The sequence below is a fragment of the Shewanella inventionis genome (assembly GCF_019931735.1).
Lineage (GTDB): Bacteria > Pseudomonadota > Gammaproteobacteria > Enterobacterales > Shewanellaceae > Shewanella > Shewanella inventionis.
In genome coordinates, this window is the sequence record NZ_CP082926.1 from 4,498,372 (window position 1) to 4,729,057 (window position 230,686).

At 42.8% G+C, this 230,686-nt stretch carries 197 protein-coding genes, 1 tRNA gene, 1 pseudogene and 1 riboswitch (2 of these 200 running past the window's edge); of the genes and pseudogenes, 96 read left to right on the top strand and 103 right to left on the bottom strand.

Annotated features, from left to right (window positions below; translation table 11 throughout):
• The 7 genes from K8B83_RS20215 to K8B83_RS20245 form a co-directional block, all read right to left on the bottom strand.
• Positions 1-460, bottom strand: partial view of an SLATT domain-containing protein gene (locus tag K8B83_RS20215; protein ID WP_188738952.1) — the 5' portion only. 167 nt of this gene lie to the left of the window's left edge; only the first 460 of its 627 coding nucleotides appear in the window; the start codon lies at positions 458-460; its stop codon lies beyond the left edge, outside the window.
• 114 nt (positions 461-574) lie between these two features.
• Positions 575-1,198 carry an SMI1/KNR4 family protein gene (locus K8B83_RS20220; protein ID WP_188738953.1) on the bottom strand — a complete coding sequence of 208 codons (624 nt, stop codon included), beginning with the start codon at positions 1,196-1,198 and terminating at the stop codon, positions 575-577.
• 188 nt (positions 1,199-1,386) lie between these two features.
• Positions 1,387-1,605 carry a hypothetical protein gene (locus K8B83_RS20225; protein ID WP_223418769.1) on the bottom strand — a complete coding sequence of 73 codons (219 nt, stop codon included), beginning with the start codon at positions 1,603-1,605 and terminating at the stop codon, positions 1,387-1,389.
• A 142-nt stretch (positions 1,606-1,747) separates the two neighbouring features.
• On the bottom strand, positions 1,748-2,374 hold the full coding sequence (locus K8B83_RS20230; protein WP_188741266.1) for a DUF3885 domain-containing protein: 627 nt from the start codon (positions 2,372-2,374) through the stop codon (positions 1,748-1,750).
• A 580-nt stretch (positions 2,375-2,954) separates the two neighbouring features.
• On the bottom strand, positions 2,955-3,368 hold the full coding sequence (locus K8B83_RS20235; protein ID WP_188741265.1) for a hypothetical protein: 414 nt from the start codon (positions 3,366-3,368) through the stop codon (positions 2,955-2,957).
• 88 nt (positions 3,369-3,456) lie between these two features.
• Positions 3,457-3,918 (bottom strand): hypothetical protein, encoded by a 462-nt coding sequence (locus K8B83_RS20240; RefSeq protein ID WP_223418770.1) that lies wholly within the window; start codon positions 3,916-3,918, stop codon positions 3,457-3,459.
• A gap of 171 nt (positions 3,919-4,089) precedes the next feature.
• A complete protein-coding gene (locus K8B83_RS20245) occupies positions 4,090-4,308 on the bottom strand; it encodes a hypothetical protein (RefSeq protein WP_223418769.1) in 219 nt (72 codons plus the stop codon).
• Positions 4,309-4,572: 264 nt separating this feature from the next.
• Between K8B83_RS20245 and K8B83_RS20250 the strand changes: the two genes are divergently transcribed.
• Positions 4,573-5,463 carry a tyrosine-type recombinase/integrase gene (locus tag K8B83_RS20250; protein ID WP_188738534.1) on the top strand — a complete coding sequence of 297 codons (891 nt, stop codon included), beginning with the start codon at positions 4,573-4,575 and terminating at the stop codon, positions 5,461-5,463.
• Positions 5,460-6,527, top strand: a complete 1,068-nt coding sequence (locus K8B83_RS20255) for an IS91 family transposase (protein WP_188738536.1) — start codon at positions 5,460-5,462, stop codon at positions 6,525-6,527. The genes K8B83_RS20250 and K8B83_RS20255 overlap by 4 nt, the downstream gene beginning before the upstream one ends.
• Before the next feature lie 834 nt (positions 6,528-7,361).
• Here the strand turns inward: K8B83_RS20255 and K8B83_RS20260 are convergent.
• Positions 7,362-7,856: a hypothetical protein gene (locus K8B83_RS20260; protein ID WP_188738173.1), complete on the bottom strand. Its 495-nt coding sequence runs from the start codon at positions 7,854-7,856 to the stop codon at positions 7,362-7,364.
• Between the two features lie 347 nt (positions 7,857-8,203).
• Between K8B83_RS20260 and K8B83_RS20265 the strand changes: the two genes are divergently transcribed.
• Both K8B83_RS20265 and K8B83_RS20270 read left to right on the top strand, forming a co-directional pair.
• On the top strand, positions 8,204-9,160 hold the full coding sequence (locus tag K8B83_RS20265) for an IS1595 family transposase (protein ID WP_188738175.1): 957 nt from the start codon (positions 8,204-8,206) through the stop codon (positions 9,158-9,160).
• Positions 9,161-9,236: 76 nt separating this feature from the next.
• A complete protein-coding gene (locus K8B83_RS20270) occupies positions 9,237-10,199 on the top strand; it encodes an integron integrase (protein WP_223418772.1) in 963 nt (320 codons plus the stop codon).
• A 115-nt stretch (positions 10,200-10,314) separates the two neighbouring features.
• On the opposite strand, the gene K8B83_RS20275 is transcribed toward K8B83_RS20270, so the two are convergent.
• The 12 genes from K8B83_RS20275 to K8B83_RS20330 form a co-directional block, all read right to left on the bottom strand.
• Positions 10,315-11,085 (bottom strand): ABC transporter permease, encoded by a 771-nt coding sequence (locus K8B83_RS20275; RefSeq protein ID WP_188738176.1) that lies wholly within the window; start codon positions 11,083-11,085, stop codon positions 10,315-10,317.
• Entirely contained in the window at positions 11,085-12,020 is a 936-nt protein-coding gene (locus tag K8B83_RS20280) for an ABC transporter ATP-binding protein (protein WP_188738397.1), read from the bottom strand. The genes K8B83_RS20275 and K8B83_RS20280 overlap by 1 nt, the downstream gene beginning before the upstream one ends.
• Before the next feature lie 199 nt (positions 12,021-12,219).
• Positions 12,220-12,750 (bottom strand): hypoxanthine phosphoribosyltransferase, encoded by a 531-nt coding sequence (gene hpt / locus K8B83_RS20285; protein WP_188738178.1) that lies wholly within the window; start codon positions 12,748-12,750, stop codon positions 12,220-12,222.
• Between the two features lie 7 nt (positions 12,751-12,757).
• A complete protein-coding gene (locus K8B83_RS20290) occupies positions 12,758-13,417 on the bottom strand; it encodes a flavin prenyltransferase UbiX (RefSeq protein ID WP_188738181.1) in 660 nt (219 codons plus the stop codon).
• 25 nt (positions 13,418-13,442) lie between these two features.
• Positions 13,443-14,837 carry a UDP-N-acetylmuramate:L-alanyl-gamma-D-glutamyl-meso-diaminopimelate ligase gene (gene mpl, locus K8B83_RS20295; protein WP_188738183.1) on the bottom strand — a complete coding sequence of 465 codons (1,395 nt, stop codon included), beginning with the start codon at positions 14,835-14,837 and terminating at the stop codon, positions 13,443-13,445.
• Positions 14,838-14,929: 92 nt separating this feature from the next.
• Complete coding sequence (locus K8B83_RS20300; RefSeq protein WP_188738185.1) at positions 14,930-15,238, bottom strand: AzlD domain-containing protein; 309 nt, start codon at positions 15,236-15,238, stop codon at positions 14,930-14,932.
• Entirely contained in the window at positions 15,235-16,023 is a 789-nt protein-coding gene (locus tag K8B83_RS20305) for an AzlC family ABC transporter permease (protein ID WP_373284883.1), read from the bottom strand. The genes K8B83_RS20300 and K8B83_RS20305 overlap by 4 nt, the downstream gene beginning before the upstream one ends.
• A 141-nt stretch (positions 16,024-16,164) precedes the next feature.
• Positions 16,165-16,845, bottom strand: a complete 681-nt coding sequence (locus K8B83_RS20310) for a Fe2+-dependent dioxygenase (protein WP_188738187.1) — start codon at positions 16,843-16,845, stop codon at positions 16,165-16,167.
• An 80-nt stretch (positions 16,846-16,925) separates the two neighbouring features.
• Entirely contained in the window at positions 16,926-19,235 is a 2,310-nt protein-coding gene (locus tag K8B83_RS20315) for a TonB-dependent receptor (protein ID WP_188738189.1), read from the bottom strand.
• 260 nt (positions 19,236-19,495) lie between these two features.
• Positions 19,496-19,882, bottom strand: coding sequence for an SMU1112c/YaeR family gloxylase I-like metalloprotein (gloA2, locus tag K8B83_RS20320; protein WP_188738191.1), 387 nt, complete (start codon positions 19,880-19,882; stop codon positions 19,496-19,498).
• A gap of 147 nt (positions 19,883-20,029) precedes the next feature.
• Positions 20,030-22,093, bottom strand: coding sequence for a PhoX family protein (locus K8B83_RS20325; RefSeq protein ID WP_188738193.1), 2,064 nt, complete (start codon positions 22,091-22,093; stop codon positions 20,030-20,032).
• Positions 22,094-22,274: 181 nt separating this feature from the next.
• Positions 22,275-23,522 (bottom strand): DEAD/DEAH box helicase, encoded by a 1,248-nt coding sequence (locus tag K8B83_RS20330; protein ID WP_188738195.1) that lies wholly within the window; start codon positions 23,520-23,522, stop codon positions 22,275-22,277.
• A 375-nt stretch (positions 23,523-23,897) separates the two neighbouring features.
• Between K8B83_RS20330 and K8B83_RS20335 the strand changes: the two genes are divergently transcribed.
• Positions 23,898-24,068 (top strand): hypothetical protein, encoded by a 171-nt coding sequence (locus K8B83_RS20335; RefSeq protein ID WP_188738197.1) that lies wholly within the window; start codon positions 23,898-23,900, stop codon positions 24,066-24,068.
• On the opposite strand, the gene K8B83_RS20340 is transcribed toward K8B83_RS20335, so the two are convergent.
• Positions 24,065-24,556 carry a GNAT family N-acetyltransferase gene (locus K8B83_RS20340; protein ID WP_188738199.1) on the bottom strand — a complete coding sequence of 164 codons (492 nt, stop codon included), beginning with the start codon at positions 24,554-24,556 and terminating at the stop codon, positions 24,065-24,067. The genes K8B83_RS20335 and K8B83_RS20340 overlap by 4 nt on opposite strands.
• Positions 24,557-24,638: 82 nt before the next feature.
• Here K8B83_RS20340 and K8B83_RS20345 point away from each other — a divergent pair, with 82 nt between their 5' ends.
• Positions 24,639-25,076 carry a DUF3429 domain-containing protein gene (locus K8B83_RS20345; protein WP_188738200.1) on the top strand — a complete coding sequence of 146 codons (438 nt, stop codon included), beginning with the start codon at positions 24,639-24,641 and terminating at the stop codon, positions 25,074-25,076.
• A 45-nt stretch (positions 25,077-25,121) separates the two neighbouring features.
• Here K8B83_RS20345 and K8B83_RS20350 read toward each other — a convergent pair whose 3' ends face one another.
• A complete protein-coding gene (locus tag K8B83_RS20350; RefSeq protein ID WP_188738203.1) occupies positions 25,122-28,169 on the bottom strand; it encodes a transglycosylase domain-containing protein in 3,048 nt (1,015 codons plus the stop codon).
• A gap of 268 nt (positions 28,170-28,437) precedes the next feature.
• Between K8B83_RS20350 and K8B83_RS20355 the strand changes: the two genes are divergently transcribed.
• The 3 genes from K8B83_RS20355 (at position 28,438) to K8B83_RS20365 (ending at position 33,534) form a co-directional block, all read left to right on the top strand.
• Positions 28,438-29,289: a DUF72 domain-containing protein gene (locus K8B83_RS20355; RefSeq protein ID WP_188738205.1), complete on the top strand. Its 852-nt coding sequence runs from the start codon at positions 28,438-28,440 to the stop codon at positions 29,287-29,289.
• Positions 29,290-29,394: 105 nt separating this feature from the next.
• Positions 29,395-30,276 carry a 23S rRNA pseudouridine(2604) synthase RluF gene (gene rluF / locus K8B83_RS20360; protein WP_188738207.1) on the top strand — a complete coding sequence of 294 codons (882 nt, stop codon included), beginning with the start codon at positions 29,395-29,397 and terminating at the stop codon, positions 30,274-30,276.
• Between the two features lie 549 nt (positions 30,277-30,825).
• Positions 30,826-33,534 carry a PAS domain S-box protein gene (locus tag K8B83_RS20365; protein WP_223420124.1) on the top strand — a complete coding sequence of 903 codons (2,709 nt, stop codon included), beginning with the start codon at positions 30,826-30,828 and terminating at the stop codon, positions 33,532-33,534.
• Here the strand turns inward: K8B83_RS20365 and K8B83_RS20370 are convergent.
• Positions 33,497-34,621 carry an IS630 family transposase gene (locus K8B83_RS20370; protein WP_223418185.1) on the bottom strand — a complete coding sequence of 375 codons (1,125 nt, stop codon included), beginning with the start codon at positions 34,619-34,621 and terminating at the stop codon, positions 33,497-33,499. The genes K8B83_RS20365 and K8B83_RS20370 overlap by 38 nt on opposite strands.
• A 52-nt stretch (positions 34,622-34,673) precedes the next feature.
• Here K8B83_RS20370 and K8B83_RS20375 point away from each other — a divergent pair, with 52 nt between their 5' ends.
• Together K8B83_RS20375 and K8B83_RS20380 are read left to right on the top strand one after the other, a co-directional pair.
• Entirely contained in the window at positions 34,674-34,937 is a 264-nt protein-coding gene (locus K8B83_RS20375; RefSeq protein ID WP_223418192.1) for a LexA family protein, read from the top strand.
• A gap of 37 nt (positions 34,938-34,974) precedes the next feature.
• Entirely contained in the window at positions 34,975-35,697 is a 723-nt protein-coding gene (locus K8B83_RS20380; RefSeq protein ID WP_263283561.1) for a putative bifunctional diguanylate cyclase/phosphodiesterase, read from the top strand.
• Positions 35,698-35,781: 84 nt separating this feature from the next.
• Here the strand turns inward: K8B83_RS20380 and pyrC are convergent, their stop codons facing one another.
• Positions 35,782-36,819, bottom strand: coding sequence for a dihydroorotase (gene pyrC, locus K8B83_RS20385; RefSeq protein ID WP_188738211.1), 1,038 nt, complete (start codon positions 36,817-36,819; stop codon positions 35,782-35,784).
• 215 nt (positions 36,820-37,034) lie between these two features.
• On the opposite strand from pyrC, the gene K8B83_RS20390 reads away from it, so the two are divergent.
• The 4 genes from K8B83_RS20390 to K8B83_RS20405 all read left to right on the top strand — a co-directional run bounded on the left by K8B83_RS20390 (position 37,035) and on the right by K8B83_RS20405 (position 40,882).
• Positions 37,035-38,039 (top strand): WD40 repeat domain-containing protein, encoded by a 1,005-nt coding sequence (locus K8B83_RS20390; RefSeq protein ID WP_223418776.1) that lies wholly within the window; start codon positions 37,035-37,037, stop codon positions 38,037-38,039.
• A 321-nt stretch (positions 38,040-38,360) separates the two neighbouring features.
• A complete protein-coding gene (locus K8B83_RS20395) occupies positions 38,361-38,642 on the top strand; it encodes a DUF134 domain-containing protein (protein WP_188738213.1) in 282 nt (93 codons plus the stop codon).
• 45 nt (positions 38,643-38,687) lie between these two features.
• Positions 38,688-39,119, top strand: a complete 432-nt coding sequence (locus K8B83_RS20400) for a transcriptional repressor (RefSeq protein ID WP_188738216.1) — start codon at positions 38,688-38,690, stop codon at positions 39,117-39,119.
• Positions 39,120-39,172: 53 nt separating this feature from the next.
• A complete protein-coding gene (locus K8B83_RS20405) occupies positions 39,173-40,882 on the top strand; it encodes an FAD-dependent oxidoreductase (protein ID WP_188738218.1) in 1,710 nt (569 codons plus the stop codon).
• Between the two features lie 95 nt (positions 40,883-40,977).
• On the opposite strand, the gene lysS is transcribed toward K8B83_RS20405, so the two are convergent.
• The 6 genes from lysS to K8B83_RS20435 form a co-directional block, all read right to left on the bottom strand.
• Positions 40,978-42,480: a lysine--tRNA ligase gene (gene lysS / locus K8B83_RS20410; RefSeq protein WP_188738220.1), complete on the bottom strand. Its 1,503-nt coding sequence runs from the start codon at positions 42,478-42,480 to the stop codon at positions 40,978-40,980.
• A 55-nt stretch (positions 42,481-42,535) separates the two neighbouring features.
• A protein-coding gene (prfB, locus tag K8B83_RS20415) for a peptide chain release factor 2 (RefSeq protein WP_188738222.1) occupies positions 42,536-43,634 on the bottom strand; the annotation gives its coding sequence in 2 pieces (ribosomal slippage) (positions 42,536-43,558 and positions 43,560-43,634; 1,098 coding nt in all).
• Positions 43,635-43,849: 215 nt separating this feature from the next.
• Positions 43,850-45,514, bottom strand: coding sequence for a methyl-accepting chemotaxis protein (locus tag K8B83_RS20420; RefSeq protein WP_188738224.1), 1,665 nt, complete (start codon positions 45,512-45,514; stop codon positions 43,850-43,852).
• 116 nt (positions 45,515-45,630) lie between these two features.
• The gene (gene chrA / locus K8B83_RS20425; RefSeq protein WP_188738226.1) at positions 45,631-46,782 is read right to left on the bottom strand and encodes a chromate efflux transporter; all 1,152 of its coding nucleotides are present in this window, start codon (positions 46,780-46,782) and stop codon (positions 45,631-45,633) included.
• Between the two features lie 149 nt (positions 46,783-46,931).
• Positions 46,932-48,065 carry a 23S rRNA (uracil(747)-C(5))-methyltransferase RlmC gene (rlmC, locus tag K8B83_RS20430; protein WP_188738228.1) on the bottom strand — a complete coding sequence of 378 codons (1,134 nt, stop codon included), beginning with the start codon at positions 48,063-48,065 and terminating at the stop codon, positions 46,932-46,934.
• Positions 48,055-48,522: a MarR family winged helix-turn-helix transcriptional regulator gene (locus tag K8B83_RS20435; RefSeq protein ID WP_188738230.1), complete on the bottom strand. Its 468-nt coding sequence runs from the start codon at positions 48,520-48,522 to the stop codon at positions 48,055-48,057. Before K8B83_RS20435 ends, rlmC begins: the two co-directional genes overlap by 11 nt.
• Before the next feature lie 173 nt (positions 48,523-48,695).
• Between K8B83_RS20435 and K8B83_RS20440 the strand changes: the two genes are divergently transcribed.
• Complete coding sequence (locus K8B83_RS20440) at positions 48,696-48,887, top strand: cytoplasmic protein (protein ID WP_188738400.1); 192 nt, start codon at positions 48,696-48,698, stop codon at positions 48,885-48,887.
• Between the two features lie 62 nt (positions 48,888-48,949).
• Here K8B83_RS20440 and K8B83_RS20445 read toward each other — a convergent pair whose 3' ends face one another.
• Together K8B83_RS20445 and K8B83_RS20450 are read right to left on the bottom strand one after the other, a co-directional pair.
• Entirely contained in the window at positions 48,950-49,330 is a 381-nt protein-coding gene (locus K8B83_RS20445; RefSeq protein ID WP_188738232.1) for a SpoIIAA family protein, read from the bottom strand.
• A gap of 137 nt (positions 49,331-49,467) precedes the next feature.
• Positions 49,468-50,022 (bottom strand): TMEM165/GDT1 family protein, encoded by a 555-nt coding sequence (locus K8B83_RS20450; protein WP_188738234.1) that lies wholly within the window; start codon positions 50,020-50,022, stop codon positions 49,468-49,470.
• A gap of 467 nt (positions 50,023-50,489) precedes the next feature.
• On the opposite strand from K8B83_RS20450, the gene K8B83_RS20455 reads away from it, so the two are divergent.
• Positions 50,490-51,692 carry an aromatic amino acid transport family protein gene (locus tag K8B83_RS20455; protein ID WP_188738235.1) on the top strand — a complete coding sequence of 401 codons (1,203 nt, stop codon included), beginning with the start codon at positions 50,490-50,492 and terminating at the stop codon, positions 51,690-51,692.
• Between the two features lie 134 nt (positions 51,693-51,826).
• Positions 51,827-53,983, top strand: coding sequence for a S46 family peptidase (locus tag K8B83_RS20460; RefSeq protein WP_188738237.1), 2,157 nt, complete (start codon positions 51,827-51,829; stop codon positions 53,981-53,983).
• Between the two features lie 36 nt (positions 53,984-54,019).
• On the opposite strand, the gene K8B83_RS20465 is transcribed toward K8B83_RS20460, so the two are convergent.
• The 7 genes from K8B83_RS20465 to K8B83_RS20495 all read right to left on the bottom strand — a co-directional run bounded on the left by K8B83_RS20465 (position 54,020) and on the right by K8B83_RS20495 (position 63,776).
• Entirely contained in the window at positions 54,020-54,721 is a 702-nt protein-coding gene (locus tag K8B83_RS20465; RefSeq protein ID WP_188738240.1) for a 23S rRNA pseudouridine(2604) synthase RluF, read from the bottom strand.
• Between the two features lie 31 nt (positions 54,722-54,752).
• Positions 54,753-55,445, bottom strand: coding sequence for a hypothetical protein (locus tag K8B83_RS20470; protein ID WP_223418778.1), 693 nt, complete (start codon positions 55,443-55,445; stop codon positions 54,753-54,755).
• 132 nt (positions 55,446-55,577) lie between these two features.
• The gene (locus K8B83_RS20475) at positions 55,578-56,921 is read right to left on the bottom strand and encodes a Na+/H+ antiporter NhaC family protein (protein WP_223418780.1); all 1,344 of its coding nucleotides are present in this window, start codon (positions 56,919-56,921) and stop codon (positions 55,578-55,580) included.
• Between the two features lie 596 nt (positions 56,922-57,517).
• The gene (putA, locus tag K8B83_RS20480) at positions 57,518-60,712 is read right to left on the bottom strand and encodes a bifunctional proline dehydrogenase/L-glutamate gamma-semialdehyde dehydrogenase PutA (RefSeq protein WP_188738244.1); all 3,195 of its coding nucleotides are present in this window, start codon (positions 60,710-60,712) and stop codon (positions 57,518-57,520) included.
• Positions 60,713-61,080: 368 nt separating this feature from the next.
• A complete protein-coding gene (locus K8B83_RS20485; protein WP_188738246.1) occupies positions 61,081-61,662 on the bottom strand; it encodes a TIGR04211 family SH3 domain-containing protein in 582 nt (193 codons plus the stop codon).
• Positions 61,663-61,802: 140 nt separating this feature from the next.
• Complete coding sequence (locus tag K8B83_RS20490) at positions 61,803-63,071, bottom strand: inorganic phosphate transporter (protein WP_188738248.1); 1,269 nt, start codon at positions 63,069-63,071, stop codon at positions 61,803-61,805.
• Positions 63,072-63,095: 24 nt separating this feature from the next.
• Positions 63,096-63,776, bottom strand: coding sequence for a TIGR00153 family protein (locus K8B83_RS20495; RefSeq protein ID WP_188738250.1), 681 nt, complete (start codon positions 63,774-63,776; stop codon positions 63,096-63,098).
• A gap of 236 nt (positions 63,777-64,012) precedes the next feature.
• On the opposite strand from K8B83_RS20495, the gene K8B83_RS20500 reads away from it, so the two are divergent.
• The gene (locus tag K8B83_RS20500) at positions 64,013-64,996 is read left to right on the top strand and encodes a CYTH domain-containing protein (protein WP_188738252.1); all 984 of its coding nucleotides are present in this window, start codon (positions 64,013-64,015) and stop codon (positions 64,994-64,996) included.
• A 457-nt stretch (positions 64,997-65,453) separates the two neighbouring features.
• Here K8B83_RS20500 and katB read toward each other — a convergent pair whose 3' ends face one another.
• The 5 genes from katB to K8B83_RS20525 form a co-directional block, all read right to left on the bottom strand.
• On the bottom strand, positions 65,454-66,914 hold the full coding sequence (gene katB / locus K8B83_RS20505; protein WP_188738254.1) for a catalase KatB: 1,461 nt from the start codon (positions 66,912-66,914) through the stop codon (positions 65,454-65,456).
• A gap of 274 nt (positions 66,915-67,188) precedes the next feature.
• Positions 67,189-67,434, bottom strand: a complete 246-nt coding sequence (locus tag K8B83_RS20510; protein WP_188738256.1) for a YgjV family protein — start codon at positions 67,432-67,434, stop codon at positions 67,189-67,191.
• A 183-nt stretch (positions 67,435-67,617) separates the two neighbouring features.
• Positions 67,618-68,055 carry a PaaI family thioesterase gene (locus K8B83_RS20515; protein ID WP_188738258.1) on the bottom strand — a complete coding sequence of 146 codons (438 nt, stop codon included), beginning with the start codon at positions 68,053-68,055 and terminating at the stop codon, positions 67,618-67,620.
• A 121-nt stretch (positions 68,056-68,176) separates the two neighbouring features.
• A complete protein-coding gene (locus tag K8B83_RS20520; protein ID WP_188738260.1) occupies positions 68,177-68,845 on the bottom strand; it encodes a helix-turn-helix transcriptional regulator in 669 nt (222 codons plus the stop codon).
• A 408-nt stretch (positions 68,846-69,253) separates the two neighbouring features.
• Entirely contained in the window at positions 69,254-69,862 is a 609-nt protein-coding gene (locus K8B83_RS20525; protein WP_188738404.1) for a DUF2238 domain-containing protein, read from the bottom strand.
• Between the two features lie 201 nt (positions 69,863-70,063).
• Here K8B83_RS20525 and serA point away from each other — a divergent pair, with 201 nt between their 5' ends.
• The 10 genes from serA (at position 70,064) to K8B83_RS20575 (ending at position 82,477) form a co-directional block, all read left to right on the top strand.
• Positions 70,064-71,293, top strand: coding sequence for a phosphoglycerate dehydrogenase (gene serA, locus K8B83_RS20530; RefSeq protein ID WP_188738262.1), 1,230 nt, complete (start codon positions 70,064-70,066; stop codon positions 71,291-71,293).
• 161 nt (positions 71,294-71,454) lie between these two features.
• The gene (ygfZ, locus tag K8B83_RS20535; RefSeq protein ID WP_188738264.1) at positions 71,455-72,417 is read left to right on the top strand and encodes a tRNA-modifying protein YgfZ; all 963 of its coding nucleotides are present in this window, start codon (positions 71,455-71,457) and stop codon (positions 72,415-72,417) included.
• 76 nt (positions 72,418-72,493) lie between these two features.
• Positions 72,494-73,141, top strand: a complete 648-nt coding sequence (locus K8B83_RS20540) for a hypothetical protein (RefSeq protein ID WP_188738266.1) — start codon at positions 72,494-72,496, stop codon at positions 73,139-73,141.
• A gap of 32 nt (positions 73,142-73,173) precedes the next feature.
• Positions 73,174-73,878, top strand: coding sequence for an ABC transporter ATP-binding protein (locus K8B83_RS20545; protein WP_188738269.1), 705 nt, complete (start codon positions 73,174-73,176; stop codon positions 73,876-73,878).
• A gap of 4 nt (positions 73,879-73,882) precedes the next feature.
• The gene (locus K8B83_RS20550; protein WP_188738271.1) at positions 73,883-76,432 is read left to right on the top strand and encodes an FtsX-like permease family protein; all 2,550 of its coding nucleotides are present in this window, start codon (positions 73,883-73,885) and stop codon (positions 76,430-76,432) included.
• Positions 76,429-77,568 carry a lipocalin-like domain-containing protein gene (locus K8B83_RS20555; protein ID WP_188738273.1) on the top strand — a complete coding sequence of 380 codons (1,140 nt, stop codon included), beginning with the start codon at positions 76,429-76,431 and terminating at the stop codon, positions 77,566-77,568. Before K8B83_RS20550 ends, K8B83_RS20555 begins: the two co-directional genes overlap by 4 nt.
• 326 nt (positions 77,569-77,894) lie before the next feature.
• A complete protein-coding gene (napA, locus tag K8B83_RS20560) occupies positions 77,895-80,378 on the top strand; it encodes a nitrate reductase catalytic subunit NapA (RefSeq protein ID WP_188738275.1) in 2,484 nt (827 codons plus the stop codon).
• 31 nt (positions 80,379-80,409) lie between these two features.
• A complete protein-coding gene (gene napG / locus K8B83_RS20565; RefSeq protein WP_188738277.1) occupies positions 80,410-81,144 on the top strand; it encodes a ferredoxin-type protein NapG in 735 nt (244 codons plus the stop codon).
• Positions 81,141-82,049: a quinol dehydrogenase ferredoxin subunit NapH gene (gene napH, locus K8B83_RS20570; protein WP_188738279.1), complete on the top strand. Its 909-nt coding sequence runs from the start codon at positions 81,141-81,143 to the stop codon at positions 82,047-82,049. Before napG ends, napH begins: the two co-directional genes overlap by 4 nt.
• 2 nt (positions 82,050-82,051) lie before the next feature.
• A complete protein-coding gene (locus tag K8B83_RS20575) occupies positions 82,052-82,477 on the top strand; it encodes a nitrate reductase cytochrome c-type subunit (RefSeq protein ID WP_188738281.1) in 426 nt (141 codons plus the stop codon).
• Between the two features lie 88 nt (positions 82,478-82,565).
• On the opposite strand, the gene K8B83_RS20580 is transcribed toward K8B83_RS20575, so the two are convergent.
• Positions 82,566-82,718 carry a hypothetical protein gene (locus K8B83_RS20580; protein ID WP_188738283.1) on the bottom strand — a complete coding sequence of 51 codons (153 nt, stop codon included), beginning with the start codon at positions 82,716-82,718 and terminating at the stop codon, positions 82,566-82,568.
• A gap of 93 nt (positions 82,719-82,811) precedes the next feature.
• Here K8B83_RS20580 and K8B83_RS20585 point away from each other — a divergent pair, with 93 nt between their 5' ends.
• Positions 82,812-83,714, top strand: coding sequence for a LysR family transcriptional regulator (locus K8B83_RS20585; protein WP_188738285.1), 903 nt, complete (start codon positions 82,812-82,814; stop codon positions 83,712-83,714).
• A gap of 96 nt (positions 83,715-83,810) precedes the next feature.
• Here K8B83_RS20585 and fusA read toward each other — a convergent pair whose 3' ends face one another.
• The 3 genes from fusA to K8B83_RS20600 form a co-directional block, all read right to left on the bottom strand.
• Positions 83,811-85,904, bottom strand: a complete 2,094-nt coding sequence (fusA, locus tag K8B83_RS20590) for an elongation factor G (protein ID WP_188738287.1) — start codon at positions 85,902-85,904, stop codon at positions 83,811-83,813.
• 620 nt (positions 85,905-86,524) lie between these two features.
• Positions 86,525-87,976: a diguanylate cyclase gene (locus K8B83_RS20595; protein WP_188738289.1), complete on the bottom strand. Its 1,452-nt coding sequence runs from the start codon at positions 87,974-87,976 to the stop codon at positions 86,525-86,527.
• A gap of 175 nt (positions 87,977-88,151) precedes the next feature.
• Entirely contained in the window at positions 88,152-92,705 is a 4,554-nt protein-coding gene (locus tag K8B83_RS20600) for an ATP-binding protein (protein WP_188738291.1), read from the bottom strand.
• A gap of 127 nt (positions 92,706-92,832) precedes the next feature.
• On the opposite strand from K8B83_RS20600, the gene K8B83_RS20605 reads away from it, so the two are divergent.
• Positions 92,833-93,744 (top strand): LysR family transcriptional regulator, encoded by a 912-nt coding sequence (locus K8B83_RS20605; protein ID WP_188738293.1) that lies wholly within the window; start codon positions 92,833-92,835, stop codon positions 93,742-93,744.
• Between the two features lie 387 nt (positions 93,745-94,131).
• Here the strand turns inward: K8B83_RS20605 and K8B83_RS20610 are convergent, their stop codons facing one another.
• The 6 genes from K8B83_RS20610 to K8B83_RS20635 form a co-directional block, all read right to left on the bottom strand.
• The gene (locus K8B83_RS20610) at positions 94,132-95,451 is read right to left on the bottom strand and encodes a transporter (RefSeq protein ID WP_223418782.1); all 1,320 of its coding nucleotides are present in this window, start codon (positions 95,449-95,451) and stop codon (positions 94,132-94,134) included.
• Between the two features lie 29 nt (positions 95,452-95,480).
• Positions 95,481-96,194, bottom strand: a complete 714-nt coding sequence (locus tag K8B83_RS20615) for a hypothetical protein (RefSeq protein WP_188738295.1) — start codon at positions 96,192-96,194, stop codon at positions 95,481-95,483.
• 10 nt (positions 96,195-96,204) lie between these two features.
• Entirely contained in the window at positions 96,205-96,909 is a 705-nt protein-coding gene (locus tag K8B83_RS20620) for a C39 family peptidase (RefSeq protein ID WP_188738297.1), read from the bottom strand.
• Positions 96,910-96,967: 58 nt separating this feature from the next.
• Positions 96,968-98,038 carry a hypothetical protein gene (locus tag K8B83_RS20625; protein WP_188738299.1) on the bottom strand — a complete coding sequence of 357 codons (1,071 nt, stop codon included), beginning with the start codon at positions 98,036-98,038 and terminating at the stop codon, positions 96,968-96,970.
• 25 nt (positions 98,039-98,063) lie between these two features.
• Positions 98,064-98,681, bottom strand: a complete 618-nt coding sequence (locus K8B83_RS20630) for a hypothetical protein (protein WP_188738300.1) — start codon at positions 98,679-98,681, stop codon at positions 98,064-98,066.
• Positions 98,682-99,104: 423 nt separating this feature from the next.
• Positions 99,105-100,436, bottom strand: a complete 1,332-nt coding sequence (locus tag K8B83_RS20635; RefSeq protein WP_188738302.1) for a sigma-54 dependent transcriptional regulator — start codon at positions 100,434-100,436, stop codon at positions 99,105-99,107.
• Between the two features lie 571 nt (positions 100,437-101,007).
• Here K8B83_RS20635 and K8B83_RS20640 point away from each other — a divergent pair.
• From K8B83_RS20640 to K8B83_RS20685, 10 genes are all read left to right on the top strand, one after another.
• Positions 101,008-102,192 (top strand): C15 family peptidase, encoded by a 1,185-nt coding sequence (locus K8B83_RS20640; RefSeq protein ID WP_188738304.1) that lies wholly within the window; start codon positions 101,008-101,010, stop codon positions 102,190-102,192.
• A gap of 66 nt (positions 102,193-102,258) precedes the next feature.
• Positions 102,259-102,843 (top strand): SprT family zinc-dependent metalloprotease, encoded by a 585-nt coding sequence (locus tag K8B83_RS20645; protein ID WP_188738306.1) that lies wholly within the window; start codon positions 102,259-102,261, stop codon positions 102,841-102,843.
• Positions 102,844-103,043: 200 nt separating this feature from the next.
• Positions 103,044-103,745, top strand: a complete 702-nt coding sequence (locus tag K8B83_RS20650) for an endonuclease (protein ID WP_188738408.1) — start codon at positions 103,044-103,046, stop codon at positions 103,743-103,745.
• Between the two features lie 50 nt (positions 103,746-103,795).
• Complete coding sequence (rsmE, locus tag K8B83_RS20655) at positions 103,796-104,536, top strand: 16S rRNA (uracil(1498)-N(3))-methyltransferase (RefSeq protein WP_188738308.1); 741 nt, start codon at positions 103,796-103,798, stop codon at positions 104,534-104,536.
• Between the two features lie 42 nt (positions 104,537-104,578).
• Positions 104,579-105,526 carry a glutathione synthase gene (gene gshB, locus K8B83_RS20660; protein ID WP_188738310.1) on the top strand — a complete coding sequence of 316 codons (948 nt, stop codon included), beginning with the start codon at positions 104,579-104,581 and terminating at the stop codon, positions 105,524-105,526.
• Positions 105,527-105,632: 106 nt separating this feature from the next.
• Positions 105,633-106,910, top strand: coding sequence for an alkaline phosphatase (locus K8B83_RS20665; protein WP_223420127.1), 1,278 nt, complete (start codon positions 105,633-105,635; stop codon positions 106,908-106,910).
• A gap of 67 nt (positions 106,911-106,977) precedes the next feature.
• On the top strand, positions 106,978-108,015 hold the full coding sequence (locus K8B83_RS20670; RefSeq protein ID WP_188738313.1) for a class I SAM-dependent methyltransferase: 1,038 nt from the start codon (positions 106,978-106,980) through the stop codon (positions 108,013-108,015).
• Positions 108,016-108,155: 140 nt separating this feature from the next.
• The gene (locus K8B83_RS20675; protein WP_188738315.1) at positions 108,156-109,823 is read left to right on the top strand and encodes a DUF342 domain-containing protein; all 1,668 of its coding nucleotides are present in this window, start codon (positions 108,156-108,158) and stop codon (positions 109,821-109,823) included.
• A gap of 23 nt (positions 109,824-109,846) precedes the next feature.
• Positions 109,847-110,221 (top strand): DUF4144 domain-containing protein, encoded by a 375-nt coding sequence (locus tag K8B83_RS20680; protein WP_188738317.1) that lies wholly within the window; start codon positions 109,847-109,849, stop codon positions 110,219-110,221.
• Positions 110,222-110,310: 89 nt separating this feature from the next.
• Positions 110,311-111,450, top strand: coding sequence for a site-2 protease family protein (locus tag K8B83_RS20685; RefSeq protein ID WP_188738319.1), 1,140 nt, complete (start codon positions 110,311-110,313; stop codon positions 111,448-111,450).
• A 51-nt stretch (positions 111,451-111,501) separates the two neighbouring features.
• On the opposite strand, the gene K8B83_RS20690 is transcribed toward K8B83_RS20685, so the two are convergent.
• The 3 genes from K8B83_RS20690 to K8B83_RS20700 form a co-directional block, all read right to left on the bottom strand.
• Positions 111,502-112,611 carry a succinylglutamate desuccinylase/aspartoacylase family protein gene (locus tag K8B83_RS20690; protein ID WP_188738321.1) on the bottom strand — a complete coding sequence of 370 codons (1,110 nt, stop codon included), beginning with the start codon at positions 112,609-112,611 and terminating at the stop codon, positions 111,502-111,504.
• 3 nt (positions 112,612-112,614) lie between these two features.
• Positions 112,615-113,994 carry a lysine-sensitive aspartokinase 3 gene (lysC, locus tag K8B83_RS20695; protein WP_188738323.1) on the bottom strand — a complete coding sequence of 460 codons (1,380 nt, stop codon included), beginning with the start codon at positions 113,992-113,994 and terminating at the stop codon, positions 112,615-112,617.
• 134 nt (positions 113,995-114,128) lie between these two features.
• Positions 114,129-114,303, bottom strand: a riboswitch (Lysine riboswitch).
• 287 nt (positions 114,304-114,590) lie between these two features.
• Positions 114,591-115,031 carry a DUF3293 domain-containing protein gene (locus tag K8B83_RS20700; protein ID WP_188738325.1) on the bottom strand — a complete coding sequence of 147 codons (441 nt, stop codon included), beginning with the start codon at positions 115,029-115,031 and terminating at the stop codon, positions 114,591-114,593.
• A 687-nt stretch (positions 115,032-115,718) separates the two neighbouring features.
• Here K8B83_RS20700 and arcA point away from each other — a divergent pair.
• The gene (gene arcA, locus K8B83_RS20705) at positions 115,719-116,435 is read left to right on the top strand and encodes a two-component system response regulator ArcA (RefSeq protein ID WP_188738328.1); all 717 of its coding nucleotides are present in this window, start codon (positions 115,719-115,721) and stop codon (positions 116,433-116,435) included.
• 76 nt (positions 116,436-116,511) lie between these two features.
• Here the strand turns inward: arcA and K8B83_RS20710 are convergent, their stop codons facing one another.
• A complete protein-coding gene (locus K8B83_RS20710; protein WP_188738330.1) occupies positions 116,512-118,806 on the bottom strand; it encodes a S9 family peptidase in 2,295 nt (764 codons plus the stop codon).
• Positions 118,807-118,980: 174 nt separating this feature from the next.
• Here K8B83_RS20710 and K8B83_RS20715 point away from each other — a divergent pair, with 174 nt between their 5' ends.
• A complete protein-coding gene (locus K8B83_RS20715; RefSeq protein WP_188738332.1) occupies positions 118,981-119,973 on the top strand; it encodes a class 1 fructose-bisphosphatase in 993 nt (330 codons plus the stop codon).
• 66 nt (positions 119,974-120,039) lie between these two features.
• Here the strand turns inward: K8B83_RS20715 and K8B83_RS20720 are convergent, their stop codons facing one another.
• From K8B83_RS20720 to K8B83_RS20755, 8 genes are all read right to left on the bottom strand, one after another.
• Positions 120,040-121,299, bottom strand: a complete 1,260-nt coding sequence (locus K8B83_RS20720; RefSeq protein ID WP_188738335.1) for a dicarboxylate/amino acid:cation symporter — start codon at positions 121,297-121,299, stop codon at positions 120,040-120,042.
• Between the two features lie 284 nt (positions 121,300-121,583).
• On the bottom strand, positions 121,584-122,528 hold the full coding sequence (locus tag K8B83_RS20725; protein WP_188738337.1) for a DUF7281 domain-containing protein: 945 nt from the start codon (positions 122,526-122,528) through the stop codon (positions 121,584-121,586).
• On the bottom strand, positions 122,516-123,736 hold the full coding sequence (locus K8B83_RS20730; protein ID WP_188738339.1) for a phosphoenolpyruvate carboxylase: 1,221 nt from the start codon (positions 123,734-123,736) through the stop codon (positions 122,516-122,518). The genes K8B83_RS20725 and K8B83_RS20730 overlap by 13 nt, the downstream gene beginning before the upstream one ends.
• Positions 123,733-124,386, bottom strand: a complete 654-nt coding sequence (locus K8B83_RS20735) for a condensin complex protein MksE (RefSeq protein ID WP_188738341.1) — start codon at positions 124,384-124,386, stop codon at positions 123,733-123,735. Before K8B83_RS20735 ends, K8B83_RS20730 begins: the two co-directional genes overlap by 4 nt.
• Positions 124,386-128,084, bottom strand: a complete 3,699-nt coding sequence (locus tag K8B83_RS20740) for an ATP-binding protein (protein ID WP_188738343.1) — start codon at positions 128,082-128,084, stop codon at positions 124,386-124,388. Before K8B83_RS20740 ends, K8B83_RS20735 begins: the two co-directional genes overlap by 1 nt.
• Positions 128,085-128,395: 311 nt before the next feature.
• A complete protein-coding gene (gene ahpF, locus K8B83_RS20745; RefSeq protein ID WP_188738345.1) occupies positions 128,396-129,961 on the bottom strand; it encodes an alkyl hydroperoxide reductase subunit F in 1,566 nt (521 codons plus the stop codon).
• A 111-nt stretch (positions 129,962-130,072) separates the two neighbouring features.
• Positions 130,073-130,642: an alkyl hydroperoxide reductase subunit C gene (gene ahpC, locus K8B83_RS20750; RefSeq protein WP_188738347.1), complete on the bottom strand. Its 570-nt coding sequence runs from the start codon at positions 130,640-130,642 to the stop codon at positions 130,073-130,075.
• A gap of 210 nt (positions 130,643-130,852) precedes the next feature.
• A complete protein-coding gene (locus K8B83_RS20755) occupies positions 130,853-131,596 on the bottom strand; it encodes a spermidine synthase (RefSeq protein ID WP_188738348.1) in 744 nt (247 codons plus the stop codon).
• Positions 131,597-131,712: 116 nt separating this feature from the next.
• On the opposite strand from K8B83_RS20755, the gene K8B83_RS20760 reads away from it, so the two are divergent.
• On the top strand, positions 131,713-132,252 hold the full coding sequence (locus K8B83_RS20760) for a mechanosensitive ion channel domain-containing protein (protein WP_188738351.1): 540 nt from the start codon (positions 131,713-131,715) through the stop codon (positions 132,250-132,252).
• Positions 132,253-132,314: 62 nt separating this feature from the next.
• Here the strand turns inward: K8B83_RS20760 and K8B83_RS20765 are convergent, their stop codons facing one another.
• On the bottom strand, positions 132,315-133,052 hold the full coding sequence (locus K8B83_RS20765) for a dienelactone hydrolase family protein (RefSeq protein WP_188738353.1): 738 nt from the start codon (positions 133,050-133,052) through the stop codon (positions 132,315-132,317).
• A 38-nt stretch (positions 133,053-133,090) separates the two neighbouring features.
• On the bottom strand, positions 133,091-134,080 hold the full coding sequence (locus K8B83_RS20770; RefSeq protein ID WP_188738355.1) for a 2-hydroxyacid dehydrogenase: 990 nt from the start codon (positions 134,078-134,080) through the stop codon (positions 133,091-133,093).
• Between the two features lie 266 nt (positions 134,081-134,346).
• On the opposite strand from K8B83_RS20770, the gene K8B83_RS20775 reads away from it, so the two are divergent.
• The 5 genes from K8B83_RS20775 to K8B83_RS20795 all read left to right on the top strand — a co-directional run bounded on the left by K8B83_RS20775 (position 134,347) and on the right by K8B83_RS20795 (position 140,640).
• Positions 134,347-134,766: a hypothetical protein gene (locus K8B83_RS20775; protein WP_188738377.1), complete on the top strand. Its 420-nt coding sequence runs from the start codon at positions 134,347-134,349 to the stop codon at positions 134,764-134,766.
• A gap of 15 nt (positions 134,767-134,781) precedes the next feature.
• The gene (locus K8B83_RS20780; protein ID WP_188738379.1) at positions 134,782-135,072 is read left to right on the top strand and encodes a hypothetical protein; all 291 of its coding nucleotides are present in this window, start codon (positions 134,782-134,784) and stop codon (positions 135,070-135,072) included.
• 141 nt (positions 135,073-135,213) lie between these two features.
• Positions 135,214-135,891 (top strand): bifunctional tRNA pseudouridine(32) synthase/23S rRNA pseudouridine(746) synthase RluA, encoded by a 678-nt coding sequence (rluA, locus tag K8B83_RS20785; protein WP_188738381.1) that lies wholly within the window; start codon positions 135,214-135,216, stop codon positions 135,889-135,891.
• A gap of 109 nt (positions 135,892-136,000) precedes the next feature.
• A complete protein-coding gene (gene asnC, locus K8B83_RS20790) occupies positions 136,001-136,462 on the top strand; it encodes a transcriptional regulator AsnC (protein WP_188738383.1) in 462 nt (153 codons plus the stop codon).
• 230 nt (positions 136,463-136,692) lie between these two features.
• Positions 136,693-140,640, top strand: a complete 3,948-nt coding sequence (locus K8B83_RS20795; RefSeq protein WP_188738385.1) for a rhombosortase-dependent M36 family metallopeptidase — start codon at positions 136,693-136,695, stop codon at positions 140,638-140,640.
• Positions 140,641-140,710: 70 nt separating this feature from the next.
• Here the strand turns inward: K8B83_RS20795 and K8B83_RS20800 are convergent, their stop codons facing one another.
• Entirely contained in the window at positions 140,711-141,238 is a 528-nt protein-coding gene (locus K8B83_RS20800; RefSeq protein ID WP_188738387.1) for a hypothetical protein, read from the bottom strand.
• A gap of 1,075 nt (positions 141,239-142,313) precedes the next feature.
• A tRNA-Leu gene (locus tag K8B83_RS20805) sits at positions 142,314-142,400 on the bottom strand.
• 280 nt (positions 142,401-142,680) lie between these two features.
• On the opposite strand from K8B83_RS20805, the gene K8B83_RS20810 reads away from it, so the two are divergent.
• Complete coding sequence (locus K8B83_RS20810) at positions 142,681-142,812, top strand: DUF3149 domain-containing protein (protein ID WP_188738389.1); 132 nt, start codon at positions 142,681-142,683, stop codon at positions 142,810-142,812.
• A gap of 116 nt (positions 142,813-142,928) precedes the next feature.
• Here the strand turns inward: K8B83_RS20810 and K8B83_RS20815 are convergent, their stop codons facing one another.
• Positions 142,929-143,540, bottom strand: coding sequence for a superinfection exclusion B family protein (locus tag K8B83_RS20815; protein WP_188738390.1), 612 nt, complete (start codon positions 143,538-143,540; stop codon positions 142,929-142,931).
• Between the two features lie 295 nt (positions 143,541-143,835).
• Entirely contained in the window at positions 143,836-144,633 is a 798-nt protein-coding gene (tcdA, locus tag K8B83_RS20820; RefSeq protein ID WP_373284889.1) for a tRNA cyclic N6-threonylcarbamoyladenosine(37) synthase TcdA, read from the bottom strand.
• A 526-nt stretch (positions 144,634-145,159) separates the two neighbouring features.
• On the opposite strand from tcdA, the gene K8B83_RS20825 reads away from it, so the two are divergent.
• Positions 145,160-146,167 (top strand): porin, encoded by a 1,008-nt coding sequence (locus K8B83_RS20825; RefSeq protein ID WP_188738392.1) that lies wholly within the window; start codon positions 145,160-145,162, stop codon positions 146,165-146,167.
• A gap of 377 nt (positions 146,168-146,544) precedes the next feature.
• On the opposite strand, the gene K8B83_RS20830 is transcribed toward K8B83_RS20825, so the two are convergent.
• Both K8B83_RS20830 and K8B83_RS20835 read right to left on the bottom strand, forming a co-directional pair.
• Positions 146,545-146,862 (bottom strand): putative quinol monooxygenase, encoded by a 318-nt coding sequence (locus K8B83_RS20830; protein ID WP_188741228.1) that lies wholly within the window; start codon positions 146,860-146,862, stop codon positions 146,545-146,547.
• A gap of 14 nt (positions 146,863-146,876) precedes the next feature.
• A complete protein-coding gene (locus K8B83_RS20835) occupies positions 146,877-147,338 on the bottom strand; it encodes a GNAT family N-acetyltransferase (RefSeq protein ID WP_188741229.1) in 462 nt (153 codons plus the stop codon).
• A gap of 461 nt (positions 147,339-147,799) precedes the next feature.
• On the opposite strand from K8B83_RS20835, the gene K8B83_RS21670 reads away from it, so the two are divergent.
• The gene (locus K8B83_RS21670) at positions 147,800-147,922 is read left to right on the top strand and encodes a hypothetical protein (protein WP_263283564.1); all 123 of its coding nucleotides are present in this window, start codon (positions 147,800-147,802) and stop codon (positions 147,920-147,922) included.
• Between the two features lie 63 nt (positions 147,923-147,985).
• Here the strand turns inward: K8B83_RS21670 and K8B83_RS20840 are convergent, their stop codons facing one another.
• Positions 147,986-151,159, bottom strand: a complete 3,174-nt coding sequence (locus tag K8B83_RS20840; RefSeq protein WP_188741230.1) for a TonB-dependent receptor — start codon at positions 151,157-151,159, stop codon at positions 147,986-147,988.
• Positions 151,160-151,409: 250 nt separating this feature from the next.
• Between K8B83_RS20840 and K8B83_RS20845 the strand changes: the two genes are divergently transcribed.
• Positions 151,410-152,237, top strand: coding sequence for a S1/P1 nuclease (locus K8B83_RS20845; protein WP_188741231.1), 828 nt, complete (start codon positions 151,410-151,412; stop codon positions 152,235-152,237).
• An 88-nt stretch (positions 152,238-152,325) separates the two neighbouring features.
• On the opposite strand, the gene K8B83_RS20850 is transcribed toward K8B83_RS20845, so the two are convergent.
• The 3 genes from K8B83_RS20850 to zntR form a co-directional block, all read right to left on the bottom strand.
• Complete coding sequence (locus K8B83_RS20850) at positions 152,326-154,338, bottom strand: multiheme c-type cytochrome (protein WP_223418784.1); 2,013 nt, start codon at positions 154,336-154,338, stop codon at positions 152,326-152,328.
• Between the two features lie 400 nt (positions 154,339-154,738).
• On the bottom strand, positions 154,739-156,166 hold the full coding sequence (locus K8B83_RS20855; RefSeq protein ID WP_188741096.1) for an SO_0444 family Cu/Zn efflux transporter: 1,428 nt from the start codon (positions 156,164-156,166) through the stop codon (positions 154,739-154,741).
• Positions 156,167-156,168: 2 nt separating this feature from the next.
• Positions 156,169-156,630: a Zn(2+)-responsive transcriptional regulator gene (zntR, locus tag K8B83_RS20860; protein ID WP_188741106.1), complete on the bottom strand. Its 462-nt coding sequence runs from the start codon at positions 156,628-156,630 to the stop codon at positions 156,169-156,171.
• A 298-nt stretch (positions 156,631-156,928) separates the two neighbouring features.
• Here zntR and purH point away from each other — a divergent pair, with 298 nt between their 5' ends.
• The 4 genes from purH (at position 156,929) to nhaC (ending at position 162,428) form a co-directional block, all read left to right on the top strand.
• Positions 156,929-158,518 carry a bifunctional phosphoribosylaminoimidazolecarboxamide formyltransferase/IMP cyclohydrolase gene (gene purH, locus K8B83_RS20865; protein WP_188741097.1) on the top strand — a complete coding sequence of 530 codons (1,590 nt, stop codon included), beginning with the start codon at positions 156,929-156,931 and terminating at the stop codon, positions 158,516-158,518.
• 86 nt (positions 158,519-158,604) lie between these two features.
• Positions 158,605-159,906: a phosphoribosylamine--glycine ligase gene (gene purD / locus K8B83_RS20870; protein WP_188741098.1), complete on the top strand. Its 1,302-nt coding sequence runs from the start codon at positions 158,605-158,607 to the stop codon at positions 159,904-159,906.
• A 128-nt stretch (positions 159,907-160,034) separates the two neighbouring features.
• Positions 160,035-160,454, top strand: a complete 420-nt coding sequence (locus tag K8B83_RS20875) for a hypothetical protein (protein ID WP_188741099.1) — start codon at positions 160,035-160,037, stop codon at positions 160,452-160,454.
• A 474-nt stretch (positions 160,455-160,928) separates the two neighbouring features.
• Positions 160,929-162,428 carry a Na+/H+ antiporter NhaC gene (nhaC, locus tag K8B83_RS20880; protein ID WP_188741100.1) on the top strand — a complete coding sequence of 500 codons (1,500 nt, stop codon included), beginning with the start codon at positions 160,929-160,931 and terminating at the stop codon, positions 162,426-162,428.
• A 34-nt stretch (positions 162,429-162,462) separates the two neighbouring features.
• Here nhaC and K8B83_RS20885 read toward each other — a convergent pair whose 3' ends face one another.
• Together K8B83_RS20885 and K8B83_RS20890 are read right to left on the bottom strand one after the other, a co-directional pair.
• The gene (locus tag K8B83_RS20885; RefSeq protein WP_188741101.1) at positions 162,463-163,803 is read right to left on the bottom strand and encodes an NAD(P)/FAD-dependent oxidoreductase; all 1,341 of its coding nucleotides are present in this window, start codon (positions 163,801-163,803) and stop codon (positions 162,463-162,465) included.
• Positions 163,804-163,838: 35 nt separating this feature from the next.
• Positions 163,839-164,390 carry a GNAT family N-acetyltransferase gene (locus tag K8B83_RS20890; protein ID WP_188741107.1) on the bottom strand — a complete coding sequence of 184 codons (552 nt, stop codon included), beginning with the start codon at positions 164,388-164,390 and terminating at the stop codon, positions 163,839-163,841.
• Between the two features lie 146 nt (positions 164,391-164,536).
• On the opposite strand from K8B83_RS20890, the gene K8B83_RS20895 reads away from it, so the two are divergent.
• The 5 genes from K8B83_RS20895 (at position 164,537) to K8B83_RS20915 (ending at position 169,197) form a co-directional block, all read left to right on the top strand.
• Complete coding sequence (locus K8B83_RS20895; protein ID WP_188741102.1) at positions 164,537-165,238, top strand: spondin domain-containing protein; 702 nt, start codon at positions 164,537-164,539, stop codon at positions 165,236-165,238.
• Positions 165,239-165,249: 11 nt separating this feature from the next.
• Positions 165,250-165,969 (top strand): spondin domain-containing protein, encoded by a 720-nt coding sequence (locus K8B83_RS20900; protein ID WP_188741103.1) that lies wholly within the window; start codon positions 165,250-165,252, stop codon positions 165,967-165,969.
• Between the two features lie 83 nt (positions 165,970-166,052).
• Positions 166,053-166,787: a response regulator transcription factor gene (locus K8B83_RS20905; protein ID WP_188741104.1), complete on the top strand. Its 735-nt coding sequence runs from the start codon at positions 166,053-166,055 to the stop codon at positions 166,785-166,787.
• Positions 166,787-168,244 (top strand): sensor histidine kinase, encoded by a 1,458-nt coding sequence (locus tag K8B83_RS20910; protein WP_188741105.1) that lies wholly within the window; start codon positions 166,787-166,789, stop codon positions 168,242-168,244. The genes K8B83_RS20905 and K8B83_RS20910 overlap by 1 nt, the downstream gene beginning before the upstream one ends.
• Before the next feature lie 812 nt (positions 168,245-169,056).
• Positions 169,057-169,197 (top strand): type II toxin-antitoxin system Phd/YefM family antitoxin, encoded by a 141-nt coding sequence (locus K8B83_RS20915; protein ID WP_223418786.1) that lies wholly within the window; start codon positions 169,057-169,059, stop codon positions 169,195-169,197.
• A gap of 4 nt (positions 169,198-169,201) precedes the next feature.
• Here K8B83_RS20915 and K8B83_RS20920 read toward each other — a convergent pair.
• The 5 genes and pseudogenes from K8B83_RS20920 to K8B83_RS20940 all read right to left on the bottom strand — a co-directional run.
• Positions 169,202-170,056 (bottom strand): annotated as a pseudogene (locus K8B83_RS20920) (IS3 family transposase); the annotation flags it as partial.
• A 77-nt stretch (positions 170,057-170,133) separates the two neighbouring features.
• Positions 170,134-170,892: an IS21-like element ISShfr5 family helper ATPase IstB gene (gene istB, locus K8B83_RS20925; protein WP_011637026.1), complete on the bottom strand. Its 759-nt coding sequence runs from the start codon at positions 170,890-170,892 to the stop codon at positions 170,134-170,136.
• Between the two features lie 28 nt (positions 170,893-170,920).
• Positions 170,921-172,465 carry an IS21-like element ISShfr5 family transposase gene (istA, locus tag K8B83_RS20930; RefSeq protein ID WP_223418788.1) on the bottom strand — a complete coding sequence of 515 codons (1,545 nt, stop codon included), beginning with the start codon at positions 172,463-172,465 and terminating at the stop codon, positions 170,921-170,923.
• Between the two features lie 164 nt (positions 172,466-172,629).
• Positions 172,630-172,848, bottom strand: coding sequence for a hypothetical protein (locus K8B83_RS20935; RefSeq protein WP_223418790.1), 219 nt, complete (start codon positions 172,846-172,848; stop codon positions 172,630-172,632).
• A 32-nt stretch (positions 172,849-172,880) separates the two neighbouring features.
• Positions 172,881-173,372: a transposase gene (locus K8B83_RS20940; RefSeq protein ID WP_223418792.1), complete on the bottom strand. Its 492-nt coding sequence runs from the start codon at positions 173,370-173,372 to the stop codon at positions 172,881-172,883.
• Positions 173,373-173,584: 212 nt separating this feature from the next.
• Between K8B83_RS20940 and K8B83_RS20945 the strand changes: the two genes are divergently transcribed.
• Complete coding sequence (locus K8B83_RS20945) at positions 173,585-173,917, top strand: type II toxin-antitoxin system RelE/ParE family toxin (RefSeq protein ID WP_188741286.1); 333 nt, start codon at positions 173,585-173,587, stop codon at positions 173,915-173,917.
• 1,174 nt (positions 173,918-175,091) lie between these two features.
• Here the strand turns inward: K8B83_RS20945 and hemE are convergent.
• Positions 175,092-176,156 (bottom strand): uroporphyrinogen decarboxylase, encoded by a 1,065-nt coding sequence (gene hemE / locus K8B83_RS20950; protein ID WP_188740583.1) that lies wholly within the window; start codon positions 176,154-176,156, stop codon positions 175,092-175,094.
• A 452-nt stretch (positions 176,157-176,608) separates the two neighbouring features.
• On the opposite strand from hemE, the gene rsd reads away from it, so the two are divergent.
• Positions 176,609-177,076: a sigma D regulator gene (rsd, locus tag K8B83_RS20955; protein ID WP_188740582.1), complete on the top strand. Its 468-nt coding sequence runs from the start codon at positions 176,609-176,611 to the stop codon at positions 177,074-177,076.
• A gap of 215 nt (positions 177,077-177,291) precedes the next feature.
• On the opposite strand, the gene K8B83_RS20960 is transcribed toward rsd, so the two are convergent.
• The 3 genes from K8B83_RS20960 to K8B83_RS20970 all read right to left on the bottom strand — a co-directional run bounded on the left by K8B83_RS20960 (position 177,292) and on the right by K8B83_RS20970 (position 179,394).
• Positions 177,292-178,341, bottom strand: a complete 1,050-nt coding sequence (locus K8B83_RS20960; RefSeq protein WP_188740581.1) for an MJ1255/VC2487 family glycosyltransferase — start codon at positions 178,339-178,341, stop codon at positions 177,292-177,294.
• A gap of 61 nt (positions 178,342-178,402) precedes the next feature.
• Positions 178,403-178,918 carry a phosphatase PAP2 family protein gene (locus tag K8B83_RS20965; protein ID WP_188740580.1) on the bottom strand — a complete coding sequence of 172 codons (516 nt, stop codon included), beginning with the start codon at positions 178,916-178,918 and terminating at the stop codon, positions 178,403-178,405.
• A gap of 227 nt (positions 178,919-179,145) precedes the next feature.
• Positions 179,146-179,394, bottom strand: a complete 249-nt coding sequence (locus tag K8B83_RS20970; RefSeq protein WP_188740579.1) for a YgjV family protein — start codon at positions 179,392-179,394, stop codon at positions 179,146-179,148.
• A gap of 382 nt (positions 179,395-179,776) precedes the next feature.
• On the opposite strand from K8B83_RS20970, the gene rraA reads away from it, so the two are divergent.
• From rraA to K8B83_RS21035, 13 genes are all read left to right on the top strand, one after another.
• Positions 179,777-180,262 (top strand): ribonuclease E activity regulator RraA, encoded by a 486-nt coding sequence (gene rraA, locus K8B83_RS20975; RefSeq protein WP_188740578.1) that lies wholly within the window; start codon positions 179,777-179,779, stop codon positions 180,260-180,262.
• 123 nt (positions 180,263-180,385) lie between these two features.
• Positions 180,386-181,414, top strand: a complete 1,029-nt coding sequence (locus K8B83_RS20980) for a formimidoylglutamase (protein ID WP_188740587.1) — start codon at positions 180,386-180,388, stop codon at positions 181,412-181,414.
• A 269-nt stretch (positions 181,415-181,683) separates the two neighbouring features.
• On the top strand, positions 181,684-182,439 hold the full coding sequence (gene ubiE / locus K8B83_RS20985) for a bifunctional demethylmenaquinone methyltransferase/2-methoxy-6-polyprenyl-1,4-benzoquinol methylase UbiE (RefSeq protein ID WP_188740577.1): 756 nt from the start codon (positions 181,684-181,686) through the stop codon (positions 182,437-182,439).
• Positions 182,439-183,059 carry a ubiquinone biosynthesis accessory factor UbiJ gene (locus tag K8B83_RS20990; protein WP_188740576.1) on the top strand — a complete coding sequence of 207 codons (621 nt, stop codon included), beginning with the start codon at positions 182,439-182,441 and terminating at the stop codon, positions 183,057-183,059. Before ubiE ends, K8B83_RS20990 begins: the two co-directional genes overlap by 1 nt.
• A complete protein-coding gene (ubiB, locus tag K8B83_RS20995) occupies positions 183,056-184,705 on the top strand; it encodes a ubiquinone biosynthesis regulatory protein kinase UbiB (RefSeq protein ID WP_223418794.1) in 1,650 nt (549 codons plus the stop codon). The genes K8B83_RS20990 and ubiB overlap by 4 nt, the downstream gene beginning before the upstream one ends.
• 110 nt (positions 184,706-184,815) lie before the next feature.
• The gene (tatA, locus tag K8B83_RS21000; protein WP_188740574.1) at positions 184,816-185,055 is read left to right on the top strand and encodes a Sec-independent protein translocase subunit TatA; all 240 of its coding nucleotides are present in this window, start codon (positions 184,816-184,818) and stop codon (positions 185,053-185,055) included.
• A gap of 6 nt (positions 185,056-185,061) precedes the next feature.
• Positions 185,062-185,475 (top strand): Sec-independent protein translocase protein TatB, encoded by a 414-nt coding sequence (tatB, locus tag K8B83_RS21005; RefSeq protein ID WP_188740573.1) that lies wholly within the window; start codon positions 185,062-185,064, stop codon positions 185,473-185,475.
• Positions 185,476-185,478: 3 nt separating this feature from the next.
• A complete protein-coding gene (tatC, locus tag K8B83_RS21010; protein ID WP_188740572.1) occupies positions 185,479-186,231 on the top strand; it encodes a twin-arginine translocase subunit TatC in 753 nt (250 codons plus the stop codon).
• Between the two features lie 315 nt (positions 186,232-186,546).
• Positions 186,547-187,113: a hypothetical protein gene (locus K8B83_RS21015; protein ID WP_188740571.1), complete on the top strand. Its 567-nt coding sequence runs from the start codon at positions 186,547-186,549 to the stop codon at positions 187,111-187,113.
• A gap of 17 nt (positions 187,114-187,130) precedes the next feature.
• Complete coding sequence (locus K8B83_RS21020; protein WP_188740570.1) at positions 187,131-187,946, top strand: TatD family hydrolase; 816 nt, start codon at positions 187,131-187,133, stop codon at positions 187,944-187,946.
• 14 nt (positions 187,947-187,960) lie between these two features.
• Positions 187,961-189,871 (top strand): sensor domain-containing diguanylate cyclase, encoded by a 1,911-nt coding sequence (locus K8B83_RS21025; protein ID WP_188740586.1) that lies wholly within the window; start codon positions 187,961-187,963, stop codon positions 189,869-189,871.
• A gap of 14 nt (positions 189,872-189,885) precedes the next feature.
• A complete protein-coding gene (gene hemB / locus K8B83_RS21030) occupies positions 189,886-190,896 on the top strand; it encodes a porphobilinogen synthase (protein ID WP_188740569.1) in 1,011 nt (336 codons plus the stop codon).
• Between the two features lie 169 nt (positions 190,897-191,065).
• Positions 191,066-191,617: a thioredoxin family protein gene (locus tag K8B83_RS21035; protein WP_188740568.1), complete on the top strand. Its 552-nt coding sequence runs from the start codon at positions 191,066-191,068 to the stop codon at positions 191,615-191,617.
• Positions 191,618-191,710: 93 nt separating this feature from the next.
• Here K8B83_RS21035 and K8B83_RS21040 read toward each other — a convergent pair whose 3' ends face one another.
• Together K8B83_RS21040 and rhlB are read right to left on the bottom strand one after the other, a co-directional pair.
• Positions 191,711-192,643 carry a Ppx/GppA phosphatase family protein gene (locus tag K8B83_RS21040; RefSeq protein WP_188740567.1) on the bottom strand — a complete coding sequence of 311 codons (933 nt, stop codon included), beginning with the start codon at positions 192,641-192,643 and terminating at the stop codon, positions 191,711-191,713.
• Positions 192,644-193,951 (bottom strand): ATP-dependent RNA helicase RhlB, encoded by a 1,308-nt coding sequence (rhlB, locus tag K8B83_RS21045; protein ID WP_188740566.1) that lies wholly within the window; start codon positions 193,949-193,951, stop codon positions 192,644-192,646.
• Between the two features lie 153 nt (positions 193,952-194,104).
• Here rhlB and trxA point away from each other — a divergent pair, with 153 nt between their 5' ends.
• Complete coding sequence (trxA, locus tag K8B83_RS21050) at positions 194,105-194,431, top strand: thioredoxin TrxA (RefSeq protein WP_188740565.1); 327 nt, start codon at positions 194,105-194,107, stop codon at positions 194,429-194,431.
• 224 nt (positions 194,432-194,655) lie between these two features.
• Positions 194,656-195,921 carry a transcription termination factor Rho gene (gene rho, locus K8B83_RS21055; protein ID WP_188740564.1) on the top strand — a complete coding sequence of 422 codons (1,266 nt, stop codon included), beginning with the start codon at positions 194,656-194,658 and terminating at the stop codon, positions 195,919-195,921.
• Positions 195,922-196,019: 98 nt separating this feature from the next.
• Here the strand turns inward: rho and K8B83_RS21060 are convergent, their stop codons facing one another.
• The 4 genes from K8B83_RS21060 to K8B83_RS21075 all read right to left on the bottom strand — a co-directional run bounded on the left by K8B83_RS21060 (position 196,020) and on the right by K8B83_RS21075 (position 200,394).
• Entirely contained in the window at positions 196,020-196,721 is a 702-nt protein-coding gene (locus tag K8B83_RS21060) for a hypothetical protein (RefSeq protein ID WP_188740563.1), read from the bottom strand.
• A gap of 188 nt (positions 196,722-196,909) precedes the next feature.
• Positions 196,910-197,647 (bottom strand): fumarate reductase iron-sulfur subunit, encoded by a 738-nt coding sequence (locus tag K8B83_RS21065; protein ID WP_188740562.1) that lies wholly within the window; start codon positions 197,645-197,647, stop codon positions 196,910-196,912.
• Positions 197,644-199,638 (bottom strand): fumarate reductase flavoprotein subunit, encoded by a 1,995-nt coding sequence (locus K8B83_RS21070; protein ID WP_188740561.1) that lies wholly within the window; start codon positions 199,636-199,638, stop codon positions 197,644-197,646. Before K8B83_RS21070 ends, K8B83_RS21065 begins: the two co-directional genes overlap by 4 nt.
• A gap of 12 nt (positions 199,639-199,650) precedes the next feature.
• Positions 199,651-200,394: a fumarate reductase cytochrome b subunit gene (locus tag K8B83_RS21075; protein WP_188740560.1), complete on the bottom strand. Its 744-nt coding sequence runs from the start codon at positions 200,392-200,394 to the stop codon at positions 199,651-199,653.
• Positions 200,395-200,669: 275 nt separating this feature from the next.
• Between K8B83_RS21075 and prmA the strand changes: the two genes are divergently transcribed.
• The 5 genes from prmA to K8B83_RS21100 all read left to right on the top strand — a co-directional run bounded on the left by prmA (position 200,670) and on the right by K8B83_RS21100 (position 205,343).
• Complete coding sequence (gene prmA / locus K8B83_RS21080) at positions 200,670-201,551, top strand: 50S ribosomal protein L11 methyltransferase (RefSeq protein WP_188740559.1); 882 nt, start codon at positions 200,670-200,672, stop codon at positions 201,549-201,551.
• 287 nt (positions 201,552-201,838) lie between these two features.
• Positions 201,839-202,801, top strand: coding sequence for a tRNA dihydrouridine synthase DusB (gene dusB, locus K8B83_RS21085; protein WP_188740558.1), 963 nt, complete (start codon positions 201,839-201,841; stop codon positions 202,799-202,801).
• A 23-nt stretch (positions 202,802-202,824) separates the two neighbouring features.
• The gene (gene fis, locus K8B83_RS21090) at positions 202,825-203,130 is read left to right on the top strand and encodes a DNA-binding transcriptional regulator Fis (RefSeq protein WP_011635942.1); all 306 of its coding nucleotides are present in this window, start codon (positions 202,825-202,827) and stop codon (positions 203,128-203,130) included.
• 244 nt (positions 203,131-203,374) lie between these two features.
• On the top strand, positions 203,375-204,340 hold the full coding sequence (locus K8B83_RS21095) for a hypothetical protein (protein WP_223418798.1): 966 nt from the start codon (positions 203,375-203,377) through the stop codon (positions 204,338-204,340).
• A gap of 82 nt (positions 204,341-204,422) precedes the next feature.
• Positions 204,423-205,343: a surface lipoprotein assembly modifier gene (locus K8B83_RS21100; RefSeq protein WP_188740556.1), complete on the top strand. Its 921-nt coding sequence runs from the start codon at positions 204,423-204,425 to the stop codon at positions 205,341-205,343.
• On the opposite strand, the gene K8B83_RS21105 is transcribed toward K8B83_RS21100, so the two are convergent.
• Entirely contained in the window at positions 205,326-206,708 is a 1,383-nt protein-coding gene (locus K8B83_RS21105) for a S8 family serine peptidase (RefSeq protein WP_188740585.1), read from the bottom strand. The two genes, K8B83_RS21100 and K8B83_RS21105, sit on opposite strands and share 18 nt — an antisense overlap.
• A 153-nt stretch (positions 206,709-206,861) precedes the next feature.
• Here K8B83_RS21105 and K8B83_RS21110 point away from each other — a divergent pair, with 153 nt between their 5' ends.
• The 6 genes from K8B83_RS21110 to K8B83_RS21135 all read left to right on the top strand — a co-directional run bounded on the left by K8B83_RS21110 (position 206,862) and on the right by K8B83_RS21135 (position 210,952).
• Entirely contained in the window at positions 206,862-207,350 is a 489-nt protein-coding gene (locus K8B83_RS21110; protein WP_188740555.1) for an RNA polymerase sigma factor, read from the top strand.
• Complete coding sequence (locus tag K8B83_RS21115; protein WP_188740554.1) at positions 207,347-208,114, top strand: anti-sigma factor family protein; 768 nt, start codon at positions 207,347-207,349, stop codon at positions 208,112-208,114. Before K8B83_RS21110 ends, K8B83_RS21115 begins: the two co-directional genes overlap by 4 nt.
• A gap of 4 nt (positions 208,115-208,118) precedes the next feature.
• Positions 208,119-208,445 (top strand): hypothetical protein, encoded by a 327-nt coding sequence (locus K8B83_RS21120; protein WP_188740553.1) that lies wholly within the window; start codon positions 208,119-208,121, stop codon positions 208,443-208,445.
• Positions 208,446-208,485: 40 nt separating this feature from the next.
• Positions 208,486-209,670, top strand: a complete 1,185-nt coding sequence (locus K8B83_RS21125; protein ID WP_188740552.1) for a Kelch repeat-containing protein — start codon at positions 208,486-208,488, stop codon at positions 209,668-209,670.
• Positions 209,671-209,782: 112 nt separating this feature from the next.
• A complete protein-coding gene (locus K8B83_RS21130) occupies positions 209,783-210,295 on the top strand; it encodes a hemerythrin domain-containing protein (RefSeq protein ID WP_188740551.1) in 513 nt (170 codons plus the stop codon).
• 141 nt (positions 210,296-210,436) lie between these two features.
• The gene (locus K8B83_RS21135; RefSeq protein ID WP_188740550.1) at positions 210,437-210,952 is read left to right on the top strand and encodes an AlbA family DNA-binding domain-containing protein; all 516 of its coding nucleotides are present in this window, start codon (positions 210,437-210,439) and stop codon (positions 210,950-210,952) included.
• Here K8B83_RS21135 and K8B83_RS21140 read toward each other — a convergent pair.
• From K8B83_RS21140 to lptM, 6 genes are all read right to left on the bottom strand, one after another.
• Positions 210,932-211,669 carry an HAD-IA family hydrolase gene (locus K8B83_RS21140; protein ID WP_188740549.1) on the bottom strand — a complete coding sequence of 246 codons (738 nt, stop codon included), beginning with the start codon at positions 211,667-211,669 and terminating at the stop codon, positions 210,932-210,934. The genes K8B83_RS21135 and K8B83_RS21140 overlap by 21 nt on opposite strands.
• Positions 211,669-212,568, bottom strand: coding sequence for a tyrosine recombinase XerC (gene xerC, locus K8B83_RS21145; RefSeq protein WP_188740548.1), 900 nt, complete (start codon positions 212,566-212,568; stop codon positions 211,669-211,671). Before xerC ends, K8B83_RS21140 begins: the two co-directional genes overlap by 1 nt.
• A 15-nt stretch (positions 212,569-212,583) precedes the next feature.
• Positions 212,584-213,213 (bottom strand): DUF484 family protein, encoded by a 630-nt coding sequence (locus K8B83_RS21150; RefSeq protein ID WP_223420131.1) that lies wholly within the window; start codon positions 213,211-213,213, stop codon positions 212,584-212,586.
• A gap of 116 nt (positions 213,214-213,329) precedes the next feature.
• The gene (dapF, locus tag K8B83_RS21155) at positions 213,330-214,157 is read right to left on the bottom strand and encodes a diaminopimelate epimerase (protein WP_188740546.1); all 828 of its coding nucleotides are present in this window, start codon (positions 214,155-214,157) and stop codon (positions 213,330-213,332) included.
• Between the two features lie 38 nt (positions 214,158-214,195).
• The gene (gene lysA, locus K8B83_RS21160; protein WP_188740545.1) at positions 214,196-215,440 is read right to left on the bottom strand and encodes a diaminopimelate decarboxylase; all 1,245 of its coding nucleotides are present in this window, start codon (positions 215,438-215,440) and stop codon (positions 214,196-214,198) included.
• Positions 215,441-215,460: 20 nt separating this feature from the next.
• On the bottom strand, positions 215,461-215,655 hold the full coding sequence (lptM, locus tag K8B83_RS21770) for an LPS translocon maturation chaperone LptM (protein WP_398409874.1): 195 nt from the start codon (positions 215,653-215,655) through the stop codon (positions 215,461-215,463).
• 67 nt (positions 215,656-215,722) lie between these two features.
• Here lptM and cyaY point away from each other — a divergent pair, with 67 nt between their 5' ends.
• Complete coding sequence (gene cyaY, locus K8B83_RS21170; RefSeq protein WP_188740544.1) at positions 215,723-216,058, top strand: iron donor protein CyaY; 336 nt, start codon at positions 215,723-215,725, stop codon at positions 216,056-216,058.
• Between the two features lie 66 nt (positions 216,059-216,124).
• Here the strand turns inward: cyaY and K8B83_RS21175 are convergent, their stop codons facing one another.
• The gene (locus K8B83_RS21175) at positions 216,125-218,584 is read right to left on the bottom strand and encodes a class I adenylate cyclase (protein ID WP_223418801.1); all 2,460 of its coding nucleotides are present in this window, start codon (positions 218,582-218,584) and stop codon (positions 216,125-216,127) included.
• 277 nt (positions 218,585-218,861) lie between these two features.
• Here K8B83_RS21175 and hemC point away from each other — a divergent pair, with 277 nt between their 5' ends.
• The 5 genes from hemC to K8B83_RS21200 all read left to right on the top strand — a co-directional run.
• The gene (hemC, locus tag K8B83_RS21180; protein ID WP_188740543.1) at positions 218,862-219,791 is read left to right on the top strand and encodes a hydroxymethylbilane synthase; all 930 of its coding nucleotides are present in this window, start codon (positions 218,862-218,864) and stop codon (positions 219,789-219,791) included.
• Positions 219,792-219,815: 24 nt separating this feature from the next.
• On the top strand, positions 219,816-220,544 hold the full coding sequence (locus K8B83_RS21185) for a uroporphyrinogen-III synthase (protein ID WP_188740542.1): 729 nt from the start codon (positions 219,816-219,818) through the stop codon (positions 220,542-220,544).
• Positions 220,545-220,619: 75 nt separating this feature from the next.
• Entirely contained in the window at positions 220,620-221,855 is a 1,236-nt protein-coding gene (locus tag K8B83_RS21190) for a uroporphyrinogen-III C-methyltransferase (protein WP_188740541.1), read from the top strand.
• Positions 221,852-223,021 carry a heme biosynthesis HemY N-terminal domain-containing protein gene (locus tag K8B83_RS21195; protein ID WP_188740540.1) on the top strand — a complete coding sequence of 390 codons (1,170 nt, stop codon included), beginning with the start codon at positions 221,852-221,854 and terminating at the stop codon, positions 223,019-223,021. Before K8B83_RS21190 ends, K8B83_RS21195 begins: the two co-directional genes overlap by 4 nt.
• A gap of 347 nt (positions 223,022-223,368) precedes the next feature.
• On the top strand, positions 223,369-230,686 hold the 5' end (the start) of the coding sequence (locus K8B83_RS21200; protein WP_223418803.1) for a VCBS domain-containing protein. Its footprint extends 10,850 nt past the window's final position; 7,318 of the gene's 18,168 nt are visible here — the first part of the coding sequence; its start codon is at positions 223,369-223,371; its stop codon lies beyond the right edge, outside the window.

The window sequence follows — 230,686 nt, forward strand, 5'->3', positions numbered from 1 at the left end:
GTTTTGCGCGAGTGTAGTCGCCGCGGAAATCATTGTTTGAATGGGTCTCGAATAGCTTGAGAATTCCATGATATTCAACTAGGAAACCTGCGTATGCTTCTTGATTGTGATCTTTTTCTAAGTGTGGATGTATTCTTTGCTTGAGCTCACCAAGTTTTGATGCGCATGAATACATTTTTTCAGATAAGCTTGAATAGTCATTTTTATCAATCAGTAGTGAATATACAAGCACGGCAACCGCTGAAAATACCTGAATCAAGCCTATTAATTTACTTTGGATATTATTCCCAAGTTCGTAGGCTTGCATTAACGATATTAGAATCAGTCCGAGCGATATTAATACAACAGTGTATGTTGCAAGCTTGCTATGAAGTTTAAGTCGCCTGGATGCATGAAATCTGGTTTTAGATGTTGCATCTACTTTTTTATAAAGATTATTGAAGCTTTCTTCCTTCTTCAAGCCATACTCCTTGCTTGGTTCTCATAACGCCCTGTTAACAGGCAAAAAATTGTTGGCTAAAATAGTGACGAAGGAACAAAAGCCAACAATTTTTTGTCCTTGTTTAACAGCTTGTTAGCTGCAATTATGGCCAGGCACATTTTGCCAAGTAGGCGAACTAAACCAATTGCCAGGATCAATTTCACTTTCTGGTTGAAGCCAATGTACACCATCCTCTAGCGCATCCTCTTGAAGAGAATATTTACCTGAAAGTAAATCAGATGTGAATTTATCAATATAATTTTCTACTGAGTCAGCAAGTTTGAGAGCTACATTATGCTCATAGTCTATTAAAATTACTTGCCCATAAGTACCATTAATGTCGGGGTCGAGATCTACGCATATTAAACAGGTACCCGAATCATCACCAATAGGAACCCTTAACTTTCCAAAGCTATAACCTGCTTTGATACCATCATCTGAATAGTTTAAATTAGTTTTATCATTAGATAGTTCAAATTTGGTAATTTGACTAATTGTTTGCTCTATTGAAATGAATGGCATGCCGTACGCAAAATTAGCAAACATATCTGGATTTATTCCATTATATGTTTGATATAAAGTCCAAAAGCTTTCAGGTAAGTTTTTACCTACTAAAATCTCCAGTTCATTAATTTTATCTGTCGATGCAGGTTCTTGAAGCGCCTCTACAATTTTAGGTGCATGATTCGATAACCATTCCGTTGCTTTTTCTAACATATATACTCTCCAGTTGAACCCAAATCTATTGCCGCTAACGCCTCCTACAGAGGCGAACGAAGATAGTCCTATGGTAGGACTTGTTATACAAACCTGCACAACAGCGTGTAGGTTTAATTTAAATAGGAGAAATATAATGGGAACAAATACACCAGTAGTAACAATACCCACTGATTTAGTGGATCAGATTAGAGACCAAAACCCTGTAATGTATCAGAATATACTTCTTGAAGCTCAGAAATATCAAGAGAACAATCCGGATAATTAAAATTAGCTTTTGCTATTATGTGTCCATTTTCTATAGTAACTTCGTCAAACGACATACCATCTTCATATCGGCTGTTATTCTTTAAGTGCATATTGAATAAGTTTTTAAGTAGATTAGTGTCAGTTGTTTGTATTTTCATTTTGAAACTCCATGTTTCATTGTAGGTTAATTGGGTTGTATAACGCCAAGCTCATGCGTTTTGCGAACTTGACCGATTTTTTTGCGCTTTTGCTCTTAAGGCAAAAAGCGGGCGAGTTTGCAAAATCGCTTGAAGTGCCTTGTTAAAGGGCAATTCGGAATGCTGCATCCATTGCTTCTTTATCATACTCCAATAAATAATGATTGAACGTATTGTATAAATTCAACAAAATAGGTTTGTTATTACCAATAACATCCATTCCTCTGTCATCATACGGAAACACCATTATTTCTCGATCAAGGTCGAACAAATACATAATTGCACTAGGGTTAGGTTCAATATAACCAAAGTCTGTAGCCAACGCACACCAAAGAACGTTACTCAAATCATTTTTAGAAATATTAAAAGCAATGTAATGCCACAAACTATTTTCGTAGTCTTCATCGCCTTCCCATTCAGGATCAAATTCTGTCCAGTGTTCTTTGGTCGTATTAGAATAAACACCTGCGATCTTTAGCGCTTTGATGGTCGATAAAACTGATAATAAAGATTTCTCACCTCCCACCTTAAGGCAGACTTGAATCGATTCACTTCCATTAAAAAGGTGCTCGCATATTTCAAGCGCTTTGCGGTGAGCCGTTAAAAATTGTGTTAAAAAATGTCCACCTTCTGATAATTCAAAGCGCAAACCATCTTCGTATGCATAAAATAGAGGTCTTTCAAACGCTCGATCATTGAATATAGATTGAATACGATCTCTGATGCTCATATTTGCCCTTTAACGCCCGCATAACGGGCAAAAATACGTAGGCTATAATGCCAAGCGAAGCGCAGGGAGCCTACGTGTTTTTGTCCCTAGCGAGCGAAGCGAGTGTTAATGCGTTTGTTAGAGCGAATCACCCGTGATGTACATTCCACCAATGACCAAAGCCCACAATAGCGCGAGTATTACGCCTATATGAATAAGGTGAAGTAACTTAGTGCCTCTATGAGCATACAGACTGTACACAGCAGATATGAGTGGAACTCCACAGAGCACTGTATACCACTGCATGTGATCGAAGCTACTCAATTTTAAATGGCTTATTGAAAAGGCAAGACCAAATACAAGTAAGACTAGAATTCCATGAGCACTTACAATAAGTCGTTTGATGAGATTTAAACTTCGATTAGTTCGCCAGTAAACAATTGATGCGAGAGCACAGAAGCTCACGTAACCAAAAAGCATCAAACTCTCAATTAAATTACTCACGATATCAATCTAGCTCTAACGCCCCGCACAGGGGCAGACAAATAAGCGCAGCGTTTTGGCTGTCCCAGCGACCAACGGGAGCGATTGCTGCGGCTTGTTAAATGTTTTTCTTCCAAACATGCAAATTCCCGTTTGTGAACAATCCTGAGTCGAAGGAATAGATGCTATCTACAACTTCGTTTAAGTCTACAAAGCTTAGGCTACACTTAAATGGGAGCTTCCCGTGTGCTCTGCTTGCTGCGCAAATACGGAATTGCCCTGCCTCCTGATCTAGCCATGCATAGAAAACCATACTTGACCTAGGGCTCTTTCGTCCATACAGGTTAGAGCAGCCTTCAATAAACTCAACGACAGAGATTTTACCCCATTCATTGAGTAGCTCTTCATTGAACCCAAATGTAACTAGGTTGGCTCGAGCTTCTTCATTTATATCTTCAGAAGAAACTACTTCAACTTCATCTTCCAGCTCTTCGAGCCATTGTTTCAAAGTACTATGCATGGGTTTATACATTTAACGCCTCAAACAGAGGCTTAAAATTGTTTGCTAAAATGTTGAGGCACGAAACAGCAAACTGTTTTAAGTCCTTTGCTTTGCCTTGTTAGCTATCAAAGTCAAATGACTTCGTAATCATAGGTTGAAAACGCCAACCCCACATACAAGTATCATTAGCTCTGAAAGTCACCGAACCAGTTAACTTTTGATTATCACTGTCTTTCAATACCACAACATAATTCACTAAACCGTATGGCTCAGTTTCATCTAATTGAACATTTGCATCAATAATTTCCGGATTATTGAATTTACTTAGATCAGTGAACTTAGTTAGCTGTTCATAAACAGCTTCCACAGTTGACAAAGGAGTTCTTTCTGCAATATCAGAGCATAGAAGCTCATGCGCTTTTTTAAAGTCTTTCTGTATTAAGTATAAATCAACAAACTCATGTGCCTTCGCCTTTGTATTCTCTATTGAGGACTCAAAAAAGGCTTTTGCATCAAACTCTTCGGCTATTGACTGTATACTAAATAAAAAAGTTAATAACAATATGGCTGATAATTTCACAACTCTATCCTTGATAGCTAACGCCTCCTACAGAGGCGAACGAAGATAGTCCTATGGTAGGACTTGTTATACAAACCTGCACAACAGCGTGTAGGTTTAATTTAAATAGGAGAAATATAATGGGAACAAATACACCAGTAGTAACAATACCCACTGATTTAGTGGATCAGATTAGAGACCAAAACCCTGTAATGTATCAGAATATACTTCTTGAAGCTCAGAAATATCAAGAGAACAATCCGGATAATTAAAATTAGCTTTTGCTATTATGTGTCCATTTTCTATAGTAACTTCGTCAAACGACATACCATCTTCATATCGGCTGTTATTCTTTAAGTGCATATTGAATAAGTTTTTAAGTAGATTAGTGTCAGTTGTTTGTATTTTCATTTTGAAACTCCATGTTTCATTGTAGGTTAATTGGGTTGTATAACGCCCAATTAAGGGGTGAGCAACGCTACCACCCAACCTAAAGCACTGTTCCGTAACCACTAAAAATGAAGTAGAAGCAAAAATGCCAAGCGTTGGGAATCCCTCTTAAATTGTTTGTTGAACGAAGCCGCTCTGCGGCAGAAAAGATAAAAGCCCATCTTTCTCACCATCATAAATACTTACTAGACCCTGCCTACCTTGGCATTACCTAGGAGTATCACCATGGAAACTCATGAACAACAACGCTTTGATTTTCTTTATCAACAACATCTTACCAATTTAACCCTGCAAGGCAAGCGACCTGCTACCATCGATGCGTACAGTCGCGCCGTTAGGCGCATTAGTGCTTATTTTGACTGTTGCCCTGATAACCTTTCAACCGATGATTTGAAGCGTTATTTTGCTGATTTAATTGCCTCTCACTCCTGGAGTACCGTAAAACTCGACCGTAATGGATTACAGTTTTTCTACCGGTATGTCCTTAATCAATCTTGGGAGTGGCTCAACATTGTTAAGCCGCCGCAGGTCAAACGCCTACCGGATATTCTAACCCCTGCCGAAGTCTCAATCGTCATTAGCCTCACCCATAAGCTGCGATATCAAGTGTGCTTTTTAACCTTATACAGTATGGGGCTGCGCCTCGGTGAAGCAATTTCATTGCAGGTTGGCGATATCGATTCAGCGTTGATGCAGGTGCATATTCGTGACGCCAAAGGCGGCAAGGATAGGCTAGTACCTTTACCGCAACGCACATTGTTAGCGCTGCGGTATTACTGGCAAACCCATCGCCATCCTCGGCATGTATTTCCCGGTAAAGACGGTAAACCAGACTCGCTGATGGACCGCGGTGGTATTCAAAAGGCCATGAAAAAGGTGATTTCTGAGTGCAACATTCACAAATCTATCAGTCCACATAATTTACGTCACAGCTATGCGACTCATTTGCTAGAGCAAGGATTAGATTTACGCTCAGTACAACACCTGCTCGGTCACAACAGCCTAAACACCACAGCAAGGTATACACGTCTCACTCAAATTACCCGTAAGAACACGGCCTTGTCGGTTAACCAGCTCACTAATAATTTGGTGTTGAAGTGGGAGTGTGACATATGAAGTTTATCGATATTTTACGTGACCATCTTGATGTGTTTAATCAAGCTTATGACGGCCAAATAACAACATCAATGCGTCAAGCGATTAATGCCATGCTGAGTTGCCGCACTCATACCCAACGCGCCAGCCTCTGGACTTGTCAGGGGTGTACTCATACAGCTGATTTTCCGCTGTCATGTGGTCATCGCAGTTGTCCCCAGTGTCAGTACAACACCACGGCAGATTGGTTAGCGAAGCAGCAGACCAAACTGTTACCTGTCGATTACTTTATGGTGACATTTACGTTGCCATATGAACTGCATGTGGCGGCTAAATATCAACCGGAATCACTCTATCCAGCCATGTTTTCAGTGGCTGCCAGTGTGCTCAAAGACTTTGCGCTTAATTCACCAAAGCTTAGCGGTGATATTGGTTTTACCGGCGTATTGCATACTCACAGCCGGCGGCGTGATTTACATCCGCATATTCACTTTATTATTCCAGCGGGCAGTTTCAACAAAACCCAACAACACTGGAAAAAGAATAAGGGCAAATACCTGTTCAACGCTTTCAATTTAGCTAAAGTGTGGCGCGCACGTTTACTGGAACAGTTGGTAAAACTGAATCTCAAACTGCCAACCTCACTGCCGAAAAAATGGGTGGTTGACTGCCAGCATGTGGGCAAAGGGTTGCCTGCACTGCAATATCTATCACGCTATCTTTATCGTGGTGTACTGCCTGACAAAAACATCAAAAGGCTCGTCGATGACAATGTGAGTTTCGAGTATGAAGACAGCCAAACAAAGTCAACAAAAGTCCGCACTTTACCCACCATAGAATTTCTCTGGTTAATACTGCAACACGTATTACCGAAGGGATTAAGACGAGTGCGCGACTATGGATTACTCAGAGGCAATGCCAAAAAACTCAGGCTACAAATACAACTGATGCTGGCGGTTGCTGGGGCTGTATTTCCAATCATTCCAGAGATAAAGCGCAGATTAGCGACGCGCCGTTGCCCCTGTTGTCAGCAACCAATGCGCTTTATGGGCATAGTGAAACGACCGACAAACTTAATACCCTGACCCTAATGTTGAAAATGATAATAAGGATAATGGCTTAACTGAATACCGTGGAGGGTTAATTTAAGATACTGAAATATAGCGAGTTAACTAATTAGCAAAGAGGCTAAGGGAACTTGCTGCCTACTGAAAAGTAGCGAGCTAACAATCACATCAAACAGCGCGTTTTCTCGAACTGTTAATTACATAATAAAGAGTCACATCTCACGTGTTCGGGCTTGTTCAACACTTGGGATAAGGACGCGGCTTCGCGCGGCCTATCCTTATTAGTTATGTTTACCACAACCACATGATTTAATTGAGAAAGAACTGCGATTTATAACGTTTTTTATGAGCTAGACCACAACGCAAGAACCAACTTGACCGCCAAAGGCGATAAACCAGCAACAAGTAATGCCACTTCCCTGCCCAATGAGGCAACCCGCCGAAGTAACAACAAGCGCCCTTTCTTTCCAATCACAGCGCAAGACAATGGAAAATTGCCGAGGCAACTGCCAAGCAAATTGCTGATTGACCAAGAACCTCACAGCGACTTTAAGCCAGAGAACTAAAACCTAGCCAGCTCGACCTGAAAATGAAGCAACCCACGAATATTGGCATGTTTTACAGCCGAAGAAACTAAAGAACTTAGGCCGATAATGCCGATTTGCTGAGGCAACTCGGACGAATGGCCAAAGGGACAAAGAACAGAGTTCAAAGAGTTTTTAAGCCACTGAAATACAAGTAAACATAACGCCCCATTCAGGGGCTGATAATAGCTTGCTAAAATGTGAAGCGAAGCGGAACCGAGCAAGCTGTTAGCAGTCCCGTTACTGTAATGGCTTGTTATGTGGCTATTTATTTAAACCACTGTCCTATGTTTTCTTCATCAGCAGATGGGTGTGAAAATATACCTTCATCTAACGCTGCGACAAAATAATCAGCATCTTCTGGGTTTAAACCAGTATCAGAGTAATTTAACACTTTAATATTGTCGACCAACGCAAAAGGCTGTGCATTATACATTTGGTATAACTCCATAGGCTTTGACATCCCCTTAGCCCAAGCTTTGATAAAATAGACATCTTGCTTACTTCCGTTTTCAAGAGTTATTAATCCATCCTGCACATATGCCCAGCTATCGGATTTTTGCGATAAGGTGTTTAAAAATTCTTGTCCAAGAATAACCGCATTTTGCTGGGTGTCTGCTTCAAAGGTTTTAATTTCTCGGTTTTCACCTTGATAGTAAATAACTAAAGGAACTAATAATTCACCTTCTTGTAAATCACTGCCAATCAAAACACTATGTGCTAATACTAGACCTATAATTTTTCCTACTGCTCCAGATATCAACTTCTACTCCTTGTCACATAACAGCTTATTGAAGGGCAAAACAAAATTAAAGTCGCCCTTTAAGTTATTGATTATTAACATCCTACATTTACTATCTTATTGATGTAAAGCGATTTAATTTAACTCCACTGACAAATAAAAGCGAGCTTGCACGTTAAAAGTGGACTTAATATTCGTCAAAGATTAAAAGTGCATTAATTTCAATGCATTAAAAAATAATCAAATTATTTCCCGTACGACTTTAGTTTACTTATTAGCCGATTTAGCTTGAAAACACGTCAAAACCCATTATAACTGTATATAAACAAGGGCTATCCATTTAGCGCCACCAGTGTCAATATGTAGTAATGAAAACTTCATCGTATTTATTAAAAGCTGGCGTTGATTACCCTACAAGTTGGGACGAGTTTGTAGATTGGTTTCATGATGAACAATCTTGCATCAGCTACCTTTACGCACTTCGTTGGCCAAACGGATTCATTTGTCCAAGCTGTTCAAGCCATCAATCACCTTATCAGTTAAGTAATGGCAAGTTAAAATGTCATGCTTGTCGTTCTCAGTGTTCAGTAACATCAAGTACACTTTTTGACAAAACAAGAACCCCCATGAAAAGTTGGTTTGCTGCGGTCTGGTTTATTACAAATCAAAAAAATGGTGTCAGCGCTCTTGGAGTTCAAAGGCTATTAGGTCTTGGGAGTTATCAAACCGCTTGGTCATTAATGCACAAGTTAAGACATGCCATGGTTGATCCTGAAAGGGATAAGTTATCCGGCATCGTAGAGGTTGACGAAACACTAATAGGTGGCGTCGTTCCGCAATCATCTATTAAAAATCAACAGGGTAAGCGTAAGGCTGTAGTTTTGGTCGCTGTTGAGCTGCTATCACCCTCTGGATTTGGTCGGATACGTTTAAGGCAAGTGGAAAGTGCAACTAAAGAACATATCCATCAATTCATTCAAGATGTAATTGAACCTGGTAGTACAATTTGTAGTGATGGCTCTCAAGCATACAAACAAATAGACAAGAAAGGATATAAGCATAACCGAATAGTGCATTTAGGTTCATCTGTACCTGCACATGAAACAATGGCTGGGGTACATCGAGTCTCATCATTATGTAAAAGATGGCTTTTAGGTACATATCAAGGCGCGGTAAAGGCTAAGCAACTTGATTATTATTTAGATGAGTTTACATTTCGCTTCAACAGAAGAAAGTCAGATTCTCGGGGATTATTATTCTACAGGCTGCTTGAACAAGCAGTGCGTTCTAAGCCGATAACGTACCAATCAATTAAAGATCGATAACCACAATATATAGTGGTTGGTTGTGCTAAGTGGATAGCCCTTATATAAACACAGTGCAGGTAACATAAAGGGGGAAATGATGGCAGGAACTGGATATTTAGAAGCGATTAGACAACAAATTAGAGTACGGCATTACAGCTATCAAACTGAAAAATCTTATTTGTATTGGAATCGATATTTTATTCGCCATTTTCGTTTTTCGACGGCAAAGCAAATTTCCCCTAGCCATATTGAACAATTTTTATCATTTTTGGCAAACAATAAACACGTATCAAGCAGTACACAACAGCAAGCCCTTTGCGCCCTTGTTTTTGCGTTTAAACATGTATTAGCTATCGATACTGATAATTTACAGTTCCCATATGCTAAACCTCCAAGTCGTATTCCGCAGGTATTAAATGATGTTGAGGCCAAACAGGTCATTGATAATTTACATGGTAAATACCAACTGATTGGCTGTTTATTATATGGCGCGGGGCTAAGATTAACTGAAGCGTTAAGTATTAGACTTAAGGATATCGATTTTGAAAATCGCACACTTTTTGTATTTAGAGGTAAAGGTAAAAAAGATAGAGTTTGTATTTTACCTAAAATGACCATTGACCCCATACAGCAGCAGATGCACCTTGTGCGAGAGACTCATGCTCACGACTTATCTCAGGGATTAGGGATGGCTTCTTTGCCTCCTAGCTTACTCAAAAAGTTTGGGACAAGCGCCAAACAATTACATTGGCAATATCTTTTTCCTTCGATTCACTGTGTGTCACATCCTGTTAATGACTATAGATGCAGACATCATATTGACCCAACAACATTTAGAAAGGCATTAAAAAAAGCAGTTCAGAAAACGACTATCACTAAACGCATTACCGCTCATACTTTTAGGCATTCCTTTGCAACAAACTTACTGAGACGTGGTCACGATATAAGAACCGTGCAGGAATTACTCGGCCATAATGATGTAAAAACAACCCAGATTTATACCCATGTTGCAGGTTTGCACCAAACAGGTGTACAAAGCCCAATGGATTACAGTTAGCAATAATAATTACTTAGTCCGAGATAAAACCTATTGAGTAAATCCCTGTTAAATAACGCCCACAAAAAAAGGCCCTTCCGAGCCCTTTATCAATGCTTTTTGTGCTTGGTATGTATTAACTTCGTAAACCAATCCCACGAGATATAAGATAATACGCCAGCGTCCATAGGCTGGCACAAAAGCCCACCATAATGGCGATTGATAATGGCACACTAATGTCGGCAAAGCCTAAGAAGCCGTAGCGAAATACGTTAATCATATACACAACAGGGTTAAGCGCTGACACGCCTTGCCAAAAGTCTGGTAATAACGATAACGAATAAAAAACGCCGCCCAAATAGGTCAGTGGCGTTAGAATAAATGTAGGGATAATACTAATATCGTCAAAGCTTTTAGCAAACACCGCATTAATTAACCCGCCCAGCGAAAACAACACTGAGGTTAAAAATACTGTAAGTATGACTAAACCTACATGGTGTAGAGTGATGTTCACAAACAACATCGCCACTAGGGTTACGATTAAACCTACACACAAACCACGAGCAACACCACCGCCAACATAACCGGCAATTAACACGTAATGCGGGACAGGCGCGACCATGATTTCTTCAATGTTGCGTTGAAATTTGGCACTGTAAAACGACGATGCCACATTAGAATATGAGTTAGTGATAACCGACATCATGATTAAGCCTGGTGCGATAAACTCCATATATGACACGCCGCCCATTTCACCGATCCGGCTGCCAACTAGGTTACCGAATATTAAAAAATACAAGGTCATGGTGATAGCTGGCGGTACTAACGTTTGCACCCAAATGCGGGTAAAACGGTTAATTTCTTTGGTTAAAATACTTTTAAAAGCCACAAAATACAGACTATTCATTATTTTGACTCCTTGGCTTTTTCAACCAGCTCTACAAATAATTCTTCTAGGCGGTTGGCTTTATTGCGCATTGATAACACCTCGATGTTTGCGGCGCTCAATTGAGCAAATAGCTCATTAATATTGTGCGATTTAGCCACGTCCACTTCTAAAGTATGACGGTCTGTTAAGCGGCAATTCATATTAGCCAATTGCGGCGCGGTCTCTAAGTCATGGCGCAAATCTAAAATAAAGGTCTCCACATCAAGCTTGCTGAGTAGGGCTTTCATGGTGGTGCACTCCACCAGCAAACCTGTGTCAATAATGCCAATGGTGCGGCACAGCATTTCGGCTTCTTCTAGGTAGTGAGTGGTTAAAATAATGGTCACACCTTGCTGATTGATTTGCTTTAAAAAATCCCACATTGAGCGGCGCAGTTCAATGTCTACCCCTGCGGTTGGTTCATCTAAAATAAGCAGTTTGGGCTCGTGCATTAACGCACGCGCAATCATTAAACGACGCTTCATACCGCCCGATAACTCGCGGGCTTGGGCATTGCGCTTTTGCCATAAATCAAGTTGAGTTAAGTATTTTTCGGCGCGTTGTAATGCCACATCTTTAGGCACACCGTAATAGCCTGCTTGGTTAACCACTATTTGTTGTACGGTTTCAAACTGGTTAAAGTTAAACTCTTGCGGCACTAATCCAATACACAGTTTGGCTTGTTCAAGCTGCTTGTCGATATCAAAGCCAAATACAGACACAGAGCCAGAGGTTTTTTGCACTAACGAGCTGATAATGCCAATTGTGGTCGACTTGCCAGCGCCATTTGGGCCAAGCAGGGCAAAAAAGTCGCCCTGCTTTACCGTCAAACTGATCGACTTAACCGCTTGCACGCCGCCTTTATAGGTTTTTTTAAGGTTTTCGATCACCAATGCATTGTTGGTGTTACTCATTGCCATACCTCTAATCCATGAATTGCGCATTAAACACTTCTTATTACGTACTGCTAAAGACGTTATAAAAATGAAAAAAGATGCAAAAATCTTTAGACACTTAAAACAATACTCCCGCCGAAAAGCGGGAGTGTATACCCAATTAACCAGAATATGCTCGATGTTGGCAAGTATGGATAGGGAATGTAAAAAGCCCCACTTAATCTAGCGGCACCACTTTAGCAATGTAAGGCAGATTGCGATATTGCTCGGCATAGTCGATACCGTAACCCACAATAAACTCGTCAGGAATGGTAATACCGATAAAGTCGACTGGCACATCAACTTCGCGGCGCTCTGGTTTGTCGAGTAACGTGCACAGCGCAAGACTTTTTGGGTCACGCAGTAGTAGCATCTCGCGTACTTTGTTTAGGGTGTTGCCTGAGTCAATGAGGTCTTCAACTATAAGTACATCTCGGCCTGCAATATCAGATTGTACGTCTTTAAGTACCTTAACATCGCGCGAGCTACTCATGCTGTTGCCGTAGCTAGACACAGACATAAAATCGATTTCAACATGACCTTTAATACGACGACACAAATCGGCCATAAACACGACAGAGCCTTTTAGCAGGCCAACCATTAATAAGCGCTCGCTGTTGGCATAATGTGCATTAATACGCTCAGCTAGCTGGTCTAACGTTTTATTGATTTCTTGCTCAGAAATCATCATTTCAATTGTGTGCTTCATAAATATCTCAATTGTCGATGTCGTTTGGCTGGGTGTGTCCGTATCCCCAGCGACTCGTTAAGTCGTGCTCTATACCCAAATGATCTAGGATCCGGGAAATCATGAAGTTTACCAGATCTTCTACCGATTGGGGATTATGATAAAAGCCTGGTGCTGCTGGCATAATGGTGGCGCCATTGCGGGTTAGGCTTAGCATATGCTCTAAGTGTATGGCGCTAAACGGAGTTTCTCGCGGAACTAAAATCAATTGCCCCCGCTCTTTTAGTACAACGTCTGCTGCTCTTTCGAGCAAATTATTGCTCATACCTGTTGCCACTGCCGCTAACGTACCCGTTGAACACGGGCAAATCACCATTTGTTTTGGCGCAGCGCTGCCTGAGGCCGGTGGCGAAAACCATTCATCTTTACCCAGCACCACCAACTCACCTTTAAGGGGAGCATCTGGGGTATCAAGCTGTTCAAGCAATTGCGCTTTGGCTTTGTCTGGGTTGGCGCTAAGTTGTAAACCATGCTCGGTGGCCAGTACCACTCTCGCGGCACTGGATATCATTAAAAATACCTGGTAGTCGTTCGCCAGTAAGCATTCAAGTAGCTTAATACCATACGGCGCACCTGAGGCACCGGTCCAGGCGAGACTTATTGCTTTGGCTTTTTTGGCGTAGGCCATCTTGTATCCTCTATTGCATTGACGTTTACGCTAATGCCTTAATGATTTTTTGATGAATACCATTAAAACCACCATTACTCATTATCACCACGGTATCACCTTGATTTGCCGTGTCGGCAACAGCGTTAACGATGTCGTCGATGCTGTGGTATACAGTTGCGGGGATTGGAGCATTTGCCATGCTGGCACTTATATCCCAGCCAATATTGTCTGCTTGATATAAATATGCCACATCGGCTAACGCCATCGAATTGGCTAAGGTGTCTTTATGCACACCGCTTTTCATGGTGTTGGAGCGCGGCTCAAGCACGACAATAATCTTCCCCGCAGCATTGGTATCAACGCCCACTTTGGCACGTAAACCTTGTAAGGTGGTGGCAATCGCTGTGGGGTGATGGGCAAAATCGTCGTACACGCTAATATCGTTAACCGTATCAAGTAATTCTAAACGACGTTTTGGCGGGCTAAATTGCGCTAATGCCTCAATGGCGTGATTAGGCGCAACCCCAACATGACGAGCGGCAGCAATGGCCATTATGGCGTTTTCAATATTGTGCTGACCAATCAAGCCCCAACTCACAACGCCTTGCGTTTCACCGTTAAACAACACTTCAAACTCGTGACCGTCGTCGGCAATCGTACGCGACTGCCAGGCGCTTGGTTCAGTTGTTGTAGCGTGTTTAGAATAAGTTTCTTGCTCGCTCCAGCAGCCCATATCAATCACTTGTTTAACAGCGTCAACGTCGCGTGGCCAAATCACTTTCCCCTCACCTGGTACGGTGCGAATAACATGATTAAATTGACGTTGAATGGCGGCCAGATCGGCAAAAATATCGGCATGATCAAACTCTAAATTATTGATTACCAGCGTGCGCGGACGGTAGTGAACAAACTTAGAGCGTTTATCAAAAAAAGCGCTGTCGTATTCGTCGGCTTCAACCACAAAAAACGGTGAATTACCTAAGCGCGCTGACACACCAAAGTTTTGTGGTACGCCACCAATTAAAAAACCCGGCTCATAACCGCAATACTCTAACACCCAGGCGAGCATACTTGAGGTTGAGGTTTTACCATGAGTGCCCGACACAGCTAACACCCACCTGTTTGGCAATATATGTTCTGATAAAAATTGCGGCCCTGAGGTGTATTTCATGCCACGGTTTAATACCGCTTCAACACAAGGATTACCACGACTCATGGCATTACCAATCACCACTAAATCGGGTTGATTCTCGCCTTCTTTACCCAGTTGGATTGGGTCAAAACCTTGTATTAGTTCAATGCCTTGTTGCTCAAGCTGAGTGCTCATTGGCGGGTAAACGTTGGCGTCGCTTCCGGTCACTTTATGGCCCATTGCGCGGGCAAGCAGGGCTAATCCGCCCATAAAAGTGCCACAAATCCCTAAAATGTGTACGTGCATGATTTCACTCTACTGATCCATTATATGGCGCTTATTCTAATCTATTGCGCCAGTGAATGTCAGTTAACAATTATTGAGAATCATCAATGGGATTAGGGCGAATATAAAAAGAAAAATAACCCCATGCTCAGCACAGTGGTAAGTAAGGTGTTGCGGGTAATATAAGCCAGCACCGTAGCCACCAGCGCACAGGTTAAATAAGGGTTATGCATGCTAATGGCCAGTTTACCCTCTGGTACAAACACAATAGGGGCGAGTATGGCCGTTAAAACAGCAGGAGCAGAGTAACTTAAAAAGGTTAAGGTGTTTTTACTCAACCGAAGTGGGATTTTGGGTTCTAATAACAAGTGCCGACTCACAAACACCACCGCTGCCATTGATAAAATAATCAACCATGTCATAGGTTGTCCTCCTTGGTGGGCGTGATATCAGCACCGGGGGTATCAGTAGTTGCAATGCCTTCATTGGTGAATTTGGCATAAGCCATACCCGCAGCCATGCCCGATATGGCGGCAATCAATAAACCAGCTTGAATGGCAAACACGGCGCACACCACCGCTAAGGTGAGCGACACTAATACACTCACTAAAATTGACGGCTTTTTCACTGTGGGGACCACTATGGCGATAAAAGTGGCAGCAATGGCAAAGTCGAGCCCAAGCTCACCTAAATTATCGATAGACTGGCCAGCGACTATGCCGAGTAAGGTGGCTATGTTCCAGCCAATATAAAAGGTTAAACCGCCACCCAGCGCATACCAGCGATCAAATTGATGCTGTGCAGACGTTTGGCCGCCATGAGTCTGGTTTGAAATAGCAAATAACTCGTCGGTGAGTAAAAACCCCAGCCCTAGCCGCCATTTAAGGGGTAATGGGCTAATGTGACTGCGCATGGCCATGGCATAGAGTAAATGCCTTGAGGTTATGAGCAAGGTGGTGATTAAAATGCTGCCAATACCAATACCGGTTTTTATCATCCCGAGGGCGACCAATTGCGCACTGCCTGCAAAAATAATCGCCGACATGGCCTGGCTTTCTATCGCAGTGAGGCCAATCTCTAGTGCGAATGAGCCGGCTAAAATGCCCCAGGGGATGACTGCAATGGTTAATGGCATCACCGCTAAGGCACCTGCAAAAAATGATTTGGTTTTATTGGTGGATCGAGTAATAGATTCGGCAGTGCTCACATCATCTCCTTATGCGCTCAGTTGGCAAGAAGATTAGCTTAATCTGAATAATGCAGTAAAGCGTTATGAGTATTTCATTTTTTTACGCGGTGAGTAAATCAAAGGGCGTATATTGACAAAATACACGCCCTTTTTGTCGTATTATAGCTGGGTAAATTGTCTAATTAAGTTGTGATACACATTGTGTAAATTGTCGAGTTCGGCGCGATCGGTTTTGTTGGCGTTAATCAGCTTTTGAATACTTTGGTCAAGTTGATACAAGGTTTGGCGTAAGTTTGTATCTGCCACCATGCTTTGCATCCAGGTAATAGCAGCAACACGCTGGCCACGAGTGACCGCGGTAACTTTATGTAAACTGCTTGATGGATACACCACTGCATATCCGGCTGGCAATTTAATTTGTTGCTGACCAAATTCAGTAGAGATAACCAATTCACCGCCGTCGTATTCTTCTGGCTCGCTTAAAAACACCGTCATCGACACGTCGCTGCGGATCACTTCACTCGTGCCCGGTATCCGCATAATTGCGGCGTCGACATGGTAGCCATACTCTTCGGTTTCACTATAACGATTAAAACACGGTGGGAAAATTTTATGCGGTAATGCCGCGGAAACGATTTTAGGCGTATCACCAATGCACCCTAAAAGCTGGTTAGCCAGCTGGCGAACGTTGGTATCTTGTGCATCGGCTTGATTGTTATTTTTTACTGAAGCTGCCATCCCCATTGCGGTTTTACGGCCATCGCCCCATGGACATTGCGCTAACTGCTGACGATAAGCGCTGACTTGCTCTTTGCTGAGCACTTTTTCTATAACAACCATGCTTATTTCCTGTTTTTTAAAATCAAAAAACCAACGCTTAACGAGAAGTTAAGCGTTGGTGTTATCGGTAAATCGCTCGATTAAAATTCGTATGTCATCGACAGTCTTGAATTACGAGCATCACCAAGGTACATAAATGAACCTGAACGATATGCCGCTGTCCAGTATTCTTCGTTTAACACGTTACCCACGTTAATGCGGAATGTTAAGGCTTCAGTAGCATTGTAACTCGCAAATAAATCAACCACTTGATAGTTAGGCACTACGATGCTGTAACGCTCATTAGTCGTGTCATAACCTGCCGCAGTATCTGGTTGGCCGCCGTACATTTCGCTTTGGTAAGTGTAGCTACCACCAAATACAAATGAGTCTGATATTTGATAACGTAATTGTAAATACGCGCTTTCATCTGCAAAGTTACTTAACGCTAAGCCAATGTTTGCTGGGTCGTAAGAATCTAATATTTCTGAATCCATTTTAGCGGCAGAGAATTGAATGCTGAGCTGTTCAGTAATGTTACCCACCATACCAAACTCAATCCCTTTTACGCGGTTTTCACCTGTGTTGAGCGTACCTAAGGTTGAGTAGCTGTCACCAACGCTTTCCATTACATCACTTTTTGTGATTTGGAAAATCGATGCTGAGAACATCATTTTGTCATCAAATAACATCCACTTGGTGCCAAGTTCGATGTTTTCAACGATTTCAGCGTCGGCTTCTGTGGCTTGCTCTTCAGTACCACAAATACCGCCATAACCACAGTTTGCTCCTAGGTCAGACTCGCCACCATTGATGTTGGTAGCCGTGCTGTAGTTAGCATAAATGTTAGCGTCTTCATACAAGTCGTAAACCAAACCGAAGTTGTAGTTATACATGGTGTCTGAATATTCATAAAGCGCATTGGTTGTGTCGTTGCTGTAGTCAAAGCTGTCGAGCCTTAAACCGTAAAACATAGACAATTGCTCGGTTAACTCAACGTTATCCATCATATACGCCGACACAGTTTCAATGTCGTATACTGCATCTGAGCCGCCATCAACATAACTGCGCCCCATAAGTTGGCTGATGTTATCAACCGTATTACCATCACCATCGATAATACAATAAGACTCAGACACACCGCGACGACCATTGGTAGTACAGTTTGTCGGGTTGTTATTGGTAATAGTGTACACACCGTTATCGACATTTTCGTCTGTGTATTCCAAACCAAACACTAACTTATTATTAAAACCAAAGATTTTAGTGTTCCAGAATAAATTGAACTGAGTGCTAACATAATCCACATCTTGATTACCCTGGTGAGTACTTAATGTTAACGTACTTGCGCCTGGTGCTGTGGCATCGGTATCGGCACGGGTTGTACCGCCCATCCCCGTTGTAATATAGCCGTTTTCGGTATGGCCAACTCGCGTGGCGTTGTACAGGGTAATGTCGCTATTAAGCTCGTACTCTGTGCGCAGAGTAAAGGTGGTCACCTCTGAGTCTAAAAAGTCGCCTTCTTGTGCATATACCGGAATATCTTCTAATGGCTTACGAGTGGTTTGATCAAAATAGCTGCCTAAATCGGGCACATCTTCTGCTTTAATATGATACACATCGGCAATAAACGATAAGGCATCTGTGGTTTCATACACACCCGATAATTGCACACCATTACGGTCGCGACTAATACCCTCGCGGCCAGGCTTATCTTCTTGTGCAGTTAAACCGTTTAGGCGCACAGCGACTTTTTCTGATAATGGTAAGTTGTAGTCAATGGTTACGCGGCTGTGGTCGTCACTGCCTACCCCAACATCTACTCGGCCAAAGTCATAGGCAACAGAGGCTTTTTTGGTTACGCTGTTAATGGCACCGCCCGATGAACCACGGCCAGCAAATGTTGAGCTTGGGCCTTTAGTAATTTCAACGCGCTCAGTGGCAAAACTTTCGCGGGTTGTCATGCCTGGGTCACGAAGGCCATCAACAAACACGTCGCTGCGGGCTTCGTGACCACGAATAATGTAACGGTCACCAAATGCGTTACCGTTTTCACCTGTACCAAGAGTTACACCTGCTTGAGCAGATAAAATGTCTTTAAGGTCGGTGTTTCCTGACTCTTGGATTTGATCTTGGGTTAATACCGTGATGACCTGTGGCGTATCGACTAACTCAGCCAAACGGCGTTTGTCGGCCGAACTGTTAAACATGTAAACTGAATTTTGTACACCATGAACACGAATGCGCTCAATAGACTCGTCTGTTTCAGCTGGTTTACATTTAGCTAATATATCCTTATCGCAAGTTTCATTGTTGGTATCTGCAGCATAAACCGCAGGACTACCAAACACTAACGCAGCAGCAACAGCTTGGGCACCCAATGATAACTTACTGTAACGGTTCGATTTCATGTCTAACATCATCCTTTTATTAATTAGCGTTTATGAAAGTGCTTTTATGTGACGCACTTTACACAAACACAACGAAGATCACAAATACAAATCATTATCATTTGTGTAAAGATTGTAGTTAGCAATGTATATTTGCGCTGCATTAGATGACAGCCAGTAACAAATTAAAGATGTCGTTGACACTAAATGTACAGCCTATTTCAACATAGAGGCTGCACAAACTTGGATGAGGTTAAAGATTAACGGTGAGTAAAACGCTATTAAGTGGTTTGGTATAGCTCGAGTGGCAACCCATCTGGATCACTAAAAAAGGTGTATTGCTTATTAGTGTACTCATCGACTCGAATGGGCTCAACCTCTACATCATGCTGTTGTAAATGCTGTACCACTTGCTTGATATCGTCGACTTTAAATGCCAAATGGCGTAATCCTTGTGCCTCAGGAAAGCTCGGTCTTGGCGGGGCACCATTAAACGAAAACAGTTCTATTTGACTGCCGTCGGGCAAGGCTAAATCCAGTTTGTAGGAATCGCGCGCTTGGCGATAATTTTCGGCAATAATCTTAAGCCCTAATACCTGAGTATAAAATGCTTTTGAGCGAGGATAATCGCCACAAATGATGGCTACATGGTGGATGCCTTTTAGCATAACGTTCCTGTTATTAATAATACGCTAATAAATAATAAAACCCTGATAGCACAAGTCTATCAGGGTTTTAATCAGCATGAAAAGTGGTTACAGCTTAAGGTAACTCATGAATTATCTTGCAATTGGCTCTGAGTCACCTACAGCCTATTAAACACCCACTGCGCCACCATCATCTTTACGAATAATCACAGTGGCAGCGCGTGGACGCACACTAACCCCTGCTGGTGTAGCTTCATCAGCTTTATCTGAATAAGGCCAATTGTCTGGATGCTGAATGTTGGCAAATACCGTGGTGTAATCAGGCGTAATGGCAAAACCTGTGACTTCGCAGCCGTTAGGCCCAACAAAGAAACGTTTAAGTTGTGTTTGATTGTCGGCGCCAACCACTTGTTGATTGCCGTCAGCATCAAGCATAGTTGAAGGCACAATGGCTAGCATTTGGTCGTTGGTTTCTTCACCTACTTCAGATGCGCCATTATCGGTTTGTACCCATAAAATACCACGGGCATCGAATGCTAATCCGTCTGGGCTGGCAAACTGGTTAAGGTCGGTTAAGCCAGATAAGTTGGTTTCTGCATCGCCATCATCTGGCGAGCCAAAAACAAAGATATCCCAGCTAAACTCTGTTGCCGCGTCGCCTTCATCCCAACGGATAATATGACCAAAGTTGTTATTTAAACGTGGATTAGCAGGGTTAGTGCTCTCAGTACGTCGACTGTTATTGGTCAGTGTCAGGTAAACCGTGCCAGTAAATGGGTCAACCGCTGCCCATTCAGGGCGGTCCATTGGGGTTGCGCCCACTAAATCAGCTGCACCAGCTGTGTTTAAAATAATCTCTTCTAATGAGCTAAAGCTATCTGCTAATGTGCCGCCGTCAGTTGTCATGCCGTCAAGAGTTAACGGTAACCACTCACCTACTCCGTCTTCGCTGAATTTTGCTACATACAATGTGCCAGCATTCATGTATTTGTCGCCCATGCTTAAGCGGTTACTGCTGTTAGCATCTGCGGCGTCCCACACTGCGTCTGACACAAACTTGTAGAGGTATTCAAAGCGAGAGTCATGCCCAGAATAAAAAGTCAGCGGCTTGCCTTCTTCAAGTTTACCAAACACACAACCTTCATGACGGAAACGGCCTAATGCTGTGCGCTTAACTGCACGAGAGTTAGGATTGTATGGATCTATCTCAACAATATAACCATGACCATTGGCTTCGTTACGGTAATCGTTCGCTGCACTTGTGCCGGTTGGTGTCATGTCAAAACGTGCAAACTCGTCTAGGCGCTCTTCGTCATGACCTGCTAGATGATTCCAGCCATAACGCGTGTCAGTGCTAGGAATACCAGTGCGTGATTGCTCTTCAGTCCGTTCGCCTTTATTGACAAAGTATTCTGGCCAGTTTTCTTCACAGGTTAAATACGTGCCCCAGGGCGTGTAACCATTACCACAGTTATTTAAGGTACCGCGCGCCTGGCTGCCGTCTGGCGAGTAGCGTGTTTCCAGGTATGAGCTATAGGCTAGTGGACCGGCAATATCCATAACACTTGCACCGGTAAAGCGGCGGTTATAGCTATCGTTTTCAACCACTTGCCACATGCCAGACACTAACTTAATCCGTACAACTGACACGCCATGGGCGTTGATTTCTTTGCGCACCTCGTCGATGACACTGCGTTTGCCATCGGTGTCATACGTTGGGCCTGTAGGGTGTAAGGCATCTTGGTCAATGTATTCGTGGTTAATACATAGTAAGCCATCATCACCTGCATCATTAAGCGGGAAAAAATGCATACCGTCATGATGCATACCCACTGAGTTTGCTTGATCATCTGCAGTGTTACTACCGTCATCTTTCCATGCTGCGGCTTTTGAGTTAAGAGGCGTACCCCATGGTGCTAATACATAAGCAGAATAACCCGCAGGAATGGCCACTGCGTCTGTTAACGACCCAGGGATTGACTCAAACCCTAATACCGCAGAACTTTTAGTTGGCGCAGTTGGTGTTGTCGGAGTGGTTGGTGTTTCTGTGGTGCTGTCATCATTATCAGAACCACAGGCACTTAGCCCAAAACCGCCAAAGGCAGTCAGGGCACTTAGCCCTAAACCACGCTTAACAAAGTTACGACGTGACAGGTGTTTTTCCATCACTTCATTAAAAGGAGTGTTATTACTGTTATTAAAACGAGTTGGGTTAAACGTCGCCTTGCTCATATATTGTCCTTAAGTATGCTCACAAAATAACTGCTTCAATCTAGGTATGATTATTCGACAATTAAGATAAGCATCAAATGTGACAACAAGGTTCAAAAAGCGTGACAAAAATGTGGCATTTAAAAGACGGTAATGACAATAGGAGAATAGGCCACTCCCATTATGAAGTGGCCCTAAGTGATTATTTTTTATTACGTGATGGGCGTTGACCTAAGGCTTTTTTGCGGGCTTGCTGCTTTAACGCGCTTTTGGTCGTTTTACGAGTAGTAACAGCAAGTTGAGTTAAATCAGGCTCAAACCCTGTTAACCATTGTTGCGGTAGGCGGCGATCTAAAAAGGCTTCGAGTTTTATCAGTATTGGCTCATCATCAACACTGAGAAACGTGATCGCCTGGCCTTGATTACCTGCACGACCTGTACGGCCAATTCTATGGACATAATCTTCTACTTGAAACGGTAATTCCATATTAACGACATAATTAAGCTCGTTTATGTCTAGGCCTCTGGCTGCAACATCTGTAGCCACCAATGCGGTTAACTCGCCATTTTTAAATTGGCTTAACACTTGCTCACGCAAGGCTTGCGATAAATCTGCATGAAACACTTCAGCACTCACGCCCTCGTGCTTCATTTGTTTAACTAAAGCATCGGCACCTTGTTTGGTGCGGCTAAAAATCAAGGTTTGTTGCCATTTTTCTGCCTTGATTAAATGACACAAGGCGGCACACTTTCGGTTGCTATCGAGGTTATAAACACGCTCAACAATGCTTGCGGCAGTGGTATTACGCTTGGCCACCTCAATGACTTTAGGCGACTGCAATAAACGCTTACTAAAACTAAAAATACGATCATCTAAGGTGGCCGAAAACAACAGCGTTTGCCGGGTTTTTGGCACTTGTTTTAACACATCAATAATTTCGTCTTTAAAGCCCATATCTAACATACGATCGGCTTCGTCAAATACAAGGTGAGTTAACTGCGATAAAGACAACGCTCTTTTACGCAGCAAATCCAATAAACGCCCAGGTGTTGCCACTAATATGTCTGAGCCACCAGCAAGCTGGCGAATTTGCGCGCCAATACTTACACCACCGTACACCATCACACTGGTAATGCTGCTGCCGTGGGCATATTGCTCAATACTGTGGTGAACTTGTTGTGCAAGCTCGCGCGTAGGTACTAATACCAGCGCGCGAATGGCGCTAAAATTATTATGAGGATTAAGCGCTTGCTGGCTCAAAATGGCATGCAAAATGGGTAATGCAAATGCTGCCGTTTTCCCCGTGCCGGTTTGTGCCCCTGCCATCACATCTTGACCGCTTAATATCACTGGAATGGCACTTAATTGTATAGGGGTGGCTTGCTGGTAATCTAATTCAGCCAATCGAGATAATAAGCTTGGGTGTAACGATAATTCTGCAAAAGACATAAACGCTCCAATAACTAGAATTTGTATTTTATACCAAATCCATAACCGCAATCACGTAAATGATCTGCTCATCAAAATACTTAATCTCAACTCAGGTTGAGAGATGAATAAAACCTTGAAAGATCAACAGACCCTAACAATAACGCCATACGATACATTCAAACTTGAAGTTTGCGCTGATAACGTTATCGGTGCAAAGAGCTGTTTGATATACATTTATTATCCAGAGTTGGGGTTACTTATCTTCGCTAAACAGTGCGATGCGCCACATATGGCTAAATTACAACTAAAAGCACTTGACTCGTTGAAAAAGAGGAATACAATTTAAACATGTAAAATATTTATATGTTTAAATAATCATCTCGAGGCATCATCATGAGTTTTTCAATTAGCGGTATTTTTAAACCAGCCAAACAAACTGAACCTGTTAGCCATGTTGCGCCTAAAGCTGAACAAACCAACAGCGCACCGAAAACAGACACGCCACAGAAAAAACAAGGCAATGGTGGCAGTTGTTGTGGTGGCTGCGGTGGTGCTGGTCATTAACTTTTAACGCTATCACGCTTAAATATTAATAAACTCTCTTTAATATACAGCGACGGGTATTGTGCGGTCACATTCACAAACCCGTTGGCCTGAGCCACCCTTAACGAGCCTTGGTTCTGCCCATCGATATAGGCAAAAACTGGGCCTGTGATAGATTGTTTTAAAAACAGTGCTAGCGCCTGAGTAGCAATGCCCTTCCCCCAATATTCACGCCCAATCCAATAGCCTATTAAGCGTATTTCAGGTTCATTAGGCGTGGTTAGATCAGCATTAACCCACGATACTAAATGACCAACTAACAGGTTATTTTGCCAAATCCCTTTTGCCAAGCTGTGCTTATTTGCAAAAATATTCTGCTGCCAATGCTGATAAAAAGCTTCGCGTTCACGCGATGGCACATCTGCCATTTTGTTAGCAATGGGGTCATACTGAAATGCAAATAACCTCTCTAAATCATGCTCACACACATCTTTAAGATAAATATCCATTACGTTTTGCTCACCTATAGGCTGTACAACCAAGATCAATTATATTGGTTCTAGGGTCTTCATTTGTCGTTAAGGAAACACCATGAAACATATTAGAACCTGGCAATGGCTTGGATTTGCTGGCTTAATCCCGTTTGTTACACTCAGTTTGCTGGCCTTTAATCACAGCCTGTTATCACCCGAGCATACACTACTGGGTTTTATCAGCTATAGCGCGATTATTTTAAGTTTTATGGCGGGGGCATTATGGGGCAAAGCTGTAGCACTGGATCTCGATGACGGTATCGCTAAATTATTGATTATCAGTAATGTTATTGCGCTAGGTTGTTGGATTGCATTATTAACGCCGTTTGAATTGTCGGCATTAATCTTACTGGTCAGTGGTTACGTGTATTTGCTGTATATCGAGTTTAAAGCCAAACAATTATCTGCGACCACCAGCTACATTACTCTGCGCACAATCCTCACTAGTGTTGTTGCTGTGTGTCATATTGTGGTGATGCTCAGCTTGTATCAATAAGTAAAACCTGCCAAGCCCATAGTGTATCTATGGGCTTGATGCCAGTTATAATCCGGCCTGGCACTGCTCTTGATAATTAATCATTGGCGATAAAATTGGCATCATGCCTTTTAATACCTGTAATGGCAGTGCAGAGGTAAAGCTAAAGTCGTCGGCTTTTTCACCTGGTACAAACGCGGTTAACGTACCAAAGTGATGGTCACCTAAATAAAATACAAAGGTGGCGGTGCGGTTTATTGCCGTTGACGACACCTTACGACCGTTTCGGATCTCGGTCGCAATACGGTTGTCACCAGTACCTGTTTTACCGCCCATGATGATCAATTGGCCGTTGGCATCTAATAAGCTGCCGTTTAGTCGTCTGGCTGTGCCATTTTGTACGACATTGCCAAGTGCACGCTTAAGCGCTCTAGCGACTTCTTGATGCATCACTCGTGTGACCATTTGCTTATTATTAGCAAGCGTCACCTCGTAAGGGGTGTCTTTAGCAAATTGCAGTTCATCAATGCGCACCGTTGGGAACCGATAACCGTCATTTTGAATAATGCCCATCAGCTCGGCTAATGCTGCGGGCCTGTCACCCGAGCTACCTAATGCAGAACCTAATGACGGCACCATGTATTCAAACGGATACCCCATACGTACCCAGCGTTGGTGGATACTCAAAAACGCTTCAACCTCAAGCATAACCTGGATCCGCACATCGCGGGCATTTTGATGACGAGTTTTAAACAACCAACGATACACGGCTTGCAATTGTGGCTGAGCATCGTCTAATACTTGAGTTAAGCCCGTTTCTGGGTAGTCATTTAAATACCGTAATACCCATAACTCCAACGGGTGAACCCTGGCAATATAACCCTGATCGGCCAAGGTAAACTTGTCTTCGCCGTACTTGTTATAAAGCAAGTTAATTTGTTTGTCGGTAAAACTTTTAGTTGGCAAACGGGCAGCTAAAAAGGCGTTAAGTTCACGTTCGCCATCGTAAGGTTTTAAATAACGATATGCTGCCGTTAATTTATGCTCTTGTTGCGCGATACCATCAAATAACACGTCTAAACGTTGCTCAGGAGCAAGCTGGCGATATTTGCGATAAAAACGTTTTACAAACGAGCTACCTTCGCGTTTAGCAAAGGCTTTTAGGTATTCTTCGCGGCGCGGGTCTTTGTCATTACGCAATAATTGCGACACACTGCCTTCGCTATTGTAACTACTGCTGTAACTGACAATATCGCGCATTAAGCGCACAAACGGTAAGTTAATAGACTCTTGCAGCGCTTGATATAAAGTCGGTATGCGGCTGTTTTCTTTTTTATTGAAGTTATTAAATACATGCAAACCGCCGCCAGTAAAAAAGCGCTCTTCTGGTGACGCGGAATATTCGCGCTGCAAAGCTGCGTCAAGCATACGGGTTAAGTTACGGTCGCGGGTGGTGATCAAATAATCCACCACCCAACGGGTAATATGATCTTTGCGCTCAACATCGACCTGACGCAAATCGGCTACCGTCATTGCCGAAAAACGCTGTTGCAGTTCGGCAATAATGTCTAAGTAGGTGGCTAATACGCGCAGTTTTGCGGTAGAGCCAAGCTCCAGTTTACTGCCTTCGTTAATATCAAAAGGTTGATCAATACTGTCGGTTTGAATACGCACGCGGTTTGCGCTGTCGGTACTTTCATACAAGGTAAAGCTGTAAAGCACCTTATCTAACTGCTCGGCAGACAGTAAACGCTCGCCCAACAAGCCAACACGCTCTGCGGCGCCAACCTGAGATAAGCTGCGTAAGTAATCACTCACTTTTTGTTGTAACTCACCATGATAAGTACTGTTAATGGCTAAATCATAGCGGTCTAGGTCATATAAATTAACATCCAGCATGCCTGCTGTGCGAATGCGCACAGCATTAACCCCTTTGTTGTTGGCTGGGTTAGTCATTGCTGACTTAGTGGTATCAAACTTTAACGTTTGCTCTAATGCCGACACCATTAACTGGGTATCAATTAAGCCATCACGGCCTAATAAACGTAAATAGCTGTCAACCAATGACTCTAAATCATCATGGCCTTGCAGTAGGTAATAAGATGGCCGGCGCTGGGCTATCATTAACGCCACTATTTCTCTAAATACTTTACCGCGCTGGGCTGCATTTTGCTGAGTATGACGGCTAAGCAATAGCTGGTTTGCTTGAGCAAAATCAGTTTTAAACCACGCCCATAAACCATCGCCAATACCATGCACCTCACCAAACCCCGGAGCCGACGAGAGGGGGACAGTATTAAGATAATCTTGCACAATACGTTGGCGCGCCTTAACGGTACTTTCGCCTTGTTGATACACCCTAATAATGGCTGAACCAATTTGCAGCAACTTGTCTTTGATACTTAGCGTTAACCCATGGTTAGAGTGCCTGAATTTTTCAATTTGAGTGGCTAATGTACTGCCACCGGCCTTTGACATATCGACACCGGCAATTTCTGCAACTTGGCTGGCAGCGGCCAACACAAAACGGGGCCAATCGACCACAGGATTATATTTTTCTTCAGGGCTTAGCATTTCGCGGTTTTCAATAAACAACAAGGTGCTGATAACCTGCTGCGGAATGGTATCTTGATCTTGATAAACACGTTTAGGATAGGAGAAATCAAACACTGTCATGGCCCGGCAGTCTTTAATTAGAAGTCCTGACTGGGCTTTTTCGTGATATGGCGGAAAGAAACCCATTTCGGTGTAATCCATCAACATAGGCGAAAATGCCACTTGTTGAGTAATTTGGTAATTACGCTCCATTAAACGTTCAATTTTCTTAGGCAACTGGCTGTAACCATGACGGTCATCAAACGGGCCATATTTAGGATAAATAACCGCGTCGCTGGGATAGTCACGCAATTGATAAGTTAACTTGGTGGCGTATTTGTGTAAAAAGTACGATTGGTAATACGATGTTCTTACTTCAAACTCAACCAAATAGGCTGTGGCTAAAATAAGAATAATCATGAGCAAACCAGCTTTACTTTTACGGGCTTTAACTGGCTTTACCTGTGACTCTTTTGGGCGGTAATTATCAAACTGACGTTCAGTATGCTGACTCGACACAAACACTCCAACTAACGCATAACACCAATATAATGCATATTTTATTTTTTGACTGATATGATAGACAGGTAGCATATCAAATGAAGCTAATTTTATCAGATGGATAAACTGATTAGATATAGACAAAATAACTAAATATTACTTTTTAAGCCGTTAAAACCATTTTTGTCATCAACAAGGCAAAAACCGTTCTTATCTAGAGGGCATTTTGACGATACATACACTTAATTCAGCCCAACTATCCCCTCCTATAAGACTGGGGCTAGCCATGTGGTCACAAAACCATTGGCAACACAGTGTGTATGGCAATAATGACCCCAGCCAACGTTTAAGTCGTTATGCTGACATTTTTAATACGGTTGAGGGTAATACCACCTTTTACGCTACGCCATCGATAACACAGGCCAAAATATGGCGCGCCGCTGTCAATCAAGATTTTCGCTTTACCTTTAAACTACCTAAACACATTACACACGAGCTAAAACTGCACAATGCAGGCCCCGCATTAACACAATTTTTCTCGGTAATGGCGCCATTACTCGACGTAACAGGCATGTGGAAAATTCAATTACCGGCCAGTTTTGGTCCACAACATCTGCCCGTATTAGCCCAGTTTTTAACACAAGTGCCTCAAGGGTTAACCTATGGCGTAGAGGTTCGTCACCCAGCTTTTTTTGCCAAAGGCGATGCTGAGCGAGACCTTAACCGCTTGCTTATTAGTCATCAGTGCAACCGCATTATTATGGATACTCGGCCAGTATTTGCTGCGCCGCCAACATCCGAAGCCGTTATTGATGCCCATCAAAAAAAGCCCAAAGTGCCAGTGCATGCCATCGCCACGGCTCAACATCCGGTAGTACGCTTTATTGGTCACCCGCAAGCTGAAGCCAATGTGCATTTTTTTCAAAATTGGCTGAAAAAACTGCCATTATGGATAGCTCAGGGCAAACAGCCCTACTTGTTTATTCACACCCCAGACAATCACCATGCACCTCAATTAGCCGTCGATTTATATCGGTTATTACAGCAACAGCTGATCGATAGCCCCACCCCACTTAACGACATCAACTTACTGGCACAACATCAAGACGCGACCGCGCAAATGGGCTTTGATTTATAGCCATTAATGCTAGGGTTTCAACAGACAAAATAAAACAGTTTATGCTATTATCTGCGCCGATTAAGCCTGCCATTGCAGCGCGTTTATGTTGATAAAGGAACCGCTATGAGTGAATCTGCAACCCGTTTAAATAAATACATCAGCGAGAGCGGGATCTGCTCGCGCAGAGAAGCCGATCGCTTTATAGAGCAAGGTAATGTATTTATTAACGGCAAACGCGCAAAAATTGGCGACACGGTAAGTTTTGGTGACAAAGTAAAAGTGAATGGCCAGGACATTGAACCGCGTGACGAAGCAGATTTAGTGTTTATTGCCTTAAACAAGCCTGTCGGTATTGTGAGCACAACAGAAAGCACCGAGCGCGATAACATTGTCGATTTTGTTAACCACAGCGAACGGATTTTCCCGATTGGTCGTCTAGATAAAGACTCGCAAGGGTTGATATTTTTAACCAACAATGGCGATTTAGTGAATAAAATTTTGCGCGCGGGCAATAACCACGACAAAGAATACGTGGTTACCGTTAACAAACCTATCACCGATGATTTTATTAAAGGAATGGCCGCTGGTGTACCGATATTGGGTGTAGTGACCAAAAAGTGTAAGGTTGAGCAGGTTTCAACCTACGCCTTTAAAATTGTGTTAGTCCAAGGCCTTAACCGCCAAATTCGCCGCATGTGTGAATACTTCAACTATGAAGTCACCAAGCTTGAACGCCAATCGATTATGAATGTGTCACTTAAAGGATTACCCATTGGCGAATGGCGCGATTTAGACGAGCAAGAGCTCAGCACCTTAATGAAATTAATTGAGCATTCATCTTCTGAAGTGAAAAAAGCCCCTCAAAAAGCCAAAAAGAAACCTTTAAAAAGTTTGCGCGACAAAATTGAAGGCCCTGAACACTTTATGCAAGGCAGAGGCAGCAAACCTAAAAAGCCAACAACCAATAAAGGCAAGCCAAACCATTCTCGTAAACCCAAACGCTAAATGACCATTTGGCATGACTTAATTTGCACAGCAGCAATATTAGGGCCGTGTTGATATTTCAAGGGTATTTTTGCAGCGAAATGTTGTTCCATTAGGTAAGGCTGAGGCATTAAACCAGAACAACAAATACCACCATAAGGTTTCGTCTAAAAACGGATTCTGCTTTGTTGAGTGGTCTTTACTTCACTCAAGGTGTTTATACCAGCACAAGAATGCGATCATTCTTACTGGTTAAAAGCGATAATCCAGCTGATGTTAATAACAAAGGTAGCCTACGCTACCTTTGTGCCTTTATCCTCACTGCTCGTACTGTAAACAAAAGCTTTACTGGCATGACCATACGTAGCAATATCGATAAATAAATTTGCTGATTTCATGTTAATAATCATTTTACGGCTACACTCAATAGATAGAGCTCGGCGTAAATCCAGAGAGAGGGTGAATACGGAGCAAGAACATTATTAGTGAATTAATATTGGGTAAATTTAAGTGTAATGGATGGCACACCCTTTTACTTGCGGGGAACAAATGGAGAGTTTTTTTAGCTTAATGAATAATGCAGTGCTGCTGCTCGCACTCGTTGTTATCTTCGACGCTGTTAGAATACAAAATTTTGCTTCCGCGCGGTATAAGTCATTCTTTAGTGGCATTTTCATTGGCATTATTGCAATAAGCGTTATGAGTAACCCTTGGGAACTTCGCCCAGGGGTGTTTTTTGATGCTCGTTGGATCCTACTGAGTTTAAGCGGGTTATTTTTTGGTTTTGTGCCAACACTAATAGCCACTTTGCTGACCATGAGCTTTAGGCTGTATCTTGGCGGTGATGGCGTTTATGTTGGCAGTTTAATTATTGTCACCAGTGCGTTGGTTGGTTTGTCCTGGCGCTATTGGTTAATGCAAACTAGCACTAAGCTTAATTGGAAAAACATTCTCGCCATGAGCTTTATTGTTGAAGTCATGGTGATTTGCTGCTTGTTATTAATGCCAACTGACGATCGATACACTATCGTTACCACCATCAGCCCAACACTATTAACGGTTTTTACTGCGATGTCCTTTTTATTAGGATTATTACTTAAACACCGTATCGACAGTCAAAAACTCGCGCAAGAATTATTACGCCATAAACAGTTACTCGAAACTGAAAAAAATCTACTGCAAAATATTATTGATGGCATACCCGACTTCATTTTCTATAAATCGACCGAAGGCAAATACTTAGGTTGCAATAAAGCATTTGCTAACGAGTTAACACTGACTATTGATCAAATCAAAAATCGTACTGACAATGAGTTATTTACACACGCACAAGCCGCGAAATTTATTGCCGATGATAAACAGGTTTTACAGCTTAATAAGACCGTGGTGTATGACGAAAAAATTTGCAGCTCCGACGGAATTGAACATATCTATCGCACCCAAAAAACACCGTTTACGAATATAGAGGGTGATATTTTAGGTGTTGTAGGCGTCAGCCGAGATCTAGCAGAAATACTGAATATCGAAAAACAATTACAGCGTAGCGAATCGACATATAGAAACATAATTAGTACCGCCCAAGACGGCTTTTTTATTGCGTCACTTGAGGGGAAGATAGTAGAGGCTAATCAGAGCTTTGCAAGCATGACGGGCTACAGCATATCTGAGCTTAATAACATGTTTGTCAATGAAATAGAAACCAATACAAAACACCAGTTCTCGGCTAATAACCTCAATATTGCAAAAAACCAAAAACGTTTAAATTTCACCTCAATGCATAGGCATAAGCAAGGGCACCTTTATCATGTTGAGGTTAGCGTAAGTTACTGGGATGGTGATAACGGCATGTTTTTCTGCTTTGTAAAAGATATCTCTGAGCGTATTGAAGCAGAAAAAAAACTATTACTTAGCGAATCTAAATTTAGGCATATTTTTGAACAAATCCCGGCAATTTCAGTTCAAGGATACGATAAAAATAGAACCGTTATTTTTTGGAATAAAGCCAGTGAAAACCTTTACGGCTTTACTAAAGAGCAAGCTTTGGGTAAAAAACTTGAAGACTTGATTATTCCTGAACCTTATCGGCAAGACGTTATCGACAATGTTAATGCATGGATAGAAGATGGCACCCCGATCCCTGCTGAAGAGTTATTACTAAAACACGCCGATGGCACTATGGTGCCTGTTTATTCCTCACACACATTAATCAACAATACCGACAATGAAACCGAAATGTATTGTATTGATATTGATTTAAGCGCCCAGAAACAAGCCGAAGAGCAAGCGCTAACGTTATCGCAAGCCATTGAGCAAAGTCCTATCTCGATGATTTTAACCGACACCGACAGTAAAATTGAGTACGTTAACGCCGCCTTTGAGAGAACCTCGGGCTACAGTGCCGCCGAAGTCATAGGGCAACCCACTAGCATGCTTAAATCAGGACTCACACCAAAATCCTTATACACCGAATTATGGCAGGCCATCGCTGATGGTAACGCTTGGCAAGGCGAGCTGCAAAATAGAAAGAAAAATGGCGACATATTTTGGGAGCACGCCCATATTGCACCTATTTTTGATAACGCAGGAGTGACAAAACATTATTTAGCATTGAAACAAGACGTTACTCAATATAAGCAACAAGAAGAAAAAATCCTCCACCAAGCCCACTACGACAGCTTAACAGGATTACCTAACCGTTTACTTTCGCTCGACAGGCTGGCTCATATGCTTAAACAGGCAAAACAGGCCAATAACCAAATCGCTGTATTATTTTTAGATTTAGACGACTTTAAAAAAGTAAACGACACCTTAGGGCACTCTGTGGGTGACGAGCTACTAATTCAAGCAGCCACCCGTCTGCAAAACACCGTTCGCAGTGATGATGTTGTTGGCCGTCTCGGCGGTGATGAATTTATTATTTTACTGAGCGACATCCACCAGCAAGCCGATATTGAAATAGCAGCAGATAAATTATTACAGCAATTTTATACACCTTTTAAACTCGGGAGTCGCGAGCTGGTATCTACCATCAGTATTGGTATTGCGCGCTACCCTAACAGCAGTGTTGATGCAAAAGAGTTGCTAAGGCAAGCAGATGCGGCCATGTACCACTCAAAAGAACAAGGCAGAAATACTTACACCTTCTTTACCCATAAAATGAATAATGATATGCACCGCCGCCTTCAACTTGAGGAGCAATTGCGTAATGCATTAAAAAATAACAAGCTAGTACTAATTCCATTTAATTCTGACTGTTTAAAAACTTATAAGCTCGGTTGAGTTTCGACCGGGCGTTATCTACATCAAACATCCAATTAATACTAGCCTTCTCGTTATTCCTGGTTGTTTCCCAAGCCTTAAGAGAAAGCCGCAGATCATTCCACGTGCCAATTCGTCTATCCAAACATTGTCTGTTCATCACGCCTATCTCAATTTCTACCATATTTAACCAACTGGCATGTTTTGGGGTGTAGTGAAATTCAATTTTCTTCAAGATACGCCGAGCTTCTGCTGCTGGATAAGCTTTGTATAAAGAGCCTGGGGAGTGCGTTGTGTAGTTGTCTAAAACCAAGTGGATTTTATCGGCATCAGGATAATGAACATCAACCAAATCCCGCATACACGCTGCAAAGTCTTCTCGTTTCTTGGTTGCTGTTGCTTTAGCATGTCGCCAGCCTCTATGCCTATCGTACATCAGATAGATATTGGCCACATCTTCACGCCGGTATTCGTAATCTTCTTTAGCTAAGTGTCCTGGCGAAGCTAATTTGGGCGGTTTCACATGTGACACCAGTTGTTTCATTGCTTCATCAAAATTAACCACAGGATGTTTTTCATCCGCAGGCATTGCATAAATATCAAGTACCTCTTCCATCTGCGCAATGAAGTCGCTATCTAACTCGCCAATACACCACATCTTCTTTTGCCATGGTTTTAATTCATTGTTTTTAAGCCGTTGACGGACGGTTTCCAGCGATACGCTTTCAAGCTCTGTCAGCGTAATTAATCTGTCTGCGATGAGTGATAATGTCCAGCGAGCGCGGCCATCTGGTGGCTCGCTACAAGCAATGCTAACTAATGTTGCATCATCATTAGCTGAGAGTAATTTGGGTTGCCCTGTTCGTTTTCCTTCGGCGAGTGCGACCTTCAGTCCTTCTTCTACGAAGCGTTTTTTGGTTCGGTAAATAGTAGAGGTACTGGTATTGAGTAACTGGCTGATATCTTTATCACTGTGTTGATGTTGGTTTGCAAGCAACAGTATGTTGGCTCGTTTTAACAAGCGAGCATTGTGTAGGCCCTTGCTTAATAAAGTCTTTAAGGTGTGCAGTTCTTCTTGGGTCAACTCTACAAGGTAAGTGATATTCATGGCATGATACTCTCATCTATCAAAGACGATAATTGATCACAAAGCCTTAAAAATGTCGATCCCCACAGAGAAAAAAATTAATTCCGCATTTAGTGTGAAGCAAGGCCAATACCTTGCTTTCATTTATTATTACAGCAAAGTGAATGGGTATCCGCCAGCTCAGGCTGATATCCAGAAGTACTTTGGTGTTTCAGCCCCAACAGTTCATCAGACAATTTTGAAGTTAGAAACAGACAAATTGATCAGCCGAACGCCGAGAGAAAGTCGTTCTTTGAAAGTATTAATAAAGACCGATGAGCTACCATTGGAATGGTAGCTCAATCGATCATAACTAAATTGAAATGGTACTAGAAGTGTATTTTCAACCACTGGTTGATATTAGAAACCGTAACATCGTTGGTGCAGAGGCCTTATTACGCTGGCACAACCCAGAGCTTGGCAATGTTTCCCCAGACGAATTTATCCCTATTGCTGAACAAACAGGGTTAATCATACCCATTGGACAATTTGTCATCGAGCAAGCTTTTTCTGCATCTCACCATTGGCAAAGCCACTTTATGAGCCAATTTAAAATAGCCATTAATGTGTCTCCCAAACAATTTAGAGAAGACAAATTTGTTGATTTACTTACATCATTGTTAGCCCAATACCACATCAACCCTAGCAGTGTAGAACTCGAAGTCACCGAAGGGGTATTGCTCAGTGGCGACCAAATAATCAACAGTAATTTAAGTGCCATTAACGATATTGGCGTTAGCATTTCTATGGACGATTTTGGTACAGGTTACTCATCTTTAAGCTATTTGCGTAGTTACCCATTTGACACACTAAAAGTGGATAAAAGCTTTATTAACGACATTACCGTCGACCCAGGAGATCTAGAGTTGGTAGGCGCAGCTATTGCGATGGGCCATGGGTTAAATTTAAGTGTAGTGGCAGAAGGAATTGAAACAGAAGAGCAATATCAATTATTAAGTGCATTAAAATGCGATTACGGCCAGGGCTATTTATTTAGCAAACCTCTACCTAAAGCTGAATTTGAAGCGCTGCTAGACGCACAACACAAACCTGAATAATACTGCCTACCCTTTACCCATAACGCAACGGCTAACCCAATTGGGATTAGCCGCTGCAATAATGCCGGTAAATGCTAACAGCAATTAAGTGTTTTTCACTTTCCAATTAACGGTTTGCCCAGCAAAAAATGGCACTATTGGATTACCGTTTGGCAGAATAATTTCTTCTGGCACCGTCCACTCTTGTTTTACTAACGTGACAGTACCTGTGTTACGTGGTAAACCATAAAAGTCCGCGCCATGGAAACTGGCAAAACCTTCAAGCTTATCTAGCGCGCCTAGATTATCAAACACTTGGGCGTATAACTCTAACGCACTCCAGGCGCTGTAACAGCCAGCACAACCACACGCTGACTCTTTACGGTGTTTTTCATGTGGCGCTGAATCTGTACCTAAAAAGAACTTACTTGAGCCCGTTGCTACCGCAGCTTGCAACGCCTGCTGATGAATATTGCGCTTTAATACTGGTAAACAAAAGTTATGTGGACGAACCCCTCCCACTAATAAATCATTACGATTTAACAGTAAATGCTGCGGTGTAATGGTGGCGGCCACATTGGCTGAAGATTCAGTAACAAACTCAGCAGCTTCTTTGGTGGTGATGTGCTCAAACACCACTTTAAGCTGAGGTATGGCCTCAACAATGCGAGATAAATAGCGGTCAATAAACAGCTTTTCGCGATCAAAAATATCAATGTGCGACTCGGTCACTTCACCGTGCACTAGCAGCAACATACCTTGCTGTGCCATCACTTCGAATATTGGAAATAACGCATCTAATGCTTTTACTGCAGCATCAGAGTTAGTCGTGGCGCCTGCTGGGTATAACTTAGCCGCAACCACACCGGCAGCTTTAGCGTCGATAATATCTTGGGCGCTAGTGTTGTTGGTTAAAAACAGCGTCATTAGCGGTTCAAAGTCACTGCCTTGAGGGCGCGCTGCTAAAATACGTTCACGGTATGCCACTATCATGCCTGCATTGGTCACAGGTGGCACTAGATTTGGCATTACAATCGCACGTTTGAACAACCTTGCAGTAGCAGGTACGGTTTCACGCAGCATATCGCCATCACGAAAATGAAGGTGCCAATCGTCTGGCGTTGTTAGGGTTATTTGCGTCATGTGGGTTCCTAGTGCTACTACCAAAATTGCCGCTATTGTGCCTGAATTCGCTTTTTCTTAATAGATGCATAATTTGAACGCAGACTTTTCTATATCAAAAAATCATGCCATTTTTAATATAAAGTCGCGCTATTCATGTAGCGACAGACCATTAAAACCAGCGGTAACCCTCTATGTTATTATGTTGAAAGCATCTTTCTTATAGGGGAATTAAATTGTTAGCTAATGCCGGTTCTAGATTACTAATCAATGTGTACTTTATTACCGTAATCACGATAATGATGACTGCCTCTGGCTGCAATCAAGCTGAGGTGATGAAAACCTCCGACAATATTCAACCACTTGTTCAAGAAACGCTAATTGATGGCGTACTGTCTAACGATGCCAGTATGGCTATTACATTAGGCAGAAGCCGTACATTATCAATTTGGGATGTGGCAACAAGCCAACTATTACATCAATGGTCTGACGATGACTTTGATGAAACCAATTATCTGCTGGCGTTATCAGGTAACAAACAATTCCTTGCGACTGCTGGCAAACAAAAAATATCCATTTTTAACCTTGGGACAGGCAAATTAGATATCCGTTGGCCCGCTCAGGGATTCAATCCCGACGCCAGTATTTCGAGCCTTTCTCTAAGCCAAACAGGCAGCACTATTTTGGTGGGGATGAATGATGGTTCAATTACAGTGATACAACGAAGTAGCATGACAATGTCATTATTTAAACAACACAGCGCCGCAGTTAATCATGTTGAACTCTCGGGCTTTGAGCAGCAGGTATTATCGACTGGGCTTGATGGTGATGTACATATTTGGGCTGCTTATAACGGTAAGTTGATCAGCAGTTTCTCACGTCCTCAGCAAATCACCAGCGTGAGTTTTGATGACGTTAATCGGCGCTTATTTATTGCCGATGCACTCGATAACAATGTCATTATCGATACCCAAACAACGCAGTCAGTAAGTCATCTAGATTACCTTGAACGCTATCGCTATTTTCGTCAGGCGTTATTCGTCAATCACGGCAAAAACTTAATTACCGCAACGTCAAAACAAAGTGTTATCTATTGGGATGCCTCATCAGGAAAAGAGCTTTCTCATTGGGATATCACCGCCTATAACGCTGGCACCACGGTATTTTCAATGGTAATGAAACCTGATGGTAAGCTATTAACCTTAAGCTCAGATGGCGCACTTGAGACGTGGAGCTTATAAGTTTATAAGCCACCGTTATAATTAAAATCATTACCGCATTATTTGATTTGTTAGTGTGGCGGATTGGTAATTGGCGCCTCATAGATGCTTGCAATGTTTGGCGTAAAATAATCTCGGATAGAATCAATATCATCACTAAGCCATCACTAACACTCCCAATGCCAGCTTGATTTAGCACAGTGATAAAATCAGTATCGTAGAGTTGTCAGATTTATGGGCTAGATCAAAGATCTGTTTGTATCTCAAACTCTATAAACAATAGAGCTTGCATGTGTGAACCACATTCAGTATATATAGCATATGCTAAAAATGAGGTGTCAAATGGCAAGACCTAAAATACCCCGAAACATATGCGGACAACCAGCCAACATTTGCTTTAAACCTAATGGTATTCCAATGACGCAATTGGAACAGGTGCCTCTAGCAGAGGACGAAATGGAAGCATTACGCTTAGTTGATTTGCTCGGCATGCAACAACAAGAGGCGGCTAAGTCGATGGGCGTATCTCGTCAAACACTGGCCAATTTAGTGAAAGCCGCAAGGCTCAAGGTGGTTGATAGCTTAATTAATGGCAAAGCATTGATGACAAAAAGCATCAACTAAATCAGCAGTACAGTAAACATGTAATGGCGTGAATAGGTAAGGCTAATGCAAGCAGTATTAAAAGACTCTGGCCTCAAAGTAACTCATCAAAGATGTAAATTGCTCGAATTTATCAACCAAGTTGATGAGCAGCATTTAACAGTAGAGAACATCTATCAAGGTATTAACGCACAAGGTGAGAGCATTGGACTCACCAGTGTTTACCGGATGATGTCTGATTTTGAGCAAGCAGGCCTTGTGACTCGTCGTTTGCTTGAATCTGAAAAAACGATTTACGAGCTCAGCAATAAACCACGCCATGATCATTTAATTTGCCTAACTTGCGGCAAGGTCATTGATTTTGTCGACCCGCTAATTGAACTGCGTTTAAGCTTAGCTGCTGAGCATCATGGTATGAGCATTCATCACCACAGCCTTAATATGTATGGCCAGTGCTTTGAGTGTCAAAAAGCACATCAAAACGAATCGATTACCTAAAACCTATTGCGCATTATACATCGGTTTTATGACTTGATTTACTGGAGAAAAGCATGACAAAAATAGTGATTATTGGTGGCGTTGCCGGTGGTGCATCTGCAGCAGCAAGAGCAAGACGAGTATCTGAAACTGCTGAAATTATTATGTTAGAACGTGGCGAGTTTGTATCATTTGCCAACTGTGGCCTGCCTTATCATATTAGTGGCGAGATAGAATCAAGAGATGCGCTATTACTGCAAACGCCCGAAAGCTTTAAATCGCGCTTTAATGTTGATGTGCGAGTATTAAACGAAGTGATCACTATTGATCGCCAGGCTAAACAACTGACAGTACGCAATCTTGCAACCAATGAAACCTACCAAGAATCTTATGATAAATTGCTGCTAAGCCCTGGTGCCTCACCAATTAAACCGCCACTGCCAGGGATTGATAGCCACTTTGTTCATAGCCTGCGTAATATTCCCGATATGGATAAAGTCCTATCCACCTTAATGTTGCATAAGCCCAAACATGCCACGGTTGTGGGTGGTGGATTTATTGGTTTAGAAATGGTCGAGGCACTACGCCATGTTGGTTTAGAGGTCAGTTTACTTGAACTTGCCGACCAAGTTATGGGCCCCGTAGACCTTGAAATGGCCAATATGCTGCACCAAAAGTTAGTGGATAACGGCGTTGATTTACGTTTAAAAACCGGGCTAGCTGCCATAACAGAATGCCCTATTCAATTGACTGAATCAGACAACACGGATGACTACGATAAACCTTTATCACCACATTTTCATTTGCAATTAGCCTTAAGTGATAACACAACACTCGCCACCGACTTAGTGATTTTAGCCATTGGTGTTAAACCAGAAACCAGCCTGGCGTCGGCATGCGGCCTTGAGTTAGGTCTGCTCGGTGGTATTCGAGTTGATGACGAAATGCGCACCTCAGACGCCGATATTTTTGCCGTTGGTGATGCCATAGAGACCGCTGACTTTGTCACTGGTAACCCAACGTTAATCCCACTTGCGGGGCCCGCTAACCGACAAGGGCGTTTAGCAGCCGATAACATGTTAGGTGCAAATATAAAGTATCGCGCCACTCAGGGTACTGCTATTTGTAAGCTATTTGACATGGCCATAGCGTCTACTGGACTCAATGAAAAGACCTTGCTCAAAAAAGCCATTCCATTTGAAAAAATTTATGTGCATACCGCCAGCCACGCCAGTTATTACCCTGGCGCTCACCCTATTACGTTGAAACTGTTATTTAGCCCAGATAATGGCACAATTTTAGGCGCTCAAGCGGCAGGATTAGATGGCGTAGACAAGCGAATTGACGTGCTAGCCGTGGCGCAACGTGCTGGTATGACAGTATATGACTTAGCCGACCTTGAGCTGACCTATGCACCGCCATTTGGTTCGGCGCGCGATGTGGTTAACCAAGCGGGTATGGTGGCTGCAAACGTATTGTTAGGTGATGAACAGATTTGTCACACTCAAGATTTCGTTAACTTAAGTGCAAATCAAATCATCGTCGATATTCGCAATCCTGGTGAATTAACCACTGCAGGGGCTATTGATGGCGCGATGAATATGCCACTGCCACAACTGCGTGACCGACTTAATGAGCTTCCAAAAGACAAAGAGTTATTGGTATTCTGTCAGGTTGGTTTACGTGGACATGTTGCTTATCGCATGCTCACTCAACACGGCTTTAAGGTGCGTAACCTCACGGGCGGTTACAAAACCTTCCAAATGGTCAACGCTCGCTTTTAACTTAAGAGTCACTAAAACAAAAGCAGCAACAAAAAACCAGCCCGCAGGCTGGTTTTTTATTATTACTCAATATTGGCCCAAGCCAACAAGGGCGATTACGCTTGTGGGCGCATCGCTGGGAATAAAATCACGTCACGAATGGTATGAGTGTTAGTGAATAACATCACTAAACGGTCGATACCAATACCTTGACCCGCTGTTGGCGGTAAACCGTGCTCAAGGGCTGTGATGTAATCTGCATCGTAGAACATAGCTTCGTCATCGCCTGCATCTTTTGCATCGACTTGTGCTTTAAAGCGGTTGTCTTGATCTTCTGCATCGTTAAGCTCGCTAAAGCCGTTAGCCACTTCACGACCACCAATAAAGAACTCAAAACGGTCGGTAATGAAATCGTTGTCATCGTTACGACGTGCAAGCGGTGAAATGTCTGCTGGGTAACCGGTAATGAACGTAGGTTGCATTAACTTAGGCTCTGCGGTTTCACCAAAAATTTCTTCTAGTAACTGGCCACAAGTCCAGAATTTTTCTAGCTTGATGCCTAAGCTCTTCGCTAAATCACGCATAAACTCAACGTCTTTCACTTGCTCGTAGGTCATTGCTTGAATGGTAGCGTTATCTGGATTGTACTTTTGAATGGCTTCTAACATGCTTAAACGCGCATAAGGGCCACCAAAGTCAACAGTGTGCTCACCGTATGGCATTTGTGCACTGCCTAATAATTCAATGGCGATTGAACTGAGCATCTCTTCAGTTAGGTCCATTAAATCTTTGTAATCAGCGTACGCCATATAGAATTCCATCATGGTGAATTCAGGGTTATGACGTGGTGATAAGCCTTCGTTACGGAAGTTACGGTTAATTTCGAACACACGTTCAAAACCACCAACCACTAAACGCTTAAGGTATAGTTCTGGCGCGATACGTAAATACATGGCCATGTCTAACGCGTTGTGATGAGTGACAAATGGACGTGCAGATGCACCACCAGGAATAACATGCATCATTGGGGTCTCAACTTCCATGAACTCTTTTTTGATCATGAAGTTACGAATAGCAGCAACCACTTTAGAGCGCATAACAAATGCATTGCGCGAGTCTTCGTTAACAATTAAGTCAACATAACGCTGGCGGTAACGTGTTTCTTGATCAGTTAAACCGTGGAATTTTTCAGGTAATGGACGCAATGCTTTTGTCAGCAGTTGGTATTCTTCCATATTGACGTACAAGTCGCCTTTGCCAGATAAATGCAACTGACCTTTAACACCAATAATGTCACCAATATCTAAACCTTGGTAACGTTCTTTTAAATCACCCTGTACTGATTTATCCGCATACGCTTGAATACGGCCAGACACGTCTTGAATCACTAAAAATGGACCACGCTTAGCCATAATACGGCCAGCTATACTGGTTTGAAAACCTAGCGCTTCTAGTGCTTCTTTAGTTTGCTCACCATATTGCGCCTGAAGCTCAGCCGCTTTATGGCTACGTTGCCATGTATTTGGGTGAGCATTGGCTGGGCAGTCTGTGCGGATGTGTTCTAATTTAGCGCGACGCTCTGCAATCAGTTTGTTTTCATCTTGTACGTGTTCGGTCATGTTATATTCTCGCGTTTACTCGCCACACTGTGATGCATGGCGAAAAAGTTAATTGTTAAAGTCCTGATTTTAGGCTGGCTTCAATAAACTTATCTAAATCACCATCCAACACAGATTGAGTATTACGATTCTCAACCCCTGTACGTAAATCTTTAATGCGTGCATCGTCTAATACGTATGAACGGATTTGACTGCCCCAGCCAATGTCTGATTTAGCATCTTCAGCGGCTTGTTTATCGGCGTTTTGCTTGTGCATTTCTAACTCGTATAACTTAGCTTTTAATTGCTTAAAGGCTGAGTCACGGTTTTTATGTTGCGAACGGTCGTTTTGACATTGCACCACGGTATTGGTTGGCAAGTGAGTAATACGCACCGCAGAATCGGTTTTGTTAACGTGCTGACCACCCGCACCAGAGGCGCGATAAGTGTCAATACGTAGATCAGATGGGTTGATCTCGATTTCAATGTCGTCGTCAATTTCTGGGTAAACAAACACCGAGCAAAAAGACGTATGACGTTTACCTGATGAGTCAAACGGCGATTTACGCACTAAGCGGTGTACGCCCGTTTCGGTGCGCATCCAGCCAAATGCATACTCGCCATTAAATTTAATGGTTGCGCCTTTAATACCCGCAACATCACCATCGGTAACTTCCATTAATTCTGGGCTGTAACCATGGGCTTCGCCCCAACGCAAATACATGCGCAATACCATATTGGCCCAATCTTGAGCTTCAGTACCGCCAGAACCAGATTGAATATCCAAGTAGCAATTTGAGGCGTCATTTTTACCTGAAAACATCCGACGGAATTCTAAATCAGCTAAACGAGCATCTAGGGTTTTTAATTCAGCGGCTGCATCGTTGAAGGTTTCTTCGTCGTCTTCTTCGATGGCTAATTCAAGCAGCCCTTCGATATCTTCAAGGCCTGCATCCATATCATCAATGGTTTTAACAACGGCTTCAAGTGCAGCGCGTTCTTTACCTAAAGCCTGGGCACGCTCAGGCACGTTCCATACTTCAGAACTTTCAAGCTCTCGACTGACTTCTTCTAAACGTTCACTTTTAGCAGCGTAGTCAAAGATACCCCCGAAGTAGCTCAGTACGTTCAGCAAGCTCTTTGATTTTGAATTTTACCGGATTAACTTCAAACATGAATATTCAACTTAAATTAGCGGTTAACAAAAAGGTGCAACGGCGCATTTTACCCCATGACACGCGCTAAACCTAGACCGAAAGGCCGATTATTAACAAACAAATGACGAATAAATTTCAGCAACCCAATCGTTTTACCAACCCGCTTTTTTGCATAAAAAATGAACTCACCTGGAGTTCATTTTTGTGTGCCATAAACCCTATGTGTTATGACATTAAATTTTAAACTGGCCTACCAACTTAGCTAAGGTTTGCCCTTCATTGGCAACATCTTTACAGGCTCCAGAAGCGTCTTGACTGGCGGCTAATAACGAGTTAACAATTTCTTGTACTGAATTGACATTGCGATGAATTTCTTCTGTCACAGAACTCTGCTCTGTCGCCGCAGTCGCGATTTGAGTACTCATATCACTAATACTGGTAACCGATGAGGTGACCGCGCCTAGGCTTTCAGAGATTGCACGTGACGATTCAACCGAACTTAAACAGCTGGTTTGACTATCTTGCATGGTCTGCACTGCTTTGGTCATTAATTTATGCAATTGCGATAACATATCGTTAATTTCTACCGTGCTACTTTGTGTGCGGCTAGCGAGGTTTCTGACCTCATCAGCAACAACCGCAAAGCCACGCCCTTGCTCACCGGCACGGGCCGCTTCAATGGCAGCATTTAACGCCAGTAAGTTAGTTTGTTCAGCAATGCCACCAATCACACTTAATACCGAATTAATTTTTTGCGATTGCTCACTTAACGATTTTACGTCTGCTGCGGCATTGTCGATTTGCTTCATTAGGTTAGACACTTCAGTTAATGAGGTATCAACACACTCTTGCGCCTTGGTAACATTGTTTGATGCTGTATGCGTTGCATCTGCCACCATACTAGTATTGTGGGCAACATCATTTGCTGTTGCCGACATTTCAGTAATTGCGGTTACAATTTGATCAATTTCATTGTTGTGACTGTATAGTTGCTCAGTCATTGAAACCGTTTGACCACTGATACTTTGCGCACCGTGCTTAACCCTATCTGTCGCACCAGCAACATCACTAATAATATGCTGCAGCTTGTCGACAAATAAATTAAAAGCGCTACCTAGCTGGCCAATTTCATCTTCACTGGTCACATCTAAACGCTTGGTTAAATCGCCTTCACCTTTAGCTATGTCGTTAAGGGAATTAGCCATATTTTGGATCGGCACAACTAGCTTGTGCGCCATAACAACAACCACAAATGCGGTAATACCTGTTAAGCCGAGCGCCATCAGCAAAAACATCAACGCCTTGTTATTCATGCGCTCTGCTTTTTCATCATGAAACTTGGCAATGGCTTGCTCTATATCGTCAATATAAGCACCAGTACCCAACATCCAGTTGGTATTAGGCACCATAACGGCATAACCCAGTTTTTCGATTAACTGTTCAGTGCCTGGTTTTTTATAAAAGTAGGAAAATATGCCATCACCAGATTTTGCAGCATTTAATAACCCAACAATAATTTTGGTGCCATTGGGGTCAGCCATATCGATTTTATTTTGGCCTTCGAGCTCAGGCATAGTGGCATGGAAAATATTTTTTCCAGTATCATCGTATATAAAGAAATAACCTGCGCTACCAAATTTCAAACCGCGTAATGCTTGGTTAACGTCACCTTTGCTACCCAAGGCGAGTTGATACTCAACAACGCCTTGGGCTATTTCAGTTGCTTCTGCGAGTTGGGTTTTTCTTTCTGTAATTAACTCCCCACGAAATTGAGCAATATCATTTTCTAAAGACTTGCCTTCATTCACATAAAATAGACCCAACAATACAGCTAAAATTAACGACAAAGGGATTAATGACAACCCCAAAAGTTTATTGCGAAGGGAGGATTTGGGCATAGCAGTCAGCCTTTTGTTGTAATAATCTATTCAGTATAGATGTTTACAACATCTAGCCAAACTTTGCACATGAATTAAGTGAAACGTGTCGCAAAAACAACCACATTAAAATAACACTATATCAATGTGAGTATGGCGCCCAAAGAGGCAAAACCGATAACAAGCCAAACAATACCCAGCTTAAACACTTTTAATATACTAAAGCCAATAACCACCATGGCCATATCTACAGGCATTTTCACCGCACTGGTAAATACTGGCTGATACAAGGCAGCTAGCAATAGCCCGACTACGGCGGCATTGACCCCAGCTAATGCACCAGCAATGTGAGGACGCTGACTGATTGAATGCCAACTTTTTAGGCCTACTAACATGAGTAAAAAACCCGGTAAAAATATCGCCAAGGTAGCCACAATAGCGCCGAGTATAGGAGATTCTAGCCACATGTCTGCACCTAAAAAGGTGGCCAGAGTAAACATAGGCCCTGGTATGGCCTGAGCAAGCGCATAGCCTGTCAAAAATCTATCTGGGGTAATGTATTCGCCCACGCTGGCTTCTAGTAACGGCAGCACCACATGACCACCACCAAACACGAGACTACCAACTTGAAAAAACTGCGCAAAAACTTGCCACAAACTGTCATCTTGGCCAATTAAAAACAGTGAACTACTTAAACACAAAATAAACAAAATAAGCCAGGGGTAATCAAGCGAGATGGGTGGGTTTTCTGGGACAATATCTTCACCGCGAGTGAGGACTATGACCCCCACTATGGCCGCCACAATTAATACGCCAATTTGCATTAGCATTGATGGCAAAAGCATAATGGCAACCGCTGTGGCTGCCATTAACACTTTAGCGGTTTTACGCTGACAAAACTGACTAAACATGGACAATGTCGCGTCTGCCACTACCACAACTGCAAGCAATTTTAAACCGTGGATCAATCCTTGTACTGCGGTAATCTCTAACCATTGTGCACTGGTAACGGCCAACAAAAATAACAGTAAAAAAGACGGTAAGGTAAAGCCTAAAAAGGCCGCTAAGCCGCCTAATAAGCCACCCTTATGATAACCAATAGCAAAACCAACCTGGCTAGACCCTGGCCCAGGCATAAACTGACTTAAGGCGACAAAACTGGCGTATTGCTTGCCGTCAAGCCACTGTAAATCGTCAACAAATGCTTTTCTAAAATAGCCAATATGTGCAGCCGGACCACCAAAACTGATTAAGCCTAACGCTAAAAAACGACTGAATATCTGCCACATTACCCGCATCCTTTTTATATAGAAAAATCATGTTATGACATAAAAGTGACAATTTTATGAACAAGGCCATTAGGCTAAGACGTTGTGTTGCCTTTATAAACGTCGATAACGCCAAAAAGCATGCTCAACCTAAAACATTGATTTTTTACTTACAACTTTTCTAGCATGACTAATACTTCAAAATGGTCCGTGTGCGCAAACATATCAAATAGCTGCACCTTGGTGATTTGATACCCTGAAATTAGCGCCAAATCACTGATCAATGAGTTAGGGTTGCAACTCGAGTAGACTATAGCCCTAGGCGCAAATTCGCTTAATGAACGGCACAACGCCTCACCTAAACCGCGTCTAGGGGGGTTGACGATAATTAAATCTGGTTTATCTTGCGAAGCTTGCCCTTGAGCAAAGGTTGTTGAGTCTAGTGCACTGAAATCAACATTGGTTAACCCCATTTTTGCAGCCGACATTTTAGCGCATTCAATCGCCTCGGCCTCTATTTCAATACCCGTTAAGCGTATATGTTTGTCGGCACAATGCAGACCAAATCCCCCCACACCACAAAACAAATCCCATATATAGCTTGGGTTAAATTCTGCCACCCATTCACGGGCGGTTTGATATAGCTGTGATGCTACCTCTGGATTGGTTTGAAAAAAGCTCTTAGGGCGTATATACAGCGGTACATGATTAAATTGCTCTTCTAACCGCGTCGCTTCAGTTAAAAAGATTTCTTGCTCGCCTTCTAATATCGCCATATGCACAGGTTGTATATTAACAGACACCAACGCTATAGCTGGAAACTCCTGTAAAAGCTGCGGTAACTCGCGTTCAATCCTAGCTATCGCTTGTTCGCTGCGCATCACAAAGCGCAACATAAACTGCCCTTGTTTTTGGCTGCGTGTCAGTAAAATATACTTAAGTTCACCCTTGGCTTTGTCTACCCGATACGGCGGTAGCCCTGCTTGCTGCACAAAACGCTCTAATCGATGCAGCAGCGTTTGCATATCATGCGGATACAAGCTGCAATCACATAAACTAACAGCCTCACCTTGTGGGTTAACCAAACCTAAAATGGGTTGATGTGCTGCACCTAACGCCACCATTTTTGCCTTGTTACGAAAACCAGACTCAGCGCTCAATACTGGCGGCAGCCATTTTTGGACCTTTAACTCACCAAACAACTTAATAAGATGCTGTTGCTTTGTGTCAATTTGCTGTGCCATTGGCTGCACAATATTACGACATGATAAGCAATCACCTCGTTGAAAATATTCACATTTCACAGCTTGTTGCCTCACCTGAGTTAAGCATGGCAAAAGCGTGATCACACAATTGTTTTAATTGCGCTAACTCCTCCAATGTCCCCCCGACTTTACAGCGCATTTGCTCAGGAATGGATAACGCCTGTTGGTGTAATTGTCGGCCAGCATCTGTCACGTGCAATACCCGCACTCGCTCATCTAATTCACTGCGGCCACGACTAACTAACTCTTTTGTCTCTAATCGCTTTAGGAGTGGCGTTAAGGTACCAGAATCAAGATGCAGTTTTTCACCTAAGGTTTTTACGCTAATACCTGGCTCTTGCCATAACACCATCATCACGAGGTATTGCGGATAGGTCAGTGATAACTCATCGAGCAACGGCCGATAAGCTCGGATCATTGCATTAGTGGCACTATAAAGTGAAAAGCACACTTGGTTTTCTAGTGCTAATGGGTTGGCAGCATTTTTAGTAGACATTGGCTTTACTCAACTAACAAATAATCATAGCTATAGTTTATTAAGCATGAATTATATCACACATTAATTGCGCGCAATGTAATACCTATCAATATGCGCTATAATTCTTAATGTTCAAGTTTTGCTCAATGGTGCCGATAAAGGTAAACGACGTTAAAACTAGAGGATAAATGATGTCAATCAGTGTAAATGCTCCATCATCAATGCCAACAACTATTGATTCAGGTAACAGTTTGAAAGTAGCTGTAATGGCAAAAGAACAGCAAAAAGTAGAAGGCCAAATGGCGCTACAATTAATTGAAGCAGCTGCGCCTGCACCACAGCCCGTAGGTAATAGTGGTCATAACATTAATACCACCGCATAAAGAAAACATGCATAAAAAACCTAACAATTAATGCTAGGTTTTTGTTTTAAATAAATTTAAGTTTAGTAACGTAACCACTTTAGTGCATCATTTTGGTCTTCAAAATACTTCATTTCACCTGACATAAACCAGCTGCCCATTTTGGCCGCCCACTCTTGCCAGTGTTTATTACCTAAAACAGCAACACGTTCAAATTCGGACTGGTGTTTTAACCCTAATTGCAAGTCGTCCCATGCAGCACGTAGCTCCCAACCTTCAAGCTCAGTGGCATCTAACAATAAGCTCACTTTAGGCTGTTCAACTTGGCTAAGGGCGCCTTCAAGCATTGGCGTAATCACCAGATAATCGTCGTGGGTTAAGGTTCCTACGGCTTTTATCGTCACAAAAAAGACATTCTCGATACGGTTTATGCCTATCGATAAACCGTGTTTTTTAATACTCATACCCACTCCCTAGTAAAAAACCAACACCTGAGTTTATATTTTAACCAATACGAGTATGTAGAATGTGGTTAACTGCACAAAATATTCAATTAACAAACAAAACGGTGCTACAAAATAGCAGCGAAAATGGGCATGACTTAATAGATTAATGTTGCAATACCAAGCAGTGCAAAAATCAGCGCACAACCTCGATGAATAAGTGCCATAGGTAACTTGTTCGCACTAAAATGCCCTGCTAACACCACAGGCACATTGGCAATGAGCATACCTAACGTAGTGCCAATAACAACCCAGGTCAGCGACTGATACTTTGCCGCAAGAACCACTGTGGCAATTTGGGTTTTATCACCCATTTCAGCAATAAAAAACAAAATAAATGTGGCGCCAAATGCCCCAAGTTTATAAAAACGATTATCGTCATCGTCGATGTTATCTGGAATAAGCACCCATAAAGCAATAGCAAAAAAACAACCTGCTACAACATATTGAGACCATTGAGGATCTATCCAGTCTATCGACCACTGACCAAACCATGCAGCAATAAAATGATTAATTAAAGTCGCAAGTAAAATGGCACTAATAATGGCCGATTTATTGCTAAAACGGATAGCGAGAAGCAATGCGAGTAATTGTGTTTTATCGCCGATTTCAGCAATGGCAACAGAGAAAGTAGAAGTGAGTAATGCGTCCAATGAAAATATCCCAGGGGTAAATGACAACTAAGCACAAGCCTCCGCATACCCCTTGATGCAGTGATCGTGCTTAGGTCTCGCTGGGTAAACATCACCAATTTACAGTGTGTTACTGTCTGCACCATGGCATGAGGCCAATTATGTTGATACAGACACCTTGCATACGGCATTACGCACGGCAAGATTAGCTACTCCCCTAAAACGAAGGGCATTATAACCGCTTGAACAGTTTGTTCAATCAAGATTTTTTACATTGTAAATTTAACGACCCAATTAAAACACACCGACAGTAACGCCGTAATGCTACACTATTGCAAAAATGACGTGTAAAATAGTTTAGCTTAATGTTATGTAATTGTTTATAAACACAGCTGTTAGCCTTTAACTATCGAAGATCCTTGCCTGCTCTGTCACCCTTCTGCTAATGTCCGACACTATTAAAATAATAATTAGGCAGGACATTTGTCGTGAAATTAAAAACCTTAGGTTCTATTTCTATTGTTGCGGGAACCGCTATTGGTGGAGGCATGCTCGCTTTGCCTTTGGCTACTGCGGCACTAGGAATTATCCCCGCATTAATATTGTTAGTCGTCATTTGGGCTATTTCAGCGTATACCTCTTTACTAATGCTAGAAATAAACCTACGTAGCGGTGTCGGTGATAACGTGCATGTAATTACCGGTAAAACCTTAGGCAAAGTTGGACAACTTATTCAAGGTGGCTCATTTTTAAGCTTATTATTTGCCTTAACTATGGTTTATTTGATGGGCGGTTCATCTTTACTTGAAACCCGCTTAGAGCCTATCGGCATTAATATGAGTAACCAGGTTGCGGTAATATTATTCACAGTGTTTTTTGGTGGTCTAATCGCCATTGGCGTTAAATGGATTGATAAAATATCGCGTATTTTATTTACCGCTATGGTGTTGTTATTGGCTGTCGTTGTCAGCTTTTTGCTGCCTGATGTTAATCTACTTTCAGCGCTAAATAATTACTCAACAACTGTTGCCTCAGGCGATGCTCTGCAGCAACTTTGGTTAGCAGCCATACCTGTGGTGTTTACATCTTTTGGTTTTCATGTGTGTATTGCAACCATAGTACGTTACCTTGATGGTGATGCTGTATCGTTAAGAAAAGTACTCCTGATTGGCTCTACTATCCCTTTAGTTTGCTATGTTTTATGGTTACTGGTTACTCTAGGCTCTTTAGGCGGTGAGGCGGTGCATAGCTTTGGTGGTTCACTGCCTAAATTGGTGGCGGCATTACAAGGTCTTGTTCAATCTAGCATTATTAGTCAGGCCATTGATCTGTTTGCTAACCTTGCATTAATTACCTCTTTTTTAGGGGTAACCATGAGCTTGTTTGATTATGTCGCTGAACTCACCCGTGCCAGAGATGACGTTGCTGGCCGCGCTAAAACCTGGTTAATCACTTTTGTGCCACCACTTTTATGCGCGCTTTACTATCCAGATGGCTTTTTCCAAGTACTTGGGTTTGCGGCTATACCACTTGTGGTGATGATTATCTTTTTACCCATCGCCATGGCGCTCAAACAGCGCGCTCAATTATTGGGTGGTTACCAAGTATCAGGTGGTACATTCGCACTAACCATTACCGGATTATTAGGCGCTCTTATTGTATTTGCACAGCTTATGGTGGCGCTCGGTTAACCCAAGCGGTTAATGATTTGTAAGCGAGTTTTTCAGCCGCTATCATGCAGTAACAACTTTTGTTAAAGTCAGGCCTTGCCTGACTTTTTGCTTTTATGCATCACCATAACATACCGAAAAATGGACTAAATATAATGAAAAAATGGTTATTAACTGCCGCCATCGCCGCCAGTTTTGGCGCTTCTGCTGATGAAGGGATGTGGCAACCACATCAATTACCAGCCATGGCTGACGAACTGAAAGCAAAAGGCTTAGAAATAAGCGCAGACTCTATTTCAAAACTAACAGAATTCCCAATGAATGCAGTAATAAGCCTAGGTGGCTGTACCGCATCATTTGTTTCACCTAAAGGGTTAGTTGTCACCAACCACCACTGTGCTTATGGCGCAATTCAGTACAATTCAACGCCAGAAAAAAACCTGCTTAAAGATGGTTTTTTAGCCAAAACATACGTAGAAGAATTACCTGCCACACCTGGCTCGCGAATATTTGTCACTGAAGAAGTCACCAATGTGACTGACAAAGTCACCGCAGGCCAAATGGATAAAGTCGGCAATGACTTTTACAAAGGTATTGAGCTGCAACAAAAAACCTTAGTGGCTGAGTGTGAACAACAAGAAGGTTATCGCTGCCAGGTGTATAGCTTTCACGGCGGTTTAGAATATTACCTTGTCAAACAGCTTGAAATTCGCGATGTGCGTTTAACCTATAACCCTGCAGCCAGCGTAGGCAAATACGGCGGCGATATCGATAACTGGATGTGGCCTCGTCATACCGGTGACTTTTCATTTTATCGTGCTTATGTATCTAAAGAAGGCAAACCGGCTGACTTTAGCAAAGACAACGTCCCATATGAGCCAAAAAGCTTTTTAAAAGTGTCAGCCAAAGGCGTGAGTGAAGGCGATTTTGTGATGGTTGCAGGTTACCCTGGTCGCACTAACCGTTACCGCACAGCAGATGAAGTAAGCAACCAATTTAACTGGGCGTACCCTGAAGGGCAAGTGCTACAAGCGCGCATGATCGACATTATTAAAGACACTGCACCAGAGGGCAGTGACGAGCGCATCAAGTACGAAAGCTTAATCGCTGGTTTAGCTAACTATGCTAAAAACTTCACTTCTATGATTGAGTTTTATGGTAAATCAACCATGTTAGCCGATCGTCAAAAAGTGGAAAGCGACCTTGCAAACTGGATAAGCAAAGATACCAAACGCCAGCAACAATATGGTGAAACCTTAGCAAACCTTGAGCAACTCGTTGCCAAAAGCCAACAAAACCAAGAACGTGACATTCTCCTTAGTTATATTGGTTACACCACCATGGTGCCAACAGCCCGAAGCTTGTACCGTTTAGCCAATGAAAAAACCCTAAACGATATGGCACGTGAACCTGGTTATCAAGATCGCGACATGACAAACTTTACCTCAAGTATGGAGCGAATCGACCGTCGATACGCTGCCAGTGTTGATAAAGCGTTATTAGCAGATTTACTGACTCGCTATGCGGCATTACCTGCAGAGCAGCGCATTGCATCATTAGATAAAGCATTTGGTATTACCGATAAGTTTGATGCCAAAGCCTTAGCGAAAACCCTCGACAAAATGTATGCAAAAACCAAACTTGACGATAAAGACACTCGTTTAGCCTGGATGAATAAATCGGTTGCTGATTTTAAAGCATCAAACGATCCCTTTATCCAATTTGCAGTACAAACCTATGACGCTGACATGGCGCTAGAAAAAGCCAAAAAGCAATTAGAAGGCGATTTAATGAAAGTGCGTCCACAGTACATGGATGCCATCATTGCCTACAACCGTGAGTTAGGTAAACCCGTTTATGCTGACGCAAACTCAAGCTTACGAGTAACTGTAGGTAACGTAAAAGGATATATGCCACAAGATGGTTTACAGGCCGTACCTTTTACTCGCCTAGAGGGCTTATTAGCTAAAGATACTGGAGTTGATCCATTTGATGCACCAGCTAAACAACTTGAACTGATTAAGCAAAAGCAATATGGCGATTACTACGTTAAAGCCATTGACTCTGTACCGGTTAACTTTTTATCGACCCTCGATACTACAGGCGGTAACTCGGGATCACCTACCTTAAATGGTCGTGCTGAACTTGTTGGATTATTGTTTGATGGTGTTTATGAGAGCATTATTGGTGATTGGGGTTACGACGCTCAAAGCAATCGTTCTATTCAAGTAGATAGCCGCTACATGCTATGGGTGATGAAATATTTAGATAATGCTGACAACCTATTAGCTGAAATGGATATCGCTAAATAGCCCTTTTATCAACTCAGCGACGTTAACCGAGTTGCTTTAACTAAGTTGCTGTAAACTCAATAACTCTGCGGCCGATACTGGCCGCATTGTTTTTTCTGGCAAATCATCTAAACACACTGTCATGAGCTTTGTTCTCAGTAAATCAATCACCTTAAATCCCAACGCCTGACACATTCGGCGTATTTGACGATTTAGCCCTTGAGTGAGCACAATTTCAAAGGTTGTAGGGTTAATTAAGCTTATGCTACATGGCCTTGTTTGCACCTTGCCATAACTCACCCCTCTGGCCATATCATTTAAAAATTGGCTGGTTAACGGTTTATCGACCTGCACTACATAGGTTTTTGTGTGATGAAAATCTGGGTGCATTAAGGCTTGAGTAAGCTCGCCATCATTGGTTAACAGTAATAAACCGCGTGAGTCTTTATCTAAACGCCCAGCAGGATACAATCTTGGCGAGTGAGGCAAGACGTGGATCAAACTGCTTGGATCGTTAATCAATAACCGGCAATCCACACCTACGGGCTTATGATACAACCAATATTGCTTTTCTTGCTGCGCCAAAATAGGCTGCCCATCAACACAAATATTGAGATCCAACAGCGGATCGACTCGCTCAGTATGCGTGGCAAGATGCTGATTAATCGTCACACGGCCGGCATCAATCAGTCTAGCCGACTGACGTCGTGAAGCCACACCACACAAAGCCAGATAGTGACTAATACGAACTAATGCCATCGCTAAACATATGCCTTACTATAAAAAGTTATCAGTAGTTTTCTAACCAGCTATAGGCCACTTTTTGTTGCTCTTTGATGGTTTTCATCATGTGAAAACTCAAACAAACACACCATAAAATATTGGCCTGCGTTAATGACCACATAGCAAGAGAAACCGAACAAAAGTGAGGAAAAGGATTTAAACAGGCTGGAAAGTCGAGCTGGCTCCAATCTAATAGCGCCATTAACGCGCCGCCGCTTATTAACGCCAATACGGTTAACATCAGCATACGCCTACTCATGGTGCTACCCGGTTTGAAGTAGTCCAATACACACACACAATGCAGCAAAACAGAACTGAATAAATAGAGTGTGGACACTTTACGATGAGTGTCTAAAAAATTAACTGGGAACACTCCCATTAAAATAATGCTGAGGCCAACCACGAACCCCACAACAGCCAAATAACGGCTTAGACCATCTTGATAGGTATTAAACACCGCCACCATGGCTAACAACAAACATGAACCACCCGCCAGTAAAGACAAATTAAAAACCACGGCTAAGGGTGAGTTCATATAATCGCCTAATGTGTCTGGGCGGATCATTAACATATTGAGGCTAAAACCACCGGTTTCGGCCAATAACGCACTGCCAACACCAAATGAACAAATCATCGCTGTAGCTAAAGACATAAACACGATTACAAGGTGTAAATCATAATTTCGAGTTTTTGATATCACCTGAACACGCTTATGCTAAAAAAGGGATGCAAATGTTAACCTGTTATCGGCTAAATTTAAAGCATAACAACATGCCCAACCGTTTGGGGTTGGGCATGCTTGTATTAATTATAAAATGAAACTTGTTACTTATTACGTTCGCTTACGCAAAATCACAATTGCCACGGCCGTAACGGCTAACACCATGCAATACCATGCGTTTGAGATTGCAGTTAATGGGCTAATGGTAAATACCGATGCTATCAGCAATGCCTGGGCACCATGAGGGATTAACCCTTGAATAATACAGGCAAAAATATCCAAAATACTGGCAGCGCGTTTAGGTGTTACGCCATGTTTTTCAGCGAGCTCTTTAGCAATATCACCCGTAACAACAATCGATACCGTATTGTTAGCCACACAGGTATTCGTTGCGGCAACAATGGTCGCCATGCCTAATTCTGCAGCACGACTTGACGCCTCACCGTTGGCTTTTGAAAATCGACGAATTAACTTTTCAATTAATTGGCTTACAAATGTTAAGCCACCTTGCTGTTGCATCAACGCAGCTAAACCACCGACCAACATCGACAGGATAAAAATTTCCTGCATGTTAGTAAAACCGGTGTAAATATCGTTACCCATTTGAATAACGGTATATTCTGAAGTGAACACGCCTGTTGCGCCGGCAAGAACAATCCCCAAAGACAACACAACAAATACGTTAAGCCCGGCAACAGCAAGCACTAAAATCGTTAAATATGGAACCACTTTCAGCAAATCAATATCTTGAGCAACAATGTCGGCCTGCCCCTGACCGGCAAGGGCAAATAACACCAAGGTGATGATTGATGCTGGAATAGAAAAGACTAGGTTTTCACGAAACTTATCTTTCATATCACAACCTTGTGTGCGAGTTGCCGCAATGGTGGTATCTGAAATAATCGATAAGTTATCGCCAAATAACGCACCCGACATCACAGCACCTGCCATTAATGCGTAATCAATCTGAGCCTGATCTGCAACACCTAAGGCTACTGGCGCAACGGCTGCAATAGTGCCCATTGAGGTACCCATAGAAGTGGCAATAAATGCTGCTATCACAAAAAAGCCCGGCAGTAACAAATTTGACGGAATAAATGATATGCCTAACGCGACGGTAGCATCTACACCACCGGTGGCTTTGGCCACGGCTGCAAAAGCCCCCGCAAGCAAATAAATTAAACACATCGCAATGATATTGCTGTGGCCAATGCCTTCAATAAAGGTTTCAATGGCCTGGTTAATCTGCTGTTTAGACAGCAATACCGCCAGCACGATTGCCGGTAAAATTGCGATAACACTTGGTAATTGATAAAACGCATAATCAACACCCTGGCTTTGAAAATACAAGCCAGCGCCAATGAATAAACCTAAAAATACAAATAAGGGTAATAACGCCACAAACGAAGCAGGACTTTTAGCAACTGTCGTAGGTGATTGATTTGTTGTGGTCAAAGTAATCTCTCTTTATCTTAACGATTAGGGGTTGTCGGATGAGAAAAGCGAGTACGACACAATCTCGGTCATGGTTATAATTTAGTGGCGCTAAGGCACAAACTAAATACTGCAGTCACATCATAACAAGTTGTGGCAAGAATAAGAGAACTTATTAACCATGTCAATCTAGACGTCTAGACTTCTTTGCTGCCATGATAAAATTTAGTCTAAAAGCGAACAATTGCTACAACTTTGCTACATTTATTTATCCAGTTAACGCCATTTTCAGACAATAATGTGATTAATACCAATAAGTTTAGCCAGCCTTCCTTATCAGCAAGCAAGTAACGCCATAAACGATGCGTAGGCCACATACTCTTACGAGGTGTGTTCTGAAAAGTGATTAAACTTAATCGACGCTGAAATTAATTAGTCAAAAGCAGCTATAGCCTAAGGCGTGATACCTAATAAGGCATGAGTTGATTCGGCAAAATGGGGACTAAAATCAAACAAGGCTTATAACAACATCAATTTCCTTTACCGCATTAATAAATCTCAGATCTAGATAACAAAAAGCCCACATAACAGTGGGCTTTTGTTACACAATCAGCTTATTACTCGTCGGCATCACCTAACGACAACAAGGTTGCATTACCACCGATAGCGGTAATGTTATTGGTGCGTGTTTTTTCAGTGACAAAACGGGTTAAATAGTGAGGGCCACCCGCTTTTGGCCCAGTACCAGATAAACCTTGACCACCAAATGGCTGCACACCAACCACTGCACCAATTTGGTTACGGTTAATGTACACGTTACCCACATTCACTTTATCGGCTAACGATAATGCATGGCCTTCATTGCGGCTGTGGATCCCTAAGGTTAAACCAAAACCTGTACTGTTGATTTCATCAATCACTTTAGCTAAATCGCCAGCCTTGTAACGAATCACATGTAAAATAGGACCAAAGTGCTCTTTTTCAAGTAACTTAATTGAGTCGATCTCAACCGCAGTAGGCGCCACAAAGTGACCGTTTTCAGTGCCCTCTGGCAACTCAAGCTTGTTAATCAATTTACCTACCTGGGTAATATGATCAATATGCGCATTTAAGTTCGCTTTGGCCGTTGCGTCAATCACAGGGCCAACATCGGTTTTCACTGAGCTTGGGTCGCCAATGGTTAATTGCTCCATGGCGCCTTTCATCACTTCAATAACGCGATCTGCTATATCTTCTTGTAAAAACAACACACGTAACGCTGAACAACGTTGGCCTGCACTGGTAAATGATGACGAAACGACATCGTTAACCACTTGCTCTGGTTGTGAAGTAGAGTCAACCACCATGGCATTTTGGCCGCCCGTTTCAGCAATCAATGGAATAATGGCACCATCACGATTTGCCAAAGTACGGTTAATTAATTTAGCCGTGCCTGTTGAGCCAGTAAAACACACACCACCAATGCGTTCATCAGCAGTAATCGCAGCCCCAACAACCGCACCGGTACCTGGTAAAAATTGCAATACATCGACAGGAATGCCCGCCTCATGTGCAAGCTGTACGGCACGGTAACCCACTAAACAGGTTTGCTCTGCAGGTTTAGCAATCACGGTATTACCTGCAGCAAGCGCTGCTGATACTTGACCTAGGAAAATAGCGAGCGGGAAGTTCCATGGGCTAATGCACACAAAAATACCGCGCCCCTGTAAAAATAGCTCGTTTAGCTCGCCTGTTGGGCCAGGAAGCAATTCAGGCTTGCTCATCATCTTTTTAGCTTGTACAGCATAGTAACGACAAAAATCGACCGCTTCGCGCACTTCATCGATACCGTCTTGAATGCTCTTACCTGCTTCACGGGTACACAGTGCAATTAACTCTTCGCGGTTTTCTTCTAATAAATCAGCTAATTTTTGTAGTGCGTTAGCGCGGGTTTCAACTGGCGTACGAGCCCAACCAGCAAATGCAGCGTCAGCGCTTGCAATGGCTTGCTCGATAGCATTAGCATCTGCAAAAGCAACTTTACCCACAGTTAATGATGTATCAAATGGGCTCACAACAGTTTGAACCTCACCGGTTAAGGTGCTGCCATTAACTAATGGACCTGCTGTCCACTGAGTATGACTAAATTTATCTAGTGCAGCAAAAAATGGCCCAGACTCAGAAATAATGTTCATATTTAATCCTTTAGAGTTTTTACGTTCTGCACCAAAAATATCAGCAGGCTTGACTATGTGTTGATTCGCTAACGATTTGTAACCTAATAACGTCACCAGTGGATGTACGACTAAGCTTTCAATTGGCGTGTTGGGGTCTACAAGTTTGTGCACAAACGAGGTATTAGCCCCGTTTTCAAGTAAGCGACGCACTAAATAGGGTAATAAGTCTTTATGAGCACCAATAGGCGCATAAATACGTACTGTTTTAGCGCCGCTTTCAGCAAGCATGGTGTCGTAAAGCTCTTGACCCATACCGTGCAAGCGTTGGAATTCATAAAGACGATCACCTGCCATCGCATCAATACTGGCAACCGTTTGCGCGTTATGAGTAGCAAATTGCGGGTAAATAGCACCACGAGTAGCGTTGGATAACAAATATCGTGCACAAGCAAGATACGACACGTCAGTACCGGCTTTACGGGTATAGAGTGGGTAGCCACCCTCGCCTGCTTGCTGCGCCCATTTCAGCTCACTGTCCCAATAAGCTCCTTTTACTAACCTAACTGGTATTTCATCACCTTGATCTTTCGCCAAGCGCGTTAACCAGCACAATACAGGTAAACATCGTTTAGAATAGGCCTGCACCACAATGCCTAATAACCCCCAACCTTTGGCGGCATCAGACTGATATAACTGCTTAAATAGTTTCAGCGATAACTCAAGGCGATCCACTTCTTCAGCATCAATGGAAATACCAATATTTAGCTCACGGGCCTGTACGATAAGCTTAATGACAGTGTCGTATAATTCGCTTAATACACGGTCTTGGTTAGCCACTTCATAGCGTGGATGTAATGCCGATAATTTGATGGAAATAGTAGGTCTTGGCGAGTCAGATATATCGTATTGTTGCGCACCTAAATCACGTATTGCGTTGCTGTAATCGTTAAAATATTTTTGCGCATCGCTTGCCGTCAGAGCCGCTTCGCCTAGCATGTCATAGCTATGGGTGTAACCTAACTTGCGTTTAGCTTCACTATTTTTAAGGGCTTCAGTTACGTTTTGGCCAAGCACAAACTGCTTGCCCATGATTTTCATTGCAGCCAGCATTGCCTGGCGGATCATTGGCTCGCCGACACGGTTAACTAAACGCTTAATTAAGTTACTTGGCGTACCATCAAGGTTACGATCTAACTTTACAATTCTACCTGTTAACATTAAGCCCCAGGTAGAAGCATTCACCAATAATGAGTCACTCTGATTTAAGTGCTCATCCCATTTAGCACCCGACAATTTGTCTTGGATTAAAGCATCAGCAGTGGCAGCGTCAGGGATCCTTAATAAGGCTTCTGCCAAACACATTAAAATAATGCCTTCTTGGGTTTCTAAACTGTATTGCTGCAAAAAGGCATCAATACCAACCATCAGGCCTTTTTTTTCAAACTGACGAACCTTACTCACGAGCTCATGAGCCCGACGGGTAACCTGTTCAATGTCTTGTTCAGACGATGGTACAAGCTTAATTAATTCAGACAGGTATTGCTCTTCATCAACAATGTAGTTGTTAGTCACTGCGGTAAACAGTTCATCAAGGGTGGCATTGTCGTAGCGGCCGTCTAGTACTTCACTCGCTTTGAACATAGTATTCGCTTCCATCGGGTCAGGTTAAAGATGGTTATGTTGGTGGATAAATGGACACTGTATTCACGAATATTTTATTTTGTATACAATGTACAATGTGATTTTCGACGATTATACATTCAAAATGTGAACTTGCACACATTAGTTGAATCGCTGTGACTGAATGTTTAATTAATCAGGTTAAAGCCCACAAAAAAACCTTGTCTAAATCATTTTTTTACACCCAAAAACAAACATAAAGCATTGATTTAAAACAAATTAACTATCAACCACCAAAATATTAATCTATGAGAAAAATTCATTATAAAAAACCATAAAAAAAGGCCAACGTTTAAATCGTTGACCTTTTATTAGCTATAATTTAGCAGAGAATCGCGATAAGTTTACATCCAGCGATTCTTCTTACGACGCTGTGGACGAGGTAAATACACTAAAATAATACCAACCAGTGCACCTAAGCCGCCAATTAACCCGCCTTGCTTCCATAACTCATAGCGTTGATCATCTTCAGCCTGAGTTATGTTGGCTTGGGCTTCGTCGCGTTGCTTAATCGCAAGCGCTAAAGAGGCTGTCAACTCTGCGACTTTCTCATTAGCCAGCTTTAAATATTCTTCATTATTATCTGTGCTAAATGACTCTTTATTGAGTTGCTCATTCGCTTCTCTTAATTGGGCCTCCATTTCAGGAAAACGCACTCTAAAACTGGGTTTATCAGTCACTAAGCTGGCTAAAACCCAACCTTCTCGACCTTTATGATCAATTATTTGGGTAAAGTCATTTTCTGTGTTATCTAATAGCGTCACAGGCTGACCGGCTTCAATACTGCCGATGATACGAAACTCTGTTCCTGGGCCACCATGAAGATAGGTAAACACATCATCAGAAATATAATTTGGTTCTGCTGGTGCAGCAAAAACACCACTTGGGGCAAGCAGTAAAATAAAAATTGAAAGCAGTCTTAACACGGTAATTTTCCAAACGCTGTAAACTTGTTGTCATGCTATTTATTAAATGCTCTGAATGCAAGAAGGAAGTCATATGACTTCCTTCTTAAATGCATTTAACCATTCATATTTTTACGAATGTGCGCTGCTCAACCGATAATTTAATTAAAGATTGCTTTGATAATGTAGAAAAACACTATCGATAATGCTGCACCAGCAGGTAGAGTGACCACCCAAGACACAACAATATTACGCACCACGCCAATGTTAATTGCCGCAATACCACGCGCCATACCCACACCTAACACCGCACCAACAAGCGTTTGCGTTGTTGAAATAGGTAAACCGGTACCCGAAGCCAATACAACCGTTGAAGCCGCAGCTAACTCAGCAGCAAAACCACGACTTGGCGTTAAGTGAGTGATGTTTTTACCAATAGTTTGCATTACACGTTGGCCAAAAATAGCCAAACCTAACACAATACCCGTAGCGCCTAGTGGTAAAATCCACCAGCTTAATACGGCTTTAGAACCAATAACACCGCCGCTTTCTACCACAGAAACTACCGCTGCTAATGGGCCAATTGCGTTTGCAACGTCGTTTGAACCATGGGCAAATGCCATACAACAGGCTGTTACAACCATTAATATCGCAAATACTTTTTCAACGTTACCAAATTGAGTTTTAAGATCTGCCTTATCACTCATTTTTAAACGGCTAATGGCAACTTTACCAAATACACCAACAGCTACGGCAACCGCTATAGCCAACATGTAGGCTTCAGTTGTTGAAAAATGTAAACCAACGTGTTTTAAACCTTTAGTAATGGTCACGAGTGACATTACAAAACCCGCTAAAGCCATATAAAAAGGCACATAACGCTTAGCATTGGTGAGTGGATCTTCCGTATCAAAAATCAGCTTTTGCACACTTTGGAAAATAATATATGCAATAAAGCCCGAAATCGCAGGCGTGACCACCCAAGAACCCACGATGCCACCTACAGCACTCCATGCAACTGAATCTACGTTTACACCCACCGCGGCAAAACCAACAATCGCACCAATAATTGAGTGTGTTGTCGATACAGGCCAGCCTAATGCAGAGGCAACCACTAACCAAATACCAGCAGCAAGTAATGAACCAATCATACCGTAAACTAATAACTCAGGCGTGTCAGTGAAGAAACTTGCGTCAATAATACCTTTACGGATAGTACTGGTCACTTCGCCACCGGCTAAGAACGCTCCGGCGAATTCAAAAATCATTGCAATAATGATCGCTTGTTTAATAGTAATGGCATTAGAACCTACTGAGGTTCCCATGGCGTTGGCTACGTCGTTTGCGCCAATACCCCATGCCATCAAAAATCCAAATGTTGCCGCAAGCATAATAAGCATTGGGCCATTGGTGACTAATACATCAACCATGTTGTTTCCTTGATAACCTTGTGATTAATTACGAGCTAACATTAGCTCTAGGCGGGAACCGACACGCTCAGCAAGATCTGCTAAACCTCCAACCCATTCGATAATTTTATACATGAACATCACATCAACAGGATTCAAACCTTCTTCTAGTGCATATAACTGACGACGCACTTGAATTTGTAAATCATCTGAATCTTCTTCGATAATATCGAGTTCATTGATCATTTTGGCAACCAACTCAACTTCACGACCACGGAAACCGGTTTCGAGTAAATCGTCGAGCTCGTTAATAGCTTGCTTAGCTAAAGACACGGCATCTAAACAACGTTTAAGATAGGCATCGAAAGCAGCTTGTACAGGCTGAGGAAGGACTAATTGACGGCCGATAACACGACCAGAGATATCTTTTGCAGTGTTCGCAATTTTGTCTTGTTGAGTTAATAACTCAAGCAAGTCAGTACGCTCAACTGGCATGAACAACCCACCTGGTAAAGTGAGGCGGATTTCGCGCTTAAGAGAATCAGCATCTTTTTCCAACAAACTAATTTGTTTGCGGATCTTTATCGCTTCATCCCAGTCACCTGAGGTCGTTGCGTCAAAGAAAGGAATAAGAAGTGAAGCACACTCATTTACTTTGTCGATATGCAGTTCTAAAGGCTTAAGAGGTGATTTTGCAAACACACCTAAAATAGAGTTTACTGGCATTGCCGTTTACCTATTTAATGAATTCCAGTTTGGAAAAAGCGGGCGCATGTTAACCCAAGCGTCCGCATAATGAAACTGTGTTTTTCAATTTATGTCACACAGATTCTCAGTTATCGTTGCTCATTATATATGAAGCGAGCAAGGCTATCCTAAGATATTTTTATTACAACAATGTGACATTATGAACATATTATGACGCATTAATGAACATTTGATGACAATCAGGACAAAAATAAATGGCCGCAGAAATAGAGTTAAAACTTTTTATTCAAAAACAAGATCATGATTTATTGGTAAAAATATTGGATTCATTACCGCGTTCGTCACCTCAAAGACACATTAAACTGACCAATGGATATTTTGATACTCATGACTTACAACTGCGTCGTTGGGATATGGGATTACGTGTTAGAGGCTTTGATGAGCAGCTCGAACAGACCATAAAAACAGCTGGTAGCGTAGTTGGAGGTATTCATTCACGCCCAGAATATAATGTCAGCATTGATCAAAAAAGGCCAAATCTGTCACTTTTCCCGAATGAAATTTGGCCTGTTGGATACAATATTAACGAGGTTAATTCCGCGCTTGAATGCATCTTTGAAACTAACTTCAACCGTCAAACTTGGCACATCAACACGCAAGACAGCATTGTTGAAGTGGCGCTAGATATTGGTGAAATTGTTGCAAACGGCAAAAATGAACCCATTTGCGAACTTGAATTTGAATTACTATCAGGCCAAGCATCCTCTTTATTGCCTTTAGCTATTGAGGTCGCTAAATCAGTTCCTGTGCGTCTCGGTAAAGCCAGTAAAGCACAGCGAGGCTATCAGTTAGCCGGTAAATCTCCAGCCGTTGCAACTTCACCTTTAGACAAGATGCCAACACAAGATGTTAACCAGAACAAAGAGACAATAAAGCATACACTTGCCAATGCTTTAGAGTGTTGGCAACTCATTGAGCAACGCTTAGCCGTGTCATCATTGACACAGCAAGCACCACTTTGGGTACAACTACTTGAGTGTATTGAATTAGTTAAGAGTTCTTTAACGCAACTCCATCACAGTGACAATCAACTTGATACGCTTGTTAATCCGGTTTTAGCTGCAGTAAAAAATGCTGCCGCAGCGTCAACAAGCTCCTCATTGCCCGTGTTATGGCGTCAGCCACAATATGGCCAATTACAATTAGCCATTGTGGCGATGTTATACCAATTCCACTAATTATCTGGTCATTCAGCGGGAATTCTGTGCATTCTAGGCAAGTAATAGGATTGTAGGCATAGTTGCTCTACGTCAAAATCCTATTAAGCAGCATAGAAGGCACAGAAACCCGCCTTGTAGGAGGCGCTCAGACAGTCCATTTCTTTGTTGCATTGCCTTAGAAGGGAATAACCATTATTTCAACAATGCGCCTCAAACTAAACAGTCTGAGCGACTCTGATTGGTCACATAATTAATGGAAGTGGTATTAATGCATTAACCAAGGGCCAGCCTCCTCTACTGGTTAATTTTATAAAGACAAAAAAACAGGAAGGTAAGCCTTCCTGTTTTATGGGGTTATATCAATGTCTATTTTAACCTGAACTCGGAGTGATAGATTAACTCATACTATGAAAAATCAGTATGTTAAACCCCATCACTTTTAAGCTTGAAATACATTTATTATCCAGAGCTGAGGTTATTTAGCTAACGCTTGTTTTACCCGTAGCCCGTAATCTGCATCAGCTTTGGTAAAGTGATCAACCATAGTTTGCTGTACCGCTAGTGTTGCCTGGCTTAAGGTGCCTGCGATGGTATCAACCAAACGGGTTTTCTCTTCTTCACTAAACAGACGATATAAGTTGCCTGCCTGAGTAAAGTCATCCTGATTGTAACGGCTATAACGTGCAGCTTCACCGTCTAAACGTAATGGTGGTTCTGCAAAATCAACATTTTCTGTTAATGGAGCCTGAGTATTAGGGCCATAATTTACACTCGCATCGCCACCTGTTTGGCTGCCTTGATATGGGCACGCTGTTCCTGCCATAGCACCTGCACGTTGATGATGATTCGCTTTTGCAGCATGTGGGCAGTTAACCGGTAGCTGATTGTAGTTAGTACCAATACGATAACGTTGGGCATCCGCATACGAAAACAAACGTGCTTGAAGCATTTTGTCTGGCGACGCCCCGACACCTGGCACTAAGTTGCTTGGAGCTAAAGCCACTTGCTCCACTTCAGCAAAGTAGTTTTGCGGTAAGCGATTTAGCTCAAGTACACCCACTTCAATCAGCGGATAATCACTGTGCGGCCACACTTTAGTTAAATCAAACGGGTTGATGGCATAGGTGTTTGCATCAGCCTCAGGCATAATTTGTACGTTGACTGTCCAACGCGGGAAGTTTGCATCGTTAATAGCCACCACCATGTCACGCTGTGACGAATCAGGATCTATCCCTTTTAATATATCCGCTTGCTCACCCGTTAAATTAACCACCCCTTGCTGCGATTTAAAGTGAAACTTCACCCAAAAACGCTCACCTTTTGCATTCCAAAACGAGAAAGTGTGTGAACCATAGCCGTGCATTTGGCGATAGTTGGCCGGAATGCCACGGTCAGACATCAAAATAGTCACTTGATGCAGCGACTCAGGATTAAGGGCCCAAAAATCCCACATGGCTTGTGGATCTTTTAAATTGGTTTGTGGATGACGTTTTTGAGTATGAATAAAGTCTGGAAACTTAATGCCATCACGAATAAAAAACGTTGGCGTATTATTACCTACAATATCGTGATTACCACGTGCAGTATAAAAACGTAACCCAAATCCGCGTGGATCTCGCTCCGCATCAGCAGATCCCATTTCACCGCCCACTGTCGAGAAACGCACAAATGTTTCTGTTTGCTTACCCACACCATTAAAGTGGTCGGCAATAGTATATTCGCTCAAATCTTTGGTTAAGGTAAAAGTGCCGTATACACCGGTGCCTTTGGCGTGCACAACACGCTCAGGAATACGTTCGCGGTTAAAGTGGGCAAGCTTTTCAATTAAATGCCAATCCTGTAAAAGTAGCGGTCCACGCTCACCTGCCGACAACGAGTTTTGATCGTCTGCTACTGGTGCACCATTTTGACTTGTTAAATAGTTACTTTGATTCATATCTTGCTCCTATGCCTGGTCTGTTAACCACTGCTCAATTAAGTCGTAAACTGTTGCCATGATGATCGTCCTCTCTCAATTCATCATTCGATGGAGTGATATTAGCGACTTGTTGTAATTTGTTATAACGATTAAAACAGATAGGGACAACAGACTTAGCAGATTGAATATATAAATAGTTATTGATAAATCAGATTAGAAGAGACTTTACTGCTAGGGGGACAGCTAAAAGCCAAAATGAGTATTTTGGCTTGATGTTAAAAAATTATGTCAATCAATGTTCTTTTGTTGATGTTGGCTCACGGTAGAGCTTTACAAGGTAATAGATATCAATGAGTACAATAAAAAAATTGACCAAAGCAACAGGGAGCGCATCAATAGCTAAACCATAGGCAACAAATAAGGCTGCCCCAATTAAATTCCACCAGCGTAATTTCTTGATGTCAGACATCATCAGCGAAATAGCAACCACTACAGAAGCCAAATAACCGACCCACTCCCAAAGATTAATACTGTCCATGGATTTTCCTTATATTGATTTGCTTGCCATATCACTGACCATAACCGTCATTACACGCCAAGCATTCGCCATAACTAATAAAGCAAACCAACTTATTGCCATGATAAATATATTTAAAAGTTAAACTTTGATCTGTAACTGATTTCAATAAGATTATCGTGGCGCATTTTTAGCTAGTGTAGTCTATCGCTCAACAACAGCTGCCGTCATACGTGAAATACAGCATAGTTCGCCTGCGCTGTTACGAATTAAAATCTCCCAAACTGAACTACGTTTCCCTAGATGCACAGGCTTGGCTGTGGCGGTAAGTTCACCATTTCGTGAGGCTTTTAAATGATTGGCGTTAATTTCTTGGCCAACACAATAGTAGCGAGTAAAGTCGACCACAAAATTAGCTGCATAGCTGGCAACCGTTTCAGCCAACGCGACATTGGCTCCACCATGCACTATGCCTAACGGGTTATGTACCGACGGATTCGCTGGCATGGTCGCCACCATGTAATCATCACCAATCTCAGTAATTTTAATGCCTAATGTTTGCATTAATGTCCCTTTACCCTGCATACCTGCATCTAAACGTGCGCAATCTTCAAGGGTAACGTGACTAAACCATATACTCATAATTACAATCCATTTTTAATTGTTATTAAAACAACTTATACCAATTCTTAAGCTTTTAACACTCATAGAAAATACAAAAAAGGAGCCCATGGCTCCTTTAAGTTAATCACTGCCGTTTTATTTAGCTCACTAATTCGCAGTGGCTTTGATAAGTTTGCGCCCAACGTAGCAGTTCTACACGATTACGAGATTCGGTTTTTCTGAAAATAGAAGAGACATGTGCTTTAACCGTATGCTCACTAATGCATAACCGCTGAGCAATCTCTTTATTGCGAGCACCACTAGATACCAACTGAATAATGGTACGTTCACGATTCGTCAGCCGTTGTACCATGGCCTCGGTTTCTTCATGTAATTCGGCGTTTGTATCAAGTTGTTGTACTAAGCGCCTAAAAATTTTACTGATGAGCGGTCTGTCATACCAAAGTTCATCAGATACCATTTTACGCAGGCCAGTTAACATTAAGTCCATACGCTGATCGCTGTACAATAACCCTCTCACGCCCAGTAACAAGGCTGACTCCTGGTCTAGTGATCCTCTTTCAACCTGATATAAAGCGACGGGAACGTGATTAACTAAGCGGGACACTAACAAAGGAATGCCTTTTGCGTCTAATACGGCACCTTTTTGTGAGATGAGATAAAAATTATTCGAATTTTTATCTAGTTCAAGCTCGGCAGCATGCTTGATCACACGGGTTTTTAAACCGATTGATTCTGCTAAAATTGCCAAGTGACACGGCGCGGCGACTTGGTGAAGAAACACCAATTCATCTATATTAGAACTCATCACTCTTCTCCCTGAAAAGCTAATTTTTACTCATAGATTCTTGAGCACTTCCTAAACGTCATTCTATACGTAAAACAAACGCCTTGACCAGTATTAAGGCCAAGCAAAGTAAACATTTTGTTTTACAATGAATAATTTAGAGTATTAACACTAAACAAACTCAATTGTCTCTAGCGTGTTAGCGTCACTGAAAAGCAAGTCTCTTACTCTATTGTAAAATACCGATTTGATACTGCAATCATAGTCAATTTTTGCTAGTTCATAGGCATGAAATGTCGGTCAAAAGTATTAATCACCCAAAAGACTGACAAATACCGAGTTGTTCCCACTCAAAAAACCGGCGCGAGTGACCATTAAGTTTGTAATAACACTTAATCGTTAGCTCAACACAATCAACCTTAAGCAGCCTTACATGTTTGTGGTAAAACGATTAAGTTGTCTATTATGCAGCGGTGTTAACACCAACAAAGCAACGATGCCGCCAATAAGGGCTAAAAACATATCCGATTGTGTGTCCCACACATAACCCTGGGTGCCTAAGAAGGCCTCTGCATTTTCGCCAGTTGCAGCTGCAACCCACCATTCAATTAGCTCATAAAAAGCTGAAAACGCCAATACAAAACACACAGACAAAAATTGGCACCACGCGCCAATTTGCATCACCTGTTTGCGAATAAAAATCTCGCGCGCCAAAATGACCGGAATAAAACCTTGAGCAAAATGCCCCACTTTATCGTAATTATTTCGATCGCTGCCCATCACTTGGGCTAACCAATCAAATAAAGGCACTTCGGCATAGGTGTAACGTGCGCCAACAAATAATACACAACAATGAACCAAAATTAATCCATAGGCTAATGACGTCAGTGGAAAATTTTTACGGCTAAAAAATAAGATAGGCAAGGCTATTAGCGCAGGTAATGCCTCCAACCACCAGGTAAACATGTCTTTAGGATTGCTTACCGACCACAACAATACCAACAGGTAAACGGCTATCCATATTGCACGTATTATCATCATAAATTCCTTATCTGCGATATTGTTCTAAAATTAAAATATTACTTTAGCCATCTAGCCCTCCACAAGCTCAAAAAAAAGTGCTACTTTGGCATTGCGTCGGAAGTCCGCATTTATATCACAACTATAAGTATATGCATTAACACTAATAGTATATGCATTAGCATAAGCACCATTTAATGATAAGAGGGTACCCATATCATGGCGAAACACTCGCTTGACAAGGATAAAATAAAAATCCTGCTGTTGGAGGGCGTCCACCAAACTGCGGTTGATGTACTAGAACGTGCCGGTTACACCAATATTGAATATCACAAAGCCTCATTAGGCGAAGAGGCTCTTCTAGCCTCCATTAAGGATGCTCACTTTGTTGGATTACGATCGCGTACTCAGCTTACTGCAGACGTGTTACACCATGCAGAAAAACTCGTGGCAATTGGCTGTTTTTGTATCGGCACAAACCAAGTTGACTTAGCGACTGCTGAAAAATTAGGTATTCCTGTTTTCAACGCACCATTCTCTAACACCCGAAGCGTTGCAGAATTAGTCATTGGCGAAATTATCATGCTAATGCGCGGTATTCCTCAGCGTAATGCCATTTCACACCGCGGCGGCTGGTTAAAGAGCGCCAACGGCAGTGTTGAAGTCCGTGGTAAAACCTTAGGTGTCATTGGCTATGGTCATATCGGTACTCAATTGGGTATTTTGGCCGAAACCCTAGGCATGAAAGTGATTTTCTTTGATATCGAAGATAAATTGCCGCTCGGTAATGCATCACAAGTTCACTCAATGGATGATCTGCTCGCTCAAGCTGATGTGGTGAGTTTACATGTGCCAGAAACCCCGCAAACAAAAGACATGTTTGCTAAAGCCGAATTTGCCAAAATGCGTCAGGGCAGTTTCTTTATTAATGCTTCACGCGGCACGGTAGTCGATATTGAAGATTTAGCTGCGGCACTTAAATCTGATCACATCGCTGGCGCAGCGATTGATGTGTTCCCTGTTGAGCCAAAATCAAATGATGATGAATTTATCAGCCCATTACGTGGTCTTGATAATGTGTTACTCACACCTCACATTGGTGGCAGTACTGCCGAGGCTCAAGAAAACATCGGTATTGAAGTCGCAGGTAAATTAGCTAAATATTCTGATAATGGTTCAACTTTATCAGCGGTTAACTTCCCTGAAGTGTCATTGCCACAGCACAAAGGCGCATCGCGTTTATTGCATATTCACCAAAACCGTCCTGGTGTATTGATTAAAATCAACCAAGCGTTTTCTGAAAAAGGCATTAACATTGCTGCTCAGTACTTACAAACCACAGCAGAAATCGGTTATGTGGTAATGGAAGTCGACTCAGATCAGGCTGAAGAAGCCTTAGTTGAACTTAAATCAATTGAAGGCACCATCCGTGCTCGAGTATTGTTTTAATCTAACAACAAATTAACTGGGGTTAATTATGTTGTTCAAAAAGCTATCTTGTGCACAAGGTAGCTTTTTTTATTGTCTTTAAACCTCAACCCTCTGTTGAGTAGTGTGTGAATCCGTTACACTTCAAACCATATCGTCTTATTCTTTCGTTAAGGATCGTTATGACCATTTCAGCAAGCCAACCCGATTGGGACTTCATCACCACCTCTCCAGCATTAATGTTATCGAGCTTATCTCACATGGGATTGATTGAAGTAACAGGTGAACAAGGTCGCAGCTTTATTCATGGCCAAGTCACAACCGACATTACCTCGTTAACAGCTGACCAATGGAAATGGGGGGCTCATTGCGATCCCAAAGGCAAAATGTTAGCAAGCTTTAGAACCTTTGCCATAGCAGACAGCTTGTTTATGCTTATGCCAACATCGACCCTTGAACTCGACTTACCGCAATTAAAAAAGTACGCCGTATTCAGTAAAGCTGAGCTCACCAATGTCAGTAGCCAATATCACATTATTGGGGTGGCGGGTGTTGAAGCACAGGCATTTATCAAACAACAATTTGGTGATGTAACAGCCGCATTAACCTTGATTGATGGTGGGGCTGTTCTACATGATGGTGAGCGCTATATCGTGGTTATTACTAATGATAAAGTCGCAGAGCTAATCACTGCGTCGCAGCAACCTCTTGTTGATGCTAGCGCATGGCAAGCATTAGAAATCAAAGCGGGTTACCCCAATATTGATGCAAGTCATTCAGGTCAATACGTTCCTCAAATGTGTAACGTGCAAGCCATAAACGGGATCAGCTTTAACAAAGGCTGCTATATGGGCCAAGAAACCATTGCCAGAATGAAATACCGTGGCGGTAATAAACGCGCCCTGTATATCTTATCAGGCACCACCAGCCAAACCATTAACACCGAAACCCAATTAGAGATCGCCTTAGAAGATGGTTTCCGCCGCGGTGGTAATATTATTGAGTGCGTTCAACAGGGCGATAAAGTGCTGATGACCGCCGTACTGCCTAACGACACTGAAAACAATGCCAAACTGCGCATCGCTGACAATGAAGGTTCACAACTATCAATTGTCGAACTACCCTATTCATTAGTCGATGCTTAACTAGTATGCCGGATGCATAATACATTAGCGATACTCAACGTTTTTAAACGATGAGTATCGCAGTAAAAGGAATTATATGAAGCCAATCTACTTATTATTTACCGTCATACTGCTCGCGATATCAGGCTGTATGTCTACTCAGAATACCCCTTCCCTATTTGCAACTCATCAACAGCTATACAACACAGAGTTGATCGCCCCAGAAGTGACAGAACAGCTTAATTTGATAGAAAAAAAGGTATTTGAAGAACCTCAATTAGGCGCTATGTTGAGGTACGAGGATAAATTATTTCCGGCTGATGCCATCACATTATATATTTACCCTATTTTTAAAACTTCATGGGTTGATGTTGAACAAACGATAGATGAATCTATTCTTGGGGCGCTAAACGATATTAATCATATGGTGAAACTCGGTAATTATTTATCAGTATCAGACGCTGAACTCAGCCAATTTACAATTAACACCGCAAAAAAATCGTATCATGGTAAAAAAGTCACTTTTACAGTGACTCACAACAACAACGTCAAATACTATTCGAATATCTACGTGTTTATAGAAGAAGATAAGTACATCAAATTTAGAACTAGTTTCGACAGCAGAACTAGCCGCGAGTGGGACGGTGATAGCATTGTGAATGAACTATTACCATTAATCACTGTACCTCAAGAATCTAAATATATGCGAAAATTGCGCCAAGAACATACTAACGCTAATCCGTAACGCTATACCCCAAGAGAAATAATGGAGCGACTATGACCAGCATTGTCACCTTAAATAGCATCAACAAAGGGTTTCGTGATGGTGAATCATTCCATAGTGTACTCAGCAATGTCAGCCTTACCTTAACCCAAGGGCAAACCATTGCGTTAACTGGCCCAAGTGGCAGTGGCAAAAGTACCTTACTGAACATTATTGGTGGCTTTGAAACTATCGACAGTGGTGAAATGCGCATTCGACAAGGTGATGCACTCCACAGTGTGAGCCAATGGCAAGATCATCAATGGAGCCAATATCGCCGCAAAAATCTTGGAGTAATATTTCAACAATTTAATTTACTCACTCCGCTTAATGTCCGAGACAATATTCAATTTTCGTTGGCACTTAACCAATTAAATTGGAGCCCCTGGTGTGACCAATTATGCCAGCAACTTGGGTTAACGCCATTACTTAACCGCAGTGTAGAAAACCTCTCAGGCGGACAACAACAAAGAGTCGCCATTGCGCGCGCTTTAGCACATAAACCGCAACTAATTTTAGCAGATGAACCCACTGGCAACCTTGACCAGCAAGCGGGTATGCAAGTGATGCAACTACTAACCGACTTAGCTAAACAAGCCAACTGCTGTATTTTAATGGTGACTCACAGCGAAGAGTGCGCTCAGTTTATGCAGCATCGTTGGCACGTTGAAAACCAGCAAATAATTGTCAACCCTAGCTCGACACAGTTGCAAGGCTAACCCAATGAAAACAGATGTTTTCTCCACAAACCGATTACGACTATGCCTGCGCTTGTTTGCTTACCATTACCGTCATGCGCCATTACAAGCCAGCGCCATTTTATTAGGCATAATGTTAGCAGTAACCTTGCTGATAGGGGTTTATGCTACTAATGAAAATGCAAAGCAAAGTTATGGCAATGTATCAGAATTGCTTAGCAAGCAGGCCCGTTTAACCATCACCCACTTCACTGAAGACACCCTAGATGAAAGCATTTACTTTGTTCTTGCTAATGCCGGTTTTAACACCTTAGCAAGCATTGAAGGCATAGCTACAGATGATCAAGGCCGATTATGGCGAGTCAATAGCAGCGATATCATTGCCGCTATCAGCAATGGCACAACACAAGATGCACAATCTGGTGGTTCAGTGGCCTCGGTTAATATTCCATTGGCTGAACTGCTCAATGGTCAACCCAAGGTATTAATGTCGCAAAGCCAGCTCGCGCGTATCCAAAAAGTGACCGATCAGTCGCAAATTATCACTTTAAATAAAACGCCTTTAGATATTATAACAATTGATGATAAGTGGGGATTAGGCTCTGCACTATTGGCCGATATTTCATTGGCTCAGCCGCTGCTAAATATGCAAGGAAAACTAAGTTACATTGCCGTTTTTGCTGACGATAACACCGAATCCGATAACCAGCTTATTTCCCGCCTGACAGACACGTTAATTCAGGCAGGTGTTGACGCCAGTAAATTACACTTTGCAACCCAAACCAGTGAAGGTGAATCGCTAAATGCACTCACGGCCAGCTTTCATTTAAACCTTGACGCTATGAGCATGCTGGCATTTGTTGTCGGCTTATTTATTGCCTATAACGGCGTGCGTTACAGCTTAATGAAACGACAAAAGTTATTAGTGCAAATTATGCAACAAGGACTCGATCGCCAAAGCGTGTTACTGGCCTTAAGCATCGAAATTATGATCTTGGTGTTTGTAGGCTGTGTGTTAGGTTTTATTGTGGGATTACAACTGTCGCAATGGCTACAGCCCATGGTTGCCCTTACACTAGAGCAGTTGTATGGTGCTAAACTGTTACCGGGTAACTGGCAATGGCAATGGTTTGCGCAAGCACTCGCCCTGACATTGTCAGCCGCCTTTGCCGCCTGCATCCCAATGTTAATCAGCTTAGTTAATACCCCACTCGCTCAAGGCGCACAAAAACAGCCGCAAAATAAACAATTTAATCTCATTCATCGACGCCAGTTTATTATCGCGGTGATTTTGTTATTGCTGTGCACCGTCGCTTTCGCCTTTACCGAACAATATCGCCATAGCTTGGCCTTACTTGGTATTTTGGTGGTTGCAATCCCTTTATTATTACCTCAATGTTTGCACTGGATTGTTAATTTACTCACGCCAACCCTGCCTAAAGGCTTATGGCGCTACGCTGTCGCCGAAACCAAAGAGATTATCGCACCGCTTGCCCTTGCCATGATGGCAATTTTACTCGCTCTGTGTGCCAATATTGCCATGAACACCCTGGTGGGCAGCTTTGAAATCACCTTAAAAAAATGGCTTGATGCACGCCTGCATGCAGATCTGTATATTCAACCTAATCCAAACCAAATTGATGCCTTAGCGTTATTACTAGCGAACGACCCAAACGTTGAAGCCGTATACGAGCAATGGAAACTCGACAGTACCCTTTCTCCAATAGACACACCACAAACTCACATTCCTATCAATCTACTGAGCCGTGACCAATTATCATTAACCGAAACCACGGTTTTTAAAAGCATAACCAATGAGTTTTGGCCTGGATTTTTTGCGGGAAACAGTGTGATGATTAGCGAACCCTTATCGATAAAATATCAGCTCAACATTGGGGATAAGGTGCAATTATCTCAGTTACAACAAACGTTAGTCATAGGCGCTATTTATTACGACTATGGCAACCCTAAAGGTGAAGCAATGATTAGCCAACCTTTATGGCAACAATCACCTTTGCCAGCTAAACCCATCAGTTTGGCGGTTAACTATGACGGTGAATTAACCGTATTACAAAATAACATCAGCCAGGCACTGAACTTGTCTTCCGCTTATATGTATAGCCAACAACGAATCAAATCAGAAGCTATTACCATATTTAATAAAACCTTCTCGATAACTGTTGTACTCAATAGTTTAACCTTACTGGTTGCCGCTATTGGTTTATTCAGTGCCTGCGTGATGTTGACACAGGCAAGGCAGGCCCCCTTAGCTCGATTGTATGCTTTAGGCATCAGCCGCAAACAATTACGCTTGATGGTCATAGTGCAAATGCTATTGATAGTATTACTAACCTGTTTGCTCGCATTACCCACTGGGGCACTGCTAGGTTATCTGCTGATCCATAAAGTGACACTACAAGCCTTTGGTTGGAGCATCGCAATGATTTGGGACTGGGCGGCGTATGGTCAAGTTGTTGTTATTGCCATAACCAGTTGCCTACTGGCGGTAGGCTTACCGTTATACTGGCAAACCCGAAAACCTTTGATATCAAGCTTGCAACAGGAAGCACTATGACCTCAAAAATAGGTAAACAAACGTGTTTCATCAACTTGTTAACTGTGGTTTTTTGTACGTTGTTATCCGCATGTTCTCCTGCGCCTGAACCCCATCAAAAAACAAGCACTATTAGCAGCATGTCTGCACAATCATCGGTGGGTTACAGTAAGGTTACTCAGGGTAAAAACTTAACGTTTCCACAGGACCATTTAGCACACAATGACTACAAAATAGAATGGTGGTATTTAACGGCTAATTTAACCACCAGCCAAGGCGAAGATATTGGCGTGCAGTGGACCCAGTTCAGGATAGCCATGACACCGCCACAACAACCACAAGCCTTCGCAGATAACACTTGGAGCACCAATCAGCTCTACATGGCACATGCTGCTGTCACCTCTAAAAGTGAGCACCTTACTGCCGAAAAATGGTCGCGGGCACACCCAAAACTCGCCAGTGTCAGCCCTTCTCCTTTTACCGTTCATCTGCAAAACTGGCAATGGCAAAGCCAATCTGATGACTTGTTTCCGGCGACATTAACCGTCAACAACCCTAATTTTACTTATCAATTACAACTGAACAGCCAACAACCTATCCAATTACAAGGCGATAAAGGCTATAGCAGTAAGAGTGCAGACCAAAGTGTCGCTTCTTATTATTACAGCCAACCCTTTATTGATGTAACCGGCGAAATTACTCGCCAAGGCATCACTGAAAAAGTCAGCGGTAAAGCCTGGCTAGACAGAGAGTGGAGCTCACAATTTCTTACTAAAGCACAGCAAGGGTGGGACTGGTTTTCACTGAGATTAAATGACAACTCAACCTTAATGGCCTTTAGGTTACGCGGTAATACCGAACAAAATCACTTTTACAGCGCAAGACGCATGTACCCCAACGGCAGTGGTCGTAATATCAATAGCCGGGAAAATCCAAATGATATTGAAATGCAGCCAACACAATGGCAACAAACAGCACTGGGCAGGCACCCAATAGCTTGGCGTATTCAAATACACAGCGAATCCATAGACATCACCACTCAAGCGATTAACCCTAAAAGCGATATGCTGGTGTCCACCTCATACTGGGAAGGCCCAATCTCCATCGATGGCACTCATCAGGGTAAAGGGTATATGGAGCTAACCGGATACAACTAATACCTCTAAAGAGCATACCTCTCATGCTACCGATAACATCAAGGTAAAGAGAATAATTCTCTTTTCGCGCCTAACGCCATTTAATCACAGACACAAGCCACATCTCAAACACCGCAAGGTTTACAAGCAATAACTAAAACAGTAATTGCCTAATTGTTAAAGTGAGATTTACATCACGCGAAAAAATGTGACCTTGGACAACTATTAACCACTATACCCATTCAGAGGTATACCCATGCTAATAGTAAGGTCTAGACTTATTTTCATCACGTCACCTCCAATGACTATCACGCACCAAGAACAACATTCCAAGAGTGAGGAACACCATGAGCATAAGCCGTCGCGAGTTTCTAAAAGCCAATGCTGCAGCTGCCGCTGCATCAGCAGTTGGCTTATCCATTCCGGTTAGCGTCGTCAACGCTGCCGAAGGTAAAACAGATATAAAATGGGATAAGGCACCGTGCCGCTTTTGCGGTGTAGGCTGTAGCGTACTTGTCGGAACAAAAGAAGGTAGAGTCGTTGCAACCAAAGGCGATCCTGAAAGCCCTGTTAACAAAGGCCTAAACTGTATTAAAGGCTACTTTTTATCAAAAATCATGTACGGTAAAGACCGTCTAACGTCGCCATTGCTTAGAATGAAAAATGGCAAATACGACAAAGAAGGCGAATTTACACCCGTCAGCTGGGATGTCGCTTTAGACACCATGGCAGATAAATGGAAAGCCAGCATTGCTAAAAAAGGCCCTACTTCTGTGGGCATGTTTGGTTCTGGCCAGTGGACAATATGGGAAGGTTACGCAGCTGCAAAACTACATAAAGCAGGCTTTTTAACCAATAACATCGACCCAAATGCTCGCCACTGTATGGCATCTGCTGTGGGTGGTTTTATGCGTACCTTTGGTATTGATGAACCTATGGGCTGTTATGACGACATTGAAGCAGGTGACAACTTTGTGCTTTGGGGCGCTAACATGGCAGAAATGCACCCAATTTTATGGGCTCGCTTAACTGACCGCCGCTTAAGCCATAAAGATGCCAAAGTGCATGTACTATCGACCTATGAAAACCGCAGCTTCGATTTAGCTGACAACCCAATGATTTTTAAACCACAAACCGACCTTGTGATTTTAAACTTTATTGCCAACTACATTATTCAAAACAATGCAGTAAACAAAGACTTTGTCAGCAAACACACAAACTTTGCACTTGGTGTAACCGACATTGGCTATGGTTTACGCCCAGATCACCCACTAGAAAAGAAAGCCAAAAACCCTGGTGATGGTGGTGCTAAACCCATTAGCTTTGAAGAATACGCAAAGTTTGTTAGCACTTATACTGTTGAATACGCATCTGAAATGAGCGGTGTTGCAGTAGAAAAACTGATCACACTTGCCAAAGTTTACGCTGATCCTAAACAAAAGGTTATGAGCTTATGGACCATGGGTATTAACCAGCACGTACGCGGTGTATGGGCTAATAACATGCTCTATAACATTCACTTATTAACAGGCAAAATTGCCACTCCCGGCAATAGTCCTTTCTCATTGACAGGTCAGCCATCAGCGTGTGGTACCGCACGTGAAGTCGGCACATTTGCCCACCGCTTACCAGCAGACATGGTGGTTAATAATGATAAACACCGTGAAATAACTGAAAAATTATGGCAAGTGCCTGCAGGTACTATTCCTGCACAACCTGGATATCACGCAGTACTCCAGAGCCGCATGCTAAAAGATGGCAAACTGAATTGTTACTGGACCATGTGTACCAATAACATGCAAGCCGGCCCCAACATCAATGATGAAATTTATCCAGGTTTCCGTAATCCCGAAAACTTTATCGTAGTGTCAGACCCATACCCAACGGTTACGGCAATGGCTGCCGACTTAATTTTACCTACAGCAATGTGGGTTGAAAAAGAAGGTGCATACGGTAATGCAGAGCGTCGGACTCATATGTGGCATCAACAGGTCAAAGCTCCAGAAGGCGCTAAATCAGATCTATGGCAGTTAGTTGAGTTCTCTAAACGCTTTAAAGTGTCTGAAGTATGGCCTGCAGAATTAATTGCCAAACAACCAGAATATGCAGACAAAACCCTATATGACGTATTGTTTGCAAATGGTGAAATCAACAAATATCCAACAGAGCAATGCAAAGGTGCATACAACGAAGAAAGTGAGCATTTTGGCTTCTATTTACAAAAAGGCATTTTTGAAGAATATGCCCAATTTGGTCGCGGCCACGCTCACGATTTAGATGCTTTTGACAATTACCATGAAAACCGTGGCCTTCGCTGGCCAGTGATTAACGGTAAAGAAACCTTACGCCGCTTTGTTGAAGGGAGCGATCCTTATGTTAAAGCTGGCGAAGGCTTTAACTTTTACGGTAAACCAGATGGTCGAGCGGTTATTTTTGCCCTGCCTTATGAACCAGCCGCAGAAGAGCCAAACAAAGAATTCGACCTATGGATGTCAACAGGCCGTGTACTTGAGCATTGGCATACAGGCTCTATGACAGCCCGCGTACCTGAATTGCAACGCGCTTATTCTGATGCACAAATCTTTATGCACCCAGAAGATGCTAAATCACGTGGCTTGCAACGAGGTGATGAAGTGGTAGTCGCCTCACCTCGCGGCGAAGTAAAAACACGTGTTGAAACCAAAGGCCGTAACAAGCCACCTAGAGGCGTAGTATTTATGCCGTTCTTCGATGCGCGCCAATTGGTCAACAAGCTGTTACTTGATGCAACTGATCCACTGTCAAAAGAGACAGACTTCAAGAAGTGTCCGGTAAAAGTCATGAAGGCTTAACAATACTAAGTGCATAAACGGAAATAATGTAATGAGTAAAGCCAATAGCAAATCAGCAAGTGTTAGCGGTATTAACCGTAGACAATTTCTGGCCACAACAGCGAAAGCCAGTTGTGTAATGGGTATGGTCGGTTTGGGGTTAACAACAGTTGCCACCCAATCTCGCCAACTGGACCCATTTGCTATTCGCCCACCTGGTGCATTGGCAGAAGACGATTTTCTCTCGGCATGTGTCCGTTGCGGACTTTGTGTAGAGGCTTGCCCATACGACACCCTCAAACTGGCTCGCTGGTTTGAGGGAGCAGCAACAGGCACACCTTATTTTACTGCACGCACTATTCCATGTGAAATGTGCGATGACATCCCTTGTGTTAAAGCTTGCCCTAGCGGTTCGCTCGATCACAAACTGGATAATATCGACGACGCAAAAATGGGAATTGCTGTATTAATCGACGAGAAAAATTGCCTTAACTACAGAGGTTTACGATGCGATGTTTGTTATCGGGTTTGCCCGCTAATCGATAAAGCTATCACGCTAGAACTGCAACGTAATGAAAAAAGCGGCCACCATGCAATGTTTTTACCCACTATCAACCCAGATGTTTGTACGGGCTGTGGAAAATGTGAACATGCATGTGTAACAGAGCAAGCGGTGATAAAAGTATTACCTAGCCATATCGCACTGGGCAAGTCGGCAGCTCATGACACTTATCAACACACCGAAGAAACCACACTTGAGATGCTAAATAAGGGGCTGTCGTTATGAGTAATCAACATCGCACAGCCACTAAATCAACGACACGTTTTGCCCAGGCAGCAATAGAAGAATTGGGGTGGTGGCGATCACACCGCTTCCTTATTCTTCGTAGGTTGTCGCAGCTAGGCGTATTGAGCTTATTTGCTATTGGCCCATTTTTTGGCCTCTGGTTATTTAAAGGAAATCTCTCAAGTAGTTTACTGCTGGACATCATTCCATTGAGTGATCCATTAGTCACATTGCAAGTGCTTACAAGTGGCCACTGGCCTGAATTAAGCTTATTACTTGGCGCCATTATCTTAGTAGGGATTTACGCTCTATTGGGTGGCAGAGTATTTTGCAGTTGGGTATGTCCAGTCAATATCATCACAGATGTGGCAAGTTGGGCGAGACGAAAATTATCTTTACCTCGCACCAGCGAAATACCACAAAACTTGCGTTATTACATGCTAACGCTTGTGTTGATATTACCTATTGCCACCGGTTTTACCGTGTGGGAATGGGTAAACCCAGTACCTATCGTCTATCGCGCATTATTATTTGGTGCTAGCAGTGGATTATGGGTATTGGTGGTTATCTTTTTGCTCGACACCTTTGTGGTTGAACGAGCTTGGTGCAGCCACTTATGTCCGACAGGGGCGTTATTTTCACTTGTAGGCAAAATCAGCCCAATAAAAATAGCTGCTGTACGAGCTGATGCCTGCAATAACTGCATGGATTGTTTTAGTGTTTGCCCTGAACGTCAGGTATTAAAACCTGTGTTGAAAAAAGGCAGCACTCAACCACTAATCCTCGACAGTAATTGCACCCTTTGTGGCCGTTGTATTGATGTTTGTGCACCGCGCGTATTCCAATATGAAAACCGATTTAAATCAAAATATTCGAACAGAATTCCTCTTAAGGTGGAGAGCTAGATATGAAAAAATTAATCACTTTAGCAGCGATAATGCTAGCGATTAGCGCTTACTCAGGACAACAGGCAAATGCAAATTCTGAGTCTGTTAAATTGTCATCACTTGCTGGTGATGTGAATGTCACCGATGTACGCCCGGCAGATGAAATGCCTGTATATCCTGCCCGCGGTAAATCGATTGAACGCACATTTGTGCATCAACCACCGATCATTCCGCACAAAGCAACTTATGCAATCAGTGCAGATAAAAATGGTTGTTTAAGCTGCCATAGCTGGGACAAAGCAAAGCGCATGAAAGCGACACCTGTCGATAAGTCTCATGTATTAGATGACAAAGGCACTGTGCAAGGTATGTACTATTTTTGCGATCAATGCCATGTCCCGCAAGCAGAAAACAAACAGCAGCTGGTCGAAAATACGTTTAATTAGTTAATATCCCCCCCGATGCTAACCGTTGCCGCTTGCACAACAAGCGGCTTTTTTATTTGCTTAAAACCAATGTCAAAAAAAACCCAGCTTACGCTGGGTTTGTTGTTTGTTGAACCTGCTGGCCCATTTGTGCACTTGGCTGTGCAGCCGTTTGCGATACATTAGCTGACTGTGCTTGGCGTTCAGCTGGCATAGCGGCTTGCCACAATGCGCCAACCCATAAACTTGAAACTGATTTCATAACTTTTGCTCCTTTGTGTTAATGACATCAAAGTAATGGCTTATGGTTTATCAGTAAAATGAATAAATATTCTTATCTGGATTCCATTTAGGCATGAACATATCAATCAAGAACTTACGTTGTTTTTTAACCTTAGTTGAGACTGAAAACTTTACCAGGGCCGCGCAAAAGAGCTTTATGACTCAGCCGACATTAAGCAAAATTATTCAGCGCATTGAAGACAATATTGGCGAACAATTGCTGATCCGTAGCAATCAAAGCGTAGAGCTGACACAAGCTGGTCGTATTTTTGCTCAAAGTGCACAAGAGATATTAGGTCACTGGCATCGCCTGCAAGAAGACATGAGTAATTTACGAGGACTAAAGTCTGGTGAACTCAGGCTAGGAGTGTGCCCAATGATGAGCAGTCTGATCATTGACTTACTCACTCAATATCGCCAAAAATACCCAGGAATCGCATTACAGATGTACGAATATGGCGGATTTGGGTGCGAGCAAGCGTTAATCAACAATAGCCTTGATATCGCGTTCACTGCACTTCCAACAACCCATAAGCATGAATTAGCTAGCCACCCCTTAAACCGGTATCCATTACTTGCTTGCTTACCTAAAGATCACCCGCTAACAACAAAAGCTAACATCAGCTGGCAAGACTTTGAGCCTTATCCTTTTATCTTATATAACGAAGACTTCTCACTCGCTAAACTGATCAGCCGACTGAGCCGCAAAGCAAGGGTTCAACTCAATATTGCCTTTAGGAGTGGTCAGTGGGATTTTATCGCCACAATGGTTGAAGCCAATATGGGCGTTGCGATATTGCCAGAACCAATCTGCCAACAGTTAACAACAAGCCAACTTGTGTTCAGGCCAATGCAACCGGCCATGACCTGGGATCTCGCCTTAATTTGGCGTCAAAACTTGCCACTCACACCACCAGCGCAAGCTTTGCTGTCGTTAAGTACTCCTAATACCAATCCGCAATCTCGGAACACTTAGGTCTAACCCACACCATTCTTTGTTATGAGAATCTAAATCGCAGGCATAAAAAAACCGCTGCCTAGGCAACGGTTTTTATCAGCAATAAGTTAAGAATTACTTCTTAGCTTCAGCAGCTTTACGCTCTTTAACCTGAGCAACAACTTTCTCAGATACGCTGTTAGGACATGGGCTGTAGTGTGAGAACTCCATAGAGAACTGACCACGGCCTGAAGTCATAGTACGTAGAGAACCGATGTAACCGAACATTTCTGATAACGGTACGTCAGCCTTGATACGAACACCAGTAACGCCAGCGTTTTGATCTTTGATCATACCGCGACGACGGTTTAAGTCACCAATTACGTCACCAACGTTGTCATCTGGGCTGAACACGTCAACTTTCATGATAGGCTCAAGAAGTTGTGGCTTAGCTTTAGCGATAGACTGACGGAACGCGCCTTTAGCAGCGATTTCGAACGCGATAGCTGACGAGTCAACTGCGTGGAAAGCACCGTCTGTTAGTTCGAATTCAACGTCTAACACTGGGAAGCCAGCGATAGTACCAGTGTTCATCATGCTACCGAAACCTTTCTGAACCGCAGGCCAGAATTCTTTAGGTACGTTACCACCAACAACTGAAGACTTGAACACAAAACCTGTGTTTGCTTCACCTGGGCGGATTTTATAGTCGATCTTACCGAACTGACCAGAACCACCAGACTGTTTCTTATGCGTGTAGCTATCTTCAACTTCTGCAGTGATAGTTTCACGGTAAGCAACTTGAGGCTCACCAACGATTAGTTCAACACCGTAAGTACGCTTAAGGATGTCTACTTTAATGTCTAAGTGAAGCTCACCCATACCTTTAAGGATGGTTTCGCCTGAATCTTCGTCAGTTTCTACGCGGAAAGATGGATCTTCTGCAATCATTTTACCGATAGCGATACCCATTTTCTCACTGCCGCCTTTATCTTTTGGCGCTACAGCGATAGAGATAACTGGCTCTGGGAACACCATGGCTTCTAGAGTACATGGGTGCTTAGGATCACATAAAGTGTGACCAGTTTGTACGTTCTTCATACCAACGATAGCGATAATGTCACCAGCTTGTGCTGATTCTAATTCGTTACGTTCGTTAGCTTGCATCTCAACCATACGGCCAACACGCTCAGTTTTGCCAGTAGCAGAGTTAAGGATGGTGTCACCCTTCTTGATACGGCCTGAGTAGATACGTACGAATGTTAATGCACCAAAACGGTCATCCATAATCTTGAACGCTAACGCTTTTAATGGCGCTTCTGCATCAACGATTGCGAATTCACCAGTTTCGTTACCTTCTTCGTCAGTTAAAGGTTGTGGATCAACTTCAACTGGGTCTGGTAGGTAATCAACAACTGCGTCTAGTAATAACTGCATACCTTTGTTTTTGAATGCGCTACCACAGTATGTTGGGAAGAAGTGCATAGTACGAGTACCGGCACGGATACAACGCTTAATGTCTTCAATAGAAGGTTCAGTACCTTCCATGTAAGCTTCCATTAAATCGTCATCCATTTCTACAGCAGATTCGATTAACATTTCACGGTATTCTTCAACCATGTCAACCATGTCAGCTGGCACGTCTTGAATTTCGAAATTTTCTGGTAAACCAGAATCATCCCATACGTGTGCTTTACGAGTTAATAGATCAACAACACCAATAAATTGGTCTTCGATACCGATTGGTAGAACCATAACTAACGGGTTAGCCGCTAATACGTCTTTAGTTTGCTTAACAACACGTAAGAAGTCAGCACCCATACGGTCTAACTTGTTTACGAAGATGATACGCGAAACTTCTGAATCGTTAGCATAACGCCAGTTAGTTTCAGACTGAGGCTCAACACCGCCGCTGCCACAGAATACACCAATACCACCGTCAAGCACTTTAAGCGAACGGTATACTTCAACTGTGAAGTCAACGTGGCCTGGGGTGTCGATGACGTTGAAACGGTGATCATTCCAGAAACAACTTACTGCTGCTGACTGAATGGTAATACCGCGCTCAGCTTCCTGTTCCATGAAGTCAGTTGTCGATTCACCATCGTGAACTTCACCGATCTTGTGGATCTTACCGGTTAGCTTAAGGATACGCTCGGTGGTCGTGGTTTTACCCGCGTCAACGTGAGCGAAGATACCAATGTTTCTGTATTTGGATAATTCGGTCATGATTCAACTTTAATGATTAGTTTAAGAAGTAGACGGAGCATGCGAAAAGGAACCGACACACCGCACATCAGGTTATTAAGGCGCATATTGTAAATTGGAACCTTGCTGGGCGCAAATGGCTGTTGCAATATTTATTTGTTTTTAGCAAAAAAAACATCAAAAAAAGCTAGTTAGTTACTATAAAACAATAGATTAAAAATAATAGATTATTTTTTAACCAAAACGAATTTAACGATAAAAAATAAGAATTATGTCTTTTCGAATCAAAATGCACGTCAATAAGCGCATTTTATTTTAATTAACGCACGATCCACGTCGATTAAGGATACTCAATAACCTCGGGATCCTCACAAATATGATGATTAGGGATGCGTATAACTGAAAATTTCATCAATTTATCGATGATGGCTCAAATCATTACAAGCAAACGCCATCATAAAATTGCCAGGTAAAATCGCCTGTAATGATGTGCTAAGGTTTTTACCCACATTATGGTGTTGGCTATGAAAACGCTCAATACTTTCGAGGTAAGCTGATGAACAGCGCCAGCCAATCAATCAACCTACACTGAATATCCCAAAAAGCTGGCGTAAAAGCAAAAATAACCATACACCGCCAGGTTAAGCACAGCAGTAGGTATTACGACCCGATTGCTTAGCCTTAAATAAAGCACTATCAGCGCGCTCAAAACAGGTTTGAATGGTTTCAGATTCGCCAAGTTCTGCAACACCAAAGCTGCAAGTGACTTTAATATTGTTCTGGAACGAAAACTGAGTAAGGTCTTTTGCAATGCGCTGGCTAAGATCTGCCGCGCCTTGTAAATCAAGGTGTTTACAGACAATCACAAACTCTTCACCGCCCCAGCGGGCAACAACGTCACCGTCACGCACAGATGCTTGAAGTACTTGCGCAACCTGCACTAGCACTTTATCGCCAATGGCATGTCCGTACATATCGTTAATCGCTTTGAAATAATCGATATCAATAATGATCAAGCTGACACAATCATTGCGATATGACCGTTCGTCGTTCAAAAAGGTTTGGTTAAAGTAATGACGGTTGTATAACTTCGTTAATGGATCGTGCTGTGCAAAAAAATCAAGGTCACTATTTTTTTGCTCAAGTTCATGTTGCAATTTTTGCATTTGTTTATTTTTGGCACTGAGGTGATGGTTATACTTAGCCATGCTGACCGTTCGATACAATAAAAACAGGATAAATCCCCCCAGAGCGGCGAGTACCTGATAGATCACACTGTAATCTATATCTTCAATCACGGTGATGTTGTGCCATTTTTTATAAATAGCAATATGATCAGCATGGGTGATTTGGGCTAACCCAGCGTTAATTTGTGTAAGCAAAGCTTGCTTAGAGTCAATAACACCTATGCGTAGCTCGTCTTCAGGGCCACCCCAACCCGCTATTTTTAATGACGTTAACCCTTGCTGCTGAATGTAAGCATTGACTGAAAACATTGAGCCAACAAATACATCTACTTCGCCTTTAGCCACTTTTTGCAAGCCTTCACGCTCACTTTGGGTTAACACGGTATCGATACCAGGATAATACTGCTGAATATACTCAACTAATCGATAATCTCTCGGAATGGCAAGCGAGCGCTGACCAATATGCTCAAAGCCTTGTAAAAATGGCTCTGTTTTCAGTGACACAAGAACATTTGGGGATTTAAAAAAGACATCGCTAAATAACAAATACCGATCGCGTTTTGGCGTTTGATTCAACATTGGCGTTAACTCGCATTCACCTTGTTGCAGTAACGCTAAAGTCTGTCGCCAGGATGAAGTAGGGACCAACACAAAACTCAACCCTGTGTATTTTGTCAGTAAGCTTAGATAATCAGACGATATCCCAGTATGACGCCCATCAATAATTGCCTCGTAAGGCAGCCAATCAGGATCGACACAATAACGGACAACATGGTCCTCTTTTAAGTTAGCCGAATTAGCCGCTTGTGCATAAGCAAAAGCAGTGGGAGCTAGCCCATAAGCAATACAAATAAGTACAAAAATTTGTAATGTGCCGAGTAATGTCAATCCCTTGCGATTAAACAATGCTGATACTCAATGATATTTGGACAATCAATTTATACCAATTAGCACAATCTCTGATCACTTAATTATCCTGATTGGTATTATCCTCAAAGAAGTGTAGTCCATGCCACGAAAACCGAGACAAAAAAATACCCGCCAAATGGCGGGTATGTTATGTAACGACTATATGCCTACATTACGCTTCTACAGGCGATATCACAAACAACAAATCACCTTGCGACACTTGTTGGCCATTACTATTGAGAATACGCTCAATACGGTATTTTTGGTCTTCAGGATAGAGCACTCCAGTTTGGCGGTTAAAGCCAGCGAGTGTGACCTGAGAGAACATCTTCATCGCTTCCATGAGCGCGAGAGTTTGTTCAACTGTCACTATGTCGCCTTCTTTAACAAAGTCAGCTTCACCCGGAGCTGGAGAGGTATAGAATATCCCTGCACCTTGTGCCAACACTTTAAGCTCATTACTTTCGCCAACACGCAATGATTCTGTGTCTACCGCCATAGCTTCTGCCGCGGCTTCCATTTCTGCAATTAATGCAGGAATGTCTAACTCGGCCATTAAGCGTGGTAAGTAGTTTGTATCATACACACCCTCATTAAATGTTGGGTCTTTCAGAATGAGCTTTAACAACGGAATGTTAGTCGCAATACCCTTAATAACCACGCTATCTAGGTAAGCGTACATTTTAGCCACGACGTCGGCACGGTCTTTACCACGAATAATGATTTGGGCAATCAAGCTGTCGTAGTATGGCGACACTTCTTTACCTGCCTCAGCAATCGAGATAATTTCAACATCATCTCGCTGTGGCATTACACATTCGGTGATTTTACCTGGGTTAGGAATAAGCTGCAAAATACCATTGCTGTCTAAAGCCGCTTTTTCGGCTGTAACACGCACTTCCATCGCATAACCTTGCTCAACAGGCTCGAGTTTCTCAATCGAACGGCCAGCAGCAATATCAAACTGCGCACTCACAATGTCGATGCCTGAGGTAGCTTCGGTTACCGGATGCTCTACTTGCAGACGTGTATTCATTTCCATGAAGTACACTTCATTTGCATCAAGGTTATAAATAAACTCAACAGTACCCGCGCCCATGTAATCGGTCGCATCACCTAACGCACGAGTGTATTCCATCACGCGTTGCTTAAGCTCTTCAGGCAACATTGTAGAACCAGACTCTTCAATCACTTTCTGGTTGTTACGTTGTACAGAACAGTCACGAATACCCAGTACTTTAGTATTGCCAAACTTGTCACGCAGTAACTGCACTTCAATGTGGCGTAATGAGGTTACATACTTCTCTAAGTACAAATCACCATTACCAAATGCAGCGGCAGCTTCTGTTGATGTTTTTTGGAATAAACCAATCATGTCCTCAGGGCGTTTAACAACCTGAATACCTTTACCACCACCACCTTGCACTGCTTTAAGTAGCACAGGATAACCAATTTCAGATGCCACGTTCACTGCTTGCTCTGCGTTAGTCAAAATACCATGACTACCTGGAACAACCGGCACATTATGGGCCTGAGATGTATGGATAGCGTTAGACTTGTTACCCATGGTTGTCATTGAGTGCACACTTGGACCAACAAAGTTAACGCCGTTGTTCACACATAATGCCGCAAATTGTGGGCTTTCAGATAAAAAGCCAATACCAGGGTGTAATGCGTCTACATCTTCATACTCAGCAACTTTTAATACTGAATAAGCATTTAAATAACTTTCGTCTGATGTATTACCACCAATACAAACCAGCTTATCCGTTTCTTTCAACATATCCGCTGGCACAGAGGTCATATCAGGATCTGACGCCACTAAAACCACATTAATGTTGTTATCGTGTGCTTTACGGATCAATTTAACTGCTGTACAGCCACGCGCATGCACCAAGACTTTATCGATCGGCTTCATCAATGCACGAGGATCGTCTTGTACAATCTCTTCTTCCACTTCAACCACTTCTGGCACGAGTGAAGACAACGCTTTACTGATCACATCTTCAATTTTAGCGGTTGGCAAAGGCATTAACGGATCAATACCAGATAACTGAGTATCTAACGTTTCGCTAAATGGGTTATGCACAAGCCCTGTCATCGCACCGGGTACTTTAGACAAGTAATTAGATAGCGTTGCAGTAGACGGTAAATATGCTGGTACCACCATTTGCCCTGCAAATGGCATGTTAGTGCCAGACAAATAGTAAGTTTGCACTAACGGGTGAGTCACAAAACTCGCCTGCGCACCACCAGTACAATCACCAAAGCCAAACATCAATACAGGTAATTCGTTATCGCGAATAAAGCGAGTAATACGATCGTTTACCACCGCCATTGAGAATAGCGCCGCTGCACCTTCTTTAGTCTGCATACCGCCAGAACTGATAAAACAAATTACCGGTAACTTGCGCTTAGCACACTCAATCAACAGCGCACTGAATTTCTCAGCACTTGCCATATCAAATGCGCCAGCTTGGAATGCGGTATTTGATACAGCAACACCAACACGTAACTTATTACCCTTGTTATTAAAATCCGCTAAACCAGTGATCAAACCACAAGGACGGATCTTTTTATCAATGGCATCTTCAATCGATAAACGGAACCCAGGGAAGTTAAGCAAGTTGGCTGACATTTTGTCAGCATCAATTTCATCAAACTTAGTGAAAAACTGATTGATGACATTTTCCCAGCCCATCTTGCCTTGTTTTTTCTCTTCGCGAAGCACTTTTTGGATCAATAAGTCTTGGTAACCCATGGTTAAGCGGTTCCAAAAGTCCTTACGACGACCAATTCTTACAGGGTTAATCGTCCCAGTGTATTTGTCGTGATCTTCTTCACTGTCAAAGTATTCAGGTAATAAACGCTCGAAGAAGTAGGTCAAAATAACAAATAACGAATCATTTAACTGTGGAAAACCCACACTCTTCCACTGCTCTACCCGTGTTAATAATTCGGCACGGTTAGACTGGCCCATAAAGTACTTAAGCCATTTATAAAACTTGTTTTTGTCGTTCGCTTTGTCGTTCGTTGATAACGCATTATCGATAGACTTGTGTAACAACTTATCTACTGATTCGCGTGATAAGCTTTTCGACATCATCGCTTCTTTCGAAATAGACGCTAAGCTACCAACAACATTGTCATAAAGCGCATTAAAAATAAGCACGTTATGACACTGCCAAATAAAGTCTTCGCGCAGCTCGTCGTTAACCACTACATCGAGAACTGTCAGCTGATTAAGTTCAGGCCATGGTGCCTGAGTTGCTGACTTTGGTAATGATTCTAAATGCTTAATTAAGCCTTTAAAGTTGTTAGCTGCGTTACTCTTCCAACGGTGGTATAAAGACCAACCAATATTGAATAACAATGCCTTACGTGCTTTTTTGTAGTTTTCTTTTGGCTCACCCAAAATAAAACGCGTAATCATATTACGTTCAGTAGAAATCTCACTGCGCTTAGTACTAAATGTACCCCAAAGCTTGTTGAGTTCTTCGTCGTAAACCAGTTTGTCAGGGTTAGTTAACCAAGCCTGGAACACACGCTCTTGCTCTTGCTTAATACGTTCTAACAAGTCGCCTTTTGGTACGCTTACTTTAGATAAGCGGCCATATTGCTCTTGCGAAATCGATTGAATACGGCTACGAAGTGTTAAATAACGTAAATAACGATAAGCACTACCAAAAATGTTGTGGTACATGGTCGGATCGCTAGCGACCGACAAACCCGTGTTATTTTCCAGCGTTAATAAGTTTTTAGACGGGGTTAAGAAACGCTGTAAACTACGATCGTAATGCTCTTTTAAATCAGCCGAATCTCGCACAAAACTCATTGCTGCGCGTTCAACTGCCTCAATAGAGCTAATAATCGCACGACGTAAGTTATGCTGACGCTCATCTTTATCTGATGGAGAAAAATCAACAATTCCGTCAATACAACCTGAGGTATATAGCTCTTCTGGAGAAACACCAACAGATTTAGCACACTCTTGCCAAGACAAGTTGTATTTACGCGCAATGCTTTGTAAACCTTGTGGTTGAATCGTGTTAAAAATACCATCACGAACCGACAATAAGATGTTAGCAGCAGCTAATGGAATAGCACCGCCAGAATAACCTGCACCAATCACAATACCCACTGTTGGTACATCAACATTGGCACTTTCTGCAATGGCTTTTGAAATTGAATGCGCCTGGTTTTGGCTGTTAGCAATTTCACCCGCATCGGCACCTGGGGTGTCAATCAAATACACAATTGGCATCGACAATTGAGCAAAATGACGGATTGCTTTACAAGCGGCAAGGTGATGCTCAGGCATCCACGCACCATTGGCTGTTGTACGCTCTTGAGCAATAAAACCAACTCGACGAGTGCGAGTACCAAAATTTAGCTCAACCTCGGCACGGTAAAATGGACCCGCATGACTTTCAGCAATCATCTTACCTTTTAAGTCTGCGATCATTCGCTTCGCACCAGGGCGATTTTTATCGAGTGTTGGTTGAATGACTTTGGTCACATAACCATCAACATCTAAAGACGCTAAGTTCTTTAAATTTGCCTGAATAGCGTCTTCACTTAATAGTCCTTTGACTTCTTCAGATAAACTCTGCTTGTTATGAGCAGGAAATAATGAAAAATCTTTAGCCAAGTGTTCAGCTTGTAAAAAAAGTGGGTCAGCCGATAGTGCTTGAGTTTTGTTAGCGGGCTGCTTTTTGCTGGTCATCCTTAGATCCTCTGCTTATATAGCCTCTGAAATTTTTATAGCTCGTAAATATAACTTTGTTAGCGGGCAAATTACCACATATACTACCGTGGACGCTTTGTTCCATAAATGAGACAGTGAGATCAAAATGCCCGATTTGAACGGTATGATGCTGTTTGCAGCGGTTGTAAGAGCAAAAGGATTCTCTCAAGCTGCACGAGACATCGGACAACCTAAATCAACCATAAGCCGAAAAGTGGCTCAATTAGAAGAGCAACTTGGAGTACGTTTATTACAACGTGACACCCGAAATTTAAGCCTGACTCAAGTTGGCGCATTGTTTTTTCAACACTGTGACTCTATTAGTCACGAAATTGAAGCCGCAAAAGCCATTATAGAGAATACTCATACTGATATTTCAGGATCATTACGGATTGCCATTCCGGTGTCATTTTCGCAAGATGTGATTGGCCATTTATGTTCCAGTTTTATGCGCCTTTACCCTAACATTGAACTCGATATTCAGTTTACTGATAACGACGTTGGCCTAGTGGGTGAAGGTTACGACATCGCCATTAAATATGGTCCATTACAATCATCTGATTTAGTCGCCAGACTCTTGTTCGAGCGGCAGCCCATTTTGGTTGCAAGCCCAGGATACATTAAAAAATTTAACAGCCCAGCCACGCCACAGGAGCTTGCTCAACACCATGGCATTTTACTTGGAACCACATTGTCTGCGCCCATTTGGCCGCTGGGCAAAGGTAATCGTAAAATGATGGCGACCTTTAAACGTAAAGTGCGAGTGAACAGTGCCAGTATGGTAAAACGCTTAGCTCTTGATGATTTTGGTATTGCGATGCTATCTAATACCAGTTGTAAACAAGAACTGGCAAGCGGAAGTTTAGTGCCGATTTTACAGGATTGGCCGATGGAGTCGTTTAAAGTATATGGTGTGTATTCCAGCCGCCGCCAGCTTGCTAGTAACATTAGCGCTTTTTTAGACTTTTTCACAAAACGTTACACCAGCCAAGAATCTCTTCACTCTATGATGGGATAGACGATGAGGGGTAAATTCAATATCTTGATCAATCCCTCATTTGGCTGATTACGTAAAAAATTATTGTGGATCGATTCTACCCGAACTTAACGAATATCAATCAGGATAAGTGAACAGAGGTTGCGTAGGGAAAATCGTTTAGAATAAGGCAGGAATTGCAGCTAGCTAGTTGTTTTACCTTCAAAATTTCTAACGACATTCTAAGCGATTTAAACCAGTAAGATTGATCGCATTATTGTGCTTATGGTATAAGTTAAACCACAGCCATTGCCAACAAATTTGATGGTAATGGCTGGCCAAAACTCGAATTCCACTGTTCACGTATCTAGAACACGTCCGATAGCTTAACGAGATCTAGCTGATCGTATTAGATATTTATCAGCGACTTTAGAAACGGTATGGAAAACGTAAACTGATTTGATAATCAGGAGAGTCTTCTGTAAGCCCCGCACCTATCGATGTCACCATCGACAAATTAGGTGATAACGCTAAAGTTGCTCCAATACCTAAGCTGGCAGTGTTAGTGTCGGTTCTTGGTATTTTCTCCCAATCTCCGCCTTCTGGTCTTTGCTTAGTTTTACTGTAAAAGCGTTGATTGAAGCTCATACTTAAACTCATTCGTTCAGACACGGCAAAAGCAAGACCCAAGCTGTAATCAAGGTAATTGCCTAAATCAATTTCACCTGGGCTTTTGCCCACAGCACCAGAAAGATCGTCAAATTCCTCTTTAAAGCTTGCGCCATAATTTAAATTAAAAAATACGATAGCGGGATCAAAGGTTTTGGCAAGACTAAACCCTGTAGACACACTCCAAACTCCTGAACCTGAAGCCATTTCAGTGGGGTAAGTTAAATTGCCCGACTCTGAGGTTTCTAACGCGATACCAAATGGATCTTGTCCTGTAGGCGCACGTACCTTAAAGTTCCACACCCAATCTGGCCAATCGTACGACTCAGAATTTAAACGATAATAAACAGCGGCACTGACATCCCCGATTTGGCCACCGCTAATTTTAGCCGTTTCATAACGTTGGCTAGAATTACCTTCGCCAACAGAATCATACTGACTCCAACGGTAAAGGTAAGGTAATCCGAGTTCAAACTGCCAGTAGTCGTTTAATGTGTAACGCGTTGTTAGATCAAATTGCGTGGTATTGGTGCGAATACGATCTAAATTCAAATTACCCAAAAATATCGCATCTAAGGCTAAAAAACCTCTAAGGATGAGATCTTTACGGCTGTAATAACTGTAAGTAAATGAAGGCTCAACGGTAAACTTGCGGGTAAATACATTATGCGCTTCTTGCAGTACATCATCGGTACTTCTAGCTCTATCAGGGGCTTTTTTACGATCCGAGCCATTTGTCGACTTTGCGGTTTGTTGATTAGATTCGGCTTGTGGCTTTTGCGCTACTTGCGGCTGAGTTGGCGGCGCAGTTTGCGGAGTTGTCGTTGCAACATCTGTCGATTGAGTTTGCCTTAATAATGCTTCTTGTTTCAGTACCTGTTGAGCCATCTGATTAATCGTTTGTTGCTGCAACTTTATTTGCTGATTTAATTGAATCAACTTCTGTTTAAGCTCAGCAATGTCTTGATCAGATAGCGTCGATACCGAGGCGGGTTGAGAATGAGTGTCTGCAGCGTACGCGGGTATTGCAACTAAACTTGGCAATACCACTGCGACAGCTGAGGTCCATTTCTTATTCATAAATACATCCTTGGCTTGTACAAAATGAATTAAAATCCGAGAGCGGTTAAATCACTAATTTGCCTACCAAGTATAGTTGACTCAATTGGTCCAACAGGCATACCGTCATACCTCAGTGTAGACTGATTTATGACACCATGACTGAGTCCGTCAATAAAAATGCTTTGCACCAGCTGACCATTGCCGTTTTGATAACTCATGCCTTGAGTTGCACTGCCCGATGCTAACTCGACTTGATAACCAAGAGAATTGGCATTAGCAGAAAATCTTGTACTTCCATTTTGGCTCACCAGTGTTGTACCTACTGACACATTAATCCCATGCGACAGCGGTGTTAACCGTCCCTGAGCCATATCAAGCTCATTAATGGCTAAGTTTTCACTACCTGCAATTTGAATACGCTGTTGTAAACCGGCAGATTGCCCTAACGAATCAAGCTCAATGCCCTGTTGACTGTCAACTGCATTGGGATCACTAATCGTAATATTAATTAAAGGTTGATTATCGACTTGGCTGATTTCGATTTGCATACCGACTTGCTGATGAACACCATTATCTTGAATAAACTGAGTTTGCATTTGTAAGCCAAAATAATAATCTTGGCCATTATTTGTGTATTTACCTTTCATAGAATCTAACTCAAAGTCAGTCAATACTTGGCTTTGTTGAAACACTGACAACGAAGGTGGACTGGCTATCACAGGCGTTGTGATAGTCAGCAAGAGCATCATGCTTAATTTCATACCTTCCTCCTTAAAGCATATCTGAATATGAAAAACCAAACTCAAGCAATTCGGCATCCGTCATTGGAGACAATGGATCAAGCGTGTTTAGCGTTAATTTAGCTCTTGGGTGTAATAAAGGATTATCACGTTGATAATCTTGCCCTATTACCACAAACACTACGCCATTCCATTTTTGTTTAAACTCATCCATGCTCATAATTCGATTACCGAGCGCAGGGTCGCCTAAATACACCTCTCCATCATCATGGCGCCGAAACACAACAAAGTGACTATAGCCACCATCATTAAGTAACACGATCGCAGGGATTTTTAACAACGACATCTCTGCTTCACCAACTTTATAGCCTCGACCTCTTAAACCTTGTGATTGTAAATAGCGTTTCATATTCAGCAGTGAAAAACCTTGATCTTTAACCAAGGCCAAATCGGCATGTTCTAGCATGCCAATGAGCACTTTTTGCTCATTAATATCATCGCGGTCATACGCATATTTGAGTACGCTAGCGAGACTTGCTGCACCACATGAAAAATCCGTTTTTTGTTCAATCACATATTCAAATTTACGCTCCCGTATACTTTGTATCTGCTTAGAATATGTTCCCATCCCTGGCACCACACCAGTAAGCGGGATATTGGCAGCAAAACAGCTCGCAGGGAGATGTAAGTAAATCAAGAAAGATAAAGCGAGCACGCTTAACGTTGTGTTATTCATAGTATGGATCAGGGGGTTGCCCCCCTGCCTTATTCATAACGTTTGGTTAAAATACAATCTATTCACCAGAAACAATATCTGTGGCAGTAGTGATACTCACCAACGAGAGATTATTTGACTGTAAATTACCTGTACCACTGGCCAAGTTAACGCCAATGTTACCCGACGCCCCTTGGAAAGCGGTGCCCGCTAGCATAGAAGAGTTGTTGGTTTTCTGGGTAACGGTTTCAACAAAGTAAGGTAACGACCCGCTTACCGTACCGTTTAAGTCTAAATCCCCTTCTTCATCGAAGGTCATCATGCCCGGGCTTGAAGCATTTTCTGAATCAAAGTCGATATGCCCCACAACCTCACCTGGGCCAGAATTATGCTCCCCATTACCTTCTAAGATGATTTCAGGATAATAAGGTTCAGCCAAAGCAGATCCACCGTCATAAGTGCCTTCAGCATTTAAATCAAGAGTGACCTGCGCATACTCTATTGAACCTTGCACTACACTTAAATTATCAGAATAGTTATGGCCGGTTTGTTGGACATTCGAGACACTTGCCTCACCTAATGCACCATTGTAAGTCGATGCCGCCATATTATTCGCTTGAATGTTATTGTTACCCGAGGCAACGTTAACACCAATATTACCTGTCGCATTCATAAATGAAGCGCCGTCGATGGTCGATGTATTGGTTGAAGCGTCATTCCACACTGTGTTAAATCCACCAATTTGTGTGCTGAAGATTTCAGCATCACCTGAACCAAATGCAAAACCGGCATCAATTGCTGCTAATGCTGCTGAGTTTGATTGAGCATTAAACTCACCGGCAGCCTGGTTAACACCAATATTACCGCTTGAGTTTTCAAAGGCATTACCAGTAATTTGAGCTTCATTATCATGGTAGGAATTCACAACCATGTTGGCACTGGACTCTTGTACATTTTCAACTACTGCCATACCAAGTCCGTTGGCAAAAATATTACCTTCTATGGTAACAGCACCTTCATAGGTTAAATTTTTAGTCACTTTTACTTTTTTATCTAATTCAACGCTACTGTCTGTCTCTGTCATTCCATTTGCATATGCAGAACCACTCATTATTGCTGCAATACTAAGCACTAAAGTTAGCTTTTTCATCTTCCTTTCCTCCGATCGATGATGGTTAATTCCCGCTTGGTAACTGCAACGAGAATTGGTTAATGGCAATATTTTTATCGCCAGAAATTTGATTAATTTGCATTACGCCCTGTGCATCCAAAAAACTGTCTGGAGCTAGTTCGGCTTGATAATGTGATAATTGATAATTAGAAGGACTTAGCTGGCCAGAGACTTGAGTTAATGCCGAATCACTTAAACCTTGACCCATAATCGTTTCAAGTGTTGAGTCCATGGCAATAGTGCCAATATTGGCTTGCATATTGAATTCGCCACTAACTTGATTGATGCTGGCTAAACCTTGGAATTGCGCAAAGGCTTGACTGTCGATAACCGAACTAAGTGATTTACCCTCACCAGAAGGTAAAACTGATTGAGGCAATTGATTATAATTAATGGTCTCAATTGCAGTGCGTTGACCTATTGCATGACTATTAGACTGGATATTGAAATTACCTGCAGCTTGATTAACACTTGCTCGACCAGCGCCTTGCATAACATGTGAACCTATAACAGAAGCATCATCAGCGTAAGTATGCGTAGCAAGCATTAACATACTCAATGTTATTACTCGCTTAAAAGATAATTGCAATCTAGTGCAATGTACCTGGCTAATGAATTCCATAATATATTCCTTCCATATTTGATACATAAGATTTAGCAATCCATGTGCCAACAAATAAAAGTAATATTTTTCAGTAACATACAAAAAACAAGCTGACCAAAAGTTCTTAAGTTTAAGACAGGAAATCGCTAGGCTATTGATATAACAATTAATTTATAAAAAAGGCGGGATCTTAAATTTGAGACAAAACAGCCAGCAGTACTAGCTTGTATGATTGCTGTCATTATTTAACCTGACGACAGAGCAAGAAATGAAAATCAATTTTCATATCAAGACATTTAAAGCTGTTTTACAGCTTCTTATTTTTTGCTAGCAGGGCGATGTGGTGCACTAATAACTCACCTACGTTAGCTTGAAAAAAATGACTCGATTTATGACATCAAGGTCTGTTTGAGCGACGTTGATTATTCCAAGCAAAATTACCTACATTAGCTGTAGATCATGCTTATCCATTAATCTGTAAAAAGTTGCACGAGAAATATCTAAATAACTTGCCGCTAATTCAACTTGCCCATCAGCAATTAATATCGCCTGTTGAAGCGCTTGTTTTTCAGCATTATCTTTTAGGGTCTTTAACGAAAGCGCAATATGACGTTTTTTCTCAATACTGGCTAACTCTAGATTTTGTGCACTAATTTGTTGTGCATCGCTGAGCACAACTGCACGCCTAACACGATTAATTAATTCTCGAACGTTACCAGGCCATGGGTAATTGAGCAGAGCATGGCAAGCTGACTGAGATAACGGTTTAATCGCAAGCCCATATTCATCAGAATAAATACGAATAAATCGATTAGCCAGTCCAATAATGTCATCTCGTCTATCTTTAAGCCTTGGGGTTTCTATAGTAATGCCGTTCAAGCGGTAATATAAATCTAACCTAAATTGCCCTTGGTCGATGGCATTTTCTAAATTAACATGTGTCGCCGCAATAATGCGTACATTCGCAGTTTGCGGCACGCCACCGCCAACGGAATCATACAAACCTTCTTGTAAAAAACGCAGCAAATTAACCTGAAGCTCAGCAGGCAAATCCCCTATTTCATCTAAAAATAATGTGCCGCCATCTGCTAGCGCAATTTTACCTTTTCGAGCACTAACAGCCCCAGTAAACGCGCCTTTTTCGTGACCAAACAATTCCGACTGTATTAACCCTGCAGCCATGGCACCGCAGTTAACTGTCACAAAAGGACCGTCTTTTCTCGAAGAGAATTGGTGCAATTTGGTTGCAACTAATTCTTTACCAGTTCCAGATTCCCCGCGAATTAATACAGGAATATCGGTTGGTGCGACACGCTCCACTTGTCGAAATAATTGCTGCATAACATCCGATTGCGTCACAGGTTTATCTGTATCATGCTCGGGTTGCTCCCCGAAAGGTGCTTGGTGCTGCTGTTTTAATTTAGATAGACCAATACCATGGCCTAGGCATTTTTCTAGTCTTTCAGGATCAATAGGGCTAGTACAGAAATCCCAAGCATATTGAGCAATAAAGGTGGTTATTTCGGAGATTTCAAGCTGTGATTTGTCAATCAGCACAATGATGTGAATACCTGGATCTAGATCTTTGACAAGGTAGTTGATTTTATTGACGATATTGTTTTTTCGAAGATCAATCAGACAAAGGGCACAATCAGGAGGAATTGTATTTTTATTATATGAATCAATATCAATATAGTGCAGTTGATAGTGTAATCGTGAAAGTACATCATTGAGCTCATTACACTGAAATCCTGCTATGAGTAACGGTTCCATGTTTATATCCTTTCAATACCATGGCACAAAAGTGGCAAGCACAATGCTAGCCTGTGCATATTATTTGAAGATATAGCCAGAAAAGCTGAATCACTATACAAAATAAAGCATTGTATTTATTAACTTATTAATTATTCGACCTACTATATAAAGTATGTCATTACTTATATTAGGTATTTCATTTACGGTATTAACATATTGAGTGTTTTTGTCACCTAAGTACGGTTTGCTTCCCAAATTAGCCGTCTCGATGATCTACTTTAAGTGCATTTAATCTTAGCTACATCTTACTGTAAGGACCTAGTATGGTCTAAAAATAGCAATAATATAGAAAGAATGGGCTCATAAAACAAACTCAACTGTAAAGTTTATCTACCAAACACCATACTAGGCCCTAATTAAGTACATTAGTCTTATCTCGATATTAATTCACCAAAGCAACTGTGTTATAACTATGGCAAAGACTGATTGTGATGCTATTTGATATTGATAACTCATAGTTGATATGTTCAATTACTGATACACGCGTTGTTTAACACAATGGACATTTAAGCCCCCAAAAGGAATCGTCATGATTATTCGCAGCCCTTTTTTATTATTAAGTTCATTAGCATTGTTTGCCTTATCAAATACCTCTTTTGCAGGGCAACTCCCCAAAAACATAGAAGAAATGCGCGTATCAAAAGCTGGGCAAACCATGCCGCAAGTGGTTAATCGCTACCAAGCAATTAACGAAACGCTCGAAATAAAATTGCAGCAAGCAACTGACGAATTATCTGTCACAGAAATGGCCGCACAGCAAGGTCATCGTTTATGGCAGCAAGCTGTTCGTGATGTACAATCAGGCCATGATGACGACCGCTCTTTGTACTGGAGTCGTTTAGGTATGCGCAATACCCTTAAGCAAGAGCGTGCAGGCTTTAACATCGCCGACTGGCAGCGTGAAATTCTCGTCAAAGCGGTTGAAAAATCATCTCGAGGTTTTAGCGATATTGAATTTGATCCCAATACTCACATTCACATTTTAGTGACGGGATTCGATCCTTTTTTTCTCGATCGTAACATAGGCCAAAGCAATCCATCTGGGCTAGCAGCATTAGCGTTAGACGGTTACCGTTTTAATGTAAACGGTAAAATAGCTCAAATAGAAACGGTAATGATCCCAGTCAGATTCAGCGATTTTGACAACGGCATTATTGAATCATTATTAACGCCGTTTTACCGAAACAATAGTTTAGACATGTTATTTACCATCAGTATGGGCAGAGAAAATTTTGACATTGAGCGCTTTCCTGGCCGTAACCGAAGCGCTGACGCACCAGATAATTTAAATGTATTAACAGGTGCAAGCCAGCGCAATCCTAAAGCGCCCTTATTTAATGGCGGAACATCAAGTGATGGTAAACTCAATGGCCCTGAATTTGTTGAATTTTCATTACCTGTTGAGTTAATGCAAGCTGTAAAAGGGCGCTGGATTGTAAACGACAACCATCAAGTTAGAACCCTTTCTCGTAAACAATTTAATGCAACTTCATTAGCAGAGTTACAAAATGAGATTTCAGTCGAAGGCTCTGGTGGTGGCTACTTATCTAATGAAATATCCTATCGCAGTATTTTAATGCGCGATCAATTTAACCTGACCCTTCCTATTGGTCACATTCATACTCCACGAGTAAAAGGGTATGACGCTCAAGTTGAATCAGATATTGTTGAACAAATTAAAGCCATGATTGCCGCTGCAGCGACAAGCTTGTAATGGCATAATCTCAATTGCTAACCTAGCGCTTGAGTAGCAAACGCTACTCAAGCCAAGAATGAAGCCATGCTAAAGAATCTATTTAATTTTACATCACCCAAACAAGCTGCGCTGGGCAGACCGAAAGCAATCGCTAAAGTGGCATTAACATCCTGCCAGGCTAAATCAGCTTTGCAACAGCAAATACTCGACAAAATCGAAAGTGATTATCAACATGCTGAGCATCATTTTAATCGCCAGTTTCCACGCCCTGTAGTGCAATTTAGTTTACGCGGAAAAAGTGCCGGCACCGCCCATTTACAAACCAACCGCTTACGCTTTAACCCAGTATTATTAGCCGAAAATCCAAACGTTTTTTTAACCGAAGTCGTGCCGCACGAAATAAGCCACTTACTGTGTTACCAGCTGTTTGGCCGAGTAAAACCCCATGGCAAAGAATGGCAAAGCATTATGGTATCTACTTTTAACGTGGTCCCCAAAACCACCCATCAACTTAATATTCAATCGGTAAGCGGGCAACAATTTGACTATTTTTGTGGCTGTGGCAACACCACACTTTCTATTAGACGCCATAATCGAGTGGTGCGTGGTCAAACTCAATATCGTTGTCGCCGCTGCCAACAAACCCTTCAATCAGCACAAAAAAATTAGCATCATTAACGCGTAACATTTTATCAATTGCGTCATCGCACCCTATGGCTTACCATCAGCGCAAAATGACGGATTAACTCCGCAATAAGGGCCTGTTTCTGTTTCTAATGTAATTAGAAAACACGACTGTCCTGTCGATTTTTAGTTAACTTTTAGGGTTTATTTTGCGCATATCTAATTATCACTCCTGGTTTTTTGGGGTGTCGCTTTTGTGCGGCATTTTTTTAACGACCGTTCAGGCAGCAGAGCATCCGGGCAGCTTTAGTCAAGCCAAAACCATAGCCAAAAAAATTTACCAGCAACAATTACCACTCAATACCTTTTATTGCGGCTGCGATATTGCAATCAGTGGCAAGCTTTGGCAAGCAGACCACCAAAGCTGTGGGTACAAAGTACGTAAACAGTTAATACGCGCCAACAGAATTGAGTGGGAGCATGTGGTTCCAGCATGGGAGTTTGGCCACCAGCTGCAATGCTGGCAAAACGGCGGACGTAAAAATTGCGGTAAAAACAACGACAAATTTAAAAAAATGGAAGCCGACTTACATAATCTCGTACCAGCCATTGGTGAGGTAAACGGCGACCGCAGTAATTATCGCTTTAGCGACTGGAATGGAAAAGCGGATCAATATGGTCAATGTGAAATGATTGTCGACTTTAAAGGCCGTAAAGTTCAACCCCCTAAGCAGGCTCGCGGGCAAATTGCCCGCACTTATCTTTACATGCAACAAACTTATGGTTTGCAAATCAGTAACAGCCAGCAAAAATTATTCTTAGCATGGGACAAACTGCAGCCCGTTTCCGCAACAGAATGCAAACGTGATAGCTTAATCGCTGCCAGCCAAGGTAATCATAATGATTTTGTATTCAAACAATGCCAAAATAACGGCTTAATACATTAATTCACTATCTAGCACGTATCTGAGCCATTAATTAAATAAGGTCTACACTGATGAGAGTACCCCGCATTTACCAGCCCATTGAAAACTTACAACAAGGGCAAACAGTGCAATTAGACGATGACGGTGTCGCGCATATTGGCCGAGTATTGCGTATGGGCAATGGCGACCATATCAGCTTATTTAATGGCAACGGCAATGATTATTTAGCTGAAATTATCGATGCTGGTAAGAAATCCATCACTGTCACGGTCTTAAACTGTGAAGCAAACATCAGCGAATCACCACTCGATTTACATTTAGGCCAGGTCATTTCTCGTGGCGATCGTATGGAGTTTACGGTACAAAAGTCAGTTGAGCTTGGTGTCACTACCATAACCCCATTATTTTCAGATCGCTGCGGTGTTAAATTAAGTGGTGATCGTTTAGATAAAAAGCTTCAGCAATGGCAAAAAATTGTGATTAGCGCATGTGAACAGTCAGGCCGCAGTGTCGTGCCCATAGTGCGCCCAGCGATGAGCCTGGCTCAGTGGTGTGAAGAACCCACAACCGCAATAAAATTGAATTTACACCCGCGCGCATCGCACGGTATAAATGGCTTAACATTAACTGCCGACAATAACAAAGTCAGGCTGTTAATCGGCCCTGAAGGCGGCTTGTCAGACGAAGAAATTGCCATGACAGAAACACAACACTTCACTGACATACTACTTGGCCCAAGAGTGCTACGTACCGAAACTGCATCGCTGACCGCCATAACCGCACTACAAGTTAAATTTGGCGATATTGGCTAATACAAACCAATATTATCTTCCCCATATTGTAAGGAAATCTCCATGATTAAGCTCGGCATTGTAATGGACCCAATCAGCGACATTAACATCAAAAAAGACTCAAGTTTTGCGATGCTATTAGCCGCACAGTCACGTGGTTATCAATTGTTTTATATGGAAATGCACGATTTGGCTATGGTTAATGGCAAAGCCATGGCAAACATGCGTCCATTAACAGTTAAACAAGATGCAAATGACTGGTTCACCTTAGGGGAAGCGAAAGACACACCATTAGCCGACCTTGATGTTGTGCTAATGCGAAAAGACCCACCATTTGATACCGAATTTATCTACGCCACTTATATGTTAGAGCGCGCCGAAGAAGAAGGCGTGCTAATTGTTAATAAGCCACAAAGCTTACGTGATGCCAACGAAAAGCTGTTCACGGCATGGTTTTCAGAGTTTACGCCTGAAACCATTGTCACCCGCGATGCCAAACGTATTCGTGCGTTTCATCAATTCAAGCAAGACATCATCCTTAAGCCCTTAGACGGCATGGGTGGCACTTCTATTTTCCGTGTGAAAAAAGACGATCCAAACGTAGGCGTGATTATTGAAACCTTAACCAGCTATGGGCAGCAATATGCTATGGCGCAAGCCTTTATCCCTGAAATCACTCAAGGCGATAAACGTATTTTAGTGGTTGATGGCGAACCCGTGCCGTTCGCGTTAGCTCGTATTCCGATGAAAGGCGAAACCCGAGGAAACTTGGCCGCCGGCGGAAGTGGTGTGGCTCAACCATTATCTGAAAGTGACTGGAAAATTGCTCGCGCAATAGGGCCAGAGCTTAAAAAACGTGGACTGATTTTTGTTGGCTTAGATGTTATCGGTGACAAACTCACTGAGATTAACGTAACCAGCCCAACCTGTATCAAAGAAATTGAAGCCGCCTTTGATGTCAACATTACTGGCATGTTAATGGATGCGATTGAAGCGCGTGTAAACCAGTAACCACATAGGATATCCCATGGACTTTATCGCTACGTTTAAGCACTCAGTAATCTGTTTAATGTTAATACCATGCCTTTGTGGGGCAAACGCCTTCGCAAATGATGTCATGATAAGCCCTGACGTTACTGGAGCCTCCAACACCAACGTGCCATCGGTTGGCCCATCAAGACCCAAAAACATCATCATTATGATAGGTGATGGTATGGGCCCAGCCTACACCACTGCTTATCGATATTATAAAGACAACCCAGAGACAGAAGAGATAGAGCAAACCGTTTTTGATCGCCTACTCGTAGGTATGTCCAGCACTTATCCTGCCTCTGTGAGCGGTTATGTGACCGATTCAGCAGCATCAGCAACGGCATTAGCAACAGGCTTTAAAAGCTATAATGGTGCAATTAGTGTCGACATTGAAAAACGTCCATTGCCCACACTGATGGAAAAGGCAAAATCATTAGGTTTAGCTACAGGTATTGCGGTAACCTCGCAAGTTAACCACGCAACGCCAGCTGCTTTTCTTGTTCACAATGAAAGCCGTAATAACTACATCGACATTGCCCAAGCCTATATCGATACTGACGCCGATGTCATTTTAGGTGGTGGCCAGCAATATTTTCCCGCATCGTTGCTGACACAATTTACCGAAAAAGGCTACCAGCACATCACAGAGTTTACGCAACTCGATAGTATCACCACCCCCAAAGTATTAGGTTTATTCGCTGACGTACAATTACCCTGGGCAATCAACGATAATCGAAGTCATAAGCTCAGTAAAATGACTCAAAAAGCCATCGACTTACTGTCACAAAATCAGCAGGGCTTTGTGCTATTAGTTGAGGGGAGCTTAATCGATTGGGCCGGTCACAGTAATGACATCGCCACAGCCATGGGTGAAATGGACGAGTTTGCAGCAGCCATTGAAGTTGTAGAACAATTTGTACGCCAAAGCAAAGACACGTTAGTGGTCATTACAGCCGACCATAACACCGGTGGCTTATCGGTTGGCGCAAATGACAAATATGAATGGAAACCCGAGGTGCTCAGTCGAGTTAAGGCCAGTCCAGACGAGATTGCAAACCAAGCTATAGCTAACGAGCAGTGGCAAACAGTTGTCACTGAGCTAATTGGTTTTACCCCAAGCGACACTGAATTAACCGCGTTAGACAATGCGCGTCTTCAAGGTAATGAAGCATTAACTATCGCATTACGAAAAATAATTGACGTTCACTCAAACACAGGCTGGACAAGCGGCGGGCATACAGCCGTTGACGTACAAGTGTTTTCAGCAGGTCCAGGAGCAAGACTTTTTGGTGGTCATCAAGACAATACAGACATTGCCAATAAAGTCTTTAGCTTATTGCCAGAATCTGCCGTAAAACAATAACCGCTCGACACAGCCTTTTGCAGACCAAAGGGCTGTTAACATTTTATCTTTATCATGAGTAACTCAAGTGCTAACAAATCCGTCTCAAGCATTAATTCGAAACAGCGAACTATTTCAGCAACATAAAGTATTAATACTCAATTATGAGGCTGATACCTTTGCTAGCCAATGCTTGGACTGGGCCAGCCATGTCAAAGCACTAGCATTCGACTTTAATCACCATCAAACACTGTCACCTTATGCCAATGACAAACTTGATTGTTATTTCGGCCATCAATTGCCTGATACACTCGCAGCAGAAAAATTTGATAGTGTGATTATCTATTTCCCTAAAGCTAAACCACTAATGGGCTACCTACTGCAATTAGCTGCTCAACACTTAGGCATAAATGGATTACTTGTTATAGTCGGAGAAAACAAAGGTGGTATTAAATCTATTACAAAGTTAACACCTAGCTATTACTCAACGCCCATTAAACAAGATAATGCACGCCACTGTTTGCTATACACATGTTACTTAACCCACATCGCACCAGCATTATTACTCAGTGATTGGGTAAGCCAATATGCATTAGAAACGCCACAGGGACAGCTACAAATTTGTAATCTGGTTGGTGTGTTTAGTGAAAAACGCCTTGATCAAGGCACCGAACTCCTGCTTTCGCATTTGCCTGAAAACCTTCAAGGGAGAGTACTTGACTTTGGCTGTGGTGCAGGTGTGATCAGCGCAGCACTATTAAAAGCAAATCCTACGTTAAACATGGAGTGCATAGACATAAATGCAATGGCACTAGCCTCGTGTCAACTCACTCTTGCTGCTAATAATATGCAAGCGAAAGTTTATCCATCTGATGGCTTTAAGCAAATCAGCGGGCAGTTCAATGGGATCATCTCAAATCCGCCCTTTCATGATGGGTTAACCAGCACCACAGACATAGCCACACAATTTGTTAAACACAGCGCAGACAGTTTAGCCACAGGGGGGATTTGGCAAATTGTTGCAAACAGACACTTACCCTACTCAGATACCATTGCCGCCCATTTTGGTAATGTGAATGTCACAGCGGAAAATAATAAATATAAGCTCTATTTTCATCAGCATTAATGCTGGGGTTTAGCTGGAAATGGACTTCAATATCAGCTAAATTGACTTAAAGGCAAAATGACTCACATTTTATTACCATTTTGACTGCTATTCTTATGCCTTGGTGTGGATAAAAAGAAAAATAATAAACAAAGGACGTTATGTTAGATCCCTCAGTAATCGCGCTAAGCGCAGACAAATCAAAAGCAGAACTTCGCCTAGTTCCAAATACTCACGGCCCTATAGCAACGGAAGACATTGACGGCTTACTCAAACAAGCCAATTTTGCCATGCTACACCCCATTGAATCAGCCATTAATAAAGCCGTTTCAGAAGTCAATGCACTGTGCGGACAAAAGCCTGGGGATCATGAGTTATTTTTTGCTATTGCCGAGCGCAAAGACGGTTCGGTAAGCATCACAGTCAGTGACGATAAAATGCAAGCCAGCATGAAGATCACCTCTGCATGGGGAGGCAAAGACATGGCGCTTGCCGATATCCTCAATACTCTTAAAAGCAAAAAAATTAAAATGGGCTTAAGCAAGCCTAAAATAATGGCATTAATGCAACGCCTATCGATTTTACCACCAGGAGAAAGCTGCGAAGGAGTCATCGCTTGCGGCAAGCCTGCCGTTAATGGTGAAAACGCCATCATCACTCGTAAAGTCGCCTTAGCCCGCGAGCGCTTACTGCAACCACAAGAGCGCGAAGATGGCTCTGTTGATATGCGAAATTTAGGCGCATTAATCACAGTGAAACCCAATGACGTTTTAATGGTTAAAACAATGGCAACCATTGGTACACCTGGTTTTAATGTTCACGGCGACGTTTTGCATCAAATCCCTGGTAAAGACAAGCCAATGGAGCCAGGAAAAGGCACCAGTTTACACCCCAAAGATCCCAATAAGCTTATTGCAACCTTGTCTGGCCAACCCGTTGAAAACCGCAAAGGCATGCAAGTCGACGATATACTGCAAATCAAAGATGTTGATGTTCGCTATGGTCATGTCAACTTTAAAGGCAGTATTCTCATTACCGGTGACGTACACGAAGGCATGGAAGTCAAAGCCACCGGAGATGTAACCGTAATGGGGTTTGTCGAGTCGGCAAGTATAGAAGCACAGGGTGATGTGATTGTTAGCAAAGGCGTTATTGGGCGCTTAATAAAAGATCAAGAACTCAGCACCCATATCAAAGCTAGCGGCCAAATTTGCGCCCAATTTGTACAATACTCACGTCTCGAGGCCCAAGGTAGTATTTTGGTAACCAAACAACTACTTCACAGCCATACCACCTCAGGTGACACCATTACAGTTAGTGATACCCAATCAAGACGAGGAGACTTAGTCGGAGGCATAGCCACTGCAGAAAAAGGCATTCGAGCCATTGCTTTTGGCGCAACAGCAAGTACCAAAACAGAGTTGTACTGCGCAATGCATCAAACTGAACTAAAACAACAACTAAAAGAGCTAGATAGCAGTATAAAAGAGATGGTGGTTGCAGGGTTAGAACTGGAAGCCCGATTGCGAAAATTGCCCCCAAAAACAGAATGGCAAAATGATGCCGGTATGATTGAACAAGTCAAAATGATGCTCGACCAAAAAAACAAAATGGCGGCTGAACGAGTTAAAGAAGAAATTGAATATACACAACAACAAAATGAAGTTGATGGTTATTTTGATAATTACTTCATCAAGGCTGAAAAGCACATTTTTACCAATGTTGAAATTCACATAGGTAACGCATTTAATCGCACCCAACGCGAACATGGTCCATGTGTTGTCAAAAATGTAAATCAAGAGTTGTCATTTGATTATAGCAGTCGATAACCAACACCCAGCACAGGCACACTATGCAACAAATACATTGGCCAGCCATTTTACAGTTTGATCAAGATGATGAGCTAATGTATTTGGCCAACCAGCAGGATTGGCTGAGTTTTATTTGCGCAAACCAATACAATGTTTGTTTTCAAGACAAACTTATCGACAGCAGTGGCTCAATATTTCTCATCAACAAGCCACTTAACAGCAAGGCTTGCGCCGAACAAAATGTGGCACAATTACCTAACCTTGTTAAGCAGGCTCAACCAATAAGCTTATTACAAATGTTGTCTATAGTGCGACATTACGGCCAATTTCAAGGGCATTGTTGCAGCGCTAAAATCATGTTTACTTCTATTGAGCAAGGTATCAACACTGTCGCTGAATTAGAACAGCTTTATTAGTCAATAAAACCGCCTCCCCCATTGAGCATCAAACAACGCTCTGGCAAAATGCCCGCATACTCACCGTCTATAAGCTCTGAGAATTCTTAATGGAATTACTTAATATTGAATGCCTTGGTAAACGTTTACGTCTAGAAGGTTCTATTGCAGGTTGGCAGCAATTGTACTGGGATAACCAATTGGTATCACAAAAATCGGCAAGTGCAAGCGATCAAGCCTTTCATATACACTCTTTTGAACTCACCCAACAATTTACGCCACCACAAACCGAAGGTGTACCTGAAGAGACGGTGGGGATGACCTCTCACACAAAAGCGATCCCCGTTCGTTTAGAAATAGATGTTAACTGGCAACCTTTTCAATTGGATTATTGTTTACTTGTCGATGAAGAGCAAATTACACAAGGCCATCGCACAGTTAGGGATATCGAAAATCAAACCCCTGAAATTCCTGTCGCCAAAGCACAAAAACTCAGTATTGTCGGTTTGGCCTCTTTAGGGTTTAAGCTACTCAAAAGCGCCAAAGTGATTAAAGTGTTATTTGCTGGCGCCAGTGTCGCAGCTTATTCATGGCTATTTTCGTTAGAGTTTGCCTTAGCACTTATCGGCTGTTTAGTGTTTCACGAATACGGCCATATTCGTGCCATGAAACATTTTGGCATGAAAACCAAAGGCATTTATCTTATCCCATTTGTAGGTGGATTGGCCTTGAGCGATGAGCGAATTAATACTCGCTGGCAAGATGTCTATATTTCAATTATGGGGCCGACTTTTGGGCTTATATTGTCCATTATTAGCCTAGGGCTTTACTGGATCACAGGTAATATCTTTTTTGCAGGATTGGCCAGCTTTAACGCCCTACTCAACCTATTTAATTTACTACCCATTTTACCGCTCGACGGTGGTCATATTTTAAAAAGCATCAGCTTTTCAATGAATAGCTTAGTTGGCCTTATTGCCTGTATTTTAGGGGCTGCTGCAGGTGTGTTTATTAGCTACAGTTTAGGCCTTGCACTGTTAGGTTTTTTACTGCTGATTGGTAGTGTAGAAATTGTCTTTGAATGGCGAGGCCGCCATCAAAGCCATCTACTGCCACTTGACCGCTACGGACAGATATTCTCAACCGTATGGTATCTACTCACAGTTGCAGGCCTAGTGGGGATTATTTGGTACTTTGCCAGCTCAGGGGACGACATGCTTGCCATTCCACTGCAAATTTTAGGCAGTTAGTCAGTAATATAAAAAACACCTGCAAAATGCAGGTGTTTTTATTATTGTCGTTTACAGCGTAAACACATTGGTCATCACTTTATAAAGCTCAGTACCTTGATGCACCGATGCCGAAGCAAAATGCAAAATAGGCACGCAATCTACTGGCAAACAGACCTTTTCAAGAGCCTGATCACTGCCATATAAGTCCATCCGTAAAATATTCACTAATGGTAGGCCTGCCTTAAGAGGTTGCCCAACTGCTGCGCAATATTCAATTAACCCAGCTTTTGGAGCATGGAACTTTTTATAATCTTTTAAGTAACAGCCAAAGCGAGCCATATCTGCTGGCTCAACTTTTTCGCGAATAACGCCACGATAGCTTAAATAGACCAAAATGCCTTTTGCATCGACTAATGCATCCGCTAAATCAATGCGCTCTTGGCTCGCAAGCTCTAGCGTAAAGGCTGACACAGGCACAGTAAACTCACGGCCATGCTTTGCCGCAACATCCGTTAGTCGCCACCAGGGACAAAACGCTGCTTCATCCATCGCCCCACCAAAACTATTAGGGATAACCAAGGTGTAAGGAATGGAGAAAAAACGAGCAGCATCAATATCATACTCAGGGCAATATAAATGCTTACAGGATTTAGGTCCGGTATGTAAATCCAGCACAATATCAGCCTGATGGGCCATTGATTGCAAGCTTACGGCTAGTCGGTGACCTGTTGTCACCCCAAATGCTTGATTAAGCCTTGCCTGACACGACTCGACCAACGTCGCTCGATATGCCTTAAACAACGCATCATTCGCTAAATGTTGATGTTCGGTATACCAAGTGGTTAAGTCAATATTGTGATCAAAATACTCTCGGTTCCAATTCACACCTGTAATAGGATCAAAACGCCCTAATGTAAACTCACCACTTTTTTGATTAATGCCTAGCGGATTAGCCAAAGGTGCAAGGCGAATATCACCCAATACCTCATAGCCCTCAAGCAAGGTCATCAGCTGATACATCACCGCGTTACCCTGCACTTCAGCACCGTGCACATTGGCTTGAATATACACGCTAGGTGCCGACATATCTGCACCTTTAAACTCATAAAGCGGTATGGTAAGAGCTTGCCCAGTGGCAAGCTCCCCAACACAAATACTCGATGGTATCGCCTTACTCATGGCTTACGACTCAAACAAATTTTGGTGTAATGCATTAACCACTTGCGCCGCTTCAGACTCAGACACCAACACACATAAATTGTGTGGGCTAGCACCCTGGCAAATCATTCGTACGTTGTGGTTTTCAAGCACTTGAAACACACGACTACAAATACCAGCGGTAGAGGCAATACGATTACCTATAATGGCAATAAGCGCTAAGTTATCTTCAACACGCACACGACAATGTTGAGACAGCTCTTGCAGTAATGACTCACTCAATAAGCCTTGACCACTTGAATCTGAACCGGTTTTATCCAAGGTCAACGATACGTTAACTTCTGATGTAGTGATTAAATCAACTGATATTTTATGGCGAGCAAGTGTTGCAAAGGTTTCAGCTAAAAAGCCTTGAGCGTGTAACATTTGTAAGCTGTGAAGGTTAAGCAATGTTTGATCTCGGCGTAATGCCACTGCACGATACACTGGCGTATCCTCAACCTGATGGCGGATCCAAGTCCCTCCCATTTCGGGCGCTTTACTTGAGCCCACAAACACCTGAATTTTTTGCCTAACAGCAGGCAAAATAGTTGCTGGATGTAACACTTTCGCGCCAAACGTTGCCATTTCTGCTGCTTCATTAAAACTAATCTCAGCAATTGGGCGTGCGTTGGGTGCCAATCTTGGATCTGTGGTATAAATACCTGCAACATCGGTCCAAATCTCAACCGCAGATGCATGTAACGCTTCGGCAAGTAACGCTGCAGAATAGTCACTACCACCACGGCCTAAGGTTGTTGTGCGACCATCTTGATCTGCACCAATAAAACCTTGAGTAACAATAATATATTTAGCTAACAGCGGCTTTAAAAAATCACCCGACAATGAAGCTATGGCTTCTATATGTGGCTCAGCTCGGCCGAAGTGACTGTCAGTACGAAGAACCTGGCGCACATCAAAATGATCTGACGCTGAGCCTTTTTCACGGATCACCGCAGAGAATAAAATCGACGAGCATTGCTCACCTGTAGACAATAATTCATCCATTATTGCCTTACTACGGTCAAGCTCTAACGATTCGCTTAACACCGACATGCGACTGAGAATTTTATCAATACTTGCCGCCACATCTTGTGGACGCCCTAACTCATCTAAAATGGCGTATTGAATTTTCGCAATTTGCTTTAACAGCGCTAAACGACGCTCGTCATTCACATTCGCTTGGGTTAACTCAACCAGTAAATTGGTCACGCCACTTGACGCACTAACCACAACTAAACGAGTTGCAGGGTTGGCTAAAACAATATCAGCACAACGGCTCATTGAGCCGTAGTCAGCAACCGACGTGCCCCCAAACTTGGCAACAACCAATTGTGCTTGTACGTCTTGAGAAATTAGACTCATACAGATGCCTCCGCAGTTTGCGAAAGACAATAAAATAAGATGTGATTTACTAACATGATATACGCTCCGAACACACTACGTTCGAAGAGCCTGGTGCTAAGATAACGCACCCTTAAAGAAGGGAAACAGCAATCATCACCAGAAGCTCTCCACCAAAAAAACAGGTGACAATCGTTAGGATTCAGCCTAAACGACCGATATCAATGTGTGCCACACAATTTGATACCTCGGCGCTAATCTCCATCATAAGTTGTCATTGGACTGGCATCCTCAAACTTACTACCTAGTTAACGCTCCTCTTCTGTGCCTCCCGAAGGAGGGACCTGAAAAATAGCAACAAATGCACTCACAAGTCAATCAACAATTGTAGTAAAAATACACAAATTTAATTTTATTCATCTTTGAGCAGTGCTAATCCCCCACAATGAATAACAGTGGAGGTGTTAATTTGGAATTATTTATTGTTCGAAATACTGAAGAATTACGGTTTAAAGATAACGGGAAGTAAAAAAACAATACAATCTATTAAAATTGTATCCAAAAAGGATCCAATAACCAAAACAGTGACAAGATTGGTTAGGCTCTAAATGAACACACTAAATGTGAGCACCAATGTCGGGTAACTCATTAACCAAACGTAAACGATGATTGAATACGCCCAATTCAACCTCAGGCATCTTCGAGTCATTACAAGCAACAAGGGATAAAAGCCCCTGTTCGACATAATAAATTGCGTGTTGGTTAAATGCTTTACCTAACTCAAGCGCTTGTTCTTTATCAATAAAAACAGCCCAGCTTTTTTCCATATGCGATAAATCAGGAGCAGCACCAATCAGCGCTCGGTATGGGCTATTAAATTGTTGGATTTTAGATTGGAGTTGGCGATCTAATAAGCGATTTTGACTGGGGGTGAGCAACAAACCGCTTGGATTATAAGCAGTAACAATAGCGAATGGGAAATCATCTGAGAGGCGTTGAGTAAACAAAAAATGAGTGGTTTGATACTCGTGCCACAGTGTATCTATAACATTTTCCATAATATTAATTCGTCAATTAAGCCAAAAACAGTGTAGCAGAGCCTTGTGAATTCTTAAAGGTTTGAGATATCAGTCACAAGTATAATATTTTAATTAAAAATAAAATCAAACAGTTAAGAAAAGACCAAACTTTTCATCTGTTTTTTATATTAATTATTTAACATTTAATTTGTTAACAAATACCTAAAACGAGTACAATAATCATTACTTACTATTAAAGCGCCGTGACTTCACCCATAACATCAAGCCATTAGATGCACCATGGGACAGCGTTTAAAACGAATTCATTGGTTATTAGTCACATTTTTGTGTGCTTAGTTTACACCTGAACGTTTTATGTTCTACATTTGATAACACAATCAAGATAAACCGTAATACGAGTAAATAAGTTTGCAACAAATGGAACTATCTTTGTAAATCGTATTCATAGTAGTAAGCCAATTAGGCAATTTTTTTACTCATGAGGCAGGAGTTCATTACAACGCCTGATGAGCTTAGATATACGCAAGACAACTCAGTAACCATAAACTAGCGTTACATTATACGAGTTCATAAGAGTGTTTTATTCAGGGCAGACATAGATAAACACCATAAAAAATACTGGAGTATCGGCGTTAATTAAGAACGCGATTACAACTTGACTAGCCTGTCGCTAGAGTCGAATTTTTATTAAATTAGGTATATATCATGCAAAACCCGCACATTCTGATTGTTGAAGACGAAGCAGTAACCCGTAATACATTGCGCAGTATTTTTGAAGCTGAAGGTTATGTAGTAACTGAAGCAAATGACGGCGCAGAAATGCATAAAGCCATGCAAGATAACAAAATTAACCTAGTGGTTATGGACATTAACTTACCTGGTAAAAACGGTTTGTTACTCGCTCGCGAATTACGTGAAATTAATAATATCGGTCTTATTTTCTTAACGGGTCGTGATAACGAAGTTGATAAAATTCTTGGCCTTGAAATCGGCGCAGACGACTATATCACTAAGCCATTCAATCCTCGTGAGTTAACCATCCGCGCACGTAACCTATTAACGCGTGTTAACAGTGCAGCTGCAGAAACCGAAGAAAAAGGTTCTGTTGAGCATTACCGTTTTAATGGCTGGAGTTTAGAGATTAACAGCCGTTCTTTGGTTAATCCAAAAGGTGAGTCTTATAAGCTACCACGCAGTGAATTCCGTGCGATGCTTCATTTTGTTGAAAACCCAGGTAAGATTTTAACCCGTGCAGATTTATTATTAAAAATGACTGGCCGTGAGTTAAAGCCGCATGACCGTACTGTTGACGTCACAATTCGTCGAATCCGTAAGCATTTTGAAAGCTTAGCTGATACGCCAGAAATCATCGCCACTATCCACGGTGAAGGCTATCGTTTTTGTGGTGACTTAGAAGACTAATCTTGTAATTACCCAATAAAAAAACCAGGTAGTTAACCTGGTTTTTTTATGCCCGCTTTTCACGATTAGTTTATGATTATTTCAATTGCTGGTCTAAAAATGCCGCCAACGATTTATATAAATGATTACGCACTTTCTCACCGCGCATGGAATGCTTAGACCCAGGATAATCCATCATCTGGAATAATTTCCCCTCATCTTGCAATGCTTTATAAACGCGTGTGCTGTTTTCAAACAACACGTTATCATCTGCCATGCCATGGTACATCAGCAAACCTGACTGATAATTTTTTACGTAAGGTAAAATACTGCTGGCATCGTAACCTTGTTTATTGGTTTCAGGATTACCCATATAACGCTCGGTATAATGAGTGTCATATAAACGCCAGTCGGTAACCGGTGCCCCCGAAATGGCTGCTTTAAAATAATCTGGCGCCTTAAATTGGCTCATTAATGCCATGTAGCCGCCGTAGCTATGACCATAAATCGCCACGTTTTCGCCATCAATAAAGGGCAAACTACGCAAATAATCTACGCCCACTTTTTGATCGTTTACCTCGGCATCTCCCATATTTTGATAAATCACATATTCAAACGCAGTGCCACGGTGGGCCGAGCCACGATTATCTAATTGAAATACTGCATAGCCTTGTTGCAACAAATACTGAGTAAAATAGTCTGCTTCGCTCCAGCTGTTAACCACTAACTGGGCGTGCGGACCGCCATAAACACGCACCACCACTGGGTACTTTTTATTGGCATCAAACGGCACAGGTTTAAATAAACGGTACATTAATGGCTGACCATCTTCTGCTTTTAATTGACCAAATTCAGGCATTTGCCATAAACCAGCCACATCATAAAGAGGATGTGTCTCATTGATTTCGTTTTGCTCAACCCAGGCTAATAATTTACCAGAGTCATTGTGTAAACTGATCTGTGGCGGTTGTTGCAGGCTATTAAAATAGTCTAAATATACCGGGCTTTTGTCAGCAAAAACCGCGTCATGCATACCAGCGCTTTGACTAATACGTTCAATTGACTCTACGCCTATATTCATATTAACGCGGTACAAATGGCGCTCTACCACACTGTCTTTACGGCCACTAAAATACACCCAACCGCTGGCTTCATCGACAAACTCAAGCGCATCAACTGCCCAATCTCCTTGGGTTAATTGTTTAAGCTGTTTACCCTGTAGGTCAAACAAATACAGATGGTTAAACCCATCACGCTCTGAACCCCAAATAAATGCTGACTGCTGCTTTAAAAAATGCAGGTCATTATTAAGGTTTACCCACGCTTTACTGCGCTCTTCAATCACTGTGTTAGCTTGCTCTGGTTGACTAAGTGCAGCAATGCGCAAGTCTACTGCTTGTTGGTTTCGGCTTTGCCATTGAAAAGACACATGTTTGCTGCCTGGTAGCCAATCAACACGCGGTAAATACATGTCTTTTTGTTTACCTAAATCAATCCAATTAATGCTTTTATCTTGCAAACTCACCACACCAAGGGCAATTTCAACGTTCGCTTTACCTGCATAAGGATAGCGTTGTTCGGTAAGCTTAATACCGTCGGCGTAAATCTCATTACGGGTGACTAACTCAACACCTGATTCATCAATACGAGTAAAAGCAATTGCTGACTCATCCGGCGCCCACCAATAACCGGTCATGCGATCCATTTCTTCCTGGGCAACAAACTCCGCCATGGCATTCTTAATAGGGCCTTTCCCATCTGTAGTTAATGCGATCACTTTTTGGGTATCGAGTGCTAACACATAAAGATTTTGATCGCGCACAAACGACACATAGCGGCCTTTAGGCGACAAACGCGCATCGGTGGCAAAGCCTTCGCCAGTGTTAAGCTCTGTGACTTTATTGCTAGCCACATCATATAAATACAATTGCCCTGCAGCAGGAATTAAAATACTTTGGCTGTTTTCAGACCAAAAGTATTCCATGATCCCTTCGCCATAAATTCGCTGGCGTTCACGGCGAGCTTTTTCTTCATCAGACAGCTCACCACTGGCTAGCAGATCTGCATTTATCAAGATGCTGCGCTCACCCGTGGCGATATTCATTTGCCACAAATCATAAAAATGTTGGTTTTCGGCACGGCTTGATAGGTAAGTGACGCGCTTTCCATCTGGAGACAAGGCCAGACCGCGTGGGCTTGAACCTGCTAATGCAGGAGATGCATGAATACGTTCTATCGTCAGTGGCGTTTTATTGCCGTTTATTGCACTTAACGGCGCGGTAGTTAATGAAGTCATGGTATTGCCTTGTGCGGCTTGAGAAATCTGGCTAGTAAAGAGAAACGGTACGGCAGTCATTGCCACTAAAGCATGCTGCTTCCATGTTGTTGTCATTATTATTAATCCTATGGGCAAACAATCAGTCAACATTTTGCCTGAATTTACGACAAAACCAAAACCTTGGATAACAATCGCTGAAATTAGCATCATTGTGGGGTATGATTTGCAGATAACTGATAAAAATGAACAACATCGACCTTAACTTCGCAAAACTTCATAGGAAAAATCATGCAGACCTTGGCCCAAACCCTTAGCGCTCAAGCAGTCAATGCGTCATTAACGCAATTACTAGTCACCTTAGCAGAAACCTCAATCGCCATTAGCGGTGCTGTTCGTCACGGCGCGTTGGCAGGAGTATTAGGCGCAACAGAGCAAGAAAACGTTCAAGGTGAAACCCAGAAAAAACTGGATGTGATCACAAACGACATGCTTAAAGATGCTTTAAAGGCTGATAGTACAGTGCGCGGCATCGCTTCTGAAGAAGAAGATTACGTTGTAGAGGCCAATGCTCAAGGTGAGTACTTAGTCAGTTTTGATCCTTTAGATGGCTCATCTAATATCGATATTAATTCACTCGTTGGCACGATTTTCTCGGTATTACCGGCACCTGCTGGTGAGTTTAACGAGCAAAGCTTTTTACAAGCTGGGCGCAAGCAAGTTGCAGCAGGTTACGTGCTTTATGGCCCATCAACTATGATGGCGCTAACCACTGGCAAAGGTACACAGTTTTATACCTTGGATCCAGACAGCCAAACTTTTCTATTGACCAACGACAATGTGCAAATCACGCCAGATACGGCTGAGTTTGCAATTAACATGTCTAACCAGCGCTTTTGGGAAGCGCCAATGCAAACCTACATTGCCGACTTGCTACTGGGTAAAATTGGCCCTCGCGAGCAGTCTTTTAACATGCGTTGGATTGCCGCTATGGTGGGTGATGTACATCGCGTATTGTGCCGCGGCGGTATTTTTACCTACCCAACAGACAATAAAAACCCGGCCAAACCATTCAAATTACGCCTAATGTACGAAGCCAACCCAATGGCGTTACTTGTGGAGCAAGCTGGCGGTAAAGCCTCAACAGGTTACGAAACCATTTTGGATATTCAACCGACTGAAATCCACCAACGTGTTGCCGTTATTTTAGGTAGCGCGAATGAAGTCGATACATGTTTAAGTTATCACGGTATTGATTACAGTGAAGAACCATCGATTGACTAAACTGTTTGTAACAAAAAGCCGCTCAATAAACCATTGAGCGGCTTTTATATGGTGCAAAAAAGTCACTTATTCTTTTGCTGCCACTAAGCTCTCTTCTGTCACTTGGTGCTTTTTCTCGGTCTGGTCAACAATAGTCAGTACCGCGGTGTCACCTACTACGTTACAAGATGTCAGTACCATATCAATAATACGGTCAAGTGCTGCAACAATCACAAACGCTTCTACCGGCAAGCCCATTTGATAAATCAATACCCCAATCATTACCATGCCACCACCAGGTACACCACCAGCACCAACAGAGAGCAAAAACACGCTGAATAAGAGTGACGGAATTTGATCATTGCTAATCGGCATACCAAACGCATTGGCCACAAAGAAAATAGCGATGGTGATGTAAATCGACACGCCACCCATGTTCATCGTAGCCCCTAGTGGCACGCCAAAACCGGCAACCGCCTGGCTTACGCCCAGTTTGTCGGTTAAGGTGCGCATGGTCACAGGGATAGTGGCATTAGAGCTAGCCGTTGAAAGCGAGAACAATATCTGTTCTTGAATTTTATCACGAAACGTTTTAGCCGAAACGGGGGTAAATAGACTGACAGCGATAGGATAAACAATAAAAATCCAAATCAATAATAAGGCTAAAATCAGCACTAAATATTCAACCACACTGACAAAGATTTCAGGTTCTAAGGTGGCGCCTAATTTAAACATTAGGGCGAATACACCGTATGGCGCAAGGCTCATGACCACTGAAATTAAGCGCATCATAATTTTATTGGCAGTTTGAAAGCCTTTCACTGCACCTTCAACCGATGAGCCCATTGATTTAATGACACCACCCATCAACAGTGCCATAAAAATCACTTGTAACATGTTGCCAGAGGTAAACGCAGAAAATGGATTATTAGGTACAATGCTCACAATAAGTGACATTAAATCTGGTAATTCGGTTGCAGTAATATCAACAGAATCACTGCTCGACATGTCAACGCCTTTACCAGGTTCAAAGATCATTGCCACAGCAAATGCGGCAACAATAGCAACCACAGTGTTGATAATATAAAAACCAAAGGTTTTGCCCCCTAAACGGCCAAAACTTTTTAAATCTTGTAACTCACACACGCCGCACACAATGCTCACAAACACTAAAGGCACGACTAACATCATGATCATATTCACGAACATGGTGCCTATACCGCTTGCAAAAGTAACTAGGGTTCCGCCGAAGAAGGCGTTGTCGGCCAGTGCAAACTGTACAATACTGCCTAGTAGCACACCCAAAAATAGACCGATAAAAATCCGGGCCGAAAGTGATTTTGTCATCTGTTATTTCCCATTCGAAATGGCAACTTATGTTGCTGCTTATTGTTATGCCAATCCTGGCGATTATTCTTTTCGATCGATGAAATACTGAGACATAGCGCAATATATTTCAATCGCCTTATCAACAAAAGTGATTACTTTATCAGCGCTTAGTAAACAAAAATCACAAAAGTATGTAATAACAAGGTATTACAAAAGCGATTATGGGCTATTTATTGAATTGCCACATGGCATTCACAAGGGCGCAAGCCACAGGGAAACCAGTGCATCGCAACAGATGAGGGTTACAACTTGATGCTAAGCAAACTCAATGATAATGATTTTGCCAACATATGCTGCTGTTTGATACTCACACTATGATGGCTAATCCAATTGACTAACGTTAACCATTGGGCCGTGTATGCTGCTGCATTTTCAGCCGTTGGCGATGAGACATTCTTTAAATAAGTAAGTTGTTTGTGTTGTTTATTAAAGTCTGCGACTAAATTGATTTGGCTAATCGCAAGCAGCTCATTCGGTGAAGAAAGTGCTTGTTGTGGCACTATCATGCTCCGGCACCCATTTAAGGTATTCGCAATCATTAGCCCAGCAGGATCTAGATCGGTAAAGGCAATCACATTTATGTTCATCGGCTCTATTAAACGTAAAAAGCGCTTTCTTCCTGCGGGTGAATAGTCATGACTGCCACGATACAACACCATGCAACTATCGATGATTGGTTGTAACTCGGGTGTAAATGAATAAGCAAATAGATTGTCAAAACTGTCGAGGTTTTCGACCACAATAAGGTGTGAGAGTTTAAGCTGTTGACATAGCGCGACAGCGGTATCGACTTTTAATCGCAATGCGCTGTGTTGTGCACTCAAAATATGGGGTATTGCATCCCCCATAATGTACCTAGCGAGCTGCGGAGCAAGCTTAATGAGCACATAATCGGCCTCTGGGTTGATATTAGCGTATTTTTCATTGGCGCTTTGCTGCGCCATTTGATCTCTAGGCACATCAAAATCAAGCGATAAAATGTCTAACCCTGAGCCAATCTGCGCCATTTTTCGCAGTAATGCGTAATCTTTACTGGTTAAATACAGGTATTTTTCAGCGCCATCCGGCTCACCGATTTGCCATATCTGATAGAGTTTTTTCCAACTTGCATTAAAAGCCACGCGCGGCAATTGTTGCTTTGCCGCGCGGGCCAATATCTGTAATTGACTCTGGCTTAAGCTAGCCATAACTCAACATCATGAATAATAAAATTACCGTTATACACAGGATCGGGTTTGCCTATTGGTTCTAACTCAAAGTAATTTTTATGCTCATCGGCCAAACCTTCATAGCCACCAATCACTTGGTATAACCAACTTTCGGCATCCCACTGTAATTGTTTTTCGGTTAAATAACTCAATGCTGATTGACGCAAACCAGAATCAATCACCTCACAGAAATATTCATCCACGGCAATTTTGAGTGGGTTTTCAGGAATATCAAAGTCTTCAATGTCGCCCATTTCAAAGGTAACGTTTTGCTCACGTGCAATGTGCGGTAATGCATCACGGCTAATGGCTTTCACTTGTGCCACTATACTCATTAGCTCCAGCTCATGATGTGGGTTACTCACATCAACACTGGCTGGCGCCAACAGGGCCTCAGCACAATTAAATAAACTCGGGATCTGTTTATGACCAACATGATTATCGACTTGATAGTCTGGGTGCATGTCGGTGTGCAGCAACCAGCCTTTGAGTAACCGTGTACGGCCTTGAATTTGCCTAAAGCGGCCTAATAACTCATATAACCTACCCTGCACAATACTCAGCTCTTGAGTACATTGGCTTAGGGTTTCTTGTAGGCTGGTCATTAATAAACGGCGCAGCTCGCGGATGTCACCGGCAATGTCACCCAGCTCACTAAACTGGAACATCTCGAGGCCATTGAGCAAGTCTGACACCTGGCTTTGCGCTAATTCGTTTTCGCGAATTTTGGCACTGATAGTCCCGACATAACCAAACTCGTTATTAATGCGGCCCCATAACACCCTAATCGAATATCGCAGGCTGTCGGTAAAGCTGTAAACGTGTTCGTTTAGGTCCGCTAAATAAGCTTCTGCTGCGCTGTGATCAATATTATGACGCGCCTCTTTATAGTGATCGGCCAGGGTTTTTATGGTGGCTAAAGACGAGCCAACGTTAGAGTCAATTTGGCGATTACGCTCATCGCTTAAGGCCTCTTCAAGCAACGCCCTGACTGAGCGCTTTAAACGCAGCTCTTGGTCTGGCTCTGGTCGCCACAAAATGCCGCTTTTTTTGAGTTTTTCAATCACGCCTGCATCATGGGCGGTGTCGTTTATCGACCCCGCTAAATAAGCATCCATGATCACATCGGCATGCCGCCCGAGTTGTTTGAGCAGCTTTACCCCGGCCTGGTGTAAGTTGCTGCTCATATTAACTCCCTTTGGGTCGCAGTTTCAGCTTGCGCCTCAAGGCTTAGGCCTTCGGTTTCGTCAATAAAACGGATCACTTCATATAGGTAATCAAGCTTGCCGGTGGCGATGTAAATTTGTTTTTCACTATTAGGTTTAGTCAAATAGCCCAGCTCAACTAAGCGCTTAAACACTAGCTTAATTTGGCCATCGACATTGCTGCTGCTGGAGCCAAATAAACGATACTGGCTAAGCTTTGTCAGTTGTTCTCTAAAGGCTGGAGTATCTTCGATTCGAGCTTGTAAATCAGTTAAGCGGATCGGTACACCTTCGCTTAATGGCGCATCTTGGCCGCTGGCCTCTTGCACTAACACTAACCATTCCACCAGCGGTATTAACGCAGAGCATATATCTTTAAACTGCGATGAAATCACTTTGCGCTCGGCATCGCCAAGCTGTAAATAGCCACAAAAGAACACTTCACCTTCACCTGCGCTGGCTAAAGTGCGGTTAATTTGATTTAAGTAAGTTTCTATTCGCTCGCGGGTGCTGTTGTTTTTTAGCGCGCGCCAGCCGTCTTCATTGGTCACTCGGCAAATAAACTCACCACGCAACAACTGTTCGATTAAGGCACTTGTTCCCACTAAGGTTGTTTCATTTGAGTCTGACATTAACTTTGCTCCTTAGCCGTTGTGGGATGAGTAGTTTCAGCATTTCGTTGTGACAGTCGCTCTGCAAGAGGGTTGGTTTTAGGTTTAACCACCTGCAGTTTTTTGGTTTGTTTGTTAATAATGTAGCGGTTAGCAAATAAGTTAAGCACTTCAGATTCTGGGTTCGGGAATGCTCCTAACACGCTAATATTGTTGTTTTCACAGGCATCAAAAATCTTCTTCACGTTGGTGTGATGTAAGGTGCCAAGTTCATCAATAGGCCAATGAATGGTCACATGAGCTTTACCACGCAATAAACGGGTAAATGCTAGTAAGAACTTACATAAAATCAGGTACGCCATACCGTGGCTAGAGGATTCATTTAGCTGGCGGTCGGTGCGGATAATCAAATCGCTGTTGCCCTCTTTTAGGCGCAATTCAATTTCTAATAGTTTGGCGATGCCACCGGTTAATGCCGCGCGGCCAATAATATCTAAGGCACGGCGCATTGAGTTAGTGTAATGCTCGTCTGGTAATTGGCTAAAGCCGTCTGCTTTCCATGCTTTAAAGGCTTTTACAAACACTTCAAGCTCAGGCCAAAACTCGAGTTCACTGATACGTGAGCGAATGCGTACAGCAGATTCAGATACGCCATCGAGGAACAACTCTTCACCCACTTCACGGGTAATGCGCGCACTTTGGCTGGCAATGCGGCGGTCGATGTCGGTTAATACGTCGTAAAACGCAGTTAAGTCGATACCAAAAATACGCCCTTGTTCGCGGATCGCCATTAGTGATTGCGGCACCATCACATTGAGTAATTGCTCAAGCTGTGGCACTAGCTTACGGTAGTCGAGTAGGCGAATGCCCTTATCGTTAACAAAGCTAGACTCGTCACGCGCGCGCTCCCAGAACTCAGCCAAACTTGAGCCCGATTTACTGGCAATAACAGAGTCGAAATGCTCAACATATTGTTTTACCGACCCCATTAAATAGTCACGTTTTAGTAACAAGTCTTCGCCTTGGCGCAGGCGCTCGCCAATGCTACCCATGGCTTCATCGCTATTGGGCGGTAATTTAAGCTCGGCCAATTTACGCATCACAGCACGCAATTTAGTGAGGTTTTCAGATGCTTCAACCTGGGCGGCATCACAAGCTTTGCGCTCAGTTTCGAGGTTGGTGCGCCTTTGTTTTATTTCGGCGGTTTTGGCTGTTAATTGCTGCTCAAGCTCAAGTGTGGCCCGTTTAACGTCTGCCAGTTGTGCTTGCAATTTAGGTTTACGCACTAACCAGGTATGTTGGTACCAATCGTCATAACGTAACACCTCGCTACGGCGTTGTTCTGCCTGACTTATTTTTGCCTCAAGTTCACGAATTTGCTTTTTAAGGGCTAAAATAGTGCCTTCGTCGACACCGCGAGATTTCAGCTCATTTTTGTACCAGGTTTCGCAAGCTTTTTGCTCTGTTTTAGCGTTAGTACGGCGCTGCTCAATATTGGCTTTAATTTGCCCAAGTTGATTGTCGATAGCGCCAACCACTTCTTGCCAGTAAGCATTTTTGTCCATGCGTGCTTCTAGCGCCTGGTCTTTTTGCTCAGCTAGCCACTCAAGATGTTGGTTGTGTAACTGCTTTAATTCGTTATCAAGCTGGACTAAGCGTTTACTTGATTCGGTTTTACGATCAGCAACGGCCTGGTTTATTTTTTGCTGTTCACTGCGTTTTTCATCTAATAAACGGCGTAAATCTTCACGGCTATTTTTGTAAGCGGTGCGGGCAAAGGTGAGTTCGCGGGTGATAGCATCTAATGCTGCATTCATCGCAACGAGCTGATCTTCTGCTTCTGCATGCATTTCTTGGGCGCTTTGTAATGCCTCCTCGGCTTTAGCAAAGCGAATACGCAAATCTTGCTCTGTTGCCGCGTATTCTGGCACATCGATGGCCTTAAGATCTAAATGAACACCAAATAAACTATCGCTACTGTCTTTGGTTAGGCTTGGATGTAAGTCGCTACGGTGCAACAACTCAGGCGCGATAACCTTACCAAATGATTGCTCCCAACCTTGGGCTTCTTTGCGCAAAAACTCCAACAGTGTATGCGACTGCGGGAATAGCATGTGATGCAATTCTTCTTTGGCGTTTTCGCGTTCATTAACACGAATACTGGCCAAACGAAGTGCTTCGTTGGCTTGATCGCGTTTAGCCCGCTGCTTACGCTCTTCGGTAGTTAACCGCTCCACTTTTGCATTGCAGGTTTCTTGCTCTTCGTCGGCGAGGCTGATGCGTTCATCAAAAATCGCCAAACGCATTTTTTCATCTTCGGTGTAACTCACACCATCCACCTGGTGCTTTAGCTCTACCGCCTGTAACTTAAGTTGATATTCTTGTTCACTAAATTTAGCTTTACCTGCATCGGTTTGTTCGCGCCATTGCTGCTCTAATTTAGCTAAATCGTCACTGGCTAGCTCACGCTGTTTATCACGAGCTTCACGTTGAGTGTCTTGTTCGGTATGTAGCGACTCAAGCTCACGGTGAAGTTGCTCGGCAATTTTACTGCGACGAGCGTTAAACGCGGCTTCAATATCTTGGTGTTTTTCAGTTTGCAGTTTGTGGCGTTCATTAAGGTTTTCAACGTCACTGCGCCAGTTTGGCAAATTGTCTAAATCCGCTTTAGCCTGCTCAATGTCGGCATCTAAAAACGCAGCGTGCTGATCTTCTATGGCATCTAACTCATATTCAAATTTGCCAACATCGCCTTTTGCCGCAGACAACTCCTGGTTAAGCTCATCACGAATGTCTTTCCACTCATCGTCAAGTAAACGCAGTTTTAGGTTTAATTCTTTACCTAATGTTTGGTTACGATCTTGGCGCTCGGCTTCTAACGTTTCATCATTGCGGTAGCCGCGCGATAAACTAGACAGGCGTAATTCGGCGCTCAGTAGTTGGTTAAACTCTTGCTCAAGCTTGTCGTATTCTGGACGAATTTGCTCAAAACCTTGCACTAGCTGGCTTTCGCGGATCCAGGTTTCTACTCGCTGAGGATTAAGGCGTGAGGTTGGCGGGTTTACTCCGTCTTCTTCTAAAATGGCGGCGATCATCGATTTGACCGTTTCCATTTTGCCTTCTTTTGAATGCACCGCTTTAGCCAGCTTTTCAATGTGGCGCAGGCTGTGTTCGCCATCACATAACGAGAACTGACGCGCATAAGTGCGTAGCTCGTTTCGATTACTGCCAGTATTAAGTAAACTGCGATCATTTTGAATAATGGCGCGAAACTCACGTGTATTAAGTAAGTTAGTGTGCGCTATGCCTTCGCGTTTTACTTCGCGGCCAAGCTCGGCCATTGAATGGCAAATAATGGTGTCACCATTACGGGATTTAATGTAATCCTCAAGCTCAAAACCACGAGCAATAAAGCGGTAATTGACCCCTTTACCGTCACCCGCTGACGCTAAAACAGCTTGATACAATAAGCCGTCATCTTTTTCATATTCATAAATAATGTAACTAGAATCGTGCGGTAAATACCAACGCTCAAAACTGTCACGAGTTGATGGCACCACACGGCTTGGGTATTCACCATAAAATACCGGCACTAGGCGCTGTAAGGTCGTTTTACCTGATGCATTGGTGCCACAAATGTTGGTATGGCCATTTAATAGTAGTTCGACCACACCTGGCAGGTGAGTATTAATTAATACGATTCTAATCAAGCTTGGCATGATAATCCTTTTCCAAACAGCTCACATTACAGTGAAAAATAAGCGAAATTGTGCTGAGCAACCGAGTCTGTTGATTAAAGTAAAACAAACACAGTCTTGAGGCAATTTTCAGCTAAAAAATTGCCTTGATAATACGCTATTTCAATAAAAAGTGACGCTTAACATTACGCAGATTAAGAGCGATTGCTGTGATAGTGCGCAATTAGCGCGTAAAAAGAGGATAGAGAAATCACTTAGTGCGGGGAAAATATAACAAAATGCCGCTCATTGATATGAACGGCATTGATAATAGCAACAGCTATATTAGGTGATTAAGCTGCTTTTACATCTGTTTCTTCTGAGTGTCTGATTAAGTAATCAAACGCCCCAAGAGATGCGGTTGCACCGCTGCCCATGGCGATAATGATTTGCTTGTAAGGTGTGTGTGTCACATCACCTGCAGCAAACACGCCTGGAATTGATGTTTGACCGCGCTCATCAACGATAATCTCGCCGCGAGGTGTCATATCAACCACACCTTTTAACCATTCGGTGTTTGGCACTAAGCCAATTTGCACAAAGATACCGGCTAAGATAACTTCTTTACTTTCGCCGCTAGCACGGTCGGTATAAACCAAACTGCTAACACGAGTACCATCGCCTTTGACTTCGGTAGTTTGCGCTTGAGTAATAATTGTAATATTACCCATTGATTTAGCTTTACGTTGTAACACTTCATCTGCTCGTAACTTGCTGTCAAACTCAAGTACGGTCACATGTTCAACAATGTTTGCTAGGTCAATTGCGGCTTCAATACCTGAGTTACCACCACCAATAACGGCAACACGCTTGCCTTTAAATAATGGGCCGTCACAGTGTGGACAGTACGCAACACCTTTACCGCGATATTCTTTTTCGCCAGGCACGTTCATTTCTCTCCAACGCGCACCGGTTGCCAACAATACTGTTTTACTGCTTAAGGTTGCACCGCTTTCTAACGTCACATCAAATAGACCATTTTTTGTTAGGCTTAATGCGCGCTGGTTAGGCATGATATCGACATCGTAATCACGTACGTGAGCTTCTAAATTGGCGACCAATTTAGGGCCTTCTGTTTTAGACACAGAGATAAAGTTTTCAATACCGACGGTTTCTGCCACTTGGCCACCAAACTTATCGGCAACAATACCTGTGTTTAAGCCCTTACGAGCCGAGTAAATCGCTGCGGCTGCGCCCGCTGGGCCGCCACCAACCACTAGCACATCAAATGCTGACTTTTGATTTAATAGCTCAGCTTGTCTGCCAGCGGCATTTTTGTCTAACTTATTCAGTACTTCAACAACGCTTATGGCGCCAACAGAGAAGGCTTCGCCGTTCAAAAATACTGATGGTACTGACATGATATTGCGTTCGGTGACTTCTTCTTGGAAAAGTGCACCGTCAATCATCACGTTAGTAATATTGGGGTTAATTGCTGCCATCATATTCAGTGCCTGGATCACTTCAGGACAGGTTTGGCAACTTAATGACACATAGGTTTCAAAGTGAAACTCACCTGGTAATTGGCGGATTTGTTCAATCACTTGCGCATCCAATTTCAACGGGTGTCCGCCGCTGTGTAATAATGCAAGTACAAGTGAAGTAAATTCATGACCCATTGGTAAACCGGCAAACGTAATGTTGCTGCCATTTTGTGGGTTAATTACACTCATACTGGGTGTGCGCTTACCTTGCTGGTAAGTCACCGACACCAAGTCAGATGAATCAACAATATCTTGCGCTAAACTGGTTAACTCTTTTGCTTTGCTTGAGTCATCTGCAGACACGACAAGTTCAACTGGGCGCTTGAGGTTTTGCAGATAGGTTTTCAGTTGATTTTTTACATTCGCATCTAACATAACAACTCCTAAAAAATGAAGATTTAAATAATGTGGAAAGTGTTAGTCGGCGCCGGGGGAGCACCGACTAACTGGAGATGATATTACTAACCTAAGGGTGAACTTAGCTGGTTAGATTTTACCTACTAGGTCAATTGAAGGAGCTAGTGTTGCTTCACCTGGTTGCCATTTAGCTGGACATACTTCACCGTCATGGCTTGCAACGTATTGTGCTGCTTGAATTTTACGAACAAGTTCTGATGCGCTACGGCCAATACCTAGGTCGTGAATTTCAGCAACTTTGATTTCGCCTTCTGGGTTAATCACAAATGTACCACGAAGTGCTAAACCATCTTCTTCGATCATTACGCCAAAGTTGCGAGTGATAGTACCTGTTGGGTCACCAATCATTGGGTAAGTGATTTTACCGATAGTTTCTGAGCTTGCATGCCACGCTTTGTGAGTGAAGTGGGTGTCAGTTGACACTGAATATACTTCAACGCCCATTGACTGAAGTTTTTCATAGTTGTCAGCCATGTCACCTAATTCGGTAGGACATACGAAAGTAAAGTCAGCTGGGTAGAAAAACACTACCGACCACTTACCAAGTAAATCTTGCTCGGTCACTTCAACGAATGAACCGTTGTGAAATGCAGTTGCTTTAAATGGCTTGATAGTGCTGTTAATGATAGATTGTGTCATGTCATGCTCCATTGGATTAAGATTCACGTTAACCCGACAACCTTGTGGTGTCGGAGATGATGAACAAGCTGCTCGTCATCTGATGTGAATCATAATAGCGATGGAGTTGGATTAAGTATAACGGATAAAAGCTATCACCTTAATCGGTTTTTTATATTGAACTTATTGTTAATGAATAAAGCTGTACATGACGATTTCAATATCGCCGCGCTATTCCCACACACCAAAGCGGGTTAACACCCGACTAATATTAGTATCGAGTTTTTGCGAGAGGTGTTGTAAGGCCTGTTTATTGTTAGCCTGGCCAAAAGTATTGCTGCCATTTGTGGCATAAATCACCCAATTCCCCCCACCCGTTAAACAAGCATACACGTGAGTAAAATGACTATATAACGTGTCACGCAGATGACGATCACGGCTATGCTCTTTCCAGCAATTGAGCACCAAAAAACCATCAGCTTTTATTAACTGTTTACTTTGATTAATAAATAAATCCGTTAACTGCTGTTTATCGACCCCTTTATTACTGTAAATATCAGCAAAAATCACATCGACTTTTTTATGTTCAGCTTGCGCTAAAAAGAGGTTAGCGTCTTGATTGATTAAGGTTAGCTTTTTACTTAAGGGTAACTGAAAAAATTTTTTAGCTACCTCAATAACACGTTGACGTAATTCTACTGCGGTAATTTTAATGGCGGCATCCACATGGCGAAGCGAGTGAACCAAAGCGCCGCCCCCTAACCCTAAAATAATCACACTTTTAGGCTGAGTGAATAACAACACAGACAACATAGCCTGCACATAAGTGTGTTGAGGAACAAAGGGCTGGGATTTATCGAGTTTACTTTGCTCATCATTATCGCCAAACGATAACACACGATAATTGCCATCATCGAGTACACAAAAATCACCAAAACTATCACTGTCGACATGCAATACTTTATACTCGGACATACTTCACTCAATGGCAGGCTTGGCTTTATGTTTAGCCAGCAATAAAAACGTATTGTAACCCAGGTTAGTACCACAAGCCCGTTTATAGGCTTGATTTTTACTTGCAGGAAACCGAGATGTTTAATCAGTTGTTAATGTGTTTTGTTTATTTGGCTGTTTTTATCTTTGCTCAACGTCAAATGAGCCACTGGATCCGCCAGCAGGCAAAGAAAAAACAAGTTAATGAAGTGCGCAGTAGGATGGTGATCCGACTTATTTCATACTTTATGTTTTTTGTGACCTTATCGATCATGGCTGTTTCGCTGGGGCTGGGATACCAAGAAGTGTCCCTTTTTGTTTCGTCTGCTTTTGCCGTGTTGGGTGTAGCCTTGTTTGCACAATGGTCAATATTGAGCAACATAACCGCTGGCGTACTGATCTTTTTTGTGTTCCCTTATCGCATAGGTGACCGCATTCGTATTGTTGAAAAAGATGAGGATATGTCAGGGGTGATAGTCGAAATATCACTGTTTCATATTTTGATTAAACGCGGTTCAGGCGATGTGATGACCTACCCTAATAGCTTATTGCTGCAAAAAGCGGTGATTAAACTCCCTAATGATAAAGAAATCCCCCCAAAAACGACCACACGACGAGTGATCCCCAAACGTAAATAAACCAAAGACACTAAAAAGGCGCCTAAGCGCCTTTTGAATTTATGCCATTGCCGCCGTTGACATTAGTTCAGCAAGCGATGAAAAAACGCCACAGCCTGTAAATACATTTGTAACGCTAATGCGGCGTCATAACGCTCACCTTCGTCACGCATAAAGGCATGCTGGGCATTGACCTCTAACCAGGTAAAGTTAGCATTCACTTGCTCAAGTTGTTGGTAAATAAGTTTACGGCCTTCTTTACTCACGTGTGGGTCTTGCTTACCAAACACCATCACCAACTCACCTTTTATATCACCTGAACGGGTCAGAGAGTCATTACCCGCCTGGCAGGGTAAAGTATTAGAATGAATGTCGGTTGGATATAAACAAAACGCACCACTGATGTCTGGATTTAATGCGGCGCGATAAGCCAAATGGCCCCCTATACACACTCCCATTGCGCCCACTTTATCTGAGCAAAAGGGCTGCGAACGGGCAAAGTCGACTAACGCTTGAGTATCTGTGTCATGCTGCTCTAGTGGTTTGGCCCATTTGTCTGCATTGCCTTTGTCTTTACCAGCATCATCGTAAGCCAGCACGGTTCCAATGGGGTTTAACTCATGAAACACCTCTGGCACCAACACCACAAAACCATGACCGGCAAGAATAGCCGCTGAGCGAGCTATGGGTGCCGTTTGCTGAAATATTTCTGAGTAAAAAATAATCGTCGCAAATTGGCCTTTGATATCAGGGCGATACAAGGTTGTGCGCATTACGCCCGTGGGGGTTACTATGTCGTGCACTTCTGTTTTAGTTATCATAGTGTTTTATTGTCACTCTTAAAAAAGCCATTGGCTAATTAAAACAATTCGTTACCACAAACCTGACCAGACATTAACTTACTCACGTTAGTGAGTGTGGTTGTGGCAATAGCATTAAGTGCCTCGTCAGTTAAAAATGCCTGATGACCAGTAAAAATCACATTATGGCATGCTGATAAACGGCGAAACACATCATCTTGAATAATTTCACTCGATTTATCTTCAAAGAAAAGTCCTTTCTCATTTTCGTATACATCAAGCCCGAGTGAGCCAATATGGCCTTCTTTTAAGGCTTCCATTGCATCAAATGCGTTAAGTAAACCACCACGACTGGTATTAATGACCATCACTCCTGGTTTCATTTTATTAAATGAGGTTTGATTGAGTAAGTGATGGTTATCTTTAGTTAATGGGCAATGCAAACTAATGATGTCACATTGCGGATATAAGGTATCTAAATCAACATACTCAACCCCAAGATCGAGCACGGCTTGATTTGGGTATGGGTCAAATGCAATCACTTTACAGCCAAAGCCCAGTAAAATTTTAATCGTGGCAACGCCAATTTTACCCGTGCCGATTATCCCAACCGTTTTGCCAAACATGTTAAAACCCACTAAGCCAGACAAGGCAAAGTTTGCATCACGAGTGCGCTGGTAGGCTTTATGGATTTTACGATTTAAGGTTAGCATTAATGCGACTGAGTGCTCTGCAACTGACTCAGGTGAGTAAGCAGGTACATTAACCACTTGCATGCCCAAACGCTCTGCAGCAATAAGGTCAACATTGTTGAACCCTGCACAGCGCATGGCAATAATTTTAGTTCCGCCTTTAGCAAGCTCAACTAATACTTCTTCGCATAATGAATCATTAACGAATGCGCAAACCACTTCATAACCTTCTGCTAGTTTGACGTTTTGCATACATAAGCGGTAGTCAAAGTATTCTATATCAACATTAAATTGTTGATTAGTACGATTGAAATGCACAATGTCGTATGGCTTAGCACTAAAAAATCCAATTCTCATAAGTATCCAATATTATCAGTCGTGGATAGTTGGTTTAAATCCAACAAATTAATGTAATTGTATGTGAATTGATGGTTCTTGTCGTCAGTATCACATAGTACAAACACCAATTTGTGATCCATCTGACGTTGCATTTTTCACTCAACTGAAGGTGTCGTGCTAAGTAAAAGCAGGATACGAGCAAAGGGTAAAATTGGTTGGTGCATCACTGTTTATATTAGCCTTACTTGATAATATGGATCTATTTTTAACCAAGACTATAACCAATGAAAAACAAACAAAATATGCCCGTGTCAGAAGGACGATTTTGGATAGAGCGGATCAGCAAAACCTCGCTAAGAGCAATCCATATTGTGGGTGTAGTCGGTAGTGGCGGCGGGATTATGTTTGATCTTGATTTATCACTGTGGTTTAACTACTGGCTTGCCGCAATTTGTTCTGGTGTGTTGTTGATGAGTTGGGAAATCATTCGTGACTGGCGTTGGCTTATCCAATTAAAAGGCATATTAACGCTATTAAAGATCATCTTATTAGGATTATTTATTCAAATTAGTCAGTGTAAATCTGAATTAGTCATCTTTATTATTTTATTATCTGTTATTGTATCTCATGGGCCTGCTGGGTTACGCCATTACTCAATTGTGCACCGTAAAGTGATTCAAAGTCGTAAAGAAATTAAAGGTTAACCAAAAGGACATGGGATGTTCCCTTACCCAGAACAATATCGTATTGCACTTCCACCAATGACAACGGCTGTAATGGTGATTTGGGCTATTTTAAGCCATGCCATTTTTGCTGATGCCAGTCCATTTGCATTATACCCGCTCTTTTTATTATTCCCTTTCGCCATTGGTGCGCATTTATACCTCATTTTATTGTCAAAAGGCATGCAGCGTCTCGACCAATGTTTTTATGCCTTAGTGCATATTCCATTAGCATTTGTGGTGTGGACATTTACGATAATGCACGTGAATGGACATGCATTTTCTTAAATCAACCTGAAACATTTTTATCGATAAGCAACACTTGCACATCGTGATGGCTAACGGTATCGTTGCCGCCCATTGCAACAAGCATCTGTAGCATTTGACTTCATGTTTAAACTACACATTACGCCTTGACGAGACCCAAAAATGGCAGACTTTATTTACAACCCACCCACCACGCCTTGGCTAAACATACTTCATGAAGATAAAGACATTATTGTTATCGATAAGCCGTCTGGGCTATTGTCGGTACCGGGAAGAGAAGCGATTTATCACGACAGCGTATATTCCCGTGTTTTAGCCGCGCACCCTAACGCTCAAATTGTTCATCGGTTGGATATGGCCACATCAGGTATTATTGTGATTGCACTTCGCCGCAGTGCAGAGCGCGAGTTAAAACGGCAATTTCGCGATCGCCAAACCAGTAAAACCTATTATGCGCGAGTCGCTGGGCATATGAGTAAACAAATCACCCAGGTTGATTTGCCTCTTATTTGTGATTGGCCAAACCGACCTAAACAAAAAGTCGACCATAACGTCGGTAAACCGTCGACAACCTTGGTTGATGTGATTAGCTATGGGGCCAAATCAACTCTGGTAAAACTAACCCCAATCACAGGAAGGTCGCATCAGTTGCGAGTGCACATGATGGCGCTTGGCCACCCAATATTAGGTGATGGTTTTTATGCTGATCCACTGGCAAAAAGTTTATCGCCAAGATTATTATTACATGCTGCGGCGCTGAGTATTACTCACCCTTACACTGAACAAAAAATGCATTTCACTTCACCTGCAGAATTTATCGAGCCGACAGCAATCCAATAACTTGGATCGGTAAAGTAAACATTATTAATTTCATTTATAATTTTACTGGCTATTATGCAATGAAAGTCGTAAATTTATGCCCAATTATTGATCTGATAGGCTCAGCATTGTGGATAGCTCATTTCAACGCGACGATTTAGACAACCAAATTCTTACGGCACTCATGCAAGACGCTCGCACACCATTTGCTGAGCTTGCAAAACGCTTTAATGTGAGCGCAGGTACAATACACGTGCGCGTTGAAAAAATGAAACAGGCAGGCATTATTACGGGGGCACAAATCACTGTTAATCCAAAAGCTTTGGGTTATGATGTATGTTGCTTCATTGGTATTAATTTAAAAAGTGCGGGTGATTACCCAGCAGCAATCGCAAAGTTAAATGCCTTAGAAGAAGTGGTAGAAGCCTATTATACCACCGGAAATTACTCTGTTTTTGTAAAGGTAATGTGCCAATCTATCGATGGTTTACAGCATGTATTGATAAATCGTATTCAATCGATTGATGAAATCCAATCAACTGAAACACTTATAAGCTTACAAAACCCTATTGTACGGGCGGTTAAGCCTTAACATATCATCACTTCTCCTTGGATATCCCCAGTCACGCCAACCGTTAACATTTAATTGCCTTTTTATTAATTAATGGTGTGACTTTTGTTAATTAATTGTGATACAAATGCATTAATGCATCATAGAATGCAGCATAACATTGATTAAACTATAAACATCATCACTTAATAATCATCGTGTTAGAGCGATCCACCTCAAATTAAGTGGTGTCTAATAACAAGGAAGAAGTTGTGAAGACAAAACTAGCCATCGCCATATCTGCAGCGCTTGTATCTAGCGCTACACTATCTGCAGTGCCATTCAAAGCCTTAAGCACAGAATTAGCAGAAGCCCCTAACAATAAATCATTTTCCCAAGAACAACAGGAAAAGAAATTTAACGCCATTGAAAATGTTGCTACCAAAAGCGGTATGAGAAACCAGTTTGACAAACAACTCGGTAAAACCACTTTCCAATGGGCTGGCAATAACCAAGTCAAGCCCAATCTAAGTGCCATAAAACCTGATCAACAAACTGCCTATGCTGCTGATTTTTATCTTTCCAAATTAACGGGTTTATCATCTGCTAAAAGCAATATTGCTCAAGCAGTTTTAGCTCAAACTCATGATATGGGCCGTGGTCCGATTATCGCTAAATATAAACAAGCTATTGCTGGTGTAGAAGTATTTAATCGTGAATATAATATTATGATGGATCGAGAGTTAAATCTCGTTGCTTCCTCTGGTTATTTCACTTCAACAAACAGCGCTAAATCCATATCTTCTAGTTTCAAGAATGTAGACACAGCATTTGGTGACGCTTCAAATTCGGTTCGAGCTGCATTTAAAGCTATGGGGGGTAATAGTCAGACAATCACTCTTGCAGCTAAGCCTTCTAATGGGCAGTTTGAAACATATAATGTTACTAATACTGATAATGATAAAGTGTTGGTGGGTGAACCTCGCGCTAAAAAAGTCTTTTTTGAACATAAAAACAAGATTGTGGCAGCTCACTATGTTGAAATTGAAACAGGTTCATTAGATACCCGCGATTCAGAATATTACAGTTATGTTATTTCCGCCGAAAATGGCGAAATTCTGTTTAAGCAGAACTTAACTAGCCATGCGGCAGATTTCGATTACCGTATTTACGCTGATGCTGACGGCAAACCTTGGGATAGTCCACACGGTAATGTTATGCCAGCACCAGAAGGCAGCGATGTTGACGCTTATCTAACCGCACCTTACTTAGAGGCACCATTAGTAGGTTTAAGCTATGGACCAATCAGTACTATGGACCCTTGGTTAACTGATGATGCAACTACAACTTCAGGTAACAATGTGAATGCCTATGTTGATGCTGTAGCACCTCAAGGCTTCACTAATGGAGATTACCAGGCCGAAACCACCAGCGCTAACGCATTTGATTATGTATACAATGTTAACGAGCCTGAGTATTCAATAAACAACCGCAAAGCCGCTATTGTCAACTTGTTCTACATGAACAACTACTTACACAATGATTATTATGATCATGGTTTTGATGAAGCTGCAGGTAATGCCCAAGCAGTAAACTATGATCGTGGTGGTGTTGAAGGCGATCCGTTAAATGTAGAAGTTCAAGACAACTCTGGATTTAATAACGCTAACATGTCAACTCCTGCTGATGGTGCCTCTCCGCGCATGCAAATGTATTTATGGGAAACCACTCAAGCTGAAAATGGCGTTGATTATGGTTTAACTATCACTTCACATGCGGCAATCGGTTTACTAGACGTTGTGCAATTTGCAAGTTTTGGTGCTGATGTTTATGAGATTTCAGGCGATTTAGTTCGTATTGAAGATGGTACTGATCCAATCAGAGATGGCTGTGAAACGGCTGTGAATGGCACTGATATTACAGGTAAAATTGCCGTTATCGATCGCGGCGCATGTAACTTCACTCAAAAAGTAAAAAATGCGCAAGATGCTGGCGCATTGGCGGTGATTATTGCCAACAACACTGATGATGGCACCCCTGCACCAATGGGCGGAGCTGACGATACCGTCACAATTCCAAGCATGGGTATTAACTTTAGTGATGGCGCTGCTATTTATGCGCTTTTAGACGCAAATGAAACTGTGTCTATTGAAATGTTTAAAAATGACCTAACGCGTAACTTTAAAGACAGTTCTTGGGATAACGCCATTGTTGCCCATGAATGGGGCCACTACATCAGTAACCGTTTAGTCGGTAATGGTTCAGGTTTAAGCAGTAATCAAGCACGCTCTATGGGTGAAGGTTTTGGTGACTTCCACGCACTATTATTTGGCTCAGATGCTGCAGATAACTTAGTAACAGGTAACGAAGATTATGCTGGTGGTTACGGTGATACCACTTATGTAGCCAGCTTTGTAACAGGTATACGTGAGTTCCCATATTCAACCAATATGGACATTAACCCATCGACCTTTGCTTATGTAGAGAGAAATCCACAAGTGCATGGTTCAGGTTCTGTCTATGCCGCAATGTTGTGGGATTCATTTATCGGTTTAGTTAACGATGAACGTCATACTTTCGACGAAGCTAAGAGCTTGATGAAAGACTACTTAGTTGCCGGTTATAAAATGATGCCTATGGCACCAACCTTTACTGAAGGTCGTGATGCACTGCTTGCTGCTGCTTATGCAAATGATGTTGAAGACTATAAGGTTATTCTTGCCGCATTCGCTCGCCGCGGAATGGGCTTAGGCGCCCAATCACCGAGTCGTTTCTCAACTGACCATGCTGGTGTTATAGAGTCATTTGAAACAGAACTTTCTGCGTATTCAGTAACAGCGCATGATTTGAATGCAAACTACGAAGGCTTAATGTCAGGTTTCTGCTCGAAAGATAATATTATCGATAAAGGCGAAACTGGCACAGTAAGCTTTACTGTTCAAAACAATGGTAGTGAAGCATTAAGCGGTTTAACTGGACAAGTTGTTGTTGAAAGCAACCACGATGTGACATTCGCTAACGATGGCGCTGTGAGCTTTGATAATTTAGCTCTATTTAGTAGTGCTACAAGCGCACCTATTGAATTTACCTTAAATGATGCAGGTACTGGTGATGAACTAGTCCTTAAATTTGTACCTGATGAAATGGATGGAATTGAAGGCAATGAGTACATGCTTTCAACTACTGTTAACGTCGACTTTGAAGAGCGTGAATTAGTCGGTACGACTCAATATGAAGACCTAAACACCCTTTCTAGACTCAAAGACTTTACTGAGAATGTCATGGCTGGCGGCGATATGGCCAACGGCACCTTTGGCTTAGATCAGTGGGATGAGTCTGATGGACTTATTTCTGCAACGGGCAATAGCTTCATATCAGATGTATCTTATGAAACTCGCGCAACAACAGTTGGTTTTGCAGGCGATTATACCATCAGCTTTTGGCATTTATATAACCTAGAAACAGGTTTTGATGGTGCAGTCGTTGAAGTCAGCATCAATGGTGGTGAATGGGTTGATGTAATCGAAGCTGGTGGCACATTTGAAGGCGATGGCTATACAGATACAGGCCTAGACGATACTGAAGCAGCAATTGCTGAACGAGCCACATTCTCTGGCGTAAACTATGGTATGGAAACGATAAACTTCGGTGAAACCTTAAATGGTAACCAAGTACAATTTAGATTCCGCGTTGCCACTGACTCAGCAGTGGTACCAGATCCTGTATTTGGATTCCCGGCTGGTTGGTATATTGACGACATTACTTTCACTAACACTCAAACAAGCATTTTCTCTAATGTAGTAGCTGGAAACACTTACGCATGTGAAAATCGTTTGCCACATGTATCTATTGTATCTAGTGCATCTGAAGTCAAAGAAGGCGAAGCTGTAAGCCTTACCGCTACTGCTATTGATGCAAATGCTACTGACACATTGACCTACATGTGGGTACAAACAGCAGGGACTACTGCAACATTAACAGGTGCTGATTCAGCTGAGTTAAACTTTACTGCACCATTAATTACTTCAGGCTCTGAAACACTAGAGTTTACATTAACCGTTAATGATGGGTCAGAAGATGTTATGACGTCTGTTGCCATAACCGTAAGTGATATCCCTGCACCAGTTGTAGTTGAACCACCTAAGAAATCATCGGGCGGTGCTTTAGGGTGGTTAGGTTTATTGCTACTACCTATTACAGCACTTCGTCGCCGTAAGTAATCACTTAGCAAGCAAAATTAAATGCCACAGCTGATGCTGTGGCATTTTTATTATTAATTTATAGAATTTTCTAATAAATTAGTTGATTACTTGCCGGTGTGTAATCAATTTCTAACTCTACTACACTAAATGCTGAAGAGTCAGAAAATGATTTGTACCAATAATACAAATCTAGCTCGCCTGATTGACTCAATAATCTATATGTATCAACAGCAATTTGATACACCTTAAAATCGTTAGTCAACTCCAACTCACTAGGCAAGTCATTAGTAACAACCACAATTGAGCCTTTCACTTTGCCATAACGATTAATATCCATATTATAAACAGTTTGATTAGCCTTTAAGACTTTACTTTGAGTTGTGAATTTCTGCTGATTCAATTGAATCGTATATTTGGACTGGACATTTTTAGACATTCTTTTTATCGTTTGACTATGATCTTTTACGCCTTTGGCCTTAACTATTAATGCATCTTCAGATGATGCTGCCACAACTTGAGATTCATTTGGGATAGTTTGTATTTCAGACTGTCTTGATTGCTCAAGACTACACCCGCTAAGTGTCATAAATGTAATTAAAAAAATGCTGGATTTCATACAATTCCTTTTATGTTAATCATGATGATACAACTTATATAACTCTAACATACACAAGGAATAAATTAATGAAACTAATTAACGATGTACATTAAGCCGATCTATACTGAACCGTAGCTATTGTTTAAATGACATGCAGGTTAACAATAATGCCATCTCTTAAACTAAAAATCGTCAGGTGGAACAAATAGCTCTTGGTGATACGCAACACTTATCATAAATTGCAAACCAAAAAGCCCCGTTCGATTAAGAACAGAGCTTTAACGTTCTGCTACCAGTGGCCGGACTCGAACCGGCACGCTTTTAAGGGCGTGGCATCTTTTGTAATAAGCGGATCCCGTCACGGGTTCAACATCCGTTCATCGCTTAGCTCTTAGCTCTTAACTTTTAACTAATAGTTTTTTAGCTTATAAAACAAAAAATCAGCACATAGGCTGATTTAAAGTTTTGGTACCAGTGGCCGGACTCGAACCGGCACGCTTTTAAGGGCGCGGCATCTTTTGTAATAAGCGAATCCCGTCTCGGGTTCAACATCCCTTCATCGCTTAGCTCTTAGCTCTTAAAACGAAAAAACCGACTTGAGAGTCGGTTTTAAAGTTTTGGTACCAGCGGCCGGACTCGAACCGGCATGCTTTTAAGGGCGCGGCATCTTTTGTAATAAGCGAATCCCGTCTCGGGTTCAACATCCCTTTATCGCTTAGCTTTTAGCTTTAACTAATAGTTTTTTAGCTTATAAAACAAAAAATCAGCACATAGGCTGATTTAAAGTTTTGGTACCAGTGGCCGGACTCGAACCGGCACGCTTTTAAGGGCGTGGCATCTTTTGTAATAAGCGGATCCCGTCTCGGGTTCAACATCCCTTCATCGCTTAGCTCTTAGCTCTTAAAACGAAAAAACCGACTTGAGAGTCGGTTTTAAAGTTTTGGTACCAGCGGCCGGACTCGAACCGGCATGCTTTTAAGGGCGCGGCATCTTTTGTAATAAGCGAATCCCGTCTCGGGTTCAACATCCCTTCAGCTCTTAGCTCTTAGCTCTTAAAACAAAAAAACCGACTTGAGAGTCGGTTTTTTTGTTTTGGTACCAGTGGCCGGACTCGAACCGGCACGCTTTTAAGGGCGCGGGATTTTGAATCCCGTGTGTCTACCAATTTCACCACACTGGCACAACATTACTCAATTGTATTTGTCTCAATTAAGTGTGGGCGATTATACCTTTGCTTTAAATAATGGCAAGGGGTTTACCCATTATTTTCTATAAAAATCACCTGATTGCTCAAAACTCACCCGTGCCCCTAATCGATACACACTAGGTATAATGTGAGCCATCTATCAAAAACACATTATCGATAACCCTTAAGTTCTGATAATTGATCGAGATCATTATCTTAAGTCGCTTTTGCCATTAGCATGAACATGACTTCACAATTTAAGAGGATAAGGAACATGGCATTTTGGTTAGATTTAATGTTTGGTAACCCTATAGGCTTACTCTCAATGATTGTCATTTTCAGTACATTTGGGATTATTTCTTATCTACTGTGGATGTTTGTTGTGAAGTCTGCCCCGGTTAAGTAACTCGCTTAATCGGCTAGGTTATTTTACTGCTTATTATTTAATTCTTCCTTGCGAAAGATACAATTAGGGGGCTTTTTAGCCCCCATTTTTTTGTACTTTTAGGATATGCTGCAACGTTATGCTGCGTGCTTTCTGCTCTGAACAAGTCCATTAATAAAATGAGGTCTAGTTTTTATAAGATAGCTCATCTCTTCAGCACTGGGCTCTCCAGCTGGCAAACGTAGCACATCGCGGTTCAGATAAATTCGCGCCTGCATTGAAATTTTGTAGTCTGCCGTTGGTCCCTGTATTGCATAGTGACGCTCGTTTCCCAACATTTCTAAAATATTAGTATCGACTAGGTTTTTTACAGCAAGCTCATTTTGTGGCAGTGTCAAAATAGTTTGACCTTGCAAAAAAAACTCGCGCAATAACGCCCTTTCAGCGGGATCAAGCAACTTTACTTTTGCTTCAATGGTTTCTACGGTTCGTTTTTTTCGTAACTGAATGATTGCTTCATCGACCACAAAAGCAAATAACTGACTGAGAAAATAAGCAACACCAATAATTAACCCTAGGCCAATAAACTGACCATAATCATTGACAAGATGAGCCAACGCCAGACTAGCTAACACATCCTTCGGGGCAAATAGCAAAGCCGCACAGGTTACAACGCCCCATGCCATTACACTCACGATAACACGTTTGCCGTTCAGTAAATTCATCGTACCTATATTCATTTTCATCATAGCCTACTCGCAGTGTCAGATTTTTGAACCTAATCAACTTAAAGCAAAAATAATGCCAATAAAACATAAAGCAAAAATAATGCCAATAAAACATAAAGGTTATCTTTGAAGATTTACAAATTAAAACAAAGACTAAATTGAAATAGAGTGGAAAAAGTTAACAATGCCCATGCAATCATCGACGTTTTCCCTACTGTTAATGAAGACGATGAGCTTAGCTGATAACGCTAAACCTATGTCAAATAACCAAGTGCGTTACTTCATAAAAGCGATTACAAAAGTAGTTCTTACAAGGTTATTTAGCCGCTAACTTAGTTAATACGCGGCTCACAGCAACAAACGCAAAAGTACCAGTTACCATGGTAATGGCGCCAAAGCCAGATGCACAATCCATACGCATACTGCCTTCGGCCGTGGCCTTTGTATTACACACACTGCCATCGGCTTGCGGGTAAACCAAATGCTGGCTTGAAAACACCGCATCCACAGCAAAGCGACGTTGAACATTTTTACTAAAATTGTATTCTTTACGCAGTATATTGCGCACTTTAGCCAGTAAAGGATCTTGGACGGTTTTAGCCAAGTCGGTCACCTGAATTAACGTCGGATCAGTTTGCCCCCCCGCACCACCGATCGTCACCAGCGGAATTTTATTGCGTTTACACCAAGCGATTAAACCTGCTTTTTGCTTAACAGCATCAATACAGTCAACCACATAATCAATCGTGCCCCCTTGCGATACAGGGACAAAATATTGACTTAAGTTATCTAAGGTTACAAAGTCTTCGACTTCATTGACAATGCATTCAGGGTTAATTTCAAGGATCCGTTTAGCCATCACCTCGACTTTTGACTGGCCAATGGTAGAGGTGAGCGCATGAATTTGACGGTTAGTGTTTGTCACACAAATATCATCTAAATCGATTAGGGTAATTTGGCCTATACCACTACGTGCTAATGCTTCTGCAACCCAGGTGCCTACCCCGCCAATCCCGACAACCACAACATGTGCTTGTGAGAAAGTCGTCAGCGCGGCTTGGCCATATAAACGCCCCACACCAGCAAAACGATGAGTATAAGATTCAGACAACATTGATTACGCCTCAATTAACCGCTTATTTTCGAGGGCGATTCTAGCCGATTTAGCTTCAAAGCTAAACGTTTGTTGAATAAAAACGACCTGCTGACGTCTATGCTCTATTTTATGATGTTAATTATGTTTACCGAATCCTGATGTGTTCAAATATTGTGCGTCATAGACTAAGGTCTAGTGATCCAACGCCTTAATATGTTCAACAATTAAATTAACATGCGCTAAACTAAGCCATTATCGCCTTTTGTTGTTGTGCGCTAGCCTATCTCAAAAGAAATAGGAACATCCCAAAAGAGGTATATACGCACAAATATGTGGCATTAATTGATAAATTTCCGCCGTTGTCACAGATTTCTGCACAAATTATCAAGTAGGACCAGTTTATTTGATCTAGCCCACACTATGGTGGTGCTAAAATCTGCAAAACTCTGCACCAGATTGTTACAGAATAGTATCTGCAACGACTTCACTAACTACAACCATGAAAAATGGAATATAGAACATAACGTTCTAGGGAGCATGAAAGATGAAAAAGACCTTAATCTCTGCATCAGTAGCCTCAGTACTTACACTAGTTTCTTTTGCTACACTTGCTGAAGGCCCAAGTTTCTATGGTCGTTTAGATTTATCAGTAACCAGCTCTGATGAAGGCTCAACGACGCAAAATGGTAAGGAAGGAACTGTATTAGAAAACAACTTTTCTAACCTAGGTGTAAAAGGTAGTGAGAAAATCAGCGACGGTGTTGAGCTTCTTTACCAAATGGAATTCCAGGTAGAAAACACGACTCAAGGTGATGATGCATTCAAAGCACGTAACACTTTCCTTGGTCTAAAAAGCAATGCAGGTACGGTGCTTGTAGGTCGTAACGATACTGTATTTAAACAATCTGAAGGTGGTATCGACTTATTCGGTAACTTCAACGCCGATATCGACCGTTTAATTGGTGGTCAAGATCGTAAAGCAGATGGTATTTGGTACCACTCTCCAACGATTGGCGGTTTATTAACATTAAATGCAACGTATTTAATGGATGATAACTACGAAGGTTCTGATGAAGACCAATATGCATTAAGCGCCACATTAGGTGACAAAGGCCTTAAAGCTCACAACTACTACCTAGCAGCAGCATATAACACTATTGGTGGTATTGACGCTTACCGTGGTGTTGCTCAAGTTAAATTAGGTGACTTCAAAGTCGGTGGCTTGTATCAAAACACCGAAAGCCAAACAACTGATAAAGAAGGTGATTCTTTCTTTGTAAACGTATCTTATGACTTAAACGGCGTAAACTTAAAAGCTGAATACGGTCAAGATGACGCAGGTTTTGGTAAGTACTATTCAAACATTTCAAGTGACACAGGTACTGATATTAACGTAACCAATATTACAGTGGGTGCTGACTATCGCATTTCAAAATCAACATTAGTTTATGGCCACTATGCAATGTATGAAGGTGACCACACTGTAAATGGTGCAAAAATTGATTTAGAAGATGATAACGTATTCACTGTTGGTGCACGTTACGACTTCTAATCGTTTAATGCCAGTCAATACTGGCACTTAACATGATCAAAAATGCCAGTCTACACAGACTGGCATTTTATACCAATTCCACTAATTATCTGGTCATTCAGCGGGAATTCTGTGCCTTCTAGGCAAGTAATAGGATTGTAGGCATAGTTGCTCTACGTCAAAATACTATTAAGCAGCATAGAAGGCACAGAAACCCGCCTTGCAGGAGACGCTCAGACAGTCCATTTCTTTGTTGCATTGCCTTAGAAGGGAATAACCATTATTTCAACAATGCGCCTCAAACTGAACAGTCTGAGCGACTCTGATTGGTCACATAATTAATGGAAATGGTATTATTTAAGTGCAGATAAAAGCAATCAACACAAATACTCAAACCCTTATGCAATGACTTGGTTAAACACTTCTACATGATGTGATTCAACAAGCTCTGGCATCACATTGTGAAAGTAATGCTGTATCGCATCTTTGGCACAATGATTATCAAATGCTTCGCGATCAACAAATTTTTCCACAAATGCGACTTTATTGTCATCATCTAGACTCACATTTAACTCATAGCGAATACAGCCCAACTCTCGGCGGGTGTCGGGTATTAAACTGGCCAGCGCAGCCACTAACGCGTCACGTTTACCGGCTTTAGCGACAAACTGCGCAACACAAACAACTTGTTGAGTATTGATCGAATAATCAGACATCTATCTTCCTTAAATTATGAATAGTTAAGCAACATATCCAGATGCGGTATGCCATCTTCTAAATATACTTCAGAATTAACCACAAACCCGAGTTGTTGATAAAAATGACGTAAATAGTCCTGGGCGCCAATTTGAATATGATCATCTGGCCAGTGTTTGTTGGCAATGGCTATGGCGTGCTGCATTAACTGATACGCAAGCCCCTGACCTCGAACAGTTTTAGCAATTGCAACTCGACCAATGCTTGCTTGTGGGTAACTAACATTGGGAGCAAGTATACGGCAATATGCCACAACATTTTGCTGCTCATCAACACCGAGTAAATGCCTTGTATGTATGTTTTTATCTTTACCATCTAGTTCAGAATAAGGGCAATTTTGCTCAACCACAAACACATCAACCCGCAGTTGTAATACATTATAAAGCTGCTCTAACGTGAACTCATTAAAGCCAACATCTAGCCATGTTAACGACATTTATCACCTTAATTTGTTGTACTGACTCAAATAATACTAACATGACTGAAGTAGATTGATCTGAACTACCTTTTTCGACCATTTTCAATCAGTAACCCAGAACAACCGTAATAGATAAACAACACAACAAAATAGGCTGCTAACATGCTGTGTAAATATTAAGTATTTAGTGAGTTTATCTATGTGGCATTGAGCGAAAATGTATTGAGGTGATTCTTTCAAAAGAGGCACTGAGTTGCAATATCATTATGCTTTTGCAATCTAGGTTTAGCACTAAAAAATCTATATTAACGCTAGATATTTTTGTTCAACTTGGTGCTAGTATCGATTTAACCCAGTTAAGACAGGATGCTTATTACAACGCTATATTCGTATGATTTTTGATTGATATTGTGATTCAAATAATTGTTTAACATTTTTACAGAGTGAACCAAGCCCAGTGCATACACGGAGTAAATAACATGAGCAAAGAACGTAATAATTCAAAAGAATCAAAGAAACAGCCGCAATTAACGTTAAAAGAAAAGCGAGCAGTGAAACAAGCGAAAAAAGCGCCTAGCACTTCAGTCATCAAAGGCAAATAATCTCAGCGCAGTGAGAAAAAAATACCGAGTCATTGACTCGGTATTTTTATGCTTATCATTTAGTTAGAACTGATACTTAACACCAACTTTTAGCTGCCAAGCTGATTTGTTAATGTCATAGGTATTTTGGTTATCTGTTTCGATACCATCTTGACCGTACGGCACTGAGTAAGTATAAACTCCAGTGGTAGCATTATAAGCATGATCAACTAACGTTGATGTACCATAGCTTTGATATTCAACCACGCCCCAATCATCATTGACTAAATTAAGTACGTTTTTGATATCAAAATATAAGATACCTTTGTGCTCATCACTAAAGCCAGGAAGCTCTTGAGTAAAGCGAAAATCAAGCTGATGCACCCAAGGTTGGTTATCAGTGCCTTTTGGTGCAATACCGCCGGCATATTGGCTCAAACCAATGTCGTCAAGAGCAGCTTTAAGTGCTTCATAAGTTAACCCATCTGCATACTCAACGTTGGCATCATCAGCTCCAGTTGGAATATATGGCAGGTAATATGACGCATTGGCAAAACTGGCTTGGTCGCCTAAGTTTCCGTCTCTATAAGAGCCCAACACCCATGTCATCGGATTGCCTTCACGCGCTTCGTAGAATAAGTTAAAGCTAGAGTTATATCCTGCAACAAACTCTACGTCATAGCCTAAACTAAAGGTAAAACGGTGAGGTGTTTCATAATAGCCAGTGCCCATGGTTGTGCCATTACGGTCATATTGCACTGGAGTATATTGATAGTTTGAGGTCGCGGTAGAAGACGAGCCTTGGTTGCCTTCTTCCACTGAGTTATAAGCATAACCTGCACGCATGCTTAAGCCCATATCCCAATTTTTCGCTAACGATAAACTGAAGGTTTTACTTGAACCATCTTTGTCTGCATTGGTTAACATAATGTCGTAACGATCAGTGTTTCCACCCGCGCCATTATTAGCAAGAGGGTCCCATGTTTCATACACGACACGGCCAGTGTCATCTGTGGTTACTTGACGACGAGCTAAATCAACCCAGGCGAGGTCATTTTCTTTTTTAACATACAAAAACTCAGCGCCAACAAACCAGTCATCACCTAGCGCACCAAAATCCCAGGTGCTATCAAACCCAATACTTGCGCGCCAATCTGACGGCAGTTTAAAGTTAGGATCTATCGCGTTCACATTGCCATCGCCACCCACTAAACCATCTTGTGCTTGTGATGGTACATTAGCAAAATCAGGGGTGCCCCATGCTGCGTCCCAGCCATCGTTATAGCTTAATAAGCTGTTACCATCGTTTGAGAAACTGTTAGAAATCCACACTGTGGGTGAACCACCAGTATAACGCCCTACACCACCGTGTAAGCTGACGTCTTCGGTAAGTTTATAATTAACGCCTACACGCGGTAACCAAATATCTTGGCCATCTAGGGTTTCGTTATTAGCAAAACCATAACGCTCAACAAAATTTTGGTTCAGTGCAGGAGAATCAGACATGCTAATGGTTTCATAACGCATGCCGTAAGTTAGGGTTAGATCAGGGGTGATCGCCCAGGCATCTTCAACAAATAATGCCAAGGTGTCCATATTAAAAGAGGCACCCACATCGTCAGGATTACCCGACATCGCATTAGCATAAAAGAACTGGTCTACGTCGCCATTTTCAAAATCTTCAATGGTATTAAATGACCAGTTACCCATTACGTTTTGAGCAAATAAGTTAAATACTTCAACATTGTTATACTGGGTACCAAAACCGATTTCATGATCGCCTAAGTAGTAATCGCCCACAAAACGCAGTTCAAGATTCTGGTTGTTTAACTCATTGGCTTGACGAGACTTATCGGTACCAAAAATCACATAATCGCTGGCACGGTCATAGGTTTGTACCGACACCATACCAATGCCTAAATCATCAATGGTTTTTGATTTTGAAGTGGTATCTTTATAAGCCAGTTTAATCTCAGTGCTAAAATCATCAGTCCAATCGCTATATAAGTTAGCAGCGTAGGTTTCTAATATTTCTTCTTTATCGTACCAAGTACTTGATAACTTTAAAGACGATGCACTTGAGCTCATGTTATTGGTTAAGTTACCTACCGTTGACTGGTAAGTGAAACTGGCGCGATGCTGGTCGTTAATGTTCCAATCCAGCTTGGCTAAGATTTTTTCATCCTTTTCTTGTGGCGTCGTAGTGTAACCACCAATACTATCAAGGCCATAAACTGTCTGCGCAATTTGCTCAATTAATGCTAATTCATCTGCAGTAACGTCTGAATCATTGGCATAACCTGCACCATTTGGCCCCCATTCTGCAGACTGAGGCGCATCGAAGTTCTCGTAAGAGCCAAAGAAAAATAACTTATCTTCTATTAGCGGGAAGCCAACAGTACCGCCAAACGTGGTTTCTTCAAAATCTTGCTCAATTTTATCACCCGTGTCTTGATTTTTACCGTCACCGGCCAAGCTATCGTTGGTGGTTTCCCAAAAAACTGAACCAGATAAATCGTTAGTACCCGACTTAGTCACAGCATTAATTTGTGCACCGGTAAAACCACCGTTTCTTGCCGTGTATGGCGACACATTTAACGCGACACTTTCTACCGCATCGATAGAAATAGGCGAACGCTGTGTTGGGTAACCATTTGAGTTAAGACCAAAATCATCGTTTTGAGATATACCATCAACCACAAAAGTATTGAAACGTGGGTTCATACCCGCCACGCTCATAGAAACGCCATCAGTACCCACGACTGCCATTGGGTTTTGACGTAGTACATCTTTTAAATCACGACTAATACCTGGCGCATTGGCAATGTCTTGCTCGCCAAAGTCACTATTACTGCCCGCTGTTCGGTAATATCCTGCACTGCCCACAACACCAATACGCTCCATTGCGCTTGCATCTTGTAGAGTACGATTAAAGCGGAATGTCTCGCCCAGTTGCAAGTAAACATCTTCTTCAACGGTGTCAGCAAACTGGTCAGAATCAACTTTAATAATGTAAGGACCACCAACACGCAAACCGCGCGCAGAAAACTGACCATTAGCAGTTACGGGCACTTCGGTAACTGTACCGGTCGGTTGGTGAATAATGGTCACTTTTGCGTCTGAGACAGCATTTCCTGCTGGCCCGGTAATTTGACCACGAATATCAGATGCAGTATCAGCTGCCGATGCGGGTAGTGCGACCCCCATTGCAAAACACGTCGCTAGCGCAAGGCGACTCATTTTATGACTTAGTAACATTTCAAACCCCTGAAAACTTATTATATTTTAATGTTTAACCCAATCCGCTGGGCCTTGTTATTAAATGCAGCAAAAACTGCAGGGGGGATTCTAGGGAGATTATGTTGCATTTTAATGGCAAAATTTATACAAAAAAACAACAACTAACCCACCGATTGGTTACATAAATTTGTCATAAAAATGCTGTATATTCGCGCAAAAACAGGGGTTCATTACAGCCAAGTACCATATTGAAAATTGGGCAACACACATGAAAAAATCAGTATTTGTTAATCAAAGCGCCATGATAATAAGTGGGTTAATACTCTCACTAAGCCTAAGTTCTTCTGCATTTGCCTTTGGCCAATTAGGGCATCGTATTGTTGGTGACTTGGCTCAGCAACACTTAAGCGATAACGCGAAGCAACAGATTGATCAACTAACAAATGGTGAAAGCCTGGCACAAATGTCTACATGGGCTGATGAAATTCGCTCAGACAAAAACTGGGACCACGCCGCGCCATGGCACTATGTTTCTATTGCAGATGACGAAACCTGGACAAGCGTAAAGCGCAATCCTGATGGAGACATCATTGAAGGATTACAGCGATTTGAAAATGTATTAAAAAACCCTCAAGCCAGCCAACAAGACAAATGGCAAGCGCTGGCCTTTTATGTTCATTTTGTTGGCGACATCCATCAGCCTTTGCACGTTGGTCATCATCACGACAAAGGTGGCAATACTGTTAAACTTAAATGGTTTGGCCACGACAGTAACCTGCATACTGTTTGGGACAGCAAAATTATCGAGCAACAGCAATTAAGCTACACCGAATACAGTCACTTTTTAAATCGTATTAGTCATGTTGAACGTCAACAATGGTCAGGGCAGAGTTATTATGATTGGGCACAAGAATCTAAGTCTTTACGTAAAAAAGCCTATGTTCTGGAACAGAATTATCAAGGTGAAGACGACTTACGTTACAACTATGTGTTTATTAATAAACCTATTGTTGAAAAAAGACTCCAACAAGCAGGCATCCGCTTAGCTGAAAAACTGAATGCCATCTTTAATCAATCATGCAACGTAGATAAATAAGCAGTAACGAAATAGAAACGGGGATCAATTGATCCCCGTTTTTTATTATCCGATCATGTTAGCTCAATAAGCTAACTCGGTATTATGATTAACGTTCAAACTTGTGGTATTTCTCAATACCAAATGAACGACCTTCTGCGTGACAAGTAGCACATGACTCACCTGTTGGTTGAGTAAACCAAGTGCCATCATTACCTAGGCCTTTTTCTGCGCTAATTTCACCACCGTTTAACTCCATGTGGTTCAATGCTTGGTCGCCATTATGACAAGCAAAACAGTTTGCAGTTATCGGGCTAGCCATCTTAGTTTGGTCGCCATTATTAAATGCTTTAGCTCGAATGTATTGATTCGGTATTGCATTCAAATCAATACCATCAGCATGACAAGACACACAGTTAATGGCATTTAACGCTGTAGCAGAATTAGCAATGTTATTGCCATCAGCATCTGTTTTCGCGCCAGATAACGAGTTACCAATTCCCCAGTGCATACTGTGTACCATTGGGCCAAAACCAGGGGCTGAGTTTGCAGCACTACGATCTTGTCCATTGTTATGGCAAGCGACGCAATCAACACCACCATTGTTGTATGCACCATTTTTGTGATAGTTGGTTTCGCTATTATGACATGTAGTACAACTATCGTTAGTCACTGCTAAACGGCGTTCATATTTAACAATCTCGCCTGTTGTTTGATCAACCGCATCTGAATAGGCTGTAAATGACATTGACGTTTCACCATCATTTTGTACCCAACCTGTGTAACTTAACGAGATACGGGCAGATGCCATAATACTTGCTTGATCAAAGCCACTTGATGGTGTTGGGAAACAGTGAGTTCTTGAACCATCAGCGTTATCGGTTTTGATTTCATTGCTACCATGACCAGCAAAACGACCAACAATTGATTCATTGTAATAGCCATGCAAATAGGCACCGGCATAAACAATTGGCTTACCAATCACATTGGTTGCACCTGTGGTGTCACCGTCTTTGTTGTATAGCTCACCAATATTCACTTGAGTCTTGGTGCCAGTGCTAATGTCAAATAGTGACATTGTGGTACACCAAATGCCTGCATCATTTTTCTGCGGGGCTGTAGTTTCAGCGGTGTAACTCACGCGCATCGCTTGCAAGGTTTCTAAGCCACTCTTATTTAAGTGGAACTCTCTCGCATCAAACTCACTGCTGTTACTGTTGCTAATGACTTGAGCATAACTAGAACTGCTAGACGTGTTATGACAATCAGCACAACCGTTACCAGCAAGGCTGGTGTTCATTACAGGCTCGGCATGACAGGTATAACAGTTAGCAGGCTCAAAATCTTTTTCAAAATTTTGGTGATTAATGTGTCCAAGCATTTGCATGGTGTTTTTAGCATAACCACCAGTGCTTAATGAGGTACCGTCTGCATCAACATCACGCGGTACGTTGTTATGACACACCATACAACCACCAACAAAATCCACTTCGCCGTCAGTATTTAACGCAACATAGCCAGCATGTTTAAGATCTGATTCTGCATAATCAACGTGGCAGGCATAGCAAGTTTCAGTTGTTGAGGTATGCATCATTTCAGGTTTCGCAATTAGCACATACGGTGATTTAGCAATATCACCACCGCCAACTTGCAAACGAATTAATGCTTCTGTATCGGCTTGCACCCCTGCCATTGGCGCAACTAACTGGTAATTACCATTATCGAGCAAGGTTAGCGAGGCACCTTCTGTTGGCGATGTACCACCCACAGTAGCATTACCGCCCACACTTCCGTCACGGCTACGTTGCATTCCATTTTCGGTTTTGGCTGCAAGGTAAACTGATGCATCTGTTAAGCCTGTAATGGCATAACCAGATTCATCGGTAACATTAAACTCAACAGTGACCACACCGTCTGCAACAATATGATTAATAAATTCAATATTGGTTGCCGTTGAAACACTCACAGTAGGAGCTGTTGCGTCTGCACCAGGTAAACCTGCCGCGCCATCTTGCCCATCTACGCCATCAGCGCCGTCTTTACCATCACTGCCACAGGCTATTACGCCCATGGAAAGTGCTATTAACAGTGCTATTTTGCACATTTTTATTGTTTTCATCATTACTCCAGAGTCGCTTAAACGACTTATCACTTTATAGGTATATTGCAATTGAGATAGTAGATGAAACCCAATAAAAACAAGGAGAGAGATATCACAATAATTGTGCAAAAAAAGTGCAGAGATATGCGGTAATTGTTAAAAAACTGAAGGGCGTCACAAGATGTAAATATTACATAAAAAATTAAGATATTTTTAAGGTTTGCGTATTTCATTAATTTCAAATAAATAACAGATTTTGTATGCGTAATGCACTGCTTATCATATTCTGACGTGCTAGCTTGCTCAGTTAACAATAATTAAAAACAAAAAATTGAGCACAAAAAAACCAGTGTTTTTGTGAACACTGGTTTTCAAAACTCATACCCCATAGCAAACAAGCTATGGGAGGCTGCAACCATCATTAAGAGCAACAACTCTTCTCTTTATTGCCTTTTGGGATCATATCCCACAACACTTTCGCCATTAAGATAGCCAACACAATACCTGACACAGCTACCACACCTTGTGGTAATAAGGCGTGCTCTTCACCAATTTGTGGCATCACTTTAAAGCCAAAAGTGTCGACCAAATAATTCACCAACACGCCAAAAGCTAACGCCACACCGATAACACCGCCTAAATATCCATAAAGCGCACGCTTGCCTAACTCTTTAGTCACAACACCCAGTGTGGCGATATTCGTTGCTGGGCCTGCCATCATAAATACTAATACCGCACCAGGAGACACACCCGCTAACAGTAAACCTGCCGCAATCGGCGTTGAAGCCGTAGCACAGATATACATAGGGATAGACACGAGCACCATCACTAGCATGGCTAAAATGCCGTCACCCCACTTCACTAAAAAGTCGCTTGGTACGTAAGTTTGCACTAGGGCAGCAAAAAATAGTCCGACTAACAACCACAAGGTGGTGTCTTTAACTAAATCCGTTGCAGCATAATGTAAACCAGAGAACACTCTGCTCATTACACTGTTTTGCTTAAGCTCTGTGGCCATATCTTGAGTTGACGTGCAGCAGCTAGTCTCTGCAGTGTTGGCCGCTTCACCTTGGTTTGCTGGCGCTGACTTGGACGCACAACAACTGCTTAGCGCCGCAACTTTTGGCTCAGCTGGGCTACTGCAACAACTGGATTTAACTGCGTCTGGTTTTTTAGGCTCTGCTGCATTAGTGCTACAACATGACTCAGATGATGCAGACTGAGATGGAGCATCCGTTTTACTTGCGCAGCAACTGCTTTGCTTTGGCGCTTGTTCAGCACTCAACACCTTAGCTGAAGCCATAGGGCTTAATACAGATTCGGCTTTAACTGCGGTCATTTTCACCCCAGCGTGCTGCACAGTATCGGCCTTTTTACTTGCACAACAGGACGTCTCAACGTTAGTAGTCGTAGTGTTTTCTGATTGAGGCTTCGCAGCTACAGGTACTCCATCATCGTCATCGCGGCCCACCAATAGCCCAGCCACAATAGCGCTAGTAATAGCTGCAATAGGACGAACTATGGCCATAAACGGGCCCAGTAACACATAAGATACGGTTATCGAATCGACACCGGTTTCAGGCGTTGACACTAAAAATGACGTGGTTGCCGCTTTTGAAGCCCCTGCACGGCGTAAACCAACCGCAGCGGGGATTACCCCACACGAACATAATGGCAAAGGCGCACCTAACAACGCTGCTTTAAATACGGTTTTCACTCCGTGACCGCCGAGCTGTTTATGCATCCAGGCCATAGGCACAAACACTTTTAACAACCCTGCGAGCACCAAGCCTAATAACAACCAAGGCGCAGACTCTAAAAATAAGTGAATAAAATTGGTCAATAACATAGTTAGTCCTTATGACCTAAATGAGAAAAATGATGATGTTCTTGTTTAGCAATAATATGTTTGTCGGATGATTCTAACGCCTCAAGTATTGAGCAATGTTCAGCGCTATCAGGGCCACCACAACAGGTGTTAGATAAACTTTTTAACGACGTTGCAAAGTGTTGTAACTCCGCCAATTTGGCTTCAACCTGCTCTAGCTTAGTGTCAACTAACGCCTTAACATCAGCACAGGCACGGTTAGACTTATCCACTTCAATCGATAATAAATCAGCAATATCATTCAGTGAAAAGCCCACCGCTTTAGCGCGTAAAATAAACTTGAGCCGTTCTGAGTCATCTTGATTGTACAAACGATAGCCCGAGTCTGAACGACTTGACGGTGATAACAAACCATGTTTTTCGTAAAATCGTAATGTGTCGGCTTTAATGTCGTATAAAGCAGAGAGTTCGCCTATTCGATACATGCGTTTACTCATTATCATTGCTTGAATGTTACCTAAGTATAAACCTTGGAGTTTAATCTAAGGTCAAGGGTTGTTTGGCGATTATTTTGACTATCTTTGTTCTTATTTCAATATTGTGAAATCACGCAGAAAAAACACCCAATACATGCGCTTTACGATAAAATACGCCCGCCTGATCATTAAGACAGTCATCTAGTGGTGTTATCGCAACATCATGAGGGACTTTGGTAAAGCAGACTTGAGGCAATTCTGTTTTACGAAAGATCCTTAAAATCAAACTAGTGGACCCTGTACCTACATGAATAATGTCAGACCAATTCGTCGCGCGCTATTAAGCGTATCAGATAAAACTGGAATCCTTGAGTTTGCACAAGCGCTGCATGCACAAGGTGTTGAACTCTTATCAACGGGCGGTACTGCAAAGCTACTTGCAGACAATAATATCCCGGTAATTGAAGTTTCTGACTACACAGGTCACCCAGAAATTATGGATGGTCGTGTTAAAACCCTGCATCCTAAAATTCATGGCGGCATTTTAGCCCGTCGCGGCATTGACGAAGTGGTAATGGAGCAAAACGCCATTAACCCTATCGATTTAGTGGCTGTTAACTTATACCCATTTGCTGAAACTGTGGCAAAACCAGGTTGCACCTTGGCCGATGCGGTTGAGAATATCGACATTGGCGGCCCAACCATGGTGCGCTCAACCGCCAAAAACCACAAAGACACCACCATTGTGGTTAACGCAAAAGACTACGGTCGCGTGATTGCTGAGATGCAAGCCAACAATGGCAGCACTACGCTAGCAACTCGCTTTGACCTTGCCATTGCAGCCTTTGAGCATACCGCGGCTTACGACGGAATGATCGCTAATTATTTCGGTACTATGGTGCCAGCACACAGCAACGATGAGTGCCACGACGATTCAACGTTCCCACGTACGTTTAATTCGCAATTCATTAAAAAGCAAGATTTACGCTACGGTGAAAACAGTCATCAAAAAGCCGCGTTTTATGTTGATACCCAAATTGATGAAGCCTCAGTTGCCAGCGCGATTCAGTTACAAGGCAAAGCTCTGTCTTACAACAATATCGCTGACACTGATGCGGCTCTTGAGTGCGTAAAAGAGTTTGAAGGCCCAGCCTGCGTTATCGTTAAACACGCTAACCCTTGCGGTGTAGCATTAGGCGCTAACTTATTAGAAGCCTATGACCGCGCCTTTAAAACCGACCCAACATCAGCTTTTGGCGGTATTATTGCCTTTAATCAGGAGTTAGATGCACAAACGGCCCAAGCCATTGTTGACCGTCAATTTGTTGAAGTCATCATCGCACCAACGGTTAGCCAAAAAGCACGCGATATTGTGGCTGCTAAAGCCAACGTGCGTTTACTTGAGTGTGGTGAGTGGGCGAGCAAAACCACAACGCTTGATTACAAACGCGTTAATGGTGGTTTGTTAGTACAAGACCGCGACCAGGGCATGGTAAACCTAGACGACGTTAAAGTCGTGTCTAAGCGCCAGCCAACGGCAGATGAATTAAAAGACCTAATGTTCTGCTGGAAAGTAGCTAAGTTTGTTAAATCTAACGCTATTGTGTACGCCAAAGATGGCATGACAATCGGTGTCGGTGCAGGCCAAATGAGTCGCGTTTACTCCGCTAAAATTGCAGGCATTAAAGCGGCTGATGAAGGCCTAGTGGTTGAAAACTCAGTGATGGCGTCTGACGCTTTCTTCCCATTTCGCGACGGTATCGACGCTGCCGCGGCTGCGGGTATTAGCTGTATCATCCAGCCAGGTGGCTCTATTCGCGATGAAGAAATCATTGCCGCCGCAGACGAGCACGGTATGGCCATGGTATTTACTGGCATGCGTCACTTCCGCCACTAAATTCCACTTGAGACAAGCAGCCTTCTTTGGCTGCTTTTTTCGTTTAAAGAATCATATTATTTAATTTATGAAAAGGGTGATTAAAAATGCAGGTACTTATCATTGGTGGCGGCGGTCGTGAACATGCATTAGCTTGGAAAGCAGCTCAGTCGGCAGAAGTCACAAAAGTGTTTGTTGCACCAGGTAATGCAGGAACCTCTTTAGAGCCAAAATTACAAAACGTGGCCATTCAAGTTGAAGCTATCGCTGATTTAGTTAAGTTTGCTCAAGACAACAAGATTGAGATAACAATCGTCGGCCCTGAAGTGCCATTATCATTAGGCGTTGTTGATGCTTTTAATGCTGCTGGTTTACCTATTTTTGGCCCAACAAAAGGCGCAGCACAGCTTGAATCGTCAAAAGCTTTCACTAAAGACTTTTTAGCACGCCACAATATTCCAACGGCTGACTACTCAAACTTCACTGAGATTGCACCGGCTAAAGCTTATATTGCTGAGTTAACAGCTAAAACAGGTTTCCCTGTCGTGATTAAAGCCGATGGATTAGCTGCCGGTAAAGGCGTGATTATCGCTGCCGATCAAGCCCAGGCCGATGCCGCTATTGATGACATGCTTGCCGGTAATAAATTTGGCGATGCGGGTTCTCGCGTGGTTATTGAAGAGTTTTTAAAAGGCGAAGAAGCCAGCTTTATCGTAATGGTTGACGGCAAAAACATTCTTGCCATGGCCACCAGTCAAGACCATAAAGCCCGCGACAATGGCGATTACGGCCCTAACACTGGCGGTATGGGTGCATACTCTCCTGCGCCGGTTGTAACGCAAACGGTACACGACTGGACGATAGCCAATGTTATCCGCCCAACCGTTGATGGTATGGCTGCTGAAGGCAACGTTTACACCGGCTTTTTGTACGCAGGTTTAATGATTGCACCAGATGGCAGCGCTAAAGTACTTGAATACAACTGTCGCTTTGGCGACCCAGAAACGCAGCCCATTATGATGCGTTTACAGTCTGACATTGTTAAGCTTTGTCTTGCTGCAACTCGTGGTGAATTAGATAAAGTCAACGCAGAATTTGACTCTCGTGCAGCGGTAGGTGTGGTGATGGCCGCAGGCGGTTATCCAGATGCCTACAACAAAGGTGATGTGATTGACGGCTTAACCCTTGGTGATGTTAACGGTAAAGTGTTTCATGCTGGCACCGAGATGAAAGACGGCCACGTTGTGACAAATGGCGGCCGCGTTCTGTGTGCTACCGCATTAGGCAACACGGTAACTGAAGCCCAACAAGCTGCTTATGCATTAGTAGATGCCATTCATTGGGATGACGTGTACTTCCGTACCGATATTGCTTATCGCGCCATTGCTCGTGAACAAGCTAAAGCGTAAGCCATAGGTTAGTTGTCAAGTTTAACAACAATCCCTGCAACGGTAACGTCGCAGGGATTGTTTATTTCTATGGCCTTGGCAGTGTTAAAGAGATATGTTTAATAAAAATATTACACTCAGGTAACACTATGAAAAAACACTGTTGGGGTTATATTTTCATGTCTTCTGCGGGTATTCAAACAGCCTATGCCGATGGTCTTTCTTCGCTTCAATCTGAGGCGCTTTCATCATTAGACGCAGGCAGAGTTGATGCGATATTTTCTACCAATACACAATTGGATCTTTCGACATTACCACCCATACTTTATCCACAATCAGACATTAAGCGTCAACTCATTAACGTTATTAGCCCAAACACATTCTCCTGTAACGTGTTTGGCCGTGGAATTCGACCGATAAAAATTGCTTATACAATGACATTTCAACATGCCCAACAAACATGGATACCACTGACAGGAAAAGTGCATTACCAATCCTTCTGGCAAGTGAAAGGTAGCGATGTTGAGTATATTTGGGTGAGTGAGACAATAAATAAAACTGATAAATAGGGCTAGTCGCTTCCCATGATAAGAGGTTATATCATAAGTAAAGGCCGTTTCTGTGAGGGAAAACGATAGGCTGCGAGCAAAAGCCTACAACGCACATGCTAAAGCTGCAAAAGTTAATCGCCTGCCCCATGCCATAAAACTATATAGCCAGTCAATACAAAGACGCTAACCCTGTTGAAAAACGCTGCAATTAACCATCAAATCACACTGGTCCCACCACGGTTATTTATGCGCATTTAAAACCAATAACCGCATAACTAACCAGACTCGGTAACTAACCAAGCAGAGCACCTAGCAACAACACTTAGCAAGGTATATTCAAATCACTTTCATGCGATAACAATATTCGACTTATCAGGTATTTTTATGTCAGGATGAGGCCTGTTACAAATTCGTTACCAAGTTATTAAAATAGCAATAGCCAACTCACACGAATGAGATATTGGTCAAAATAATAATTATAAAGGAAATCGTATGTCTCAAGTCGCGTCTTCAAAACCGTCGCCTTCCAACCATAAGCAACCCACACTACTCGATGCACTGATCCCCGTTTTTGCACTCATTATTATGCTTGGTGCTGCGGTATATCTGTTTTCATCAGACAGCTCATCGGGCGCCAACCAAATTGCATTAGTATTAGCGGCGTGTATTGCGATGGTCATTGGCTTTAAAAATGGCTACAGCTGGAACCAAATGGAACGCGGAATTGTTAAAAGCATTGGTGTTGCCACTGGCGCATTATTAATTTTGTTTAGCGTGGGCTCGCTCATTGGTACCTGGATTTTAGCCGGCACTGTGCCAACAATGATTTACTATGGCATGCAAATTCTTAATCCCGATTACTTTTACACCGCATGTTGTTTATTGTGCGCGGTAGTGGCGTTAAGTATTGGCAGCTCGTGGACTGTTGCCGGTACGCTCGGTATCGCATTAGTGGGTATTTCGTCAGCAATGGGGTTAGATGTGAACATTACTGCTGGTGCTATCATCAGTGGCGCCTATTTTGGCGACAAAATGTCGCCCATGTCTGACACCACAAATCTTGCCCCTGCAGTTGCTGGCACCGATATTTTTAGTCATATTCGCCACATGACCTGGACCACAGTGCCAAGCATTATTATTGCCCTGATTGGCTTTACCTTTTTAGGCTTAACTGCAGACGCCACACCAATTGAAAACCAACTGACTGACACGCTAGCGCTATTAGACAAAACCTACAGCCCCGGGCTGCATTTACTCATCCCATTATTAGTGGTGCTGTATTTGGCTAACCGCAGAATGCCTGCATTTCCTACGGTCATATTAGGCACGTTGGCCGGGGCGGCATGCGCGGCACTATTTCAGTTTGATAACGTTATCGCTTTTGTCCACGACGATACCTTAGTGCCGATCGTGGCGTTAGTTAAAGGCTTATGGATTGCCATGTTTGACGGTTATGTCGCTAACACGGGCGATGCAGTATTAGACAGTTTATTAAGCCGTGGCGGCATGAGCAGCATGGTGACCACAGTGTGGTTAATTTTATGCGCCATGGCATTTGGCGGCGTAATGGAAGTGACTGGCCTGCTAAGTCGTATTTTAGAAAGTATTCTCACCGTAGTCACTGGCACCACCAGCTTAATCATTACCACTATCGGCGTGTGTATTGGCGCGAATATTATTACCGCCGACCAATACATTGCTATTGTTCTGCCAGGGCGAATGCTAAAAGTAGAATACACTCGCCGTAAATTGGCTGCGGTGAATTTAAGCCGTTCGCTTGAAGACTCGGCAACCGTCACCAGCCCGCTAGTGCCATGGAACACCTGTGGTGCGTTTATGGCCAGCACCTTAGGCGTGGCAACCATTACCTACTTGCCATACGCCTTCTTTAACTTGGTATGTCCATTTGTGAGTGCCACTTATGCTTATTTTAATGTCAAAATCGAGCCATTGGACGAAACCAAAATAAGCACTGGCGAAGTCGTCGGTTAATCGACTAAGCAACATACAAGGTAAAAATGGACAGTTAGCCAAAGCGGTCTTTTAACCAACCATAATGATAATAACCCCATTGCCCAAGGCGTCTTGCTTGGGTAAAGGGGAATTTAGGTAGCGCTTGCTGATATAAAGGCAGATTGGGCAAGGTTTCACCTGCAATGCTTTGTGCTAACCGATACGCAGCTTGGCTGCAAAACGACACACCCGCACCGCAATACCCAAGGCTGTATCCTACTCCTTCCTTGCTATACACATGAGGCATATCGTCCATTGCAGCAGCAATCCAACCAGTCCAGTTATAGGCAATCGCTTTGCTCGATAAACTTGGGAAGCACTTATTAAGTGCCATTTTTAATCGCTCACCATATACAGGATTAGCCGCATCTTTCCCCCATACAGCACCTCGGCCACCAAACAATAAACGGTTGTCGGGCAGTAAACGGTAATAGTATTTTAAAATACGCGTGTCCATGGTGACTTGGTAGGTATGCAATCCTGCTTGTGCCAGTTCTTGCGGAGTGAGCGGCTCGGTAACAATCACATTGCTTAATATCGGCAAAAATTTATCGTCAACACGCTGATTAAATCGTTTAGGCGTATAGGCATTGCCCGCCATAATCACCTTATTGGCAATCAACTCACCATTGGCGGTGATTAAACGATGTTTAGCGCCCTCTTCAACCCACTCTAATACACATGATTGCTCAGAAATCGTCACCCCTTGCGCCTGTACCATGTCCTTATAACCGAGCAATAATTTAAGCGGGTTAAGGCCAAAACCATCTTTTAAGCGCAAAGCTCCATAGGCTTGGTGATGATCTAAATATTGCGTTCTAAAATCTCCGCTATTAATAAACTCAGCGCCGCTGTCTTGGCCATCAGCAAGGTGTTGTTGAATATACTGAGCCGCATTTTGCAGTGTAACGAGCGCTTTGGGATTATGGGCCACTTTTAAGTAACCCGCTTCTTGTGGCTCACAGGCAATATTGTGCTGTTTAATTAATCCGTCAACCCTAGCAACAGCTTGGGTAAACTCATCGTAAATACCTTTGGTTGTAGCTAAGTCCCAACGCTTGGTCATGGCGGCATACCCTAAACGGCCCGAGCCTTTTAACACAAAACCAGCATTACGGGCGCTGGCACCAAATCCGACTTGATTGGCCTCCAACACATGACAATCAATATTAAACTCACTTGCCAAATAATACGCAGTTAACAGCCCAGTATAGCCGCCGCCAATAATTGCGACATCGGTATGCTGCCGACCCGACAATGGCGCTGTTGCAGCACCCAATGCCTGTGTCGTCGCCCAATAGCTTGGCGCAAAAGGTTGATTGTTAGGATGAGCGTTAACAAGTGGATCATACATAAAGTTATTCTTCTTATTGTAATGATTAAGCGATACTAGAACGTTAACAGCATTTCACAGGCGACACAGTGGCAGTCGTGATCGCAAATGACGCAAATATACTCTTCACCCATGTAACGCTGATGCCAGCGTTGTGGGTGCTCGGCAATTAACACGCCCCCGGCTTTGGTAAAATAACGTACCGCTGCATTATTAGGGCTTTGTTGCCATAAATGGCTCACTCCCGCTTTAGCGCCTTGGGCAATAACCGCCGCTTTGGATGCTGCTAATAATTGCCCACCAAGGCCTTTACCTCGGGCAGCTTCGGCAATGGTGTTTGACTTGAAATAACACACATCCTCAAATGCAACACCCCACTTGTCTACCGTGCACCATTGGTCTTGCGGCCACTGCCCTGCGGCATAGGTCAACCTAAAACCAATTAGCTGATTGTTTTCAATTGCGACAAAATTGGCATTTATGCCATTTTTAATGCCTTTGTGATAAATCGCCGTTAATTCAGCAAGGTCCATATAACCACTGCCGTGAACCTCTTCGCCTAAAGCAATCACTGCGTCAAAGTCAGCGTGGGTCAATTCTCTAATCATCATATCTACTATTTTTAGTTGTTTAAGCACACTTTATCACACGCCAATATAGCCAGCTACGATGTTAAACTTTTGTGATAATTTGGCAATAACCTGGTGAAACTCCTAGCGCATACTGACTGCAATTAAACAAAAGGAGCTCGGTTATGAAACGTACATTAGTGACTGCAAGCCTTATGGCTGCTGGATTATTTAGCCTTCCAACTTTAGCTGCAGATATTGAAGTTAGCGTGACCAATTTAACCCACGGAAACCACTTTACCCCTCTTTTGATCGCTGCTCACGACGCTGACAGCCATCTGTTTCAAGTAGGTACTGAAGCCTCGGCAGCTTTACAAAAAATGGCTGAGGGTGGCGATATTGCCGATTTAGATGCTGCTGTAACAGGTAATGCTGGCGTCACATCAGCCAACCCCACAATGGGCTTACTAGCCGCAGGCATGAGTGTCAGCGAAGTGATGCTTGATACTGGCGATAACACTCACTTATCGATTGTGGCCATGGTATTGCCAACCAACGATGCCTTTGTAGGGCTAGATGGCTGGGAAATTCCAACAGAAGCGGGCACTTATACTATGTACGTTAATGCGTATGATGCTGGTACCGAAGCCAATGATGAAATCATTAATGGTGGTGGCATGTCTGGAGTACCGGGTATTCCTGCTGCACCTGGCGGCGATGGTGGAGCTAACGGTACAGGCGTAATGGACAGTTCTGATAACAGCAACGTACATACTCACCCTGGCGTACTAGGAGACATGGACCCAGCAGGTGGCATGAGTGACCTAGACAGCCGCGTACACCGCTGGTTGAACCCTGTTGCCAAAGTTGTGGTAACAGTAAAATAAGGAGGTAGCCCATGAAACCCACTGATTTTACATTAAAGCCTAGTTTACTGGCCATGTTGGCAGCGGCCACCTTATTAACTGCGTGTGGCGATGATGACAATGACACCGTTGACGAGACACCACCAGCACCAGTGATGCAAACTTTCACGGTTACCGTCACTAACCTCACCGCAAACCAGCCCATGTCGCCGGTGATTTTAGCCGCTCATGCTAGTGATGCCATGTTGTGGAACGCAGGTGAAATGGCAAGCGAAGCCATAGAGAAAATGGCTGAAGGTGGTGATACCGCTGATATCGCCGCATTAGATGTGCTGACTAGCAGCGTTAACGGTGCAGGCTTATTAATGCCTGGCGCAAGTGAAACCCTCACACTCACATTAGATGAAACAGACGTTGCAAGTATTAGCCTAGCGACCATGCTAGTTAACACTAACGACGCTTTTACCGGCATAAACAGCTACAGCATTGCAGGTATGCAAGTAGACGCCTCAAGCTCAATGAAGTTTATGGCCTATGATGCGGGCACCGAGGCAAACAGTGAAGCCAAAGGCACTCTGCCAGGTCCTGCTGATGGCGGCGAAGGCTTTAACGCCACACGTGATGATGTTGACTTTGTCCATATTCATCCAGGGGTGATGTCAATGTATGACGGCTTAGCAGACTCAGTTCTTGATGCATCGCACCGTTTTGATAATCCAGTAATGGCCGTCACCATCACCAGAACTGAATAAATTTCCACCACACTGAAATTTATTCGCCTCAAGGCTGGTCTAGTTGTTAATGCAACGACTGGATTTGCTTTGAGGAACTCAACATGAATGGAACCATTAAACATAACGGCCATGTATGCCCGCAACATATTTTGCTGGTAGAAGATGAACAAGACCTAGCTAAATTACTTATCCTCAACCTCAAAGCGCTCAACTACCAAGTTGATCACGCCACCACATTAAAGCAAGCCATGCAGATTATTGAACATAAAAAGCTCGATTTAATTTTATTGGATCGCATGCTCCCCGATGGTGACGGCATTATGTTGTGTGAGCAATTACGCCAAGCCGGTAAGGAAGTCCCGCTAATGCTATTAACCGCTAAAGACTCAGAAGCAGATGTGGTATTAGGTCTTGAGGCCGGAGCCGACGATTACCTAGTAAAACCCTTTAGCGTGTTAGAACTGCGCGCACGCGTGAAAGCATTATTAAGACGTGGTAAAGCCCAGCAAGAACAAACCCAACAAATTGAATTTAATAGTGTCACCATTAACTCTAGTACCCGCGAAGTCAAAGCATTCAACAAAGCACTAACCCTCACCGCCCGCGAATTTGACTTACTGCTGTTTTTAGCCAAACACCCACAACAAGTTTTTAGCCGGATGCAATTACTCGAGGCTGTATGGGGTTACAACTACGACGGTTACGAGCACACAGTAAACAGCCATATCAATCGATTACGCAATAAACTATCGCAGTGTTCACCCGAACACGACTTAGTTAAAACAGTGTGGGGCGTAGGTTATAAATTTTCACCACCAGAGGTGCAAACCCACTAATGAATCGCTTATTTAACCGATTATTTCTAGCCGCAACACTGGTTGTATTACTGTTATTTGTTGCCTTATGGCAATGGCTGCAACTTAATCATGAGTTTAGCCGCAACCAAATACAGCAATCACTGCATCGTGAATTGGCCGATCACATGGCTCATATCAATCCGCTGCTGTCTCAAGGTATTACCTCAGACGCCGCACTGAAAGAAGCCTTTCACGATTTTATGCTGCTAGGCCCAAGCTTTGAAATATACACTCTAGACCCTAATGGCAAAGTGATTGCTTATGATGCCAAAGACGAAAAAATTAAAACCCACCGCGTTGATACTCATATAATTAAGCAATTTTTAGCTGGCGAAAACCTGCCAGTGCTTGGCAGCGATCCTCGCAGTGAAGACACCCAAAAGATTTTTTCTGTTAGTAAACTTGTAACACCAGAAGGTCTGCACAGCGGTTATTTGTATGTGATTATTGGAGGAGAAGATTACGACAGCTGGCAAGCACTGATCAACGCCGAAAACCAACCTAAAATTTGGGGCGCAACCATAGGTTTCTGGATCATTTTTGCCTTAGTGCTGTTTGTAATTTTATTGCGCTACTTTACTCGGCCGATCCAAAAATTAGCCCAAGACTTAACAGAGTTAAAAGATAAGCCTATGTCAGACAATCTAATGCTGCCGCAGCGCTATCGAGGCAGTTTAGAGATAAGCCAACTGAGTCATCATATTAATCACCTACTGCAAGAAATTCAGCTGCAACAACAGCAAGTTAAGCGCCAACAACAAGCTAAGCATGACTTTTTATTGCATCTGTCTCATGACCTAAAAACGCCACTTACCGCGCTATTAGGCTATATCGATACCTGGCTTATTTTACCCGAAGATGAGCGCGACGAAGCCTTAATTCAATATGCTGCCAACTCAGGCCAAACCTTACAGCAATTGCTCGCCCAGTTATTAGAACTCGCCGCATTAGAAAACGGCCAAATCGATGCACAATTACAGCAGGTAAACTTAACTGAATTACTCAGCGACATTGAACAAACCTTTACTCCGCGGGCTAAAAAGCTGGGAGTACAGCTTGATTTTGACATCAATCATGCTGAACAAATCTATACCGACCCCACATTAATGCGCCGCATACTCAACAACTTAGTCGACAACGCCCTGCGCTACACACCCGCTGGCGGCAAAATTCAAATTATCAACACACAACACAATGGCCAACAATGGTTAACCGTGCGCGACACTGGCGCTGGCATGCACAAACATGAAGTTGATGCCCTCAAACAATTGTCGATGACCACATTGTCATTTGAACCCAACCAAAGCTTGCCACAACTTGGCGTCGGACTCGCCATTGTCAGGCAATTATTAGGCTTATTAAAATGCAGAATTGAAATCGACAGCCAACCAGGGGTGGGCAGTGAATTTAAGATAGAGCTGGTGACGCAGAGTTAATCTCATTTTTGAATCGCAAATAATCAGCGATTTCATCGTATCTTCAATTGGTACTGACTCAGTTTTGTTTATCATTAAGCTTCAAAGTAAACAAAATCAATTATATCTAAACAGAAGAATTAGAACTAACTCCTAACAAAAATTTGAGTTACTGTGAGTTAACAATATGGCCTACGGCCACTAACGTCGTGACGCTTCGCCCACACCCGATTTATCAAACTTCGTTTGAATTTAGATCGCAAGGTTCCACCCTGCACGGGCCAAAAGGGGATCAACAGCAATCCCCTCTTGGATCACCCTGCCGTTCCGGCAACATTTTCGCTATTTAACCAAACAACAGCAGCGAAAAAATTGCGACGGAAATAGATCCAGCATTTAACTTCGCTTTGGTATTCTTCGGTCTTATTCGAAAATGCTAACGCTTCCGATGGTACATCCTGTACCGCGAAAGCTAGCCTGACGTCCTGTCAGGCTCACGCTATTTTCTTCAACGGCCTCAAGTTCAGAGTTGAATTTATCCATTTTAACGTCAATCTACCAACACGTTTAAGCCCCAAAATGAGTTTACATCAGCAATTCGTCCAACGCAGCACTAACCTCATTGCAATACTTTTTCTCAGCTGTCGGAAAGGTATGGGTTCCGTCAGCGAGAACCTTTTAGTTAGCCAATGCTTGTACTTTTATGGCGCTGATCCATTTCTGTATTGGTTCTGGATATAATACCTGCCAATCTTGAAAATGAATATATCGTTCGATTTGACTGTTTTGTTCGATTGTATTAATGTGTATTTAATCAAGATGAGGGTCTTTAGATGCTTACACTAAATGCAAATGAAGCAAAAACCAATTTCGGTAAGATGCTTTTAAAAGTTCAATCGGAACCTATTGAAATTAAAAAGAACGGCAATCCTGTCGCAGTTATTGCGGCGTTTTTCAAGGTAGTTGTCGCCTAAGCTGTTAAGCTGCTTCTTTTTTGTTCTCTGGGTTTAACTCCACCTCACCGATTTCATCCCAGTTTCTGGTGCCATTTGACCAGCGGTTAGGGTTAATTTTTTGCGCTTTTTTGTATAACTCACGGCGTTTTGCCAATATCGCTTTATCTTCACCATGATGACGTTGTGCGGGTATCACGAATTTGATACGACTATGTCTGTGCTCATTGTTGTACCAATTCGCGAAGTCTTTCACCCAAGTTCTTGCATCTTCAAGGCTTTTAAAGCCTTCACTTGGCCAGCGGTGGCTGTATTTGACCGTGCGAAACAGTGATTCCGAGTACGGATTATCATTGCTGACACCTGGACGACTACGAGAGCCTATTACTCCCATTTCAAGCATCTTGGACTGCATCGTTAAGCATTTCATCGGACTGCCGTTATCTGAGTGCAATACCACGTTTTGTTTAACGCATTTCTCAGCCCAGAGAGTTCGCTCAAGCAACTTTGCAGCATAGTCACCTGATTCACTATCATGAACTTCCCAACCCACAATTTTACGACTGAAAATGTCGATTATCATGTAAAGGTAGAAAAACCGTCCAATCACTGTTGAAGGACAGTAGCTGATATCCCAGGTCCACACTTGATTTGGTCCTGTCGCTGTGTACCCCCTAGGCTTAGCTCGGCTACCTTTAGGTTTTTCTTTTCCTCGATGAGTGAGTTGGTTGTTGGCCTTCAGCACACGATAAAAGCTTGATTCAGAAGCGATATATTGCCCATTATCTGCCAGCATTGGTACTATCTGGCTTGGCCCTAAATTAGCGTATTCTTCTTGATTACTGATAGCTAATATGGCTTGCTGTTCTTCCTGCGTAATACCATGATGCCGATCGGTCAATACCATTCAAGCCGATCACTTTTTTGTTCGCCAGTAGACCTCCGTAAAATCTAGCTTCAGTGATCGGCTTCAGTCAAGGTATTTAGTTTTTTTCGCATCGATTCGCCTTTTAATTCCAACTTTATTGCTCCGTGAACAAGTCGATCTAGAATCGCATCAGCATGTGTCGATTCTCCTATCATTTCATACCAATTTTCGATCGGTAATTGACTGGCAATTAATGTCGATTTTGTATCATATCTTGCATCAATTAATTCCAATAAATCACTACGTTGTTGAGCCGTTAATGGCTCTAATCCCCAATCATCTAAGATCAGTAAATTAGCAGAGCTAAGCTTATTGATCAGTTTTCGATAACTACCATCGGCTTGCGCTAAGAACATCTTTTCTAATAGCTCCTTGAGCCTAAAATAATAAACGCTACTCCCTTGTTGGCAGTGGTTTTGACCAAGAGCGCAAGCGAGGTAAGTTTTTCCACACCCCGTTGCTCCCGTAATCAAAATATTTTGGTGAAGGCGAAGCCATTCACCTTGTGCTAATGAACGGATCTGAGTTTTATCGAGTTGTCGTGCTGCGCCATAGTTGAGTTGAGCAAGCGTGCCGCCAACTCTGAACTTTGCTTGTCGAGTTAGGCGGTCAATTTTACGCTGGTCACGCTGCGTTATTTCATGCTCAAGCAATAAACTTAGCCGCTCTTCGAAGCTTTGTTCTACGTATAGATTAGGTTGTTCAAGTTGCTGTAATAGCGCATCACGTATGCCGCTTAGCTTTAAGTTACTTAACTGGTTATTGACTTGTTGATTGATATTTTTCATAAGATTTCCTTTGATTGGTTAGTTTTTATTAATGGTAATAGTTATTGCCGCGGATATTTTTATGATCAATATCTTGTAGCGAATCACCCTGAGCTTGTGGCAAGGGTTGCTTATCCAAGCCTTTTTCTAAGATGGTTTTCACTTGTTTTACGCGAGTAACACCTGTGGCTAATGCGCGATGACAGGCGGCTTCAAGACGTTGGTCTGTAAACTTCTTACCTAGGCTTAATAACCCCATACAAGCACGGTAGCTTTGCTCTGGATGCTTTTTAGCTTGCATCAATTGCATAACAAACTGCTCGGTTGATTTACCAAACTGACTTGCCCAGCGCTCAAATCGCTGCGGTGTCCATTGCTGTTGTTTTTGGTGAGCGATAGGCATATGTAGCTCAAGTGTTGTATGCGCACCTTCTCGGTATGATCTGGGGTGAACAGCGACTCGTATGCCTTGATGGTAGAGTGTCACCAATTTTCCTGAGGCATGTGCTTCAAGTTTTTGCTTGATCAAGGTATGTGGCACTGAGTAATAGTGCTTTTCAATCTCAATATGATAATCAATATGTACGCTCACTTGTTTCACTAAGGTGTAGCTGTAAGGCAGCATGGGCAATGGTTTTAACGCTGGTTTATCAATGGCTTCAAATTGACTTAATCGTGAGCCAGGATGTTTTTTCATTTGTCGCTGATTTAAATCGATGAGTAATTCTTGAATCTTTAGATTTAATTGACGCAAGCTAAAGAAGGTTTCATTACGAAGACGTGCCATGATCCAACGTTCAACAATTTGTACACCCACTTCAGCCTTGGCTTTATCCTTTGGTTTATAGGGTCTTGCAGGCACAATGACGGTATCGTAATGCGTCGCTAGTTGTTGGTAGGTTGGGTTTAAGTCAGGCTCATATCGGCAGGGTTTGGTGACGGCACTTTTAAGGTTGTCAGGAATGATCTGCTCAGGAACACCACCAAGAAACTCAAAACAACGGGCATGACTCATCACCCAATCTTCAAGTTTCTGGCTGTAAGTCGCTTCGGCATAGGTATAATTTGATGCCCCCATGACCGCGACGAACACTTGTGCAGTACGGCATTCGCCTGTACTTCTATCAACAATACTCATGGTTGGGCCACAGTAATCCACAAACAGTTTTTCACCAGCTTTATGGTTTTGTCGCATCGAGGGTTTTTGGCATTTAAGCCATGCCTTGTACTGACGGCAGAAGTGAGTGTAACTGTAAAAACCTTCCGCGTGCCGCTCTTTGTATTCTTCCCAAAGCAGCAACAACGTCATGGTTTTAGGCCGAAGCTCTTGTTGAACTAACGACCAGTCAGGAATGGTAAAGCCTTTTAAACGAGGCTTTGTTTTGAAAAACGCTTGTTGTAGAGCGTTATCATCCCACTTCTCATCAAGCGGCCAGCAAGTAATGTCTAGCTCTGCTGATTTACAGGCATATTTAGACACGATTGAGGGTGAAACAGATAAGCTTTTTGCTATCTGACGATGACTGAGTTTACAGCCGTATTTTAGTCTTAAAATTTCTTTGAGTTTACGCATTGAAATAGGTGCCGTTGGCATGGTCATTCTCATCATCAAAAATGAAAAGAATAACGGTTAAAAACACCTACTGGCAGACAAAAAAGTACAAAAAACGAACGGTACTATTCAAGCCGATCACTCAATACTATTTTGACCGAAAAGTGATCGGCATCGATGGTATTGAGTGATCGCGATGAATGGTATTAGGTGATCGGCTTAGATGGTATTAGGTGATCGCGATGCATGAGAATATGCACTTCCTCTGTTAGCTTATTTGGGGGCTGGGGTCTATCCGCTATAGGCCTTTTATCACCGATGATTTCACCGCCTTCTTGCCAGCGCTGTAACGTCCGTATAGACAAACCAATTTCTTCACAGGCTTTCTCTTTTCTTGCGCCTGAGGTAACGGCATTATCAATCAAGGATGTGTAATGCAGCCTATCTGAGAGTGAGGTTAACTGTCCTCGTCTTCCCCCCAGTAGGCATTTAACTTTTTTCTTAACACCAATAATGCCGCGGTTTCAGCTAGGGCTGCATCCTTACGTTTTAACTCTTTTTCTAGCTCTTTAATTCGCTTACGGTCGGCTTTTCGCTCTTGGGCTAATTGCTTACGCTGCTGGGCTTGTGTTTGATTGCCTGCAATACAGCTTTGCTTCCATTCTTTAACTTGTTCAGGGTAAAGCCCTTTTTCACGGCAATACTCACTTAACTCAATTTCGCTTAATGCTGACGTTTCTAAAACAATTGAGAACTTTTGCTCTGGTGACCAACCATCTAAATTATTACTCTCTGCCAAACTAGAACCTACTTTTAAATACTTATCTCGCCATGAATACAAAGTAGATAAGTTGATACTTTCTAGCTTTGCGAATTGGCCTAATGATAAGCCACTTTCAAGGAGCTTTCTAATGACGGCTTGCTTATGCTCTTCTGGATAATGCTTCATTCATAACTAACTTACCGCTCCCTGTTTTATTTTTATGAAAAACTGAGGCGACAACTATCCTGACACAGGGGGATTGTCTCCTGTGAAGAATACAATCGTTTTGAAGAATTGAAGATGGAGCTTGTTCGATCACGCTTCGAAAATATTGATGAAGATGATCTTATGGACGGTAATGACTTTTTAGATGAGTTAGATTCTGGAAAGTATGATTAATGAAAAATACACCATTCTTACTTAGAGGCCATGCAAGAAAAGATTTAGAGTCTATTCGCAAGTACACAATCAAAAAGTGGGGAAATCCTCAATGGTTAAAGTACAAAGAGGTCTTGCGAAAAAGAATGCAAGCTTTAGCTAATAATCCAAATCTGGGATTGTCCATTTATGAGGTTTCTAAGGATGGCTATAGATTTCCAGATGGCAAGCATGTTTTCTATTATTTAAAAAGAGATAATGATGTTGTTTTTGTTGGATTTCTATCTAATCAAATGGCTCCTGAAAAACACCTTGAAAGAATTAAAAGTATAGATTCAGAGTTAAATTTATGAAGTTAACTTATGAAGATCGTCATTTTTTAATAACGAGAATTTTAAATGGAGCTGCAATATCAGCTATTGCAGCAGAATTAAAATGCCCCAAATGTACTTTCATATAAATGGTTAATGTCTCGAATGTGGTAGCTACTGCCCTTATGACGTTGAATTTAGTCATGTAGAATTTTTTATTCTTTGATATTGCACAAAGGACTGTTTAATTCGCATCGGGGACGTTAGACCTATATTTTTCTCATCTGAACCATCCGAATTAGTGCAAATAATCTAGCACGTTTCTGTCCATAAATGCGTTAGTTCTTCCAATTACAAACAAGGTTAAATCGAAGATACCCATACGGCGGATGTAATCGCGGCTATGACCTTCGAAAACATGGATGTTTTCGCAGAGCGCCCAAGGATGGGTTTACCGCGTGTCATAGAAGTGATTTCATTGAGTATCGTTGCCTAACATCTTAGTTTTGTTTGAGTTAATAGCTCTAGTTGGCCTACTTCCATAGGCCACTCTTGATCTCGTTTGGCCTAAATCATAAAAAGCAAAACACTTGGATCCCGGCTCAAAAGCATTGCCGGGACGACGTTAGAGTTAGGACGATATTAAAGTTAGGACCATGAGACAGTAGCTAACATGCCTTTATCCAGATAAATGAGTTAGATGCCTCAGCTTGAAATGCCAAAATTCAACTCTGAACTTGAGGCCGTTAAGAAAATGACGTGAGTCCAGACATGGATGTCTGGGTAGCTTTGGAGGGGAAGGGACGCCCCATCTGAAGCGTTAGCATTTACGAATAAGGCTAAAGAACACTCAGACGAAGTTAAAAGCTGGATTCAACCACGTCGCGAAATTATCGCAGCTATCGTTTGGTAACAAGAATGATAATTTTGATGTGGCGGCTGGGCCAATTCTTTTATAAAGAGTAAAGAGGAAACAGCCGTTGGTTTCCTCTTGGTCTGGTGTGGGCGAAGCGCCACGACGTTAATGGCCGCAGGCCATAAAACCTAAATCAAAATCATAAAAAACAGCTGGATTCCGGCTCACAAGCATTACTGAGAAGTCGTAAAATAGAAAAATAGAAAAACTAACTGCTCACATTCAAAAGCTAAATAACAAAAAACTATCAACAAAAAAGCGAATCCGAAGATTCGCTTTTTTATTAGCCAATACCAATAATTACTTGTGATATTGCTTAGATAACTCATGTACAGAGTTGATAAATGAACCCGCATGCTCAGGATCAACATGCTGATGAATACCATGACCTAAGTTAAATACATGGCCGGTACCTTCACCGTAGCTTGCAAGAATTTGGTCAACTTCTTGATGAATACGCTCAGGAGATGCATACAACATTGATGGATCCATGTTGCCTTGTAGTGCCACTTTATCACCTACGCGGCGACGTGCATCACCAATATCAACCGTCCAGTCTAAACCTAATGCATCACAACCGGTTTCAGCCATTGCTTCTAACCATAATCCGCCGCCTTTAGTAAATAAGGTTACTGGCACTTTACGGCCATCAGCAAAGCGGGTTAAGCCATCAACAATTTTTTGCATATAACGTAATGAGAATTCGCGGTAAGCGTGGTGCGATAATGCACCGCCCCAAGAGTCGAAAATCATTAACGATTGTGCGCCGTTAGCCACCTGAGCGTTAAGGTATAACACTACTGAGTCAGCTAACTTGTCTAATAACATGTGCAATGCTGCAGGTTCTGCATACGCCATACGTTTGATTTTTTCAAACGTTTTGCTTGAGCCACCTTCAACCATATAAGTGGCTAGCGTCCAAGGTGAACCTGAAAAACCAATTAATGGCACTGCGCCGTTAAGTTCACGACGAATGGTGCTCACGGCACGCATAACGTAACCTAACTCGTCTTCTGGATCTGGGATGCAAAGTTTTTTGATAGCATCAATCGTATCTGTTGGACGCTCAAAACGAGGACCTTCACCCGTCTCAAAGTACAATCCAAGACCCATCGCATCAGGTACAGTCAAAATATCTGAGAATAAAATCGCAGCATCTAAATCATAACGACGTAATGGTTGTAACGTCACTTCGCAAGCCAACTCAGCATTACGACATAACGACATAAAGTCGCCAGCCTGAGCTCGAGTTGCTTTGTATTCTGGTAAATAACGACCTGCTTGACGCATCATCCATACTGGAGTGACATCAACTGGCTGCTTTAACAACGCACGTAAATAACGATCATTCTTTAATTCTGCCATGTGGGCTTTCTTCCTAGACTGTTATGATTTCTGCTGGGCGCTAGTTTAGCACTTACGCGATTAATGTAACCACTCAAGCGAGATTTATGTGAGCTATTCCTAAATCTAATGGTTAATTTTTTAACACATCCACTTCACTGCTCACAAAATGCACAATACTGGCGTATAAATCGCAAATAATCAGATTAAACGTTGCGTAGATGTAAGTCGTTTGGTATAAAAAGTGTGCGCTAGCAAGAACAATCAAGAAGCCCGACACATCGAGCCTTTGAAAACTTCGTTACCCCGTGATGGCATGCCTTCACGGGGTTTTTTATTGCCTATCGTTTGCCATTCTCATTTTCAGCGCTCTTAGCTGGTTGGTCCTGAAAATATAAATAAAACAGTTGATCATAATACACTTTGTCCAATACATTAGATGTTATAGAAAAGTTGCTGACTAGAGAAAACACATGCTAACCAATTTAGAAAAAGCAGAAAAACGCTGGGGCGGCGCTAACAAATTAATCGATCAATGGCTTAATCACCGCAGAAAACTGTTGATCCAATATTTTATCGTTGCGGGCCTAGCGCCCTATTCGCGTGCCGAAAAGTCATTACCCAGCCTTGAGCAAGTAAAAGATTTCTGTGACCAATTAGTCGACTATGTCTCTGAAGGCCACTTTGAGGTTTACAATAATGTGGTAAAGGCTTGCGAAAAATTTGGCGAATCGAGTATTGAAACGGCAAATAAATTATTGCCAAAAATCAGTGAAAGCACCGATATCGCACTCGATTTTAATGATAAATACACTGAAGCCACTGACGATAACATCTTGTACCAATTGGACTCAGATTTATCTCAATTGGCTCAAGCCATGGAATCGCGCTTTGAGTTAGAAGATCAACTGTTAGAAGTGCTGCATAACCGCCATTCGTAATCACAGTACAAACACGTTAATAAAAAAGTGCGTATTAACGCACTTTTTTATTGATACCGTTCGGGCGTATTGATAAATATTGTGGCTAAAATGGCTTTATGTCGTGTTGATTCATCTCGACTAAGGGCAACTATGCCCGCAATTATCCGCCTTGCCTAAAGCGATGTTATCTCTCAACATAAAAGATAAATAAACAGCAACAAGCCCTGCCGTCATTACTGCCGTTTATGCCAATTTTCAGGTAACTCAACTTGCGACCATAAGTTGTGGCATAAGCTTTCTGGCTGATGCCAATCACCCGCTTTAAGCCAATCCACCAATGCGTCACCCACCTGAGGATAAGCAATAGGTTTAGGTGATGGCGATTTGAGCCAACGCTTTAATACCGCAACATCTAATGTATTCATACTGTCTGCCGCGGCCAATAATTGCAGCGCAGCCACGTTGGCGAGTTGCTCAAATTGACCTAATAGCGGTTTAACCAGTAACTTTTTCCCTAGTGTCATTGCTTCGCTGGCAAGTTCAAAACCAGCATTACCAATCACGCCACCGCATTGCGACATATGTTGCTTAAATCCTTCACGATTAAAACCATGCCAATGTATATGTTCCGCCATGCCTTTTAACGGTTTTAGGCCGTGATAAACAAAAAACTGATATTGATCAAACGGCGCTAAAAACTCAGCAATTCGGTCGGCATCTTCGAAGGGTAAATACACCAAAATTTGATGACTATAATCACCACTGCTTGTTGAGACCTCAACAAATGGCGGTAAAATAGGAAAACCAAAATGATGCCAATGACAACCAAGCGAAATATCGACAGGAGCAAAGCGATTTAACAACAGTTCATTAAACCAGCTGGCGCCTTGCTTAGGTACCGGATATTTCAGCGCCGCTTGATGGCTTATAGCAATTGAAGGGACATGCTGTTGTTTTGCAGCCCAGGCGGTGACCGGTTCAAAATCATTCAAAACAAGGTCGTACCCGCTTAAATCCAGTTGTTTAATTTCAGAGAAAATATTCGCCATCAAATTTTTTTTCGCGGTTTGTACAATATTCACCCGGCCATTGTCTGTAATAAATGTCATGCCATTTCGTGTTTGATAATCGGCAAAACATTGCATATCAAAATACTGATCGGGGGAACGTCCTGAAAATAAAAAATCGACATCTATTTGATGCTGACCAAGCGCTTTAGCCATTACCCTTGCCCGACTAATATGGCCATTCCCCGTACCTTGAACACCGTACAAAATTTTCATACTGCCTGACATCCTCAATGGCTTAACTTAACAATGCAACAAAAAGTAAATGTACGCGCAATTACTGCATTAATTGCACAACCAATATTACTGAGCCAGAACCCAACGCTGCTCCAGCAAAAATATCTAACGGATAATGCACACCAAGGGCAATACGTGATAGCCCCACAAAACAAGCCCATGCAAATGCGATTGGGGCTAGCACTGGGAACACCACATTAATCACACTGGCAAACACAAATGCCCCCGCCGTATGGCCAGAAGGTAAACTAAATTTATCAGACGGCTCAAAACCTGAGTTAAATCCTGCCAGTGCGTGGCAAGGTCGATGACGCCTAATGCTATTTTTTAATAGTAAATACAACGGGAATTCGACAATAAAGCTGCCCAACACTAAATTAAAAAAGTGCTGACCATTAGGATGAAAAAAAAGCAGTGCAACAGATAGGTACACGTAATAATGGCCGTCCCCCGTGACTGAAACCCGTTTAGCCGCCTGGCTAAGTTGATTATCACGGCTAAATTGCACGACCCAATAAAACCAATATTTATCTAACTCGCTGATACTTATCTTCATGCTTGACTCCATGCCAAACGTTGGACATTGGTTAACCCAACAAAAGTTATTTTTTTGTTATCAAGACGAATAATAAAGAGGTGCAATGAACGCGAGGTGACAGTTAGTCTAAAGTTTTATGACACTGTCTAAACAAGGTTAATAAGAGGGAATTAACAAAAAACCTCTCAAACATAAGCTTGAGAGGTTTTTATCATTAGAGCGTCATATAGGTGACGCCTAAACTGTTAGGCAATTTGAGTTTGCAACTGCTTGTTACGATAAATCTTAACCAGGTGATAAATATTAATACAGGCAACGAAGGCATTCATTCCTGCCACTGGCCATGCCCCGATTGAATACCCGTAGGCAACAAAAAAAGAACAACCTACAAAGTTTAACCATCTTAATAAAATGATGTCTTTCATCATCAGCGAAATAGCAACCATCACTGATGCTGCGTAACCTAAGACTTCAATCAAGTCGATATTTTCCATAAGAACCTCTGTTTCAGGCTCTCTGCCTTCCGTAAGCGTAACGAGGGATCCGTGCCCCTAAAGCTAGCATAAATTGTAAACTAACATTAAATAACTCAGTAATATGCTAACAAACTGCCGCTAAAAATTGTAATTAAAAAACGTATTAGGATGACCTAAATCAACATATATCGGCTAATTACCTCAATTTGAAAGAAAATTACTTCCAAAAATGTTCTTTGTTCTGTATTTAGGCTAATCAGTGAACCGCATAAAAGTAACATTATGTTGATTAACAACAATTGCGTGATTGATAAGGCTTTTATTTTCGTAAAAAGCTCATATAATTCATTTATCTTTGCTTTACCCAGCAATTACCCTTGCTGCCTAACAGGAGTTAAATATGGAATACAACACCTCAGAACTCTGCGACATGTATATTGATGTAGTTGACGTCGTAGAACCAATGTTCAGTAACTACGGTGGTTGCAGCTCCTTCGGTGGCTCAATCAGTACCATTAAGTGTTTTGAAGATAACGGCCTGATTGCTGATGCTTTAGAAGAAGATGGTGAAGGTAAAGTACTATTAGTAGATGGTGGTGGTTCATTACGTCGTGCACTTATTGATGCCCGTATTGCCGAACTTGCTGTAGCAAACAACTGGGAAGGTATTATTGTTTATGGCTCGGTGCGCGATGTTGACGCATTAGAAGAACTAGACATTGGTATTCAAGCCATTGCATCTATTCCTGTTGGCGCTGAAGGCAATGGCGTTGGTGAAGTTGAAATTCCAGTTAACTTTGGTGGTGTCACCTTCTTACCTGGCGATCATATTTACGCTGATAATACTGGTGTTATTTTATCTCCAGAGCCGCTAGATATTGAATAATATCTCGCTAATATCGCGCCATGGCTAAACATCAGTTAACGCTGGCCGACAATTAACATAAAAACCAGCTATGCTGGTTTTTTTATGTCGATTTTAGGACTATTTTACAGTGAGGCACACATCATGTTTATCGCATTTACTGAGCAGCATTGTCACGAACTACTGACCATTAGAGCCAATGAAACCAAGCTAGGCCAACAGGTTTTACTGGCCAATTCACAACTAACGCTTAAGCAAAACGCGCAAGATGCAGCAGCTAAAGGCGCACGTTTTGCCATCATCGCCATCGCTGAAGACACAGGCCCCCGTGCTAACTTAGGCCGAGGCGGTGCTGACGATGTGTTCAATGCATGCATAAAGCAATTGCTAAACCTGCAATCAAATCGTTTTTTACAAGGCAATGAATGCGTCATTCTTGGACAAATTTGCCAGGACTCCACTGCAGAACCAACCGCCAGCATAGACGAACTTCGCCAAGCTACGGCTAAACTCGATGATCTAGTTATCGACGCGACAACCCATATCTTGCAAGCGGGATTAGAGCCCATAGTGATTGGCGGTGGCCACAACAATGCCTATGGCTTATTGATGGCAACAAAAGCTCACAGCGGCCTACCTGTCGCTGCCGTTAATCTCGATCCCCACAGTGACTTTAGGCCACGAGAAGGACGCCACAGTGGTAACGGCTTTAGTTATGCTGCCGCAAGCGGAGCCCTAGACCATTACCATATTTTAGGGTTGCATGAGCTTAAAAACTCCGAGGCAACACTCGAACAATTAAGTCTTTTTGGTGCCACATGGCATAGCTTTCAACAAATTTGGGTGCGCCGAGAACTGCCTCTAGACAATGCTTTAAAGCAAATAGCTAAGGGATTAAATCAAACTCAATTACCCGTTGCATTAGAGCTCGATGTTGATGCCATTGCCAATATGCCAAGCAGTGCCGCTACCTTTGCCGGGATCCCGCTGCTCGATGCGTGCCATTATGTTCACTATATTGCTAAACATTGCCCTTGCAGTTACGTGCATTTTGCCGAAGCCGCCCCAGCATGCCATCACGCAGGCACAACCGCCGGATATCGAGATGTAGGGCAAGGCCTTAGTGAGTTAATTTACGCTTATATTCAAGGACGACTAGCGCGCTTGAATTAGAATCAACTGAAGCTATTCATTAAAAGCTAATTTTATGCTCTAATGCAGAGCAAATTTTTAGCCGTTGATATCAACATTTATCAGGGGCAATCGACGCAAGCACATTACTGCGTTTTAAGATGATGTGAACCATTTAGCATGCAGACAAGGCAACTCATTGATTGTTGTCACACTCTAGCACCACAGTGATTCAGCAATCATTCGCAATGGCTTACACTCGCCATTACATACAATCGCAATGAATAAGCGCACATTATAGGAATATACCGATGTCTGAGGGCGAACCAAAGAACACGCATTTTGGATTTAAAACCGTCGAAGCGGATAAAAAGGCTGACCTCGTCGCCGATGTGTTTCACTCTGTCGCTGCTAAATACGACATTATGAATGACGTGATGTCTTTTGGTATTCACCGTTTTTGGAAGCGTCATACCATTGAAACAGCGGCCGCACGCCCAGGCATGAAAGTGTTAGATTTAGCTGGCGGTACGGGTGATTTAACCGCTAAATTTTCACATCTTGTGGGTGACCGAGGTCAAGTAATTCTTGCTGATATCAATGATTCTATGCTCAAAGTAGGTCGCACTAAACTACGTGATAAAGGCATTGTTAATAACGTCAGTTATGTGCAAGCAAACGCTGAAGCACTACCGTTTCCTGACAACCATTTTGACATTATTACCATTGCTTTTGGCTTACGTAATGTCACCGATAAAGATGCAGCACTACGCTCAATGCTACGGGTATTAAAGCCAGGCGGGAAATTATTAGTACTTGAATTTTCAACACCTAAACATGAACTTATGCGCAAAGTGTACGACATGTATAGCTTTAAAGTATTGCCTAAAATGGGTGAGTTAATCACCAAAGATGCAGACAGCTATGAGTACCTAGCAGAGTCTATTCGCATGCACCCAGATCAAGAGACCTTAAAGCAAATGATGGTTGATGCTGGATTTGAGCAAGTTGACTATACCAACATGACAGATGGCGTAGTCGCATTACACAAAGGCTATAAGTTCTAATGGTACCCAATCATTTTGCCTTGCTGGTTTGCGCGGCTATCGAAACCGGCTTTAACCGATTACCGCCGCAAGCTAAAGACGATTATGCTCGTCAAAAATCATTGCATGGCAAAGTGATATGCATTCAGCTTAGTCAATTAAGTTGGCCTATATATTTACTCTTTTCAAAACAAGTTCAAGTGATGAGCTATTATGAAGGGGACGTTACCGTCACAGTTAATGCCGACGCTTCAACCCTTTACCAGCTAACTGAAGGGGCTAATTTAACCGAGTTAATTAAGCAAGATAAACTCAGTCTCGACGGTGATATCCAGCTGCTGCAAACGTTTAGCCATTACCTACAAAATATTCATTTCGATTTTGCAGAGCCTTTATCACGTTATATTGGCGATGCTCCAACGCACAAGTTAGTCACAGGCATGAAAACCATAGGCCAAGACATTAAGCAAGTCATGTTAAAAACTCGCTCGCATATCAGCCAATTGACTACAGAAGAGTACCGCCTTGCGCCCAATAAAATTGAGGTGCTTCACTTTCGCGATAATCTCGACGATCTTGTTAGCCAAATTGATCGAATCGAAGTCAGAATAGCCAAACTCAGTGAGCAAATAATTCAATGACATTTGCAAGTATCAGGCGTGGTTACCATGTCATTAAAACCATTTTGCATTTTGGCCTAGATGACCTTATTCCTGGGCACAAAAAGCCTTGGTATTTTATTATTTTACGTAACTGCCTATTTTGGATCCGCAACAAACATAAAGCTAAGTCCCCGGCCGAACGTTTAAAATTAGCCATGCAAGAGCTAGGGCCGGTTTACATTAAACTCGGTCAAATGTTGTCAACCCGCCGAGACTTACTTGACGATGAATGGGCCTATCAGCTAGCCATGCTGCAAGACAGAGTACCGCCTTTTGATTCAGCCCTTGCTCGAGAGGCTATTGAGGCCGAGCTTGGCACAACCATCGACACTTATTTTGATAACTTTGACGACACACCACTGGCATCTGCATCCATTTCTCAAGTTCATACCGCTACGTTAAAATCTAACGGTAAAGACGTCGTTCTTAAAGTGCTTAGACCAAATGTTGAACAACAAATACTGGCCGACCTGCAATTAATGACACAAACGGCCAATTTGCTGGAATCCATTCTCGGTGAAGGTAATCGCCTTCGCCCAGCAGAAGTGATTGAAGATTACCAAACCACCATTTTAGGTGAGCTAAACCTTAAGCTTGAAGCACTAAACGCCATAAAATTACGCAATAATTTTATTGACTCCAATGCGCTTTATATCCCTTTTGTTTATGAAGAGCACAGCTATAAGCGTTTAATGGTGATGGAACGCATTTATGGTATTCCGGTATCCGACACTGAAGCCCTACGTGCCCAAGGCACCAATTTTAAATTGCTTGCAGAGCGTGGTGTAGAGCTGTTTTTCACCCAGGTTTTCCGCGATAACTTTTTCCATGCAGACATGCACCCAGGCAATATTTTTATTAGCCGAGAACATCCAGACGACCCATTTTATATCGGCCTAGACTGCGGCATTATGGGCACATTAACCGAGGTCGATAAACGCTACCTTGCCGAAAATTTTCTCGCCTTTTTTAATCGCGACTATCACCGCATAGCACAACTTTACATTGAGTCAGGCTGGGTGTCAGAGCACACAGACATCATTGCCTTTGAACAGGCGGTAAAAGTAGTGTGTGAGCCCATGTTTAATAAGCCATTAGACGAGATTTCATTTGGTCATGTCTTGTTAGAGCTCTTTCGCACAGCACGCCATTTTGACATTGTGGTTCAACCGCAACTGGTATTGCTTGAAAAAACCCTGCTCTACATTGAAGGGCTAGGCAGACAGCTATACCCACAACTCGACTTATGGCAAACAGCTAAACCTTTTTTGGAAAACTGGATGTCTGAACAAGTTGGCCCTAAAGCCATGTTCCAAAAAGTAAAATCTAATGCGCCATTTTGGGCAGACAAATTACCTGAGTTTCCAGAACTGATATACGACAATCTAAAACTCGGTCGCAAGCTGCTCGGTACGCAACAACAGATGTTAGATAAGTATTTGCGTTATCAACAAAAATCACACAAAAGTAATTATCTACTGATTACCTCTGCGGTATTATTGATCTGCGGCACAATTTTAATTTCTCAAACCGCTACACTATGGCCAGCATATACCTGCATTGGCGCTGGTGTAGTCATTTGGGTAATTGGATGGCGATCTAGGCCAAAGAATCGTAAATTTTAGCTAGCACTAATTTATGAGAGGTTCATAATACTTAAAGAATTGGATTGTATTGTGGCTTGTTACTATAACGTTTTACAAAAACCATTTTTTATTTAAAGAGGATAATCTTCATGGGCGGCATCAGTATTTGGCAGCTTCTTATCATTGCACTAATTGTCATTTTATTATTTGGTACTAAAAAATTACGCTCTTTAGGCGGTGATTTAGGTGGGGCAGTAAAAGGCTTTAAAAACGCCATGTCTCCCGAAGAAGAAAACAAATCAATAGAAGACAAAGATAAAGACCAGACAGCTGCGACTTCGCAACAGGCAGCTGAAAAGCAACCTGAATCTAAAGATAAACAGGCGTAATTTATTATGTTTGACGGTATCGGCTTTATGGAGCTGCTGCTGATCGGTATTTTGGGGCTTGTGGTTCTCGGCCCCGAAAGATTACCGGTTGCGGTGCGTTCGGTAACAGGTTGGATCCGTGCCATAAAACGCATGGCTAATTCTGTTAAAGATGAACTTGAACAAGAACTGAAAATTGAACAATTACACTCTGATTTAAAAAAAGCAGAGAGCAAAGGCTTAGCCAATTTATCGCCAGAACTGAAAGAATCGATTGAACAGCTAAAACAGGCTGCTGAGTCAGTTAATAGGCCTTATAAAGTGGAAGATGTTTCTCCTGTTGCGTCAACATCTGAGACACCATCGACGTCGAGCAATAAAGAAGCTCAACCCGTCGACACTACATCAGAAAACAGTTCACCTCCTAAATCTAACGGATAATTCATGTCACAACAGCAACCGCTAATCAGCCATTTGCTTGAATTACGTACCAAACTGCTAAAAGCCATTGGCAGTGTGTTATTTGTATTCATTGCTATTGTGTATTGGGCAAATGATATCTACCACTATATTGCACTACCGTTAATGCGCTCACTGCCTGAAAGCGGCAGCATGATTGCAACCGACGTAGCTGCGCCGTTTTTTGCCCCTTTTAAACTGACATTAGTATTAGCCTTTTTTATTGCTATTCCTTATGTACTCTATCAAATATGGTCATTTGTAGCCCCTGGGTTATATAAGCATGAAAAACGCTTAGTGGTACCATTACTCACCAGCAGCACCTTGTTATTTTATTTAGGTATCGCGTTTGCTTATTATATTGTGTTTCCGGTAGTGTTCGGTTTTTTCACAAGTGTCGCACCAGAAGGCGTGCAAGTTGCAACCGATATCAGTAGCTATTTAAGCTTTATTTTGAAGCTATTTTTTGCTTTTGGTTTAGCGTTCGAAATCCCGGTAGCGGTGGTTTTATTATGCTGGGCTGGTGTGACTACACCTGACGAGCTTCGCCAAAAACGCCCCTATATTGTGGTCGGTGCTTTTGTTATCGGGATGCTATTAACTCCACCCGATATTATTTCTCAGACTATGCTAGCAGTACCAATGCTGTTATTGTTTGAGGGTGGCTTGATAGCAGCACGCTTTTACAGTAAAAAAGAACAGGATGACGTGCCAGAGAACGAGCACGCTGATAGCTAACTAAAAATGGCATTAGTTGGTCATTTTTAGTTAGGGCGTGTTGATCATTTAAGGTTTTTTGCAGCAAATTGTGGTTCATTTAGACAAAACAGAAGCTTTGGAGTGTAGTTATTCTACATAAAAGCCGATAACCTAGTAAAAATGAACAACAAACGCTGCCGAAGCGTTCAGCTAAAAACGGATTCTGCTTTATTGAGCGAGTTTTACTTAGATTGCTTTACGACAATTCACTCGCCGCGCTTAATCTGTTTCTATCTCGGACAAAATTCAACCAGCAAAGATCAACACGCCCAAGACAAATAATAAGGAAGAAAAATGCGTTTATGTTTAATTGCCGCTGGTGTTTTATTGATGTCAGTCAATGCACAAGCCAATAATCAACTCATCGATCAATTGTCAATTTGTGCATCTCAATCCAATGATACTGAACGCTTAAATTGTTATGACCAACTAGCCGCCAATACAAAACCAAGTAGCCAAACGCCTATCGAAGAGGTAGCCAAAGCCCCTGCAGCGGTTACATTGGCCACCCCACCAGTCGCAACTGTGGTAACTAGAACACCGTCTCAATCAGTAGCACCTGAAATAGCGACTCCCACAACCGTTTCACCAGAACTAAGCATCGACGATTTTGGGTTACAAAAAAAAGTTATCGAGGATGAGGTGGATCGTCTTTATTTCACGGTAGCAAAAGTAACAAAATCAGCCAGTGGAGCTATTGTGGTGACTCTTGAAAATGGTCAAGTGTGGACACAAACAAACGCTGAACGCTACAAAGTGAAAAAGGGTCAAAAAATCTACATTGAAACTGGCGCACTTAACTCCTTTTTAATGGGCAGTGATGAGCGTAATGCCACCACCAGAGTTAAACGACTAAAGTAGTCACCACACAAACCCTTATGACTCAATATATCGACATCGCGGTTAACCTGCTCAGTGAGCGGTTAAAACACGACATTGACGCTATTATCAATGATGCGGCGAAACACCATGTTTCGCCGTTAATTGTTATCGGTAGCGATATTGATGAAAGTAAACAAGCAAGCCTTCTCTGTGAGCAATTTCCACAGCAACTTTATTGTACTGCTGGAGTGCATCCTCATCAGGCCTCTAGTTGGAATGAACAAAGCAGCAATACGGTAAAACAACTCGCATCGCAACACAATGTCGTCGCTATTGGTGAGTGTGGTCTAGACTACAACCGCGATTTCTCACCACGCCCCGCGCAACGCCAAGCTTTTGCAGCACAACTAGAGCTTGCCTGCGAGCTAAATATGCCGGTGTTAATGCATTGTCGCGATGCCCATCAAGACTTTATCGCCATAGTTAATGAATACCGAAGTGAATTACCTAAAGCATTATTGCATTGCTTTACTGGCACTAAAAATGAACTTGAATCCTGCCTAGCGGCCGATTTATATATTGGAATTACCGGCTGGATTTGCGATGAACGTAGGGGGCAAGAGCTCGCACAACTCGTACCATTAATCCCTAACAACCGTATCATGGCAGAAACCGACAGCCCTTACTTGTTGCCACGCAGCATGCGGCCTAAACCTAAATCGAGTAAGAATTTACCTCAGTATTTACCCTACATAGTGAACACAATGGCACAACTTCGTCAGCAATCTGAAACTGAACTGGCTCAGTATTGCTTTCAAAATAGTTGTGATTTTTTTGGGTTAACGATTAATCAAGTAATGGTCGATAAGTGATGCAAATGGCTAACATGGCACAGTTATCATCAACATTAAGAGTCAGCGCACCGCTGTTGTTAGGATTTATATTACTGATTATCTGTCAATTTGGCTGGGCAAATACCACACAAAATGTTCCACTGAGGTTAACCTCCAGCTCCATTACTAAAATTGATTTACAAGATTGGATTTATATCAATCACAGTCCAAATATCAGCCAATTAACTAAAGTATTAGAGCAAGCCCCCAGCGCCTGGAAAAAGTTCGATACTGCACAACCGCAACATATCGGTGTAAAAAACTATTGGGTAACATTTAGCATTTACAATCCAGAGGATTACTTATCTCGTATTATTGCTATCGATAATCCATTACTAGACAGCATAGTGATTTATCATTTTATTAATGGGGAGCTCGTCAGCGCACAACAAATGGGCGACTCATTACCCTTTAAACAGCGGCCACTTTTGAGTAATATTTTTTTATATCCTGTTGAATTTCAGCCAGGAGATACGCATAAGTTTTACATCAAAATAGACAGCCTCGGCAGTATCAACTTACCTTTAGTGTTATGGTCATCGAATGACTTAACGCAGGTTATAGAAACTAAAAACTTGTATATAGGACTTCAAATCGGCTTATTAACAGCGATTAGTCTTTTTAGCTTTTTCATTGCATTAGCTTCGCGCTCATTTAGCTATAGCTATTACAGTGCTTATGTACTTGGGCTCACCATACTGACAGCCAGTATTCATGGCGTGTCATTTCGGTATTTATGGCCTCAATGGCCCATTATGCAGCAATACATATTCTCTATTATTATCCCGCTTACCTTGGGCTTCTCATTAATGTTTACCGAGAAGGCGCTGCAACTCAAATACCATAACCTAAAAATGTTACGTATCTGCAGAGTCATGGCGGTTATCGCATTTTTATTGGCCATAATAATGCCATTTCTACATTACAGCTCCGCACTTTATATCCTGGTTTTTGTTGTTCTTACCATGAGTACAATTTTAGTGGCCTTCTCGCTCATCCAAGCATTTATAGGCCAACGTAATGCCACTTTATATGCTGTTGGTCGAATCGCATTATTATTGGGATGTATCATCACAGGGCTATTGTATGTTGGCATCATCAACCTAGATGTCGCCCCTCAAATACCAACCATGATAGGCCTGACTTTTGAAGTAGTGACAATGGCTGCAGTACTCGCTTTGCGTTATAACGATGAACGAAAAGCTAAGTTTAAAATTCAACAGCAGGCATTAGAGCAAGCACAACGGATCCGCGAAGTGCGTGAAGAAGCCCTGCATGCTGAAGCCGAAAACAGCGAAAAACTTGAGCAAATGGTGCAAGAACGCACCCTAGAACTCGAGATAACATTACGTGAACTGAACGAAGTAAATCAAAAACTCACTGAACAAAATACCATTGACAGCCTCACCGGAGTAAAAAATCGAAGCGCCTTTGATCGTCGTCTCATTGCAGAGGGCCGTATCAGCCGTCGTCAACAGACACCTATGGCATTATTGATGGTAGATATTGATAAATTTAAAAGTATAAACGATCAATATGGCCACCTTGCGGGCGATCACTCAATCCAAACCATTGCCCAAGTATTATCAGACATTTTAAAGCGCCCAACCGATCTCGTATCACGTTTTGGTGGTGAAGAATTTGCTATTATTTTACCTAGCACCGATGCCGAAGGCGCTCAACAGGTTGCAGAGCAAATTCGCCAAACAATCAGTGAGCAAGAGATTACTCATAATGGTCAACACATTCCATTAACGGTAAGCATTGGCGTAAGTGCAGATATTATCGACAGCGATGAGCATCCAATGTTGTTACTCGAACAAGCAGATAAAGCACTGTATCAAGCAAAACGCAGTGGCAGAAATAAAGTGTGCTATTACGCACTCAAAGCAGACCAGATTTAATCCAGGAGTCGAAATTGAATATTATTACTAGTGCCTTCCCTCAGCGCAGAATGCGCCGCATGCGTAAACATGACTTTAGTCGTCGTTTAATGTCAGAAAACACCCTAACGGTGAATGATTTAATTTATCCAATGTTTGTATTAGAAGGCTTTCAACGCTCTGAAAAAGTCGCATCGATGCCGGGTATTGAGCGTTACTCTATTGATTTACTGTTAAAAGAAGCCGCAGAGTTGGTTGAACTAGGGATCCCACTAATAGCATTATTCCCTGTAACGCCAATTGATAAAAAAAGCCTACTAGCAGAAGAGTCATACAACCCTGATGGCCTAGTGCAACGTGCTGTACGTGAGTTAAAGCAAGCCTTTCCTCAGTTAGGTGTAATGACAGATGTTGCACTAGACCCGTTTACCACCCATGGTCAGGACGGCATTATTGACGACACAGGCTACATACTCAATGACGTCACCACCGAGATATTAGTCAAACAAGCTCTGTCTCATGCTGAGGCAGGTGCCGATATCGTTGCCCCATCAGACATGATGGACGGCCGCATAGGCGCTATACGCCAAGCATTAGAAGAAAATGGATTTGTGAATACCCAAATAATGGCGTACTCAGCCAAATACTCATCAAGCTACTATGGCCCTTTCCGTGATGCTGTCGGCTCTGCTGGCAATTTAAAAGGGGGCAATAAGCATAGTTACCAAATGGACCCAGCCAACAGCGACGAAGCTTTGCACGAAGTTGCACTCGATATTCAAGAAGGTGCAGACATGGTGATGGTAAAACCCGGTATGCCTTATTTAGACATAGTACACCGCGTAAAAACAGAGCTGGCTGTGCCAACGTTTGCTTACCAAGTCAGTGGCGAATACGCCATGCACATGGCTGCCATTCAAAACGGCTGGCTAGCTGAAAAAGCCATTGTGATGGAATCACTACTTTGCTTTAAACGCGCTGGAGCAGACGGTATTTTAACCTACTTTGCCAAACGCGCAGCGCAGTGGCTTAAAGAGCAAAACTAAATAAAGCACTAAACCGCTCACAATCAAAAGCCAATCATCAAAGATTGGCTTTCTATTTTAGTGATCTTGCTTGCATCAATAACACCCTAGCCTTAACACATTATCATTAGCATGATTGAATACACTCAATCGATCCCCAAAGGATTTTCTTCTTAAGCGAGACATTATCATGCACAATAACATCAAAACATTATTGGCCACTACCGCACTCTTTTTCGGTACTCAGATATTATCTATGCCAGCGTCAGCTAATTCTGGTTGTGCGTTTGAAAAAGAACAACAAGGCTTTATTGCAACATGCAGCGAGGAGAAACAAGAAGTGATTTTAACCGGTGTTATAGAACCACAAACGCTCACGACCACTTTACCAGGTTACGCAGATGGCTTTGCCAGTTACCAGGTCGATGCACAAGCGGTTGACGTACTTAAAGCGATTGATGTACCAACACAAATAGTGGTCATTATTGGTACCTGGTGCCCAGATTGTCACCGTGAAACACCACATTTTATGCGGATCATCGAAGCGGCAGCCAATCCCAATATTCAAGTGGAATACATTGGGGTAGACCGCAGCAAACAAGATCCAGAAGGGCTAGCTGCTAAATATGCATTTAGCCGTATTCCAACTTTTATTGTTAAGCAGCAAGGCAATGAATTAGGCCGTATTGTGGAGCGCCCAAAGGTCAACTTAGAAGCAGACTTAGTTGAAATATTAAAATAACGTTTCCGCTTAATGCACTAAAAAAATAGGTCGCCATGGCGACCTATTTTTATCAACACCAAGATTATCAAAACTACACGATACTAAAAATCGCTAATAACCGGCTATTCTATCTGCCAATAATTGCAACACGCCTTCGCGCAGCGCACCACCAGCCAGATGTAAACTTTGAATATTCAAGCATTTAAACAAAGCTATAAGTATCGCTACGCCTGACGCAAATGTAGGAGCTTGCTCTGCATCTAAACCATTTATGCCGCTTAACCCCATGTCACTTTGAGCCAATATTTCAGCTTGAAAAGCCAATAATATGTCTAAGCTAATGATTGCAGGTCTGTCTCGATGCTGTAACACAGACACAACCGACTGCACCGCACCAGACGCGCCAAGCACAGATTGCCAGCCTAGCGACAAAAGTTGATCTCGATGCTCAGCAAGCATCACATAGACATAATCTATAGCCTGCTCAAAATCGATACTTTGCAATGGATATTGGTTAAAAAACCGTTGATTAAACAACACGCATCCCATAGGCACGCTGGTTTTAAATAGCACCTTACTGCCATCACCAATAATAAACTCAGTACTTGCACCACCAATATCAATCACCAAACGACGACCATCACCTTGCGTTGTCGCCACCATACCTTGATAAATCAGTTCGGCTTCACGCAGGCCTGAAATCACTTCAATTTCATGATGTAAAATAGGCAAAGCACGACGATGAAATTCGTCCGCATTGGTAATCACACGTAGTGTGGCAGTAGCAAACACAGCGACATTTTCAGCCGCTATATGATGTTGCTTAAGCATTGACGCAAACATGGCTAAACAGTCTAAACCACGCAGAATAACGTCCTCAGACAACATACCATCATCGCCAATGCCTTCAGCAAGTCGGACTTTACGCTTGTATTTGGCGATAACCGCAGGCTTGCCACCTACGGTTTGGGCAACCAACATATTAAAACTATTAGACCCTAACGTAATCGCCGCATACGGTTTAGATACATTCGACTCTGGCATTTACTGTGGTCTACGAGTCCTGTGGCGCGGTGGACGGCTATTGCCACCACTACGATGCGCGCCTTTATTTGCCCCGCCATCACGGGTACGCGAGGTTGGGTGCTTACGATGTATGCGCACTGGAGGCGGAATATCATCTAATAACGCATCTCGGTCATAATTGGAAACCGGGATAGAATGGGTAATATAGGTTTCTATTGCGGGCAAATTAAGTGCATATTCTTCACACGCAAAACTCACTGACACCCCTGTTTTACCCGCACGACCAGTACGGCCAATACGATGCACATAGTCTTCACAATCATCGGGTAAATCGTAGTTATATACGTGCGACACATCAGAGATATGCAACCCACGCGCAGCCACATCAGTTGCAACTAAAATATCTAAATCACCGGTAGTAAATTGCTCAAGAATACGAATACGTTTCTTTTGCGGCACATCGCCAGTTAACAAACCAACTCGATGACCATCACCCTCTAAATAAGACCACAGTTTTTCACAACTGTGTTTTGTGTTCGAAAACACAATGGCTTTATCTGGCCAATCTTCTTCGATTAGCGTGAGCAATAAGCGCATTTTGTCTTCCATCGACGGATAGAATATTTCCTCTTTAATGTTTTTAGAGGTTTTTTCTAGCGGTTCGATTTCAACTTTTTCAGGATCGTTCATGTGATCGTAGGCTAATTCCTGCACTTTCATTGAAAGCGTGGCAGAAAAAAGCATGTTTAATCGTGACTGAGCATCAGGCATTCTGCGAAATAAAAAGCGAATGTCTTTAATAAAACCCAGGTCAAACATACGGTCAGCTTCATCAAGTACTACCGCTTGAATGTGATTTAAACTAATCACGCCCTGACGAACGTAATCAATGATCCGTCCGGTAGTACCAATTAAAATATCAACGCCTTTGTCTAACACCTCACGCTGAGTTTCATAACTTTCGCCACCATAAACAATACCCACTTTTAGGCCAGTATGTTTAGTTAACAAGTTGGCATCTTTGGCAATTTGTATCGCTAACTCGCGAGTGGGAGCCATAATTATAGCGCGTGGTTCAGTTGCTTTGCGGCCCTCTGGCGCTGCAACAGTTAACAAGTGGTTAAACGTGGCCACTAAAAAAGCCATGGTTTTACCAGTACCGGTTTGGGCTTGTCCGGCGATGTCTTTTGCTTTCAATAAAATAGGTAAAGATAACGCCTGAATTGGCGTGCAAAACTCAAACCCGTTTTCATTTAATGCCGCAATTACTTCTGGCTTTAAAGGGAAGTCGGCGAATTTTTGGGTCGATAAATGTGTTTGACTCATAGCACAAGCATACCTGTAGGGGTTGCAAAAAAAGATTCGATCGTTTGAAATAGCTACATTATTAAAACGGTCTCTTGAAAAGCTATTTAACTGACCCAATATACATGGTAAGCCATTAATAAACTAGCAATGGAACCAAATCTGGAGAACAACATGAGCGATAAAATAGTATACCTAAGCGATGACAGCTTTGAAAACGACGTATTAAAGTCTGAATTACCGATTTTAGTAGATTTCTGGGCTGAGTGGTGTGGTCCTTGTAAAATGATCGCCCCAATCTTAAACGACGTTGCTGAAGAGTATGCTGGCAAGTTGGTCGTTGCTAAATTAAACGTTGACCAAAACAACGTGTCTCCTGCTAAATATGGCGTACGCGGTATTCCTACATTGCTTATGTTCAAAGGCGGCGAGTTAGTGGCAACTAAGGTTGGCGCATTGTCTAAAACACAACTAAAAGAGTTTATTGACGCTAAAATTTAAGCATCAAATAGGCTAAAAGTGTTAGGCGGCACAAGTTTTAAACAATTTGTGCCGTTTTTATGTCAATTTGCCCCTAAATTTCTGGACGGCTAACACATAAAGTGCTAATTTATTCATCAGATTTTTTCAAATTAACCTCTTCTCGTTTATCAATCATATAATTTCTTTTCAACCTTACTGATTGATTGCGGTAAGCTTCGTCGCGTAATACAAGACTCCCATACATGAATTTAACAGAATTAAAAGACACGCCCATTTCGGATCTAGTTTCTCTTGCTGAAAGCATGAAATTAGAAAACATGGCTCGTACTCGTAAGCAAGATATCATCTTCTCTATTTTAAAAGCTCACGCAAAAAGCGGAGAAGACATCTTCGGTGGCGGTGTATTAGAAATCCTCCAAGACGGATTCGGGTTTTTAAGAAGTTCAGACGGCTCATACCTTGCGGGTCCTGATGATATCTACGTTTCACCTAGCCAAATTCGTCGCTTTAACATGCGTACCGGTGACACCATTTTTGGTAAAATCCGCCCGCCTAAAGAAGGCGAAAGATATTTTGCACTGTTAAAAGTAAACGAAGTTAACTTTGATAAGCCAGAAAGTTCTCGTAACAAAATTTTGTTTGAAAACTTAACACCATTACATGCCGAAGAACGTCTTCGTATGGAACGTGGTAACGGCTCAACCGAAGACATTACCTCGCGTATTCTTGATTTGTGTTCGCCTATTGGTAAAGGACAACGTGGTTTGATTGTTGCGCCGCCTAAAGCCGGTAAAACGCTATTACTGCAAAATATTGCCCAAAGTATTACCTATAACAACCCAGATGTGGTGTTAATGGTATTGCTTATCGATGAGCGCCCAGAAGAAGTAACCGAAATGCAGCGTATGGTTAAAGGTGAAGTGATTGCATCTACCTTTGATGAACCAGCAAGCCGTCACGTACAGGTAGCCGAAATGGTTATCGAAAAAGCCAAGCGTTTGGTTGAGCATAAAAAAGACGTTGTGATTTTATTAGACTCTATCACCCGTTTAGCTCGTGCTTACAACACCGTTATCCCTTCATCAGGTAAAGTATTAACCGGTGGTGTTGATGCTAACGCACTGCACCGTCCTAAGCGTTTCTTTGGCGCTGCGCGTAACATTGAACACGGTGGCAGTTTAACCATTATCGCAACTGCGTTGGTTGATACCGGCTCTAAAATGGACGAAGTAATTTACGAAGAGTTTAAGGGTACAGGTAACCAAGAGTTACACCTTTCTCGTAAAGCCGCAGAAAAGCGTGTATTCCCAGCAATTGACTTCAACCGTTCTGGCACCCGTCGTGAAGAAAAACTGACCACGCCAGATGAATTGCAAAAGATGTGGATTTTACGCAAAATCTTGCATCCAATGGATGAAGTATCTGCAATGGAATTCTTAATTGATAAATTGGCCATGACCAAAACAAACGAAGAATTCTTTACTGCAATGAAGCGCGCTAAGTCTTAATTGCGCTGCTTTCATTGCTAGAGACTAAAATGCCGCTAACTTAGCGGCATTTTTATTTGTCGGATCCGCATTAATTCACGGTTCATTGATAAAGAGTATTACTCATCTTCATCTGCTACATCAGCATGACTACTTGCTGTAAATTGCTCAATATTGGCAAATGATTCAAACCAAAATGCTGAACTGACCATGTTATATTGGCGCGATAACCCTTCACTTGCAACACGCTCAAGCTTCCATAAAATCCCTTCTGACTCAGGAAAATGCGTGCCTTTAATCTGGTCTTCGTACAAACGGTGCATCAATGCATCTGGACTTAACCCACCAGCCAATAATCGCACCATAGCAGCATGTAACGAATCATCAAAAATGGTTAAATCGTCTTCGTTTTCAGCCGTAATGTTAATGCTAAACTCAACCCCTGTCGGCTGGGCAAACACACCATTAAATGCTTCACGCAGTAAGGCATAAGCGCTGAAAAAACGCTCATGAAACAAGCAGTCAGAATATTCTTCCCACATTCTGTCACCCGCCATGTCATTTGCAAGTTGGTCAATTTTACCTTCGGTAACCTCATCACTAAACAAGTGGCCCAACACAACCTTAGCGGCTTCGACGTCGCCTAGGTCATTAAGCGACATCATACACATTTCACGTAACTCAGCTGAATCCATACCCTCTAGGCCATCATCAAGCCCCATCAATGCCATAAGGTGTAAATAGTCATCATTTGACCAAGCGTTAGGTATTTTGCTGATTTTATGAAATGAACCTATTTGAACGGTAAACTGAGCTTGCATTGTTGAACTCCTTTTTAATCGCTGTAATCGCGGATCATTACCCACGATAATCTGCAATGCACAAGTTTACAATACTGTACAACAAACTAAAGCCAAAACAGCTGCCTACCCAGCTCTAACACTTGGTAAACGGCTGTTTTATAATGCATAAATGAATATTAGCCTAAATTAATATTCATTAACCCTATTTATATATTGGAGACACTAATACTCATTTTTCGACGAAGATAAGCAATTTGTTGCATATGCGGTAAATCTTTAGGGCATGCGTCCTGGCAACCGAGTAACGTCATACAACCAAATACCCCATCTTGATTACCGATAACATGATAAAAATCATCACTGGTGCGACTATCACGACTGTCGAGTTCAAAGCGGGCAATTTTCATTAACCCAACCGCACCAACAAAGGTGTCACGCATTTGCTTAGTAGCACAAGCTGAAACACACACGCCGCACTCAACACAACGTTCAAGCTCATAAAGTTTGGCGGCTTCTTCTGGCGCCATCGGCGCTTCTATTCGATGAATGTCCATGTCGGTGTCGTTGGGCTTTAACCACAACTGCAAACGCTCAGCGAGCTCGCGCATGAATTTACCAGTATTGACTGATAAATCACCAATCAACTCAAACCCTGGTAAAGGCATTAAACTTATTTCAGCGCTTGGAAAATTAGCTGTTAAGGTACGGCAAGCGAGTGTCGGCTTACCATTAATCACCATGGCGCAACTACCACAAATACCCGCACGACAAACAAAATCAAACTGCAACGATGGGTCTTGCGTCTCACGTAATTTGTTTAATGCAATAAACACCGTCATACCCGGCGTTTCAGTAATAAGGTAACGCATCATTTTAGGCTTATCGTTAGGATCTTGAGGATCGTAACGAAATATTGAAAACGTCAATTGACGGGCTTGGCTCATTTGGCAGGAACTCCTTTAACATCGACGTTATCAAACAATCTTTGGTTGGCTGGCATAAATTCATCGGGTAACTCGTAGGGCATAATGGCCGCTTGTCTTGCCACGCGATCGCTTGGATTATCTAAGTCTGCCAATATTTGCTCAATTTGCTGCTGGCGTATCACGGTATCTGGATGAGCAACGGCATTGTTAGTACCATAACCTCTATACCCTGGTGGTAACTCCATAGACAGCACATCGATGGGTTCATAGCTTAACGTTGGCACTAATGCGTTTTCGTCTGGCCATGAGCTGAGCGTACGATTAAGCCAATCACGGTCATTTCGCTCAGGGTAATCTTCACGCGAATGCGCACCACGACTTTCTGTACGAGCATGAGCACCACTAGCCACAGTTAACGCAACCTTTAACATACGTTTCACTCTTAACGCATCAACTAACTCAGGGTTAGCGTGACGTTTTTTACACGTTAAGCCAATATTACGTGAGCGCTTAAGTAGTTCACTTAACTCATTAACTGCTTGCTCGAGTTGAGTGCCATTACGAAAAATCCCAACATAATCCATCATAACTTTTTGCATTGCTTGCTTAATAACAATCGCTTTTTCAGTTCCATTACCTTCAATAAGCTCTGTAATCTCACAGTCTATTTGTCGGCCAAACTCCTCAATTAATTTGGTATCAATGGTTAAGGTTGCTTGTTGGCAAAAATCTGCCACATATTGGCCAATGATCATTCCGCCCACTACGGCTTCAGCTAACGAGTTACCGCCTAAACGATTAAAACCATGCATATCCCAACACGCGGCCTCGCCTACACTAAAGAGTCCTGATAACTGTGGGCTTTCTCCATTGGGTTTAGTGCGAATACCGCCCATTGAATAATGCTGTGTTGGCCTCACGGGGATCCATTCAGTCACGGGATCAATGCCTAAAAAATGCTGACAAATCTCTTTAACTTCACGCAAATTGGTATCGATGTGCTTCTTGCCCAGCAAAGTGATGTCTAACCATAAATGTGGTCCATATGGACTATTTGCGCCCTTGCCTTTGCGCATATGTTCGGTCATTCGTCGCGATACAACATCACGCGAGGCAAGCTCTTTTTTATCGGGCTCGTAATCAGGCATAAAGCGGTGACCATCTTTGTCACGTAATACACCGCCATCACCCCGGCAACCTTCTGTGGTTAAAATCCCCACCGGCACAATGGCGGTTGGGTGAAACTGTACCGCCTCCATATTACCTAAGGTTGCGACACCGGTTTCTAGCGCCAAAGCCTGGCCAATGCCTTCGCAAATAATCGCATTGGTCGACACTTCATAAATGCGGCCATAACCGCCAGTGGCAATAGTGGTCGACTTAGCAACATATGCCCGGATCTCGCCAGTGATTAAACAGCGAGCAATCACGCCATGGCAGCGTTTGCCATCATGGATGATTTTTAGTGCCTCCATACGCTCATGGACAGGAATGCCCATTGAAATGGCTCGGTTATCGACAGCATATAATAATGAATGCCCAGTACCATCGGCGGTGTAACAAGTGCGCCACTTTTGAGTACCACCAAAGTCACGCGCATTAATTAAACCATGCGCCTCTTTCGTCTCGGTTAGAGTGACTTTTTGTGCATTAACAATGACTTCGCGATCACCTTGGCTCACTCTGCTCCACGGCACGCCCCAATGGGCGAGTTCGCGGACGGCTTTAGGCGCACAATGGGTAAACATTCGAGCAACTTGCTGATCGCAACCCCAGTCAGACCCTTTTACTGTATCTTGAAAATGCACATCTTCATTGTCGCCCATGCCTTTTACAGTATTAGCTAAACTGGCCTGCATACCGCCTTGCGCGGCAACAGAATGAGAGCGTTTAGCCGGAATAAGTGACAGTACTATGGTATCAAGCCCGCGTTCTTTAGAGGCAATAGCCACTCTAAGACCCGCTAAACCAGCGCCAACAACTAAGGAATCGGTATAAATAATTTTCACAACATATCCTTATTACAAGCCAGGAACAAAAGGCACAACAGGCAAGCTAAGTGCACGACCAATAATGATGTAGGCCACAAGACTGGCTACCCCTAACACCATTAAATACGCCAAAATCACTTTTGCTAACTTCAGCATGGCAAAACGTTGTGTTGTCAGCCCCCATTTCACCGACACACGATACAAACCAAAAATGGCATGCACAGTCACAGCGGGTAGTAACAGTACATATAACATCCACGCATTTTGATGTACGACTCGCTCTGCCGATAAATGAGGGCCAATTTCGGGGTTGGTCATCATGGCAAAAAGATGCACAGGCACTAAGAAAAACAACAAGAAACCGCTTATCATTTGCCAAAACCAAATCTTGGTATCTTCATGGGGTAAAAATTGCATTTGTTGACGAAGCGCTCGCCACTGACCAATTTGAGTGGGAAAACGCCTTAATGCAAACACTGCATGAACAAGCACAACGATCAACATAAATGCAGAGAATATTTGGGTAAGAATAGGAAATCCATGGCCAGTTTCGCTAAAAATACCGCCCTCTAGAAACTGAGCAACCTGATAAAACGCATCTTTACCCAGTAAAATACTCGACTCAAAATGCAAGTGCACAATGAGAAACAGCCCTAATATAACGCCAGTAACACTTTGTAACCTGTCAGCTCTCGCCGCCCATACAGGGTGTGAAAACCCTCTGGGTTTATCGGTTAACAAAACGGCTTTTGCAGGCAAAGGGGTTGCAGCCATAAATCAATACATCCTGTGCAGACACAATAAGATAGAATGACAATAGCAAGAGTTGAGTGACAACAGCACTGGACAAAAAACAATCCGTGACCTTGCTCACCCACATATACTGTATTGTTAGAAGCGGATCACATACATAACGCTTGCAACTAAACGCCTGCATAAATATCGCTTAGACCAAATAAAGTGTCGATGAAAACGCACAAATGTAGGCGGTTTGGGTATAATGGCGGCCAACAATGCTTGTATTAATATTTATTGATTAGGAACATTTCATGGCTTGGATCCAATTGCGCATTCACACCCATCGCGACCATGCAGATATGCTTGGTGACTTATTAATGGATCAAGGTTCAGTTTCCATCACCTATGAAGACGGCCAGGACGAGCCCATTTTCGAGCCTAAACTGGGTGAAACCCCTTTATGGCAAGACACCATCTTAATCGCTTTATTTGATGCCGACACAGACTTAGCCCCAACGATTGAGTTTTTAGAAACCATGCCATTCCTAGGCAAAGGGTTTACTCATAAAATAGAACAGGTTGAAGACAAAGATTGGGTCCGCGAATGGATGGACAGCTTTCATCCAATTCAATTTGGTCAGCGGTTATGGATTTGCCCAAGCTGGCGTGAAATTCCAGACCCAGCAGCTGTCAACGTTATTCTTGATCCAGGCCTAGCATTTGGCACTGGTACTCACCCAACAACGGCTTTATGTTTAGAGTGGTTAGACAGCCTAGATTTAACCGACCAAGAAGTGATCGACTTTGGTTGTGGCTCAGGCATTTTGGCCATTGCAGCCATTAAGCTTGGTGCAAAAAAAGTCACCGGCGTTGATATCGATTACCAGGCTATTGATGCCTCTAAAGCAAACGCAGAGCGCAATAATGTCGTTGAGCAATTATCGCTATACCTACCAGAAAACCAGCCAGCAAACTTACAAGCAGATGTGCTAGTCGCCAATATTTTAGCGGGGCCATTAAAAGAGCTCGCTCCGCTGATTGCAGAAAAAGTCAAAACAGGTGGCAAGCTTGCTTTATCAGGTTTATTACAAGAACAAGCGCAAGACGTGTCAGACTTTTATAGCCAATGGTTCGATATGGAACCTGCATGCCATAAAGAAGATTGGAGTCGCTTAAGCGGCATCCGTAAATAGCACCAACTACCGCTTAATGTGTGGCAAGTATAATGACAAAAACTTGCCACACTTTATTGTTTACAGCCTATTAACAAGCCTAAAAAAACCCCAACGTCAATAAAAAAGCTCAGCTGCAACTCGCACCAGCACTCAAATACCCTCAAAAAACGCCAATTATTAGTCAAAGATGTGACAGCCAATAAAAGTCAAGCAAAAAAGTTGCATTTAGGTCATTTATTGACCTTTTCACGGCCGCCAAAAAGGGCTACTATAGCGCCCCTTTGAAGAGCAAGGTGAAGTCCGCAATGCAAATTGGCCCGTATCAACTGTCTAATCAGCTGATTGTGGCACCAATGGCAGGTGTCACTGATCAGGCTTTCCGAAATCTCTGTTTACGTTATGGCGCAGCCTTAGCGGTATCAGAAATGCTTTCATCGAATCCCGAGGTTTGGGATAGCGACAAAAGCCGCCAGCGCATGACGCATTCTGGTGAGGAAGGTATACGCTCCGTACAAATTGCAGGTGCAGATCCAGAATTAATGGCCAATGCCGCAAAGTTCAATGTTGAACAAGGCGCGCATATCATTGATATCAATATGGGATGCCCCGCAAAAAAAGTGAATAAAAAGTTTGCCGGCTCAGCATTAATGCAAAGCCCCGAGTTAGTAAAAGAGATTTTGCAAGCCGTGGTTGCTGCAGTTGATGTGCCAGTAACACTTAAGATAAGAACAGGTTGGGAACCTGAGCATCGTAATGGTGTTGAAATAGCCCAAATTGCTGAAGATTGTGGCATTGTGTCGCTTGCCGTTCACGGCCGAACGAGACAATGCATGTACAAAGGCTTTGCCGAGTACGACACCATTAAAGCAATTAAACAGAATGTCTCGATTCCTGTTGTCGCCAACGGGGACATCGACACACCAGAGAAAGCCAGGTTTGTGCTTGACTACACTGGTGCAGATGCCCTGATGATAGGAAGAGGTGCACAAGGAAGGCCATGGATTTTTAAAGAAATCCTACATTATCTGGAAACAGGTAAAAAGTTAGCGCCAATTAAGGCGGACGAGCAACGCACAGTGATGCTTGAACACCTTAACAAACTGTATGACTTATATGGCGAATACAAAGGTGTCCGATTTGCTAGAAAGCACGTCGGGTGGTACCTAAACCATGAGGAACAGCGCCAATTTCGTGCTGACTTCAATCGGCTTGAAACCGCTGCCCAGCAACATTCTCTTGTAGAATGTTATTTTGATGAATTAGTTTAGAATTTAATAAAGAGCAGAATAGAATGTTTGATCAGACAACTAACACAGAAGTTCACCAGCTTACCGTAGGCAAAATCGAAACAGCAAACGGCACTATCAAGCCGCAGTTATTACGTGACGCAGTTAAACGTGCCGTAACTAACTTCTTCTCTCAGTTAGACGGTCAGGAAGCTTCTGAAGTATATGAAATGGTATTGTGCGAAGTTGAAGCACCTTTACTAGACATCATTATGCAACACACTCGTGGCAACCAAACGCGCGCTGCTAATATGTTAGGTATCAACCGTGGTACTTTACGTAAAAAGTTAAAAAAATACGGCATGAACTAAGACTTAACGTCTAAGCGATTGTAACAAAACGGGCTTATCAGCAATGATAAGCCCGTTTTGTTTTTAAATATCTGCATAATTTAAATTAATATAAAATAATATAAAATAGCTAATTTACAACAACTTAAGATTGATTTTCGTTATGGATTTAATTTATTTTCAATTTTTATAAAAATAATTGGAATAGAATCTGTCGTTGCCTCGTTATCACTATGTCAATCACGACAACAACGAGGGAACTACAATGAACACATTATTTAAACCTACTTTAATCGCACTAGCCTGTTTTTCAACCATGGCAATGAGTGCTGAAATGTCTGTTTCAACCTCAACATCTGCACAAGCTGATGTGCAATTTAGTCAAGGTCAATCAACACAAATAAGTGCTAGCGCTAACCTTCAAAATAGTCACCAGGCTGCAGCATCTAATAATACTGCAACGTCAGATAACAATAGCGAAAGCAGCGCAGATCAAACAGCAGCTAATAACACTGACACAACAGAAACAAGCGAAACAGATGACTCGGCATCAATGACGGCTGAATCATCAACATCAGCTAACGGCGAATTAACACTATTGATGCCGACGGAAACACTAACGGCAGTTAGCTCATCAGTCAATTCATCTGTTGACACTACCATCGCCAATGTCGATTCTGTGTCTCAAATGGCCAGTGCACAACTTAACGATATTGCCAATGGTAGTGTAACTCTTGCAACTGAGCTTAGTGGTCAAACTGCGACAACGGCTGAAATGGCAGCGTCACAAACGTTAGCATCAGCGTCTATTGCTGTTATCACCTCGGCTGATACATCTACCCAATTAGCTAACACCTCAGTAAATAGTGCCCTAACAGCTGCTAACTCAACTGAGATTGCACTCAATAACGCAGTCAATGGCGCTACTGAGTTAACAACAACAGCCACAGCTAACAGTGCTTCACAACTGCAAAACAGCTTAACAGCCAATACACTTAGCGCCACCAGCAACGCGATATCTGCATCAACTAATTCAGCGCTTTCGCAAGCAACTACAACGGCGGTAAACGCCACTGCACTTAATACTGTGCAACAAGAGTTACAAGCGAGTGCGAGTGAACTTGTTCAACAAAATGCCCGCGAACAAGTGACCCAGGCAGTAAGCCAAACAGTAAATGCAGAGGTTAACAACACTATCCAAAACACCATTCGATTAACCAGCGGTTTATAACCCACTCAAGCTAATCCAACCTCGTTTATGCCGGCATCACTGCCGGCTTATCCGTAAACCTGTTTACTAAGGATGTCACATCATGGCTTTATTTACTCGCTTTACCACACGCACAACAGCAATAGCCTTGGCCATTACCAGCCCACTCTCATGGGCAAATACCACTGCAGATGACTGGTCATTTAGTGGCAAAGCTAAGGCGGGTATGGAGTATCAATCTAACGTTAATATTAGTGAGCTTGAACAAGCCAGTGGTGAGTCTGACAATGCGGTGGTGCTTGATGCTCAGCTCGATCTGGGCTGGCAAGTGAGTGACAACTTACGTGTAGACACGGGTTACAGCATCAATGATAAAAGCTATCAAACGGCCAGCGATTATGATTCTCGCCTACAGCTAGCCTTTGCCGATGTTAGCTATGCATTCACCGCAACCACCATAGGCTCCAATGTATACCATGCTCAAGCCGATTTAGATGACAACGATTTTTTAACGTTAACTCAAGTCAGCTTATATACCATGCACAACTTATCAGACAGCTGGTTTCTTCGCCCAAGCGTGATGCATGCCGACAAACAATTTGCTCAAATTGAGCAACGTGATGCTAAAAGCTACAGCGCTACCCTTGACTCATTTTGGTTTTTTAACCAAGGCCAGCGTTTTATGTCACTGGGCGTAACCTATGAAGATGAAAAAACCAATGCACCAGAGTTTAGGTACACTTCGACGGGATTAAACGCCCGTGTGTCTAATCAATTTTCATTATGGCAAATAGCTCAAAAAATCCAGCTTGGCGCCAAACTAAGCCAACGAGATTACCACACTCAAGAAAATGGCAGTCGACGAGATGATGTACATCAACAGTATGATGCTAAATGGGAAATCAGTTTAGGCCAACATTGGGCGGTATTAACCTCGGTAGAATATGGTGATTTTAAATCAACAATAGACAGCGCCGATTATGCTGAAACGCGCGCAGGACTATTATTACAAGCCAGCTTTTAAAGGCCGAGTTAATAAGCCATAGCCATATTGATTATCTTTACCCGGCTCACCTAAATCTTGCGCTTGTTGCTGTAATTGTTCAACCACCTGCGCCAGTGTTAGCTCTGGTGACGATGCTAGCAAACAAGCCACTTTAGCACTCACTACCGGTGTCGCCATTGACGTACCACTCTCGCGCCCAACACTGCCATCTGCGCGAGTAGTGAGTACCTTAACCCCTGATGCAGCAAAATCAATATAATCGCCTTGATTAGCCCAGCGATATAATCGCTTAGCATCGTCGACTGCGGTAACTGCAATAACTCCATCATATGCAGCAGGATACAATGGCGCCGCAGCGGGGCCACCATTACCCGCAGCTGCAACAAGAATAATATCCTTGGCCACTAAGCGAGAAACCACCTCATTCAACACCGGATTATCAGGCCCAGTAAGACTCATATTAACCACTCGATTATTTTGCGCAACTAACCAATTTAGCGCCTGAAGAATGCTGTCAAGTGTTGCGCCTTGTTGGTACTCGTTTTGCGCATAAAACGCCCCAGCACTGTATAAAGTGAGCAAGGGAAGCAATGGACTAAGCGATGCATTATCTCCCGCCAACACCCCCGCTACCGCAGTACCATGACTGTATGAAACCGGTATTGCAGCAGGTAAAAAATCTTGTTGAATTAAGGCAAAACGTTTTGCACTTTTGCTAGGCCATGCTGAATGATCAGAGGTAATTGCGGTATCGACCATACCCAATGCAATGGGCACATCACACATAGCCGAAGCCTTATCTTGTTCCACCGGCTGAGCAGTGCTTCGTTCAGATAAGTTGGCCTGCGGCTGATAAATAAAATTACGGCTTAAATAAGGAGCTAATAATTCTGGCAATTGCTGGCGAAGCTTTAGAGTATTATCTAACGACTCAGACACTCTTAGCTTAATCAGTTGCAAATCAATACTGTCTAGGTTTTTACGAGTGTGCACATATTGAGATAACGTCGGTACAACCTTTAACACTTGCAGCCATTGCTCGGCAGACAACAATATCAGCCACTCGCGCTCAACTGCTCGCTGCCCAAGTTCAATTTCAACCTCATTCCACAGTAATTGCTTACGAGTATCTAATATCGGTAACACACTCGGTAACTGCACTAATGGATCTAATAGCTGCGCTTTAATTGCGAGTGTTTTTTGCAATTGCTGCTCAACCAAGCGCTGTTGTTTTAATTCTTGTAGCCGTTCAGCATTACGATTTACGCTGCGGTCAAGCTGATCCACAATGGTGTCAGGTAACTGAGTAATAGGTAATAGCTGAGCTGTAGCCACCCAAGGCACAAAGACCAAGCCCAATATAGTCAGTTTATATTTTTTCATTGTTCTCATCGATTTACCTTGCTTGGCGTATAGTGTGTAAAATAAAAACGTCTGACAACAATAAAAATTCCCTCTCTATTGGAATAAACTCATCTGCTGACCCGTTATCTATACAAGGCCAACTTTAAAGCGAAAAAGAGTATAACTTAAAATATGAAGACAGAATTAACTACATTACTGCCAGCATTAAGACGCTTTGCCTATTCATTGACCGGTTCAATGCCTGATGCAGACGACCTCGTGCAAAATACCCTATTGCGGATCTTAAACTCGCCGCCACCAGAGGGAGTACCACTAGCAAAGTGGGCCTTTAAAATATGCCGCAATCAATGGATTGATGATTACAGAGCACAAAAAGTGCGTACACTCGCTACCACAAAGCCCGAACTGCAGTCAGAAAACTACAGCGATGGTGAGGCCGACATGATTAACGACATCACCTTAAGCGAGGTAAACCAAGCAATGAATAGCCTTTCGGATGATCAACGTGAAGTACTGTCGTTAATTGCAGTGCAAGGCATGAGTTACACAGAAGCCGCAGATGTTTTATCTATTCCAACTGGCACCATCATGAGCCGCCTGGCTAGGGCAAGAGCCAATATGGTGAGCTTTTTTAAACAACCCAACGGGAGCATGGCATGAACCTTAGCGATGAAACCTTATCTGCCTTTTTAGATGCCGAACTATCAGAGCAAGAAATGGAACAGGTTAGAATGGCGCTTGTTGATAACGAAGATATCGCTGAGCGACTTGCCGAACTGGCCATGGTTGATGCAATGGTACAAGAGCATTATCAAGCTATTGACCACCACCCTATTCCTGCTACTACACAAGCATTATTAGCCGATGCTGAGCCAAGTGCAGTAAATCAAGTTAAAGACCAAGGCCTAGCAAATAATGTAGTCGAGTTTCCCTGGTGGCGTAAAGCGCAACAACAAATCCAACAGTATGCTGCGGCAGTGGCTGTGGTAGCACTTATTGCTGGCTATGGTGTTTATCACATCGACTCACCAACCCAAACCGTGAATACCGCTCAACACGCTGCAAGAGTACAAAACGACATTAGTGAGCAACTATCCACACTACCAAGTGGCATTAACACCTTGCTTGATGATGATAGCGTGATGAGCATTCAGCTGAGCTTTTATAATCAACAAGGCCAGTTATGTCGCCAATACGCCCAGCAAAACCAAACTCAACAGCGAAATATTATCGCCTGCGAACAACAGGGACAATGGCAACAAGTCGCCAGTGCAGAATATAACACCAGCCCAGATCATCAAGCTCAGTACCAAACAGCAAGTGGAGGTTCGGCACTGGACCAAGAACTTGATAAGCTTATCGCTGATGCCCCACTCACTCTGGCACAAGAGCAGCAAGCCCTAAAACAACTGACAAAGCGATAAAATAATGTTAAAAAACATAACCATAACCCTAACGTTAATCGTCATAACATTACTCAATGGGTGTGCTACCCCCTCCAAGCTACCGCGGTACAGCCAAACGGATGGGTATCAGTATATTGAGCGAAAAATTACCGATAATTATTATATGCTGGAAATTATCAGTAATAGTAAAGCAACACTGCACACTAACACCCTTTCTCAGGCATCAGTATTAACAGAACAACAGGGTTTTGATTGGTATATTATTGTCGAGCAACATAATACCGACAATATCAAGCCACCCTACAAACAACATATCGAAATACGAATGGGTAAAGGCATTAAGCCGTAAATAGCACCCACTGATAACACCATCAATACAGGACTTAACCATGCAGTGCTCAACCAAGCCTAGTGCACCTCGCGTTCAATCAATCGTTAAGCGCTCCAGCTTGGTGAATGTCTTTGTTGGCGCCTTCCTAGGGGTCACGCTACCCGCCTTTGCCGTTCAATTAGCCCCTCTGCCACAGGAGTTGAGTAACAATGCCGTCGCCATGGTGCATACCAACAAGCAAACGTATCTACTGAGCTTTATGGGATTAGGAAAAGGCAAACACTATCAAGATGTGCACAATCAAGCCTGGGCGTTGTTGCTCGACAAGCCAAACAACAAATGGCAATCCATCAATTCGGTCCCGCATGTTGCGCCATTAGCAGGGCGTTTAGCGTCCACTGCCGTAGGCATAAAACAACACGCTTACATTTTTGGAGGATACACGGTAGCCGAAAATCATGATGAGATCAGCACAATAGACAATTACCGATATTCAATTAACACCGGCAGTTATCAGCGAATTGCCGACATGCCAGTACCGGTAGATGACACCACAGCAGCCACATTTCAGCAACGTTATATCTATTTATTTGGCGGTTGGCATAATGACGGCAATGTTAATTTAGTCCAAGTGTATGACACCCAAACCGACACTTGGGCGCAAGCCAGCCCTATCCCTGCACCCGCAGTCTTTGGCCAGGCTGTTGGCATAGTGGGTAATCAGCTAGTGCTGTGTGATGGGGTCAAAGTGCAGCCAAACATTAATGCACGCAGAAGCTATAAAGCCTCACCAGTATGTTTATTGGGAGAGATTAACCCTAGCAATCACTTACGCATTGATTGGCAATTATTGCCGCATTATTCAATTGCCAATCTACCCGAGGAGCAATCTGCAAGTCAGTCAAACACGGCAACCGCGCATTATCGTATGGCCGCAACAGGAATTATGGCCCCAACAGGCGGGCAAATTGTTTTCTTAGGGGGCAGCGACAATCCCTATAATTATTCAGGGATTGGCTATAACGGCCAACCAAGCCAGCCAAGTAAGCATGAATACCGCTTCGACCTAGTTAGTAAGCAATGGCTAACCCCACAAACACTTGCAAAACCAAGTATGGATCATCGTGGGCTACTGTGTTGGCAAAATACACTACTGCGTATTGGTGGCATGTTAGAACAACAGCAGGTGAGTAATCTCGTATTGGAGGCAAAGCTTAAACCAGGTGAAACCTGCTCGCTTTAGGCCATTTATCACATCAATATGTGACCCAGCTAACATCTTTTAGGGAATAATTTGAGCGCTATAAAAGATGCATATAAAATACATGTAAATTATATGCATCTTTGGGACACTCATGTTAACTCAACAAGCCGCACCTTCATTAGACCAGTTATCATTAGTTGATTTAATTGACCATATTGAAGCAACTCATCATCAGTATATCCGCGATACCGCACCCTTATTGGCAGAATATACCGAAAAAATGGTTAGAGCCCATGGTGAAGATCATGCAGAAATAAAACCATTAGCTCATGCTGTTAACGAGCTCATTGCCGAGCTTATGCCACACCTAATGAAAGAAGAACGCATTCTATTTCCAGCGATTAAATCACTCAGCCTAGGCGAACCTACTCAGGGCTGTTTTGGTCATATCAGCAATCCCATTAATATGATGCTACACGAACATGACAACGCAGACGAAATGTTGCACACCATCAGAAGCCTAACCAATAACTATACTCCACCTGCTGGAGTCTGTAATACGTGGCTAACATGCTATCGTACCCTAGCCCAATTCGATGCCGATTTACAAAAACACATTGAAGTAGAAAACACCCTGCTGTTTCCAAAAACATTAGCATTATAGGCTCACCAGGCACTCAAACGTACACGTTATACTCATCCCCCCACGGTGTATTTGATGAAGTAAGTCTAGGCGCTTACTTCCTTTTTTTAGTAAAATTTCTTAAAGTGATCTTATCTACATGCATCGCTACAGGAAATCCTCATGTCGCCACATCACTACCCTACATTTGCATTAGACGATATCGCTAATTTACAAGAGTCGGCTCAAGTCGAATTTAAATTGGCAGGAGGACGTGATGGCAACGGCAAGCTGCCCGAAGGCATGTGGGAAAGCTATAGCGCCTTTGCGAACACTTTAGGCGGCGAAATTATATTAGGTGTAAAAGAACAGCAAGGAGAGTTTACTATCGAAGGCATTGTTAACCCCATGCCAATGCTAAGTGAGATCTGGGCGATTTTAAATGATCCTAAAAAAATCAGTCATAACATATTAGCGCCAACAGATGTGCAAATTATCGAAATCATGTCTAAAAAGCTTATCCGCATACATGTGCCAAGTGTTGATATAAAACTCCGTCCCATCTACGTTGGCACCGATCCCTATAGTGGTACTTATTTTCGTGTAGGGGATGCCGATATGCATGCTAGCCGAGAACAAGTAGAACAAATGAGTATCAAAGCGGGTATCAACCTAAAATTAAAGCAATCTAAGCAATAAATTTATCTGGCCTATTTCAACATGCGGTAACACGGTTTGTGCTTGTTTATATCGTTGCTGCATACAAGGATTAAGCCACACACTTTGACACCCCGCCATTTTAGCACCGGCAACGTCAGACGACGGATGATCGCCAATATGCAGTAACTCCGATGGCATAATATCAAGCTGTTTGCAGGCCAAAGTAAACATGTCACCATAAGGTTTCATTTTAACGCCATTGCCAGGATGCAGCACAAATTGCATGACCTCACTTAAACCTATGCGCGTAGAATCAACATTACCATTGGTGATCCCAATTAACGGATACTTCTGCCCCAATTGTTGCAATACAGCCATCACCTCCGATGCAACGGTAAAGTCACTACGATGATGATGGAAACAATCCATGCCCATTTGTGCACCTTGGCTTGCTTGTAATTCTGAATAACCAAAGTGCAGCAATCCCTGATGTAACATGGCATAACGCGCTGCACTCGTGTCATGGGCAAGCTCTGGCCTTTGAATAAAAAGAGCTCGTTTAAGCTGTTGCCACTGCTCATTGCTCCATGCTGTGGTCGCTGGATAATGACGATTAATTAAATCAAATAATTGCTCACTGGCATGTACGACATAAGGCCGATTATTGTAAAGCGTGTCATCTAAATCGAAACTAATGGCTTTAAATGGCTGTAGGCGTTGATATTGGGTAATAGAAGCTGATTCTTGATATGTCATTATTTTCCCTTATCTTTTTTCGCTCTTGGATGCGCTCCATCGTATACTTTTGCAAGATGTTGAAAGTCTAAACTGGTATAAATTTGCGTGGTCGACAAGTTAGCATGCCCCAGCAACTCTTGCACTGCACGTAAATCTTGGCTGGATTCAAGCATATGGGTTGCAAACGAATGACGCAACTTATGGGGATGAACTTTTATTGACATCGCCTGCTCTTGGCCCCACTTAGCCATGCGCGCTTGAATACTTCGATGTGACAAACGTTTGCCTTGTGTACTCACAAATAACGCATCACCGGCATCTGCGCAGGGTAATTGATCGCGGCACCTAAGCCAGGCTTTAATTGCCATTAAAGCAAGCTTGCCAACGGGCACAATACGCTGCTTGCTGCCTTTACCTAATACTTTCACTTCCGATTGATCAAAGCGGATATCAGCACAATCTAAACCGGCTAATTCTGCCAAACGAAGACCACTGGAATAAAATAATTCCATCATGGCTTTATCTCGCAGGCAAAGAGGATCGTCTCCCTCAATGGCCAATAAATGGCTCACCGCGTCAACATCCATATTTTTAGGCAAGGGTTTATTTTGCTTAGGTGCACTTAAGGTATGAGCAGGATTTATCGTAACCACACCTTCGTGAAGTAAAAAATCAAAAAACTGCTTAATCGCGGATAAACACAAGGACAAAGAGCGAGGGCTTAAACCTTTACGGTGTAAGCCCGCAATCACAGACTGCAACTGCTCTCTTGTTGCAGCGACTAAATTAATGTTGTCGCCTAACAGCCCCTCAACACGCCGTAATTCAAACAAATAGTTACGCACTGTGTATGCCGACAACTGGCGCTCTGAAGTCAGATATTGGCTAAAAATGGTTTGCCAGTCAGCTTGCGTCATTTGGCGGCTCCAAGGTTACAATTGCGGCAATATATGATCTAATAAATGACGTAATTGACTAAATAACAGTGAGTCCATGTCTGGATGAAAGTGAGTGGGCTCTTTGCTAGCAATGGCAAAAATCACTTGGCCATTCTCATCAGATAGCTTAGTTAAGGCAACAGAACCAACTTCACTACCAAATAAGCGCAATGATTCAGACTGAGTTAAGCGGCCAAAATAGTAACCACCTTGTAAGCGATGACGCCAAATATTGGCTAATTCGCTGTCAATATCGTGTACCGTAATCAGCCTCACATGGCTAAAACCAAATTCACCTTTTAACCCTTCAGACAATAGCTGTCTGAGCTCACCTAAATCTTTACATGCCAACAATTTAAATGATAAATCGTTGTTAAAATTGAATATTCTTTCATTGTACGACGCTATTTTCATCAACGAAGTGATTTCTTCTTCTAACTCGCTGACGCGTTGACGAAGCAACTCTTGACGCCGTTCAACTAACGATACAGCACCGCGTTCAGCATGCGGTAACCGCATAGCAACTAATAACTCAGGGTAACGGTTAAAAAAATCAGGATTATCTAATAAATACTCACGAATTAGGAGTTCGTCAAACCCAAGCTCTTGCATGTTTGTGCGCATTTCTACCCCTAAATCATGACCAATCGCATTAATGTCTTTTGCATTGGCACTGCTCACCGTGTTCACATCCATGTTGATGTTATCTTTCGCGGCGGCAGCTTCTGAGTTAATTTCACTCATAGTTGAATATGTCCATCATATACGTGTTCAGCAGGGCCCGTCATCCACAGCGGCTTGCCTTCACCCTCCCAATTAATCACTAGGCTACCACCGGGTAAATCAACCCTAACCTGCTTATCGAGTTTATCTTGTAATTGGCCTACGGCGGCAGCGGCACATGCACCAGTACCGCAAGCTAAAGTCTCTGCCGCACCGCGCTCATAAACACGCAATTTAATATGGCTAGGACTCACAATTTGCATAAAGCCCACGTTAACCCCTTTAGGAAAACGCTCATGACGGGTCAAACTGCTGCCAATGTCGTCAACGTCCACCGACTCAACGTCATCAACTTCAATTACACAATGGGGATTGCCCATCGAAATTGCACCGCATAAATAAGTTTGTGTTGGTGTTTGCAATAAATACGTCTTTTCGCTTTTTTTCGCTTTAAACGGGATCTGGCTGGGTTCGGTAACTGGCACGCCCATATTGACCGTAATATGGCCGTCTCGTTCAATACGTAACGTAATTTTGCCCGAACTGGTGCTCACGCGAATTTTGTTTTTTTGGGTTAAGCCTTTATTTCTTACAAATCGAGCAAAGCAGCGCGCGCCATTGCCACACTGCTCGACTTCGCTGCCGTCGGCATTAAAAATACGGTAATGAAAATCGAGATCCGGATCATAAGGGGGTTCAACCAATAACAATTGATCAAACCCAATCCCAAAATTTCGATCGGCAAGACGTCGAATTTGTTCAGGCGAAAAAAACACATTTTGTGTTACGCCATCAACGACCATAAAGTCATTACCCAGCCCATGCATTTTGGTAAAATGGATCACGAAAGTTTCCTTATTAAACGTTATACCAACGACAATTTTTACGGCAGCAGGTGTTCACCTTGCCAAAGTTGCTCTAGTGTTTCACGCTGACGTACAACCACATCTTGGTTACCATCAACCATAATTTCGGCCACTCGTGGGCGTGAATTATAATTAGACGACATGGCAAATCCATAAGCGCCGCTTGAACGCACAGCCAATAAATCACCCGCGTTTACCGCTAATTGCCTGTCTTTACCTAAAAAGTCACCCGTTTCACACACAGGTCCTACAATATCATAAGCAAATTGGTCTGCGTCTGTTTGTTGTACCGGAATAATATTTTGCCAGGCACTATAAAGTGATGGGCGAATAAGATCATTCATCGCGCCATCAACAATCGCAAAACGTTTGTCGCTGTTTTCTTTTAAATACAATACTTGGGTAACAAAAATACCCGCATTGGCAGCAATAGCACGTCCTGGCTCAAAAATAAGTTTCAATGGACGCCCATCTAAACGCTCGAGTAAGGCTGCAGCATAAGCATCTGGATGCGGAGGCGTTTCGCCATTATAAGTCACACCCAAACCACCACCTACGTCAAAGTGTTCAATCACTATGCCCTGATTAGCTAAGCGGTCGATTAACGCCAACATACGATCCATGGCATCTAAAAACGGCTTAATTTCGGTTAGTTGTGAACCAATATGACAATCTACACCTTTAACATGCAAATGTGGAAGTGCTGCTGCACGCGCAAAAACGGTGTCGGCCTCATCCATCGCAATGCCAAACTTATTTTCTTTTAGGCCTGTTGAAATATAAGGGTGGGTACCTGCATCAACATCAGGATTTATCCGCAGTGACACAGGAGCGACTTTGCCTAAACGACCAGCTACAGTATTGAGCTGTTCAAGCTCAGCGCTAGACTCAACGTTAAAGCAGTAAATGCCAAGCAGCAGGGCTTGCTCCATCTCGGTAACCGTTTTTCCTACACCAGAAAACACCACTTTTTTAGGATCGCCGCCAGCTTGTAACACACGAGAAAGCTCACCACCTGAAACAATATCAAAACCACTGCCTAATCGAGCAAGTACGTTGAGTACAGCCAAATTTGAATTGGCCTTTACTGCGTAACAAATAAGATGTGGATGATCTGCAACCGCATTATTAAATGCATGCCAATGACGCTCTAGTGTTGCACGTGAGTATATATACAATGGGGTGCCATGCTTCTTTGCCAGTTGCGCGACATCGCAGTCTTCTGCAAACAATGCATCATCTCGATAAGAAAAGTAATCCAAAATACAGGTCCTTATAAATACTATTTTTGTTGTGATATTGAGGGTTGTTGTGTAGTTGCTTCGGCGTTATCAGACGCATTTTTGCTTACTTTTGTAGAGGCAACTTTATTGCCCACAGGCTCTGGCGATTTATATAACACCCCTTTTTGCCCACATGCGGTTACGAATAGGCTAACAAGCATAATAAATAAAAGCAGTCTCATTTTTCTCAACATCTGTGCATCTAGTGAATAATGGTCTTATAATCGCATTCATAACGCAGAAAGCAAAGGATAGAAATGCATGGCTATGACAGATACAGAGTTTCACCAATTAGCAGATGAAATGTTTAGCGAGATTGACAATGCGGTTGAACGAGCAATTGATGACCAAGATGCTGATGTCGACATTGATGCGAGCGGCAACGTGTTGCAATTATCGTTTGAAGACGGTTCTCAAATTGTGATTAACAAACAAGAGCCCCTTCATGAAATTTGGATTGCAACTAAGTTTGGCGGTTTTCACTTTAATTACACTGACGGCAAATGGTTAGATACCCGTAACAGCCTAGAATTTATGCCATTTGTTATTGATTCGATCAAAAAGCAAAGTGGTATAGAGCTAGACATCACCCCATAAAATCACTAATGGGCTCAGTAAAATGACTGAGCCCATTTGTTTTTACCAACACCTAATTAATTTTAGCTAAAATGCGGTTCCCATCTCATCATCAGATAACCCAAACGGTATGACTTGTAATTCGCCTTCTATTCTTGAGAGCTGAAAAAACTGTGGCATGTTAAATACAGGTAAGCGCTGTTGTCGCTGGTTAAAAACATATAAATGGCTTTCTTTGCCAACAAAATCTTTCATGCTGACATCTTGGTATTGTTGTTGAGTTAGCTGATTATTTTCATCAACGATAAACACATCCAGAATGTCATTACGCTCACGTAAAAAATACTGTTTGGCTCCTGTTGCAACAAACTGCTGAATTACAGAGGGAACACTGGCATAGGGGTCATCAATTAGCTCCGGTCTTGCCAAAACCAAGTTTTCAACCAGATCTTTTTTCACTGTGGTATCAATTTTACGGTACATCATCCCTAAAGAATTGAAATACATTCCATATCGATATTCCCCGACAGTAATTTGATGCATTAACGTATTTGTTTGGTTCACTTTTTTCATCAAACCATAACAGCGCAATAAAAGAGCTTTAAGCTGGTTGAATATCGGCTGCTTTAATTTTGCAGAACAACTGATGATTGATAAATCCAGTTTTTCGTCTGAGCGCTTTAAACCAAGAATGATAAACGAAATAGCCTCTAATAATGCGGTATCGCCGCTAAAACGATGGCTTTGCCACTCTCCCCAACTGTTTAAACACACCACCGCAATTGAAGATAATAGGTTTGTTTTATCACGCCCAAATGACAGCACATTTAAGTCAATATAATCAAACATTAACTCTTGCCCCTGCCAATTTACCGTTGGGTCATCATCAACGTTCACCACAAAAACAATTTTTTGATAAAACCACGGCTCAGATAAATGCCGCTTTAACACCACTGGCACATTATGGAGAACAGGGATTAATTTGCGGCTCAAGTACCCAAGTTTATCTGCGCGGCGAGAGCCTCTACCCACCTGTGACCACTTAGTATCTGCCGTTGCAAGCCCATTCATTACCGCCCAAGCCACAAGACTGCATACATTATCGGCCTCGTGGATCACCTGAGTCGTATTAACGCCAGCTAACTCACTCGTTTGTGTTTCAACCTGTGCACCTTCAGGTTGTTTCTGGCGGTACAGATAAAACCGACTAGCCACATTACAATAGCGCACAGTTAATTGAGCTTCTTGAGTAGACAAGCTCCACAATCGATTAAGCGGCTGTAAAATATGGTCATCGTCACTAAAATAAGTATGTAACTTTCGAGCAAGCAAACCAAGTTCCTCGACACGCATACGGTCACTTAATGCTTGCGTAGAGGCAAATTGCAGTAGATTTTTATAACTGGTTAGAAGTAATTCGCTTAATTGCTGATTAAACCATTTTAGCTGGCCAGAATGCCAATAAATGCTGTTATCTAATGTCGCAATTAACTCTGGGCTCCAATTCCATTGGTCGACTAACTGCTGCATTTTATTACCACGCCAATCAAGCTCATTTTGCAATGACCACTGCGACAGCATCACTCCAGACTTTAAATAAAAACAACGCCTGACAATTTCTAAGCGGCTGTTATCATTTTGAGCTAACAAATAACGTTCAATTCTGTAATAAAGCAGTAAGTATGCATCATTATCACAACTAAAATTTTGCTGCTCACACATCTGCCAAATTTGTTGCGTAATGAGTGTGGTATCAGGGTATTCAAACGCATACGTCTCAAGCAATAATACTTTTAATAATGCTTTATGAGGCTTATTGAGCCCTTTGTATAACTGCCACAAAGATGCACCAAAGTATTCAGCTGCGGGTAATGAGGTCACATCACCTAAATACAATAGATGCGGGTATTGCCTAGTGATATCCTGGTTAGCACTTGGCCACCATGCAACTGTTTTGCCGGCTAAACGAATATGTGAGCGATAAAACTCTTCGAGTAATAGCCAATGCTGACTACTGCCACTGTGCTCAACACCTAATGATTGTATGTGCGCCAAAACACTTGGCTCACGAAACTGCATTGGATGAACAAGGTAAAAATTTACCTCAAAATCAAAACCGGCAAACCATTCTGTCAGTAATTTGTTTTTATAACTGATTAACTCTAAATCTTTGCGTGTTAACTCATTTTTATATACAAGCCACACATCAATATCACTTTGTGGGTTTTGGCCAAAACTGGCAGAACTCCCCATGGCGTAAACGCCTTCAAAGGCAGTCGAAGATGCTTGAACCTCAACAGGAACTCCCAATGACATGGCATTGCATGCCTGAATAGCCTCATCGGTTAACGAAAAAAAATCTATACCACAGGGCGTTTTCTCATTGAGGGCACCGGGTAGGTCAGCATGGTTAACTTGCAACATTAACGGAATAAGGTGTAACAATTGCTGTTGCATTGGCGGCAAAACACTAAGTACCCGCGCTATTCGAATACTATTAAGCTGCTGAGCTAATTCCTGTTGATTACACGCTGTGACGATTGCCAAAGCTTACTTCCTTATATCTTTTTGCTTAGGTAAATGAGGTAACGACTCTGATTTGCAACATTTGAATTTATCATCAATAGAGTCTGGTTGAACATCACAATTATATCAAAAGTGTGATCATCGTAACATTGTATGACCATTTAACTCACACTAAAAATAGATAAACAAGAACAATAAGCACTACTGACTTCAAACAATTAGCATCGATTTGTTACATCAAAGCTTAGGCAATGATAGCATTAGCTTAACTAAGGCTATCTGACTTGGATCTACTACTATGTCTGAAAATGTAATTCGTATTGCAACACGTAAAAGTCCACTGGCTATGTGGCAAGCAGAATTTGTTCAAGCTGAACTTGAACGTATTCATCCTGGATTACGGGTTGAACTACTTCCAATGAGCACCAAAGGCGATGTTATTCTTGATACGCCATTAGCTAAAGTGGGCGGTAAAGGTTTATTTGTAAAAGAACTTGAAGTCGCCATGCTAGAAAATCGTGCTGACATTGCAGTACATTCCATGAAAGATGTTCCGGTCGATTTTCCTGAAGGTTTAGGATTACAAGTTATTTGCGAACGTGAAGATCCTCGTGATGCATTTGTGTCAAACAACTACAAAAACATCAGCGAATTACCTAAAGGTGCAGTGGTCGGCACCTCAAGCTTACGTCGTCAATGTCAAATACGCGCTGCCCGCCCAGATTTAATCATTAAAGACTTGCGTGGCAATGTTGGCACTCGGTTAGCAAAGTTAGACAGTGGAGACTATGATGCCATTATTCTTGCAGCTGCAGGGCTAATTCGCTTAAAACTCAATGAGCGTATTGCCAGCTTTATTTCTGCCGAAGAGTCATTACCTGCCAATGGGCAAGGTGCGGTTGGGATTGAATGCCGCACAGATGATGAGCGTGTAAAAGCATTACTAGCACCACTTGAACACTTAGAAACACGTTACAGAGTTCTGGCTGAACGAGCCATGAACACCCGATTAGAAGGCGGCTGTCAGGTTCCTATTGGGGCATTTGCAGAAATAGATGGCGATACGTTAACTTTACGTGGTTTAGTGGGCAACCCTGATGGCAGCCAGATAATTCATGGCACTGTATCAGGCCTTAAAACAGATGCAGTAAGCTTAGGCCAAGCTTTAGCCGATGACTTATTAAGCCGAGGTGCCAAAACGATTTTAGATGCTGTTTATGCCAACTAACTCAAATCAATAAGACATTAGAGAATGAAAGTCTTGCTAACGCGCCCACAAGGGCGCAATCAAGCAATGGAGGAGCAACTCACTCGCAGTGGTGTTGCTTATCTTGTTACCCCGCTGCTGGAGGTGGTAGCAACAAATGAATATCTTGATCAATCACACCTAAATAACGCAGACAATTTATTATTTATTAGCACAAATGCCGTTGAGTTTGCAGCCCAGCAACTCCAAAACAGATTTCCACATCATTGTCGGTACTTTGCTGTTGGACAAGCCACAGCCGATAGCCTAGCAGCACTGAATATCAACGCCATAACCGCCCCTGAAACAAACCAAGACAGTGAAGGCTTATTATCATTACCTCAGCTACAAAATGTTCAAAAACAAACCTTTATTATTGTCCGTGGAGTTGGCGGTAGAGAGACTCTTGCCGAGCAATTAATCGCCCGCGGCGCTGCAGTGAGTTACTGGCAAGTTTATCAACGTGTTACTCCCACGCTTAATAGAAGCACCATATGCGAGCAATGGCAATCCTTTGGTATTGACACCATTGTTGTCACCAGCGGCGAAATATTATCCAATTTAGTCGGCCTTGTTTCAAAAGAATCATTTGCATGGCTACGTTCATGTCATATCATAGTCCCCAGTAATCGCGTCGAAATACAAGCCAAAGCAATGGGATTAAGCCATATTACCAATGCAAATGGAGCAAATACTCAAGCTACACTTACGAGCTTGGGCATAAATTTGTTATGATAATGTTATATGGTATCGACACGTACTGATTAATATTGCTTTTATTGGTTGTATTTTTGCTTTCAAGGACTGTTCATGGAAAACAATAAAAAAGATCCAAACTCGCCAGAAAACAAGGAGGAGAAAACCATTTCTCCATCACAAACTACTGTTGAGAAGCCTACAACGGCAAAAAATGCCAATACCAACAAAGCATCGTCAAGTGACAACAAAAAACAGCCAGTTCAAAATAGAAATACGCAAAAAGAACAACACATAACAAAAGCCAGTTCTTGGTGGATTAGGCTTGGGGTACTATTAAGTTTAGCCATTGCCATTATTGCTGCATTGGGCTGTTATTGGCTTTACTTACAATTAGGTAAACAAGACAGTGGCCAAGCTAAACTTGGGCAAAGCATTACAGAACAAACCAAGCAAAATCAATCGTTAAAATATGAAGTACAACAAGTCGCGCTGACCAGTAATAAACGCATTTCAACGTTAGAGCAGCAACAGCTTAATGACACCAAGGCTTATGCAAAGCTTGCTGAGCTTCAACAAGCAAATAAAGTATTGCAAGAGCGTGTCAATGTTATTGCTCAACGCAGTCCTAATCATTGGATGGCATCAGAAGCAGAATACCTAGTGCGCATGGCGGGCAGAAAACTGTGGCTAGAAAATGATCCTCAAACTGCCATGGGGCTATTACAATCGGCAGATGAACGTATCAGTGCAATGCAAGATCCTGCATTAACTCCTGTACGTAAAGCATTAGCAGCTGACATAAACAGCGTAAAATCATTAAAGACCACAGACATCACCAACACCATTTTCGAATTAGATAGTGTGATTGATGGCTTAACATCACTGCCACTGAACCATATTAATGAAAACTTTGCTGGTCAGTCAAAATCTGAACCCATAACAGGCTCAATAGACGACTGGCAACAAAACCTTGCCCAAACCTGGCGTGAGTTAACCGATGGATTTATCACTGTGCGTAAACGTACCACAGATTTAGAACCGCTATTATCGCCTGAGCAACAATGGTATTTAGTCGAAAACATTCGTAATAAGCTACTTCAAGCTCAACTGTCTTTATACCGGTTTGATCAAACCAACTACCAGCAGTCAATTGCACTGGCCGATAAATGGTTACAGCAGTATTTTGATTTAACAGACAAAAACACCCTAGAGACTATTGAAGCATTAGACAAGCTTGCAAAAGTCAAAGTTGAAAAAATAACGCTTAACAAGTTCCAAGTTTCGCCTTTGCTTCAACAGTTGGTTACCTACGGTGAAATAATGCCGGCGGAGGAACTTACACAATGATAAAAACACTCGTGTATGTGTTGCTCATTTTAATTGGATTATGCATTAGCCCGCTTATTATCGGCCAAAGTGGCTATGTATATATTGCAATTGGTGAGTATCAAATTGAAACAAGTTTAGTTGCTGCTATTGTCGGTTTAATTGTCTTTTATTTTATGCTGCAACTTGCTGAGTGGTTACTAGTGTTACTCCTTAATATCATTTTAAGCAGTCGCTATCTACCTGAAAAATGGCGTAAAAAAGCAGCTAAAAAATACACACTTGCTGGCGCCTTGGCTATAGCAGAAGAAGACTGGCCTGCTGCAGAAATAGCAATGGCCAAGGGTGCTAAGCAAGGTGAAATTCCTTTGTTAAATTTATTTGCCGCTGCTCGCGCGGCACATTATCAAGGTAAAACCACCGCACGCGATCACTACTTAACACAAGCTGAAAAAAATCCTATTGCTAAAATCGCAGTAGATACATCTCGTGCACGTTATTTTATTAAACAAGGTGAATTAGCAAAAGCGAGAGCAATTGTTGACAAGCTTAGCCCTACAAGTAAAAGCAGCACACCGGTATTAAAGCTTGCTGTGGACCTTTATCAACAGCAACAAGACTGGTCAGCTTTGAAATTGATTTTGCCAATTATTGCTAAACGCAAAGTGTTAGAAGAGGATGAACTCGAATCATTATCAACAAAAACTAACACAACCTTGTTAATGGACGCTGCTAAGACATCTGAAGCCGAATTAGAAAAATGTTGGCAATGGTTAAGCAAGGATGAACGTAAACAAGATGAACTTGTCATTGCTTATGCTCATGGTTTAAACATATTAAAACTTCACGATAAAGCCTTAAAAATACTCTACAAGCGCTTAAAAACAGCTCCTACACCTGTGTTATTTTCCGCGTTACCAGATCTTATCAACGCTGATGATATTGACATTCGTCAGTTAATTGATCGTTTGGAAACCACGCATGCAAATGATGTCAATTACCAAACGTGTTTAGCCAAATTGGCCATGCAGCAACGTAATGCGAAACAAGCAAAAGAGCACTGGCAAAACGTTTGTCGCATCGCACCGTCACATCAATCATGGTTAGCTTTGGCTCAGGTTCAAGATCAATTAGGTGAGAATACTTCAGCCGCACAAAGTTATCGGAATGCTGCAATCAAAATATAATACGTTAGTATTAAATTTACTTTTCCCTTAATAAAAAACCGCATTTAATGCGGTTTTTTTATTCAGTATGATAAATTATTGCCGATATACATACCTAATAATTGTTGATAAAACCTGACTTGTTTTCATCACTACCTACTACATCATCATTATCATTTAATAAATATTTTCAGTTACTTATTAAAAACCATAGCAACGTCAAAAAATTGACTGTTTGTCTATCGAATGGTATAATTGTTATACTATGGTTAAATTTTATTTAATCTAAATATTAATAATTAGTTAGCCTAAATCGCACATACTAACGTATTACTTTCTTGATACAACAAAGCTGTTGGGAGCTTCAAATGGGATCTATCATAACGTCACAAAAAGGGATACTTTCTGCCTCAGAAAGTACAATCACCGTAACCATCAATAATGAAACGGTTCAACTACAACCGGGTCAAGAAGTGCCCGCTGGAGCGCAAGTAACCAGTAATGATGACGTTAGTTTCGTTATCACGTTTGATGATGGCACCATTTTTAATAGTGACGAAACCCTTGATAATGCTGATGCAATTGATCAAGTTGCCGATCAGGCTACCCTAGATGAAATTGAAGCCCTTCAAGAATTAATTGCATCTGGAGAAGACCCTACAGAAGAACTACCTGAAACCGCCGCTGGCACCCCAACAGCCAATGATGGTGATTCTGGTTATGTGGCAGTTTCTCGTGATGGTTCTGAAACACTTGCAGATAATGGCTATGACACAACAGGAGAAGCAGCGACCCCAACAGCTGTTTCTCAAGAAGAAAGTATCAGCGAAAACGATTCCCCATCAGTACTAATAAACGATGCAATCATCGTCGGTGAAGACCAAATCGCTGCTGGTAATGTGTTAAGTAATGATACGGATGCCGATTCAGCATTAAGCGTTGTCAGCTTTGAAATTAACGGTGAAACCTACGCTGCGGGCACTGAAGTGACCCTAGAAGGCGGCGTACTTGTCATCAACGAAGACGGCTCTTATACCTTCACACCAAATGAAAACTGGAATGGCAGCGTACCTGTCATCACCTACACCACTAACACAGGTGTTACTGCCACATTAACCATTGAAGTGACACCCGTTGATGATGCGTCAGTATTAGTTAACGACAGCAATACCGTTGCTGAAGATACCGTAGCCACTGGTAACGTATTAGATAACGACAACGATGTGGATTCTGATTTAAGCGTTGTCAGCTTTGAAGTGAATGGTGAAACCTACGCTGCGGGCACTGAAGTCACCCTAGAAGGCGGCGTGCTTGTTATCAACGAAGACGGCTCTTACACCTTCACACCAAATGAAAACTGGAACGGCAGCGTACCCGTCATTACCTACACCACTAACACAGGTGTTACTGCCACATTAACCATTGAAGTGACACCCGTTGATGATGCGTCAGTATTAGTTAACGACAGCAATACCGTTGCTGAAGATACCGTAGCCACTGGTAACGTATTAGATAACGACAGCGATGTGGATTCTGATTTAAGCGTTGTCAGCTTTGAAGTGAATGGTGAAACCTACGCTGCGGGCACTGAAGTCACCCTAGAAGGCGGCGTGCTTGTCATCAACGAAGACGGCTCTTACACCTTCACACCAAACGAAAACTGGAACGGCAGCGTACCCGTCATTACCTACACCACCAACACGGGTGCTACAGCAACGTTAACGATTGAGATCACACCTGTTGATGATCCGACCGTCGCAGTCAATGACGTTGTTAGCGTGGCGGAAGATACGCCAGCGACTGGTAACGTACTCGATAATGACAGCGATCCTGATTCTGATTTAAGCGTTGTCAGCTTTGAAGTGAACGGTGAAACCTACGCTGCGGGCACTGAAGTGACCTTAGAAGGCGGCGTACTTGTTATCAATGAAGACGGCTCTTACACCTTCACACCAAACGAAAACTGGAACGGCAGCGTACCTGTCATAACCTACACCACTAACACGGGTGCTACAGCAACGTTAACGATTGAGATCACGCCTGTTGATGATCCGACCGTCGCAGTCAATGACGTTGTTAGCGTGGCGGAAGATACGCCAGCGACAGGTAACGTACTCGATAATGACAGCGATCCTGATTCTGATTTAAGCGTTGTCAGCTTTGAAGTGAACGGTGAAACCTACGCTGCGGACACTGAAGTGACCTTAGAAGGCGGCGTGCTTGTCATCAACGAAGACGGCTCTTACATCTTCACACCAAACGAAAACTGGAACGGCAGCGTACCTGTCATAACCTACACCACTAACACGGGTGCTACAGCAACGTTAACGATTGAGATCACGCCGGTTGATGATCCGACCGTCGCAGTCAATGACGTTGTTAGCGTGGCGGAAGATACGCCAGCGACAGGTAACGTACTCGATAATGACAGCGATCCTGATTCTGATTTAAGCGTTGTCAGCTTTGAAGTGAACGGTGAAACCTACGCTGCGGACACTGAAGTGACCTTAGAAGGCGGCGTGCTTGTCATCAACGAAGACGGCTCTTACATCTTCACACCAAACGAAAACTGGAACGGCAGCGTACCCGTTATCACCTACACCACTAACACGGGTGCTACAGCAACGTTAACGATTGAGATCACGCCGGTTGATGATCCGACCGTCGCAGTCAATGACGTTGTTAGCGTGGCGGAAGATACGCCAGCGACAGGCAACGTATTAGATAATGACAGCGATGTGGATTCTGATTTAAGCGTTGTCAGCTTTGAAGTGAATGGTGAAACCTACGCTGCGGGCACTGAAGTCACCCTAGAAGGCGGCGTACTTGTCATCAACGAAGACGGCTCTTACACCTTCACACCAAACGAAAACTGGAACGGCAGCGTACCCGTCATTACCTACACCACCAACACGGGTGCTACAGCAACGTTAACGATTGAGATCACGCCTGTTGATGATCCGACCGTCGCAGTCAATGACGTTGTTAGCGTGGCGGAAGATACGCCAGCGACAGGTAACGTACTCGATAATGACAGCGATCCTGATTCTGATTTAAGCGTTGTCAGCTTTGAAGTTGACGGCCAAAGCCATGATGCGGGCACTGAAGTCACCCTAGAAGGCGGCGTGCTTGTCATCAACGAAGACGGCTCTTACACCTTCACACCAAACGAAAACTGGAACGGTAGCGTACCCGTCATTACCTACACCACCAACACGGGTGCTACAGCAACGTTAACGATTGAAATCACGCCGGTTGATGATCCGACAGTTACCTTAGATGACACCAATATTGTTGAAGAAGATGTTGTTGCTACAGGTAATGTTTTATTAAACGATAGTGATCCAGATTCTGATTTAAGTGTGGTCAGCTTTACTGTTGGCAGTGACGCAACGGTTTACAGTGCTGGTGAGTCTGTAGTTGTTGAAAATGGCATTTTAGTCATAAATACTGATGGTAGTTACAGCTTTACTCCTGCGCCAGATTGGAACGGCATACTTCCTACGATCACTTACACCACCAACACTGGGGCAAACGCCACACTGACTATTACAGTGACACCCCAAAGTGATCCAACTATTGCGGTAAACGACACGATAACTATCCAAGAAGATAGTGTTGCTACGGGCAATGTGTTAACAAATGATTCCGATATTGATTCAATTTTAACCGTTCAAAGCTTTGTCATTGATGGCGACAACAACACCTATCAAGCAGGCACCAGTGTAACTCTGTCTCAAGGTGTGTTGCTTCTAAGTACAGATGGCACGTACTCTTTCACGCCTAATACAAATTGGAATGGTCAAGTACCTGTTATCACTTATACGACCAATACCGGCGCAACAGCGACTTTAACTATCACAGTAACACCAGAACAAGATCCTGCGACAATCTCTCCAATAAATGATGCGGGTATCGTGACAGAAGACGGCGCTTCGGATACAGATCCTTCAACTGTTGAAGTCGTTTCAGGCTCATTACAGATCAACGATCCTGATGCTGGCGAAGCCCTGTTCCAGGTACAAACCAATGTCGCCGATGGCAACTACGGCACCTTCTCGATTGATGAGAGCGGTAACTGGAGCTACACGCTAAACAACAGCCACATCGACGTGCAGTCACTCAAAGAAGGCGAAACCTTAACTCGCACTATCACGGTGACATCGCTTGATGGCTCGGCCTCGCACGATGTGGTGATTACCATTGTCGGCGCCAACGATCCGGCTGACATCAGCGTGACCCCAGGTAACCCTGATTCAGACAAAGGCACAGTCACCGAAGACGGCAGCTCAGACACTGATGCCGCAACCGTTGAAACGGTCACGGGCAAGTTAGATGTCACTGATGTCGACAACGGCGAAGCCCTGTTACAGGTACAAACCAATGTTGCCGATGGCAACTACGGCACCTTCTCGATTGATGAGAGCGGTAACTGGAACTACACGCTAAACAACAGCCACATCGACGTGCAGTCACTCAAAGAAGGCGAAACCTTAACTCGCACTATCACGGTGACATCGCTTGATGGCTCGGCCTCGCACGATGTGGTGATTACCATCGTCGGCGCCAACGATCCGGCTGACATCAGCGTGACCCCAGGTAACCCTGATTCAGACAAAGGCACAGTCACCGAAGACGGCAGCTCAGACACTGATGCCGCAACCGTTGAAACGGTCACGGGCAAGTTAGATGTCACTGATGTCGACAACGGCGAAGCCCTGTTCCAGGTACAAACCAATGTCGCCGATGGCAACTACGGCACCTTCTCGATTGATGAGAGCGGTAACTGGAACTACACGCTAAACAACAGCCACATCGACGTGCAGTCACTCAAAGAAGGCGAAACCTTAACTCGCACTATCACGGTGACATCGCTTGATGGCTCGGCCTCGCACGATGTGGTGATTACCATCGTCGGCGCCAACGATCCGGCTGACATCAGCGTGACCCCAGGTAACCCTGATTCAGACAAAGGCACAGTCACCGAAGACGGCAGCTCAGACACTGATGCCGCAACCGTTGAAACGGTCACGGGCAAGTTAGATGTCACTGATGTCGACAACGGCGAAGCCCTGTTACAGGTACAAACCAATGTTGCCGATGGCAACTACGGCACCTTCTCGATTGATGAGAGCGGTAACTGGAGCTACACGCTAAACAACAGCCACATCGACGTGCAGTCACTCAAAGAAGGCGAAACCTTAACTCGCACTATCACGGTGACATCGCTTGATGGCTCGGCCTCGCACGATGTGGTGATTACCATTGTCGGCGCCAACGATCCGGCTGACATCAGCGTGACCCCAGGTAACCCTGATTCAGACAAAGGCACAGTCACCGAAGACGGCAGCTCAGACACTGATGCCGCAACCGTTGAAACGGTCACGGGCAAGTTAGATGTCACTGATGTCGACAACGGCGAAGCCCTGTTACAGGTACAAACCAATGTTGCCGATGGCAACTACGGCACCTTCTCGATTGATGAGAGCGGTAACTGGAGCTACACGCTAAACAACAGCCACATCGACGTGCAGTCACTCAAAGAAGGCGAAACCTTAACTCGCACTATCACGGTGACATCGCTTGATGGCTCGGCCTCGCACGATGTGGTGATTACCATTGTCGGCGCCAACGATCCGGCTGACATCAGCGTGACCCCAGGTAACCCTGATTCAGACAAAGGCACAGTCACCGAAGACGGCAGCTCAGACACTGATGCCGCAACCGTTGAAACGGTCACGGGCAAGTTAGATGTCACTGATGTCGACAACGGCGAAGCCCTGTTACAGGTACAAACCAATGTTGCCGATGGCAACTACGGCACCTTCTCGATTGATGAGAGCGGTAACTGGAGCTACACGCTAAACAACAGCCACATCGACGTGCAGTCACTCAAAGAAGGCGAAACCTTAACTCGCACTATCACGGTGACATCGCTTGATGGCTCGGCCTCGCACGATGTGGTGATTACCATTGTCGGCGCCAACGATCCGGCTGACATCAGCGTGACCCCAGGTAACCCTGATTCAGACAAAGGCACAGTCACCGAAGACGGCAGCTCAGACACTGATGCCGCAACCGTTGAAACGGTCACGGGCAAGTTAGATGTCACTGATGTCGACAACGGCGAAGCCCTGTTACAGGTACAAACCAATGTTGCCGATGGCAACTACGGCACCTTCTCGATTGATGAGAGCGGTAACTGGAACTACACGCTAAACAACAGCCACATCGACGTGCAGTCACTCAAAGAAGGCGAAACCTTAACTCGCACTATCACGGTGACATCGCTTGATGGCTCGGCCTCGCACGATGTGGTGATTACCATCGTCGGCGCCAACGATCCGGCTGACATCAGCGTGACCCCAGGTAACCCTGATTCAGACAAAGGCACAGTCACCGAAGACGGCAGCTCAGACACTGATGCCGCAACCGTTGAAACGGTCACGGGCAAGTTAGATGTCACTGATGTCGACAACGGCGAAGCCCTGTTCCAGGTACAAACCAATGTTGCCGATGGCAACTACGGCACCTTCTCGATTGATGAGAGCGGTAACTGGAGCTACACGCTAAACAACAGCCACATCGACGTGCAGTCACTCAAAGAAGGCGAAACCTTAACTCGCACTATCACGGTGACATCGCTTGATGGCTCGGCCTCGCACGATGTGGTGATTACCATCGTCGGCGCCAACGATCCGGCTGACATCAGCGTGACCCCAGGTAACCCTGATTCAGACAAAGGCACAGTCACCGAAGACGGCAGCTCAGACACTGATGCCGCAACCGTTGAAACGGTCACGGGCAAGTTAGATGTCACTGATGTCGACAACGGCGAAGCCCTGTTCCAGGTACAAACCAATGTCGCCGATGGCAACTACGGCACCTTCTCGATTGATGAGAGCGGTAACTGGAACTACACGCTAAACAACAGCCACATCGACGTGCAGTCACTCAAAGAAGGCGAAACCTTAACTCGCACTATCACGGTGACATCGCTTGATGGCTCGGCCTCGCACGATGTGGTGATTACCATCGTCGGCGCCAACGATCCGGCTGACATCAGCGTGACCCCAGGTAACCCTGATTCAGACAAAGGCACAGTCACCGAAGACGGCAGCTCAGACACTGATGCCGCAACCGTTGAAACGGTCACGGGCAAGTTAGATGTCACTGATGTCGACAACGGCGAAGCCCTGTTACAGGTACAAACCAATGTTGCCGATGGCAACTACGGCACCTTCTCGATTGATGAGAGCGGTAACTGGAGCTACACGCTAAACAACAGCCACATCGACGTGCAGTCACTCAAAGAAGGCGAAACCTTAACTCGCACTATCACGGTGACATCGCTTGATGGCTCGGCCTCGCACGATGTGGTGATTACCATTGTCGGCGCCAACGATCCGGCTGACATCAGCGTGACCCCAGGTAACCCTGATTCAGACAAAGGCACAGTCACCGAAGACGGCAGCTCAGACACTGATGCCGCAACCGTTGAAACGGTCACGGGCAAGTTAGATGTCACTGATGTCGACAACGGCGAAGCCCTGTTCCAGGTACAAACCAATGTCGCCGATGGCAACTACGGCACCTTCTCGATTGATGAGAGCGGTAACTGGAACTACACGCTAAACAACAGCCACATCGACGTGCAGTCACTCAAAGAAGGCGAAACCTTAACTC

Bases quoted from the DNA above. Each gene is read 5' to 3' on its own strand.
- K8B83_RS20220 (WP_188738953.1), bottom strand. From the start codon at position 1,198: ATGTTAGAAAAAGCAACGGAATGGTTATCGAATCATGCACCTAAAATT.
- K8B83_RS20225 (WP_223418769.1), bottom strand. From the start codon at position 1,605: ATGAAAATACAAACAACTGACACTAATCTACTTAAAAACTTATTCAAT.
- K8B83_RS20230 (WP_188741266.1), bottom strand. From the start codon at position 2,374: ATGAGCATCAGAGATCGTATTCAATCTATATTCAATGATCGAGCGTTT.
- K8B83_RS20235 (WP_188741265.1), bottom strand. From the start codon at position 3,368: ATGTATAAACCCATGCATAGTACTTTGAAACAATGGCTCGAAGAGCTG.
- K8B83_RS20245 (WP_223418769.1), bottom strand. From the start codon at position 4,308: ATGAAAATACAAACAACTGACACTAATCTACTTAAAAACTTATTCAAT.
- K8B83_RS20250 (WP_188738534.1), top strand. From the start codon at position 4,573: ATGGAAACTCATGAACAACAACGCTTTGATTTTCTTTATCAACAACAT.
- K8B83_RS20255 (WP_188738536.1), top strand. From the start codon at position 5,460: ATGAAGTTTATCGATATTTTACGTGACCATCTTGATGTGTTTAATCAA.
- K8B83_RS20265 (WP_188738175.1), top strand. From the start codon at position 8,204: ATGAAAACTTCATCGTATTTATTAAAAGCTGGCGTTGATTACCCTACA.
- K8B83_RS20270 (WP_223418772.1), top strand. From the start codon at position 9,237: ATGATGGCAGGAACTGGATATTTAGAAGCGATTAGACAACAAATTAGA.
- K8B83_RS20275 (WP_188738176.1), bottom strand. From the start codon at position 11,085: ATGAATAGTCTGTATTTTGTGGCTTTTAAAAGTATTTTAACCAAAGAA.
- K8B83_RS20280 (WP_188738397.1), bottom strand. From the start codon at position 12,020: ATGAGTAACACCAACAATGCATTGGTGATCGAAAACCTTAAAAAAACC.
- hpt (WP_188738178.1), bottom strand. From the start codon at position 12,750: ATGAAGCACACAATTGAAATGATGATTTCTGAGCAAGAAATCAATAAA.
- K8B83_RS20290 (WP_188738181.1), bottom strand. From the start codon at position 13,417: ATGGCCTACGCCAAAAAAGCCAAAGCAATAAGTCTCGCCTGGACCGGT.
- mpl (WP_188738183.1), bottom strand. From the start codon at position 14,837: ATGCACGTACACATTTTAGGGATTTGTGGCACTTTTATGGGCGGATTA.
- K8B83_RS20300 (WP_188738185.1), bottom strand. From the start codon at position 15,238: ATGACATGGTTGATTATTTTATCAATGGCAGCGGTGGTGTTTGTGAGT.
- K8B83_RS20310 (WP_188738187.1), bottom strand. From the start codon at position 16,845: ATGGTTGTTATAGAAAAAGTGCTCAGCAAAGAGCAAGTCAGCGCTTAT.
- K8B83_RS20315 (WP_188738189.1), bottom strand. From the start codon at position 19,235: ATGAAATCGAACCGTTACAGTAAGTTATCATTGGGTGCCCAAGCTGTT.
- gloA2 (WP_188738191.1), bottom strand. From the start codon at position 19,882: ATGCTAAAAGGCATCCACCATGTAGCCATCATTTGTGGCGATTATCCT.
- K8B83_RS20325 (WP_188738193.1), bottom strand. From the start codon at position 22,093: ATGAGCAAGGCGACGTTTAACCCAACTCGTTTTAATAACAGTAATAAC.
- K8B83_RS20330 (WP_188738195.1), bottom strand. From the start codon at position 23,522: ATGTCTTTTGCAGAATTATCGTTACACCCAAGCTTATTATCTCGATTG.
- K8B83_RS20335 (WP_188738197.1), top strand. From the start codon at position 23,898: ATGAGTTTTTCAATTAGCGGTATTTTTAAACCAGCCAAACAAACTGAA.
- K8B83_RS20340 (WP_188738199.1), bottom strand. From the start codon at position 24,556: ATGGATATTTATCTTAAAGATGTGTGTGAGCATGATTTAGAGAGGTTA.
- K8B83_RS20345 (WP_188738200.1), top strand. From the start codon at position 24,639: ATGAAACATATTAGAACCTGGCAATGGCTTGGATTTGCTGGCTTAATC.
- K8B83_RS20355 (WP_188738205.1), top strand. From the start codon at position 28,438: ATGTGGTCACAAAACCATTGGCAACACAGTGTGTATGGCAATAATGAC.
- rluF (WP_188738207.1), top strand. From the start codon at position 29,395: ATGAGTGAATCTGCAACCCGTTTAAATAAATACATCAGCGAGAGCGGG.
- K8B83_RS20365 (WP_223420124.1), top strand. From the start codon at position 30,826: ATGAATAATGCAGTGCTGCTGCTCGCACTCGTTGTTATCTTCGACGCT.
- K8B83_RS20370 (WP_223418185.1), bottom strand. From the start codon at position 34,621: ATGAATATCACTTACCTTGTAGAGTTGACCCAAGAAGAACTGCACACC.
- K8B83_RS20375 (WP_223418192.1), top strand. From the start codon at position 34,674: ATGTCGATCCCCACAGAGAAAAAAATTAATTCCGCATTTAGTGTGAAG.
- pyrC (WP_188738211.1), bottom strand. From the start codon at position 36,819: ATGACGCAAATAACCCTAACAACGCCAGACGATTGGCACCTTCATTTT.
- K8B83_RS20395 (WP_188738213.1), top strand. From the start codon at position 38,361: ATGGCAAGACCTAAAATACCCCGAAACATATGCGGACAACCAGCCAAC.
- K8B83_RS20400 (WP_188738216.1), top strand. From the start codon at position 38,688: ATGCAAGCAGTATTAAAAGACTCTGGCCTCAAAGTAACTCATCAAAGA.
- K8B83_RS20405 (WP_188738218.1), top strand. From the start codon at position 39,173: ATGACAAAAATAGTGATTATTGGTGGCGTTGCCGGTGGTGCATCTGCA.
- lysS (WP_188738220.1), bottom strand. From the start codon at position 42,480: ATGACCGAACACGTACAAGATGAAAACAAACTGATTGCAGAGCGTCGC.
- K8B83_RS20420 (WP_188738224.1), bottom strand. From the start codon at position 45,514: ATGCCCAAATCCTCCCTTCGCAATAAACTTTTGGGGTTGTCATTAATC.
- chrA (WP_188738226.1), bottom strand. From the start codon at position 46,782: ATGTGGCAGATATTCAGTCGTTTTTTAGCGTTAGGCTTAATCAGTTTT.
- K8B83_RS20435 (WP_188738230.1), bottom strand. From the start codon at position 48,522: ATGTCTACTAAAAATGCTGCCAACCCATTAGCACTAGAAAACCAAGTG.
- K8B83_RS20440 (WP_188738400.1), top strand. From the start codon at position 48,696: ATGTCAATCAGTGTAAATGCTCCATCATCAATGCCAACAACTATTGAT.
- K8B83_RS20445 (WP_188738232.1), bottom strand. From the start codon at position 49,330: ATGAGTATTAAAAAACACGGTTTATCGATAGGCATAAACCGTATCGAG.
- K8B83_RS20460 (WP_188738237.1), top strand. From the start codon at position 51,827: ATGAAAAAATGGTTATTAACTGCCGCCATCGCCGCCAGTTTTGGCGCT.
- K8B83_RS20465 (WP_188738240.1), bottom strand. From the start codon at position 54,721: ATGGCATTAGTTCGTATTAGTCACTATCTGGCTTTGTGTGGTGTGGCT.
- putA (WP_188738244.1), bottom strand. From the start codon at position 60,712: ATGGAAGCGAATACTATGTTCAAAGCGAGTGAAGTACTAGACGGCCGC.
- K8B83_RS20490 (WP_188738248.1), bottom strand. From the start codon at position 63,071: ATGGTTGATGTATTAGTCACCAATGGCCCAATGCTTATTATGCTTGCG.
- K8B83_RS20495 (WP_188738250.1), bottom strand. From the start codon at position 63,776: ATGCCAGTAAACTCTATTTTAGGTGTGTTTGCAAAATCACCTCTTAAG.
- K8B83_RS20500 (WP_188738252.1), top strand. From the start codon at position 64,013: ATGGCCGCAGAAATAGAGTTAAAACTTTTTATTCAAAAACAAGATCAT.
- katB (WP_188738254.1), bottom strand. From the start codon at position 66,914: ATGAATCAAAGTAACTATTTAACAAGTCAAAATGGTGCACCAGTAGCA.
- K8B83_RS20510 (WP_188738256.1), bottom strand. From the start codon at position 67,434: ATGGACAGTATTAATCTTTGGGAGTGGGTCGGTTATTTGGCTTCTGTA.
- K8B83_RS20515 (WP_188738258.1), bottom strand. From the start codon at position 68,055: ATGAGTATATGGTTTAGTCACGTTACCCTTGAAGATTGCGCACGTTTA.
- K8B83_RS20520 (WP_188738260.1), bottom strand. From the start codon at position 68,845: ATGAGTTCTAATATAGATGAATTGGTGTTTCTTCACCAAGTCGCCGCG.
- K8B83_RS20525 (WP_188738404.1), bottom strand. From the start codon at position 69,862: ATGATAATACGTGCAATATGGATAGCCGTTTACCTGTTGGTATTGTTG.
- serA (WP_188738262.1), top strand. From the start codon at position 70,064: ATGGCGAAACACTCGCTTGACAAGGATAAAATAAAAATCCTGCTGTTG.
- ygfZ (WP_188738264.1), top strand. From the start codon at position 71,455: ATGACCATTTCAGCAAGCCAACCCGATTGGGACTTCATCACCACCTCT.
- K8B83_RS20540 (WP_188738266.1), top strand. From the start codon at position 72,494: ATGAAGCCAATCTACTTATTATTTACCGTCATACTGCTCGCGATATCA.
- K8B83_RS20545 (WP_188738269.1), top strand. From the start codon at position 73,174: ATGACCAGCATTGTCACCTTAAATAGCATCAACAAAGGGTTTCGTGAT.
- K8B83_RS20550 (WP_188738271.1), top strand. From the start codon at position 73,883: ATGAAAACAGATGTTTTCTCCACAAACCGATTACGACTATGCCTGCGC.
- K8B83_RS20555 (WP_188738273.1), top strand. From the start codon at position 76,429: ATGACCTCAAAAATAGGTAAACAAACGTGTTTCATCAACTTGTTAACT.
- napA (WP_188738275.1), top strand. From the start codon at position 77,895: ATGAGCATAAGCCGTCGCGAGTTTCTAAAAGCCAATGCTGCAGCTGCC.
- napG (WP_188738277.1), top strand. From the start codon at position 80,410: ATGAGTAAAGCCAATAGCAAATCAGCAAGTGTTAGCGGTATTAACCGT.
- napH (WP_188738279.1), top strand. From the start codon at position 81,141: ATGAGTAATCAACATCGCACAGCCACTAAATCAACGACACGTTTTGCC.
- K8B83_RS20575 (WP_188738281.1), top strand. From the start codon at position 82,052: ATGAAAAAATTAATCACTTTAGCAGCGATAATGCTAGCGATTAGCGCT.
- K8B83_RS20580 (WP_188738283.1), bottom strand. From the start codon at position 82,718: ATGAAATCAGTTTCAAGTTTATGGGTTGGCGCATTGTGGCAAGCCGCT.
- K8B83_RS20585 (WP_188738285.1), top strand. From the start codon at position 82,812: ATGAACATATCAATCAAGAACTTACGTTGTTTTTTAACCTTAGTTGAG.
- fusA (WP_188738287.1), bottom strand. From the start codon at position 85,904: ATGACCGAATTATCCAAATACAGAAACATTGGTATCTTCGCTCACGTT.
- K8B83_RS20600 (WP_188738291.1), bottom strand. From the start codon at position 92,705: ATGACCAGCAAAAAGCAGCCCGCTAACAAAACTCAAGCACTATCGGCT.
- K8B83_RS20605 (WP_188738293.1), top strand. From the start codon at position 92,833: ATGCCCGATTTGAACGGTATGATGCTGTTTGCAGCGGTTGTAAGAGCA.
- K8B83_RS20610 (WP_223418782.1), bottom strand. From the start codon at position 95,451: ATGAATAAGAAATGGACCTCAGCTGTCGCAGTGGTATTGCCAAGTTTA.
- K8B83_RS20615 (WP_188738295.1), bottom strand. From the start codon at position 96,194: ATGAAATTAAGCATGATGCTCTTGCTGACTATCACAACGCCTGTGATA.
- K8B83_RS20620 (WP_188738297.1), bottom strand. From the start codon at position 96,909: ATGAATAACACAACGTTAAGCGTGCTCGCTTTATCTTTCTTGATTTAC.
- K8B83_RS20625 (WP_188738299.1), bottom strand. From the start codon at position 98,038: ATGAAAAAGCTAACTTTAGTGCTTAGTATTGCAGCAATAATGAGTGGT.
- K8B83_RS20630 (WP_188738300.1), bottom strand. From the start codon at position 98,681: ATGGAATTCATTAGCCAGGTACATTGCACTAGATTGCAATTATCTTTT.
- K8B83_RS20635 (WP_188738302.1), bottom strand. From the start codon at position 100,436: ATGGAACCGTTACTCATAGCAGGATTTCAGTGTAATGAGCTCAATGAT.
- K8B83_RS20640 (WP_188738304.1), top strand. From the start codon at position 101,008: ATGATTATTCGCAGCCCTTTTTTATTATTAAGTTCATTAGCATTGTTT.
- K8B83_RS20645 (WP_188738306.1), top strand. From the start codon at position 102,259: ATGCTAAAGAATCTATTTAATTTTACATCACCCAAACAAGCTGCGCTG.
- rsmE (WP_188738308.1), top strand. From the start codon at position 103,796: ATGAGAGTACCCCGCATTTACCAGCCCATTGAAAACTTACAACAAGGG.
- gshB (WP_188738310.1), top strand. From the start codon at position 104,579: ATGATTAAGCTCGGCATTGTAATGGACCCAATCAGCGACATTAACATC.
- K8B83_RS20665 (WP_223420127.1), top strand. From the start codon at position 105,633: ATGATAAGCCCTGACGTTACTGGAGCCTCCAACACCAACGTGCCATCG.
- K8B83_RS20675 (WP_188738315.1), top strand. From the start codon at position 108,156: ATGTTAGATCCCTCAGTAATCGCGCTAAGCGCAGACAAATCAAAAGCA.
- K8B83_RS20680 (WP_188738317.1), top strand. From the start codon at position 109,847: ATGCAACAAATACATTGGCCAGCCATTTTACAGTTTGATCAAGATGAT.
- K8B83_RS20685 (WP_188738319.1), top strand. From the start codon at position 110,311: ATGGAATTACTTAATATTGAATGCCTTGGTAAACGTTTACGTCTAGAA.
- K8B83_RS20690 (WP_188738321.1), bottom strand. From the start codon at position 112,611: ATGAGTAAGGCGATACCATCGAGTATTTGTGTTGGGGAGCTTGCCACT.
- lysC (WP_188738323.1), bottom strand. From the start codon at position 113,994: ATGAGTCTAATTTCTCAAGACGTACAAGCACAATTGGTTGTTGCCAAG.
- K8B83_RS20700 (WP_188738325.1), bottom strand. From the start codon at position 115,031: ATGGAAAATGTTATAGATACACTGTGGCACGAGTATCAAACCACTCAT.
- arcA (WP_188738328.1), top strand. From the start codon at position 115,719: ATGCAAAACCCGCACATTCTGATTGTTGAAGACGAAGCAGTAACCCGT.
- K8B83_RS20710 (WP_188738330.1), bottom strand. From the start codon at position 118,806: ATGACAACAACATGGAAGCAGCATGCTTTAGTGGCAATGACTGCCGTA.
- K8B83_RS20715 (WP_188738332.1), top strand. From the start codon at position 118,981: ATGCAGACCTTGGCCCAAACCCTTAGCGCTCAAGCAGTCAATGCGTCA.
- K8B83_RS20720 (WP_188738335.1), bottom strand. From the start codon at position 121,299: ATGACAAAATCACTTTCGGCCCGGATTTTTATCGGTCTATTTTTGGGT.
- K8B83_RS20725 (WP_188738337.1), bottom strand. From the start codon at position 122,528: ATGGCTAGCTTAAGCCAGAGTCAATTACAGATATTGGCCCGCGCGGCA.
- K8B83_RS20730 (WP_188738339.1), bottom strand. From the start codon at position 123,736: ATGAGCAGCAACTTACACCAGGCCGGGGTAAAGCTGCTCAAACAACTC.
- K8B83_RS20735 (WP_188738341.1), bottom strand. From the start codon at position 124,386: ATGTCAGACTCAAATGAAACAACCTTAGTGGGAACAAGTGCCTTAATC.
- K8B83_RS20740 (WP_188738343.1), bottom strand. From the start codon at position 128,084: ATGCCAAGCTTGATTAGAATCGTATTAATTAATACTCACCTGCCAGGT.
- ahpF (WP_188738345.1), bottom strand. From the start codon at position 129,961: ATGTTAGATGCGAATGTAAAAAATCAACTGAAAACCTATCTGCAAAAC.
- ahpC (WP_188738347.1), bottom strand. From the start codon at position 130,642: ATGACACAATCTATCATTAACAGCACTATCAAGCCATTTAAAGCAACT.
- K8B83_RS20755 (WP_188738348.1), bottom strand. From the start codon at position 131,596: ATGTCCGAGTATAAAGTATTGCATGTCGACAGTGATAGTTTTGGTGAT.
- K8B83_RS20760 (WP_188738351.1), top strand. From the start codon at position 131,713: ATGTTTAATCAGTTGTTAATGTGTTTTGTTTATTTGGCTGTTTTTATC.
- K8B83_RS20765 (WP_188738353.1), bottom strand. From the start codon at position 133,052: ATGATAACTAAAACAGAAGTGCACGACATAGTAACCCCCACGGGCGTA.
- K8B83_RS20770 (WP_188738355.1), bottom strand. From the start codon at position 134,080: ATGAGAATTGGATTTTTTAGTGCTAAGCCATACGACATTGTGCATTTC.
- K8B83_RS20775 (WP_188738377.1), top strand. From the start codon at position 134,347: ATGAAAAACAAACAAAATATGCCCGTGTCAGAAGGACGATTTTGGATA.
- K8B83_RS20780 (WP_188738379.1), top strand. From the start codon at position 134,782: ATGTTCCCTTACCCAGAACAATATCGTATTGCACTTCCACCAATGACA.
- rluA (WP_188738381.1), top strand. From the start codon at position 135,214: ATGGCAGACTTTATTTACAACCCACCCACCACGCCTTGGCTAAACATA.
- K8B83_RS20800 (WP_188738387.1), bottom strand. From the start codon at position 141,238: ATGAAATCCAGCATTTTTTTAATTACATTTATGACACTTAGCGGGTGT.
- K8B83_RS20810 (WP_188738389.1), top strand. From the start codon at position 142,681: ATGGCATTTTGGTTAGATTTAATGTTTGGTAACCCTATAGGCTTACTC.
- K8B83_RS20815 (WP_188738390.1), bottom strand. From the start codon at position 143,540: ATGATGAAAATGAATATAGGTACGATGAATTTACTGAACGGCAAACGT.
- tcdA (WP_373284889.1), bottom strand. From the start codon at position 144,633: ATGTTGTCTGAATCTTATACTCATCGTTTTGCTGGTGTGGGGCGTTTA.
- K8B83_RS20825 (WP_188738392.1), top strand. From the start codon at position 145,160: ATGAAAAAGACCTTAATCTCTGCATCAGTAGCCTCAGTACTTACACTA.
- K8B83_RS20830 (WP_188741228.1), bottom strand. From the start codon at position 146,862: ATGTCTGATTATTCGATCAATACTCAACAAGTTGTTTGTGTTGCGCAG.
- K8B83_RS20835 (WP_188741229.1), bottom strand. From the start codon at position 147,338: ATGTCGTTAACATGGCTAGATGTTGGCTTTAATGAGTTCACGTTAGAG.
- K8B83_RS21670 (WP_263283564.1), top strand. From the start codon at position 147,800: ATGAGCAAAGAACGTAATAATTCAAAAGAATCAAAGAAACAGCCGCAA.
- K8B83_RS20840 (WP_188741230.1), bottom strand. From the start codon at position 151,159: ATGTTACTAAGTCATAAAATGAGTCGCCTTGCGCTAGCGACGTGTTTT.
- K8B83_RS20845 (WP_188741231.1), top strand. From the start codon at position 151,410: ATGAAAAAATCAGTATTTGTTAATCAAAGCGCCATGATAATAAGTGGG.
- K8B83_RS20850 (WP_223418784.1), bottom strand. From the start codon at position 154,338: ATGATGAAAACAATAAAAATGTGCAAAATAGCACTGTTAATAGCACTT.
- K8B83_RS20855 (WP_188741096.1), bottom strand. From the start codon at position 156,166: ATGTTATTGACCAATTTTATTCACTTATTTTTAGAGTCTGCGCCTTGG.
- zntR (WP_188741106.1), bottom strand. From the start codon at position 156,630: ATGTATCGAATAGGCGAACTCTCTGCTTTATACGACATTAAAGCCGAC.
- purH (WP_188741097.1), top strand. From the start codon at position 156,929: ATGAATAATGTCAGACCAATTCGTCGCGCGCTATTAAGCGTATCAGAT.
- purD (WP_188741098.1), top strand. From the start codon at position 158,605: ATGCAGGTACTTATCATTGGTGGCGGCGGTCGTGAACATGCATTAGCT.
- K8B83_RS20875 (WP_188741099.1), top strand. From the start codon at position 160,035: ATGAAAAAACACTGTTGGGGTTATATTTTCATGTCTTCTGCGGGTATT.
- nhaC (WP_188741100.1), top strand. From the start codon at position 160,929: ATGTCTCAAGTCGCGTCTTCAAAACCGTCGCCTTCCAACCATAAGCAA.
- K8B83_RS20885 (WP_188741101.1), bottom strand. From the start codon at position 163,803: ATGTATGATCCACTTGTTAACGCTCATCCTAACAATCAACCTTTTGCG.
- K8B83_RS20890 (WP_188741107.1), bottom strand. From the start codon at position 164,390: ATGATTAGAGAATTGACCCACGCTGACTTTGACGCAGTGATTGCTTTA.
- K8B83_RS20895 (WP_188741102.1), top strand. From the start codon at position 164,537: ATGAAACGTACATTAGTGACTGCAAGCCTTATGGCTGCTGGATTATTT.
- K8B83_RS20900 (WP_188741103.1), top strand. From the start codon at position 165,250: ATGAAACCCACTGATTTTACATTAAAGCCTAGTTTACTGGCCATGTTG.
- K8B83_RS20905 (WP_188741104.1), top strand. From the start codon at position 166,053: ATGAATGGAACCATTAAACATAACGGCCATGTATGCCCGCAACATATT.
- K8B83_RS20910 (WP_188741105.1), top strand. From the start codon at position 166,787: ATGAATCGCTTATTTAACCGATTATTTCTAGCCGCAACACTGGTTGTA.
- K8B83_RS20915 (WP_223418786.1), top strand. From the start codon at position 169,057: ATGCTTACACTAAATGCAAATGAAGCAAAAACCAATTTCGGTAAGATG.
- istB (WP_011637026.1), bottom strand. From the start codon at position 170,892: ATGAAAAATATCAATCAACAAGTCAATAACCAGTTAAGTAACTTAAAG.
- istA (WP_223418788.1), bottom strand. From the start codon at position 172,465: ATGCCAACGGCACCTATTTCAATGCGTAAACTCAAAGAAATTTTAAGA.
- K8B83_RS20940 (WP_223418792.1), bottom strand. From the start codon at position 173,372: ATGAAGCATTATCCAGAAGAGCATAAGCAAGCCGTCATTAGAAAGCTC.
- K8B83_RS20945 (WP_188741286.1), top strand. From the start codon at position 173,585: ATGAAAAATACACCATTCTTACTTAGAGGCCATGCAAGAAAAGATTTA.
- hemE (WP_188740583.1), bottom strand. From the start codon at position 176,156: ATGGCAGAATTAAAGAATGATCGTTATTTACGTGCGTTGTTAAAGCAG.
- rsd (WP_188740582.1), top strand. From the start codon at position 176,609: ATGCTAACCAATTTAGAAAAAGCAGAAAAACGCTGGGGCGGCGCTAAC.
- K8B83_RS20960 (WP_188740581.1), bottom strand. From the start codon at position 178,341: ATGAAAATTTTGTACGGTGTTCAAGGTACGGGGAATGGCCATATTAGT.
- K8B83_RS20965 (WP_188740580.1), bottom strand. From the start codon at position 178,918: ATGAAGATAAGTATCAGCGAGTTAGATAAATATTGGTTTTATTGGGTC.
- K8B83_RS20970 (WP_188740579.1), bottom strand. From the start codon at position 179,394: ATGGAAAATATCGACTTGATTGAAGTCTTAGGTTACGCAGCATCAGTG.
- rraA (WP_188740578.1), top strand. From the start codon at position 179,777: ATGGAATACAACACCTCAGAACTCTGCGACATGTATATTGATGTAGTT.
- K8B83_RS20980 (WP_188740587.1), top strand. From the start codon at position 180,386: ATGTTTATCGCATTTACTGAGCAGCATTGTCACGAACTACTGACCATT.
- ubiE (WP_188740577.1), top strand. From the start codon at position 181,684: ATGTCTGAGGGCGAACCAAAGAACACGCATTTTGGATTTAAAACCGTC.
- K8B83_RS20990 (WP_188740576.1), top strand. From the start codon at position 182,439: ATGGTACCCAATCATTTTGCCTTGCTGGTTTGCGCGGCTATCGAAACC.
- ubiB (WP_223418794.1), top strand. From the start codon at position 183,056: ATGACATTTGCAAGTATCAGGCGTGGTTACCATGTCATTAAAACCATT.
- tatA (WP_188740574.1), top strand. From the start codon at position 184,816: ATGGGCGGCATCAGTATTTGGCAGCTTCTTATCATTGCACTAATTGTC.
- tatB (WP_188740573.1), top strand. From the start codon at position 185,062: ATGTTTGACGGTATCGGCTTTATGGAGCTGCTGCTGATCGGTATTTTG.
- tatC (WP_188740572.1), top strand. From the start codon at position 185,479: ATGTCACAACAGCAACCGCTAATCAGCCATTTGCTTGAATTACGTACC.
- K8B83_RS21015 (WP_188740571.1), top strand. From the start codon at position 186,547: ATGCGTTTATGTTTAATTGCCGCTGGTGTTTTATTGATGTCAGTCAAT.
- K8B83_RS21020 (WP_188740570.1), top strand. From the start codon at position 187,131: ATGACTCAATATATCGACATCGCGGTTAACCTGCTCAGTGAGCGGTTA.
- K8B83_RS21025 (WP_188740586.1), top strand. From the start codon at position 187,961: ATGGCACAGTTATCATCAACATTAAGAGTCAGCGCACCGCTGTTGTTA.
- K8B83_RS21035 (WP_188740568.1), top strand. From the start codon at position 191,066: ATGCACAATAACATCAAAACATTATTGGCCACTACCGCACTCTTTTTC.
- K8B83_RS21040 (WP_188740567.1), bottom strand. From the start codon at position 192,643: ATGCCAGAGTCGAATGTATCTAAACCGTATGCGGCGATTACGTTAGGG.
- rhlB (WP_188740566.1), bottom strand. From the start codon at position 193,951: ATGAGTCAAACACATTTATCGACCCAAAAATTCGCCGACTTCCCTTTA.
- trxA (WP_188740565.1), top strand. From the start codon at position 194,105: ATGAGCGATAAAATAGTATACCTAAGCGATGACAGCTTTGAAAACGAC.
- rho (WP_188740564.1), top strand. From the start codon at position 194,656: ATGAATTTAACAGAATTAAAAGACACGCCCATTTCGGATCTAGTTTCT.
- K8B83_RS21060 (WP_188740563.1), bottom strand. From the start codon at position 196,721: ATGCAAGCTCAGTTTACCGTTCAAATAGGTTCATTTCATAAAATCAGC.
- K8B83_RS21065 (WP_188740562.1), bottom strand. From the start codon at position 197,647: ATGAGCCAAGCCCGTCAATTGACGTTTTCAATATTTCGTTACGATCCT.
- K8B83_RS21075 (WP_188740560.1), bottom strand. From the start codon at position 200,394: ATGGCTGCAACCCCTTTGCCTGCAAAAGCCGTTTTGTTAACCGATAAA.
- prmA (WP_188740559.1), top strand. From the start codon at position 200,670: ATGGCTTGGATCCAATTGCGCATTCACACCCATCGCGACCATGCAGAT.
- dusB (WP_188740558.1), top strand. From the start codon at position 201,839: ATGCAAATTGGCCCGTATCAACTGTCTAATCAGCTGATTGTGGCACCA.
- fis (WP_011635942.1), top strand. From the start codon at position 202,825: ATGTTTGATCAGACAACTAACACAGAAGTTCACCAGCTTACCGTAGGC.
- K8B83_RS21095 (WP_223418798.1), top strand. From the start codon at position 203,375: ATGAACACATTATTTAAACCTACTTTAATCGCACTAGCCTGTTTTTCA.
- K8B83_RS21100 (WP_188740556.1), top strand. From the start codon at position 204,423: ATGGCTTTATTTACTCGCTTTACCACACGCACAACAGCAATAGCCTTG.
- K8B83_RS21105 (WP_188740585.1), bottom strand. From the start codon at position 206,708: ATGAAAAAATATAAACTGACTATATTGGGCTTGGTCTTTGTGCCTTGG.
- K8B83_RS21110 (WP_188740555.1), top strand. From the start codon at position 206,862: ATGAAGACAGAATTAACTACATTACTGCCAGCATTAAGACGCTTTGCC.
- K8B83_RS21115 (WP_188740554.1), top strand. From the start codon at position 207,347: ATGAACCTTAGCGATGAAACCTTATCTGCCTTTTTAGATGCCGAACTA.
- K8B83_RS21120 (WP_188740553.1), top strand. From the start codon at position 208,119: ATGTTAAAAAACATAACCATAACCCTAACGTTAATCGTCATAACATTA.
- K8B83_RS21125 (WP_188740552.1), top strand. From the start codon at position 208,486: ATGCAGTGCTCAACCAAGCCTAGTGCACCTCGCGTTCAATCAATCGTT.
- K8B83_RS21130 (WP_188740551.1), top strand. From the start codon at position 209,783: ATGTTAACTCAACAAGCCGCACCTTCATTAGACCAGTTATCATTAGTT.
- K8B83_RS21135 (WP_188740550.1), top strand. From the start codon at position 210,437: ATGTCGCCACATCACTACCCTACATTTGCATTAGACGATATCGCTAAT.
- K8B83_RS21140 (WP_188740549.1), bottom strand. From the start codon at position 211,669: ATGACATATCAAGAATCAGCTTCTATTACCCAATATCAACGCCTACAG.
- xerC (WP_188740548.1), bottom strand. From the start codon at position 212,568: ATGACGCAAGCTGACTGGCAAACCATTTTTAGCCAATATCTGACTTCA.
- K8B83_RS21150 (WP_223420131.1), bottom strand. From the start codon at position 213,213: ATGCGCACAAACATGCAAGAGCTTGGGTTTGACGAACTCCTAATTCGT.
- lptM (WP_398409874.1), bottom strand. From the start codon at position 215,655: ATGTTGAGAAAAATGAGACTGCTTTTATTTATTATGCTTGTTAGCCTA.
- cyaY (WP_188740544.1), top strand. From the start codon at position 215,723: ATGGCTATGACAGATACAGAGTTTCACCAATTAGCAGATGAAATGTTT.
- hemC (WP_188740543.1), top strand. From the start codon at position 218,862: ATGTCTGAAAATGTAATTCGTATTGCAACACGTAAAAGTCCACTGGCT.
- K8B83_RS21185 (WP_188740542.1), top strand. From the start codon at position 219,816: ATGAAAGTCTTGCTAACGCGCCCACAAGGGCGCAATCAAGCAATGGAG.
- K8B83_RS21190 (WP_188740541.1), top strand. From the start codon at position 220,620: ATGGAAAACAATAAAAAAGATCCAAACTCGCCAGAAAACAAGGAGGAG.
- K8B83_RS21195 (WP_188740540.1), top strand. From the start codon at position 221,852: ATGATAAAAACACTCGTGTATGTGTTGCTCATTTTAATTGGATTATGC.